The following is a 230,686-nucleotide window of genomic DNA, read 5'->3' as shown; positions in this document are numbered from 1 at the left end:
TAAGAGCCAAGCCCGGCTTTAAAATTAGTGGCTGAGGCTCGCGAAGCGAAAAACTTAATATTGGGATAAGTATTGCAAAAATAGTCGCTAATACTAAGTGCCCTACCGACACGCTATTATTTAACAATAGCCAAACCATAAACAAAAATAAGCTACGAAATGGCGTTGGTAACCAACGAAAACGGGCTTGTAATCTCATCACATGCCTCCTTTAAGTACAGCATTAATACCGCCGCTTATATCATGTAACTGAGTAGCAGCACCTAGCATGTATTCACTTATTGGTCCGCCAAAAATAACGAGCAATGGCGAACACGCAAGTAAACCTATAATTACAATTACCTGCAACGGGTGTGCATTTGCACAATCTGCGTTTTCGCTATTTTTACTTTTATGCTCCCAAAACAAGGTCGTGCCAGCACGCGAAAGCGCTACCAACAACGCAAAGCTTGTTACTAAATATACAGGCCAAAATAGTAAAGCTTGCTCACTATTTAATGTGGCTTTAAGTATCCAAATTTTACCTACAAAGCCTGATAGTGGCGGCATACCAACTACAGTTAAAGCTGCAACAATAAAGCACACACCTAATAAAAATGGTTGTTTAACAGAGCGACCCGCTACTAGCCTATCACCAACTTTACCGCGCTGGATTGAAACTAAGTCTGCTAGTAAAAACAGTGCGGCACTAACAAGTGTTGAATGCACTAAATAATATAAAAGTGCAGCAGTGGCATTTACATTTTGCAATGCAATTAGCGCAACCAACGTACCTACCGATACTAATACTAAGTTAGAGGTGAGTTTACGTAAGTCTTGCGCTGCCATAACGCCAATGGCACCCACTATAATGGTGGCAATTGCTAAGCCCCAAAGCCAAGGCTGCGCCATATGTTCAAGCGCTCCTGCTTGTTCGCCAAATATCACCGTGTAAACACGAAGCATGGCGTAAACGCCTACTTTGGTCATAATCGCAAACAATGCTGCAACTACAGGTTTAGCGCTTGAATACGTATTTGGAAGCCATAAATGCAGAGGTAATAGTGCGGCCTTTAAAGCAAATACAATTAATAGTAATAAACCACCTGCTTTTGCTAGGTATACATCATCGCCCGAAAGCTGTGATACTTTTTGCGCCATATCTGCAATATTAAGCGTACCAAGTACACCGTACAAAATACCCAAACCGATTAAAAATACGCTTGAGCCAACTAAATTTAATATTACATATTGCAGTGCCGCACGAGTGTTTTGTTTATCACCTGCATGCATTAACAGTGCATATGATGCAATCAGTAACACTTCAAAAAATACAAATAGGTTAAATAAATCGCCAGTTAAAAACGCGCCATTTACACCCAATATTAAAAAATGAACAAGTGGATGATAAAAGCTGCCCTTTTCATCATCGCCAGCACTACCATATAAAATAGCGCCCAAACCTAAAAGTGAAGTTAACGTAACCAATAAGGTAGATAACATGTCAGCGACTAAGACTATCCCAAATGGTGCAGACCAACTACCAATAGCGTAAACATTAATACCTGTATTATTAATATGTACAAGTAAAAGCACACTAATGGCAAAAGTAGCTATTGCCATTACAATTGAAACTAAGCGGCGAATTTTGACGCTTTTACCACATGGCGGCAGCAATAAAATAACTGCCGTCAACATAGGTAATAAAATAGGTAGCGAAGCTAAATGTTGGATCATTTTTGCTCCTTATTATCTGCAGAGGTGTTAGGCACATAACCATCAACATGGTCACTACCTAAATCGGCGCGCCCACGTATTGCCAAAATAACCACAAATGCGGTCATCGCAAAACCAATCACTATTGCAGTTAGTACTAATGCTTGAGGTAGAGGATCGGCGTATTCTGTGCCAGTACCAAGTACTACCGCTTTATTAATAGTAAGGCGACCTGCTGAAAACAAAAATAAGTTAACAGCGTATGAAATCATAGTAAGCCCAAGTACTACAGGGAACGTACGAGCTCTTAGCAGTAAAAACACACCGCAACTGACCAATACTCCAACGCAAGATGCGTACAATAATTCCATTAAATATTTACCTCTTTTTTCTGGGTATCTGCTGTCATATTACCTAAGCTTGCTAAAATCATTAACGTAGCGCCTACAACAGTTAAGTAAACACCTAGGTCAAATGCAATCGCGCTGGCAAGCTCTGTTTTACCGACAAACGGAATATCAAAGTAGTCAAACCAAGTTGTTAAAAATGGCTTATCGAAGAACCAACTACCCACACCTGTAAACAAAGAAATACCAATGCCTGAAGCTATAATTTTGCGATAATTAACATCAAAACGTTCGTTTATCCATGCTGTACCATGCGCCATGTATTGCAAAATAAACGCGATTGACGTTACCAGTCCTGCAATAAAGCCACCACCAGGTAAGTTATGCCCACGTAAGAAAATATATGCAGAAACTAATAACGCAAGCGGTAATAAACTTTGTGAAATACTCGCCAGTAATATTGGATGGCGCTCTCGTGCCCATGGGCGCCCTTCGCTGTCGCTTGCTGGCATAAATAATGGAATTCGAGAAAGTACTTTAAATATACCTAATGCGGCAATGCCTAATACGGTAATTTCACCAAGCGTATCAAAGCCCCTAAAGTCGACTAAAATAACGTTAACTACGTTAGTACCACCGCCACCAATTTTAGCGTTAGCAATAAAGAAGTCTGAGATTGAATCTAGCGGGCGTGTAAGTAATGCATAACAAATACTCGCGATAACTACACCTAACGTAGAGGCTATTGCTAAGTCTCGAAGTACGCGTAATGAACTTGATTCTTTTGGCGTATGCTGCGGCAAGAAAAACAATGCCAGCATAAGTAAAATAATAGTAACAACCTCAACAGTTAGCTGCGTAAGCGCTAAATCTGGAGCAGAAAAGCGTGTAAATACAACCGACACCATTAATCCTACAATTGAGAGCATTAATAGCGATACCATTCGAGAGCGATGCCAAATAACGGTGGCAAGAGCACCAATAATCAATAAGCCTGCACCAATTGCATTGTGCACATCAACAGGCGTAAGTGGCATGCTACCGGCAAGTTGTTGCATTTCAAATAATGGCCAACCCGCACACAGTAATACCACCGCTAACATAATTACAAGATAGCGCTGTAGCGATCCATTTTCGATACTGCTTACCTTTGACTGACACCAAGCAATAACGCTTAATATCACACGTTCAAACGTTTTTTTAGCGTTTAGAGGTGGTAATGATGCTTGAAACTGAAATAGATATTTACGATTAATATAAATAAATAAGCCGCCAGCAATCGCCATCGCACTCATTAGTAGAGGCAAGTTAAACCCATGCCAGATAGCCAATTCGTACACTGGCATTTCTTTTCCAAGTACAGCTAAAGACGCCGCAGATAAAATGCCATCAATTGTAAAGTGCGGGAACATACCCACTAACAAACAAATCACAACGAGTATTTCTATTGGTACACGCATATAGCGCGGTGGCTCATGCGGCGTACGAGGTAAATCAATTGGTTCACCATTAAAAAACACGTCATGAATAAAGCGTGCTGAGTACGCAACAGCTAATGCACCTGCAACAGTTGCCAGTACTGGAATTAACCACGACATAGAACCAAGCACTTGCTGGTGTAGCGTTTCTGCAAAAAACATTTCTTTAGACAAGAAGCCATTTAGTAAAGGAACTCCTGCCATTGCAGCCGCCGCGACCATCGCAAGCGTTGCAGTGTATGGTAAGTATCGCCACATACCATTTAATTTACGCATATCGCGCGTGCCCGTTTCGTGATCAATAATACCAACGGCCATAAATAACGACGCTTTAAACGTTGCATGGTTAATTATATGAAAAATAGCAGCAACAGTCGCAAGCTCAGTATCAAGTCCGAGTAATAGCGTTATTAAACCCAAATGGCTTATTGTTGAATAGGCTAACAAGCCTTTTAAGTCGTGTTTGAATAGTGCTATATAAGCGCCAAACAACAGCGTAGCTAAACCCGTTAACCCAACGAGCAAGAACCAAGTATCGGTGCCTGCCAAAGCAGGATGAAAACGTGCTAACAAAAATATACCGGCTTTTACCATCGTCGCAGAATGTAAATACGCGCTTACTGGCGTAGGCGCTGCCATTGCATGAGGAAGCCAAAAGTGAAATGGAAATTGTGCCGATTTAGTAAACGCACCCAGTAGCACCAATACCAATGCTACTTCGTATAAATCATGAGATTGAATTATTGCTTTACTCGCTAGAATAACATCTAGGTCGTAACTACCAACAATATCACCTAATAGCATCAATCCAGCAAGTAACGCTAAGCCGCCCGCGCCTGTTACAGCAAGCGCCATACGTGCGCCTTTTCGCGCTTCTGATTTATGCCACCAAAAACTAATTAATAAAAATGAGCTGATGCTCGTTAATTCCCAAAACAACCACAGTTGAATGACGTTGTTAGACATAACAATACCAAGCATTGCAGTCATAAATAGCATTAAGTAACTATATAGCTTAGCCATTGAGTCATTAGCGCTTAGGTAGTAACGGGTGTAGAGGATAACGAGCAAGCCTATGCCTAAAATCATAAACATAAACAATAAACTGAGGCCGTCTAACCGCAGAGACAAATCGAGTCCTATTGACGGGATCCAAGCTAAAGAATAACGAATGGTTTCGCCCGCTAAAACGGCAGGTGCATGGTATAGAGTAATCCCCAAAGCCGTCAAAGGCGCAAGAGCCGTTAAACTAGTGCTTAAATTGCGGGATAACTTACCTGTGCATGCAGAAATAACACTGCCAATTAAGGATAACAAGGGTATCCAGAGCAAAGTCATAATGTAGGGCCTTTTATTATCATAAGTTTATCAGGGCATCTCTTTTTAATACTAAGTGATGCTTTTACTGCCTGTTTTTAAACGACATTAATGACTATAGTTATACTGAAAAACACTGATTTTGTCTATAAAAAGCGGTTCTGTATGGGTGTTTTTTAAACAAGAACTAACAATTTATTAAGCCTAAAAAAACAATTAATTAATACTGATAATTGTTAATTTAATATGGCCTTATTTGCAAATGTAAGCGCGCCAGGGTGACGATGAAAGTTACCATTGGTCATATCTAAATGTTTCAACCAAAGTTGTCTATACTGCGCTGAGAGCCCTAACTGCTGATATTGCATAATAGACCAATTTTCACTAGGTTTATAAGCAATACCCCCTACCTGGCAACTCTTTGCTTTATGCCAACCTGTTGGCGGCAACTCACCATGAGAAATAAATAAATTAGGTGCAACAAAATCCGTTTTTGCACACAACCATGCTTGCTTAGTTTTAGGCAAAGCGTATTCATCTTCAAAACCGTTAAAATGCATCAGCTCATGCAAAAATATACTGTATTTTGCTTTTGAGTTTATTAGCATTGTTCCCTTCGTGACATTAGCCGTTCCATCTTTAGGCATCATCACTATAAAATCAAAATTGTTAGGAAGCTGGCTATTAAGTTTAGATGATTGCCAGTCACACTTTGCTATTTGACTAGTACTACTTTTACACTCAAGCATACCCGCAACGTAAACGGGTTTTGAAAAGCAAAAAATATTTTCACGGGGCTCTGGTTGTTTATTATAAGCATTAATAAACTCTGTAAGTTTATATAAGCCACTGCGATGATCGCTCATAGTCAGCACGTTAAACATACATTGCTTATTAGTTTTGCTTATATTTCTTAAAGATGAAAAACCAAGATCATGAATAAACGCGGTAGATATTTTACTCTGTGGTATTTTTAGCTGAAGTTTTAGATGATTTAGCACATCCCCTGCTGGTAATTTGTTTTTACTAGCGAGTAACTCTAAATCGCTCCAACGTGATTGCTCAAGTAACTTTGTTGCTAATATTTTACGCTCTGGGATTGTTAAGTCATTTATAGCGGAGAGCCAAAATTGTTTTGCAGTATCACTCTGACTGCTTTTAATAAGCTTAAGAGAATACATATATTGTGCTGAGGAAATTTTACTGCGAGCGAGTATAGCTAAAGAGGTCTTTGGTAACTGCTCTAGGTGATCAGAAAAATAAGCTGGTGAATTCCAATAACTTTGTAGAACATTGGCTTTTGTATTTAAAACATGCCAAAAGCCAATAGCGCCAAAGTGATTACTCGAGCCTGTAATTAACAAACAACATAGTAATACACCTATTAATTTAAAACGCTTAACTTGCGTCAACACCTTCCATCAACTCAAGCTCTAATCGCGCATATTTGTATTCAATAAACTCGTGTACATTGGTTGCTAACGCAAGCCTAAAATAATCAGATGCTAAATACAGCTCACCCGCTGCTTGATGCATTTTGGCTAAGTAAAAATAAGCTTCGCATAAACGCTGCGCATATTCTTGCTCAGTCCTAACACCATCACTAATGCCTGATAAAAATGCATGTTCACTCATATCACCCGTATAAAGAGAGATTAACTGATACGCCCATTGCGAATCATCAAGCGCAGTCGCATTTTGTTTAAGGGCATCAAGTGCGATTACTTTATCCTCGTGTGCCTGGGCTAAATAAACCCATAAAACACGGTACGGATCTTTAGGAGAACGGGCTAAAAACTCGTTAAAGTCATTTTTAGCAAGGCCAGCTCTATCGCCGTAATAAAGGGCTATACCTCTATTTAAATAAGCATATTCATGCTCTTCATCAAGCTCAAGAGCTGAATCAAAAAACTCATAGGCTTTTTCGTACTGCTGCATAAGCGTATGTTGAATACCTAAAAAATTATATACTTCAGCTAAATCAGGCTTAAGTTTTACTGCGCGGTTAAAATCAATACGCGAAAGAGTGGTCATACCTAGACTATCGAAAAGTACACCACGGTCGTAATAAAGCTTAGCTTGTTGCTCTTCGCTTAAGTCAGCCCTATTCAATAACTCCGAGTAGCGTGCAATAGCAATTTCACTTCTAAAGTCAGAGGCTAAAGGTGCAGTAAATGGCACATTAACAATCGGGGTTGGTTCTGAATCTGTTGTAGTTTGGCAAGCGCTTAAAGACAAAATAGCAAAAGATGCCAAAGCTAAATGTTTGAGTATCATTAAAATCCTTAATACCAAGATATATCGCGATTAATATAAGACAGACCTTGTCCAATAAGGTTTCATTAAAGCATAAAAAAAGGGGCTAAACAGCCCCTTTTTTATCATCTAGCTAATATAACTAGATTAATAAGTTAACAATTACGCGTCAGTTGGCGCGTCAGCTGCAGGTGCTGCTGATTCCATTGCTTCTTTAATACTTAGACGTACACGGCCTTGGCGATCTACTTCTAGTACTTTAACTTTAACTTCTTGACCTTCAGAAAGGTGATCAGCCACGTTATTAACGCGCTCAGTACTAATTTGAGAAATATGTACTAGACCATCTTTACCAGGAAGAATGTTTACAAACGCACCGAAATCAACAATACGTACAACTTTACCTTCGTAGATAGTACCTACTTCAAGTTCAGCTGTTAATTGCTCAATACGGCTAATTGCATTAGCTGCACTTTCGCCATCTGTAGCGGCAATTTTAATTGTACCGTCGTCACCGATTTCAATCGTTGTACCAGTTTCTTCAGTAAGCTGACGAATAGTTGCGCCACCTTTACCGATAACTTCAGCGATTTTCTTCTGTGGGATTTTCATTGTGTATATGCGAGGAGCAAACATTGATAGCTCTTCAGAAGGAGCAGAAATTGCTTCGTCCATCACTTCTAAGATATGTAAACGTGCAGCTTTTGCTTGTTTAAGCGCAATTTGCATGATTTCTTGAGTGATACCTTCGATTTTGATATCCATTTGAAGTGCAGTGATACCTGCAGCTGTACCAGCAACTTTAAAGTCCATGTCACCTAAGTGATCTTCATCACCTAAGATGTCAGAAAGAACAACGAATTTATCGTCTTCTTTAACTAGACCCATCGCAATACCAGCAACAGACGCTTTAATTGGTACACCGGCATTCATAAGTGCAAGTGAAGTACCACATACAGAAGCCATTGAAGATGAACCGTTTGATTCAGTGATTTCAGATACTACACGGATTGAATATGGGAATTCAGTCAATGTTGGCATTACAGCAGCAATACCACGCTTAGCAAGGTTACCATGGCCGATTTCACGACGCTTAGGAGAACCAACAAAACCAGTTTCACCTACACAGAATGGAGGGAAGTTGTAGTTAAGCATAAAGTGGTTTTTATGAGTACCAGTTAAATCGTCGATTAACTGTGAATCACGTTCTGTACCAAGTGTAGCTGTTACTAACGCTTGAGTTTCGCCACGAGTAAAGATAGCAGAACCGTGAGTACGCGGTAATACGCCAGTCATTACATCTAGTGCACGAATCATATCTGGTTCACGACCATCGATACGTTTTTCGCCAGAAGCGATACGGCCACGAACGATTTTCTTCTCAAGTGAACCGAATATTTTACCAATTTCTTGCTTATCTAAAGACTCGCCTTCAGCAAGTTCAGCTGTTAACACTGCAACAACTTCATCTTTAGCTACGCCAAGTGCTTCTTTACGCGCTACTTTATCAGTGATTAAGTAAGCTGCGCCTACTTTATCAGCAGCAATTGCTGCAACTTTATCTTCTAGTGCAACGTTTTTAGCTGGTGCAGTCCAATCCCAAGTAGGCTTGCCTGCTTCTGCTTTAAATTCTTCGATTGCAGTGATGATCGCTTGAGATTGCTCATGACCATATACAACAGCGCCAAGCATTACGTCTTCTGCAAGTACGTTAGCTTCTGATTCAACCATAAGTACAGCTTTATCAGTACCGGCTACCACTAAATCAAGTTGGCTTTCTTCAAGCTCTTTTAATGTAGGGTTAAGTACATATTCGCCGTTGATGTAACCAACGCGAGATGCACCAATTGGACCACTGAACGGGATACCAGAGATAGCAAGTGCTGCTGAAGTACCAATCATCGCAACCATATCAGGTTGGATTTCAGGGTTAACAGAAACAACAGTAGCAATAACTTGTACTTCGTTTACAAAACCGCTTGGGAAAAGTGGACGAATTGGACGGTCAATAAGACGTGCAATAAGTGTTTCGCCATCGTTAGGACGACCTTCACGCTTTAAGAAACCACCTGGGATACGACCAGCAGCGTACATACGCTCTTGGTAGTTAACTGTTAGTGGGAAAAAGTCTTGGCCAGGTTGTGCTTCACGCTTACCAACAACAGTTACTAAAACTGAAGTGTCGCCAATGCTTGCAAGTACAGCGCCGTCTGCTTGACGAGCGATTGCACCAGTTTCTAGAGTCACTGTATGTTGACCTAGTTTGAATTCTTTAATAATTGCTTGCACTTAAAATATTCCTTAAATGTATTCTAATAAGTTGTCATCAAAGTACCAATTACAGTACATAATTGTATTCAGTTGGAAATCAATTAAGTACTACAATTGGCAATGATGTGAATAAGCGTAGATAAACCTTTTTACCTACGCGCATAGTATATACCAAAGCTGCTTCAAAATGCGAGTCTAGGGTGTGTTGATCTTTGTGGATTGAAATTTGTTCAATCTAGGGTCGATTTAATCACGGCGCGAGATTTGTAACCTAGTGGGCTAAGTAAAAATCGAGCAACAAAGAGTTAATCGCCCCTAGGATGAACCCGCAGGGCAGCGCATGTTTGGCATTTATGCTGCGTTATCGCCTATTTATGGGGAATAACCACACTACATAGGCGCTGCCTTGCCTAAAGACCAAACATACAGCTGCAAAATTAATCACGAAAGGTCAACACACACTAGCTACTAGATTTAAACTGGGCTAATTAGCGGGTAAATACAACAGCTATTGGTAGGCTATGAAATGGGGGTTTTATATTATAATTCAATAGGTTTAAGAATTTTCTTAATTTGGAAACACAAATTTCAGGCACAAAAAAAGGAGCTAAAAAGCTCCTTTTTCTATAATCTAGTTCTTAGCGACGTAGGCCAAGTTCTTTGATTAACGCAGTATAACTAGTGATGTCTTTACCTTTAAGGTAATCAAGTAGTTTACGGCGAGTGCTTACTTTACGAAGCAGACCACGACGTGAGTGGAAGTCATGCTTGTGATCAGCAAAGTGACCTTGAAGCTTGTTGATGTCAAAAGTAAGTAATGCTACTTGTACTTCTGATGAACCTGTATCGCCTTCTGCACGTGCAAATTTAGCAATGATATCGATTTTTTCTTGATTGCTTAGTGACATAGTAACTCCAAAAAATTAAATTTAAAAGGTGTCTTAGCCGATCACTAATTCAGCCAAAACGATTAAGCGGGCGTATTCTACCAACTGTAGGAATAACTACAAGCTAATTTTCCCCAACTACAACTAATAAGCCACCGTTAGGCACATTAGTTGCTTATTCAGGCTTCACGTAATCGTCTTGCTGACTAGCAAGACCACGTTTAACCTTTAAATGACCGTTTGAGTTACGCTCACCAGTACCAATAAATATATTATCCGCAACAACTTTAATTGCACCATCAGGTAAAGCGATTGATAATTCTACAGCTTGCCCGTGACTAAAAATTCCCCCTTGTTCTTTTGTAATTTCAACAACGGGTAAATCAGTTAAAGCAGTATCAATTGGTAGCAATAGCGAGTCTAAATAAGTTGAAGGCGCAAGCTCTTCTTCTTTCGCTTTAGCAAGCAACGCTTCAATCTCATCAAGCGAGACCATTTTATCTGCCGGATACTGACCAACAGCGGTTCTGTGGAGCATAATAACGTGTGCGCCACAGCCTAGGTTTTCGCCTAAATCATCAACGATTGTACGAATGTAGGTCCCTTTAGATACATGGGCCGTCATTTGTAATACGTTGCTTTGTTCATCAAATTCGTCAAACGATAAGCTAAACACGTTTATTTTTCTGCATTTACGAGGAACTTCAATACCTTCGCGCGCGTACTTATATAACGGTCTACCTTGGTACTTAAGAGCTGAGTACATTGACGGATATTGTTCAGACTCACCAACAAAAGCAGCTATTTCTTTTGTTAGCTGTTCACGTGTAACGTTCACATCTTTAGTGCTAACAATTTCGCCATCAGAATCTGATGTTGTTGTACGCTCACCCAGTTGTGCACGAACGATATAGGTTTTATCTGTATCGAGTAAAAACTGCGTAAACTTAGTCGCTTCACCAAAACAAATTGGCAGCATACCTGTGGCAAGTGGATCTAAAGCACCTGTGTGCCCAGCTTTTTGCGCAAAATAAACACTTTTTGCTTGCTGTAATGCTTTATTTGATGAAATGCCTTCAGGTTTGTTTAACAACAAAATACCGTCAACTGCACGGCCTTTACTGCGCTTTGCCATCTGTATCAGTGCCTTCTTCGCTATCTGTATCGTCTACGTGATCAGTACCTTCTTCGCTATCTGAAACATCAGCAGCATCAACACTTTCTACGTCTTCATCTACATGCTTTGCGTTATCTTCGCGGATAATAGAATCCACTAAATTAGAAATACGCATACCTTCCATTAATGAGTTATCAACTACAAACTTTAACTCAGGCATTATACGTGCACGGATACGCTTACCAAGTAACGAGCGAATATAGCCCGTTGCTTCATTAAGTACTTTTGCGCTTTGCTTTGCTGCGTCTTCATCTTGTGTGTTAAACACAGTAATGAAAATTTTGGCATAAGATAAATCGCGCGATACTTCTACCGCTGACACTGTCACCATACCTAAGCGTGGATCTTTAATTTCGCGTTGTAAAATTACAGCAATCTCTTTTTGGATTTGCTGTGCAACACGATCAGTGCGAGAAAATTCTCTCATTATACTTGTCCTAAAATAATAACTTATTGAAATTAAATAATAAGTTAACTAAATAATGGATATGCAAATGGGGGCTAAGCCCCCATTTAAAATCTTAGCGTAGGGTGTGTAGAACGTCCGGCGTTAACCTGAGCGTTCAATACTCCCTAGTAACAATTATAGAGTACGTTGTACTTCAACTGTTTCGAATACTTCGATTTGGTCACCAACACGTACGTCATTGTAGTTCTTAACGCCGATACCACATTCCATGCCGTTACGAACATCAGCAACATCGTCTTTAAAGCGACGAAGTGACTCAAGTTCACCTTCATAGATAACAACGTTTTCACGTAGTACACGGATTGGAGCGCTACGTTTAATAACACCTTCAGTAACCATACAACCAGCGATTGCGCCAATTTTTGGAGACTTGAATACGTCACGAACTTGAGCAAGACCAATGATTTCTTGTTTAAACTCTGGCGCTAGCATACCTGACATTGCTTGTTTAACTTCGTCAATCAAGCTGTAGATTACGCTGTAGTAACGTAGGTCTAAGTTTTCAGTCTCGATAACTTTACGAGCTGAAGCATCAGCACGAACGTTAAAGCCAACTACAATTGCGTTAGACGCTGCAGCTAGTGTTGCATCAGTTTCGGTAATACCACCAACACCTGAACCAACAATCTTCACTTTCACTTCATCAGTAGAAAGTTTAGTTAGTGAATCAGAGATTGCTTCGATAGAACCTTGAACGTCTGCTTTAAGTACCACGTTAACTTCAGAAACATCGCCTTCAGTCATGTTAGTAAACATGTTTTCAAGCTTAGCTTTTTGCTGACGTGCTAGTTTAACATCGCGGAACTTACCTTGACGGTATAAAGCAACTTCACGCGCTTTACGCTCATCTTTAACTACAGTCGCTTCGTCGCCTGCAGCAGGAATACCAGAAAGACCTAAAATCTCAACTGGGATAGATGGACCAGCTGACTTAATGTCTTTACCGTTTTCATCGCGCATTGCACGAACACGGCCATACTCAAGACCACATAATACAATGTCACCTTGGTTAAGCGTACCAGATTGAACAAGTACTGATGCTACTGGACCACGGCCTTTATCAAGACGAGATTCAATAACAACACCAGCCGCCATACCTTCAGTAGGTGCAGAAAGCTCTAAAAGTTCAGATTGGTTCAATACTGCTTCAAGAAGGTCGTCAATACCTAAGCCAGTTTTAGCTGAGATATGAACGTACTGTGTATCGCCGCCCCATTCTTCTGGAATAACGTCTAGTACAGCAAGTTCGTTTTTAACACGATCTGGATCTGCGCCTTCTTTATCCATTTTGTTTACTGCGATGATTAAAGGAACGCCAGCTGCACGAGCATGCTGTACCGCTTCTTTAGTTTGTGGCATAACGCCATCATCTGCTGCAACTACTAGGATTACGATATCAGTCGCTTTAGCACCACGAGCACGCATTGAAGTAAATGCAGCATGTCCTGGTGTATCTAAGAAGGTGATCATGTGACCGTTTACATCAACATGGTATGCACCAATATGCTGTGTAATACCACCGGCTTCGCCAGAAGCAACCTTCGCAGAACGAATGTAATCAAGAGTTGATGTTTTACCATGGTCAACGTGACCCATTACAGTTACTACTGGAGCACGTGGCTCTGACTTACCATCTTCGTGGCGGTCATTAAGTACTGTTTGCTCTAATTCGTTTTCTTTAACAATGATAACCTTGTGACCCATTTCTTCTGCAACTAATTGTGCAGCTTCTTGGTCAATCACTTGGTTAATAGTAACCATGTCACCCATTTTCATCATTGTTTTAACAACTTCAGCGCCTTTAACGGCCATGCGTGATGCAAGCTCAGCTACTGTAATTGTTTCGCTAATACGCACTTCGTTTTTAACATCAACAGTTGGTTTTTGGAAACCATGTTGTAATGATGCAGGTGCTTTTAACTTAGACTTGTTACGGCCTCTTGACGCTGCAAATTTATCTTTTGCTGGCGCTTTTTTCTTTTTCTTAGCACGGCGTGTACCTTGCTCATCACGAGCATCGGCAACATCTTCTGCTTCACGTGCATAAGTAGAAGTCGTAAGATGGTGATCCGCTGTTTCTTCGCGTTTCTTACGTTCTTCTTCTTCTTTCTTCCAGCGTGCCGAGTTTTCTTCAGCTAGCTTTCTTGCTTCTTCTGCTTGACGTTTCGCTTCTTCTTCAGCTTTCTTCAATGCGGCCTCTTCTGCTTCTTTTTGCAGACGCTCAGCTTCTATGCGATCTTTCTCAGACTTAGCACTTTGCTCTGGGGTCATCTGCTTTTGTTTCGCTTTACGCTCTGCATCAGCTTTGCGTTTAGCTTCTTCTTTGGCTTTACGGTCGGCTTCTTCTTTAGCTTTGCGTTCTGCCTCTTGTTTCGCTTTTAATTCTGCGGCTTCTTGGTCAGCTTTTTGCTGCTCTTCAAGACGCACTTTTTCTTCAGCAGCTAAGCGAGCTTGCTCTTGTTCTTGTTCCATTGCGCTTTTCTTCACGTAAGTACGTGTTTTGCGAACTTCAACTTGAACATCTTTTGCTTTACCAGTAGAGCCCGTAACACTTAAAGTGCTTTTGCTCTTACGTTGTAAAGTCATACGCGCTGGGCCATCTGAACCTGTACCGCCATGATGCTTGCTTAAATGATCAAGTAACGTTGCTTTTTCAGCTTCTGTTACGTTATCAGTTGCTTGCTTAGTGATACCTGCTTGTGAAAACTGCTGTAGCAATTTATCAACAGTCGTACCTATATCGCCGGCTAGTTTTTCAACATTTACTTCTGCCATAGTGTGTAATACCTCCGTTAATAAATTACTCGTCTGCAAACCAACAAATGTTTCGTGCAGCCATAATCAGTTCACCCGCTTTTTCAGATGAAAGTTCTGTGATATCAACTAATTCGTCAATACCTTGCTCTGCCAAGTCTTCAAGTGTAACAACACCCTTGCTTGCCATAACAAATGCTAAGTGACGCTCTAAACCTTCAAGCGCAAGTAAGTCTTCAGCTGGCTCTGCGCCATCTAAGCTTTCTTCCGTTTTAAGTGCTTTAGTTGTCAATGCATCTTTTGCGCGTGAGCGCAGTAAATCTACAGTCTCTTCATCAAGACCATCAATTTCTAAAAATTCAGACGCTGGTACATACGCCACTTCTTCAAGTGTCGAGAAACCTTCGTTGATAAGTAATGATGCAAACTCATCATCAATTTCTAAATTTTCAGTGAATAAGTTAAGTAACTTATCAGATTCAGCTTCATTTTTAGTACGCATGTCTTCAACAGTCATTACGTTTAGTTCCCAGCCAGTTAACTGACTTGCTAAACGAACGTTTTGACCATTACGACCAATTGCTTGCGCTAGGTTATCTGCTTCTACAGCGATATCCATTGAGTGAGTGTCTTCATCCATTACGATTGAAGCAACTTCTGCTGGCGCCATTGCATTGATAACAAATTGTGCCGGGTTGTCATCGTAAAGTACGATATCAACACGCTCACCGCCAAGTTCTGACGATACAGCCTGAACTCGTGCCCCACGCATACCAACACATGCACCAATTGGGTCTATGCGTTTGTCGTTAGATTTAACAGCAATTTTAGCGCGTGAACCTGGATCACGTGCTGCTGCACGTAATTCAATCATCTCTTCGCCAATTTCTGGCACCTCAATGCGGAATAATTCCATTAGCATTTCAGGTTTAGAGCGCGTTACAAATAATTGTGCACCGCGTGCTTCAGGCTTAACTTCATATAAAAGACCACGGATACGGTCACCCGGGCGGAAGTTTTCACGTGGTAACATGTCATCACGGTAAATTACCGCTTCTGCGTTGTTACCTAAATCAAGCACGATTGCATCGCGAGTTGCTTTTTTAACAACACCCGTTACCAGCTCGCCTTCTTGATCTTTGTATGCTTCAACAACTAAAGCGCGCTCAGCTTCACGTACTTTTTGTACGATAACTTGCTTAGCCATTTGTGTTGTAATACGGTCAAATTTGATTGAGTCGATTTGCTCTTCAACATAATCACCCATTTGCAAATCAGGTTCTTCAACCTGTGCTGCTTCTAGAGTGATTTCGCTGTATGGATTCTCTAAAGAACCATCTTCTAATACAGCGGCAATCTGCCAACGACGGAACGTATCGTAATCACCGGTTTTACGGTCAATTGCTACGCGTACTTCAATTTCGCCATCGTGTTTTTTCTTTGTAGCTGTCGCTAAAGCGAACTCTAGAGCTTCAAAAATCTTTTCTTTTGGAACCGCTTTCTCATTGGAAACGGCTTCAGCAACCAATAATATCTCTTTTGCCATGGGTAATGCCTCGCTTGCCCTATTCCTTCGCACTCGAATTTAAAACTTCGCGATTAAATTCGCACGTTCGATGTTACTAAGCATGATCAGATGCTCTGCACCATCGCTAGATAGTGTGATCATATCGCTGCTAACTGCTACTAAGTCGCCTTTAAAATTACGACGACCATCCTGTGGAAGTTTAGTACGCACGCGTACTTCCTCTCCTTGCGCCTGCTCGTAGTGATCTTGTTTGAATAATAGACGATCAACACCAGGAGACGATACTTCCAAATCATATTCATTTGTAATTGGGTCTTCGACGTCTAAAATCGCACTAATTTGGCGACTTGCATCCGCACAGTTATCAACTGAGATCCCATCCTCATGAGCAATATATACTCTTAAGGTAGAATGGCGACCCGCTTGCACAAATTCAAGACCATGCAATTCAAAGCCTAACATTTCTACCGCAGGCGTTAACATGGTTACTAAATCTTGTTCAAGTTTTGTCACGAAAATCCTCCATACAAACAAAAAAAGGGCTTATAGCCCTAAAATACTGAGTTTAAGTTTTAATTTGATGACAATTGCCACAAATCGCAAGGTGCAGATACAACAACGCCCCGAACCAAGCGGGGCGTCACACCAATAAAGCATAAAACTGTGTGGCCTAGGGCCAAGCTTGGTTGCGAGTCAGTAAACTGACCTAATTAAACTACATAGTCTAAAACGCAAAACGCGCATTACTTAGAATGCGCGATATAAATTAGTAAGGTAATACCTACTAGTAGAATTGGTTGCGGGAGCCGGATTTGAACCGACGACCTTCGGGTTATGAGCCCGACGAGCTACCAGACTGCTCCATCCCGCGCCAATAGATATCAAACTTTAAATTTAATATCGCTGTTAGCTGTTTTACAACATGCTAAACAATGGCCGCTATTATAAGGATGTACGGGATGATTAGCAACTATAATACGCAATTAGTTTGTAAAATTTCCAATTCGTCAAGATGCTAATTTAATGTATATATAAGTAACATAAGTAATCAATCAATTTTATAAAATGCTGTCTCTAAATTATTAAATATTACAGCTTATTATTTTTGAGTGAAAATCAAACAAACTAAATTTGAGCTACCTTAGTACCTTCTAGATGCTTACAATTTACTAGAAAATAAATTGATATAACTAAAACCCATACTTTAACACTAAAAAAACGTGCAGAATTTTATCTGCCCGCTATAATCAATTTTATGCCACTTAATAATAATAGTTATTACTCACTGCAGCGAGATAAAAATGAACCAACAACAATCAGCATTGTTAAATAACTTAACAATTATTAAGCCAAATTTTCATGCATTCACGGCTCGATTTCACAGTAAATTGGCTGAATCTAGCATTGAAATGAATTACCCAACAGCCTTACAATTTAACGAAAAGAGTTTTACCCTTTTTTGTGTGTTAGAGCGAATTGTTAAACATTTAGATAAGCCAGCATCGGTAGCTCCTTTTTTAGCACATCATTTAATGTACCTAAAAAAAAGCAGTGTTTCGCAAAGTGACATTGCACTATTATCTGATGCGTTTTACGAAACCCTTAAAGAGCACCTTGGTAAACACTTTACTCCTGAGAGCCAGCTCGCTTGGAAAAAAGCCCTTAAATATTTTGAAAACTTTGCCAGCAATATTCTATTTAATGTATCTAATGTGGTTTCGTTACAACAAAAAATGCAGCAAAAGCAAAGTAATAAAATTTAAATATAAAATTTTAGGGGTGGCAATTTAACTTACTTAACCTCCCCATTAATTAAACTCATTTGCACACCATGATCCAACACGCCTTTATTGCCTTGATAATCGGTTAAGCCTTTTTGCTCTATTCACTCGTAGTTAAATAGTAAAACGATCCTTTAATTAAATACGTCCGTATAAAAAAATTTGGCTTTACTATGACCCATCACAAAACACTCAGACTAATACTAGGCGATCAGCTAAACCCATCTCATTCATGGTACAAGCAAAAAGACGACGACACGCTTTACCTCATCGCAGAACTAAAACAAGAAACTGACTACGTTAAACATCACATTCAAAAACTGTGTGCTTTTTTTAATGCTATGGAAAACTTTGCAACAGCATTAAACACGGCAGGTTTTAATGTTTTGCATTTAACACTTGATGATACCGATGACGACAAAGACTTGATTGAATTACTCAAGCGAGTTGCCGATAAATACCAATGCGACTCTATTGAATATCAATACCCTGACGAGTTTAGGCTAAAATCTCAATTAGCTAAGTTTAAAAGTGATAGCTCATTAAATGTAATTGCTACAGATACTGAACACTTTTTATTACCGTTCACCGATATAAAAACACGCTTTACAAAAAACAAGCATGTAACAATGGAGCACTTTTATCGTGCTATGCGTAAGCAATTTAATATATTAATTGATGATGCAAAGCCAACTGGTGGCAAATGGAATTTTGATAGTAATAATCGTAATAAATTTTCCAAAAAAGACTTAGCCGACATCCCAGAGCCTAAGTTATTCAATACTGATGTTAGCAGCATTATTTCTCGTTTAAATAAACACAACGTCGCTTATTTGGGTGAAATAAATGAACATTCACTGGAGTGGCCAACAACGCGTAAACAAGCGATTGAATCTCTTGAATACTTTTGTGAGCACTTACTTAGTCGCTTTGGTCACTTTCAAGATGCGATGACAGATCAAAGTAAAAATAATACCAGCCTGTACCATAGCCGTTTATCGTTTGCCCTAAACGCAAAAATACTCCACCCGTTATATGTAATCAAACGTGTAATAAGCGAATACGAACAAAGACCCAATGAAATATCCCTCTCGCAAGTAGAGGGCTTTACCAGGCAAATATTAGGCTGGAGAGAGTATGTACGTGCCATTTATTGGATTAACATGCCCGACTACGCAGTTAAAAATCAATTACAAGCCAAAAATAAACTGCCATCTTATTTTTGGAACAGCTCTACAAAAATGAATTGTCTAAGCCACTCACTCAAGCAAAGCCTTGAAACCGCTTATGCTCATCATATTCAGCGCCTAATGGTTATTGGGAACTTTTGCATGCTCACAGGTATTAACCCTGATGACGTAGACAACTGGTACTTAGGCGTTTATATAGATGCCATAGAATGGGTAGAAATGCCCAACACCCGAGGCATGAGTCAGTTTGCCGATGATGGAATAATTGCAACAAAGCCTTATGCTGCAAGCGGTAACTACATTAATAAAATGAGCGATTACTGCAAAAGCTGTCAGTACGATGTTAAACAAAAAGTAGGAGATAAAGCCTGCCCGCTAAATAGTTTGTATTGGCATTTCATGAATAGACACAGAGACAGGCTAGAGAAGAATCCACGTATTGGTATGGTATATAAAAACTGGGATAAACAAGATGAAACACTTCAAGAACAAACGCTGCAACAAGCAACCTACTACCTTAATAATTTAGAAGCGCTTTAAGTAAAAAAACCGCCTCAAATGAGGCGGCTAAATAATCAGGGGAATATGTACTTTAGAAGACTATTTACCTTCTATTAGATTGCTATTACCAATTTCTATTTTACGTGGTTTAAGTGCTTCAGGAATTTCACGCTGTAACTCTATGCTTAATAAGCCGTTAGCTAAATCGGCACCAAGTACTTTTACATGGTCTCCAAGCTGAAATTTACGTTCAAAGTTACGCTCTGCTATACCTTGATGAATAAACTTACGTTCATTATTTTCATCTTTATTAGCTTTAATACCTGCAACTTTTAATGTGTTGTTTTCTGACTCAATGGTTAATTCACTATCACTAAAACCGGCAACGGCCATAGTGATTCTGTATTTGTCTTTATCGAGTGCTTCTATATTGTAAGGAGGAAAACTCGGCTGCTTGTCTGTATTAGCTGCCGCATCCATAAGTGATGCTAAATGTTCGAAGCCGATAAATGAACGATAAAGTGGTGATAAGTCTACTGTACGCATAATAATATCCTCATATTTAAGCGATATTTTGCATGTGCTTTTCTATTGAACAAGCTCAAGCAAAGTTTAATTAATAATATAGATTTCAATTGTTTAAGTTTAATTTAGGACCCATCAGGCGTCCTACTTAACTATATATGGACGGTAAAATTGTTTTCAAGTAAATTTATTAAAAATAAATAAAAAAGGCACTGAAGAGTGCCTTTTTTGAAACCATGTAAAATGAATACTATTTAATAAATGTGCCCCGGATTGGATAGTCGTTTTCTCTTGAAAACTTAATCCCACCTAGCAGTTGCTCTAAATCAGGACGAACAAACGGGCTGTTTGATATATCGACCATTTGAAGCTGATTTTTTTCATTAAGCACATAAATTCCTGGTTCAGCAAATGGATGATCAGTTTCTGCACCACTGCGAGGCTCGCTAATATGTAGCCCTAAATCAGTCATTTGTTCGATTGTTAAACCATAGTAAATTGGGAAGTTAATATCTATTTTTTCAAGATGTTTATTAAGCTGCTCATGGCTATCACCACTTACTGCAACCACTTCAACTCCAGCCTCTTTAAAGTCTTTATGAACTTTAGCAAGCTCGTTGAGTTGCGCAGTACATTTAGGGCAGTGCTGGCCTCGATAAACAACAATCATTTTCCACGGAGAGTCACTTATTCTGTCAACTAAATCTACCTTTTTCTCATCAACATCACTCACTACTAGTGATGGCATAATATCCGCAGGTTTTAAACTAGTGTTACTCATTGCGATCTCCTTTTACTATTTCAGATTAAAAATTAATTTTGCTCTTACACATAGAGTTTAGGGTAACTTTTATTAATTCAACCTAAAATTGCAATTAAAATCTATTAAAGCTTTAAGACCATCCCTTTATTTTTCTATAAATGGTAGATGCACTTACCCCTAAATAAGCAGCAGCAAGAGGAATATTGTCTTCGCAGCTTTTGATTGCGTTTTCAATAGCCCTTTTTTCAACTTGCCATAATGGTTCTATATCGTGAACCGACATAGGAGATAATTGAACACTCTGATCGTTTGTATTGTGAATTGACTTAGCTGAGCTTGAGTGTTTTACAGCGCCTAGACCAAATGAATTTGGTAGCATATCTCTTTCTATTACATCGCCATCATTAATAACGACTGTATTTTCAATTACATTTTGCAGTTCGCGTATATTTCCTGGCCAATCGTAATTACAAAAAAGCGCCTTAACTTCATCAGAAAAGCCAATAAAATGTTTAGCGTTGCTATCGCTTTTTTGTTTTAAAATATACTCAGCGAGCAGTAAAATATCGTTTCCGCGCTCCCTTAAAGGCGGCAGCTTTACGGGGATAACATTTAAACGATAATATAAATCTTCTCTAAAGCGCCCCTCTGCTACCTCTATTATTGGATTTCTGTTGGTTGCACATACCAAGCGAACATCGCTGTGTAGTACCTCGCTGCTACCAACCTTGCTAAATATGCCGGTTTGTAAAAAGCGTAATAACTTAGCTTGTAAGTTAAGCTCCATTTCACATAGTTCATCTAGAAATAACGTACCGCCGTTGGCCACTTCAACAGCGCCCTTTCGATCGCTTAAAGCGCCACTAAATGCCCCTTTAACATGCCCAAAAAATTCAGACTCAAATAATTCAGCAGGGATCGCAGCACAGTTTATAGCAATAAACGGCCCTTTATTTCGGGGACTTGCATCATGAAGAGTTTGTGCACAAACTTCTTTACCGGTTCCACTTTCACCTGTAATAAATACGCATGCTTTGCTTCTAGCTGCACTATCTAGCAATCTAAAAACGGTTTTCATTGCGAGAGATTCACCAACAAAATCTTGGCTTTTATCACTGCTTTGAACCAAAGGTTGTACTTTAGTTTGCTCTTTGGGTGTTAACGCACTTTCTACTGAGCTAATAAGTCGCTGACTTGTGAAGGGTTTTTCTAAAAAGTCAAAGCCACCTAAACGCATAGCTTCCACTGCAATATCAATAGAACTATTTGAGGTGATCATGACTACATTAGCAGGATTTTTTTGTTTATTTACAAATTGTAAAACTTCAAGCCCACTTATATCGGGCAAACATACGTCTTGTACTATCACCGCAGGCATTTTTTCTTTAATACCGACCAACGCAGAATACCCATCTGCGAAATGCTTACATTCAAAACCTACTTGCTCTAGCTGACTTGCGTACAAAGCACCACTTGCGATGCTATCTTCAACTATATAAACAAGACCTTTACCCATTATATCTGACACGGCTTTCTCCTAGATAGCTATACTCTTACTCATTATTTGATATGCATCTCGGGTTTTATCCAAGTTATGCTTAATAACAAGCGCTGCGTGCAAATTTTCTTCTGTGGTTGGTGGTGGTGAATCGTGTAACTGTGTTGCCAATGCAGCTAAAGGAGCGGCTCCATATAAAGCAGCTGAGTTTTTCAAAACATGCATTATTTCTCTAATTTTTATAATATCTGCATTACTAATTGCCGTATCTAATTGGTTTGCCATAGTAACTAATTCATCGATAAATAAGTTTACTAATCGGGCTAAAACGCTTATTCCAACATCCTTTTCAAGTTGCATTAAAACGTTTAGCTCAGTAATACTTTTATCGATAAACTGCTCTGATATAGGCATAAATAACCTTTGTGTAAGTTAAAGCTTCGTACACTAATAAAATGTAAGTGTTGTAGTTTAAGAGTAATTTATTTTTTGCATTTTGCAAATCAAAATGAATATAAACAATTACAGAGCCCAGGTATCAATACTTTTTGTTAATGTTTGCGGTTTATCGAGCAAGTACCCCTGAGCAATATCACAACCAAGTTGTTCTAATATTTGTAATTGCTCATTCTCTTCAATGCCTTCTGCTACAGTTTGTAAGCCCAATCGCTGAGCCATCGCAATAATTGCACTACATAACGTAAAGTCTTCATTATTAGTTGCAATACCACTTACAAAACTGCGATCAATTTTTAAACCATCAATATCAAATTGACGAAGTAGACCTAAAGACGCGTACCCAGTGCCAAAATCATCAATCCACACCTTTACGCCTTCTTTATGGAAGTTTTCAAACGCCTTAGCTATTTTATCAGGACTATGAATGAGCGCTGTTTCCGTTAGTTCTACTTTGATGGCCTCTGGTGGTATTTGGTGCTTTTCTAGCAAAGACATTACTTTTGAAAACACATCACCATCTAAAATTTGTACCGGTGAAATATTTAAAGAAACAGCAATATCTGTCATACCAAAATGTCGCATCTGCTTTAAATCAGACAAACATTGCTCAAAAATCCAGTCACCTAATTCTAAAATCATTCCCGATTGCTCTACATGAGGGATAAACTCATCAGGGCCTACAATACCAAAGCGCGGTGATTGGCACCTTACTAACGACTCAAAGCCGACCAACTTTCCCGTTCCTAATGATACAAGCGGTTGATAAACCATTTTAAAATAATTATTTTGCATTGAATCAGACATGATTCTTTCTAACTCATGCCACCTTGCGAGATTGACTGGGCTTTCCGATTCTAGGTATTTAAACGCACTCATGATTTTGCTCCGTTTTTCACTCTTAGTGACTTATTATAATGAGTAGCAATTTACAGGCCATTTTAAATGTGGAAAAATAGAAATAAAAACCAATGGATTCAGGCGGTTAAATTGGAAGGTTAAAAGATTTTAGTTCTCCCACTTTATTCGCATTTTGCAATTCAGTTTGCTATGCACCTAAATTGGCAAATGAGCGCTTAATCGAGCCTATAAAGCACAGATAAGCCAGTTAATAGCTGCTACTAAAGCTAGTGTTAGCAATTGTAGGTGAGAAAAGAGAAAGCTTTGATAAAACCCTGTTTAGGTTAAGCACAATCTAAATTTAAAAGCATATAGCTAATTTTATAGGGAGGGATAGAAAGTTAAAACGGTGGTAGGAACATAAAAAAACGCAGGCAACTATAAATAGTTACCTGCGCAAAAGTCTCTAGTTTGAAAGAGTGTCGTTATTTTCGTTTTTAGGAGCAGTTACATGTTGTGCATAGTTAGTATTTTGCGAGTCAAATGTATTACTCATCAACTGTGCGTTTTCAACATCAGCTTGTGTAAAAGTAATTGGCTGTATATCTGCCAACGGTTCAATCGAATCGCTACCTCGTAAAACTGTAATACCTATTATTAAAGTGGCAACAAGCAAAATAGACAAAACCATAATTTCAGGTGTTAGTACCCAATTGTTACCTTTAGGCTGTTGTTTAGCTTTTGTGTTTGTTTGCATTTTGCACCCCTTAAAATTTAACTAAATTCGTCTTGATTTGATATTTAATATGTTGCGAAAGCCGTGCCAACTAAACAAAAACAAACGAAAGATAAAATAAACAACAAAATCAAAGTATTAAAAAAATTAAAAATGTAATTTAGAATCCAAAAATAATTCGTAACGTTGTATTTTTATTTTGAATTGCAATTTGCGAATCAAATTGAAAAACTATAATAAAAACACTCATTAAATACTAAAAAATAAATTTAACTTACTCCTAAAATACTAGGTTAATTTCTTCGTTTATCAAGTTTTATGCAACACAAACCCACTTTTTATATTAGGGTCTGTTGATCTTTGCGGATTAAAATTTGTTCAAACTAGAGGCGGTTTAATCGCGGCGCGAGGTTTGTAACCTAGCGGGCTAAGTAAAAACCGAGCAACAAAGAGTAAATAGCCCCTAGGAAGAACCTTTTGGGCAGCGCCTGTTTGGCATTAATGCTACGTTATCGCCCATTTATGGGGAATAACCACACTGCATAGGCTCTGCCTGGCCTAAATACCAAACAGACTGCTGCAAATTTAACCCTGAAAGTTCAACAGACCCTAACCTTCATTGCTCAGCTCAGCTTTTCCCACACTTGCGCTAAACGAGTAAGCTTTAGATGCTTAGATTCAATAGCCTGCTTTGGTGCATATTTATCAAGCAATAAATAAAGTGTTTCACTTACAATTGGTTTAGCTAAATAATCATTCATCCCCACTTCAATAAATCGCTCTTTATCACCATGAATTGCATTTGCTGTGAGCGCTATTATAGGGGTGACTATACCTAACTTTCTGATTGCTTTAGTTGCAGAGATCCCATCTAGTATTGGCATCTGGATATCCATAAAAATAATATCAAGTTTATTGTTTTTAGCCTTGGTTATTGCCTCCTGCCCATCGCTAGCAACATATACCCGACAACCTTTTTGCTCTAAAAACTGTCTTATTACTATTTGATTATTAGTATTATCTTCAGCAACCAATACATTGGTCCCATTCAACTGAGTTAACCCTGAAGAGCTTTCTAAGGCTTCTTTTTGTTCACGATTAGTAAATATAATATCTAAATGAAATAACTGCTCTTCCAATAAACTAATTGCTCGCGGTACATGCGATACTTTAAAAGGGCCATTTAACCTAAGCTCTCTGTCGTTAAGATTTTGCGGTAATAAGCTTTCACCTAGTAAGTCTAAGATAAGTAAACACGGTGAATTAAGGGAGTTATATGTATTTATACACTCGCGTGTTTGGGCTAGCATTGGAGGATCAGTTAATACAATTGCATCAGGAAAACTATCATACTCAGGGATATCTGGGCATATTTCATAGTGCTCAAAAGCGATAGAAAACCGAGTGAGTGTGTGCTCCAACGCGGTTTTTAAAATTTGGTTATGTCCTACAATCCATACTCTTGGCTTTTTACTTCGTGCTGCAAACCCCTCTCGCAATATTGAGTCGGTTGTGTCTATTTGTAACGGGTAATTAACGATAAACTCACTCCCTTTATTGAGCTCAGAGTTAACCGAAATATCTCCCCCTACTACATCACAAATTTGCTTACATATAGCAAGGCCTAAGCCACTACCACCATGTTTTCGGGTAATTGAATTATCTGATTGAATAAAAGGCATAAACATACTTTCTATTTTATTTTTTGCGATTCCCATTCCAGTGTCTTTTACTGATAAATGAAGATTTAAATTATTGGCTCCAATGTAAGTACATCTAACGGTCACCGTTATTACGCCTTGCTGAGTAAACTTAATCGCATTGGCTAATAAATTAATGGCTATTTGCCTTATACGTGCATGATCACCAATTACTTGAGCGGGGACATCAGGATAAAAATCAAAAACAACCTCAAGCCCTTTTTGCAAAGCGCTTTGGGAAATTATATCTATTGCTTCTTCAATACACGTATCAATACTAAATGGCTGATTATCGAGTGTTATAGCTTGTGCTTCAAAACGCGAATACGTTAATACATCATCCAATACACTCAGTAATGCATCAGAGCTTGTTTTAATCATTTGTGTGTAACGCATTTGCTCAGAAGTTAAACCGGTATGATGCAAAATATCTGCAGAGCCAATAACGGCATTTAATGGCGTGCGAATTTCATGGCTAATATTTGCCATAAATCGGCTTTTAGACTCAGCTAATGTTTCTGCCTGATGTTTAGCTTCAAGCAATATTTGCTCGCTTTCAATACGTTCTTGTATATCAACAAGTGTTGCGGCAATAGATAACAAATCGCTTTCGTAGCCACCCACAATGGGAGTAAGTGTCATTTCAACCCAATTATTTATCCCTTGTGCATTAATCAAACGTATATCAAAGCGACGTATATCACGCTTACCATGTTTATAATCAAGCAAAGTGCTACTAATTTTTTCTACATCTTCTTTTGCTATAAACTTAATTATAGGTAAGCCAAGGCTCTCATCTACATTGCTGTGTAAGACGCGTTGCCATGCTTGATTTATAAATAATAGGTTGCCAAATGTATCAAGGCGTAAAACAATATCAGGAATATTATCTACGACAGAGTGATAGTTATATTCTATCTCTGCCATTGCTTGTTCAGCTTTAACTCGCTGCGTGATATTAGTTTCTATAGCGATAAAGTGCTTTACTTGACCTTCATCATCTCGCACTGGGTTTGCATCAATAGCAACCCAATAAATATTACCGTTTTTATCGTAATTTGTAGTTTCAACTTGAAAAGGAAGTCCATTTTTTACGGCATGAGACATAACCTTACGGCTTTTTTCACATGTTTTTGGCCCTTGTAGCAATTGACCTGGGCTAGTGCCTATAACCTCATCACAGGTGTAGCCTGTAAGTACTTCAAAACTATTGTTAACCCACTCAATCACACCAAACCTATCTGTAATAATCACTAAGTTATTTGTATGGCTCGCAACAAGCGATAAGCGTTTAACATATTTTTGCTGTTGCATTAGCAAAAATTGAGAATCTTTATGACGTTGAATGTCATAGAACGAGCCTATAAAGCCGCTTTTTTCATCATAAACTAACCTTAACTCAAACCAGTTCATGAGCCCGATGCTGCTTTTAATTTGTATTTCTACACTGGGAGCCTGCTTCCCTTCTAGTAAACAACAGCTGTATGCGACAAAATGCATAATATCATCGCAATTCATTAACTTAGTAATATTGGAGCCAATTAATGAATCGGTTGAGTAACCTAACTTCTTCTCCCAAGCTTCATTAATATAAGTAAAATTCAAATGTTTATCACACTCAAAAATACACTCATCTAAAATAGCTAATAGCTTTGCTTGACGTCGATTACTATTGGAAAGTTTTTCAACTAGTGCATATTGGATTTGAACTTGTAGCTCATCATTATTATTCATGATCTCTCCAATACTTTATAAAAGTATTACTCTGACAAACTCGTGCATAAAGAAGGGAAACCTTTTCACAGTAGAATGTTTGTTCAAAAGGAGTGCGTCTCGGTGTGCAGTCACTTAAAATAGTGGCATTAGAACCAAGTACAACAGCAGTGCGCACAGTTGAATCAATACAGATAGAAGACACAGTACCCGCTAAAATTATATTAGTGGCCCCATGTTTTTTGATGTTTTCGGCTAAACCTATATGTGTAAAAGCATTTAAACTTCTTTTCCCAAATACCACCTCTATAATATTACTAAAAAGGTCTAGCTGCTTAATGGTTTGAGCACCGTACGAACCCACTTTAAATGCCCCCACCGCAATGACTTTTAATATACCAATCGGATTTTTAAGCTCGCTATAGTTTTGCGTAAAGTGAATGGGTGTATTAATAACTAAAGCAAATTGCTCTGCGCAGAAGGTCAATAAATAGAGTGTACTTTCCCCCACGCCAATAATTCTTGATGACTCTTCAACCTCGTCATACAAAATGCCTTTTGGCAAAAAGTAATTGTTTTGAAAACCAATTAAAATAGGTGCTGTCTTAGAGAAATCATCCATAACTCTCTCCTTATTAATTAATTTAAGAGGCTAACTGCCAAGGTTTAATAAATTTCTCAAGTACCGCTTTTGTCACTGGCTTCTGTAAATAGTGAGTAATTCCTTTATCAAACAACTCAGCTATTTGCTCATCGCCTGTCAACCCCGTTAAAATAACTTTAGGAGTATTGTTATTAGGTGTATTTTGCCTAACTAATTGCTGCGCCACATCGCTACCAAACATTCCTGGCATACGCTCATCTAAAAGTAGCAAGTCAAATGGTTCATTTTGAGCAAGCGTTAATGCACTGGCACCATTTTCTGCACACGTTACTAAGCAGCCCAGCATTTCAAGCATTACTTTTGTAGCAATTTGGCTCGGTAAGCTGTCGTCTGCTACTAATACCGATAAACGTGTTTGTGTGTGAAATGTTGTTAAAATAGTAATTAAGTCGGTATCAAAAAATGGCCAGCCTAATATTTTTTTAGATAGTTTATGAGCTTGGCTCAGCTCGTAAATGTCGTTAATAGAGCACAACTTTATGTGTGTATTTAAGCTGTCACTATTTAATTTATCAATTAATGCGTTACCACTAAGATGGCGTAAATCCTCTAGCTGTGCAGACTCTCTAAGCGTGCTATTAAATAATTTAAAATTTAAACCAAAACGATCGTGAGTATTAGCTGACATTTTTAAACAGCTTTTGAGTAACGCTTCGCAATCAGTTAAAACGTCTACATTTTGTCTAACATCAAGCGCTAAACTAACAGACTCTTTAGTTGCTAAGAGCCCGTGAAAATCCAACGTGTTTACTTGTTCAGAATCATCAATCTGATAGTGAATACTAACTCCCTGAATATTTGCTTCGAGGTTAAGTAAAAAGCACTGCTTTACTGCTGCTAGCGCCGGAGTAAGAAACGCCTCGCATTGTGCAATCATTTGCTCTGGCGGAATTTGCAAACAGACGTAGTTACATTGCAACTTGTTGATTAAGGTAATAGAGAATTTTTGACTTTGGGTTTCACAATATTTACCTATTACCCCTTGGATAATTTCTAAAACGTGACTATTAATATTCATAAAGCATTCTCGTTAACCCAATGTATAGCTCTACATCATCAAGTTATGTGCCATAAATTAATTCTTGTAAACATACTTGCATTCATAGACTTAAGTATTAGACAAACAGGGCTCTGGTTTTTCATTCGCATTTTGCAAATCATATTGCTATGCATAATATGATTTATGCTTTTATTAGAATGGTGCAATCGATTTTTTTCTCTTTAAATAATTTTCCATTCATTTAAACTGATATTAATCAAATTGAGGAGAAAGCTATGTTAACCGTAATTTTTGGCCGTGAAGGCTGTCCATTTTGTGTTCGTGCGAAAGATGTTGCTGAGCAATTATCAAATGAACGTGATGACTTTAAATTTCGTTACATTGACATAATTAAAGAAGGCATTAGTAAAGCCGACCTTGAAAAGTCAGCGGGTAAGCCTTGCCCTACTGTTCCACAAATTTTTGTAGACCAAAATCACATTGGTGGATTTACAGAATTTGAAGCTTACGCAAAAGAAAACCTAGGCTTGTATAAATAAGCTTTGTATTAAATATGTTAACCAGTTTAATAAACCCTACATTGAGCTGGTTAAATTTCGAACAACATCAAACACATACAAATTAGTTTCAATTTATACAAGCATTTGCCTCGCGAATCCTATATAATGCGCGCCTCTTTAAATTCGTTGAGGCGTATTAATGTCAGAACCAGTCACGTTTGAATCTCTAAATCTTTCTCCTGCAATTTTGAAGGCAGTTGAAGAGTTGGGTTACAAGACACCATCTGAAATCCAAGCTCAATGTATACCGTTATTGCTAGAAAGAAAGGACGTACTGGGACTAGCTCAAACGGGTACAGGTAAAACCGCAGCATTTGCACTGCCATTACTAAATAATATTGACCCGTCTGTGAAACAGCCACAGATCCTTGTACTCACACCAACACGTGAGCTTGCGATCCAAGTTGCTGAGGCATTCGAACAATATGCTAAACATGTTCGTGGTATTGAAGTATTGGCACTATATGGTGGCCAAAGCTACAGTATCCAATTAAGCGCACTTCGTCGTGGCGCTCAGGTTATTGTTGCAACTCCAGGTCGTTTAATCGATCACATTAACCGTGGCACTATCAAGTTTGATGCTCTACAAGCACTTGTACTTGATGAAGCCGATGAAATGTTACGTATGGGCTTTATCGATGATGTAGAAAGCATCATGGAAAAAACACCGCGCGAAAAGCAAACATGTCTTTTCTCTGCGACTATGCCTAAGCAAATTCAAAACATCAGCAGCAAGTATATGAACAATCCTGAACAGGTTCATATTTCTGCGCGTAACTCTACAGTATCATCTGTTGAGCAAGTGTTTTGGAATGCAAGCGTACATAAAAATAAAGCTATTGTTCGCTTCTTAGAAGCTGAACAGTATGAAGGTGCTATTGTTTTCGTACGTACGCGTAACGATACAGTACAACTTGCTGAGTTATTAGAGCGCGAAGGTTTCTCTGCTGCTCCACTTAATGGTGATATGAACCAGCAAGCACGTGAACGCACTGTAGAACGCTTAAAAAGCGGCATGCTAAATGTTGTTATTGCAACAGACGTTGCTGCTCGTGGTCTAGATGTTGACCGCTTAAGCTTAGTTATCAACTACGATATACCACAAGATTCTGAAGCCTACGTTCACCGTATCGGTCGTACAGGTCGTGCTGGTCGTACTGGTAAAGCAATTTTATTCGTAAAACATAACGAACGTTATTTACTTAAAAATATCATTCGTCATACGAAGTCTGAAATTGCACAAGTTGAATTACCAACTGCAAAAATCGTTGAAGAAAAACGTATTGAAGCGTTACAAGCAAAATTAACTATTGCGCTTGAAAACAAAGATATTACATTCTTTAACGAGATAGCTACTAACATGGCTGAAAAACTTGAACTTCCTCTTGAAAGCTTAGCGGGTGCGTTATTGTGTTTAGCACAGCAACAGTCTCCAATTAAAGTTGAAGAAGTTAAGATTCAACCTCGTGAACGTAACGAGCGTAACGATCGCAATCCACGTAGTAACGACCGCAATGATCGCGGTGGTGACCGTGGACGTCGTAACGAACGTGGCGGCGAACGTGGTGGTGAACGCGCTGAGCGTAAACCTCGCGAACGTAACAGCCGTGATGCAGGCCCTATGGATACTTACCGTATCGAAGTAGGTCGTGAACACGGTGTTCAGGTTAAGAATATTGTTGGCGCTATCGCTAACGAAGCTGACATCTCAAGCAAGTTTATTGGTGATATTCGTTTACACGACAATCACAGTACGGTTCAATTACCGCAAAACATGCCTAAAGATGTACTTGATCATTTCCAAAAAGTGTTTATTTGTAAACGTCCTATGGGCTTAACAATTACACAAGATCAAGGCCCTGCTGAGCCACGTGCAGAACGCTCTGAGCGTCCAGCTGGTGACAAAAAGCGCACTTTTAGTAAAGATAAAGACGATAGCCAACGCGGTGATAAGCGTACTGGCCCTCGTAAAGAACGTCGCCCAGTAAGCTTCACAGCTAAATAAGCAACGACTCTTTAATAAAAAAACCTTGCCACGAAAGTGACAAGGTTTTTTTGTTTTTAAGCTGCTGCCACAGTGAATACAAAGTAAACTTTCGAGTCAGTTCAATAGCGACTTGAGATAGTTTTATTAGCCAGAGTTCAGGTTGCTTGTACCCATAAATACGTTTTCTTTGATTTTTAAAACAACAAAACTCTGTAAACTAAACAAAGGCTATAATTCACAGACGAATTAAAAATTGAAAAAGATTTACGACAACTTGCTCTTTGTAGCAATAATACTCTCCATTTTATTATGCATCACTATTCCTATTTTAATGGACTTTACAGATCCACCATTCATCTCAAATGAGCTATACGACGTTGTTTTCTTTATAGCCCTCCCTATTATCTGTTGCGCACTATTTATCTATTTAAATATACTTATATTCAATAAATACAAACGCTGCAGTAAATATAGAGAATCACTTAAATACAATTTTTCAGATACAAAAATGAAATTGGTACCCATTATCCCCTTTATTAATCTATGGAATACTCTATATTTTTATCTCTGATCCCATTAAATTATGGGCTTACTACACGCAAGGCGGCTATTGGTATAAGGAATATATACTGACCGATGTACAAAAGTGTGGCACCGAGTATGAAGATAGTTGTACTCATTTATACTTCAAAGACCCTAAAACGAATAAAATTCATGATTTTAGGTGGTACGACGCTAAGTCTACAATAATGAACAACAAAACGATTATGTGTATATTGTTGGTGAGGCCAACTTATTTGGCTATACAGTGAGTGATTTAGAAAGGTAACTTAAACTTACTTTTACATTACAGGACTTTTATTTAAAAACCTCACTCAAGTGAGTGAGGTTCATAAATCAAGGTTTAGGTTAAGGCAATGCTGGATAAATGTAGCTTGCATCTAAACCTAAAGGTATACCAAGTGCCCAGTAACCTAATAAAAAGATACTCCAGCCAATCATAAAGGCGATTGAGTACGGTAGCATAATAGCAATTAAAGTACCTATACCGGTGCCTTTCACATACTTTTGACAGTACACCACCACTAATGGGAAATAAGGCATTAACGGTGTAATAATATTAGAACTTGAGTCACCTACACGATAAGCGGCTTGAGTTAAGTCTGGTGAAATGCCAAGTTGCATTAACATCGGTACAAAAATAGGGCCAAGTAACGCCCATTTTGCTGAACTTGAACCTACAAACAAGTTAACAAAGCCAGTTAAAAAGATAATGCCCACAACCGTTACTGCGCTTGGCAATTCCATCGCCTTTAATAACTGCGCACCTTCGATTGCGAGTAATGCACCTAAATTTGATTTACTAAATGCAGCAATAAATAGCGAACAGAAAAACGCCATGACGATATAATATGCCATGCCGCTCATCGCTTTACTCATAGCATTAATCATATCTTTTGAAGTTTTAAAGGTACCTACCGTAAAACCATATACAGTGCCAGGTAGCCAAAAAAGTAAAAATATTAATGGTACAATTGATTGCATTAAAGGAGAGCTAAAATTAGTAAGGGATCCGTCACTACTGCGCATTGCAGAATCGTCTGGAGCAGAGACAAATGCTAATAACGCAAGCCCTGCAATCATCACGGTACTGGCTATATAAAAGGCACGTTTTTCATCACTACGTGCATCTTCAAATACAGGTAAATCCTCTTTAGCACCATCAACCGCTGTTTTTTGTAAACGTGGTTCAATAATTTTATCGGTGATGTACCAGCCCAATGCCACAATAAATAAGCTAGATGCTGAAGCAAATGCCCAGTTATTTAACGGGTTAATTGTCATTGCAGGATTAATTATTTGCGCCGCACTTTGGGTAAAGCTTTGTAGCAATGGATCAATCCCTGATGGAATAAAGTTAGCCCCAAAACCACCACTGACTCCTGCAAATGCCGCTGCAATACCCGCAAGCGGATGGCGTCCTGCAGCATAAAATATAACACCGGCAAGTGGAATAACTAATACATAACCTGCGTCAGTAGCGGTATGGCTCACAATGGCCACTAAGATGATTGAAGGCGTTAATAGCTTTTTAGGAGTAACTTTAAGCATTAACTTAAGGCCGGTATTAATGAAGCCCGAATGCTCTGCAACACCTACACCTAACATAGCTACTAAAACGACACCTAAGGGAGCAAAGCCAGTAAAGGTTTTTACCATAGAGGATAAAAAAGTAGCGAGCGAATCACTTGCCAGCATATTATTAATAATAATCGCTTCACCGGTACGTGGGTCTATTGCATCAAAGCTTACACCTGAAAACCACCACGACAAAAACCAAATTAATAACATTGCAAACAGAAATATTACGGCTGGATCTGGAAGCTTATTGCCAACCCGCTCAACAAAATTTAAAAAACGCGCAACAACCCCTGAAGGTAAAGCGTCTTGATTATTATTCATTTTTATTGTTCCTAAAATTTATTTTTAGTAACAATATCGCATAAAAACAAAACAGTAAATTAACATAAAAATCTGCTTTAAAAGTTTTGGACACAAAAAAACACGATAGTGATAAACAAATCGTGTTTTTTGTATCACTTACTTTTAAGCGAGGGCTTTAACTTCTTCCCACAAGCGTGCAACTAATGTCTTGTCTTCTTCGTTAAGCTCGCCGTTGCGATATGCTTTAACTAAGCTTTGCTCTACAGTTTCGTTTAGTTCATCTATACTGATTGTCAGCTTTTCTACTTCGGCATAACCAACTGCAAGATCAAAATGACCTCGTAAATAGCCGCCTGCAAATAACTCATCGTCAGTTGCTTTTATTACTAAATCATCGAAGTACTGCTGGGCTGCATCGATATAGTTCACTAAACTCATTTATTAATCTCCTGGTTTTGCAAAGCACCTGTATTTTCAAGGTTTTGGTGCCCTACTGCATACATAATATGGTCATTAAATCCGGTGGTTACTTTAATATAACCCGTTAATTCATCATCTAATTCGCCATCGCCGGTGTCACAAATAAGGGGGCGGCTATTAAGCGCTTGTAGTTTTGTTTTTGTTGCTACTACAATAATGTTTTCTTTGCCAATTGCACGTATAAGCGCAGGGCTCAATTGCTGATTACCACGGCCAAATATATGCCCTTGCCCGCCAATGAGCGTAATGACTAACTTAGTACTTTGATCATGAGTAAGCTCAAGTAATTGCTTAGCCGTTAAATCTTGAGCAACTAAGGTTTGATCTTTTATTAAATCAACGCCAAGCAACGTATTCTCAAGTCCCATTTCTTCCATTATGGCCTCAACCGTTGAGCCGCTACCCATTATATAAAATGTGTCTTCATCCATTTGCGATACAACATGCGCAGCAATGTCGGCAAGTACGAGTTCGTCGGTTTCTTTGCCGCCATTTTTAACCGCTTGCATATAGCGTACTTCGCTAGGTGTTTGCATTTCGCCGTAGCGCTTTGCTTTTACTGTGCCTTGTCTAAAGGCATCTTCATCTATATCCATTACATCTGCATCAGCTAAGGTAACTAACTCCCCCTTAACCAGCATTTCGACTACGCGCCCTGCAGCTTTTGGTGTAATAGCGTATACACCAGAATGAATTTTACAGCCTGCAGGAATACCAAGTACAGGAATGGTATCTTCGATTGCATGGCAAATATTACGCGCTGTACCATCGCCTCCAGCAAATAAAACTAAATCAACACCAAAGTCTTTAAGTACTTTTGCTGCTTGTTCTGTGTCATCTGGGGTTGTTATTACTGCAGAGTTGTATACAACCTCTACATTAAAGCCCAAGGCTTTTGCTGTTTGCTCACCCATGTCACCGTTAACGGTGTAAATGATTAAGCGTTCTTTATAAGGCAATAGCACTTCAAGCGCTGCTTTTGTGCGGCTATTTGCTTTGGGTTCTGCACCTAATTCGATTGCTTTAGCGGCTGTGTGCGCGCCATCACTACCTTTTAAAGCAACTGTGCCGCCTAAACCCGCTACTGGGTTTACAATTAAACCTAATTTAAACGCCATTACAAAGCTCCTTCGGATGTTGCCAATTAAATTGCTGCGCTGTTAATGGCCACTGTGTATTATAAAAATCAGAGAGTGCTTTTAAAAGTGACTCTGTACGAGAGTTAAAGCCATTTTCGATTAACGATAATACGCGTGCATGTACTCGCTGCTGAAAATCAAACCGACATGTTTGCTCGCCGTTTAAGTTATCCACCGACACATTAAAATTAAACCCTGCTGCGGTGCTTAATAACCACTCTATAGCCTGAGGCTTTACTTCTACGTTTTCAAACTCAGCTTGTTTTTGTTTGTCGCGCCCATCAGGACAATACCAATAGCCGTAATCTTCTAATAAACGACGTTCATCGCCTGCAACCAACCAGTGTGCAACCTCATGTAATGCACTAGCATAAAAACCATGCGCAAATACAACTTGGTGATATGGCACGTGCTCTGTTGCTGGTAAATACACAGGTTCAAAATCGCCTTTTATCAGACATGTATTATGACTTTGATAAAAAGTGCGTTCAAAAATTGAAATTAGATCAGCTATTTGATGCATAAAATTAGGCTAATTTTTCTCGGTTGCAGCGCTATTTTGCGCAGTAAAAACGAGACGAATTGTACGGGCTTTTACAACTAAAGTAAAAATAAGGCGTGATAGTAAAATATAAGCGGACTAATCTTTCACTTTATTGATATTTTTAATAATACCTAAACAGTAAAGAGTATTACCAAGTTCTTTACGCTGTGTTTTTTCACCTGAGGTTTTATTGGCTAAGCTAGTTAACATATCGTACCGTTTACGTAGAGTTAGTATATATCTGGCATGTCTACGGCATTCAAAGCAATGAGTACAGTGTGAATCGACCCAAAATCTTAATGTTTCAAACCAATATTGCTGCTCTTGAGCAAAAAAAATAAATGCCTTAGAGCAACTTTCGCACTTCTCTTCAATATCAACATAGAGTGTTCGGGGGTCAATGGCATAGTTTTGCTTTTTTATATCTGCCAATATTACCGTATTAGGGAAGTATTTAAGCCTCGAGTAACGCCAGTGCGCATTCTCTATCGCCTCTATTGTCACTGGGGTATTGGTAGTTATTGGTGTATTGCCATACCTTGGGTGATTTAGATACATGAGCTGCCTAGTTTAAACTTATGATTTTAAGGCATAAAACATGCCATATAAAAAAACAATAATTATACAGGCGTTCCTGCTTCATCACACTCTACAATATCGGTCTCGATTAATGCCTGAGTGATCCATGCTTGCAATACTGGGCAGCGCATAACAAAGTCACAATATTGCTGTGCCTCTGGCGATAACGTAATTTGATAGGTTTTTAAGCGCAGTACAACAGGCACATACATGGCATCAGCAATACTAAAGTCACCAAAAAACCACTCATTTGGAAACACATCTTGTTGCTGGGCAAATATCTCGTCTATACGGGCTATGTCTTTTAGTGCTTCGCTCGATAGGTCTACTTTACGGGTTGCTCTTATATTCATTGGCATTTCACTGCGCAGTGCCATAAAGCCTGAATGCATTTCAGCGCTTAGTGCACGCGCTTTAGCTCTTTGGGTAATATATTTTGGCCATGCAGCGCCTGATAAGTAAGCATCGTTAATATATTCACAAATTGCTAGCGAATCCCATACCTGTAAATCGCCATCAATTAACGCTGGAACTTTTTGCACAGCAAAGGTCTTTTTTAGTTCATTGTAAAAGTCGGGGGTGTCGAGTACCAGCTGGGTTTCACTAAACTCAACATCAAATTTACTCATTAAATACCATGCGCGTAATGACCAGCTAGAGTAGTTTTTATTACCGATAAATAATTGCATATTGTAGATACCAAAGTGAATAGACGCTCCTACCATACTAGGTGATTTAACAACCAACAACATTTTGTTTAAAGTCTCTTTGCTAACTGTTACTTAAAGCTATTAATTACTCACTCAACTGCTTGTTTAAATGCTTTTTTAATAGTTGTGTATTACGCGTGTTAGCTTTAAAAAAGGCATCAAAAATATCGCCAAAAAATGGCACTAAACCGCCCACAAAGTCTATGAGCATATTGATAATCATCTTAGTCTTTATACGTTTACTCACACCTAAACGCTGGGCTTCTATCAGCACATAACTTGATAAAATTAGCCCTGCGGCATCACCTATAACGGGAATTAAACCAATCACAGCCTCCAAACCTATATTAAATTTAGTAAAAGGAATGCCAATGCTGCTATCAGTTAACTTACTGAATCGCTCTAAGCGGGCTATTGCAGCTTGGGCTTTCATTTGTGAGTGTTCATTAATATTATCGTTCATGATTACTACCCTCCTTCTTGCAGTATATAGGGCTTACTTGAACAACTCCTGAAAGGCATTAAATAAATTACAGGCACAAAAAAACGCGGTAATCCGCGTTTTTTTTATAATTATAAATACTTACACTGAGCCGTTAATTGGTCCGTGTTCGTGATTTACATGTGGATTTTGTCCGCGTTGACGCAGTAAATGGTCCATTAATGTAATAGCCATCATTGCCTCAGCAATCGGGATTGCGCGAATACCCACACACGGATCGTGACGACCTTTAGTGATCATCTCTACCGCTTCGTTGCTTGTATTAATACTGTTACCCGGAATAGTAATGCTCGACGTTGGCTTTAGCGCAATAGAAGCAATAATATCTTGCCCTGTCGAAATACCCGCAAGTACGCCACCTGCATGGTTTGATGTAAAACCTTCAGGAGTTAGCTCGTCGCGATGCTCTGAGCCTTTTTGCTCAACTACATCAAAACCATCACCAATTTCCACGCCTTTAACTGCGTTAATACTCATTAATGAGTGTGCAAGCTCGGCGTCAAGGCGGTCAAATACTGGCTCACCAAGACCTACCGGTACGTTGCTTGCCACTACTTTTACTTTAGCGCCAACTGAGTCACCTTGCTTTTTAAGGTCACGCATATATTCGTCAAGCGCTTCAAGCTTACTTGCATCAGGGAAGAAGAATAAGTTATTTTCAACTTCGTCCCAATCAAACGTTTCCGCCTTAATAGGACCTAGCTGGCTTAAGCATGCTTTAACTTCAATACCATGAAATTGCTTTAAGTATTTTTTAGCGATAGCGCCTGCCGCTACGCGTATTGCGGTTTCACGTGCAGACGAACGGCCGCCACCACGATAATCGCGCAGGCCGTACTTATGCCAATACGTGTAATCGCCATGACCTGGGCGAAATACATCTTTAATTTTGCCGTAATCTTGCGAACGTTGATCGGTGTTTTCAATTAATAAACCAATGCTAGTACCTGTGGTTTTACCTTCAAAAACGCCTGCTAATATTTTTATTTGATCGCTTTCACGGCGCTGCGTTGTATAACGGCTTTGGCCTGGTTTTCGGCGATCTAAATCAATTTGTAAGTCGGCCTCTGTGATTTCAAGACCTGCGGGAGTACCATCAACAACGCCGCCTAATGCAACGCCGTGGCTCTCACCAAAGGTGGACACTTTAAATAACTGTCCAATGCTATTACCTGCCATTAACTTTCCTCATTCCTAATGACTACCAATAGCCAAGCACACGGCTTGGCTATTCATTTTTTACTTATTTTGCAAAATACTCATCTAGCTGCTTTTTGCTAATTACAAATACACCTAAGCCGCCTTGTTCAAATTCAATCCATTCAAACGGCGCGCCCGGATACAGTGCATCCATATGTACCATAGAGTTACCAACTTCTACAAATAACAAACCGTTATCAGTTAGGTGTTCACTCGCTTCACTTAAAATAGTACGGGTTACATCTAAACCATCGTGGCCTGATGCAAGCCCAAGCTCTGGTTCATGATGAAATTCACGTGGCAGGTCAGCCATATCTTCTGCATCAACATACGGTGGGTTTGCAACTATTAGGTCGTATTTTTGACCTGGTACACCGCTAAATACATCAGACTGAATGGGTAACACACGATCACTTAACATGTAATCGTTAATGTTAATGTCTGTCACTTCAAGCGCTTCATACGATATATCTACCGCATCAACTTGTGCTTCCTCAAAAGCTTGAGCAAGTGCAATTGCGATACAACCCGACCCCGTACATAAATCTAATATGCGGTTAACCGATTGTGGCTCTTCAAGCCAGGGTGTAAAGCGGTTGCTGATAAGCTCAGCAAACGGTGAGCGAGGTATAAGTACACGTTCATCCACATAAAATGGCATACCCGCAAACCATGCAATATTTGTTAAGTAAGGTACTGGTGTGCAGTCGTTAATACGTTCTGCAATAAGACCCGCAAGTCGGTTTTTTTCTGTGCTTGTTAAACGCGCGTGCATTAATTCTTTTGGCGCATCAACAGGCAAGCTAAGCGCAGGCAGTAATAAGCTTACAGCTTCATCCCATGCGTTATCTGTGCCGTGTCCAAAAAATATACTACTACTTGCAAATTGGCTTGTAGTCCAACGTAACCAGTCATGTAAAGTTGACAGTTCTGCAACGGCTTCTTCGAGTGTTGCTTCTTCTATTTGTAAATCGCTCATATATTTTTACCTGTATTAGCTTACTGACTGTTTTGAGTCTTTAAGACGATTGCATTGCCTATCTGCGCTGGGCAAATTACAATTGCCCCTCATTTAAGTATTGTACCGCCTTTTGCGCTGCGTTTTTACGTTTTTTTGTTTAGGTAATAGTTATGAAAAAAGACACTCCATCACATTCGTCCCTAAGCAATGACGACATAAGCTTATTTCGTCAAACGATCACAGGCGCCAAAGTATTTAAACAAGATACTCATCGTTTTGATACAAAGCCTAAGGTGTCACAAGCTAAGCAATTTGCCCAGCAAAAAAAGCAGGCTCAATCTGAATTTTTCTTCTCAGACGTTTATATTCCCGATATAGACACCCACTGCACGGTTAAATATGTAAAACCAGGCCAAGATACCTTCCTAGCTAAACAGCTTCGCCGTGGTGACTTTGCACCCGATTTGACGCTAGATTTACATGGCTTAAATAAAGAACTTGCTAAAGATGAACTCGCTGGACTCATTCACGAATGTAAAAAGCAGCATTACTATTGTGCATGTGTAGTGCACGGTATTGGCGGCGGCGTACTAAAGCACAAAGTGCCTCAGTACTTAGTACAGCACCCTGACGTAATAGCGATGCACCAAGCCCCTCTCGAATATGGTGGTAGAGGCGCTGTACTCATACTAATTAATTTACCGCAAAGTGATGAATTTAGACGCTAACTTTAGCTATTACTAGGATGTAACTTCGTGCATATTTTTTCGATTATTTTTCCACTCATTTTTATTGTTGCGTTTGGTTATAGCTGTTGCCGATTAAAATTTTTCGAAAAGCAGCATATTGCAGGCTTAAGTAAATTTACTTTTTATATTAGTTTGCCTGCTTTTTTATTGTTAAATATGTCGCAAATTAACTTACAGCAAAGCATTAGCCTTTTTGCATTTTTGAGTTTTTACATACCTGTTCTGAGCGTGTTTGGGGTGGGTATTTTAATTGATCGCTTTTATTTAAATAAAAAGTATTTAAAAAATTACCAACAACACGGCGTCTTTGGACTTGCTTCTAGCTATTCAAATATGGTGTTAGTGGGTATTCCTATTGTTATTGCATCGCTTGGCAAAGAGATGATAGCCATTGCGTTTATGATCATTACTTTTCATAGCACATTGTTATTTGCACTTACTTTTTTAATAGGCGCTAAAGGCAGTAGCGATAAATTTTCGTGGTCGCATTTTGGGAAAAGTATGGTGTTAAATCCAATAGTACTGAGTATTGGGTGCGGGCTTATATTAAACATATTAGGAGTAACACTGTTCACCGACTTAGCAAATAGTTTGGAGCTATTAGCTAAACCAGCAATTGCCTGTGCGCTATTTGTACTTGGTGCAAATTTAGCTTTTTATAAAATAGCTACAAATTGGCGACCGGCGTTAATAGCATCAATTTTAAAAATATTTTTATTGCCTGCGTTAGTTTTATTGGTAGGCACTTATGTATTTAAGCTAGACACGCAAATACTCAATGTATTAGTACTTTTAAGTGCGTCCCCTGTTGGCGTAAATGCTTATCTTATTGCGACTCAAATAAAGCAGCATGAAGCTACTCTTGCTGGGGCTGTCGTACTTTCTACTATCTTAAGTGTTATTAGCTTTACGTTTTGGCTAGCTTTATTACTTTAGCTTACAAACCGCCGGCTACATCAACAAAGCTACCCGTTGTAAAAGAAGCGTGCTCTGAAGCTAAAAAGTAAATTGCTGCAGCAACCTCTTCGGGTGTACCGCCTCTGCCAAGGGGTAATTTACTTTTAAGACGATCGACTCGATTTTTTTCACCGCCATCGCTATGCATATCAGTGTAAATAAGCCCAGGTCTAACCGAGTTAACTCGAATACCTTTACTTGCCACCTCTTTTGCCAAGCCAATAGTAAATGTGTCCATTGCACCTTTAGATGCTGCATAATCAATGTACTCATTAGGAGAGCCCGTTTTAGCGGCCCCCGATGAAACATTAACAATACTACCGCTATTTCCCATTCGCTTTATTGCCTCACGGCTACATAAAAAAGCACTGGTAATATTTGTAGTCAAAACTTCGTTTATGCGCTCAGCACTCATTTCTAACAAAGGCATTTGTGGTTTTAAAATACCGGCGTTATTTATTAGTACATCAAGTTGACCAAAGACTTTATCTATATGCATAAATAAAGCTAAAACGTCAGCCTCTAGTGACACGTCACCTTGAATTACTTCAGCCTCAACGCCTAATTGCTTTACTTTTTCTGCCACCAATATTGCACTAGCTAAATCTGCTTTATAATTAATGCAAACATTATAACCGTGCTTTGCAAAATATAATGCGGTAGCTGCGCCAATACCTCGACTAGAGCCTGTGATGAGTACAACGGGGGAGCAAGTCATTAAAGCTGTTATTCTTTTAAAGCTGCAACGACTGAAATTTCAACAAGCAGTGCATCACGTGCCATTTTAGCTTCTACGCAGGCACGTGCTGGTGCATAACCCTCGGTTACCCACGCATCCCATACTGCATTCATATCAGCAAAGTATTCCATGCTCTTTACATAAATAGTCGCGCTAAGCATATGTTCTTTTGAACTTCCCGCTTCATCAAGCAATGCCTCTACTTTATCAAGCATAGTTTGAGTTTGTTCTTTGATATCTTTTTGTGCGTCGGCGCATACCTGCCCACATAAATACACAGTGCCGTTATGTTTTACAATGCGGCTCATGCGCGCACCTGTTTGTAAACGTTCTATTGTCATTTTACTTTACTCAATTATTTATATTTAAACGTTTTCTGGGGCATTTATACTTAAATAACTACTACGCTGGGTTTGCTCATCGTAACTAATAACAGCAACAGCACCCGTATTAAAAATGGGCATATTGCCAGGGCTTAACTGGTCCACTAAATAACTTACAATAGGCATATGTGATACAACAAGCCATGTATTGCATTGGGGGTGAGTAGCAATAAGTGTTTCGATGTAGTCAGCAGCAATTTGAGGTTTGCCTTCGGGAATTATATCAGACGTGGTTTCGCTAAATTTAAATACGTTATTTTTAGCCACACCTGCAGCTGTTTGCTGTGCTCGAATGTAAGGACTAACTAACAGTGCATCAGGGTAATGTGCTTTACTGAGCCAAAGGCCCATTTTTTCAGCTTCATCGTGCCCTGCTTGGGTTAAATTTCTACCTGCATCATCAGCCTGCATGGGTGTTGCTTCGCCGTGGCGCATTATTAGGATTGTTTTCATAAAAAATCAACCGATTAAAGAATATAAAACAGTAGCCAGTTTGCCCGTTTGTCAGCTATATTAACAATATAAATCTATTTATTTCTAAAATAGTTCTTTCATGAGATTCAGGTAAATCTTTAAGCTGTACTTCGCTTTCCTGAAGCCATCATCTGTTGTTAACAAGTAAACGTTTAGTTTCAGGAGCATCATTTGAATATCAGCCGCAATGATAACAGAGCATACCGCGCCTTTACACTGGACAATGGTCTAAAAGTACTATTAGTGCAAGATAAAGATTCTACAAAAGCGGCAGCATCAATGGCAGTTAACGCCGGACATTTTGACGACCCTCTTGATAGGCAAGGCCTAGCACACTTTTTAGAGCACATGCTTTTTTTAGGCACTGACCAATATCCAGATTCAGGCAGTTTTAATAATTTTGTTTCGCAAGCTGGCGGCAACACCAATGCGTGGACCGGCACTGAGCATACCTGTTACTTTTTTGATATTAACAATCAAGAATTTGAACAAGCGCTTACCCAATTTAGCCGTTTTTTTATTGCGCCACTTTTAAATTCAGCCGAAACAGAAAAAGAACGCAACGCAATTGAAGCCGAGTTTAAACTAAAAATAAAAGACGACGGTCGCCGTATTTATCAAGCCCACAAAGAAACGGTAAACCCTGCTCATCCATTTGCTAAATTTTCTGTAGGAAACCTACAAACCTTAGCTGACAGAGAGCGATGTATTAGTGATGAGCTTCGTGACTTTTTTAATAGCCAGTACCAAGCTCAGTGGATGACTTTAGTTATTTGCGCAAACGAAACACTAGATACACTACAAAGCTGGACTCAAACTTACTTTGGCGCAATTAACGGCAACAAAAACCTTAAAAAGCCAGAGATCAGTGAGCCACTTTATCGCAAACAAGACATAGGAAAAATACTCCATATTGAGCCACATAAGCATATGCAAAAACTTATTATAAGTTTTGCTATGCCTAATATTGACGACTTTTATCGCCATAAAACAGTAAGTTTTATTGCCCACTTACTTGGCTATGAAGGCGCGGGTTCTCTTTATTCTATTTTAAAAGAGCAAGGCTGGATCAATGCACTTTCTGCTGGCGGTGGTATTAATGGCAGCAACTTTAAAGATTTTAATATTAGCTTAGCGCTTACCGATGAAGGTATTGAATACTTCGAAGACATTATTGAAATGGTGTTTGAATACATTTGCTTAATTAACGATAACACCGAAAAATTGCCACGCTTATACCAAGATAAAAAAAATCTATTACAAATAGCATTCGATAACCAAGAAAAGTCACGCCTGATTGATTGGGTCAGTAATTTAAGCATTAATATGCAGCATTACGATGAAGCAAACTACGTGCAAGGCGACTATTTAATGGAAGGCTTTAAAAAAGCGACCCACGAAATGGCCATGCAGTGGTTAACGCCACATAATATGCGCATCGTACTTATACATCCAGATGTAGAGCCTGAACATAAAACGGCATGGTACAACACACCATATAAAGTAGAACATATTTCACCTAGTTGGCTTGATGCCCTTAGCGAGATAAATAAGCCGTTGAGCGAAATGCTGCTACCTACAGCTAATCCTTATTTAACAAAAGAAGTGGTGTTATTTGATGTCGTAAAACCACAAACAAAACCCGAGTTATTAGTAAAAGAACCCGGTTTTGATTTTTGGTTTAAACAAGACAATACATTTCGCGTTGCTAAAGGCCATTTTTATTTGGCCATGGATTCTGATTTTGCCGTAAAAGATGTAAAACATATGGCACTCACCCGCTTATTTACAGATTTATTTATGGATAGTGTGGGCGAGCAATTTTATCCAGCAGAACTTGCGGGACTTAGCTACCACTTAACCTCGCATCAAGGTGGATTAACTCTACATACCACGGGGCTTTCATCTAGCCAGTTAGAGCTTGTTGATCAATTAATAGATGCTTTATTTAATGTAGAGATCTGTGCAAAACGCTTTGCTGAATATAAAAAACAGCTTGTAAGGCATTGGCGCAATAGCAACCAAAACAAACCAGTCAGTGAGTTATTTAGCATTTTAGGCGCAAAAATAATGCCTTGGAACCCACAACCTGGGGAGCTTGCATCGGCATTAAAAAACACCTGTTTTCAGCAATTTAATGAGTTCAGAACAGACTTTTTTAAAGCACTACATGTTGAATCATTTTTACATGGTAACTGGCAGCAAAGTGATGCAATAGCCTTTCAAAAAAAGGTCGCAAATCACTTAAAAAACGCAACCATAATTGAAGATTTAAGACGCCCTCTTTTTGAAATTAAAAAAGTAACTCGCTACGAGTTAGAGCTTCCTTGTAACGACCATGCAATGGTTATTTACTATCAAGCGCAAACGGATTGCGTGGCCGAAAAAGTAAAAATGATGGCGTTAAATCATTTAATTAATCAAGATTACTTTAATGAATTACGAACTACACAGCAACTTGGTTATTTAGTAGGCGCTGGTTATGCACCATTTAACACGCGTGCTGGTATAGCATTTTATGTGCAGTCACCTAAGTTTGATGCAAAAACATTATTGCATCGACATAACCGTTTTATTAAAAACTACCTTGATAATATTGATGCACTTGATGAAAACGATTGGCAACAGCAAAAACACGGCCTTAGTACTCATATTGCAGAAAAAGATAAAAACCTGCGCCTGCGCTCACAACGGTTATGGCTTGCTATTGGTAACAGAGATCATGAATTTCATATGCAACAACGACTTTTAGATGCCTTAAATGCGCTAACCCTAAAAGAACTAAAAGTTTATGCACTAAGCCTATTTGATGATAATAGACCAAGATATGAGCTTTTAAGCTCGGCAAAAGTCTATAAATCTCAAAATATGCCCGTTTACTCTCAATCTCTTTGACACTAGGTTTAGCTTGTTTTAAATTATCATTTGTAAATTAGAAGTAATAAAAAAATGATAAAAATAATAATAAAACTAAGCATGCTTGTAGTACTTGCTTACTCATTTGAGCTTTTTGCCTTTGAGTCATCATTTAATTACAACTCCGACAATATACTTATACTAGCAAGCGCCATTATAGCGCTTGCTTTGCCCTACCTGTTATTTGTAATCCACAAACTTAGACGCTCACGCCGCCAACTCCGCCTTTCGGAAAAACGCCTTAAAAGTACTGTAGAAGGTAGCGGCGATACACTTTGGGACTGGAACATAAAAACAGGCGAAGTTATTCGTATTAACGATAAGTACTTAATGGATTCGACTACCTTAATGGGGTTTCCGCCAAACAAAGGCCTTATTCATCCTCATGATATTAATAACGTTGAGCACTTGTTAAAAGTACACTTTGCAGAGCAGTCTGCTTTTTTTGAAGCCACCTACCGAATCAAAGATACATTTGGACGTTGGCACTGGGTACTCGATCGCGGAAAAATAATTGAAAAAGACGCTAACTTATCACCTCTAAGAATGACAGGTACAGTTCGTGATATATCACAGCTAAAATCAACGGAAGAGCGCTTAAACCTTTTTGCTAAATGTGTTGAATCGCTCACTGACGCCTTAGCAATTTACGATAAAAACTTTAAACTGGTTGATATAAACCCGAGTTTTTTAACCTTGTTTGGTGGCGTACGCGAGCAATACTTAGGAAAAGATTTCAACCTATCTGGGTATGAGCCAAGCTACACAAACAGAATTATTGAAATAGTAAAAGAGCGCGAACATATCCAACAAGAAGTGAAGCTTCGTAATAGTGAGCGTGTTTTATTGCCTATAGAAATATCGATAGATGAAATTAAAAACGATCAAAATCAAATAACTAATTATGTCGTTGTTTATTCAGATTTAACAGAGCGTAAAAAAGCCGAATCGCAGTTACATAACTTATCGAATCGAGATCGCACAACTAGTCTGCCTAACCGAAATTTATTTTTTACTGATTTGCAAAAGCTAGTAAAGCTCAACTCGCATCACGCCTTGCTTGTATTCGATTTAGATAACTTTAAAAAAATAAATGACTCGTTAGGGCATCAACTAGGTGACAGCTTATTAGCTAAATTAGCAATGCGCTTAAATAAACTAACCCGCGAAAATGATGTATTTTATCGTTTAGGCGGCGATGAGTTTGCTCTTGTAATGTCTGACACTAACGACATACATGTAATTACACGTATGGCAAAACAGTTTTTAGCAGCCATTGCTACACCATTTAAAATGGCTGGCCATGAACTGGCAATCACCTCAAGTGTAGGCATTGTATTATTCCCAGAAGACGGTAATACGCCTGAACTGCTCTTAAAAAATGCAGATACCGCGATGTATCATGCTAAAAAGAAAGGTAACAGCTACCTATTTTTTAACGACACGATGAACCGCCAAGCCGTTAAACGGCTACAAATAGAAAACCTCATGCGCTTTGGTTTAAAAGAAGATCATTTTGAAGTGTACTACCAACCAAAAATGAATATTCGCACAGGCAAGCTAACCGGAATGGAAGCATTAGTGCGCTTTATTACACCCAAAAAGGGCATTATTAGCCCAGGCGTTTTTATACCCATAGCCGAGGAAACGGGCCAAATAATTGAAATTGGCGAAGTTGTATTAAACAAAGCCTGCAGAGACGTAAAAGAATGGCTAGATAGCGGTTTATTTAGCGGCCGAGTAGCCGTTAACTTATCAGCAAAGCAATTTAGCCTCCCCGATTTAACTTCTCGTATTGACGTTATTTTGCAAAAAAACGAATTACCTTCTTACTTTTTAGAGCTTGAAATAACAGAAGGTACTGTAATGGACGACCCTAAAGAAGCCATTGCAATTATGCGTTCGTTAAGTGCCCGAGGTATTCATTTAGCAATGGATGATTTTGGTACTGGTTATTCATCATTAGCGTATTTAAAGCAATTTCCGCTTAATACACTTAAAGTAGATAAAGCATTTATAGATGACATGACCAACGAACGTGGGCGTAATATGGTCGACTCAATAGTCACTATTGCACATAACCTTGATTTGCATGTAGTTGCTGAAGGTGTAGAACAAGCTCATCAAATTGATATACTTAAAAAGCTTAATTGCGAAACAGTACAAGGTTATTACTATTCTAAGCCACTATCAAAAAGTGAATTTACTGAATTTTTAAAGCAGCAACAAACTAAAGCAGCCCCAAGCTTAATTAGAAAAAATAAAAGTGTGGCGTCAATAAATTAAGGGCGCCATATACATGCATTTATTCCTACATTTCTAGCTAAAGCACGACGATAATGTAGATTAAACAAGCACCAGGCCACAGGCCCAAGTAAACCGCCTAAAATAAGCCATCGCTTAATTGGCATACCTTTTTTAATGGCTTCTAAATACATTAAAGCTATAAATATACTGCTTAGTAAAACTATAAACAAAATCACCCTTTAAAGTTGCTCAAAAATACGGCGGTTATTCTAACGCTAACGTGATTAAATTTAAAGCAACAAATCCCCCGCGCGCACAAAAAAGCCGAACCTGTTAAACACAGATTCGGCTTTTAAAATTATAATTTAAGGGTTACTTTTCAGCACGACCCATAAATTTGTGTTCAACAGTATTAATACGGATACGGTCACCTGTTGAAATATGCTCTGGCACAGAAATATTTAAGCCAGTAGACATACGTGCAGGTTTTGAACGAGCACTCGCAGATGCACCTTTGATAGATGGGTCTGTTTCTTCAACAACAAGTTCAACACTTGACGGTAAATCAAGCCCTACTGGCGCGCCATCAATAACAATTACGTGTACGCCTTGTGTTTCTTCATTAACAAATAAAATTTCTTCGCTAATAGCATCTTTGCTTAAGTTATAAGGCGTGTAATCTTCATTATCCATGAACACATACTCGTCACCATCAATGTACGATAGCATTACTTCACGGCGTGTTAAATCAGCCAGCGTTAGCATGTCACTGTCTTTGAATGTTTCGTCAACTTTACCACCGGTTACCACATCGTATAAACGCATACGGTATAAACTACCACCAGCACGACCTTGCGGCACAGAGCGCACAATATCTTTTACAACTAAAACGCGGCCATTGAAGTCAATAGCAGTACCTTTTTTAACATCACTCGCCTTTGGCATGTGTGAATTCCTATTATTTTTTTGATTGCCAGAAACATACCACGAACTGGATTTTGTTCAACTAAAATTACGTTGGTTTTACGCTACATGTTGTATTAGCTTGTAAAATTTTAATTTATACTAAAATACATATAATCAAATGTGAAAAAAACTGCTATGGTAGCTTTACCGAGTATGACTTCAAGGAATGGATCATGGACCAGAAAAAAGTACATGAGTATTTAGTTAAAAAACCACTTGTTCAGGTTACAAAACCATTTGCGCAAGAGGTTGATGTATATAAAGTGAATCATAAAATGTTTGCGACTCTTGCTATTGGCAATGACGGTCAAACTAATGATGATGGTGAGGTTATTTGGTGGCTTAACTTAAAGTGCGATCCTGATGAAGCAATATCATTGCGTGATATTTTCCCGGCAGTGATCCCTGGTTACCATATGAATAAACGCTTATGGAACACTGTAATTTTAGACGGCACAATTCCACAAGGTGAAATTGAGAGAATGATTGATAACTCATTTAATTTAGTCGTAGAAAACATGCCAGAAAAAGACCGAAAAGCTATTTCACTTCACTTGTAAACACTTTTTGGGCTAGGCTACTAGCCCATTAAAACCCTACACCTTAAGCGTATAAATTAAATCGTCATATAATTTATCGCCTATTGTATGCACTTTAAAAAGTGTATCGGTATGGGTTAAACCGCACTTACCAAGCACCTTTTCAGAACCAATATTGCCACGCGTTACGACAGCTTTAAACTGCCTAATACCACATTCTTTCCAAGCCCAGTCAATCACAGCTCTTAGGGATTCTGTCGCGTAGCCTTTATTAAAATACTCTGGCAATAATAAATAACCAAGCTCTGCGGTTTTTCCGTCATAGGCAAAGCCTGTAACACCCACAGGTTGTTTTGTTTGATTATTAATAATGAGTAAACACAGGGGATGACGTGATTTAGCATTCCACTTAGGCAAGCGTATCTCAAAGCGGTTTCTTACCAGTGACTCCATTGGCATATCAAAACAATACTTAAGGACTTGAGGATCGCGATGAAGCGCTAGAAAAAGAGGCCAATCAGATTCTTCCATTTGGTACATGCTCAATCTTTGTGTAAATAATGTCATTAAGCTCCTCATTTATTTATAAAAACTATAAAAAAACCGCATTTAAATGCGGTTTTTTTAGATAGCAGAAACTTTATTCTTTCGTTTCAATCTCTTTGGTAACTTCAGGCTCAGTTACACTTTGCTCTTGTGACTCAGTGCTTTGTACTTCAGGAGCTACAACCTCAACATGTGTTGCGTTATAAAAAGTAGCACCAGAGCTTGCCATTGTTACCAGTGATTCACATGGTGCAAAGTTAGCATCGCTGTTAGCTAATGTAGACATATCAGAGCTTATTTTACTCGCGCCTAATTTATCCATATAGCTAAACGGGCCACCTAAAAATGGTGGAAAACCAATACCAAATATTGCACCGATGTCGCCATCACGTGGGCTGGCAATAATGCCATCATCTAAACAGCGTACTGCTTCGTTAAGCATTTGCGATACACAACGCTTAGCAATTTCGCTCTTGTTTAAACGTGGAGCCGGGGTAACACCCAATAGTTCGTAAACTGACTCATCAACCTTTTTGCCTTTTTTATCGTATTCATAAAAACCACGACCAGACTTACGGCCAAGGCGTTTTGAATCAATCATACGCATAAATGCATCAGGGCCTTTAAAACGCTCACCTAATTCTTTTTCAAGAATTGGGGCAATTTTAGAGCCAATATCAATACCTACTTCATCAAGTAGAGCCAGCGGGCCTACCGGAAAACCAAACTCAACAAGCGCTGCATCAATCTTTTCAATTGGCTCGCCTGCAAGCATCAAATTAGCAGCTTCGTTTAAGTAAGGCGCTAAAATACGGTTGACGTAAAAACCGGCCATGTCTTTTACAACAATTGGCGTTTTGCCTTGCTTACGTGCAAAGTTAACAACGCGGGCAATGGTCTCTTGAGATGTACCTTCGTGTGGAATAATTTCCACTAATGGCATTTTTTCCACTGGTGAAAAGTAATGCAAGCCAATTACATTTTCAGGACGTGCTGCCTGCGCTGCAATTTGCGATATTGGTAATGATGACGTGTTACTTGCAAAAATTGTATTTGCTTGGCATTGCTGCTCTACGTCTGCAACCATACCTTGCTTAAGCGCAAGATCTTCAAACACCGCTTCTATTACTAAATCAATGTGTTTAAAGCCACTGTAGTCAGTTGTACCTGTAATACGGTTCATTGTTAACTGCACATCAGCTTTAGACATAATACGACGCTTAAGGCGCTTATCTAAAATTTTATAGGTGTAGCTCATTGCATTACTAATGCCCTGCTCTGCTACATCTTTAATACGTACCGGTACTTTAGCTTTAACAGCACTTACGTGCGCAATGCCTGCGCCCATTAGTCCACCACCTAAAACAGCAGTTTTGCTTATTGCGGGTGCGTCATCATTGCGCCACTCTTTTTTCATTTCAGTGGTTGCAAAGAAAATACCGCGAAGCGCTTTAGATTCGTCACTCATTACAAGTGTTGCAAAGCTTTCAGCTTCTGTTTTATACGCTTTTAGCTCATCAAGCTCTACACTAGCTCGCACTGCTTTAATAATAGCGAGTGGTGCTGGGTAGTGCCCGCCCGTTTTTTTAAGTACGTTTTCTTTTGCTTTTTTAAAGATAAAGTTACGACCAAACGGGTTTGACTCTAGTAATTTACTAATATTGTCGAGCTTTGGCTCTTTTGCTTGTGGCTTTTTCTTAGTCGCAAATTCTTTTGCAACTTTTAGCAGCACACTGTGCGGTACACAATCATCAAGCACGCCTGCTTTTTTAGCTTGCGTAGGACGAATTTGTTTACCTGTTAGCATCCACTCTAGTGCTTTTTGAATACCAACAATTTTAGTTAAGCGCTGGGTGCCACCGCCACCAGGAAGTAAACCAAGTTGTACTTCTGGTAAGCCAATTTTTGTTAAATCACTGTCGGTACCAACACGGTAATCACATGCTAAAGCAAACTCTAAACCACCCCCTAATGCAGCGCCATGAATCGCACTTACTGTTGTGTATGGCAGTTTTGTCATATCAAAAAACGCTTGATGACATAGCTCGCTAATAGCTAAAGCATCTTCACGCTTTTGAACGCTATCGAGCATTTTCACATCGGCGCCAGCAATAAAGTTATCGCTTTTTCCGCTTATAAATACCATGCCTTTTACATTTTGCGACTTAGCGTCTTCTAGTAACGCTTTTAAATCATCGGCAAAACTGCTGCGCAGGGTATTCATTTTCTCACCCGGCACATCAATCGTTACCACGGCGATTTTATTTTCATCTACCGCTAAATTAAATACTGAATCTGTCATTACGCGCTCTCCAATACAAAGGCTGCACCTAAACCACCAGCAGCACACGCTGTTGTTAATGCTAAACCGCCACCACGACGTTTAAGCTCGTGTAAGCTTTGCGTAATTAAGCGTGCACCTGTTGCTGCAAATGGGTGACCATATGCTAAAGAGCCGCCGTTAACGTTAAACTTATCCATGTTAATTTCGCCAATTGCTTTGCTGCGACCTAAATGCTCTTGTGCAAATTTGTCTGAAGCAAACATTTTCATATTGGCAAGTGTTTGCGATGCAAACGCTTCGTGCATTTCAATTAAATCTAAATCAGCAAGCGTAATACCCGCTCTATCTAGTGCAATAGGCGTTGAATGAGCTGGGCCCATTAACATGTCTTTTTCTACGCCAATTGCCGAAAATGCAAAGCTACGTACGTAACCTAGTATTTCGTAACCAAGTGCTTTTGCTTTGCTTTCGCTCATCATAAGTACGGCCGCTGCACCATCAGTTAATGGTGTGGCATTTGCGGCAGTAACAGTACCGTGCTGACGGTCAAAAACAGGTTTAAGCTTGGCGTAGCCTTCAACCGTTGAGTTTTTACGAATGTTGTTATCTTCTGAAATAAAGCTTTTATATGGCGGTAAATGCGCCGTCATTACTTCATCTTTTAACTTTCCATCAGCCCATGCTTGCGTTGCAAGTGAGTGAGAACGATGCGCTAACGCATCTTGATCTTCACGGCTAATATTATGTGTTTTAGCCATTTGCTCAGCAGTTTGCCCCATTGAAAGGCCTGTTGAGTACTCTGCAACTGCAGGAGGCACTGGTAATAAGTCTTTTAAACGCAGTTTTGAAAATATTTTTAAGCGTTGACCAAGCGTACGCGCTTTATTTAAATCAACTAAGCTGCCTGCTAGCTTTTTACTAACACCAATTGGCAATACTGATGACGAATCTGCGCCACCTGCAATACCTACACTTACAGATCCCGCCATAATAGACTCAGCTACATTAGCAATAGCCTGAAAGCTGGTAGCACATGCGCGCGATACAGAATATGCATCAACCGATACCGGCATACCTGTGCCCAATACAATTTCACGTGCAATATTTGGCGCTTCTGGCATTTGTACTACTTGACCAAATACAAGTTGATCAATTTCTGACTTGTTGAAATTTAATCGTTCAAGCATTTCGTTAACCACCAATTTACCCATATCAAGTGCAGGTACATGGTGAAACGCTGTTGCTTGCTTTGCAAAAGGTGTGCGTAAGCCGCTAACTATGGCAATACGGTCGCCCTTTGGTGTTTTTAGTATGTTTTGCTCAGACATTTATGCTCTCCCGCTGACAGGTCTGACCTGTTTGTTTTCCTCGATTCTAAACAACCCGTGTACTAAAGCCAATAGATAAACACAAATTTATATAAATAGTGTTTAATTACGACTATCACAATAGGCTTTTTTAGACGCATTTACAAAGTTTTGTGGTACGCTAAAAATCGTTAAAAAATAACGAACTATTTTAAAAAATACAGTCTAACTCTTGAGTTACCCAATTATAAACCTTATAAATAGGTCAGTATTTATCACCTAACACTATTAGGTACAAACCCAGCTGACGAGGACAGTCCACTTATTATGGCAGCTAACGCATTTTCACAATTAAAAACGTACTTAGATACACAAATCATTGGCCAGCCAGAGCTTACACAAGCGCTACTTATTGCTATTTTAGCTGATGGTCACTTATTAGTAGAAGGCCCTCCTGGGCTTGCAAAAACACGTGCAGTTAATGCACTTGCTAAAGGTATTGAAGGATCGTTTCAGCGCGTACAGTTTACGCCAGACTTATTACCGGCTGATGTAACAGGTACCGATATTTATCGCCAACAAACTAGCGAGTTTGTATTTGAAAAAGGCCCTCTTTTTCACAACCTAATTTTAGCTGACGAAATTAACCGTGCACCAGCCAAAGTACAATCAGCACTATTAGAAGCCATGGCAGAGCGACAAGTGACCGTGGGTAAAAACACTTATCCGCTTAGCGAACTATTTTTAGTTATGGCAACACAAAACCCGCTAGAGCAAGAAGGGACTTACCCGTTACCAGAAGCCCAGCTGGATCGCTTTTTACTGCACCTAAGTATTGGCTACCCTGGCGCTGAGCATGAGCTTGATATACTACGTTTAACACGTGGCGAAGCGCTTAACGAGCAACAACCAGTAATGCAAAAAATTAGTCAAAGCGATTTATTTGCAGCTCGTAAAGAAATATTAGGCCTTTATTTAGCAGAGCCGCTTGAGCAATATTTAGTACAACTTATTATTGCCACCCGTGAAGGCGCTAAATTAGATGCGCAACTAGGTAGCTGGATTGAGTTTGGTGCAAGTCCGCGTGCAACAATAGCACTTGATAAATGTGCTCGTGCTCATGCATGGCTTCAAGGGCGTGACTTTGTAGCACCTGATGACATTCAAGCTGTTGTGCATAACGTACTGCGTCACCGCATTATTTTAAGTTACGAAGCCCAAGCCGATGGCATTACTAAAGATCAAGTAATAAGCCGTATAGTTGAACTTGTAGCCGTACCATAAGTTATGCAAAAACAATTAGAATCCCAAGCATGGCTCAAACAGAGCCATAGCCACGGTGTTAATTTAGCACTCAAAGAGCTGATGTATTACAAAGCCAAAGCGCAATTGCTTGAACTTGCCCCTAAGGTGAAAATAAAAAACACCTTAACAGGGCAATACCTTGCACCGCACAAAGGCCGAGGAATGGAATTTGCCGAAGTGCGACATTATCAGCAAGGTGACGATATTCGCTCTATTGATTGGCGAGTTACTGCGCGTACCGGCGAGACTCACACAAAGCTCTTTCAAGAAGAAAAAGAGCGCCCTGTGTTTGTATTTACTGATTTTTCTAACTCAATGCTGTTTGGTTCAAAGTTACTATTAAAGTCGGTGCAAGCTGCGCATATAAGCGCTCTTGTTGCATGGTCGGCGTGTCAGCGCGGCGATAGAATTGGCGGTATTGTGTTTAATCAGCACTCGCATTTGGAGCTAAAGCCCAGCGCCCGTGAAAAAGCCGTGCTTAAGCTTTGTCATAATTTATGCGACAACCACCAGCAAGCGCTCAACAATATTGATAAAACAGCCACTAACAACTTTAGCGATAACCTAAAGCGCCTTAATCATTTAGCAAAACCAGGCAGCTTAGTGTATTTGGTGTCTGATTTTAATGCTCTCGATGATGCCAGCTTTAAGCAACTCGAAATATTAAGCCGCCACTGCGAGCTGATTGGTTGCCACATAAGCGATCCGTTTGAGCATCAGTTACCTGCGTTTAAGCAAGCCGTTACTGTTAATGCAAATGGTCAAGACTTTGCCCTACCATTAATGGATAACAGCTTTAGAGAACGCTTTGCTAAAAATGCTGAGCAAGCATTTAGTACGCGCTTTAATCGCTTAACTAAATCGGGTCTTAATTTAATATCATTCAATGCAGCAACACCGCTTGAGCTGCAATTAGTGAGAAAATAACCATGCAAACCAATCCACTCGATGGCCTGCACGATATAATAGCGCCAAGCCAAGTTAATTGGTGGCCACTCGCCCCTGCTTGGTGGGTTATTATTGCACTGCTGTTTTTAGCATTGTGCGCAGCTATTTATATATTTTACAAAAAACATAAATTTAAAAAGCCTAAACGCTACGCAATACAATTGAGCCAAAGTGAGCAAAATCCTCAGCAACTGCATATTATTTTAAAACGTTTAGTGATTGAATATTACGACAAGCGCCTTGCTGCGCAATCTACCTCTAAATGGTGCACAACACTTAATACGCTTACCGGTTTGAGCTTTACAGAACAAGAAATATTAAGCTTGTATAACCCCAGCCAAAAAGATACAACACTGTGCGAAAAATTTCGCCAAGGTATTAAGCAATTTAAAATAAAGGAGTCAGTAAATGTTTGAATTTAGCTGGCCATGGTTATTTTTATTACTGCCCTTGCCTTTATTACTTTTACTATTAAAACCCGCGGCAAGTAATGCCAGTACGCGTTTACGTATACCCAGTTTTGCAAAGCACAATTTAACCAGCCAAAGCATTGAGCCACACGCACGACGTTTAAATCCTTTCGAATGGATAATTTGGTTATTACTTGTTACTGCCGCTGCCAATCCAACATGGTTAGATGAGCCAATCTCATTACCAAATGAAGGGCGCGATATAATGTTAGCAGTTGACTTATCAGGCTCGATGACCGAACAAGACATGGCTTACAATGGCCAATATGTTGACCGCCTTACCATGGTAAAAGCCGTACTCAGTGATTTTATAGAGCAGCGTCAAGGCGACAGGCTTGGGCTGATATTATTTGGCGACACCGCATTTTTACAAACCCCCCTCACGCGCGACGTTAAAACAGTAAGTAAAATGCTCAGTGAAGCGCAAATTGGTTTAGTGGGACGCGCAACAGCCATTGGTGATGCATTGGGTCTTTCGGTAAAACGCTTTGCCAATAAAGATGAAAGTAACCGTATTGTGGTGCTATTAACTGACGGACAAAATACAGCGGGCAATTTAAACCCAGAAGATGCACTACTGTTAGCTCGCGAAGAAGGTATTAAAGTGTACACCATTGGCGTTGGCTCAGATAATCCGCGCGGCTTTAGCCTCTTTAACATGGGTGGCTCTAGTGGCAGTAATTTAGATGAAAGCTTACTTAAAAAGATTGCCGATCAAACTGGCGGATTATACTTTAGAGCTAAAGATGTAGCAGGCCTTCAACAAATTTACGCAGAGCTTGATAAACTTGAACCTATTAGCGCTGATGAACAAACATTTCGCCCACAAAGCTCATTATTTTACTACCCGTTACTTATCGCTATTTTACTTATTAGCTTAAAAGTAATGCTGAGTACACTGCGTGCATTAAAGGAGCCAAACTAATGGATTTTGAATTTATTCGCCCCGCTCTTTTATGGTTACTCATACCTGCTGTGGCATTATTTTTTGTCGCCTTAATTAAGCATAAAAAAACGACTAGTGAGCAGCTAATTGCACCGCATTTAGCACAATTTATAATGAGCGAAGCAAACACTAAAGCCAGCCAGCCACTTTGGTTAGTTGCTTTGTTTTGCAGCCTTGGCATTTTATTTAGTGCTGGGCCTAGCTTTGAGAAAAAACAAGTTCCTGTATTTCAAAGTAAAAGTGCCCGTGTAATTGTTATGGATATGTCGTACTCAATGTACAGCACCGATATTTTACCAAATCGTTTAATGCAATCACGCTTTAAAGCGCTTGATATGATTGAGCTATTTAGAGAAGGTGATACCGCGCTTGTCGCTTACGCAGGCACAGCCTATATAATATCGCCGCTAACAAACGACGCCACAACACTCAGTAATTTAATTCCAAGCTTAAGCCCTGAAATAATGCCAGACAAAGGCTCAAACGTTTTAGCCGGTCTTGATATGGCCAAAGAGCTATTAACGCAAGCGGGTTATATTGATGGCGACATTATTTTAGTGACCGACGGTATTGACCAGCAAGAACAAAGCGACGTGAGTAGCTTTACCAGTAACACCCAATATAGATTAAATATATATGGCGTGGGTACCGCTCAAGGCGCTCCAATTAAGTTACCTGAAGGTGGTTTTTTGAAAGACAGATACGGCCAAATTGTAGTACCTACTCTCAATGCCAGTCAGCTTAAAAATTTAGCATCGAGCAGTGGTGGTAAATTTGCTAGTTACCAGCCTAGTAATAACGACATAAATACGTTTGCCCCAAATGCACAGAGTGAATTATTGAAAGACGAAAAACAAAGCCACGCACTTTGGCGAATAGATGCAGGTATATACGGACTCTTGTTATTACTGCCATTTGGCTTGTATTTATTTAGACGCGCTGCCTTGCTGGGGGCTTTTTTAGCTTTTGGTTCTTTACCGCAGCAAAATGCGTATGCCGTAGAGCTCCCTACTCTTTTGCAAAATGCAGATCAACGTGCATTAGAGGCTTACAATAATAAAGAATACGATGCAGCAACACAGGCGCAATCGAGTGAATTAAAAGGCGCGGCGCTTTACCAGCAAGGTAATTTTGATGCTGCACTTAATGAGTTTAGTAATGATAAGTCGGCTACCGGTTTATACAACTACGGTAATGCCCTCGCCAAAGCTGGCAAGCTTGAGGACGCCATTGAAGCCTACAAACAAGCCCAAACCTTACAAGACGACTTTACACAAGCAACTGACAACCAAGCTTTAGTTGAACAATTACTCAATCAACAAGAGCAACAAAACCAGCAAGATCAGCAAAGCGACGGCGACGACTCTCAAGACCAAGATGATAGCCAGAAAAAAGATGAGCAAAACCAAGGGCAAAATTCTGATGAGTCAAAACAGGATAAGCAACAAAATGGTGATAAAAGCGATTCTGAAAAAGGCGAAAACGAAAGTCAAAGCTCAAGCGATGAAAAATCTGATAAAAAATCAGATAAAGAGTCTGAACAATCAAAAGATCAACAAGGTGAGCCTGGCGAGCAATCAGACAAGCAAAATGAACCTGATATGCAAGCCCAGCCACAAAGTGAGCAAGGGCAAAATAAAGACGCTGACCAACCTAAAGACGAGCAGCAACAAAGTAAGCCACAAACAATGAGTGAGCAACCAGCCACTGATGAGCAAAAACAAAATGCTCAGCAACAAGCTATGCAAGCCCAAGCAAGTGAGCTCACTAATGAAGAAAAAGAAAAAGCACAACAGCTTAATCAACTACTTAGAAAAGTCCCGGACGATCCGGCTATTTTATTACGGAATAAAATGCAATTAGAAGCCCAAAAAAGACAATATAAACGTCGCCCTACAGGAGTCGAAAAATCATGGTAATGCGATTATTTTGCTGTTTATTGCTATTAAGTGCGATGCCTTCGTGGGCTGCCACCAAATTAGAAGCCAGCGTAGATAAAAACCCTGTTTTAGCGGGTGAATTTTTTATGCTTAATATATCCGTAGACGATACAGTTAAAGGCGAGCAACCAGACACCTCATCGCTGTTAAAAGACTTTGTGGTAGGCCCAACAAGCTTAAGCTCTCGTACCAACATTATTAATGGCAGCATTAATAAACAAACCACGTGGTCAGTTAAATTAATGACCCGTGCAGAGGGCGATTATACTATTCCGGCATTTAGCGTTGCAGGGTTAACCTCACAGCCTATTAAATTAAAAGTGGCAAAACGCTCAGTTGATGCAGATAAAAATAACGAAATATTTTTAAAAACGTCGCTCTCGAGTAATTCATTATTTGTGCAAGAAGCCGGTGTTTACACTATTAAGCTTTACCTTGCGAAAGAACTACTTGATGGCAGCTTAAGCACACCAAGTATGGAAGATGCTCAGCTAACCCAATTGGGTAAACAAACTGAAAGCTATGAGCTTGTTGATGGTAAACGCTACCTTGTTATTACTCGCGAGTATTTGATTCAGCCACAAAAAAGTGGTGCGTACACTATTGCAGGCCCCGCTTTTCAAGGACGAGTACAACAAAATTATCGTCAATTAGAAGTATCAGCTCTTGGCGACGATCAGCAAGTAGAAATCAAACCAATTCCGAGTGATTATAAAGGTGCATGGTTACCAAGCGAGCTGGTTAGTCTTGATGAAGAATGGCAACCTAACGACAACACCGTAGAAGTCGGTACGCCTATAACACGTACTATTACACTTACTGCGCTTGGGGTTACAAAAGAGCAATTACCTGAAATCTCTATGCCTACCATTGATGGCATACGCAGCTACCCTGATAAAAAAGAAAATAACAATGCAGTACGTGACGGACGCGTTGTATCGCAGCAAACTGCATCGTATGCATTACTGCCGCAAAAACCAGGTACTTACACTTTACCTGAAATACAGCTGCCTTGGTTTAATACTAAAATGAACCGTATTAGCGTAGCTACATTGCCAAAGCGCACTATAACGGTAACGCCAAGTAGTACCGCACCTAATACCGCCGTGGCAAACCCACAATCAAACCCAAACAATTTACCTGCTATTGAAAATATTTCGAATGAAGCGACAGGCACACAACGTATTGAAACTAAAAGTGATACTCCTCTTTGGTTAATAGTTGTTGCCGCTTTAGGGTATATTTTATGGATTGGTACTGTAATTTTTTACTTAATGACCCGTTCTACTAAAAATACGACTGAGAAATTACAACCAAACAACCGTGATATTTCTCAGCCGAGCTTAAATGAGCTTAAAACGCTCGCTAAAACACATGATGTGAAAGCCTTTTACACCGCATTAAATAGTTTTTCTGTAAAGGTGACTCACAAAAATGTTGGCGCTATTGATGAGCTTTGCTATCGCGTAAAGAGCAGCGAGCTTAATGGCCTTATTAGCCAATTGCAGGCACAACTTTATAGTAATAAAGGCGCAAACACGGATCTTAATGCTATTATTAAAATTCTTGAGAACTATCAAACTCAAGCATCAAAGTCGCAACAAGCTGTATTAAAAGACCTTTATGATTAATAACTACGATACTCAGGTCTTTTTTTGCAATAAATAATAATTTTTTAATTAAAAAAGTGCTTATGCTTGGAAAGAAAAAATCAAACAATCAGGTCTTAATCGATATGGCAGAGAAACAAAAGCGTTATGAAGCCTTGGTCCACGTTTACAATAAAGAGCTTTATCGCTTTGCTTATTGGTTATGCCGTGATCCGCACATAGCAGATGATTTAGTACAAGAAACGTTTTTACGCGCGTGGCGTTCTCTCGACTCTTTACTTGATCAAAAGGCAGCTAAACCTTGGCTGCTTACTATATTACGAAGAGAAAATGCGCGCCGATTTGAACGTAAACAGTTTGATTACAGCGACGTAGAAAACGATACGCTTGTTGATGAAACCAGCCACTCATTAGATGATGAAATGGAGCAAACGGTTATCCAACGCCAGATTGCCCTGCTATCTGATGAATACCGAGAGCCATTATTACTACAAGTTGTAATGGGCTGCTCTGGCGAAGAGATCGCAGGCATACTTAATTTAAATAAAAACACGGTAATGACTCGTTTATACCGTGCCCGAAATCAACTTAAAGAGGCTTTAAGCCGTGATGATGAACAACTTAAAGGGGCATCAAAATAATGGATGAACTTGAGTTTCGTCGCCGCACTATTGCGCAGCCAAACGACATTGACAAGGAGCTCATGGAGTTTGCTAACAATAACCCAGAGCGACAAAGTTTTATTAATGATATGAAAGATTTTGATAAATTTATTCAAGACTCTTTAGATATACCTGTGCCTGAAAACCTTGCAGACCGCATTCTTTTAAACACATCGTTAAAAGAAAAAGCACTACAAGAAGAGCAAGCAACAGGAAAAAATGTAGTTGATGCCCGCTCGCGCTTTAAGCTTGACCGCGTGCATCTTGCATTAGCTGCATCTTTTGTAGTGGCTATTAGTGCCTTCTTTTTTAGTACAGAGCAAAATATTGCACACGAAGCGGGTGAGCATGCGCTTGCCCATGTGTACTACGAAATTAGTGCGCTTGATAAAAAAGAGCCCATTAGCCTACAAAGCGTTAACGACAAGCTTGCAGTATTAGGTGGTCATCTTGATGAGCTTCCTGGTGATGTAACTTACGCTATGTTTTGTGATTTTAAAGGCGAAAAAGGGCTACATTTGATATTTGAGTCTGACTTTGGTCCTATGACGGTATTTATAGTACCTTCTGAAAATAAATCATTTGGTTTTGGCGATGATAATTTCAAAGACGAGCGCTTTGAAGGTCATATTAACCGAGGCTCACAAGCAGATACTATTTTAGTGGCAAGTGTTGGAGCACCTCTAAATACTTATAACGAACGCGTTACTGGCGCTATTCGTTGGCTTTAAAATAAACAAATTTACCGCTTAGTTTCTACTGAGCGGTTTTTTGATTGTATACTCACCAACAAACCTTTTCTTTTATACCCAAAACCTCTGATTTTTAAAGTAATTAATTAAATTCCTAAAGAAAGTAAATTATAATCGCGGCTCGATTTTAATTAGGGAATTTCATGAAGAACATCATCGTTATTTTTTCATTATTGGCATTATTATGTACTGCCAGTTTTGATGCACACGCACGTAAAAAGTTTGGCAGTAGTAAACGTGGACAAACTCCTGCAACACAACAAACAGCACAAAAACAAAAAGCAGATACAACAACCCCAACAGCAGCACCTAAAGCCACATCAAATAAAAAAGGCATTATGGCTGGCGTTTTGGGTGGTCTTTTAGCGGGTGGCTTAATTGCAGCGATGTTAGGCGACGATTTTGAAGGTTTTCAGCTATTAGAAATGATTTTATTAGCTGGCGGACTCTTTATTTTATTTAAGCTAGTAACAGGCTTTTTACGTGCTAATCGTGCCCCACAACTTGCAAATGCCAGTGCGGATACAAGTGCTCAGCAAAATGCTTTTAAACAAGCACCAATCGAGCAGCCAATGAGTACAGGCTTTGCTAACAGCGCCCCACAAGGTGAAAGTGTCCCTTTTAATTTACCACCTAACTTTGACGTTAATGGCTTTTTGCAAGGTGCCCGTAGTCATTACCATACGCTACAAACTGCATGGAATAATGCCGATTACACCACAATGGCTGAATACTTAAGCCCTGCACTTGTTGCCGAATTTAAAGCTGAACGTGAAGCTATACAAAGCGTAGAAACAGAAGTGATGTTTATTGATGCCGAACTTGTGCGCGCAGATACAAACGCGCAATCGTGGCAGGCTAGTGTTCGCTTTAAAGGTAAGTACCGTGATTTAGGCGATAAAAAAGAACAGCCTATTTTAGAAATTTGGCACTTAGAGCGTCTAATTTCAGACGATGCTCCATGGCTAATAGTGGGTGTTGAAGATTTAATTGATACTCAATAAGCTTTTATTATTTTAAACACCGCGCTTTTTAGCGCGGTGTTTTTTTATTTAAAAAACAATTGATTTACCGCGCCCTGATGCTTCAGAAGCGGCATCTAATTGACCCTCTTTATTAATAATAACGTGTAAGTCACCAAAGTGTCTCTCGTCTATGGTGTAACCCATTTTTGTAAGCTCTGCTTTTACGCTATCGGTTAAACCAATGTGCGTTCTAATTATATTTTTAGGCCACAATTGATGATGAAAACGAGGGCTATTTACAACCTGCTCTGCACTCATATCAAACTCTACTGCATTTAAGATAGATTCGTACACAGTGCTAATAATGGTTGTGCCACCAGGCGAGCCTGTCACCATTTTAACGGTGTTGTTTTTAAGTAATATTGTAGGTGTCATAGAACTCAACATACGCTTGTGTGGCTGTATTTCATTAGCTTTACCGCCTATTGCACCAAACACATTCATAACGCCTGGTTTGGCGCTAAAGTCGTCCATTTCATCATTTAAAATAAATCCCGCACCTTCAACAACGACACCACTACCAAACCCTAGGTTTATTGTGGTGGTATTTGCTACAGCGTTACCCATTTTATCAACGATTGAAAAGTGCGTAGTTTGCTCACTTTCTTTAAGGCCCGGTTTAATATTTTCGGTAGTCGAGATAGCGGTTAACGAAATGCCATTACTGCGCTCTTTGAGGTAGTTAATATTAGTTAACGCGTTTACTGGAACATCAAAAAAATCAGGGTCGCCTAAATACTCTGCTCTATCTGCAAATACACGTTTACCTATTTCAGAAAGTAAGTGCACATACTGAGTCGAGTTATGCGCTAAGCCTGCATTTGGTTTTTGTAACTCATACATTTTGAGCCACTGTAAAATAGCAATACCACCTGAACTTGGCGGTGGCGAAGTAAGTACTTCATAACCATTCCAACTAGCTTTAATAGGCGTACGTGATTTAGCTGTATAATTTTTTAAATCATCTTGATTAATAATACCACCATGCTGGTGCATAAATTTAGCAATAATATTTGCAGTTTCGCCTTTATAAAATCCATCTTGGCCGTTATCACGAATACGCTTTAGCGTTGCCGCTAGCTCGGGTTGCTTAAAGACTTTATTGGCTTTTACATCAGCAAAATATTTTTCAAAGTTTACATTTATTTTTTGCTCTTTTAGATGGGCTATATAATGGCTAACACCTTTTGCTAACTTAGGCGGAACTACAAACCCTTGCTCAGCCAACGTTACAGCAGGCTGTACTAGTGTTTCCCACTTTAAAGTGCCATGCTTTTGATGGGCAAGCCACATACCCGCTACACTGCCAGGTACACCGCTTGCGTGAATGCCATATATTGATTTGTTTGCAATAACATTACCTTGCTCATCTAAATACATATCACGATGAGCCGCTGTTGGTGCTGTCTCGCGATAATCTATAAAATCGCCTTTGCCATCTTTTTGAATAAGCATAAATCCCCCGCCGCCAATATTTCCGGCTTCAGGAAGCGTCACTGCAAGTACAAATTGTGCCGTAATAGCCGCATCAACAGCATTACCGCCTTGCTCTAATATACTTTTAGCAGCATCGGCACTGAACGAGTCAGGCATTGCGACCGCGCTTTGCGCTAAAGGCTGCGCCAAAACACTAAAAGTAGTGAACTGTAAAACCAGTACACTTTTGACGATTAATTTACGTGGTGAAAAAAACAATCCCATACAACATCCTTAATTTATTATTTTTGTTGCCCATATTAATGCACGTCATTTAAGGACAGGTCAATCTTTATACTGTTGATATTTAATCATCTTCAAACGTTTTTTGAATAAAGTACCGCGGGTAAGTCGCCTTGCTCATCTGTATGTGTATAATTATTTATAAATTGCAGGCCTAACTTTTTCATTATTGTTATAGAGGCCGTATTATCTTTTAGTGCAGTTGCGCTTATCGCCTTAACGTCATCTTGCTTAATGAGTTCATCACATAATGCTAAAGCCGCCTCGGTTGCATAACCATGCCCCCAACTCGCTTGTTTAAAGCGCCAACCTATTTCAATATCGCTGTAATTTGGTGCATCACTAAAGAAATCCATAGGTCTTATTAATACCCAGCCAATAAATATATTGGTTTGCTTTATAGTGATACTCCACAGCCCCCAGCCTTTTAGCTCATTTCTATATGCGAGCATACGAGGCACTCCCTCATTTTTTATTTGCTCTAAAGAGGTAGGTACACCTCGCGTTAAATACTGCATTACGGCGGGGTCTTGGTCGAGTTCAAATAATTGAGGCCAATCGTGCTCACTCATTAATTTAAAATTTAATCGTTTTGTTACGGGGGCGTTCATTTTCATTGTTGTATAGTCTGCCTCGAATTAATTATCAGTCTCTAAAGGAGATAGCACATGAATAAATTAGCAGGTTTAGCTTTATTAGGCACTTTAATTACATTAACTGGTTGTGAAGATGCCAACGAAGTAAAAGAAGATGCAAAAGATAAAAGCGCACAAATGCAAGAAAAGCTTGGTGATGCATGGAACGACGTTAAAGAGACAACTAACGATCTTAAAAATGATGAGTCTTTAAACGAGCTATTAGAGCAAAGTAAAACAATGGGCTTAGACATGTACGACGACGGCAAAGAGATTGCGGTTGATGCATGGATTAAAAGCAAAGAAGCTGCTGGCGAGTTAACTGAAAAAACCAAGCAGAAAGCGCAAGAAATTGCTGACGAAATTGAGCAAGCGCGTAAAGAACATAATGAAGGTTAATTTAACTTTCGATAATAAAAAAGGAAAGCCTCGGCTTTCCTTTTTTGTTTTAAGCAGTTTAGCCCAGATATGTGTTTACATATTTAGGGCTTATAAGCTCAAATTAACCTTTGTACTTACTCATAACTAAAGTCGCGTTTGTGCCACCAAAGCCAAAGCTATTAGACATTACAGTATTTAACTGAACATCACGACGTTCAGTAATAATATCTAAACCTGCCGCTTGCTCATCTAGCTCATCAATATTAATTGAAGGCGCTACAAAGCTGTGCTCTAGCATCAATAATGAGAAGATAGCTTCGTGAACACCTGCAGCACCGAGGGCATGACCCGTCATTGCTTTAGTTGCGCTGATCATTGGTGACTTACCACCAAACACTTCTTGAATCGCACCAAGCTCTTTAACGTCGCCTACAGGTGTAGATGTACCATGCGTGTTTAAGTAATCAATACTGTCTACATCTTGCATAGCTTGGCGCATACAACGTGCTGCACCTTCGCCAGATGGAGCAACCATGTCGTAGCCATCTGATGTTGCACCGTAACCAACAATTTCAGCGTAAATGTGCGCGCCACGTGCAAGTGCATGTTCAAGTTCTTCAACTACAACAATACCGCCGCCGCCAGATATAACAAAACCATCGCGATTTGCATCGTATGTACGAGACGCTTTTTCTGGTGTTTCGTTGTACTTAGTAGAAAGTGCGCCCATAGCGTCAAATTCCATTGCCAATGTCCAGTGTAGTTCTTCACCGCCACCAGCAAATACAACATCTTGCTTACCTAATTGAATTTGTTCTACTGCATTACCAATACAATGCGCAGATGTTGCACATGCAGAGCTAATTGAGTAGTTAACACCTTTAATTTTAAAGGGTGTTGCTAAACAAGCAGATGTAGTGCTCGCCATAGTACGTGGAACCATATAAGGCCCTACACGTTTTACGCCTTTTTCACGTAAAATATCAGCAGCTTCTACCTGCCATTTAGACGAACCACCGCCAGAGCCAACAATAATACCCGTGCGCTCATTTGATACTTGGTCGTCAGACAAACCTGAGTCTTCAATTGCTTGAGTCATCGAAATATAAGAATATGCAGCAGCATCGCCCATAAAGCGCATTGCTTTGCGGTCAACATGTGCTTTAACGTCAATATCAATTTTACCCGATACGTTACTACGTAACTTATAATCGGCAAATTCTTGGTTAAAAGCGATGCCGCTTTTGCCCGTTTTTAACGATTCTAATACTTCTTCTTTGTTGTTACCAATGCTTGATACAACACCGATACCTGTAATTACAGCTCTTCTCATGGGTAATTCCCTTAGCTTAATACTTAATTGCATTCTATTTTACGCGAATTTAATCACCTAAGTGGTCAGCTTTCTAGCGTACACTTGTACTCTGAACTGCTAGCTTATAAATAACGCCAGACTATTACAAAGAAAACCCGTAAAATAATTAAAAATATATCTATAAATTTAAAAAATTATGATTAAAAACACACATAGTCACATTAATAATTTAGGTACACCTTTGACTAATAACTCCGGTGATATTTATTTTTCTAATGACGATGGCTTAGCTCAATCGCATTATGTGTACTATGAGCAAAATAATATAGATGTACGATTACAAAATCATGACCAATCACATTTTGTTATTGCCGAAACCGGTTTTGGCACCGGTTTAAACTTTTTAAATACGTGGCAACGCTTTAAAGACCACCTTGAGCGGATGCAAGTTCAAAATGAATGTGAAAAAAGCGTAAAACGCCTTCACTATATTTCGTTTGAAAAGTATCCCTTAACATTAACAGACTTAAAACAAGCATTAACCGCTTGGCCTACCTTAAGCTATTTTAGTGAGCAATTAACAGTAAACTACCCAATTAATTTAGAAGGATGCCACCGGCTCGAATTTAATAATGGCAATGTTGTTCTCGATTTATACTTTGGTGATGCGCTTGAATCAATACAAGCAATGAGCTACCCGCAAACAGGAATTGTTGATGCTTGGTATTTAAATGGGCTTGAGCCAAGTAAAAATCCTGATATGTGGCAGCAAAGTTTATTTAACTCCATGGCTGATATAACAAGAGCTAATGCAACCTTATCGACTTTTACTGCCGCTGACTTTGTTCAACGAGGATTAATAGAGGCTGGCTTTAGTACTAAAAAAGCCAAAGATTTTAATCAAAAAGGAGATATGCTTACTGGCCAACTTAAACATGTTAATAACGCTCAATCAACCCCCGCTTATTTTAATCAAGATAGCAGTACTTTAAAAAGTGTAGCGGTCATTGGCGGTGGTATTGCCAGTAGCTGTATTTTATACAGCTTGGCTAAACGAGGCATAACCAGCCAATTATTCTGCCAAGATGAAAAGCCTGCAATGGGGGCATCGCACAATGTGCAAGGCGCTATTTACCCTCACCTACAAGCTAAAAACTCGCCACACAGTGAATTGTTTGCACATAGCTTTTTATACGCAAAACGTTTGTATAACCAGTTACTCAAAAACGGCTTTAGCTTTGATTACGATTGGTGCGGCGTATTACAACACGCAGTGAAAAAACCTCTCGCTGATAAGCACGAAAACTTAGCACAAAAACAACTGTGGCCAACCCAGCTAATGCGTAACGTAACCGCAGAGCAAGGCGATGAAATAGCCGGCGTAACGACAGGTTATTCAGGCGTGTTTTTTGAACAAGGCGGCTGGGTTAACCCGCCGCAATTAGTAAACGCTATGCTAAGCGCTGCAAATAGCATAAACCCATTTAAAAGCCTATTTAACTGCAATATAAAGCAGCTTAAAAAAACTGATAGCGGTTGGTTTTTATTAACAAATGATGAGCAGCTAGGCCCTTTTAGCGATGTAATTATTTGTGCAGGCGAGCACAGCGATGCATTTAAGCAAACAAAAGCGCTACCTATAGTAGGCGTGCGTGGTCAGGTTTCACATATTGAGGCAAGTGAGCAATCACGCAAACTTAAAACAGTGCTATGCCATAAAGGGTATTTTACTCCGGCTTATTTAGATCATCACTGTATGGGTGCCACATTTGAAAAAAACACTAAAAGCCGCCAAGTTACAGCGCTCGACAACCAATTAAACCAAGAGCAACTACTTAGCTTTTATCAGCAAAGTGAATTTGCCTCTACCCTTGGCAATATAACCTCGGCAAAAGCGGCTGTTCGCTGCACATTTATAGATCACCTACCAATGGCAGGGCAATGGTGCGAGCAAAGTGATTATATAATGGCCTTTGCTAATCTACGTTTAGGTAAACGCTACCAATATGAGCAACTTAATAAACCACAACAAGGTCTGCATATTTTTACCGGTTTTGGTGCACGCGCTTTATGCAGCGCACCGCTAAGTGCAGACCACCTCGTAAGTTGTTTAAATAACGAACCCCGCCCATTAAGCGAACGTGTAAGCCAAGCGATTCACCCTGCTCGGTTTATAGTGCGAGATTTAATTCGTAATAAAATTTAAATGACAAAGGTGCTTATTGAGGTAAAATAAGTACCAATAAAAGGAATTTATTACTCAAAGGACTCTAATGAAAAATTTAGCATTTTTAATAATATTGCTATGCACTCTATCGTTTAACGTACTCAGCCAAAACGTCACTGAAATCCCACTTCCTGAAGAGTTTGTTACAACGATGGATGTAGCAAGCGAATACCCAATGGTACGTACTGGTTATTTAACCGATTCAATTTCTGATATCACTCGCTTTTATCAGCAAAAATTAGGTGAACCTTCAAAAACAAATGGCAATAGTACATATCGCACTTTGTTTTATAATTACCAAGAACATAAAGTCCGTATTAGTCTATACCGCCGTAGTTATGTGACCGAAGTGAGTATAATGGTTGAATAAAAAGGTCTAAAAAAACACGCCAAAAGCAGCTAATTTTAATGCTCAGTTAAGTATTGAATTTTAATTAAAGTATTTTTTGAAATTAGCTCATTTAAACTCTTTTTTACCCTTTAAAAATAATCCCCTACCCCAAGGTCTGTTTGTAAGCACATTACTTTTACTATTTATTGGAAGGAGTTAATTATGAGTAAGACCCTAATTATTGGCGCAAGCGGACAAATAGGTAAAATGACAACTGAGCTACTTTTAGAAAATGAGCAAAATGTTGTGGCATTAGTGCGTGACAAAAATAAGTTAAGCGATTTAAACAGCTCTTTTTTAACTATTGTTGAGCAAGATCTTGAAGGCGATTTTGGTGATGCAATGAAAGGCTGTGACCAAGTGATTTTTGCTGCTGGTTCTGGTGGAAGTACAGGCGATGATAAAACTGTACTCATTGATTTATGGGCTGCAACAAAAGCAGCTACATTCGCTAAAGAGCACGGTGTTAACCACTTTATTATGGTCAGTTCAATTGGTGCTGACGATCCAGATTCGATTCAAGGTGATTTAAAACCTTACTTGGTTGCTAAGCACATGGCTGACGAGCACCTAATAAACAGTGGTTTAAATTATACCATTGTTCGCCCTGGTACATTGACTGACGATAGTGCTTCAATGCAAGTAACTACGCAGCAACCAAGTGATCGTTCAGAAGCTAAAATTAGCCGCGAAAACGTAGCTAATGCATTATTACATATTGCGACCAACTCATTTATTAGTAACCGCATTTTTAAGTTGTTTGATGGCGACAAACCAATTAAAGCCGCTGTTAAATAAGCTTTAATACCAATTTAATTAAACGTATGAACAATTATTACAAAGAATATGTAATTCATCGATAAGGCAAAAATTACAGTATAGTCGCTCTATATCAGTAACTTTTTGGCGCAATGAATTATTTAATCCTCTTAAATAATTTATGTTTAATAAAATTAAATTTACTCCACTAAGCAAATTAGTGGAGTAATATTTTTATACCTTGCCAACCAAGTTGTAGCGTTAATAATGTTAAAACTATCCTAAAAATATGCTTAAATTTATCCCCAGACATCCTTTTAAGTAATTTAATTCCGAACCAAGTTCCTACAGCGCCACTTATTACCATGGCAATTACAAGCGGTATCCATTGCCAAAAACTAAAACCAACAGCGCCATAAATTATCGCTTTTAATAAATGCTGCACACTCATAATGCTCGAAAACGTTGCCGTAAATTTTAACTTTTCGTAATTATTTATATATAAACAGCTACCAACTAATGGGCAACTTGCCCCCACAAACATAGAAATAAAAGTAGTTATTCCACCGGCGACCATACGCCACACCTTAGAGGTTAATTTTATAGGTGGCGTTTTACCCCACAGTAAATAAATAACAAAAATAGCGACCACTAACTTCATAGCATCAAGCGATATATCATCAATAACAAAACTTGATAACCCCGCCCCTACTAAGCCGCCTAACGCAAAATATACAAACATGCTTTTATCAATATGCTTAAAGCTGAGTAAAAACCTATTTGCATTAGAGCCAAGCTGTACTAAACCATGCACAGGCACAACAACTGCCATTGGCATAAACGACGCCATAACAACAAGCAGCATTAATCCGCCACCAGCACCAAATGCAGCAGATATAAAAGAAGTAAAGCCAGCGGTGATCATTAACAATAAAAACAAAAATAAAGACATGCTGTCGGGAAATAAAAAATCCATAAAACTCCACTGCCTATTTAAGTACTTTTAAGTACTTTTAAGTACTTTTAAGTACTTTTAAGTACTTTTAAGTACTTTTAAGTACTTTTAAGTACTTTTAAGTACTTTTAAGTACTTTTAAGTACTTTTAAGTACTTTTAAGTACTTTTAAGTACTTTTAAGTACTTTTAAGTACTTTTAAGTACTTTTAAGTACTTTTAAGTACTTTTAAGTACTTTTAAGTACTTTTAAGTACTTTTAAGTACTTTTAAGTACTTTTAAGTACTTTTAAGTACTTTTAAGTACTTTTAAGTACTTTTAAGTACTTTTAAGTACTTTTAAGTACTTTTAAGTACTTTTAAGTACTTTTAAGTACTTTTAAGTACTTTTAAGTACTTTTAAGTACTTTTAAGTACTTTTAAGTACTTTTAAGTACTTTTAAGTACTTTTAAGTACTTTTAAGTACTTTTAAGTACTTTTAAGTACTTTTAAGTACTTTTAAGTACTTTTAAGTACTTTTAAGTACTTTTAAGTCGCAGTATTTAAATAGTAAAAAAGGTACTAAACACATTTAGAGAAACTTTATCAGCTTCTATCTCGTGCTATGTACTATGTTGCGTTGTTTTTGCACTTTGTTTGCACATTTAACAAATATTATACATTCAACTTCATTACCGGATATTTTTGATGAGAAGATTTAACACACCAATTTTGACACCGCTTGCAGTGTGCATACTCGCACTGGGTTTAGCTGCCTGTAACGGTAGCGATGCTGAAAGTACCGTCGTAACTGAAACAACCACCGATGAGGGAACTACAACAGATACTTCAACCGATTTTGTTGTAGAAGTTGACCCTTTTAACTTTGAAAGCGATGCGCTCATTTCATCAATTACCACTCAAACATGTACGCTAAGTAATGGCGATGAAGCCTCATGCTACAAAATTGATATTGCCGGTGCGCCTTCAAATTACGAGATTGGTGTATTTTGCCCTCAAAATATCACCTCAACAGCTGACGAAGCCGGTATTTGGTTTGATGGCACCGGTGAGGTTTACGATATAACCGGAGACTTTATTTTAAATCTACCTACATTATATAACGATAGTCATTGGCAGCTATACGACGAAGGTACAGGCCTTGTAAATGTAACCGACACACAAGAATCGTGTGATGGCGCTGCACGTCCAAACGTAGAAGAACAATACCAAAACCACTGCGTAGAATGCTCTATTGATTATGTTGATGGCGGTATATCAGAATCATTTTTAATTCCAATAACGCCTGTTGCAACAACTCAAAATAGCAGTATTGGTAACGCCAATGTAGGTGTTGCTCTCAATGGTGTTGTACTTGCTGCACCCGCGCCTGTTGAGGCTATTTTAGGCGCATACACTATTGCAGCCTTTGATGATTGCGCTGGCCATATTAACTTAGTAGCAGGTTATCACTACCACGGTGAAGCAGGTTGTAGCCAAACACAAATTCAATCAGACGGTCATGCCGCCATGATGGGTTATGCACTCGATGGATTTGGTATATTTGGCATGCTTAACGAAGATGGATTAGAACCCACTGATTTAGACGAATGTAGAGGCCACACCGACGATACACGCGGATACCACTACCATGCAGCCGATGTATCTGAAAACATGTTTATTGGTTGTTTTAAAGGTGCTACCGCAAGATAACTCGCATTCTGGCCAAATAATTAACTGAGATACTAATGAAAATATTTAACGTGATAAAAGCACTAACCACTGGCTTTTTACTTGCTGCCTCATGCTCAGCGCTAAGCCATGCAGGTCATGGTTCAAACGCGCCTTGGGAAGCATGTGAAGCAAAAGCCATTAATGAAGATTGCAGCTACACAGGCCATGATAAAAAAGCGACAGGCACATGCCAAGCAATGAACAAAGTACTTATGTGCGTTCGAAATAAACCACTTGAAACATTAATAGACAAAGCAGCCCAACCAGCAAGTGATCAAAAGCAATCTGTAAAATCACTCGCTAAACGATAAAGTAACAGCTACACGCCAAAGCCTTAACGCTGTTTGTTAAGGCTTTTTTAATCGCAAATCATTAGAAAGCATACCCTTTATCTGTTAAGTTAGTTTTGTGTATCAAATAATAAAAATAAAATTCCAAAAATGGAATTACACAAGCAAGGTACTAACGTGAGCGCTACATTTAAAATTGTTTTTAATGGTCAGTTATATCAAAATACTGACCTTACCTCTGCCCAAGAACAACTCAGCCAACTTCTTAATATTCCTCATAATATTGTTATTCAGTTGTTTGATGGAAAAGCTTACGCTTTAAAAAAAGACTTATCGAGTATTGATGCTGTTAAAACAGAATCCTCACTTAAAAAGCTAGGTTTGATTACTAAAGTAGAACCTCAACTCATTACTGTAATCTCTCAATCTCAAAATAATCAAATAGCACTCACTGAGCACAGTAAAAATACAGATAAACACATTAGTGAAAGTACTAACGACAAAAGTACCTCAATACAAAACGAACGCCTAGATACAGACGAAGCCCCAAATACAGCTGCAGCTATTAAGCAAAGTTATAATAAATATAAACTACTGCGTAACACTTTAAAAAGCGCATTGTACTTTTGCTATTGCGCACTTTGTATTATTACCTTAGTAGGTGTAGTGATCAGTGTTAATGCACTTAAAAACAACTTTGACACTCTAAATAACACAACTACAAACAACTTAAGTTACCAAAACTATAAACAATATTTGATTGATCAAAATAGCCTAAATCAACCAACACAAAAAGTAACAAACGAGCGAACAGCTAACCCTACACAGCAAAAAAGTAATGAGTACTTTAGTCGCTTTTCATCACTAATAAATAGCTACGCGCAAAGTACAGGACAAGCTGATATAAAAACGATGGGGGGTGATAAATTACAACAGCACCTACAAGAAATAGATGACCTAGGCCCTAAAAATGAATTTTGGCAGCAACTGATACAACTTTCAAAAAGCTTAGATAACGATAAGCACGCAATAGGGATGCTAAACAATACTGACCCCGCCAAAGTACAATGGATAAACGCGGTAGATTGGATCAGCCAAAGCTATATTAGGCAACATCAAAACTCGCAAACTACAAACACCTCCCCAGCCAATGCGGATGAGCAAAGCAGCAACCCAATACTTAATCTAACGTTGTTAATAAGTATGTTGTCGTTATTCAGTATTTTTATAATTGCGATAAAAATGAAGTTACGCGCAATTATAAATACTTAAACTTTATTTTATAAATTCCATAAAAAAACCCGCAAATTTGGATTAACAAATTTGCGGGTTTCTTATGGTTTTCGAATAACGAGTTCAAAAAACCTTTATTGGTGCTGGGGTCATCTTAACCTAGACTATAACCAACTGAACTAAATGAAATAAGTAAAACTCAAACCCTGAAGGTACTACTAACGGTACTACTTAAATCAAAACTCAACGAAGATGGAGGCTTACTTTTAGCATAGTCACATATTTTATATGCGATAGATTTTATCAGTAATTTTCAATTAATGTTATTTAGATAAGCTATAAATAGATATTACTTAAATAAATGCATTAACTAAAAATACCTATTATCTTCTTTTACCTGTACCAGGCCCTCCACCACCGGAAAGCACAACGCCTCGCATATTAAATATATCTTTACCTTTGGCAGCCTGTTTTTTATTTTTTGCTTTCTCTGAGTTATTTCTTTGGAGAGTCCTTCGCTTAGCATGAGCAAAAACAATAAGCCTTTCTAAAACTGGAGTATTTATAGATTTAGTGTCCTTGATAGTTTTATTAGCTAAAAAAGTAATTTCTTTTTCTAGTGCACTGAGCTCTTTAGTTACCGATAACTCTTCAACCAATGTTTGACTACCTTTTGGTAGCTTTTGTATAAGAGCCCATTCGTAAGTATGAGACTTACTATTACTCGCGTTGCCTAATTTGCCTACTACAACTCCCTTTTTCGGACACTTTTTAATATGCACCACAAGCTTTGGTTTTGATTCTAAAACTAAAGCACAATGAGGGCACGTCCTCAAACTTTCAGGAAGAACTTTCTTTCTTTTTGTTTTCGGTATAGCTCTATACTTAGGTCTTGATATTTTTTCAGCCTCAAGTGCATTAACGGCTTTAGCCTCAGGGCTGTCATCAACGAAAATCCACCCATGTTTTTTATGCATATGGGAAGCTAAATCTGTTATGTTTATATACCTCTCACACATTCCACATTTAATATTTTTCATCCCAGGCCTCCACAATTCAGACTCTTTTTATAAATTGCCACAGTACTGCGCTTATCTTTTTAGCGAAATCCTATTCGTACAATAACTAACAAGCTCCCATTTATATCTAAACACCCTTATATCTAAACTCCTTTCTAGTTTAGGTATTGAGATTATAAAAAAGTTTTTCTCTTCACGAATTTGAGCTATATCCTTTAACGATATTTGCCGGCAGTTTTCATTATTTTCAGCATATATAGTTATGTTCCTATCACTAAACTCAACAAGTATTTGGATAGTTACTTTGTCAATAATTTGAATACGCTTAATAAATAAAGGAATCCAATTTTCAGATTGCCAATTATATTCTATATCCACGCTAACCTTGAATACTAACCTTTGCGGAATTGAGCTAGAGTCTGTGCATGGATGTTTTGACCAGGGAGGGCCTAATTCATCAAAGAAAACTCTTCCATCAAACTCAGATTGATAAAAATAGACCGGCTTCCCACAAACTGGGCAGCTGGCATTAGGGTTAACAAAAGAGTAATAATTTTGCTCTATTTTAGCTATTCCAGAATAGTAAGTGACACTAGGTGTACTGGAAGCTGATTCATTATTGATGTCGCTTCCAGAGCGATAATGCGAGCTAACCCAAGAGCCATTTCTAAAATGATTTTTTACCACTCCACCACGTCGATGATGCATATAATAATTCCTTTTATTACTAGAGAGTTTTAATTTCCCCCAAGTACGCACGCAAATTCAAAACATCTGTATCAATTAAACCCTTCTAACCAACTTCTGTTCCTCTGAATCATATCTATACATGTGAATTGTATTATCTTGAATCAAAGTAACAGCATCATTAATTGTTTCCAAAGGTAAATTAAACCACTCTTTCGCTTTGTGTAACCTGCCATCATTTCCAGTGACTTCAACGTTTAACCTTACTCGACCAAACAAAGCATGAATAGCACTCTCAACAGAGTTTAGATTTAAGCCATTCAGTGGTATTACTTTAACTTGCTCTGCTTCGTGCATTAGAAATGCAGGGTCTTTAGCTGCTTCTTTGAACCTAGTACTAACATCTCTCTTTGTTAACCCTATTTTATATAAATGTTTATATGTTTCTTTAAGATCTGGTTTTAAAGTTCTAGCAATATAAATATACCCGGTAGCTTTTGTTTGCTTTAATACTTGAAGGCGTGGATCAAGTTCAGATTCGCCCTTAATGCGTTTAGCATTGAAGGGTGTCCCGTCGGTTGTTAATATTCGCCGAGCACTATTATCTTCGCGAATTCGCTTTGTAAGTGAACGAAGTAGCATGGTTGATTGAGTACCGTTTTCATAAACAATTAGTAATCGCCTATCTTCACGGTCCGTCCCTCTAAATACCTCACTCATGTAATCAACAAATAACAGCATACCTTTTAGAAGATAAAAGTTACCTTCGGCAAACTCAAAAACAGAAAGCTCAGTATCAGCAATTGGACCTAGTAGCTTAGTTTTTGCAGCTAATTCCTTGTGTACATTTTTAAATAGCGGTTCAAAGACTAAAAAGTTACTACACTGTGTAGTCTTACCAATAGACTCAGCTTGATTTCTTGCTTTTACAATTTCAGGATCTGTCACATTTTTGATACTTAATATGTCAGAAACCTCTGATTTTGGTGAGATAAACTCCAATAAATCAGAGTTAATTATATCATCTAGTGATTGGAACTCTTCTTCCTTGGGGATTCCTACAGTAGGGGCCTCAATAATATCCAACATACTAAATTCATCATGATCTTTTAGCTTATTAATTAACTGTTTATCCTCTTTTATTTTTTCCAGTTTATAAAACAACTTCAGCTCAACCATATCACCTTCATCTGACGGTAACTTACCATGATCTCTATAAAAGTCGTTTATTTCCATAAAGTCGTCTAAATCGGTTGCTCTCACAGCCCTGTTTTTAGGCTTTGGTTTTGAAATCCATCCAAATTTATCAGCACTTAGTACTACATTAAGAAAATCCATGTCATCCATACTTACCTCCCGTGTTGTTGACGCATTTTTTCAACAAATAGAATAGCCTCTGCTAACCTTCTTTCCATAGGATCTGATGAATCCATAGAAGGCTTACGCTTGTGCTGCGCCATAAAACTTTCAACTTTTCGTTCTTGAAATAGTATTAAAACTTCTTCTTTAGTAATTGTTATCTTTTGTGAGTCTATTTCATTTTTAATTGCTTTTAATATAGGTCCATCAACTGACTTAGACAGAACATCAAACGCGGTTTCATATATATTCATAGTGTCAATCAAATCAACGCTAAGGTTATCCAAATCAAATTGAGTATTAGCCATAACTATAAAACGAGAATTCCTACCGTCAGCGCCTTGCTTCTCTTCGATCCGTGATGGTTTGATTAGGGCTTCAGCTATAAAATGCTGACGCACCTCTTCAATCTCTTGCTCTGTTAATCCTAAACCTTTAAATTTTTCTTCGATAATTCTTGGTAAATGTACTTTGTTAGCTACTTCAGGATCTATAGAACCTACCATAGCTTTTTGCATAACATTGTCTTGAACTACAGCAGCCTGAAGCTCTGTCATATCCTCTTGAATTATTTTCCTAACCCGGTCCGTGCTAGGCTCAGAGAACCCTTTAATTTCAACCGTACCTGCTTTATTGCTTTCGGTTTTCTTTTTAAGATCCGCTTGCTCTTTATTGTATTCAGGATCAAATTCGTTTTTGTTAATATCGCTATCTGAATTCTCTTTAGATTTTGGGGAGCGGAAGCTTAATCTAGGTTCTAGAATTTGTTCCATTAATAACGAACAAGTAATTGCTTTAAGCATATTATTTACAGAGTCTTTGATTACTGTATCTGTAACATCTGGGTTAACAATTAAATTGGTAAATTGTGCATGAGTTTTATTATCAGAATCACGTGTACAACGTCCAATAATTTGAATTATTTCTGTTAATGACCCTCTATATCCAATCGTTAAAGAATGTTCACAGTAAGACCAGTCAAACCCTTCTTTTGCAGTTCCGAGTGCGATAATTAAATCCATATCATCAACATCATTTATATCTCGTAAATAACCTTGAATCTTATCCCTTTCTTTTGCGTTGTCGTTAACAAGGTCTGCAACTTTTATTATTTTTTCATCACTTTCACGCTTAACGAAAATAACACCAGCGTCATAAGCAACAGGGTCAATTGTATGACCATCTATTACCTCGCCAATACTATCAATAATAAGACCAACTTCTTGATACTTATTCCCTGTCGACTCAATTGAATTAACATTAGGAATATGAAGTATTGTTTTCTTATCTGTGTCTAAAATTGACTTTCGATTATTTTCTGGATCATTTACAAATTCTGAAAGGTAGGAGCCTTGATAGAAGTGATAGCCTATACCTAAAGACTTTAAGTGTTGGTAACCATTAAGTTGTTCATAATAATTGTATGTTACTTTATCAAATAGAGTTTCATATTCTGGTGGTAAAATAGGCTCAGCATCACCACGAAAGTATGAGCCTGTCATTGCAACAATATGTGCATTAGACTCATCCATAAGTGACTGTAATACACCGCCAAGTATATTATCTTCATTAGAAGATAGGTGGTGAAACTCGTCTATAGAAACTAAACAGTTATCAAAATCGCTTGCCGTTAGTGATTTAAAAGAGTTCCTTAATGTCGCATGAGTACATACTAAAACTTGTTCGTCCGACGCCATAAACTTCTTAAACGAACCGGACGTATCATTTGCATCAATACATAAGTTGTTTTCAGGTTTAACAGACCAATCCTCAAAGAAGCCACCATTAGTTAACTTAGTGTTGGAGAAGGAGCCGCCAATAGATTTTTCAGGAACGGCTACGATGACTTTTTTCAAATTTTGATGTTTGAGCTTATCTAATGCAATAAACATTAACGCTCTTGATTTACCCGATGCCGGAGGTGATTTTAATAACAAATATTGAGAGTGCCGGTTCTCATAGGCACGAGCCTGCATATCTCTCATACCCATGTTATTTATATTTACACTTGATGAATTCCTTTGGTAATTTACTTCAACAAAATTGGTAGTCATTATATTGCCTCCTTGCTTAGTTTATAAAGATTAAATAGGACTTCTAACCGGTCACTATCCATTGTTAGTTTCTTTGTTATATTTGCCGACTTCAGGTAAATGTTTTCAACAAAAGAATCAATTTCTTCGTGAAGAGTTTTTAGTCTTTCGGGCATAGTTTTTGGGCTGTACTGGACAGATAATGATTGACCATCTATGACTCTCTCTCTTATTAACATATTTGCGTATTGCTCAAGCTGAGCGATTTCATCCTCTGTAAAATCAGGAACAGGAAAAGTGTTATAACAGAGAGTATTTGAATAACGATAGTCTGATTTTAATCTACCTCCAACAGTTGCAACCCACAGGGTATGCAAGCGACTGGAAAGTAAAGTAAAAACATAAACCTCTGGGTTAAAACATACTGTACAAGAATCTGCAGCTATCGAATTTTCATCAAAAAAACCCATTGGAATATATTTTCTATTTTCAGAGGACACTCTTGGTATAACCAGTTGAGTTGCCATCCGGTGTCTATTTTCTCCAAAAGCATACGGAATATTACTAAGTTTGTTTGTAGCCGCCCTTTTACTTTGGCTTCTATAATTATGTACGTTTTGGAACCTATCATTTAAAAATACATTCTTTTTAGCTATTTCATATTCCTCTTTATCAACCCATATACACCAACGAGTTAAGCCCTTTATTAATTCATTTGAACCGATTAATTTTTTGATATATTTACTAACATGATCGGACCCTTCTATCACTTCTTCTCTTTCTTCAGATGAAAGAATGAGATGCCCTCCATCATTAGCCATACTGCCAAATGAAGCAGGTGGTAAACCATTAAGAGGTTTTTTCTCTGCTGCTACAAAAATATTTTCAGCGGGTATTAAATAAGCATTTATATTTTTAACCTCTCGCCTTAAGACACTTTCAAAGAGGTATTTCTTTTCGCTATTCTTATTTCTTAATGAAACAATAACGCAAATAACCGCAGCTTTCCCTTTGGCATTATTTTCCCACTTGAATGGCTTATGAGCAAAACCAATTTCTACATCATTATCCAAAAGAGTGGGCCATAATATGGATACCGAATCGCCTTGATTTATTGAGTTGGTTGATACTAAAGCGCACTCAGCTTTTGACTTTGTAATATACTGTTTAGCCTTCACGAACCAACAAGAGACGTAATCTAAATTATTCGCGCCAATAATTTCAGAACAAACAAGTTCTATATCATTTTTTTGCTCAGAATTTTGCAGCCTTGCTCCCAAAAATGGTGGATTACCAACCAAGAATACTTCGCCCTCATTTGGCATTACGCTATTCCAATCAATTCTAAGCGCATTCCCATGAACTATATTATTGTAAGATTTCAGCGGTAAGGTAGCTTCGTTTGCACCAAACTCATCGTTAAATTCCTGATTCATTTGATGCTCAACGAGCCATAGCGAAAGTTCAGCTATACCACTTGCAAAATCATCGTACTCGATACCATAAAACTGCCCTAACGAAATACCGGAGTTAGGTGCTCCTAGTAATAAGTTAATTTGCCCTCCGGAACCCTCTAAGCGACGAACCTCCTTTAGAATGGTCATTTCTAACTTCCGCAGCTCTTTAAAAGCAATAATTAAAAAGTTACCTGAGCCACACGCCATATCACCAACTTTAATCTTTGATAAGCGTGTACATAAGGCCTTCAAATTACTTATTTTGGTAGTATCTTTAACATCAGAACCAAGTATTTTTAGATATTCCTCTGTCAATTTATCTAAAAATAAAGGACTTAATACTTTCATTATATTTTGCACAGAAGTGTAATGCATCCCCATTTCGGAGCGTTTTTTAGTATCCATGACAGCTTGAATCATTGAACCAAAGATATCAGGATTTATTTGTGACCAATCTAATGAACCTGATTCTATTAAGGCTCTACGTGAACGCACTGTAAACTTAGGTATAACTAGGTCATCTGCGAACAAGCCACCATTTACGTAAGGAAAAGTTTTAAAGTTATTTGAACAGTTATCTCTATCGGTTGTATTTAAAATATCAAAAAGTTCTTTTAAAACATCATGAACATCTGAACCATTTTCTTGTGATAATGAACCTATTGTTTTTGTGAACTGATCCTTTTGGAATATCCCAGTATCTTCAGCAAAAAAACAAAATAAAACTCGGGATAGGAACACATTCATAGAGTGAATCTGTTCCTCCGTTTGTATTTCATTATCCACTTTAAGCAAATCGAACAGTTTCGCCATTTTTTCAGCAGCTTTTGCATCAGCAACGGACTCAGTTGCTAAACTAGCTCTTTCCATACCAGCCAGTGGCAAGAAATACTCAAACTCGTAATGTAGCTCATCTATGCCAATTTCAATTGTGTCACTAGATTTAATATCATGAGCAAATATTGTTTTGTAGTCAGTTACTATTACAAAACGAATTTTATTTTTTTTGAGTGACTTTAATGACAAGGAATCATTCAATATTTGCTCTAAATTACCACTGCCTTCTTTAAAGAGAAGTTGTCCGTTAGAAGTTATTTCAGCAGTGGTTTCAAACTTCTTTTTTAATCGTGTGATTGAAGCCTTAGCCGTTCCAAAACACAAAAGAAGATCATATATGTAACTTTCAGGTTTAATGTTTTTTGATAGAGCTGCTAAGTTTTCTTGAACTTCCGTATAGGTAATAGCCATTTAATTTCTCTTTTAATTATTCACATACCCTTTAGCACTGGTGCACTATGGGATTGTACTTTGATTATATTTTTAGTTGTATTCTTGATTTAACTCGACTCAGATTCATCCCATACAAACATAAAATGATATACGAAGCTTGTCAGTTAAGGTCCAGAGCTTATTTCCTAAGCATTTTAGAAACTGTTGTTCTGCGTTATTCATTATTATCTCTTTGCCGTTAATACTAAAAAATTAGTTGTTAGCTGGGTTTAGCCAAATGGTCTATAGCTTGCGTTTGGAGTTATTATTTAGTTTTGCGATTATAGCTATGCATGAGCTAATCCCTGGGGTAGGTATATTCATTAACAACTCCTTGTTGATGCGCTACGGGTAGTAATCCACATTACGTTTTATAACCCGTTAATAAGTATGATACTAACAAAAAATACCACTACTGTATAAAATAAAATATTAGCTATTATTGCTTATATTTTAGGGTAATACCCTCCCTTTCACACTTAGTTTTATTTTTATTATTGTTCAATCAACGGTAATGAAAAAGTATATAAAACATTATGAGGTAGTGTTTTGAAAAGTTTTGATTTTTAGTGTTATTTAAAGAATCAATATAAATTGCTCACATCAAAATAAGGAACTTTAATCTGTGAGTAAAGTTTAACGTTTTTATAAAAAATCAAATCGTTTTGAACTCCTTTAATATGTTCCTAAAAATAACAATAAACTATTATTTTCATAAGGTTAAATTTTTAGGCTTGTTCCGAATTGTTCCGCGTTGTTCCGTTTTTATTAGCATGTTTATTACTCTATTATGAAACTAATTTATCCTTAATACGGCTTGTTCCATAGTTTTTTGTCTGTGGTGGCTTGTTGCTTTTGCTTCTTACTTTAGCCAAATAAGAAATACGCCATACGGCCTCTTGAAGTGAATCATAATCACCTCGCATAATATTGTAGTAACAGTGCTTAGGGGTATATTGTGAACCTTGTAGCTGATACTCCCAGATAGCTTTTACTTTTAGTAAAATATCATGAGGATGACGTACTTTATGACCATCAAGCATCAATACATAGTGGTAGTGCTGTTGGCTTGCAGTTTCAATCTCACGACACCAAATAAAACCTACTCGTTTTAAGGTATATACTCGTTTAAGCCACTTAAACAAGATGCGATTAAATTTAGTAATTACTTGATTATCCGGCGAGTACTCGTATAGGCGAAGATCAAAGCGAATTAGGTGTACTTTGCTATGGTGCTTTAATATCATATCAACTTGGTTTATCATTTTCTTAGCCATAGTTAAGTAAATACCACTGTGCTGACCGTTCACCCAGAATACCTGATCATTTACCTCAATAGCCCTAACCTTAACCTTATAAGACATACAACACTCAAGAGATATTATTAATTACCTAGTAGCCTGTTAGTCGCTACTATCGCTATTCAATAAGTATGAATTTAAAGCGTCAGGGTTTTGCTAATAATTTATGGGGTCAAAAACCTATAAATAGCGACCAGTAGAAATCTTTTAAATCCATACAAAGCACTCAGAGTAAGCGAACACTAACATTGTTTAGGTAGGTCATTAACGTTATGCTTAACATGCTGGTGGTTTAACTTCCACATTGCGCCACCAGCACACCATTGACAAGTCGCATTGAAATTAACTTTCTTTGCGGCTTTCCTCGTTCTTAAATAACTCTTGCTGCTCTTTTGTCATAGACAAATTAGCCGAGCGCCTTGCTAGTCTTCCTGTTAGAGGACATTTAATATCCTCATACCCCAGCGTGAATACATAGCCTTTTCTTTCAAGCGCTGAGGCAACACTTTGTAAGCTATCAATGCCAATAGAGGTCGCCATATTAGTGTCTGCTTTTATTCCTAAAGCAATAACACTAAGCACATAATTGGCCTCTTTTTGGCAAGGATGAGGCTCTGGTAAACCTAGTTCTAAACATTTATTTTGACGTATCATTACCTCACCCCTTATAGCTGCGTTTATCGATCATACTTTGCACCAAAGCTCTTAATTGCTGTTCTGTGTAACCTGCAATCATCGATTGAATTACTTCATTGCATTCACTTTCAACAAAGCCAACAGCTCTGACACCCAAGCTTATTGATGTAGGAAATAGACCATCATTAATGCGATTATAGAGTGTGGATTTTGACCAGCCTGTTTTGTTTAAAACTTCGGGTCTGCGGATGATTTTAGAGAAACTTTTAATGTTCATTTTTAACTGCCTTTGTATGTTATGGAATGGTTCAGGCACATTAAAAACTATTAACCAGGGGGTTAGGCTAGAGGGGTTCGCTGATTAATTTAGGGGGTTACCTAGGTGACCCCCCTAAATCTTTACTTAGATTTTATTATTGAAGCAATCGCTGTGGCTTTTTTATTACTTATACCTGGGAAAGTACGCCCATTATCTTGATGCTTAACTCCGCGAAGCTTACTCTCTTCTTTTAACCAATCATCTATTTCTTTGTTCAAGGGTAAAGTTCTTCTGCCCATACAAAGCTGTTCGTATGCATCAATAGCTAGTTGAAGCTCAGGTGGATACTGTTTGTCAGAATGAAAATCGAGCTCTATATTGGAATTACTTTTATTATCTAGATCCGTAAATTCTTTATAGTCCCAAAATTCATTCTCAAAATCATCTATGTAGGGACTTTCCAATGGAACTCCAAGCTCGGCGCAGTAACTTATAAAGTCCTGATAAAGGTAATAAGTCTCCCCATATATTTTATTACCAGCTCCATCACGGCTCAAATCTTTATGAGAGCTCAAGTCAGGCCTTGAACAATACTCCCCACATTCATAAAAACTAAAAAATATTCCCTCTTCATCACCATAATCATTAATAATGGTATCAACGTAAACACTTTTGCTCTTTATATAGCCGGTTACATATGCACCTTTAAAATCACCACTTGAATCGGAGCTAACTAGAAGACCATCGTAATAAATGTATTCATCAAGTTTCGCAATAACAAAACTTATATCTATATGAGTAAGCGCTAGTAGCTCAACCCTTGTTCGAAAGCTATCCTTAAAGTTATTTTCCATATTTGGCTCTTTCCGTATTATCCATAAAATTTCAACTTACTACCTTTAAATTCGTACACGTTCTTCTAACCTGACCAAACTGTGCTTGTGCTATATGCTCAGACCACCAGCTCATCATCACTCGTCTACGATCTAAGTAGTCTGCACGATTATAAGCTCGCCTGACTTCATTTTTATCTACGTGGGCCAATGCGGCTTCAACCACATCACCATCAAAACCTTGCTGATTTAGTGTTGTACTAGCTAGAGCTCTTAAACCATGAGCAACTAAACGTTTTTCATAGCCCATACGCTTTAAGGCCATATTAGCTGTTTGCTCATTTATATGATGTCTAGGGTTTCTATCAGCTGGGAACACATGCTCCCTATGCCCACTAATAGGTTTTAAGCTATTTAGTATTTCTAATGTTTGCTCCGTTAGAGGAACTAGATGCTCGCGCTTTTTCTTCATTCGTTCAACAGGAATAATCCATACTTTATTTTCTAAGTCGATCTCAGACCACTTAGCGCCAGCCGCTTCACTAGGTCTAACCATAGTATGTAGCTGCCATTCAATTAAAAAACGAGTTACTAGCTTAATACTGGCATAGCTAATATCTCTCATTAACTGTGGTAGCTCTCCAGGTGTAATAGTAGGCATATTTTCTTTAACTGGTTTTTGAAAAGCAGCTCTAAGACCTGCAAGCGGGTTTGCATGTATTAGTCCCGTATTAACAGCAAAGATCATTATCTCATTTAACCTTTGGCATAAACGCTTAACAGTTTCTAAGCTCCCTTTTGCCGCAATAGGCTTAAGTATTTCAATAACCTTTGGTGCTGTGATTTTGCTGATAGGCAATTTACCTAACGAAGGCAGAAGATGATTATCAAGCGAACGCCATAAATCGATACCATAATCCTCACTGACTTGAGTGCTTTTTATTTCAAACCAAGCCATAGCCACATGTTTAAAAGTATTTGAAGCAGCTTCCGCATTGATCCGACCTTGTTCGTCTTTGTATTCTTTAGGATCGATACCTTTTGCTAATAGCTCTCTATGGGTACTTCTTAACTTGCGCGCATCAGCTAACGATACATCAGGATACCCGCCTAAACCGATAGCTGTACGTTTTTTAGTATGTGGCTTAACATAATCAAGTAGCCATGATTTATTACCACTTGGCTTTACCCTTAATTGTAATCCATTGCCATCAGACAATTTATAAACTTTATCTTTAGCCTTGGCCTGTTTTACTTCCGTGTTAGTTAAAGGCGTTGTTTTTGCCATTATGTAGTACCCGATAATTAACGATTCATGTGGTACTACTAAATGTACTACTTAATGTTTTGGATGTCACTGTTCGTTAAAAAACCTATTTGGAATCTAAACCTACTGGAAAGTGAGCTATGTGAAGAATTTTAGGCAAAAAAAAGACGCCTATTGGCGTCTTAGTTCTTTGAAATGGTGGAGCTGGGGGGATTTGAACCCCCGTCCGAAAAGCCTCGACCGTCGGTACTACATGTTTAGTATTGTCATTTAATTAACCTTTAAGTCCCGGACAAACACGGTAAATAAAGGCGAGGCCGCTTAGTTTTAGCGCTTCAACCCCGGCCAGGGTTTCCGTCGCGATCAGGTGTTAGGGTGACACTCCAAAATCCAGTCCACAAGAATACATGGAAGGAGCGCTAGCCAGCCTAAGCTGCTAGAGAGTAGTTATCGTCGTTTGCGATTACTTTAGGTTGCGGCTGTTTAACGAGGCAAACCGCACCTCGACATGCACCTTGGGCTTCTTGAATTCCGTCGAATCCTAATCAGCCCCTGAATTAGTAACTCAATTCAGAGCGTGCAAACAGTATAACTGAGTAAAGTACTGATACTCAAGGCCTAGTAACGCTTTATTTTAATTGTATGTGCCAATCGCGTGTTAAGTAACCAAAATTTAGTTTATGCAAGCCTATATAAACATTTACTTAACAATGTGTTTAACCTGTGTTCAAATGAGGAGTTAAGGTTTTTGCTATTTCTAAACCTTTAGTTGTAAAAAATAAAAATAATAACAGGCATAGAGTAGGGAATTAATAAATGTCGGTTTTTTCATTTGATAAAAGTACAGGGTTTGTCTCTTTAGAAAGTCACCCTATTGATAGTGGTTTTCCTGTTACAAGTACTCAGTTAACGCAAATGCTAGAGCAATCTGAGTTTAGTGAGTACGAAGCTGTCATTGCCAATATTGGAAAGCTTTTTGCGCCCACTAAAAATTATCAGGAAGTATCGCTTGTCGTTGCTAGAGCTGTAGATGCGTCGCTTATCATTAATATTGATGAAAAAAACATGGTCGCAGAAGCAACATTAACTACCGCTAAAGGTGGCGCACTTTTGTCTATGGAAGGCGCGCAAAAAGCACTTGCTGATGCAGGTGTTAAAAAAGGAATAAGTCCTCGTGCGCTTGATACCTTTTTGGGCCAGCAGTTTGAGCAACCAGCAGGAAGCTCTTACAGTGCCATAATTGCACATGGGCGCAATCCAAAAGAAGGCAGCGATGCCAAATTTGTGCGTTTATGCTCAACAGCTCAAGACCGAGTACTTAGCCCACAAGCTAAAGAAGGCGGTAAGGTTGATATGAAAAACCTTGGCGCTATTATCACCGTAAAACCTGGCACTCCCTTAATGCAGCGTATTGCAGCTACCCCTGGAGAAGAAGGCTATACGGTATTTGGCGATTCAATTAGTGCAAAACCAGGTAAAGATCACCAACTCCAGCCTTTCGAAGGTACAAAAGTAGATCCTAATAATCCTAATATGCTTATTGCCGACTGCAAAGGTGTGCCCGTTGCCCTACCCCGTGGTATGCGTGTAGATGATGTTTTATGCTTTGATAACGTAGATGTAAGCACCGGCCACGTTGATTTTGATGGTAGCGTAATTATTACTGGCGATATTAAAGACGGCATGCGTGTAAAAGCTAACGGTGATATTACGGTACTTGGTTTTGTAGAATCAGGAACTGTTGAAAGTAAAAGTGCGGTAACCATTATGCTTGGCGCAATTGGCCGAAAACGTGAAGGCGAGGAAGCATTTACATGCTGTATAACCGCTCAGCGAACTATTTCTATTGGTTATGCCCAGTACTGCAACATTAAATCCGAACAAGATTTATTTATTGAACGCCAAGCTCTGCATTGTGATTTAAGTGCTAGGCGATTAATACGTGTAGGCAAAGCAAATGACCCGCGAGGTAAAATTATTGGCGGTAATATTTTAGATGCTATGCGCATTGAAACGGGTGAGCTCGGCGCGCCAGCCGGTACTAAAACACGCGTATTTTTAGCGCAGCTCTGGTTTGAGCTTCGCCAAAAGCAAATGCAAATCACCGATTTTGAAAAAGTACTTGCGACTAAAGTAACCGCTTTACAACAAGCTCGCGAAAAAGCGAGTAAAATTGCGGGGGCTGCTCAGCGCCAGCAATTCATGAATAAAATAACTGAAAATGAAAAGCATATAAAAATACGCTCTGCGCATATTCATCGTCAAAAACTACTTATTAAGCAAAAAATAGTGCAATTACTTGCCAGTAGCCGCTTAAAAGTAAATGAATTAATGCACCCTGGTGTGGAGCTTAAAATAGCGAAAGATTCTAAACAATTTTCGCGTATTTACCCGCCCCACCTAGTTAAGCTAACTGAGGGTAAAATTACTCAGACGTTTTAGTTTCTTCGTCATTTTCAGTTTCAACTTCAGCATCAGCGTCATCTAGTGGCGCTAATGGCCAACCACCTAATTGCTGCCAGCGGTTTACTATTAAACAATAAAGCTCAGCTGTACGTTCTGTGTCGTAAAGTGCTGAGTGCGCTTGGCTGTTATCAAACTCTATACCAGCCGCTCTACATGCTTTTGCTAATACAGTTTGCCCTAACGCTAAACCCGCTAAAGATGTTGTATCAAAGCTTACGAACGGGTGAAATGGCGTACGCTTAATGTTATTACGCTCTATTGCTGCATTTAAAAAGCCATGATCGAATGCGGCATTATGCGCCACAATAACTGAGCGTTGACACCCAGCAGCCTTTTGCGCTTTGCGTACTACTTTACATATTTCTTTAATTACTTCATCTTCAGGTACTGCGCCACGTAATGGTGAAAACGGGTCTATACCGTTAAAGTCGATGGCTGCTTGTTCTATATTAGCGCCTTCGAATGGCTGAACATGAAAATGAACAGTATGATCTATGCTGAGCAGTCCTTCGTCATCCATTTTTAAAACAGAGGCTGCTATTTCTAACAAGGCATCTGTTTCTTTGTTAAAACCTGCAGTTTCAACATCAATAACAACAGGAAAAAATCCACGAAAGCGTTTTGCGAAAGGTGTTTGCTCAGTATTTGCCATAGTCTTCTTTGTTTATACGTGTAAGCTGACTATTATGTCAAAATTGATGCCCCCTAGGCTAGGGGATTTAAGTATTTATTGCTTTAAAATTGTAGGCACATAACTTGCTTTAACTTATAAGTTAGTTATACAGAGAACAAACTAATCATTGCAGTCGTTAATTTGCCAAATTATTGGCATTCCCGGATAGCTGGAGAGCACCATGAAGTATAAGTTGTTATTTATTAGCCTTAGTATAAGTGCGGTGTTTTGCAGTACTCACTCGCAAGCTGCTATGCGCCAATACACAGCAACCCAAGACAACTCCAACTGGGAAGTCGTTAAAACAACACGCTTACAATGCCAATTAAATCATGAAGTTCCTTATTACGGTGAAGCTATATTTAAAGCTTCTGCAAGTAAAAATAAAAACTTAACATTTAATTTAGATATGGTTGTACGCCCAGATAACTACGCAATTGCAGGTTTAAAAGCAGTGCCACCTACATGGCGTGCAGGATTGCCCGCTCGCGATATTGCAAATATGAAATTACTTAAAAAGTTTGATGGCGAGCTAGGCAATAAAACCGCATGGGAAATGCTTACCGAGCTTGAAAAAGGCTACTACCCTACTTTTTATTATCAAGACTGGCAAAACAGTGCCGATAAAATTGCCATTGGTATATCGAGCGTAAACTTTAAACAAGCTTACTGGGCTTTTTTACAATGCCGTGATGAGCTACTCCCTTACAGCTTTGAAGATATTTCGTTTACTGTAATGAACTATCAATCTAACAGCAGTAAATTAACTAAATCCTCGCAACAACGTCTTGATAAGATTGCTGAGTATTTAAAAAATGATGCAAGCATAGAGTCCATTAGTATTGACTCATACACCGATAGTTATGGCGGACGCTGGAATAACTTAGATTTATCGCGCAAGCGCGCCAAAACTATAAAAGATTATATGGTGAGCTTGGGTGTTGATGAAGCCAAAGTACAAACCACCGGTTTCGGCGAAAAACGCTTTGTTGATAATAACGATAACATTTTAAGCCGAGACAAAAACCGTCGTTTAATTATTCAAATAGAAAAAATGTAGTAAAGCTAATTTGCGCTTACTTTCTTTCGCTTTAAAACTTATCACTAAATTGAAAAAATGTAGTAAAGCTAATTTGTGTTTACTTTCTTTCGCCTTAAAAACTTATCACCAAATTGGAAAAAACCTAGACTAATTAAAATAATAACCGCACCAATTATTAGTTCTTGGCTTAATGACTCATTATTTAGCCAAGCTCCCAAGCCTAACGCAAAGCTAGGAGTTATAAGTGTAGTAAGTGATACCGTGCTTGCATTTAGGTTTTGCAGCACATGAAAATACGCCAAAGCCCCTACTAAAGATCCAAATATTCCTAGATAACCAATAGCCCACAATGATTTTGCACTCCAGTTTTGTATATGCAACTCACCATCTAATAACCACCAAGCAATAAAAAAGAGTGGGGTTACAAAAACTAAGGCACCAAATGTTGTTGCCATAGGATGAATCGCAATCTGTACACGTTTGATCATCACACCACTTAAACTAAAAAAGCAGACAGCCATAAACACATAAAGCAACCCGAGCCCTTGAGTTTGCGAGTTTTGTACTTGGTTATAACTAACAAAATATAAGCCAATTAAGGCGCACGCTAACGCAACTAATTTAATCGGGCTAAATTTAGGTTCATTTAATAATTGCTGAGCAAGCAACCCCGACAAAATAGGTGCAAGGCCAAACATAAGCGAAATAATACCAGAAGGGACTGTTTTAGCTGCCATATAGCTCAACAACATACCGCCAAAAATACCTATACTCGAATAAAAATAAAGTAAGCATGCATTTTTGTTCCAAGGCACTCTAATATTTGTAATGGCAACAATTAAGCCACCTAACAATAGTCCCACCAGCATCCGCATTAACACAGCAAGTGTTGGCGATACAGTTTCACTACTCCACACGATACCCAGTGGTGTAGTGGACCATATAAGAACCATTAAAAAATACGATACTTTAACTGGCACGTGCCATCCCTACGCTTTATATGAATCAATAAAACAAAGAATAAATTATACGCTCACTACTGTGTTTTAGTACTTTTTAAATACTAAAGTCCTTAATAAATACAGTTGTAAATTGTAAGTTACATTTTAATACCGCTCTTTTATTACAAAACTATTTGAGATTTGAGCAACTAGTTATATGGTGCATCAATATTAATAATAATTAAGGTAATTAAGTGCTTAAAAATAAAACAACTGGAAGCATGTTAATTGTTGCAGGCACCACTATTGGTGCGGGTATGTTGGCATTGCCAATTGCATCTGCCGGGCTTGGGTTTAGTACTGCACTTGCATTAATAATTGCTAGCTGGTTACTAATGACCTACACCGCACTACTCATGTTAGAGCTACACCAATATGCACCACGCGATGCTACATTAAATACATTGGCTAAATTATGGCTTGGAAAACGCGGACAATATATTGCGAATTTTTCGATGGTTTTTTTATTTTACGCTTTATGCGCTGCTTATATTGCAGGTGGTGGTGCACAACTCCAAGCGCGTATAAATATAGGCTTTGATGTAAATATAGCCCCACAGTTTGGCTCTGTAATCCTCGCTGTTATTATTGCAAGTGTGGTAACGCTAGGCACTAGCAAGGTAGATAAACTAAACAGAGTGTTATTTACAATAAAAATTATTGTATTAGCTAGTTTGTTTTACATGCTTACCCCTTATGTGCAGGGTAAACACTTATTAGAGATGCCTGTAGAGCAAGGATTAATCCTTTCAGCTATACCGGTTATATTTACTTCGTTTGGCTTTCATGGTTCTATCCCCTCTATTGTTAAATATGTTGGTGTTGAAATAAAAGTACTGCGCAAAGTAATGATTGCTGGAGCCGCCCTACCTTTAGTCATTTATATTTTTTGGCAACTACTTAGCCAAGGTATTATGAGTCAAGCTGATTTACTCAACAGCCAAGGTCTTAATGGGTTTGTATCTAGCGTGGCAAGTATTGCGCATAACCCAAGTGTGGCAACGGCCGTTAAGTTATTTGCTGATTTAGCACTTGCGACATCATTTTTAGGGGTAAGTTTAGGGTTATTTGATTTTTTTGCTGATGCATTTAAAAAGGGTGACAATAAAACAGACCGAATTAAAACGGCCTTAATTACGTTTATTCCGCCACTTGGCTTTGCATTGTTTTATCCTCAAGGCTTTATTATGGCCTTAGGGTACGCTGCAATAGCACTTGTTGTACTGGCAATATTTTTGCCTGTAGCAATGGTTTATAAACAGCGTACAACATCAAATAAAACAGGCTACCAAGTTAAAAGTGGGAATGTTGGGCTTGGTATAGCAGCTATATGTGGCATAACTATTATTGCTGCGCAGTTTATGCAAATGGCGGGGCTTATTCCTGCTATCGGTTAAAGATTGCTGCTTTTTGTTTAAATTTAGATAATAAAAAACCGCACATCATTAGTAATGATGTGCGGTTTTTTATATTAACTGCGTTTATTTACAAACGTCAGCTACAGCATTTGAAAAGTATTCAATATTTGAATGACTAACACCTGCAACATTTACGCGGCTAGAGCCAACAATGTAAATGCCGTATTCTTTTTGTAGGCGAGCAATTTGCTCTTTATTAATACCTAAGAAAGAAAACATACCGTTTTGGCGTTCAATAAATGAGAAGTCTTGAGCAATATCTTTAGTTGCTAAGCTTTCTTTAATTAAGCTACGTAAGCCATTTATACGACTACGCATTTCATCAAGCTCAGAGTGCCACAATTGTGTAAGCTCTGTACTGCTTAAAATAGTATTAACAATGTCAGCACCATGCGCTGGCGGCATTGAGTAAATACTACGTACAACGCTTAGCATTACAGAGTTTGAAATATCTGCTGTTGCGCTGTCTTTTGCAATTAGTGAACATGCACCAATACGCTCGCGGTATAAGCCAAAGTTTTTAGAACATGAAGAACAAATAATTAGCTCTTCTACTGCATCGGCTAAAATACGTAAGCCACGTGCATCTTCTTCAAGTGAGGCACCAAAGCCTTGGTATGCAATATCAACAAGTGGTGTAAAGCCAACTTCTTTTGCCAGTTCGGCAACCGTGTTCCACTGTGTTTCGTTTAAATCCATACCGCTTGGGTTATGACAACATGCATGCAGTAAAACCACATCACCTTTAGGCACTTGTTTAAGTGTGTTGATCATTTCATCAAATAATAAATCTTTATTTTCGTAATCGTAATATGGGTATTCTTTTACTGTTAAGCCTGCAGCTTCAAACAAGCTAATATGGTTAGCCCATGTTGGGTTAGTTACCCAAACAGTCGCGTCTGTATTACAACGCTTAATAAATTCAGCTGCAACACGAAGTGCACCCGTACCACCAGGAGCTTGCGCGGTACGTACGCGGTTAGCTAGTAATACTTGATGCTCACCTAATAGTAACTGCTCCATTTTTTGGCAGTAATCTAAATTACCCGCTAAACCAATGTAAGATTTGCTCATTTCGTTTTCAAGACGAAACGCTTCAGCTTTTTTAACCGCTTTAAGAACCGGTGTATTGCCTTGCTCATCTTTGTAGACACCTACACCTAAATCAATTTTATTAGGGTTTGTATCTTGTTTATAGGCCGCCATAAGGCCAAGAATAGGATCTGTTGGTAATGGTTTTAATACTGAGAACATTGGCTATCTCTTATCGTTATTTAGGGGTTAGCTGTTAAGCTAAGCTTAACATAAAAGCACATCATATTGACTAGCGTTATTTACACTAGAAAGTGAGGAATTTTAATACAACATGCAATTAAAACGGCAAGCGTCTTTTCATCAAAAAAATCATTTTTAAAGGCTTCTGCATCTACAATACCAACGCATTCATTTTGTGCATTAAATAAAGGTAGGCAGGTTTCTGATTTAACTTTAGGATCGCATGTATAGTATTCACCACCTTGTGATAAATACGCCTCAACGTTATTAATAATGCGGCCCTTGTGAGATAGCGCAACCTGTACGTTGTTACTGCCAGCCGCAAATGCTTGCGTTAAAGGAAACAACGGACGACTAGGCGCACCATGATAAGCCAATTTTAATAGTTGATTACCTTCAGGGGTATTAGTTGATTGATAAATACCATACCAATCAACGCCCGTTTGCTGCTCAATGTAGCTTACAATACTTTGTAAAGTAGCCAGCTTAAACTGTGTTTGCTCATCATTTTTAATATAGTCAGTTAATTTGAATGGCTCATCTTGTAAGTAACCAAATAAACTACATGCACCGCCCTCGCCAAGCTCAGGTATTTGATACTCCCAACACACATCAGGCAAAGCAGTGTTTGCTAAATGTAGATCAAGCTTTTCAAGCTCTGTTAAAATCAAAGCTGGATTAGCACTAAGTTGTGCTTGTTTTAAGTAAGAAGAAATCATTTGGCCATCCATACATCTAAAGTTTCGAGAATAATAGCATGGATATTTTTACAGAGCTAGCTCAACTTGTAGCACATTTCAACTTGGTTACCACTGGCGTTATAAGTGACTTTTTCGGCTATTTCTTCTAATAAAGACACCCCTCTGCCAAATTCGTTATTAGCCTTTGCCAACTCATCGTGCTTACTACTAAACCCTCGGCCTGAATCACAAATAATAAAATATAAACTGAGCGTGTCGGGGCAATAGCGCATATCAATAATAATCATGGCATCTGTAAGTTTAGCAAGGGCTGCCTCTCTCAACTCGTAATATCGAAAAAAGCCGTCTTCTTGTTTTTTAATTTCTGAGTTAAGTCCTAATACACCATGATCAAGCGCATTGTTATAAGCCTCAGACAACAGTAAAAATATATTAGAACGATGAGTATTTAGACCCTCAACACTGCTTAAAATATTAACGACGTCGTAAACGGGGTCTGTTTTTTTTATTTGCTCTGAGTTTAAGCTCAAAGACAAATTAAAAGCTAAAGTAGAAAATGCTTCTCGCTCTTGTTCCTCAGGAATTAAAGGCAGGCAGTTTAGTAAAACAATGCTTAAATCGTCTTGCTGCTTAGTACCATCTGCAAACTTAGTAACATTAGCAACTATGTCTTCACTACTAATCATCGATTTACTTTTTAAGGTTTGTAAAAAACGCTCTTCCCCAAAAAATATATCTTCTTTGTTTGCGGTTTCTATAATACCGTCGGTTGCTAATACTAGGCGTGTATTACTATTTGTTTCAAAATGAATAACTTCATATTCAAATTCTTGTTCATCTAAAATCCCCAGCGCCATATGCTGCGATTCTAATGTTTGTTTTACATTACCGTCTTTATCTATTAGGTAGGCATCGGGTAAGCCGCCCATCCATGCAGAAACACTTTTACCTGATGCACTAAGCTCTATAATGGTTGCAGCACAAAACATATGCCCAGGTAGTAGGTTGTACAGTAGTGTATTTAGCTCACAGGCAATATCGTTAACCGCCATCCCTTTTTGTACCATAGTATAAAACACACGAGAAGTTGGTAATGCACCAATAGCTGCAGCAAGGCCATGGCCCGTAAAATCTCCCAACATGCAATACAAATTACCGATTGGGCTTTGCGCTACTAAAAACATATCGCCGTTAAACATAGAGGCCGGTGATAAATTAAAATCTAAATACTCTTTAAACTTACCTTGGTTTTCTAATGAGTTATTAAAAATATGCTCAATTATTTCGTGTTCACGTTCAATTTGGTTGTGATGATATTCAAGTAGTTTCTTTTGTTGGTTTGCTTTTTTACTCAGCTCTCTGGTGCGAATATGTGCTTTAATTTTTGCATGCAGAATAACTTTTTCAAATGGTTTATGAATAAAGTCATCGCCACCCACTTCGAGGCACCGCTCAAAACTTGCTTGATCTTCTAAGGAGGTTATAAAAATAATCGGTAAGTAAACTTCACTATACTGCTGCTTTATTTTTTCAGCAGCTTCAAAACCATCCATTACAGGCATTAAAACATCAAGTAAAACAACGTCTATTTGCTCTTTTTTAAGTACATTAAGTGCATCTAGCCCGTTATAAGCCACTGATATTTTATAACCCTCTTGCTCAAGCATTTTACTTAGTAAAATGCGATTGAGCGCCTGATCATCTACAATTAACACATGTATCATTAGCTAATATCAAACTTTTTATCAAAACGTGAAATTTGTAGAATTTTTCTAAGCTGAGGTTGGCAATTGCTTATTTCAATAGTTTTCACTTGGCTATCAATTGTTTTTTTCATGTTAAGTAACATGCCAAGTGCTGAGCTATCCATGTAGTCAGTCTCTCTTAAATCGATAATAACCTTTACTGTTTTTTCGCTCATTTGAGCATAAGCTTGGCGAAAAGATTGCACTAAATTAAAGTCAAATTTACCTTTGATTTGTATTGTTAATGTAGTGCCATCGACTGATTCATTCTTAGTTAAACTCATATTAAACTCCAATAATATTTCCTTTGAACTAAATATAACCTGTTAAAAGTATTTAGCAAAAAGAAAAACACACAACTTCAAATTTGCTATCATTTACGCCAATATTTAATTAATTTTTATCCATAAAGGTAAGGTATGAGTGATAGTCACTTAGTATATTCAACAAGTACGGGGCGCATTGACCAGCCAAAACCAGAAAAAGAGTTAGAAGCTAAGCTTTTTAAAGATGGTTTTATTCGCATTGAGCGTCAAACAAAAGGACGTAAAGGCAAAGGCGTAATGTTAGTTGTAGGCATTGATCCAAAAGATCATGATTTAAAAAAGTTAGCTAAAACTATAAAAAGCAAAATGGGCCAAGGCGGCGCAGTAAAAGAAGGCATTATTGAAGTGCAAGGTGATGACCGCGATAAACTAAAAGCCATTTTAGAAGCGTTAAAATTTAAAGTTAAAATTGCGGGTGGTTAACCCGCTATTTTATTAACTACTTACTTCGCTATTTGAGAGTTCATTTAACCTTTCATACAATTTTGGCAGTTCGTGCTCAGCAATTGGTTTACTAAAATAATAGCCTTGTACAATGAAGCAGTTATTATTTTGTAAAAACTGCATCTGCTCTATTGTCTCAACCCCTTCTGCGACCACGTCTAGCTTTAACTTTTGCGCCATGGCAATAATAGCTGCGGTGATTTCCATATCATTTGTATCCTCAGGGATATCTTTTACAAATGAACGGTCAATTTTCAATATATCAACCGGGAATCGCTTTAAGTAACTGAGTGAAGAATAGCCAGTACCAAAATCATCAATAGAAATAGATATACCTAAGGCTTTAAGCTCGTGGAGTTGTGTAATTGCAGCTTCTACATTTCCCATTAGCATACTTTCAGTCAGCTCTAAATGAAGGCGCTTAGCCGAAACACCCGTCCTAATTATCATTTTACTCAGTGTTGAGACTAAGCTTGAGTCTTTGAACTGGCGAGCCGATAAGTTTATCGATATATTATTTTCTAAGCCTTGCTTTGTTAATCTTACGGCAAAATCACAAGACTCTTGAAGCACCCATTCGCCTAATTCAACTATAAGGCCTGTCGCTTCTGCAATAGGAATAAATTTATCTGGAGGGATTGCGCCTTCAGTTGGGTGGAACCATCTTAATAACGCTTCATAGCCAATGACCTGATGAGTACGACTATCAACTTGAGGTTGGTAGTAAACTACAAACTGTTTTTCTTTTAGTCCTATACGTAGCTCATTTTCAATAAATAAACGCTCATTAGCAGCTGCGTTCAATTCTTGGCTATAAAAATGGAATGTATTACGCCCTTTTGCTTTTGCCTCATACATTGCTAAGTCAGCATGTTTTAATAACTGATCCTCTTCTAGGCTATCGTACGGAGCCATTGTAATACCAATACTCGCGCTCACAATAACTTCATTACTACCTAGTTTTATAGGCACATTCAGTGTTTTTTGAATTGTATTGGCAACATCAGTCGCGTGAGCTTGGCTTTCTATACCACTGAGTAATACTGCAAATTCATCACCACCTAAGCGCGCTATGGTGTCCTCGGCTCGTAAACGTTTTTTAAGTCTGTTTGCCACTTCAATTAATAATTGATCGCCGGCATCGTGGCCTAATGTATCGTTAATACGTTTAAATTCGTCTAAATCAAAGTAAAACAAAGCAAATGCATAATGCCCGCGTTCTGCTAATGCCATTGATTTACGCAATTGCATTCTAAAAAACGTTCTGTTGGCAAGGCCAGTAAGGGTGTCAAAGTAAGCAAGCTGCTCCATTTTACGCTGGCTTTCTTTTACAAACGAAATGTCTTGTGCAGATGCTACATAGCTGGTTATTTCACCGCCCTCTTCACGAATTGGCGAAACACTTAAAGACACCCAAATTGGCTCTTTATTCAAGCCTTGAATTAATGTATCACCGCGCCAGTAATTACGGCTGCGTAAATCTATGTCTATATCTTCAACTAAAATAGACATTTCTGAGGCAATAATATTAAGTAATGGTGCTCTATTAAAATGACTTTCTGGGTAGCCTGTCATTTCGAGCATTTTTGGATTTACGTATTCAATTACAAAATTCTCATCGGTGATCACAACGCCAGTGCCCGAGAATGCTACCGCTTTAGATAAACGGTTAGCTGCTTTTTCAGCAATTTCTTTTTCTGTAATTCTCTGGTTTAAGCCATCGATAAGTTTGCGAATTTCTACCGTCATGTCTCTAAATGAGCCATTAAGCGTACCAATTTCATCTTTGTTTTCTGGTGGAAATTCTGTAGTTAATTGACCTTTGCCAAAACTTGTAACTGCATAAACCAAAGTATGTAAACGGCGAAGGACTAGTTGATAAAGCGCTTGATGCAGCAATAAGGCAACTAATATTGCGTATAAAATAAAGAGACCAAAAAACTTCAGTTTTAAATCTTGTAATGCAGATAACGTCGATGAACGCTTTTTATATACCCCTATGTACCAATCTAAGTCATCAATCTTACGAATATTGATAATATGAGCTTCGTCATTTTTTTCAAACGAATTTGCGTATTCAGGTAATTTCACCGCAATTACATCATCAATAATCGACTGCAGTGCTGGGTTTACAAATTCATTAGTAGCGAGTGCTTTATTATCACTACCATAGTCGGCTAGTAAGGTCGGATTTAGATCTGGGTGTGCTAACAATTGCCCTTTACTATCAAACACAAGTAGGTGTTTTTCTTTATCACCAACAGGTAAAAACGAAATAAGTTTGTTGAGGGAAATATCGCTCCCCGTCACACCTAAAAACTCATTATCGACATAAACTGGCACTAGTAAGCTAATAACCCATTTGCGCCATACTGTATCGTAATAGACTTTTGACCATGCAGGCTCTCTTACTGTTTCAAGCGTGCTTTTAATCGATTTATAGGTTGAGCCATTCGTTGCTCTAAAGTCGGCAGGTGCGTTTAATGCCCAATTAGGGGGAGAAACACGAATAAAATCATCATCTGTTATTAAATAAAAGTTAAAAAAGTCGTGTACCAGTGTAGGAGAAATTATGCGCCACAGCATCTCAGAATCATTAAATAGGCGTTTATAAAAAGGAGAGTAATTTTGCTGTGGTAAAAATGCTGCTGATAAACCATCAGCAGAGGCACTTCGAATCGTACCGTCACTATTAAATTGTAACTGTGATTTATTGCTTAAATTAATTGGTGAATTGGGTTGAAAAAGTTGTTGTGTTACTACGTTATTAGCTTGCTGAGCAATATTTACTTTTGTTTTAATGCGCTCATTAAATTGCTTCACTAATAAATCTGTCGAGCTTTTTAAAACTTCGTGTTCTTCAAAAACGAGTTGTTTCTCTTCAGATTTAAGCATTAAGGCAGCCGCACATACCCCAGCTATTAAGCAAATAGCAGATATGAGTAGCGATAGTTTTACACTTAAAGAATTCAATCCAAAACGCGATGGAGGGCGTCTGTAAACCACGGGTCAACCTTAATTATTAATAATTGTTATTATTTGAACCAGTTAACGAAATATACCAGATCCGCATTCATATTTATAAATTATTTGTAAACTTTCTATAAAAACTAATATAGGGAAATAAATAGTACTCTAAGCTTATTTAGATCTTTATTGACATTGGTAGCAACTCTCCATACATTAACTGCATGAACATATTTATCTCTCGCACTTTTTTTTCGTTTTTTAGCTTCTTTATATAGAAGAGGCTTCCCTGTTTGTGAGATAAAATCAATCGAATAGTAAAGCCTCCCAACCGGGAGGCTTTTTTGTTTTTGCTGTGTAATAACAGCCTACTTTTGGAATGAGGATACCAAAATGACAAATGATGTATTAAATGCACTAAGACACGATATAAATGAAATAGACTCCGATTTACTCGTGTTATTAGCTAAACGTCGTCGTATTAGCCACGGTGTGGTTGAGTATAAAATTGCTAACAACAAGCCAATTCGCGATGAAGCACGTGAACTCGCACTTTTAGAGAAACTGATTGGTTATGGTAAATCACTAGGTTTAGATGCTTACTACGTGAATAATGTTTTTCAAACTATTTTGGAAGACTCTGTTTTACACCAACAAGCAATGCTACAAAAAAACCTGAATCCAGATGCCCTTAGTGAAACACACCGTGTAACTTACTTAGGTGGTCAGGGTTCTTATAGCCAACTAGCATGCCATAAATATTTTAGCCGCCGCCCGGGTAAATTAGTTGAAATTGGCTGTACATCGTTTGACGAAATAACAGGTAAAGTAGAAAACGGCCAAGCTGATTTTGGTTTATTACCCATTGAAAACACAAGCTCTGGCAGTATTAACGAGGTGTTTGACTTATTACAGCACGCGCAAGTATCTATTGTTGGAGAAGTAACTCACAGTGTAGAGCATTGCTTACTCGCCAACCCTGATACTGAACTTAGTCAACTAACAAAAATATTTGCACACCCACAACCATTTGCGCAGTGCAGCCGCTTTTTACAGGGCTTAGGTGATTTACAACACGAAACATGTGACTCAACATCAAGCGCGCTACAATCAGCTCTGAACACACCATACAGTGCTGCAATTGGCTCTGCACAAGCGGGGAAAAACGTAGGGCTTGAGGTTATTAAATCAAACCTAGCTAATCAAAGCGAAAACCATAGCCGCTTTATTGTTGTTGCACGTAAGCCTCTACAAGTGTCTAACCAAATTCCAACTAAAACTAGTTTGATCATGTCGACAAAACAACAAGCGGGCTCACTAGCCGATGCGTTAATGATTTTTAAGCAGCATAAGATTAATTTAGTAAAACTTGAATCTCGCCCTACTCCGGGCAATCCGTGGGAAGAAGTTTTTTATGTTGACCTAGAAGCAAACTTAGCTGAAAGCCAAGTAAAAGAAGCGCTAGAAGAACTTAAAGAGTACACCCAATATGTACGTATTTTAGGATGCTACCAAAGCGAGTCACTACAGGCAGTAAGCGTTAATACTTAATAAGCAATTTTACAAATCAAAAAGGGCCGATATCGGCCCTTTTTCGTTAACTAGTACCAGTCTGCATAAATATTTTAGCAATTTAACGAATTAAATCCCCATACTTAAGCAAACGGTATAACAAATATTAATCTAAAACTTTTGAATCATTCGCTTTATTTAATAAGCTTCTGCTTTGCGTTAAAAAGTGTTCTGTCGAGTCAGAAAAGTAAACTTTAGCCTCAGCAAAAGAGTCAATAAGCGCTGCTTTATCTCCCGCTTTTAATTTTGCTAATGTACTTGCGAAGGTATCTTGGTACTGTGCAAGTAAGGTTTCGACATCATCGAATTGTGCTAGCATAATATCTGAGTAAAGCTCAGGCGACTGCGCAAATAAACGCCCTACCATCATCAGTTCTAATTGATATATAGGTGACGAGCAGCTACGTAATTCTTCTAGTGTATGACTTTGTTTTGCTAGAAATTGTCCGTACACAAATGTCGTTAAATGGCGCATTACCTGAATAATTTGCATTGCTTCATCATGCTTTTTAGCATCAAGCTCAACAAGCTGACAACCCCATACTTGTAACTGCTGTAACAAACCTTTTGCCGCTTGGTGTTCTCGCCCTTCACATACAACAACTGTTTGTTTTACCCAGTGTGATATATCAGGCCCAAACATAGGATGTAAACCAACCACAGGGCCACTGTGCGCAGCTTTTAGTGCTTTAATAGGCGATTGCTTTACCGATGTAATATCAACTAGTAAACAGTCATCATCTAGTTTAGGTAACTTAGCAACGACAGCGTCCAATGCATTAATAGGTACGCTAATCATTACCAGCTTGGCACCTTTTAAAATACTTTTAGCATCGTTTTGCTGATCTTTATCTAAAATTTTAACTTCGTAACCTGAGCGAATAAACTGCTGTGCAAATAACTGGCCCATGGCACCTTGACCACCCACAATCACAATTGGCGAAAGCTCTGGCGCTGCGCATGCAAGTTTTGCTTGTTGGTTTTGATAGGCTTCTCGCATCATGCGTCTTAGTATATCTTCAACGAGATCTGGGCTTACATTTTGATTTTTTGCTTCTTGTCGTCTTGCCGCTAATAGCTCTGCTTCACGGACAGGTGCATGTAAAGGCGCGCCTGTTTGTTGTTTTATCTCACCAATTTTTTGCGTAATACCATTACGTTTAGCGAGTAAGGCAACAAGTTGTGCATCGCATTCATCTATACCTTCTCTTAGCTGTGCTAAATCACTTATGTCAGCCACGTTCGTCCCACCTTAAAAAACCAAATAACGTAAATATAAATTTACATAAAAGTAAACTAATCAATACGATAAATACTAACAGGATCAGCTAACTGAGAAAAGGCTAAAGAGGAAATTTTACTAATGAGGAATTGAGAATTGAGAATTGAGAATTGAGAATTGAGAATTGAGAAAATAATATTCTAAAACCAAAACGGGTTGCAACCCGAAGGATGCAACCCGTTTTTTTGCGTTGATAAACAGCGCGTATTAGTTAAGTTTTTCTCTAATACGTGCAGATTTACCAGAACGCTCACGTAGATAGTAAAGCTTAGCACGGCGAACTGCACCGCGACGCTTAACTGTTACGCTATCAATAAGAGGGCTGTGCGTTTGGAATACACGCTCAACGCCTTCACCGTTCGAGATTTTACGAACTGTGAATGCTGAGTGAAGACCACGATTACGCTTAGCGATTACAACACCTTCAAAGGCCTGTAGACGCTCTTTAGCACCTTCTTTTACTTTTACCTGTACAACCACTGTATCACCAGGGCCAAATGCAGGTACGTCTGTTTTAAGCTGCTCATCTTCAAGCGCTTTAATAATATTTTGGTTTACTTTTGCCATTATGTTTCTCACTTTCCTAGGTGTAACTGTCTTCTAGCCACAAGCTTTTTGGTACTCTTGCTGAAATTTCGCGAGTAATACCGCTTGCTCCTCAGTCAGAGCTAGGTTATGCAACAAGTCAGGACGTCGTAACCAAGTTCTGCCTAATGACTGCATAAGCCGCCATTTTGCTATCTCTTGGTGGTTACCACTGAGTAATACAGCAGGAACCTGTTTGTCGTCCAATGTTTCTGGTCGTGTATAGTGTGGACAATCTAACAAGCCATCCGAAAACGAATCTTGTTCTGCTGACTGGTTATGACCTAACACACCTGGCACTAATCGCGCTACTGCGTCAATTAATGTCATGGCAGGTAGTTCACCACCACTCAAAATAAAATCACCAATTGACCATTCTTCGTCAACATATGATTCTATTATTCTCTCATCTATACCTTCATAGCGACCGGCAATCAAAATCAGTTTTTTAGAGTTAGCGAGTTCGCTAGCACCTTGCTGATCAAGTTTGCGCCCTTGCGGGGACATATAAATTACTTTAGCACCATCACCAGCTGCTTTTTTAGCTTCGGCAATCGCTTTTTTTAATGGCTCAACCATCATTAACATACCAGGTCCGCCCCCGTAAGGACGGTCATCTACGGTTCTATGCTTATCTAAAGCGTAGTCTCGCGGATTCCAGCAGTTAAAATCAATTAAGCCATTTTTTACTGCGCGACCGGTAACACCTTGGTCTGTAATAGCGTCAAACATGTCTGGAAAAAGGCTTATCACCCCTACCCATAATGAACTAGTTTGCGTCATTAAAAACCAGGATCCCAGTCTACGGTAATTTCTCTTGCGTCGTATTTAACGTCTTTAATAACTGAATCAGTTAAAAAAGGAATCAAACGCTCAGCTTGACCAAATGCGTCTTTACTGTTTGCTTTAACAACCAGTACGTCATTTGATCCTGTCTCCATCAGGTCATCAACAATGCCTAAGCTATAACCTTTATCGGTTACAACAGACATGCCAATGAGATCTCGCCAATAAAACTCACCTTGCGGGAGTTCTGGTAAATGCGCTGCATCCATTGAGATTTCAGCATGGGTATAAGCCATTGCTTCGTCTCGGTCGTTTACCTGCGCAAATTTAGCGATAAAGCCTTTGTTGTGGCGACGCCAGTCGACCACTTCTAAGGACTGCCATTTACCTTGCTGCCCTATCAACCACGGGCTGAAATCGAAGATCCCTACGGGATCATCAGTAAATGAATGTACCTTAAGCCAGCCCTTTATACCATATGGGGCACCGAGCTTTCCTACGACAATTATTGATGAGGTGTTCTCTTGACTCATGGTTACACTTACGCCTATTAAGCCGCTTTACGAGCGTCTTTTACTAACTTAGCTACGCGATCTGAAAGAGATGCGCCCTGACCTACCCAGTGTTCAACACGTGGTAAATCTAAACGAATTTTTTCTTCTTGACCTGAAGCAATTGGGTTAAAAAAGCCTACTTTCTCGATGAAGCGACCGTCACGCGAGAAACGGCTATCCGCAACCACAATTTGATAGAAAGGGCGTTTTTTAGCGCCACCACGTTGCAAACGAATAGTTACCATACCGTCCTCTATAAAGATTGACTGTTTTCATTAATAAGATTTACTCCCCAGAATGGGGAGCTGGGGAATTGTACGAGTTTTTGGCAATAACGCAAGTAAGAAGTGAACCAAAAAGGCAGTTTAGTAGGTTAAACCGTGATCTCAACGACAAATAAGAGTTAAAGGTGTATTACATGCATAATTTATTCAACAAAAAAGGAGCTATTTGCTCCTTTAAATATGATTCGCTATTATTTTAAAAAGTAACTTAATGGTACTTTTTAAAATTTAGGACCGCCGCCGCCCATCATTCCAGGTGGTAACATGCCTTTCATACCGCGCATCATTTTAGTCATGCCGCCTTTACCTTTCATTTTTTTCATCATTTTTTGCATTTGCGTAAACTGCTTAAGCAACTTATTAATCTCTTGCACTTGTGTACCAGAGCCAGCTGCTATGCGTTTTTTACGCGAACCTTTAATGATTTCTGGGCGCGCACGCTCTTTTTTAGTCATAGAGCTAATAATAGCTTCCATTTGGATAAATGTTTTATCACCCATTTGACCTTTAACAGCATCTGGTAAGTTAGACATACCAGGGAGCTTATCAAGCATTGACATCATGCCACCCATGCTTTTCATTTGCTTTAATTGGTCAGCAAAATCATCAAGAGTAAAACCTGCGCCTTTAAATACTTTTTCAGCAACTCTAGCAGCTTGCTCTTTATCTACTTTCATCTCGACTTCTTCGATTAATGAAAGTACGTCACCCATACCTAAAATACGCGACGCTATACGGTCTGGGTGGAAAGGTTCAAGTGCGTCAGTGCGCTCACCCACACCCATAAACTTAATAGGCTTGCCAGTGATGTGACGAATAGATAAAGCAGCACCACCACGCGCATCACCATCGGTTTTTGTTAATATAACACCGGTAAGTGGTAATGCTTCGTCGAATGCTTTAGCTGTATTCGCCGCATCTTGACCTGTCATTGCATCAACAACGAACAAGGTTTCAATTGGATTGATTGCTTTATGAAGATCTTTAATTTCATCCATCATGTTGCTATCAACATGTAGACGACCTGCAGTATCAACAAGTACTACATCTATAAATTTCTTTTTAGCATGAGAAATTGCAGCGGTTGCAATATCAACTGGCTTTTGTGAAATATCACTTGGGAAGAAATCAACATCAACTTCTGCTGCAAGCGTTTCTAGCTGTTTAATAGCCGCAGGGCGATAAACATCGGCACTTACTACAAGTACTGATTTCTTTTTTCGCTCTTTTAAAAACTTAGCAAGCTTAGCTACACTGGTGGTTTTACCCGCACCTTGTAGACCCGCTACCATTACAACGGCTGGCGGTTGCGCATTTAGACTTAGCTCTTCATTAGCCTCGCCCATTGCTTTTTCTAGTTCTTCACGCACTATTTTTATAAATACTTGGCCTGGGCTTAAGCTTTTTGTAACTTCAACCCCAACTGCACGTTCTTTAACTTGTTTTACAAAGTCGCGAACAACAGGCAATGCCACATCGGCTTCTAAAAATGCCATACGCACTTCGCGAAGTGTGTCTTTTATGTTGTCTTCCGTCAGACGGCCACGGCCACTGATATTTTTTAAGGTTTTACCTAATCGTTCTTGGAGGTTCTCAAACATGTAACGGTTCCGATAAGACGTTTATATCAATCCATTTAAATTTTACGATTAATTTGATTTTTCAATTAACCTAGATTGACTTATTAAGTTTCAATTAAAAGTAGTATACCGTATATGGCGTCTTACAATATAGTGTTCAAGTGCACCTTGATGAGTTTCTTTTTTTAAGGTCTATGCATTTGCTTTGCTATAAAATACAATGGCTATATAACAACAAGGATTATTTTGTCTCAAATTAAGTGGCCCAAGCACAATGCTGATTATTAGTTTAACTATTATTGCCAGTTTATTTTATGTGTTAGCAACGTCTCACGTGCTTTCACGCCTGTTTCATCAACAAGGCCCAAGCCAAAAAGTAACCGTTATTTTAAGCACGGTTGCTATAGTGGCGCACATGCTGCTGTTAGTTAACTCTGTTTTTAGAGCCGACGGTCAAGATTTAAGTATCGTAAACGTCGCTCTTTTGACGTGCTGGGTGATTGTGGTCTCGGTGACGACTGTCTCGCTAAAATTCCCTGCTACTTTATTGTTGCCCGTTGTTTATGGTTTTGGTGCCTTACTAACCATTGCCAGTTTATTTATACCTCATCATATTTTATTGCAAAGTATTAATATTGAGGTGGGTTTAGTAACGCACATCTCTTTATCTTTGTTAGCCTACTGTATTTTAATTATCGCTACTTTATATGGTGTACAGTTTTACTTTATTGATAAACGTTTAAAACGTAAAGATTTAGCAATTGTGCATAGCCATCTTCCGCCTTTAATGGTTGTGGAGCGCCAGCTTTACCAACTTCTTAATTTAGGCACTATATTACTCACATTTGCATTACTTTCAGGGTTTGTATTTCTTGATGGAATGTTCGCTAAAGAGTTCATTCATAAAACAATATTGTCGTTAGTTGCGTGGGCTATTTTTGCCGTTGTTGCTATTGGTCATATGAAAAAGGGTTGGCGCGGTAAACCGGTGGTTATTACAATCATGGTCGCTGCATTTGTCCTCACACTCGCTTATTTTGGCAGCCGTTTCATACAAGAAGTGATACTAAATAAGTTTTAACTTGACTCTGCTTGCTCACTCTAGCTTAATACGCATTGATTTATAAGAAAAGGATCCATCGTTGGACGACATATCGACAAGTACCCTATTTATCATTTTAGGTTTTTTGGTGCTTTTTTCTGCTTATTTTTCTGGTTCAGAAACCGGAATTATGTCAATCAATCGTATACGCCTGCGACACCTTGCTAAAGAGGATCATCGTGCAGCTAAACGAGTCAGTAAATTACTTAGCCGTCCAGATAGGCTCATCGGTTTAATCTTAATCGGTAATAACCTTGTTAATATTGCAGCAGCCCAAGTTGCAACCATTATAGGTATTCGTCTTTATGGTGACCTCGGTATTGCAATAGCTACAGGTGTGTTAACTTTAGTCGTGCTTATATTTGCTGAAGTAACCCCTAAAACCCTTGCTGCTCTTTATCCTGAAAAAGTTGCCTTTCCAAGCTCTATTATTTTAAAAGGGCTACTTAAAATAATGTTTCCTTTTGTCGTGGTTATTAACTGGATGACAAACGGTATACTGCGGTTATTTGGTATTAGTGCCGCACAAATCGACGAACACAGCATGAGTAAAGAAGAATTAAAAACAGTACTCAATGAGTCAGGCGCACTTATTCCTGCTCGTCATCAAAGTATGCTGACTTCAATTTTAGATTTAGAACAAGTAACCGTTGAAGATATTATGATCCCACGAAACGAAATTGTGGCCATTGATATTAATGACGATTGGAAACTAATTAGTCGCCAGCTTACTCATGCACAACATACTCGTGTGTTGTTGTATCGCGATAATATAGATGATGCAGTAGGTTTTATTCACTCACGTGATGCGCTTCGTCTACTTACAAAAGAGCAATTTGATAAACCATCTTTGCTACGAGCTGTACGTGAAATTTACTTTATCCCTGAAGGAACATCACTAAATACTCAGCTATTAAAGTTTCAGCAATCTAAAGAACGCATAGGCTTAGTGGTAGATGAGTATGGTGATATTCAAGGCTTAGTAACGCTTGAAGATATTTTAGAAGAAGTTGTTGGCGATTTCACAACTACGCAAACTCGTACGCCGAGCGAAGAAGTAGAAACACAAACTGATGGCTCATGTATTGTGGATGGCGGCGCTAACGTACGCGATTTAAATAAAGAAATGGGTTGGGATTTCCCGCTCGATGGACCTAAAACTTTGAGTGGTTTAATTGTTGAATACTTGGAGAATATTCCTGATGCAAATATTAGTCTGCGTATCGCGGGATATCCTATTGAAGTACTCGAAGTAAAAGAAAATATGATAAAACAAGTGAAGATACTGCCGAATAAGCGTTCTCGCTAAATAAAAAAGGAGCCAATTGGCTCCTTTTTTATATCCATTAATAACTATCTAGCCAAATATAAGACGTTCAAACCAACCTTTATCAAGCTCTTCTTCGCAGTGTTTTAATTGCGCACCATAACGGCTTGCTCTGTGCTTAACTTTGTTCGCAACACCCATTAGCCACTTTTTCTTTTTGTACGTGCCACGCTTATACCCACCCCAACCTTCATGATAATTAAGGTATTGTGCGTAAGCATCCCATTTAGATATTTTATTTACTTTATGCGTTTTATAAACAAACCACGCCATAAAGTCGATTGCATCGTCAAAGTCGTCTCTATCAGCACCGTTGTTGCCTGTTTCACGAATATAATCAGACCATGTTGGTGTTTTAGCTTGCGAGTAACCATAGGCATCACTTGCGCGACCGGTAGGAATTATCCATAAGAAGTACTCCATAGGCGGAGCGGCATCATGCTTAAATGAGCTTTCTTGGTACATCATACTCATGAGTACATGCTTGGGAGAACCCCATTTTTCTTGTGCATCTTTTGCGTCGAAATACCAATCTGGCTTTTCTTCAAAGATTTTACATAAATCGTTAGGTTGCTTTGGAGGTGCTGTAGCACAACCGGCTAAAGTAATGGCGAGAGATAGGATAATTGCATTTTTTTTCATTTTTCTAAGATCTCACAGAACTTTTTTATAAAGTGTGGGTCTGACTCAATGAATGCAGCAGTACAGCATTAATTCATCCCTGAATATATTTACGCAGCCAACTTAGGCTGCGTTTTTTTTGCTTAAATGTTGCTAAATACCAAGGTTATTTACCGTCAAAATACGCATCTAAAAACGCGGTAAATGACTGGGTATCTGCTTGCTCAATTGCAGCTTGTGCTTCGTTAGACTCTACAACTTGTTGTTCCAGCCAAGGCTTTAAAAACTCGCTGTAGTCAGTATCTGCGTGGCTTTGCTTATATTTACTAGCCAATGCTAGTGCAAAGTGGCCGTTGTCTAAACCAGACTCTTTTAATTGTGACACGTAACGTCCAGAGTAAGTAAGCTCTGGATTATGTATCCACGTTGCCATGCGCTTTATAGTATCTGAGTAATAGTTAACACCATAAGCATTATCCATCCATTTAGCGACATCTGTAAGCTGGGTAAATATTTCATCGCCCCACGACTGAAGGCTACGCTGTGTGTTATTAAAGTTAAGCATTAGCCCTTCTTCTCGACCTTGGTTTACTACTGTGTCGAGATTTTCAGTACTACGTGCTTGTTCTTTCCAATCCATTGGAGCTGAATCTTTTAATAAACAATACGTTAAAAACACATCTAAAAAGTGAATTTGCTCAATATCAATACCAACTTCGCTAAACGGGTTAACGTCTAATGCGCGAATTTCTACGTATTCAATGCCTGCTCGAAGCAATGCATCCGTTGGCGTTTCGCCACTTTTCGCATTGCGCTTAGGACGAATTGGCGAGTAAAATTCGTTTTCAATCTGTAGAATATTTTTATTTAACTGCTTAGGGTTTTCACTCTTGTAGTCATCAAGATCACCATAAATTTCTGATGGTGTGTTGATTGCTTTTTTAAGGCCCGCTACATATTCATCTAACGAGTTATACATTACGCGTAGTGACGACTGAGCGCTATTTGTATAACCTAAATTACCTAAACGCAGTGCTGTACCAACTTCTAAGTAAAGCGTGCCTTTACCTAGTTTTTTAAATGGTAAGTCAGTTTTTCGACCTTGCAAAAATGAGTTACACAATGCTGGCGATGCGCCAAACATGTAACTTATTAGCCATAGTTCGCGTTTAAAGTTACGAATAAGGGATAAGTAACCTTCTGAAATAAAGTCTTGAAGGCTTGCATTGCTTTTTTGTAAAGAATGAAGTGACTGCCAAAGCGTATCTGGGAATGAAATATTAAAGTGAACACCCGCAATTGCTTGCATCATACTACCGTAGCGATTTTTTAATCCTTCACGGTATAGTGTTTTCATTTGACCAGTATTTGAACTACCAAATTGAGCTAGCACTATATCGTCTTGGTGCTCAATAAAACACGGCATACTAATGGGCCAAAGTAGTTCATCGCCCATTTTTTCTAGAGTGAACTTTTGAAGGTCTTTTAATTGCTTAAGCGTTTGCGTTGACGATTCACTAACTGGAGTAATAAATTCAAGTAAAGACTCAGAAAAATCAGTTGTAATATGGCCGTTAGTTAACGCACTGCCCACACCTTTTGGGTGACCTTGAGGTGATATAACACCATTATCTTGTATTCTTAGCGACTCTCGCTCTATGCCACGTTTAATGCCTTTAACTGCATGTTGGTGCTCATTTACTGATAACGCTTCAAGTGCGTTAGCTAAATCATGTGTTGTCAAAAAATCTTTCCTCGGGCCACGTGGCTTAATCATAAGGTTATGGGGGCTAATTACTTAGACTCAAGATTAATACCAATTTTATTGAAAATATGATCATTCTATCGCATTAAATAGCGCACTCACTGCGTTAAAAATTATTCATATAGAACAACTACATGTCATAATTTTTGCCTTGTTATTGTGCTATTTTCTTAGCGCTATAATAGATCACTTATTTAATGCAACTGGTATAAATTGCTAAGAACAATATAATTTCTCTAAGTTAATAATTATTTACCCACTCTATACATGCGCTCAATATGACCAACATCATTATATTAAGTCGTAATATTGCCATTGCTCTGGGCATTATACAAATGCTTTAAATGCGTATTTAAGTATAAATTAAATACGCAAAATATAAGCCTAAAATAATAGACCGGAACTTATTTAAAATGAGTTCAATTTAGCTACTCGATATTTAAATTTGATCTAGATCAATAAAAACAATTATTTGCCTTATGAGCATAAAAGGAAAGACGCTATTTTTTGCTTTGTAGTGTGTAACCAATATAATGACAGCAACAATAAAGGATGATAATAAACATAATGCACAATGATAAAAGCTTAAAAAATGAAGAAGTATACTTTGATGAGTCACAAGAGCTTGTTTCTACTACCGACCTCAAGGGTGTAATAACATACGTCAATCAAGAGTTTTGCTCTGTAGCAGGTTATAGCGCACAAGAGCTTATCGGTCAGCATCATAATATTGTTCGTCACCCTGATATGCCAAAAGCGGCCTTTAAAGAAATGTGGGCAACATTAAAACAAGAGCACTCGTGGCGCGGCATGGTTAAAAACCGCTGTAAAGATGGCCGTTATTATTGGGTAGATGCCTTTGTAACCCCTATTTTTGAGCATAGCCGACTTGTTGGTTATCAATCAGTAAGAACTAAAGCAAGCTCTCAACTTAAGCAACGTGCACACGCTCTTTACAACAAAATAAATGCCAATAAGTCATCATTTAAACTACGAGAACACACCACAATAAGACAAGGCATTACTTTTATATGCCTATTACTTTGGCTGATTTTTATTGCTGTTACGGGATCAATCTCTTTAGCTGTAATTAGCCTATTGATGTGCGCCTTAGTTATTGCGCTAAATTATGACGAACTGATTGTTACCCCTAAAATATTACGCGAACAAAAAGCAAAAGCCGATTCAATCTCTCGCTATATTTACAGCGGCCATACACCGCATAGCGTAAGTGATTATAGAGAGCAAATGCTAAGCGCAAAATTGCGCACGGTTCTTGGCCGTATGAAAGACTCCACATTAAGCTTTAATGGCATCGCAACTGATCTAGATAAACAATCTACGCTTACTGAAAAAGGTATTGCTTCGCAAGGTGAGCGTTTAGAACAAATTGCATCAGCGATGACTCAAATGAGCTCTACCATTGGTGAAATATCAGTAAATACCGCTCAAACAGCTGATAAAGTGAATAACACCCATCAAAGTTGCTCTGAAATAAAAGACCATATTGCAGATAATAGTAAAATGGTATCTGATTTAGCTTTTCAAGTAGAAAAGGCTGCAACCACAGCCACCAGCTTAGCCTCTGAAGCAGATAAGATTGGTAAAGTAATGAGTGAAATAGAGGGAATTGCCGATCAAACTAACTTACTTGCCCTTAATGCAGCGATTGAAGCAGCTAGAGCGGGAGAGCATGGTCGAGGCTTTGCTGTAGTAGCCGACGAGGTAAGGACCCTTTCGTCACGTACTCAAAATGCTACAACACAAATCCACAGTTCTATTAAAGAAATACAAGATACTTTATTTAGCTGGTCTAAAGTAATGCAAAGCACTAAAGCACAAGCCGATAATTGTGTGCTGACAACCGATAAAACTCAAGTTGAATTAGAGGGGATTTTTATCCAAATCAGTGAAATATCTCATTTAGCAATACAAATATCATCTGCTGCAGAAGAGCAACAAATGGTTAGTAATGATATTAGTAATAATGTTTCGCAAATTAAAGACTTTGGAGATAACAACTTAAGCTTAAGCTTTAATGTGGCAAAAGGAGCAGCTGAACTTGTTGAAGGTTCACGTAGGGTGAACGATTTATTACTAACTTTTAAAGTTTAACAAACATAAAAAAGCCGCTATTTTAGCGGCTTTTGAGTTTAATTATTTACAATTAACGCTTGGAAAATACCAGAGAGTCGTCATTTGCATCAATAACGATCACGCAACCTGGTAAGTAGTCTCCATTAAGTAACTTTTGTGCCAGCGGGTTTTCAATCGTTTGTTGAATAGCACGCTTAAGCGGACGTGCACCGTAGACAGGATCAAACCCACTTGCTGCAATTCGCTCAAGAGCAGCATCGCTTATTTCAAGCAGATACCCCATCTCTGTTAAACGCTCACGTAATTTCATTAACTGAATATCAGCTATTTCTTTTATATGCTCGTTTGCTAACGGGTGGAACACGACAGTCTCGTCTATACGGTTAATAAATTCAGGCCTAAACTCATTAATTAATACTTCCATTACTTTAGCTTTAAGGGTCGTGTAATCATTATTACCCGCTTGCTCTTGGATAATATCTGAGCCTAGATTTGAGGTCATGATAATAACGGTATTTTTAAAATCAACGGTTCTACCCTGCCCGTCAGTTAATCGGCCATCATCTAATACTTGCAGTAAAATATTAAACACATCAGGATGCGCCTTTTCTATTTCATCAAGCAATATCACTGAGTAAGGTTTACGACGAACAGCTTCTGTTAAATAACCGCCCTCTTCGTAACCCACGTAACCTGGAGGAGCCCCTACTAGACGTGCGACTGAATGTTTTTCCATAAACTCAGACATGTCGATACGCACCATGGCATCTTCGGTATCAAACATAAAACCAGCCAGTGCTTTTGTCAGCTCGGTTTTACCCACACCAGTTGGACCTAAAAATAAGAAAGAACCAATAGGACGATTAGGATCTGCAAGCCCGGCACGTGAGCGTCGTATTGCGTTAGAAACAGCAACAACCGCTTCATCTTGCCCTATTACTTTACTGTGTAACTTATCTTCCATTTGCAGCAGCTTTTCACGCTCACCTTGTAGCATTCTTGCAACAGGAATTCCTGTCCAGCGAGACAGTATTTCAGCAATTTCATCCTCACCTACTTGGTTTTTAAGCAGAGTCATTTCTTGCATTTCGGCTTGTGAGGCTAAATCAAGTTTTCGTTCAAGTTCTGGAATTCGCCCATATTGCAGCTCTGACATACGCTGTAAATCACTTGCTCTTCGCGCTACATCTAAATCTAATCTTGCTTGTTCAAGCTCGGCTTTAATTACTTGCGTGCCTTGAAGTGATGCTTTTTCAGCATTCCATATCTCGTCTAGCTCGCGGTATTGGCCGTCAAGGTCGGTGATCAACTCTTGCATTTCAGCTCGGCGTTTTTGACTTGCTTCGTCTTTTTCTTTCGCTAGTGCGTTATCTTCAAGTTTTAATTGAATAATACGACGTTCGAGTTTATCTAATGACTCTGGTTTTGAATCAATTTGTAATCGAATTGAAGAACCCGCTTCATCTATTAAATCAATCGCTTTATCGGGTAACTGACGGTCACTAATGTAACGATGAGATAACTGCGCCGCAGCAACAATCGCGGGGTCAGTAATTTCTACTGAATGATGTAACTCATATCGCTCTTTTAAGCCACGTAATATTGCAATGGTATCTTCGACAGATGGCTCTTCAATAAGTACCTTTTGGAATCGACGCTCAAGAGCTGCGTCTTTTTCTATATATTTACGGTATTCATCAAGCGTGGTTGCGCCAACACAGTGTAATTCACCGCGTGCTAATGCTGGCTTTAACATATTGCCTGCATCCATGGCGCCGTCACTTTTTCCTGCACCTACAATAGTATGTATTTCATCAATAAATAAAATGACTTGGCCTTCTTCTTTAGCCAATTCGTTTAATACTGATTTTAAACGTTCTTCAAATTCGCCACGGTATTTAGCACCCGCAACTAACGCCCCTAAATCAAGCGATAGTACGCGTTTATTTTTTAATCCTTCAGGTACTTCACCATTAATAATACGCTGTGCTAACCCCTCGGCAATTGCTGTTTTACCAACACCTGGTTCACCGATTAATACAGGGTTATTTTTAGTGCGGCGTTGTAGTACCTGAATCGTGCGGCGAATTTCGTCATCGCGACCAATAACGGGGTCAAGCTTACCTTGCTCTGCTCGCTCAGTTAGATCAATCGTGAATTTTTCAAGCGCTTGACGTGTTTCTTCGGCATTTGGGTCATCAACTTTTTGACCGCCGCGAATCGCTTTAATTGCAGTTTCAATTTTAGCCGAGGTAATATTTAACGACCTAAATATATCGCCAAGTGGACCTTTATCATCGCATGCCGCCAGTACAAATAATTCACTTGAAATATATTTGTCTTTGCGTTTTTGCGCGTACTTATCACATAGATTAATAAGTGATGCCATATTGTTTGATAGCTGGACGTCGCCACCTACACCTTCTACTTTAAATAATTTTTCTATTTCTTGTGAAAGCTTGGTGTTGAGTTCGTCAGCGCTGACACCCGTTTGTGCAAATAATGCACGTACACTAGAGCCACTTTGCTTTAGCAATGAATACATTAAATGTACGGGTTCAATAAATTGATGATCGCGACCAAGGGCTAGCGATTGCGCATCAGAAAGCGCAGATTGAAATTTACTTGTAAATCTATCTAAACGCATGGTGTTACCTATTAAATAATCTAATTGCTTAATTAATGGGTATGTTTAGGTGTTTGTTCAAGGTGTAGGGGGAAATATAATGATTAAAGATGTGAATTACTTGCGCCAGATCAAACTAGCCATACGTCCAGTTTGTCCATCTCGTCGATAAGAAAAAAATAAGTCACTTTGAGAGACTGTGCAGTAGTCGCCACCCGTAATATTTTTAACGCCTTGCTGGGTAAGTAAAGTACGCGCAATACCATAGATATCAGCAAGATATTTACCATTAGCTTGTGGTGTAAATGCGTGAATAAATGAAGGGGACCTTTTTTGAAATAACTCAAACACTTCAGCCCCAACCTCAAATCGAGTTGGCCCAATTGCAGGCCCTAGCCACGCATTTATATTTTCATATTTTGTACTAAAGCACTCTAATGTATTTTTAATAACTCCCTGCTCAAGTCCTCGCCAGCCGCCATGTATAGCTGCAACTTCTTTTTCATCATCACTGACTAATAAAATAGGTAAACAATCGGCGGTCATTATAGCCAAAGGCTGATTTAATAACTGAGTATAAAGCGCATCAGCATCGTGTAACTCATCAAAATCAAAATGTTCATCAACAATAACAACATTAGAGCTATGAATTTGATTTAGCCACACGGCAGGTTTAGGTAGGAGATTTGTTAATAATGAGCGGTTTTTTGATACATGATTTTGATTATCACCAACATGGAATCCCAAATTAAAACTTTTAAATGGGATTTTTGAAACACCACCTCCACAAGTAGTACTTAACGTTCCTACTTTATGAAGGTTTTGCCATGTCGCTGACAATAAGTGCATTATCTATCGATATCAGGATTAGCTTTAGTATCTTCACGTAATGCGAGTGTCATAGCAACCATATCGTCTGGGATAGGTGCTTGCCATGTCATCATTTCACCCGTGATTGGATGCGCAATACTCAATTTTACAGCATGTAGTGCTTGGCGTCTAAAGCTACGAAGTAACTCAAATAACTCAGGTGTTGCACCTTTAGGTGGACGCGGACGGCCGCCATAAGATTGATCGCCAATTAGCGGGTGATTTAAATGTGCCATGTGCACGCGAATTTGATGCGTACGACCTGTTTCTAAGCGCAGGCGTAAACGAGTATGAGCACGGAATTTTTCAGCAACACGGTAATGTGTAATTGCCGGTTTACCCAGTTCATGTACTGCCATATGCGTACGCTGAGTCGGATGGCGGCCAATCGCTTTTTCAACCATACCACCTGCGGTCATAGTACCATTACACAGTGCTTCATATTCACGCGTGAAGTTTTCACGCTTTTGTAGCGCTGTTACTAAATGCGTTTGTGCTGGAATCGTTTTAGCTACAACCATTAAACCGGTCGTGTCTTTATCTAAACGATGCACAATACCCGCGCGTGGTACGTTAATTATTTCAGGGTAGTAATGTAGTAATGCGTTTAGCACTGTTCCATTAGGATTACCCGCACCAGGGTGAACCACTAGGCCCATTGGTTTATTAATTACCAAAATATCATCGTCTTCATAAACAATGTTTAATTTGATATCTTGTGCTTCGTATTCGCGTGGTGCTTCAATTGTTGTTTCAACACTTACAACTTCACCACCTAGTAGCTTTTCGCGTGGAGTGTTGAAAATTTCACCGTCTACGGTGATTTTATCATCCAATATCCACGTTTTTATACGAGAACGTGAATAATCAGGGAACAATTGTGCTAATACTTGGTCTAGACGTTTACCACCTAATTCGGTTGGAACGTCGGCTTGAAGAGAAATTTGCTCTGACATTAGTAACTTTACCCAATTTACCAGTGCAAGCTTTGCTCGACTGGGTTAGAATCGCTTTTAATAAAAGCATAATATAATACGCATAGTTTACTCGGTTTTACCGACTTGGCCTAGCCGAAGACATCGAAGGTAACAAATAAAATGATAAATAAAATAGGGAAACGTGCATTTGCCATTGTTTTTTCAGTTTCTGTACTTAGTTTAGGCGCTTGTTCGTCTGCTCCAGACCAAGAAGACATTCAACGTGTACCGAATAAGTCTGCACACGCTTTATATGAAGACGCAAAAGAAACACTAGATTCTGGTTTATATGCTCGCGCAATTGAACTTTTGAGTGCAATAGATTCTCGCTACCCGTTTGGCCCATTCTCTAAACAAGTACAAATGGACTTAGTGTATGCACATTACCAATCAGGTAATACTGAACAAGCACTTGCAACCATAGACCGCTTTATTCGCTTAAATCCAAACCATAAAGACCTAGATTACATGTATTACATGCGTGGTTTAGTAAATATTAAAGCAGATAAAAATGCGTTCCAAGAGTACTTTGGTGTAGATAGAGCTGATAGAGATGCAAACCGTACACGTGTTGCATTTACCGATTTATCGACACTAGTAAAACGCTTTCCGAAAAGTGATTACGCGCCTGAAGCTAAGCGTCGTTTAGTATGGCTTTTAAATCGTATGGCACGTTATGAATTAAAAGTAGCCACTTACTATTATGAGCGTGAAGCTTATTTAGCTGCTGCTAATAGAGGTAAGTTTGTTGTTGAACACTACTCACAAAGCAGTTACTTGGATCTCGCGCTTGAAATGATGGAAAAAAGTTACGACCAATTAGGTTTAACTGAGCTTAGTGAGCACGCAAAGCAAACACGAAGACTAAATAAAAGAACTAAATAAACAAAAAGGCGCTTAGTAAGCGCCTTTTTACTGCGTAGAAGAAAATCTTAAATAGCTTCTTCATCTTCCTCAGCAGTACGAATACGTATTACACGCTCAACATCAGTGACAAATATTTTACCGTCACCAATTTTTCCTGTTTGTGCCGTTTTTACAATAACTTCAATTGCACGGTCTACATCTTCATCAGTCAATACAATATCAAGTTTTACTTTAGGTAAAAAATCAACCATATACTCTGCGCCACGATATAACTCAGTGTGACCTTTTTGACGTCCAAAGCCTTTAACTTCGCTTACCGTCATACCTGTAATACCTACATCCGACAACGCTTCACGCACATCGTCTAACTTAAAAGGTTTGATAATTGCTTCTATTTTTTTCATATTAATTACTTTTGAAAGCTCCAGTTGCCTCGATTTTAGACAATCATGATGTTCATAGCAAACAAAGCGATTGAATTACGGTGATAAAACAACCGATCATGGTATAATTTATTGTATAAAAATAGCGATACTTAAATGACTAGCAGTAAATGAGATTAATATGAAAAACAAACAAAACGGATTCACTCTTTTAGAACTCATGGTAACCGTCGCTATCGTTGGGATCATTGCATCCATTGCGATTTGGAATAGCAGCGATATGCTAGAAGAAAATAGAGCTGAGAATTTTTTGTTGGAATTAAAAAGAAATATTAGCTATGCACGCTCTCAAGCAGCAAGTACAGATGAAATAGTCATTGTGTGTCCTGTTCCCAGTGCAAAAAATCTTGGCACTTCCAATCTCACATGTAAAAGTGGGTGGGGCTCAACTAATACTGTGATCTTATTTATAGATGCTAATAATAATGATAACTATGATAGTGCAAATGATAGCCTACTACGCGTAATGTCGGATGTGTCTTCTAATGACAGAATAAAATTCACGGGTGATAGCTATCTTCGTTTTGATACTAGCGGACGAATTACAACAAATCTTATCGACCCAGAAATTGATGAGTTGACCGGTTTTATTTATTGTCCTAATAGTGATAACAAAAGCAATAAAGCACTTAGCGTATCTGTCTCTGGTACAGCTTTTTATCTTGGTGATACTGACGAAACGTGCGACTAAAAAACATACAAACTTATCTTGTCATATTTGTATCATTTACTAGACTGAGTTAATCATTTATTAACTCAGGTCTTCAAGGATGAGATTATCAATATCAAAAAACAAAGGAGTGACACTTCTCGAATTAATGGTATCAATTGCTGTTGTCAGTGTAATCAGTCAATTATCGATGTGGTTTTATCCAGACTTATTGGCTAAAAACCGATTAGATAACCATGTGAATCTGCTACACCGAAATATAAATTATGGCCGCCTTTACGCAATTGAAAATGCTACTTACGTCACGCTTTGCGCACTAAAAGACAGCCAATGCACAAAAGACGAATGGGATGGTCACATGTCACTGTTTATCGACAAAGATAAATCAACGACTCTAGATGATGATGAACTACTCTTAAGCACTTTCGAGGATGTTAATGAGGCCGATACTTTAGAGTACCCCCGTAGCGCTATTACGTTTCGTCCTGACGGGTCATTAAATGGCTTCCAAAATGGGACTTTTATATATTGCCCTAATAGCGATAAAGCCAATCTCAAAGGATTGGCTTTATCTGTAAGTCAAACGGGTAGAATTCGTATTAAATCAACTGATAAATGCCAGAAAAAGTAACTCTAGTTATCTTCCCCAACAGTAGTCAACATCCTTTCCTTCGTTTGTTTTTGCCCCTTGCGCGCCTTTAGTACCTATATCAGTTATAGATAGCTCGGTGCAATCACCATCTCCTTTTACCGGCCCTGCCACGGGTTTAGCAGTGATTGTAAAAGCATTTTTATCGGTCACTTTAATCGTTAATTCAAAATGTTTATTCTCGGTTTTGTCTTGCAACCCTAAATCAGTAAATTTCTCTGTATATTCCCTATTATCAACAAAATACTGCTCTTCCTTGTTTGCTGCATCTAATAATGCTGCAACTGCCTCTGCACGTGAGGCACGTTTTACATATTCTGTATAATTAGGCAGCGCAATTGCTGCAAGTATGCCGACGATAGCAACGGCTATCATCAGCTCAATTAAGGTAAAACCACGTCGTTTTTTTATCATTTAAGCCTCCTTAATCGTCTTCATTCTGTATATTTTCATCATTCTCTTCACGCTTATATATATAAGTTTGCTGAGTTTTAAAACCAAACCCTAATGCTTTGTCATTAACAAGTTGTATTTTACCGTTAATAGCTTTTAATCCTGGCCCTGTTATTTCAAGTGGTTGCAGAGGGTTTTCTGCATTTTCACCTTTAATGCCTGGGCCAATTAAATAAAACTGACTTTTTACTTCCTCATCAGGATCATCATCGCATTTTCCGTTATCATCACTATCTGCACATGAAGAACCAAAATAAAGTTGGGGCGTATCTGGCACCTCTGTACTTGTAGCAAATTTCAGATCGTCATAAACTTTAGTACCGTAGTGCAAATGAAATGCGTAAAGAGAACCCCCTCCTCCACTTAATGAACATTGATTTTTAATTGATGAATCCAATGTAGGAGTAAAAGATGTAAAATAAGCAACACCACCAACAACGGTTGCCGCAGCTAACGACTTTTCACCAGCAGCGAGTTTATAACGCCACCCAACAAAATCATTCGCAAGTTCATCTTCTAATTTTACAAACTCAGTTACACTATTTAAAGCGCTGCCAAATTCATCATCATTCATCTCCATTAACATACTATGCGTTATAGCTTTAGGCGCAGATTCGAATAATTTAATAACTGTATTTTCATCTCTAATCATAAATAATTCGTCAGCTGTGCCCGCTCCGTTAGGATTTGAACGATTTCCACTACCAATCACAATAGCATCATAAGGTGTATCTAATCGAGTGACTACACCATCTTTAATAGTTACTTTACTAAACATAGTTCTCGCCACCACGGGCTTGTAAAAAAAGCGTCTATCGGCATTAATACCAAGATCTGCTAACTGAAAATGACTAAATTTTCCTTCATCTGATATATCTATACGCCAGATACCTCCACCAGTATCTGCCGCATATATCCGGTCTGTATAGCCATCATAATTAGAATCCAATAACGTTACATCGCCAGCAATACTATATTTTCCTTTAAAGGCGTTTTCACTAGGTGTTAAAGCCCAAACTTTTTTACCTGTTTTTGCATTAACGATATAAATGCCGCGGCCAACTTCGTCCTCAGTTTTTATATTAGCTTTATCGGGATCATTCGAATCTTTATTGGTATCATAACCAGCCCCAAATATTAAAAGGGGTGTATTCTCTTTTGATTTTATATAAGCAACTTGAGGTTTAGACCACGTTTGGCCAAGGTTTTTAAATTCCCCTTCACCGCCTTTAATAGTCCACATTAAACTTGGAGAGTCTGGCTTTGTAATATCCAAACCATAATAATTACGACCGCCTCTGCGCATACCTACAGCAGCCCAGACTTCATGACCTCTACCCGCATCAACAATACCATCATTTACATCTTTATCATTTAGGCTCTTATTATTGAAATAAACGCCAATAGGCCCATCAATACCATATTTTTTTCCTGACTCCTCATCTCTAAGTGGTTTAAGAATGTTAAAGAGTGCAGAAGGTATAAACGCCCAACTTTCACTAACTTTATTATTAGCATCATCATCTTTAAACATATGCAAAAAACCAGCATTAGTGCCAATTAGAATACGAATATCATTGTCACCATAATCAATAGCCACGGGTTTTGAATGTAATGGGTCACCAAAAATATCATTGCGAACTGATGACGACGAATTTTTGTCATCGACATCTTCACCACGAGCCCAATTTATAAGATCTTCAACCTCTCTGACTTTAACTTTACTGACGTTATCGGAAAAGTAAGGTACATTATCGCTTTCTTCCATGTATTTAAGCCCCAGATAGCTGCTTACGCTTTCGTCGCAATCGACACAAAAAGTAAAATCTCCTATATCAGTAATTATTTGACGCTTCTTAATATCTCCCACCGCCAATTCTGATAACATAGCATTTACACCCCCGTCTTTTACTGAGTTTCCATCTGCTGACTTATCTTCATCCCAGAATGTAGCCGCATCTGTATTTATTAACCCATCATCATCAAGTGCAATATTATTTTTAGCATCTATAATAGTATTACCAGATACTTTTAACTTTTTTAAATTGCCACGCCAACGAGTGGATTTATCGGGATAAAACATAGCTAAATAAATAGCATCTCCGTTTCGTGTTTGATCAACATTATTACTTGCAACAGATGGGGAGGTAAATGTACTATTTTCACTCCTAATATCCGAAACAGCTTGATTTAAGGCTTCTGTCAATTTTTCAGGGGTTGTTGCAGGTATGTTTTTCCCCCCGCCTAATTCAGCAGCCCGTTTTAACAGATATTGCCCTTCGGCGCTCATTCCTGAACCAAATCCAATGGTATATAAACGACCCGTTTCATTTATCTCGGGGCTAGATGGGTACAAATCGACAACAGTGTCGTCTGTTCCATGAATAATTTTAGCCAATTGGTGTAAGTAGTTATCATGGAGAAAGTCATTTTCATCAAGCTCCCTACCAATATAATCCTGTTCCGTTAGCTCCCGGCCAAAGAATTTATTATGCTCTGCACTTATTGATTCGTCACTGTCATTATCACTAGAAGAACTTAAGCTTAGATAATACTGCTCCCACCAATCACGGCTATATACATATTTAGGTGAGGGATCGCCGTCAGTCATATAAATAATATTGATGGAATTATCACAACGTTCAGCTTCAGCTACGCTATCAGCAAAAGGGGAGATATAAGTGTAGTTATATACATTTTCCGACTTCTTACAACGCCCGTTTTGCTTCCATTCTATGCACTGCGTACCAATAAAGTTTTCATTTTCAACAATAGTATCCCTATCTGATTCACTAACTTGCTCGCCATAGTACACACTTTGTCCTGTTATATATAAATAAGCCTCCCATAGTGTTTCAGTTAACGGTGTTCCACCATCGGCTGGGAGATTATTGATTGATGATTTTATTGATTCAGGAGGGCTACCAATGCCATTTAATACATAGCCACCATCGGTCCCATTAAAGCGCATTAATCCGAAATCGATTGAATCCTTATTATCATCGACTACTTTACTCATAGCCTCTTGAGCAGCTTCAAGCCTGCTATCAGAACAAAGGATATATGGCCCATTATAATACTTTTGCCCACAGTCATCCCCTGTACTTGTAGAAAAAGCCATACTCCCGGAGGTATCAAAAATTAATAGTACGCGCGGTTTTTCATCTGAGTTAGTATCTTTATTTACGTACAGCTCAATATCCTCTGCGTATGCCTGCATATTAATTGCTGATGTAAATAATAAAACGAGTGCTACATAAAGTTTAAATTTCATCTTAAATCCCCTTACCCGTACTGGCCATCTCTTGAGCTATACCTGTTACTATAGTTAACTGGTGCTTGCTTTTAGAGCCATATTCTATCGTAGTGGATACTTGAACCATGTTGCATGAAACACCCGCTGTAAAACTATAACTACGAGGGCAATTAAGCTCTAGCGAACCGCGATTTAAATTCGTCATTATGCTCTTCATTTCGTGTCCAGGCTCTGTAATGTCTTTCTCTGGTATCATTATTTTATTACCATCACTATCAAGCTTACCCGAATCTGTAGCGGTCTCATCTGGAGTAAGAAAAAAGTCACTATCAGCACCTTCTTTAGCTTCTGACGCTATCACTCTTTGCACTTCGCCAATCAATTGATTTTCTGCAACTTCTCGCTCTTGTGCTGCATTAGTAATTTTAATATCAATTGTACTACTACTCATGAGGGTAACGGCAATGCCGGTAACAGCTATCACCATGATTAATGCGGTTAAAAGCACCACACCTTGTTGCTTACTTGGTAACAACTTTAGATTCTCCATAGATTACCCCCAACATTACTTAAACGAATAGTTGTTGTAAAAACAGTTCTTCTATAGTTATCATTAAAATTTAACTCTCGCTTTACAGATCCCTCACCTAAAATATATTTTTGGTTTTTAAGTTTAATCCCTGGATCTGGTTGAAGTGCACGGATTAATAGAAAAACTTGCACCGTTAGCATACCTTTACGGTTTTCCCATTCAGCAGCAGTAATTGTACTGGCGCTTTTATAAGTATCAACTCGACTATCGTTATTCGTGTCTAATCCAAACAAAAAACGCATATTTTCGACACCTTCCATTATCGTTTCAGAGGTCATTTTTCCATTTACTAATCGTTTTCTTCTTAATGCGGGGACTTTTATTTCTTTATTATTTACTAAATATTTTTCTTCTTTAATATAATAAACATGATGAGTGTATGGCCATATAGTTACATTATCGTTTGTTGGTAAGTATGCCCCAGTCACAAATTTTGCTTGCTCTTGTTCAGCAACAAAGAAATAGGCTGTACGATTATCATTTTCCGTTGTTTTGTTTTCATAAGTAATTGTGTCATTATTATAGGTAGGCACGTATTGTAAGTTACCTTGTAAAAACTTGAGCTGAAGAATATCAGTCTCTTTATTATTCGGAGGAATGATGCCATCGTTTATGCAATTCAGGTTATCTTTACTGATAGTCGTTTTCGCATAAATAGTACGAAAATTACTACTACTGGTTAAATCTGGAAAGCTGCCGTTATTAACCCCCTCAAAGCAATCTATAGATTCACCATCCTCAGTGGGGACTAAAGAGCTGACAGTAGTATTTACAGCTGTGAACGAATCATCGTAATAAGTTCCCCAAAAACCAACTTGCTCAATATCACGCTGCATAATATTTATAGCTAAACGCCCTGACTCTTGGAGTTCACCGATGGCCATCGTGTCTTTTGTGGTTACTTTCATACTAATAAAAGTAAACATAACGCCACCAAGAATTAAACCACCAATAAATAGTGAAATCATAACTTCTACAAGAGTAAACCCATTTTGCTTCATGTTAGCTCCTCACATATATATAACTGGTTAAAACAACGACCCGGCGTTTTTTATCAGCGGTGCCGCAATCTACAGCTCCCGTAGCTGCATTTGCTGTAAATTCTTGTCGACCTTGCCAAGACACGATAACTTCGATATTAAAAGCCTTACCACCAGAACCAGCCACGGCAACCGGGTTTATACACACACTTGCATCATCTAACGAGCCAGTATTATTTCTGGCCTGTATTGCACGTTTCCACTGTTCAAGATCAAGTAAAGCAATTTGCTCAGCACTGCATGAGCCACCAAAGCATGTTGTTGATGAGCTTATGGGAGTTTTACTCGTAAAGTCTTTCTTATAATGTGCTACTAACTGAGGTGTGTCATTAGCACGAATACGTTGAATAATGTCATTTCCCAGAGCAACTGCAGCAGCACGTTGCATAGAATCAAAGCTTGCTTGCTTTGCTTTTGCTTGCAGGGCAACTGCGCCTAAAAGGCCAAAACTAAGAATAATAAACGCAATTAACACTTCAATTAGAGTGAAGCCTCTTTGCACTTTTGTTTGAGATGACTGCATAGTAGAACCAAATAAAAATTATCTGATTATAAGTTTATGCTATTTATTTGAGGAATCAATGAGGGCTAAGACAAGCGGTTATATTTGTTGATAAACGGTTAATTAAATCGGCTCATTCAACAAAAAAGTAGTAATTAAGCGTAAATGCATTTAAGTCAGAGGCAACTTAATTGCGAAATAAGTCTAAAGCGTATTTTTAACTAATTTAAGCTCGCGGCGGCTCACTGGCAATAACTCACTGCACCCTTGTAGCTCAATCATATGATTGCCATTCCCTTTTGAATGCAAGGCTATTACTTTTTGTTTATTCACTAAAGCATTGCGGTGAATTCGTAAAACATATGCGGGATATTGCAGCTCTAATTGCTTTAAGCTTTGTTCAAGTAAAGCCTCTCCACCTGAGAATATCATTTTGGTATATTTTTCTTCGGCACTAAAATACAAAACATCATTTATATCAACACTACGTAGAGTACCCGCTAACTGATAAGATACTTTTACATTTTGTTGTTTTTGAATATGTACTTTATTTAAACGGCCTACTTGCTTAAGTACCTTCTGCAGTGATTGCTCTGTAATAGGTTTAACTAAATAACCTGCAGCACTTAACTGTAAAGCATCGAAGGCATGCTCAGGATGGGCAGTTATAAAAACAACAGCAGGAGGTAGGGTTAAACTATTAAGTTCATTAGCAACTTGTAAACCATTCATACCGGGCATATCAACATCTAAAAAAATCAAATCTGGCGTTTGCTTTTTAGCAAGTGCTAAGGCTTCATTACCATTACTTGCCTCACCTTGCACAACTATACTTTTATCATGTGCTAACAAACGGATTAAGCGAGATCTCGCCAGAGGTTCATCATCAACAATGAGTACATTCATACACTGCCCTCAATTAGCTTAGGGATAACGACCTTGACCCTAAACACATAATTTTTATTAGTAATTGTTAGCTGTGCTTTATTTTTATAATAAATATTTAATCGCTGGCGAATATTTTCAAGCGCCATTCCGTTATTAGGCCTAGTTTGAGCATTAGAAATTGTTATAGGGTTAGAAACAATCATGGTTATATAGCCGGTAGTGATATGTAGCTCTACTTTTATTTCTGCACCATGCTCACTTGTTTCAACGCCGTGGCATACCGCATTTTCAATTAATGGCTGCAGGGTTAAGCAAGGAATGCTCAATGCGGGTAGTTCATTAGGTATTTGCCAATCAACTCTTAAGCGATTACCAAAACGCCACGTTTCAAGTGCGATATATTGCTTACTCAACGTTATTTCATCTTCAAGAGATACATTCTTCCCCGAGTGCATTGCAGCCTGCGATAAGGCGGCTAATGCTAAAATAGCCTGTTCTGCCGCATCGGCATCATGATGGGTAAGCTCTGCAGCAGTGTTTAAACTGTTATATAAAAAATGAGGACGTATTCTAGCTTGTAAGGCATCAAGTTCTGCACGAGAGAGTGCTTTAGTTTGTTGCTCTTTTTCAAAATGAATTAATAGAAACTGGACGAATAAAGCAGCCAGTAAAGCCACTATAATACAATTGCGAAGTGTGAAATAAATTAGGTTATTTGTATCATCTATATCAAAAGCAAAATGAGAAAATAAAATACTAAAAATACAGGTAGATAATAAAAAAAAGGCAAAAAATAGACTTAATTGAAAAGTTTGAGTACGTTTTTGTAAGAAAAATCTACAGAAGTATAAAGAAGAGGTACCGACTAAAACAATTAAATGCATAAACAAACTAATGATCCCAAGTCGTAGCCAAATATCTCCTTCTACATTAGGTGCAAAAGCTAAAACAATAGCAATAACTTGAGAAACAATAAGCGTGGCTAATACGCCTCGCTCATTAAAAAGAGCCGAAAAAAGCAAACCATCATTTTGAAGTGACTTGCTCATAACGACTTTCCTTTAATCTAAATGTTTAATATATTTAAATTAACGTAGCTCTACAGGAACAGCAAATACTATATTTTCTACTTCACCTGGGTTCTCAACAACCTGTGTGCCACCAAGCTCTTTTAATCGGCTTATTACTTGTTGTACAAGTACTTCTGGCGCAGATGCTCCCGCAGTTACGCCAACTGATTTAGAGCCTGAAACCCACTGCTCTTGTACATCAGTTGCGTCATCAATTAAATAAGCAACTGTGCCCATTTTATCTGCAAGTTCACGTAAGCGATTAGAGTTAGAGCTATTTTTAGCGCCAACAACTAATAGCACATCAACTTTATCAGCTAAGTCACGAACAGCGTCTTGACGATTTTGCGTTGCATAACAAATGTCATCTTTACGAGGTCCGTCAATTGATGGAAACTTATTGCGTAGTGCATCAATAACATCTGCTGTGTCATCAACTGAGAGTGTTGTTTGGCTGCAATAAAAAAGATTTTCAGCATTTTTTACATTAAGCGCAACAACATCATCAACGGTTTCAACAAGATAAATGCCACCGGCTGAGTTATCATATTGTCCCATTGTTCCCTCTACTTCAGGGTGGCCATGGTGTCCAATTAAAATACACTCAATACCTTTACGACTCGCACGTGTAACTTCCATATGTACTTTAGTTACAAGCGGACACGTTGCATCAAATACTTTTAAATCACGACGTTTAGCTTCGCTGCGAACAGCTTGCGAAACACCATGTGCACTAAAAATAACAATGCTGTCGTCAGGTACTTGATCAAGCTCTTCAACAAATACCGCACCACGACTTTTTAATCCATCAACCACATAGCGGTTATGTACTACTTCGTGGCGCACATAAATTGGCTTTTCAAAAATATCTAGGGCGCGCTCAACAATACTAATAGCACGGTCAACACCAGCGCAAAAGCCGCGTGGATTAGCTAGTAATATTTCCATTAACCTTCCACCTCAATAATATCAACTTCAAACGTTAAACGTTGGCCAGATAAAGGGTGATTAAAATCAATCGTTACCGACTCACCTTGCACTTCGCGAACTAATCCAGGAAGCTCAGTACCGTCTGGTTGAGTAAACGCAATAATTGCACCTACCTTAGCTGGTGTTTCTGGGCCAAATTTACTACGGTCAACGTAGTAAATATTATCTGGATTTGGCTGACCAAACGCATCTTCAGGTTCTAATTCAAACGTTTTACTTTCGCCTGCAGTTAAACCTAATAAACACTTTTCGAAGTTTGCCGTTAAACTGCCATCGCCCATTGTTAATTTAGCAGGTTTGTTGTGCACCTTGGTAGAATCGGCGGCAGAGCCATCTTCTAATTTAATAGAAAAATGGAAAATAACTTGCGAGTTTTCACCAATTACAGCTTGGCTCATGCTTTATGCTCCTTCGGACTCTCGCCGGTAAAGGCATCAAATAACAATAATGCTGCGCCAATACAAATAGCGCAATCAGCAATATTAAATACAGGAAAATGTGAGTCTTTATAAAATACGTGAATAAAGTCGATTACATAACCATACGCAATACGATCGTATAAATTACCAATAGCGCCTGCAAGTACCAGTGCATAAGCACCGCATAGTACTTTGTTTGTTGCAGGTAAGCGTTTTAGCCACCACACAAGCAAAGCACTAATAGCAATGGCAATCGCACTTAAAAACCAACGCTGCCAACCACCCGCTTCACTTAAGAAGCTATAAGCAGCACCATAGTTATGCACATAAGTAATACTAAAAACAGGGAGTAAGTTTATCGACTCTTGATAATCCATAGTACCTACAACAAGTGTTTTACTGGCAAAGTCTATTACTAATAGTAATAGACTCAACCAAAGCCACACTAAACCACTTTTTTGGGCTAGTTTGCTCACTAAGAATAACTCCTAAGCGAATTGACGCTTTTCGCCTTCGCCGTCAACATTACTTACACAACGACCACAAATTTCAGGATGAGCAGGGTTAACACCTACATCTTCACTGTAATGCCAACAACGCTCACATTTAGCAGCATCTGTTGCAGCAACACTAATGAATAAACCTTCAATTTCGGTAGCTTGTGTATCAGCTGGCTGACTATCAACTTCAGAAACATTTACGGCCGATGTTAATAATACAAAACGCAGTTCATCACCAAGCGCATTTAATTTAGCGGCAAGCTCTTTACCAGTAAATAAATTAACCGTTGCTTGAAGCGTTGCACCAATAACTTCTTCTTTACGTGCAGCTTCTAATAAGCGGTTTACTTCGTCGCGTACTGTTAGAATTTCTAACCAGTCATCGTTACTAAATTGGCTATTTGTTGGCGCTTGTAAGCCATCATACCAAACAGATGTAAATACGTAGTCACTACGTTCACCCGGTAAAGCTTCCCAAATTTCTTGTGCGGTAAAGCTCATAATAGGTGCCATCCAACGCGTCATTGCTTCTGCAATATGATAAAGCGCTGTTTGACAAGAACGACGTGCATGGCTGTCACTCTTAGCTGTGTACTGACGATCTTTAATAACGTCTAAATAGAACGAACCAAGCTCACCCGTACAGAAGTTCATTAGCTTTTGCGTTACTAATAGCATTTGGTAGCTATCGTATGCGGCTAATATTTCGTCTTGCAACTGAGCAGCACGACCAACAATCCACTTATCAAGCTCAACCATATCATCAACAGCAACTTGATCAGTTTTTGGATCAAAACCATTTAGGTTAGCTAGTAAATAACGGCTCGTGTTACGAATACGGCGGTAGCGATCGGCAGAGCGTTTAAATATTTCATCCGACACAGTCATTTCTGCCGTGTAATCGGTAGAAGCAACCCATAAACGAAGAATGTCGGCGCCTAGTTTATTCATCACATTTTGTGGTGAAATAACATTGCCTAGCGACTTAGACATTTTGCGGCCGTTTTCATCAACGGTAAAACCATGGGTCAATACTTGGCGGTATGGTGCATGACCATTAATAGCCACTGATGTCATCATTGATGACATAAACCAACCACGGTGTTGATCAGAACCTTCAAGGTATAAATCAGCTGGACCAACCAAGTCTTCACGTGCGTCTACAACACATGCGTGTGAAACACCTGAGTCAAACCATACATCTAGCGTATCTTGCACTTTCATGTATTGCTTGGCATCTTCTTCACCAAGTAATGTAGCTGGTTCTAAATCATACCATGCCTGAATACCTGACTTTTCAACTAGCTGTGCCGCTTGCTCAATTAGCTCTTGAGTATTTGGATGAAGTGCACCGGTATCTTTATCAGCAAACAATGCAATTGGCACACCCCAAGTACGTTGGCGAGATATACACCAATCTGGGCGGCTTTCAACCATGTTTGAAATACGGCTTTCGCCCCACTCTGGCAACCACTGCGTGTTTTTAATTTCTTTTAAAGAATCTTGACGCAAGTTAGCCTGATCCATACTTACAAACCATTGTGGTGTAGCACGGAAAATAATGGGTGTTTTATGGCGCCAACAATGTGGGTAACTATGAGTTATAGCATGATGATGCATTAATGCACCGTGCTCTTTTAATACTTCAATTACGCTCGCATTTGCTTTAAATACATGCTGACCTGCAAAAAGTTCAGTATCTGGTAAATAAACACCATTAGCGCCAACAGGGTTAGCTACTTCAAGGTTGTAATTTAAACCAGCCACGAAATCTTCTTGACCATGTCCTGGTGCTGTATGTACAACACCGGTACCTGAGTCAGTCGTTACGTGTTCTGCAACAATCACGGGTACATCAAAATCATAAAAAGGATGGGCTACTTGTAAGTTTTCAAGTGCAGCACCTTTTACATAACCTAATACGTGAAAGTGATTAAAACCAAAGCGGTCCATTGCATCTTTAACAAGCTCAGAGCCTAAAATTAGACGTTGTTGTACGCCTTCATCTTCAACCTGCACCAATGCATATTCTAAATCGGCATGCACAGCGACTGCGCGGTTTGCTGGAAGCGTCCACGGTGTTGTTGTCCAAATAACAGTACCAACACTGCCTTCACCCTTGTGACCATCAGCCAAATCAAATGCACTTACAACAGCATCTTGATCAACAAATGTAAAACGTACATCAATCGCTGGTGATTGCTTGTCTTGGTATTCAACTTCAGCTTCTGCTAATGCAGAACCACAATCTGTACACCAATGCACAGGCTTAGCACCTTTATGCAAATGACCTTTTTCAATAATACGACCAAGTACACGAATGGCATTCGCTTCAAAGTCAAAGTTCATTGTTAAGTAAGGCTTATCCCAATCTGCAAATACGCCTAAACGTTTAAAATCAACTTTTTGACCTTCAACTTGTTTTTTAGCGTATGCACGGCATTTTTCACGAAACTCGCTCGCGGTTACTTTTACGCCCGGCTTGCCTACTTTTTTCTCAACCATTAACTCGATTGGTAAACCATGACAATCCCAACCTGGTACTAATGGTGAATCAAAGTCAGATAATGTTTTAGACTTAACAATAATGTCTTTTAATATTTTATTAACTGAGTGGCCTAAATGGATATCGCCATTTGCATACGGAGGGCCGTCATGCAAAATAAAGGTCTTTTTACCTTTCTTAGCGCTGCGAATTTGACCGTACAGGTCGTCTTCATACCATGCTTTAAGCATTTTTGGTTCACGTTGTGCCAAATTGCCACGCATTGGAAACGGTGTTTCCGGTAAGTTCAAAGTATGTTTATAGTCGCTCATTTATCCTACATTCCGTCTCTATCGGCTACCTGATTTAAACCAAAACACTGCTTAGCGGCAGCAACATCAGTTGCTATTTGCGCCGTTAATTGTGTTAATGTCTCGAATTTTTTTTCATTGCGAAGTTTTTTTATTAACTCCACATGCATAAATTGTCCGTAAATATCCTGTGCAAAATCAAAAAGGTGAACTTCTAATAATGCACGAGTTCCATTAAATGTCGGCTTATTACCTACATTTGCAACTCCAAAAATCTGTTTTCCTGCAATCGTTGCTTGCACTGCAAACACCCCGTTGACAGGACACACTTGGCGTTTTAGGGCAATATTTGCCGTTCTAAAACCGAGTTCACGTCCTCTTTTCCAGCCGTGTATAACACGCCCAGAAATAGCATAATCGTGACCAAGCATTATTTTAGCACTTGCTAAGTCACCAGATGCCAAAGCATCTCGTATTAAAGTGCTGCTTACTCTAGCATTTAATTGACGAAAACTCGCGGTGCTTTTTACGTCCATGCCCGCTTGCTTGCCCATGCTAGCAAGTAAGTCAAAGTTACCTTGGCGCTGCTTCCCAAACTTAAAATCATCGCCAACAGTGAGAGCTTTAACACCTAACTTTTTAATCAAAATATCATTAACAAATTGCTCAGCATGCATGTTTGCAAATTGCTGATTAAAGCTAATGCAAATAACTCGCTCAATACCTAAATCACTAAGCAAACGTAGCTTATCTCGTAAGCGCGTTAGCCGTGCTGGTGCATTGTTTTTAGCAAAAAATTCTTGTGGCTGGGGTTCAAATAGCATTACAGTGCTAGGCAAACTATGCGCTTTAGCATCACTAAGTAAGCCTTTTAATACTTCTGCGTGGCCTAAATGAACACCGTCAAAATTACCAATAGTTAACACACAACCAAAGTGGTGTGGGCGAATATTGTGTATACCTCTAATTAACTCCATGCCACCTAATGCCTTGTTTAGCGAGTTATTAATTACGGCTAAAAATTTATTAAAGCCGCAGAGTTGCCGATTATAATCTTTTTTTTAGTTTGATTCAGTAATTGCTACACTTTTTATCGTATTTAGTCTAACGCCCATCAAAAATAGCATTGCAAAGTAGCTAATACCTGCCAAAGCCACTAATACCATTAATAATATTACCTGCTGTGTAAAAGCCCATGTAGCCCAGTAATAGTAACTGCTCACAAACCATGTAACAGCTCCCATAGCAATACTTGCAACAACACATTTTAGTGTAAAGCGCATACTCATTGATGAAAACTGATACACATTTTCTTTTTTAAGCTGCCTATACAGCAAAAACGCATTACAACTAGCCGATAGTGAAGTAGCGAGTGCTAAACCTAAATAACCAATGAAAGGAGCCAACATAATATTAAATACCATATTCAGTACTAAGGTGATAATACCAATACGCACCGGCGTTTTTGTGTCTTGACGAGCATAAAAGCCAGGAGCAAGTACTTTAATCAGCATAAAGCTTACAAGCCCTACTGAATATGCGACTACGCCTAAACTTACTGCTTTAACATGATCAACACTGTCTTCTTTAAACGCACCGTGGTCGAACAATACGGTGATAATAAGCGGGCTGATGATCATTAGACCTATCATTGCTGGTAGGCCTAAAAATATAACAAAACGCACTCCCCAGTCGAGGGTATGTTGAAAATCACTGCTTTTTTTACTGCTATGTAACTTAGAGAGCGCCGGTAAAATAACTGTCGCAATACCAATACCAAATAAGCCCAGCGGAAATTCAATTAAACGGTCTGAATAATAAAGCCATGCTATCGAGCCTGTCATCAGTAATGAAGCAATCATGGTATCAAGCAACAAATTAATTTGGCTAATAGATACGCCAAACAAAGCAGGGAGCATAAGTTTACGTACTTTTTTTACGTTTTCGTCTTGCCATGCCCAGCGCGGACGCGCCAACATTTTTGCACGGTATAAAAATGGAAGTTGAAACAATAGCTGTACAACGCCACCAATAAATACGCCAATTGCGAGAGAATAAGCCCCGACACTAAATTTATCATGTAAAAAAATTGCACATGTGATGATAGAAACATTGAGTAGAACTGGTGTAAATGCAGCAACAGCAAAACGGTTATACACGTTCATTACCGCACCACTAAGCGCAACTAAGCTTACAAAAAACAAATATGGGAATGTAAATTTAAGTAATGAGCTTGCAAGTTCAAACTTTTCGGCATTAGGTCCGCCCTGCCACCAATCTATAAACCAACCAGTGCCAAACAATGCTGCAATAACAGGTGAAGCAACAACACCTATAATAGTGACAATCAGTAAAATGGTTCCTAATGTGCCTGCTGCTTGTGCAACAAAAAGTCTGACCTTGTCGTCGCCTTGCTGTTCTTTAATTTCACTCAGCACGGGTACAAATGCTTGTGCGAAGGCACCTTCTGCAAATAAACGACGTAAAAAATTAGGAATACGGTTAGCAAATAAAAAAACATCAGCCGCCGCACTTGCGCCTAATAAATTGGCAACGACTGCATCTCGAACGAGCCCTAAAATACGCGATATCATAGTCATACAACTAACAATCATACCGGAGCGAAATAAACCTTTTGACACCTTAAACCTACTCAAAAATCCTCAAGATAGGCGATTATGCCACAGTCTTTTTTATAAATCGCTTTAAAGCACTAGGCTGGGGGTCTGTGCTTTGTTACAATGTCGGTATTAACTGCTAAAGCGGCAAATTGATGCTCGTTATATGGTGCAGTTTTTCTTGGATTGTTAAATTTAAATTGACATTCATGATAGAAACAGGCATATTCCACGGCCTTTAATTTAAGCTTTATTTTAAGATTGTTAGGAGCAAACCTTGGCTAACATCAAGTCTGCAAAAAAACGCGCTATCACAAGCGAAAAAAACCGTCAGCACAACGCAAGCCGTCGTTCAATGATGCGCACTTACTTCAAAAAAGTAATTGTTGCTATTGAAGCGGGCGATAAAGAAGCTGCACAGCAAGCTTTTTCTGTTGCTACACCTATCCTAGACCGTTACGCAACTAAGGGTCTAATTCACAAAAACAAAGCAGCTCGTCATAAGAGCCGTATAGCAGCTAAGATTAAAGCTCTATAATTTGTTTTTGATAGAATATAAAAAACCGGCTTTTGCCGGTTTTTTTTTGTTTAAATTTTAAATGTACTTACTTTATTAGACATTTTCTAACTCTGGATAAAACTTCTTAAGCATTGCCGCTATTTTTTTAGGTGTAAATGGCTTTACTACAAACCCTTTAGCGCCTTTATCAATTGCATCCTTAACATTCTCAATACCTGAATGTGCCGACACCATAACCACATTTGTCTCTGGGCTTAATTCATTGATTTGTGCAATCAAATCTTTACCATCACCGTCTGGCAATTCAATGTCTAAAAAAATGATATTATAATTTGCAGCTTGGCACTCACTAATACATTGTGAGGCAGTAGATGCTTCCTTTACGTTATCTATCCCTAAGTGCATGAGCGTTTGGCTCAAAAAACTACGCACTGTGCTAACGTCATCTACAATTAAAATTGATAGCTGCGTATTCATCTTTATTCCTCGTAGGCTATAAGCTAACTTTAAGTTATCATAATAATTAGCTTAGTATATAAATTTACTCATTTAATTATAGAGACCTACGGAAAAAAGGCCAGATTTGCTTTATGTCTAAAACCCCAAATAAACAATCGTTGCTAGGTAAAGCACCGGCAAGAAAAAAAACAGCGCAAAAAAGAAAACCTCAGCGTTCTACTCAGCGCCCTTCACCTAGCGAGTTAAATTCCAGTGCAAAGAATGATATAAGCCAAAAAACAACGCAAAAAAAAGGACTGTTTATATCACTCGCTGTCGTTGCTGTAATAATTTTAGCTTTTCCAAAACCTACCTTACTCACCTATAAAAAATTAGGGATGGTAAGTGAGAGTGTTTACTGGCCCGGATTCTTTGGCAAGGGGGCTAATTTAATTGATTCAAACCTACACCCCACCTATGATTCTAGCCGTGAGTCCCTTTATTTATGCAGTGACTTACAAAAACCGCAGAGCTGCCAAAAGTATCAAGTAATTGCTGATAATGGTTTATTTTCAGCAATCGGTAGCTACTTTTAGCATTAAAAAAACTAATCTGAAAATTTAAAATTACTTGGTTGAAAGGTGCGCAAAAGATCAACATAATGGCGCTCCTTTTTTCAACAACTGAACTATTGAAACGACCATGCTAAACGAGCTAGATTGGCTTTTAAATACTACACTACTTGCACTAGGTTTAGGTGCATTCTTTATTAACCAGATAACACTGCTGCGCGTTGCCGCCATTAGTGCGTGTGGTTTATTATTCTTATCATTTAGCTTAGATCTTATGTCGTCGAGTGTTATTTCAAATATGAGTTTAGTGTTGATCAATACTTTTTACTTGTTTAAAGTTTATACATTTGGGCAATTTAATGTAACCCAAAGTTAACAACTTTTCCCTAGAATATTTAATAGCCCAGCATTGCTGGGCTTTTTTTTGTTAAGAATTTAAAAATATTAAAAAGCACTTTCAATCAAGATGAAAATTAGAGCTTCAGGGGCACACAAGCACTACTGTGAAAATAATGCTTGTGTACTGCTAAAAAGAGGAATACATAGTAAGTAGGCTAGTCCGCTATTGTTAACTCGCTTTGGGTTTGTATTTTAGAAGGAGTATCCTCTGCATTAGCCTGATTAAACCAAGCTGAAACACCAAGTATAATAATTGAAACAATAACTAGGCTTAATTTAACGCCACTTTGACTCGATTTCATAACACCCTCTTTATATTTTTATTAGTGAGAATACCTTTTACACTAATGAAAATTACAAATGTTAACAAGCTGTTTTTTAAACTAATTAGCTATCAGCTAATAACCTTTAGTTCTATCTACTGAATTATTGAGTGCTAAGCCCTTATTGAAACGTTCAATATTATCGGCTATTTGGTCTATAACACTATTTAAATCAGAAATCGCCGCGCAATGTGGTGTAAGCGTTATTTTGGGGTTCCCCCAGTAGGGGTGATTCGACGCTAAAGGTTCTTGATCAAATACGTCGAGTGTAGCTGCGCGTAAGCTATCGTTATTTAATGCACTTAGTAAGTCTTGTTCAACAACATGAGCACCACGTGCCACATTAATAACAACAGCATGTGAAGGTAGCTTAGCGAGCATTGAGTGATTAATAATGCCTGTCGTTGCTTGCGTAAGGGGTAATAGACATACAAGGTAGTCAACCTCAGAAAGCATACAATTAAGGCCTTCCTCGCCATAAAAAATTTCGACATTAATTGCGCTTTTATTACTTTGCGCCCAGGCACGTACCTTAAAGCCATTATTTATAAGCTTTTGCGCGCATGCTTTACCTAATTCACCAAACCCAAGTATGCCGACATGTTTATTACTATGTGCCCGCTTTGGCTTCCATGTTTGCTGTGTTTGTTTAATGTAATACTCTTTTAAGCGTAACTTTTGAGCTAACACATGTGTCAGTACATATTCCGCCATATCTTCAGCTAGTTGATTGTCAACAATGCGGACTACTTCAACACTTTCGTCGAGTAATGTTAAATCGATACTATCTACGCCAGCACCAAATGACGACACAGCCTTTAAGTTAGGTAGCTGTGGCCACATAGATTCTGGCGCTTTCCACGTAAGTACAAAATCCACATCATGTGCGTTTTTGCAATCAGGCCATTGCTCTATCAGAGTATTTGGTAACCGCTCTTGTAACTTCGTCATTAGTTTTGTGTTGTCACGCCCAGTAATAGCAACTAATACAGACATAAATTCTCCTAACAATACACTGTTTATAAGTTTGCACTTTAAAAAGTCACACTACTGCAAAGTAACTGTCACACCCTTTTTTTAATCTTACATGTATGGCGAATTGGCCAAACGGAATATGAGGTTAATATGATAAGTGTTGATAAAGTAATTGCTGCAAACTTACCACAACTAGAGAACTCTCCTAAAGTAAAAGGTTTAGTAAAAAAAGGTCTAGGCTACTTATTGCATGAACAGGAGTTTGTTGCTTTTGGTGATGCCTACCCTCACCTACAAGGATTAGAATTTGTTGAACAAGTGCTTGATGAACTCAATTTTGATACCCGCTATAAACCTAAGCAGATAGAGCACATTCCTAACGAGGGTAAACTTGTTATCGTTGCAAATCACCCTATTGGTTCATTAGATGCTCTAGCACTTATTAAAGTACTTTCAACTGTAAGACAAGATTTAAAAGTAGTGGCAAACCGCATGTTGATGTCGGTTACCCCAATGCACTCACTTTTACTCCCCGTAGATAACTTATCAGGCATGAGCAATAAACAAGAGCTTAGTAATATACAAAACCATTTAAAAGACGAAGGTGCATTACTTATATTTCCGGCAGGAGAAGTATCGCGATTAGGGCCAACAGGCATTAAAGACTGCAAATGGAATAGTGGTTTTTTACGTATGGCAAAAAAAGCTAACTGCCCTATCTTACCTATTTATATTAAAGCCAAAAATAGTCCACTTTTTTATGGCACATCAATGATTTATAAGCCGTTGGCAAGTTTGCTCTTAGTAACAGAAATGTTTAAGCAACGCCAAAAATCTTTAGAGTTTGAGATTGGTGCCTCTATCCCTCCTGAATCTTACTTAATAGAAAACCTTAAAGATAAAGAAGTTGTAAACCTTATTCGTAAACAACTTTATAGGCTTACAACAAAAAAAGCCCTACCGCTAAAAACACAAACACCCATCGCTATTCCCGAGTGCCGCAAGGAGCTAAAAAAAGCAATTGAGCAATGCCAACTACTTGGTAAAACACAAGACGGTATGCATATTCATCTATACCAATATGCAGGTAGCTCACCTATTTTTAGAGAGTTAGGGCGTCTGAGAGAAATAGCATTTAGAGCAGTCGGTGAAGGTAGTGGTAAGCGTCGTGATATAGATAAATACGATATGGATTACCAACACCTTGTACTATGGGATCCCATGCAGCTAGAGCTGGTAGGTGCTTATCGATTAGCCTGTGCACAACAGATAATACAAAAACATGGCCGCGAAGGTTTGTATACTGATAGCTTATTTTCTTATACCGACGCTATGACGCCCTATCTAAAACAAGGAATTGAGCTTGGTAGAAGCTTTGTACAGCCTAAATATTGGGGGCGTAAGAGCCTAGACTATTTATGGTATGGCATTGGCGCTTTTATAAAAAGCTATCCACAGTACAGATACTTGTTTGGTGCTGTAAGTGTATCAAATGCTCTACCCGAGCAAGCAAAAGCCATGCTCGTTTATTACTATCAGCATTACTATAAAAGTGGTATCGAATTAGCTACGCCTAATAATGAATTTAAATTAACTGAGCAACAGCTAACCCAGTGCAATACTCTTTTTTGCGGCAATGACGTAAAAGAAGATTTTGTAGAGTTAAAGCATGTGTTAGCTAATATGGGGGCTCAAGTCCCTACTTTATTTAAACAATACACTGAACTTTGTAAACCAGGTGGCGTGCAATTTTTAAGCTTTAGTATTGATCCCGATTTTAATAATTGTATTGATGGATTGGTATTGGTCGATCTTGAAAATGTAAAAGAAAACAAAGCCAAACGTTATTTAGAATAACCAATAAAAAGTGAGTCCTTATATCTATAAAGTACTCGATTTATATTTAATTATTTATAAATATCTGCTCTAGTAAAGTTGTATAAATAGCTTCAATTTTAAGTAAATCACTAATAGATACGTGTTCATTAGCTTGATGAATCGTATTGTTTCGCACACCACATTCAATAACTTGAGTATGGGGGCTGGCAAAAAATCGTCCATCTGATGTCCCTCCATTTGTACTTAGTAATGGGTAACTTGAAGTGTTTTTGTAAATAGCCTGCTCAATATGAGTAAGTAAACTCCAACCCGTATTATGGCTTGTATAATAAGGCTCGCATGGGCGTTCCCACTCAATTGTAAAATGCTCAGCAAACTTGTTTAGGGTATTCATTAATTGCGTTTTAACTGCTGCGCTACTGTAACCGTGGCTATAACGTACATTAAATGTAATCTCACAATGACTTGGCACTAAATTATCGACCACATTATTTATGTTAATTCCAGTCACTTGCAGTGTGGTTTTTGAGCTAGCCACATCGAGTAACCAGATCTGATCACTCAAGCTATTTACTATTTTTGCAGCAATATGAGCAGCATTGAGTGTGTTTTGAGGATAAGCTACATGACCTGCCTTACCAGTAACTAAAATCCGAGCTGAAAGCGCACCACGACGGCCATTCTTAACCGTATCGCCAACTTGTGCCACACTTGATGGCTCCCCGACAATACAGCCATCTAATACAACACCTTGCTTGGCAAGCTTATTAACTATTTCTTGAGAACCAAATTCAGCCTCTCCCTCTTCATCTGACGTGATAAGCCAGTAAAGAGTCCCTACTTTAGCGGATTTACTATTAATTAACTTTTTTGTGGCGCTAAGCATGGCGGCAACACCCCCTTTCATATCGGCCGCCCCTCTACCGTATATTGCATCATTTCGCACTCGCCCTTCAAAAGGAGGACTTAACCAACCGCTACTTGTTGCTGGTACTACATCAATGTGCCCTGAGAAAGCAACACATGGGCCTTCTTTGAATTTTATGCAGGCAATTAAATTAGTCACACCATTTATAGTAAATTGCTCGCAACTTAAACCTAAACCCAACAATTTAACTGCAAGCCAATCAATTGCACCCGCTTGGTTAGGGGTTACTGATTCAAAGCGAATTAGTGTTCGTAAGTGCTCTACAACTTCTTTTTGAATATCCGTTGTTTTTGATTTTTTTTCGAATGCTTCTAAAAACATGTTAAACACACTTTATTATTTAATGTGCCTTTATTAAAACGTGAGTTTATGACTAAGCGATGTCAGCCTTAATACATTCATATGACTGTTGATGAAATAAATATGTCAATCTTTTCAAAAGCAGAACGACGCTAAATTTAATCTAAATCAATAAAGCACTCCACAAGGTTAAAATGTTTTTTAAACTTTGATCTAGAACAGGTTTTCATTTTTATTGCTCGGTAATAATAGCGCCAATCAAACAGTAGTTCTTGGAGAACAACATGAAAACTCAAATTAGCATCGCATTATTAACCTCTTTATTAGCACTATCTCCAGCTGCACACGCTAACTTTAGCGTAAATGTTGGCGCTATTAACGTAAACCCTGATAATAGTAGCTCAGCAATTAATGAAGCACCTACGCTGGGCCTTAAAGGTGATTCAGATACTCAACTAGGTATCACTGTAGATTATGCATTTAACGATCAATGGGTGTTAGAACTAATAGCAGCAACACCTTTTTCACACGATGTGAATGGCGCAGGCGGCTTAGCAGGCAACAAAATTGCAGATATAAAACAGCTTCCTCCTTCTTTAGTTGCGCAATACCACTTTTTAGACACAAGTTATGCGCTAAGACCTTTTATAGGCGTAGGCATAAACTACACTGCATTTTTTGATGAGCAACCTTCTCAAGCACTTAAAGCGACGCTAGGAACAGACGATGTAGAAGTAAAATTAGATGATTCGTTTGGCTTTATGGCTCAGGTAGGCGCTAACTATAAAATTGATGCAAACTGGGGTTTACACGCTATGGTATCAATTATGGATATTGATACCGATGCCACTGTTTATGCTAATGGTGCAAAAGCACTTACATCAACTGTTGAGCTTGACCCCGTTGTTGCTATGTTCGGTGTTAGATACAGCTTTTAAAGCATATATAAAGTAGTACGTAGTTACCCAATTACAATGTGTGTTAAAAGGCCGAAAGGCCTTTTTTTCATTTGTAGAGATTAGGGCAGGTTACTTAACTTTTTCTGCTCTAGCATTTCTTTCCAGTGCATAACTTCACTTGGCAATATAGGTGTTTGGCCATCAAAACCAGCCACTTCAAGCATTTCTTCAATACTTATAATACCTTTTTTACTTTTAAATACACCGCGTACATAAGCAATAGCATGTAAACCTCGTTCTGAGTGAAACTTTTGCTCAATATAAAAGTATTTATGATCCCATCCAACTAACTTAGTACTTATTGTATATCGCTGCATAGGCTTAATATCACGAATATAAGTAATAGCAGTTGCGTTAACAATCGGAAACCAGCGACGCTTCATTATTTGTTTAAGCAAGCCAACGCGCTCAGTCATCCAAGTTCGAGATAAATCCATCATCGCGAGGTAACGTGAGTTTGTTAAATGTAAATTAATGTCACAATCAGTAGGTAGAGCTTTGTAATCAATATCTACCGTATCAAGTAAATTTTGATATTGCTTGTTACGTTTAATTTTAAAAAACAATAATAAAAGTCGAATATATAAGTTCACAAAAAAGGTCTTACCTGTTAAATTTATTCGAGTGTAGCATAGCCCCTTGCGAAGACGAATATTCTACTTTAATCTTAAATCACTATTACAATAAAAAGATAACTCATGAAGTCAAAACTAAAAATTATTACTGCGCTAACTCTATTAGTGCCTAGTTATAGTGCGTTTGCCGACTTTTCATTACCAGGTAAAGGCTCTGTTACTTACCCTACCGGTGTAGTTAAAGAGTTTAAATTTGGTTTTGAATGGCAACAAAAAGCTGAAAAATTCATTATTGGCTCTAAAAGTTACAATATGGAGCAGATCCCTAGTTCTTATTCAGTTGCTATAACGCTTTCAAAAGATGACAGCCAAGTATGGGTGCAAGAATTTAATAATGGGTTTATTAAAGAATTTGAATGGCAAATTGGCGAACATAGGATCACTTTAAAAAAGCAGCAATTTAGCGACCCCGTAAAAGGCGATTATGTTATTGAACTTAATGGCCGTAGCTATTTTTTCACTCGTAATAACGCCAGTATTGTAATGAACTTTAATGAAGAAGGTATTGAAACGATTGCAATTGATGGGGTTACAAAAAATATGGGGACTAAAAATTAGTCCCCATATTTTAATTTATTTAGGCCAATTACACTTTTACTGTTTTTCGGTTAATACCGTAATCACGTAACTTGTTAGCTACAGCGGTGTGACTTAGGCCCAATCGCTTAGCTAACTGGCGTGAGCTCGGATAAGCTGGGTAGAGTTTACGAAGTAAGGTCGCTTCAAAACGTTTAACCGCTTGATCTAACGAACCTTCAAAATCAGACTCTAAATACCCTAAATCGTGAGTAAAAGTGGGTAACTGTAAATGCTCTACGCGAAGCTCGCTATCATCTAGTAACGACACTGCACGGTAAATTGCATTTTCAAGCTGGCGAACATTTCCTGGCCACGGATACTCTTGTAAAAAGCTCAAACACTCTTGTGATAAAACAGGAATTGCATGACCATTTTGTTGCGCATATTTTTGAATAAAATGTTCTGCAAGTGGTCCTACATCTGCTTTCCTATCTCTTAGTGGCGCTATTTCTAAAGTAAGCACGTTTATACGGTAATATAAGTCTTCTCTAAAAACCCCTTCTTGTACCATTGCAGGTAAGTCTTTTTGAGTAGCAGCAACAATACGTACATTTACTTTAACTTCGTTCTCATCGCCTACTTTTCTAAACGTACCATCTTGTAAAAAACGCAGTAACTTAGTTTGTAGTTGAGTCGACATTTCGCCAACTTCATCTAAAAATACAGTTCCACCATCGGCTTGCTCTAATACACCGCGCTTTGGCGCTGCATTTTCTTCGTACCCGGCATAACCAAATAATTCAGACTCAGCAACATCATCAGGAAGAGAAGCACACGACAGAGCAATAAAAGGTTTAACAGAACGATTAGATGCGTAATGGCACGCTCTAGCTAATAACTCTTTACCTGTTCCTGTTTCACCAGTAATCAAAATAGGGGCTTCTAGTTGCGCCATTTTTCGGGCTTCGCGCACAACTCGGCGCATTGCCGTACTAAAGTTATGAATAGTGGCAAAGCTTTCTTGCCCGTAACGTCTAAACGCACTGACTTGCTGCCCTAAGCGACTTTGCGATTTAATATTAATAACCGCACCAGCAAGTACATCACCTTCACTACCTTGAGGAACTGCAATTGGCAAAATGTCTGCAATAAAATCCTCACCAGCAACTTCAACGCGAGTAGTTTGTCCGAGTACTTCTTTACCTTCTAACCAGCGTGTAAAGTTAAAGCCCTTAAGCAGGTTATTAATATTTGCACCAATCACGTCTTTTTCAATTAGCTGTAAGTCTTTACATGCTGCATCATTACATAAACGTACCCAACCTTTGGCATCAATAGAGATAACACCATCAGGCAATGCACGTAGTAAAGTATTTAATTCGTTGTGTTCACGCTCAGATGGTAAAAATGCAGTGGTACGCACATCATGTACACCGTCGATTAAACGTATCGATGGCATAATTTTTTGGAATTGTTCAAATTCAATTTCGGGAAAACTAACGTACATACGACAATTTATAGAATCGACTTCAATTCCTTTCAAATCAACGCTGTAGTTAACTAATATATTAAGGATTTCTTGAGCAATACCAATTCGATCAGCACAGTGAATATCTAGACGCATACATCCTCAAAGAAGGAAAAACTATATTAGCCGAATAATACGCTAAGTCGCTTTGAGAAGGTAGTTTATTGTAAACATTTTTGGACAAAATAGCTTTTAGAGCCAAAGGGTGGGATGTAATTAAACGAAGAAAAACAGCACTGATATTTATATTTAACTATACCAGTGCTGTTTATTAAATCTTATTATGAGACTACTTACCTTGTGGGTAAGCTGACCAATCACCACCATCTAATTGTATGAATGGTCTTTGGTTAACATACATCATTATTGTGCCTTCATTTTCAGCAACTTTAGGTGCTTTAGGTAGGTTTTCAAGTAAATTAGCAACACTATTATTCCCACCAAACACATCAGTTTGCAGCGTCTTACTTACCAGCTCTGAAAGCGCAAAGTAACTTGTTGAATCATCAACCACAATTTGCGAGTAGTTTTGTACGTCTGGGCCTATAAATTTAATAGCTACAGGTACAGACACAATTGCAGGACTAGGGATTTCGCGTAATCCTGCAAATTGTACTTTATCACCTTTTAAGTTAGCGCCGTGTTCAGGCACTATCATTAACATAACGTTGCGACCACGCTTTTCTAATTTTTTTACAAATTGGTTAATATCAGCAAACAAGTTTTTATGTCTGATTGGGTATGTCTCTTTACTATTCACCCTTGGTTGATTCTCTAGCTGATTACCGTCATGTAAACTTGTGGTGTTGTAGTACATCGCACACGGCTTACAATCATCAGCTTGCTCTAACCAACCATCCAGCACAGCTTCATCTGAGTAAATAGGGCTATTATCAAAACCTCGAAGCGCCACTGGCATTGAATCGATATTAAATGGCGTGCTATCTAGGCCACCGTACTTATTTATTAAACCTTTAAACTCATCAAAATGTCCGTCGTGATTCATCACAACATTATTTTGATAACCTAGTTTTTCTAGGTTTTTAAACAAGTGACATTGTTCAGGTGCCTCTTTAAATAATGCCGTTTGACTAGTTTGGCCACAACTAGCGCGCAGTAGCCTTACCGCAGCTGGTCCGCTGTATGATGTAGCCGAGTTAAAGTCTGAAAACACCACATCAAAGTCTTTATACATATCAGTAACACTTACACCAATAGCATTTAAATCAGCAACAGCCATTGAGCATATGTTCAAAATAATTACATCAAACAGTTCACCATTTACCTGGCTTGGAAAGTGACTCATTAATAAGCTTTGTTGTTGATAAAAATCAGCTAATTTTTGATCAGGAGATTGTGCTGCCTGAGTGATCACTTGTGTTTGAGGATTACTTTGACTCTGTGTAATCGGCTCAGGGTTAGCCACATTATTAACGAATTGTGATTGAGAGTTACCCCCTTGCCATCCTACAACTAACAGCCCAACGATAGTGACTGTTGTAAAGCGTATCCATTGCGATGTATACCAAAAACACACACTAATTACGAACAAAGCCAATAACATATCAATGTTAATAACACGGGTTAATAACTCAATAAAATAACCAAAACTAAAATCTTGAACGTTACCCGCTTGTTTAGTCAACCTGTTTATTGGTGGCAACCATGAGTCTTGGTAAAGTAATACCACAGCAAACACAGCACCTACTATATGTTTTGCCTTCTCTATTAATGGCTGTTTAAATTTAATCGCAAGCAACGCAGCAAAAGCCGCATTAGTTAATACGTTAAAATCAATTGCACCATAATAAAACAGAGCAAACTTAACTAAAAAATAAAGGTTCCAAACCCCTAAACCTGATAATTTCACTTCTTATCCTTTTTTACTGTATTTGGTGTATAAGGCTCTAGTACTTCATGTTTAAAAGTAAGCTTATAATAATATTTTGTTATTTGAGATAAAATGTATTTGCCTAGCATACAAAGCACCGCGCCAAGCACCATTGCAAGAAACACGGTAATTAAAAGCTGATTCATACTCATAAGTTATCTCTTAATTTCATTATAAAAGGCTTAGCATCTGGGCGGCTTTTGCTAGAAAATTCAGGTGTGTTAATATTTTCAGTAACGCTGTTTGCTATATCAGGTGCAAATTTATAGCTATCATTCTCGGCAAGTTTTTGCGAGAAATCTACAACACTCTTACCTTTATAAAAACGCCTTAATTGTTTACATTCTTGTTGAATGTAAAAGTGATCAGAAATTACATTTTGCTGTACAAAAAAATCGCTTGTTTTTAATTTAAACAAATGCTTAATCGCATTATCAACGTCATTCTCTCTACAAGCATGCAAATATAAATAAACTGTATTATCTGCAATACTAAATACATCACCTTCGCGTTTAATATGAAATAAATGCAAAGGGTGTATTGGGTCAATTCGTGGCAGTAATTCAAGCTTTACTAGCACACCACTCACACCTAAATTAACGGCTGAGTCACTATGAATTTCTACTTGTTTTGTAAACTCAATGAAAGGTAAATATCCTTTCGAAAAAGTGTTTTCGGTGTATTTCAATACATCCTCAACTGAGGGAGGTAAAGGCCTAGAAAACTGAAAACCTTGAATAGATTGAATTTGTGAGAGCAGCCGAGAAGGCTCTGAAAAACTATATAGAATAAGATTTACACCCAATGTTAAAAATAAACATTCATCTTGATGGCGAATAACACCATCAACATTTTGAATAACAAGCTTTAACCAGCGCCCACAGTTTTTTCTAAGTTCAAAACACTGCTTACCTAATAACGCTAAATCAGTGTAGCGCGTTACTGCAAAAATTAAGGTGGCTGCTTCTACCTTTGGTCCTTTATTAAATAAGTCATTATTATCTTTTACACTTTTATAGTGCATTGGTAATTTAGTACCTTCGGGCACCGCACTTTGCACAAGCCAAACATCGTCTTCATCGGAAAAGTCTGAACTTTTAGGTGCTTTGCTCTCGCTTATTATTCCCTTTTGAACAACAAACTGATTATTACTTAATAATAACGGGTAATGTTCACCAGCAATAACACCTGTGCTATGGCGCCAATAATCATATTCAAGAACTCGCATTGCAGAATCATTATCAACAAAAACCAGCCCATCAAATACATTATTTAATCGTCTAACTAAAAAACGGTAGTTAGCAATATCAGGCCCAGATATTAAAAATAGTAATGTAGCTCCGGTACGACGAACAAAGTCGTTGTACTGCCTCATCATCAGTTTTAAGCTTTTTTCGCCAACACTGTTTAACTGTGTTGTATTAAAATGAACAAAAATGAGCGCTTCGTTTAGACGTTTATAAGCACTTATCTCTTTTATAATACCTGAATTGATTCGCTCAATTGAATAGTGTTGTGTTTCTGGGGCCAACGAAAAAGGATGTACTCGATTATGTTCATAAGCATAATTTAACGATGCAGAAAAAGAAGAATCAAAAAATGATTCAGCCTCTTGAGAAACTATATATATATCATTAGCCAAACTTTGGTTAATTGAATGTAACGCTAATTCGATTGCAAAATTGTCTAAAGGCGCTAAAACAGCATAACTTGAAGCCGATTTTAACTCTTTTGCAGCAGGCTCTAATCCCGTTATGTTAAAGTTATGCACTTAAAATGCCCTATAAAAAATACTTTTTTACTAGTTTTAACCGTTATTCTATATATAATAGCCAAATATTGTCCACTTTTAATCAAAATAATTAAAGTAACTGTAAAGGTAAAGATGAACAACTTAACATCTAAAAACTCACAAACGTTAACATCGAGTGATATAGAAAACCTTACACTGCGTTTTGGTGGAAAGAGTGATGACTACATAGAAATCGTAAACAAGCAGCAAAATAATAATACAATTAATAAATATGCATTGCTTAAAGAGATAAACAACGAACTAAACACATACACTAGTTAAACTAAGGATAGGTAACCCCGTTGCAAAGAGTTTTCATTAAAGGTATCAAAGGCGGTTTAGGCAGTACTTCTGTAGTTGCCAATCTTGCATGCGTGCTAAAAAAGTCTGACGTTGACGTTGTTGCTATCGATTTAGATGCAAAAAGTGACTTAGGTTTACATTTTGGTTTACCGTGGAAATACACCAAAGGCTGGAGTAATGAAGTGCGCTTTGAAGATGCACTTACGCATTTTCACCAAGATAACGATGGCATTATATTTTTACCATTTGGCGATAACGACGACACTAGCACCGATAACATCACTAAAATGGTTAATAAATGCAAAAACCTAAATTATAACAACGAAGCCTGGATACTTTTTGACTGCCCTTCACATATTAACCTTTCTCACTACCCATTAGAGAAAGACGATATTGTAATTGAACTAGTTAATTGCGACGCTATTTGTCACAGCTTAATTTACAGACGCCTGCAAAAACTTAAAAATTCAGATACCAATTGGAAACATTACTTTTTAGTTAACCGCTATAACTCTGCATCAACGCTAGAATTTGACTTATTTTCCCTATGGCAATCGACACTTCCGCTTATGGCTCCCTTTTTTATTAATAGTGACGAAGTTATTAAAGAGTCAACCGCATACAGAAATGTAGCACTTAATTGCGCGCCATATAGTGTCGCAAACGATGACTTTGAAACACTAGCTGGTTGGCTAGTTAGTAAAGCGGCCTTATAAAATGAGCATTACACTATTTTATCAGCGCCCTATTCACAGCACTTTATACTTGCTGCTGAGCATTTTATTTACTGATAAGTTAGTTCGGTACATTTTATTCAAGTTTCATAGCTACTTTAATCAACATAAAGTAAATGTAATTGAAGCTTTCTTAATGCCTTTTATTACGCTTTTAAGCTCGCTATTTATAAACATTAAACAGCATAAAATCAGCTTTGAGTTTACCCTTTATGACTACTACCCTCATTTAAGGTTGCCTTACCGAACCTATATTTACTCAAATATATTACGCTTTATTATTCAAAGTGTTTTTTTAGTGTTTTTTAAAAACCAGCTTAAATCTAGCTCAGTAAAAGAAGATGCAGTTAATTATTTCTATGATGGCGTTAGCTACCTTTTAAGGCAATTACGTTGGTTTGATTTAAAGTTAGGTAAATTATTAAAACGCCTACTATCAAAAAACAAAAAAGGCCCTAAAAAAAGTGCATTTAAAGCCATGGCTGATGCACGTGTATGGCAAAATAAATTAGTTAAATACGTCATCCTCGCGTTTATTTTATTTTTATTAGCAATATTCATTACAATTCCTTTTAGCTTGGAAGCTCAAGCCGTATTTATAAGCTTTATTTTATTAGTTGCGTATGCACTTAAACGAGTAAAAGGCCAAATGGCAACCATTGTCATGATCACCTTGTCAGTAACTACCTCTTCTCGTTACTTATGGTGGCGTTACACTGAGACTTTAAACTGGGATGATCCACTTGCACTTGCACTAGGTGGCGGCTTACTACTTGCTGAAACATATGCATGGCTTGTACTGATTTTAGGTTTTTTTCAAACAGTTAATCCGCTTGAGCGAAAACCAGTGCCTTTACCTAAAGACACTGACCTATGGCCAACTGTTGATGTATATATTCCAACTTATAACGAGCCGTTAAGCGTTGTAAGACCCACTACTCTCGCTGCTTTAAGTATCGATTGGCCTGCAGACAAGCTAAATGTTTATATATTAGATGATGGTAAGCGCTCAGAGTTTAAGGATTTTGCAGCCGAGATTGGAGTGGGTTATTTAGCGCGTTCGGATAACAATCATGCTAAAGCCGGTAATATGAATAGCGCTATGCGTTATACCGATGGCGAATATATCGCAATTTTTGATTGTGACCACGTTCCTGCTCGCTCGTTCTTACAAATGACAATGGGACAGTTTTTAAAAGACAGTAAAGTGTGTTTGGTCCAAACACCGCATCACTTTTTTTCTGCCGATCCATTTGAGCGAAATCTTAATAACCACAGTCAAATCCCTAACGAAAACATGTTGTTTTATGGATTGATTCAAGATGGTAACGACATGTGGGATGCAACCTTCTTTTGTGGTTCTTGTGCCGTATTAAAACGAGAAGCGCTTGATAACATTGGTGGTTTTGCATTTGAAACAGTAACTGAGGATGCTCACACGGCCCTTCGTATGCAGCGCGCAGGTTATAAAACTGCATATATAAACATCCCACAAGCCGCAGGCCTTGCTACCGACAGCTTGTCAGCGCATATAGGCCAACGTATTCGCTGGGCGCGTGGTATGGCACAAATATTTAGGCTTGATAACCCATTGATGGGTAAAGGTTTAAGCATCCCTCAACGATTATGCTATATAAACGCAATGCTGCATTTCCTATCGGGTATTCCTCGTATTGTATTTTTAACAGCTCCTTTAGCGCTAATATATTTTAATGCCTACATAATTTATGCTCCTTTTATTGCTATTTTTATCTATGTGGTACCGACACTAATTCAAATAAAAGCAACTAACTCACGCATTCAAGGTAAATACCGTTACTCCTTCTGGGGTGAAGTGTATGAGTCAGTACTTGCTTGGTACATATTAAAACCAACTACCGTTGCTTTATTTAATCCTAATAAAGGTAAATTTAACGTAACCGAAAAAGGCGGTTTAAATGATGAAGAGCATTACGACTGGGGGATTTCTAAACCGTATTTAATTCTCTTACTTATTAACTTACTTGGAATAATAGTGGGTGTATTGCGTCTGTTTTTAGGTGATTCAAGCCAGATTGGCGTACTTATAATAAGTATGGGTTGGGCTTTTTATAATATTATTATTTTGGGTGCTGCGGTTGCGGTTGCTGCTGAGGCTCGCCAAGTGAGGCACTCGCATCGTATAAAGGCAAACTTTCCTGCCGGTGTTCGTTTAGCAAATGGTCATACTTTAAAAGTAAAAATAACGGATTATTCAGATAACGGTGTAGGTATAGAGACTGAACACGCACATTTATGCCGCGTTAACGATAAAATTGAATTATTAATGAGTCGCGGTAACAAGCAATTTTCGTTTACAACTTATGTATGTAATACCCGTAAAAAACAAATTGGCCTTACACTTAAAGATTTATCTCTCGAAAAGCAAAGAGCTTTTATACAATGTACTTTCTCCAGAGCAGATGCTTGGCTAGATTGGCAAAATAACTTTAGACATGACCGTCCATCGTATAGCTTCAAAGAAGTGCAAAAAACCAGTTTACGGGGCTTTAGTAATTTATTATTTCATGCCCCAAGAGCGTTACAACCAGTTATTAAGTTAATGACTAATACTGTCATTTACATAAATTCATTTACTCCAAAAAAACCGATAGTGCATAATAATTATGATTAAAAAGTTACTTAATACATTTCTAACATTGTTACTTATTAGTAGCGCATATCAAGTGCTCGCTATCGAGCCTATGCACGACAAAACTATGTTTGTAAATGGCTACCCTGAGAGCGCTCAGGTTTCTAGTTTACGTCTTAGCTTTGAAAAGTTAGGGTTCAACGACTATAAACTCGACGGCGTGAATAATAATTCTCGAGTCGATTTCACAAATAGAATTGATAAATTAAGCACTAATCTAAAGCTTAACTTTTCGTACACCAACTCACCTTCATTGCTGGCTAATGTATCGCATTTAAAAGTTTATTTTAACGATAACTTAGTTACTGTTTTACCTATTAATGAGCAATTAAGTATTGTAAAAAATACGGTAAGTCATAGCCTAGACCTAAATGCTAAATACATTCAAGACTACAACCAAATTCGCTTTGAACTAGTTGGCTACTACGACTTACGATGCCAAGATTACTTTAGCCGCTCAATTTGGACTGAAATAAACAAATCAAGCCACATCACGCTTGATCAAAAACAGTTAGCAATTGATAGCCGCCTTGAATATTTACCAGAACCATTTTTTGATGCTAAAGATTACAACAAATTAAACTTACCTTTTGTATTTGCAAGCACACCTAATACACAAGCTATAGAAGCGGCAGCCACTTTATCTAGTTGGTTTGGCGCACAAGCTGACTGGCGTGGCGCTAACTTTCCAGTCGTTTTAAATAAAGCACCAGAGCAGCATAGTGTGGTGTTTATTACTAATGACTCAAAACCTGATTTTTTAAAAGATTACCCAGATGTTGAAAAGCCAACCGTCGAGCTAATTTCTAGCCCTATTCACAGATACAATAAAATGCTGTTAATTTTGGGGCGTGACGAAAAAGACTTAAAAACAGCGGTCACCGGTCTTGTATTTGGTCATAAAATTATGACTGGCCGAAGTGCAAGCATCGAAGCAATTAACAAACTCCCACTGCGTAAAGCTTATGATGCGCCGAGATGGCTCAGAAACGATCGTCCCGTGCACTTTGACGAGCTTATTGACTACCCAACTCAGTTACAAGCTGAGGGTCTTAACAACGGCCCTATAAAATTAAATGTTCGTTTTGCACCTGATTTATTTACTTGGCGTGAAAAAGGTATTCCTATTACTTTGCAATACCGTAATACCCCAGAGAGCGAAACCTTAAATTCACGTTTAAACTTGCTAATAAACCAAGAATTTATAAGTGGTTTTTTACTTGATAAAAAAGACACATCGTTAACTACCGCTAAAACGTTGCTGCCTTTAATTGCTAATACAGACACAACGCAAAGCGCTGAAGACTTTTCATTAGATGGTATTAATCTTGCCAGCCGAAATGAGTTAAATTTTGACTTTAGATTTGCAGTACTTAAAAAAGGCGAGTGTGCCGTTGCTCCACCTGGTGGCGAATACGGAGTAATTGATGGAAACTCCAACATTGATGTAAGTGGGTTTGACCATTACATAGCTCTGCCTGATTTAAATGTATTTGCAAACAGCGGATTCCCATTTACAAAATACGCAGACTTACAACAAACTTTAGTATTGATAGATGAAGTTCCATCACCTAAAGCACTATCTGTATTATTTAATTTAACAGGCCACTTTGGTGCTATTACAGGCTACCCAGCTCATAGAATAAGCGTTGCTCATTTAAATGAAGATGCCAACTTAGATGATAAAGACATCTTAGTAATCGCCAAACCTAATAGCATTGCTAACAACTTAGATGAAGATGCGCAAACTAATATCTTGCTTGATAATAATCAGCGCGCTATTAAACAAGCTATATACAATGGTGCTTACGATGAGCAAACAACAGATAAAGTTCAAGTAAGTATAAAAAGTAGTGGTGATATGGCCGTTATTACTGGCTTTCAATCACCGTTTGATTCAGAGCGTTCAATTGTATCGCTTAGTGCAACATCACAAAAAGCCTTTACTCTACTAGATGATGCGTTAATGAGTTCAGAAGCTCTTGCGCAAATTAAAGGCAGTGCTGCGGTCATAAATTCTCAAGGCATTAAAACAATTAAAACTGATGAGCAATATTTTGTTGGTCACATTCCTGTGCATACCCTAATTTGGTTCCATTTATCGGATCACCCATTTGTACTGGCGCTATTGTCTATTTTAACACTACTGTTGATCTCATTTATAATATGGCGATTACTGCAAGCATTAACATACAAACGATTAGCTGAAGGAGATAAGTAATGAAGTCACTCATTAATGTATTTTTTACCGTGATTGCATTATTTACCTTTAATGCCAATGCACAAATAGAGCAATGCCAACCATGGGATGCATGGCAAACGTTTAAAAGTAACTTTATAAGCCAAGATGGTCGCGTTATTGATTTGGGGAGTGAGCAAAAAGTCACAACCTCTGAAGGCCAGTCTTATGCCTTGTTTTTTGCTGTCGTAGCAAATGATAAAGCAATGTTTGACCTAGTCCTGGATTGGACGCAAGAACATTTATCAGAAGGTGATTTAAGCACTCGTTTACCGGCATGGCAATGGGGTGTTAACAATCAAAATGTTGGCGGAATTTTAGATTCAAATCCAGCGTCTGATTCTGACTTATGGATAGCATACAGTTTATCGCAAGCTGCTATTCTTTGGGATGACCGCCGCTACAGCATATTAGCAGCCGTACTTGCGAAGCGAATAATGCGTGAAGAAACCGCCTATATATCGGGCCTAGGTTTATCATTACTACCCGCCCCTACTGGTTTTGAATTTGATAATGAGCGTTTTAAGTTAAACCCAAGCTACTCACCGTTATTTATTTATCAGCAGTTTAAAAAGCTTTATCCACACTCGCCTTGGCATCAACTGCACGAAGGCTCAGCAAAGTTGATTTTAGATACAGCAAAGCAAGGTGTTAGCCCTGACTGGGTAATGTTTGATGCAGATAACGGTTTTTACTACGATAAAAAAACGAGCGACTTGGGCAGTTACAACGCTATTAGAGTATATTTATGGGCAAGTATGATGGCAGACAACGCACCTTATAAAAAAGAGCTATTAGCGCAATTTAACCCTTTTATAGAAACAATTAATAAACGTGGTTACGTGCCTTTAAATACTTTTGCTAAATCTGGAAAATCTGAAAAAAGAGGCCCTCTAGGCTTTAACTCAGCTTTATTACCTTTACTAGCAACTAATAACGATAATTCTACAGTAATGGCGATCCAGCAAAAACTAATGATTGATAAATCATTTACCCAGACTCGTTATTACGACAGCGTACTTAACTTGTTTGGTACAAGTGCTTTAAATAAGCGTTTTTCAATTACAGCAGATGGGACGCTACAACCGGTATGGAGCACTGAATGCCGTTAAGGTTTGCCCTCGCTTGCACATTAGCGCTTAGCTCTGGATTGAGCGCTAACACAGTCAACGATATTGATACGCAATCTGTTGATTGGTTACTAAGCCAAATAGGTATTGGTGAAGCACAGCAAAATAAAAAACTAGTTGAAGATAGCTTACGAAAGCTAGTCGCTATTGCCCCTGCCCGAATAGAAACGCAGTGCGCAGTAGCGCGTTATGATTTTGCCAATGGCGAATCAGCGAAAGCCAACCAATTACTAAGTAAAATAGATAATGGGCTTACCAAACAAGCTCCGTGCGTTGAAAAGCTAAAAGTCCTTTCGCGTACTGAAGGAAAAGACAAATCTTCAATTCAGCAAGCTAAATTATTGGCTCGCGCGGGTCGTTATGAACAAGCTCGCGAAATCTATAATAATATTTTTAAAAACGTCTACCCTACATTAGATTACGAGCTTGAGCATTTAAGCTGGTATGGACAAGATAGCTCCCAATGGGAAAGTGTTAAAAAAGGCTATAATAAATTAGCTCAAAGCTACCCAAGTATTGCGCAGATAGAAATTGCTTATGCCCGTCACCTACTTAGGCGTAATCTTACAGATAAAAAAGCGATTGATATTTTAAGTAAATATGGCGCAGGCCCTACTTTTATTAATGAAGTAGAATATATTTGGCTTAGTGCTTTGCTAGAAATGCCCTTAACGGATGATACAGTTAAGCAGTATCAGCGCTATTTCACTCTTTATCCCTTTAGTAGTAAAGGTGAATTACAATACCAAGATTTTCTAAAAGATTATAAAAAACGTCAAACACTTCTTGCCGACCCCGCCTATCAGCTTTGGGTTAGGGGCGATAGATTACTTGAGAAAAATAAACTTGCTGCCGCAGAGCCTTTACTTTTAAAAGCTTTAAGAGGCCGACCGCAAGACGGCGCTATAATGCGAAGCCTTGGCACACTCTATTTACGCCTTGGTGAAAACCAAAAGTCGTATCAATATTTTACTCGTGCACAAAAGTACACAACTGAGTTCGCTGAACGTGAAACACTACAAGAATTAGCAAAAACAGCTAAGCTTTGGCTTTATATACGCGAAGCTAAAAATGCCATTAATAATAAAGAATTTAAAACGGCTAAGCTTAAGCTTGATTTAGCAGCCACCTTAGAACAAGAAACTAATACAGTAATATATAACAAAGGTTTATTACAATTTGCTCAAGGGCAATATTCACAGGCTGCACTTACATATCAAATTGTTTTAAGAAGTGATCCACTTAATAGCAGCGCTTTAATAGGTCTACTTGAAATAGCTGAATTAGAGCAGAATGAAAAAGCCCTAACCTCTTTTTACAACAGTTTATCGTTTAATCAAAAGAAACTAATTAAAGAATCTTATTCTGTATCTTTAAGTAGTCAGTACCGCGCAAAGGCAAATACGTTTGCACAGTCGGGAGATTTAGAGCAAGCCGAAAAAGTACTAAAAGACGCTATTGAAATAGCGCCAGAACAGCCTTGGTTATACTACGATTTAGCCTTTATATACCAACAAAAGGGGCTGACAGAAGAGGCCCGCGCTTTATTTAATAATGTGCTGTGGCAATTTCCGTTAAACCCTCAGATTCGTTACAGCCACGCGCTTTTTTTACGCTCTCTTGATGACTATCAAGGTGCTATTAAAACATTGCAGTACATTCCATTTAAATCCAGAGATAAAGACATTATTGCGCTTGAACAGCAGCTGCAACTTAATGAGTCTTTAACACAAAGTGAGCGCCACCTTGATGCTAAAGATAAAGCCACTGCAATATATCATTTAAGCAACCTAGAGGCACAAAATTTAACACCCGCTATGCAGGCAGAGTTATCGCGAAGCTGGTATCGAATTAATGAAAAAAAACACGCTATAAAACTTATAAACAAAGCACTGGAAGCTGAGCCTTCTCTTTCTGCTTATTGGCATACACTTTATGGTGAGTGGCTTTTAGAGCAAGGTGATGAAAATAAAACGAAGCAATGGTTTGAAAAGTACGTATTACCAGAGAGCGCAACTGAAAACGAAACAACTCAATATGTACAGCTACAAAATAGCTATATTACTCAGTATTACAATGGTAGTGATTTAATCGCTAAGCTTAACCAGCTGGATCAAAAATATAAAAATACTCCAGCAACAACTACTGCCCTTATTAATGCAAATTTAGCACTTGAACAACGCGAAGCGGCCGTTATTTTGTACCAGCAAAAAGTACAAAATAAACAAACCATTGAACCTCAAGCACTACTCGCTATTGCTAATGCATACATAGAACTTGGGGACGACTTTCAAGCAAAAGAAGTTACGCAAAAAGCGATTACGCAAACCACATCGCAAGAAGGTTATTTGCAACGCCAAATCATGTCATCTCTCAATGAGTTTAATTACTCAGGGGATGCACTTTACTTAGCTAAGCAACTTGTTGAAAAGTCACCCAACGATCAAGAACTACGTTATTTAGGCGCTCAAGTAGCCAGCAAATTCAACGAAACCGAACAAGCACAATCTTGGTACGCGCAAACCCTATTTCCTAATCGTACATTAAATGAAAAAGAGCTTTACGGAGCGCTTTCAAAAATAGATGAAAACGATGAATGGTATGTAAACGGTGCTAAACGTGAGCTAATAAACGAGCAAAACAAAAACCAAGCATACATTGCTATTGGTGTTAACTTTAGCGGGCAAACAAGTACTGAAAGCGAAGCAACACTTGGTGCGGGCTTAGTCCCGATTGAAGCTTACTTTCCGCTTTGGCAAGGCCAAGGGTTTATTAAAGTAGACCCGACTACTATTAGCGCACAAACAACGCGCTTTGATGAGCAATTTGCTGGCAGCCGCTATGGACAAGGTGCACTGTGTATTTTTACCTGTTCAATCGATGAAGTAACACCTGAGGAAAGTGGTGTAGATATAGGTATTGGTTGGCAAAATGAAAACTGGCGTGTTGATGTAGGCACTACCCCACTTGGCTTTTTAATTGAAGACATTGTATGGGGTGTAAATTACGCAGACAGTTTTGGTGATTTTGGATACAGCCTAGAACTTGAAAAACGCCCAGTTACAAGCTCGGTACTTTCTTATGCAGGTCTTAAAGATGTAAAAACAGGTGAAGTTTGGGGTGGTGTACGCTCTACAGGCCTAACGGCTAATGTATCACACGACTTAGGCGGAAAATGGGGTTTTTGGTCAAGCGCCGACTTTACCCTATATAAAGGCCAAAATGTAAAAGACAACCAACGCTATCGTATGATGGGCGGTACTTATTACCGTGTAATTAGCAATCAAGAGCGTGAATTCACCGCAGGCGCTAGCTTATTACATTGGGCATACAAGTATAATTTAAGTGAAGAAACATGGGGTCATGGTGGTTATTACAGCCCACAAAACTATGTAGGTTTATCTGTGCCACTCACTTATGACGCGCGTTGGGGCGATGATTTTGTTTATCGATTAAAAACCGGTGTTTCGTACTCGCAAACAAAAACTCAATCTATTGATTTCTTCCCTAATGATGGCGATTTGCAAATAGCTGCATATGATAGAGAGTCAATAACAGGTGTTGATCCTGTATTTGAAGGTGAAACAAGTTCTGGTGTTTCATATAATCTTGAAGGTAGTTTTGAGTATAGAATAACGCCGAATTGGTTCTTTGGTGGCTACTTAGCCATCGATCGTTCTGACTTTTACGAACCAAATTTTGGTCAGCTTTATATACGTTACTACTTTAATCCTGTGTACGGAACACTTGAGTTTCCAGGCACCCCTATTGTTCCTTATGCTGAGTTTTAACTTGGCATAAGGTGATACACCGCGAACACTTCCCCTAGCACTAAGGTATATGTATACTTGAGCGCAATTGTAACTAGGATAAGGGTGTGTCTCTTACCTTGTGGTGTTACTGCCATATAGCAAATCATTATCTTAGCTACAAATAATATACTGATGGTCGAGCATTTTAGTGGTTACAAATTCTAAAATAGCTAAAGCAAAAAATTATAAGGCCATTACAACAATTCTTAAAGTTAGGAAGTAAATATGAGTTCAGCTCCAGATAGTGGTTGGTGTGGCCACCCTAAAGGACTTTCAACATTGTTCTTCACTGAAATGTGGGAACGAATGAGTTATTACGGTATGCGAGCTATGCTCGTATTATTCATGACAGCAAGCTTACAAGAAGAAGGTTTAGCCTTTACTGTTGCCTCAGCTGCTGCAATTTATGGTTTATACACAGGTGCGGTATACTTTTTAGGTTTACCAGGTGGCTGGCTAGCAGATAGATTGTTTGGTGGTCAAAAAGCAGTATGGTATGGCGGTATAATCATTATGATTGGTCATATTATTTTGGCTATTCCACATGATTATTCTTTCTTCATTGGCTTAATATTTGTAGCGACAGGTACTGGTTTGCTAAAACCAAATATCAGCGCAATGGTCGGCCAACTATACAGTGATGCTGATGAGCGTCGTGATGGCGGTTACGCTATTTACTACATGGGTATTAACTTAGGTTCTTTAATTGGTTACTACGTTTGTGGTTACTTTATGGAAAACGTAGGTTGGCACTGGGCGTTTGGTGCAGCAGCTGTTGGTATGGCTATTGGTTTGGTGCAATATAAGCTCTCACTTAATAACTTACCAGAGCATAGCGCTTTACCAGCAAATCCATTAGGTCCTAAAGGTACTTCACGTGCATGGATTGGTATTGCTGCATTTGTAATTGCAGCGGCTGCAGTTACTACGGCTGCAATGACCGGCGCAATTGTAATCAATCCAACAGTGGTTGCAGGTTACACAGCGATTGTATTTACTATTATCTTTTTTGTTTATTTTGGTGTTATTTACTTTACAGGTAAATTAACCGATGCCGAAAAACAAAGAATGTGGGCACTATTTTTAGTCTGTATTGCATCTGCATGTTTTTGGTCTGGCTTTGAACAAGCAGGTTCGTCATTAAACTTATTTGCTCGCGATTATACTGACCGCCTTATTGGTACTTTTGAAATCCCTACAACGTGGTTTCAATCATTAAACTCACTGTTTATTATTGCTTTATCGCCATTTTTTGCAGCGCTTTGGATTAACTTATCTAAAAGCTTAGTGTCACCTAGCTACAGCGTTAAATGTGCAATTGGCTTAATTATCATGGCATCTGGCTTTTTAGTTATGTTTATGGCGGCTCATTACGCAGCTGAAGGTTTAAAAGTAGCGCCTTACTGGCTTGTTACTACGTACTTTTTACATACAGTGGGTGAGCTTTGTTTAAGCCCTGTAGCGTTAAGTGCTGTAAGTAAGTTATCGCCTAGACGTTACACAGGTCAAATGATGGGTGTATTTGTATTAACTTACTCGATTGGTAATATTATTGCGGGTTTACTTGCTGGTAATTTCGATCCGAATAATGTTTCTGAAATTCCTAACTTATACTTACAAATTGCATTATTTAGCATTGGTGTTGGTGCTGTCTTAGTACTAATGACCTCTAAAGCTAAAGTATGGGAAAAACAAGGGTTAGAAGAGAAAGTCTCTTAATTGTTGTTTATTTTAATATAACAACATAACCTAAACATTCCTCCATAGCGTCTATGGGGGAATTTTTTTATTCAACTTTGCCCCACTCTCGTTAACTGATATTATGTCCTGATTGATTATTGAATAGACTCAGGGACAGCAGTATATGCATTCATTAACATTATTACGTGCCACTCTAATAGCATTTCTCCTTATTTTTTTATCTGCCTGTGGTGGAGCCGAAGACCAAGTTACAGTAAATCCAAATGATCCTGTAGAGCCTGAGCCTAGTGGCTTAATTATTACCAATGCTAATGGCTTACAAACGTCATTAGATGAAGGTAACTTTACTATCAATGCCCCTGGGGAAATAGTGGCTAACGATACTGAAATAACCTACGAAAAATTAGTCCTTGATGAGAATAATCAAGCAAAAAATATCATTTCAGATATACATACGCTTACCCCGAATACACTCCAACTTTCTAGCCCAATGACAATCACTATAAAAATACCTGACGACTATGTATTAGGCGGCCAATTAACTATTGCGCGTTTGAGCGGCGATTCTTGGTCAAGTATTACTAATTCAACGGTATCGCAAGGCTTTGTTAGCGCACAAGTAGACCAACTAGGTAGCTATGCAATAGAAATGCAACGTACTGTCGCGTTTTCTGATATTGGCCCAACCTGTGATGCAAATGCAACAGAGCAATCTGTAAGGTTTGTGCACGTTGCCGACATGCATTCTCGCTTTGGGTATCAGGAACAATATTTTAGCCGCATTAAAGCTTATTATAAAAAAGCGCTAAGCGAATCTCCGCATACATTATTTACCGATGGTGGTGATGATTACGAAAAAGGGACCGTTGCAGAGCAAATATCACAAGGCTTAGCCTCTGATGAAACCGTAAAGCTAATGGCTTTTGATTTACGTGTTTTAGGGAATCATGACTATGCATGGGGTCCTGAAAAGCTGCTTGAGTTTTCACAAGACGATAATGCCATTGTACTTGCAAGTAATACCCGATTTGAGGGAGAAAAAAATAAGAGTTTTGGCGGTGTGGACTTTGCTAAAGTACAGGTTGGCTGCATAACATTGGGTGTGTTTGGGATGACGTCAGTACCATGGGATGAACTTGACGAGCCAATTGAAGATAACCCTATTCCTGACTTTATAAAACAATTTAAAATGAGTTGGAAGTGGCAACAAATCGCACAAAGTATTGTAAGCCAATACAGCGGTGATGTTGATTACATGATAATGCTAAGCCACTTAGGTAAAGGAACTGACGTTGAGATAGCAACCAATGTGCCCGGTATAGATTTAGTGCTTGGTGGGCATACTCATGGTGGTGAAGACTTTATAGAGCTTGAAAATAATGCTTTAGTCATTCAACCAGAATTTTATGCTCGCGGAGTCACCGATTTAAATTTAGTATTTAATAATGCAGATAAAGCACTAAGTCGTTACGATTATCAACATGTAGATACGCGAACATCTATAGAACCTGACGAAGAAACCAAGCTAGCTATCGATGAAGTAATGGGCCGATATGCACCCGATGCTGATACAGAAATTGCCATTTCAGAAAACTACCCAAGTAGCTTTGAAGTTGCAGAAATAACAGCACTTGCAACTAAACATTCAAGCTCAATTAACGCAGCGCTGCTTAACCCTGAACTTGTACAAAAAAGATGGACGCCAGGGACTGTTACACAAGAAGATTTTCACAAAGCATTTTATGTTGAAAGACAGCCTTCAAACACACCTGGCTTTAATTCACTGTATCAAGTAACCGTTACAGGCACTGATTTAAACACAATGATCGCCAGCCAACCCGATTGGTTTGTGTTAAAGCCAGAAGATATTCAAGTAACGACAAATTATAATGTCGCTTTATTTAAAGGTGCGGCACTTAACCCAGATTTATTTTTTAGCAGTGTTACTTTTAATGATGTAAAGCCAATTGCCGAAGCATGGTGGCTACTTGATCAATACGCGCGCTTTAGAACAACTCAATGTCTTCACCTTGATACAGACACACAGCTTAATGCTTGCCAAGATGTTGCAAATATAACAACTTGGAACTTTGACGATCCAACAAACCCACTAATTCCAGACTCAGGTCCATCTGTTTTAAGCTACTTTGACCCAGAAAATGACGGCTGGGGCCCAGAAGATACACGCTATGAGACAACCACTGATCTTAATATTGCCGATTTAACTGATGGTCCTTCTGGTGTAATGGCTTTTACTCGTCACTCTCCAACAGAAGGCCTATTAATTACATTAAACACAGCTGCAAATGGTGATTTTAAAGATGACGGGTTAGTGTCTGACTACACAATAGTTATGGATATAAACTGGCCATTGGAAACAAACGACATTTACCGCGCAATAATCCAAGCCGATACCGAAAACTACGATACAGATGACGCAGATATATTTGCAAGCCCAGACGGTGGGTACGGTGAAGCAACCAGCAGTAGTGGATACTTTGGCGATACTGAACCAGGTAATTGGCATCGTATTGCCTTTGTATTCTATGCCGCACCAACAAATGGCGTATTTGAAATATACGTAGATGGTGAACTCGAAGGTGTTAAAGAAGAAGGCGAGATAAACCGTCGATGGGCACTTGATAAAACAATCCTGTTATTTACAGATAACAACTACGAAACCCGACCTGGTTACTTAAATGCATTACTCTATGCTGGTCGTGCTATGACTCGCGGTGAAATTAAAAGTATGGGCGGCGCACAACAAAAGTTGTCCTTTGAGCAACCGACGCGAGTGTTAAATCAAACGATTGAACGTCACTATCAAGCTGCGCCAGCGATAAAAACAAACCAATGGATTGAGCAACGTAACAAGTTCTTTGGTAGCAACTCTAAAAGTGTAAATAATTAAATACAACTAAGCTTTTTCTTGTTCATTCTAAAAGGAGGCTTCACGCAGGTGAACCCTCCTTTTTGTTATTTAAAAACAACACATTAAGAATAAAAACCACTATTCAATCCTATGCCACATAACTTCATTTTATTTAACTGTATTACAAACACGTAACTTTATAATAACCGTCCTATAAAATTTACACATACACTACACACTAAATAGTGCCCCCCTCTTCCCCAAATCAAGAATCTGGTTGATTATCTACTGCAATATGACAACAACACATAATCGCAGTGCTTAATTGCGGGAGTAATAATAATGAGTGAAGTAAATAACTATTTAGGTTTAGTCGGTATTGAATTTACCGAGTACGCAACACCTGATGCTGATTATATGGATAAAGTATTTACTGATTTTGGCTTCTCTAAGCTTAAAAAATTCAAAGGTAAAGACATTGTTTATTACAACCAAAACGATATTCATTTTTTACTGAATAACGAGCGTGAAGGTTTTTCTGCAGAATTTGCTAAAAGCCATGGTCCTGCTATTTGTTCAATGGGTTGGCGTGTTGAGAATGCACAAAAAGCATTTGAAACTGCAGTAGAGCGTGGTGCAAAACCAGCCACTGATTCAACACATAAAAACATGCCTTACCCTGCAATTTATGGCATTGGCGACAGCCTAATTTACTTTATTGAGAATTTTGGCGACAAAGGCACTATTTACGAAAGCGATTTTGAAGATTTAGAAACGCAAAATGTTGTAGAAGATAAAGGCTTTATCCGAATCGATCATTTAACCAATAACGTTTATAAAGGCACCATGGAAAAATGGGCTAACTTTTATAAAGACGTATTTGGTTTTACAGAAGTACGTTACTTTGACATTAAAGGTCAAAAAACAGCGCTTATTTCGTATGCACTAAAATCACCTTGTGGCACCTTCTCTATTCCAATAAACGAAGGTAAAGGTAACGATAACAACCAAATTGATGAATACCTTGGTGAGTACAACGGCCCAGGCGTTCAACATTTAGCGTTTTTAACAGATGACTTAGTAAGCTCTCTTGATAAGCTGGATAAATCAACAATTGCAACGCTCGATATTATCCCAGAATACTACGATACTATTTTTGACCGAGTACCTTGGGTAGCTGAAGATAAAGACAAAATTCGTAAGCACCAGATACTCGTAGATAGCCAAAGTGAAAATTGTTATTTATTACAAATTTTCTCTAAAAACTTATTTGGTCCAATCTTTATAGAAATGATCCAACGCGTTGATGATGGTGGCTTTGGTGAAGGTAACTTCCAAGCATTATTTGAATCAATCGAACGCGACCAAGAGCGTCGCGGCGTTTTATAAAATATTTGAGTAAATTAAAAGCAGCGAATTTCGCTGCTTTTTGTCGTTTTAATATTTAAAAAGTATGGCGCCAAGTACAAGTATGATTAAATAAACTATACCTTGTCGCCATACAGTAAAATCCAAAGGAAATGTAATGAGCCTAATTAACGAAACCCACGATATTAATTTAACCAGCTGGGTAGAGTCAGCTAATGTTGATAATTGCGACTTCCCTATTCAAAACTTACCGTTTGCAGAGTTTCGCCGTAAAGGGTCTGATGAGGCCTTTCGTGGTGGTGTTGCAATTGGTGACCAAGTAATTGATTTAGCAAAACTGAGTGAATTAAATGTTTTAACAGGTGACGCTAAAACAGCCGCTGATGCAGCAAGTGAAGCAACTCTAAATACATTTATGGGTTTAGGGGGGCAGTATTGGTCAGCACTGCGTTTAGCGCTTTCAAAAGCACTACGAGCAGGCTCTGAGCACCAACAAGCACTTAGCGATACATTGGTTGCACAGTCTGATATAGGGTTTTCTTTGCCTTGTCGTATCGGTGATTACACTGACTTTTACACTTCTATTTATCATGCTACAGCTGTGGGTAGTTTATTTCGCCCTGATAACCCATTACTACCTAACTATAAATGGGTACCTATTGGTTATCATGGTCGCTCTTCATCTATTGACGTATCGGGTCAAACATTTCATCGCCCTAAAGGCCAAACTAAAGCGCCTGATGCAGAAGTGCCGTCATTCGGTCCTTGTAAACGTCTTGATTACGAATTAGAGCTGGGTATTTACTTAGGTAAAGGCAATGCACTGGGCGATGCAATCGCTATCGAAAATGCAGAAAACCACGTATTTGGCTTTTGTGTATTTAACGATTGGTCAGCACGTGACTTGCAAGCGTGGGAATACCAACCGCTTGGTCCATTTTTAGCTAAAAACTTTGCCTCAACTGTATCGCCTTGGATTGTTACAACCGAAGCGCTAGCGCCTTATAGAACAAGCTGGACGCGTGATGAAAACGATCCGCAGCCTATGGACTATTTAGAGTCAAAAGCGAATCGCGACCAAGGTGCTTTTGATATTCAAATGGATGTTAAAATTCAAACGCAAAAAATGCGTAGCGAAGGCCATAACCCAACGCGCGTATCAACATCTAGTTTTAAGCACTCTTACTGGACTGTGGCACAAATGGTTACTCACCACACAGTAAATGGCTGTAACTTTATGCCAGGTGACATGTTAGGTTCGGGCACTCAGTCGGGTCCAACGCACGAAGAAGCGGGTTCTTTACTTGAACTATCTCGTGGCGGTAAAGAAAAAATTACGCTAAGTAATGGCGAACAACGTAGCTTTTTAGAAGATGGCGATAACGTTATTATGCGCGGTTGGTGTGAAAAAGAAGGCTATGCACGCATAGGTTTTGGCTCTGTAGAGAGCACAGTACTGCCTACAAAGTAATACGAGTATTAAAAAAATTATTAAAAGGGCTGCTTACTAAAAGCAGCCCTTTTTTATTAATTTTTGAACAGTTACAATTTTTTTCTAGCTTTTTTAACTCAAATTGCTATCTTAATTCGGTTAATAGCCAGTGTTTATATGCCATGTCAGTATTTATAAAGTCTTTTTATCATAAATTTTTCCCAGCTCGTCAGCTACTTATTCGCCAAAATGGCGAAGTTAAGCATGTTGTTTTAGCCTCTTGGTTTCAACTTTTTGTAGCATCGCTTATTTTAGCCACTTTTATTTGGCTGAGTATTTCGAGCTTTCGTGTTTATACACAAACAAATAAAATCTCTGACATAAAACAAAATCAAATAACCGAGCAAACGCTGTGGCAACAAAAAGTCAGTGAGCAACAAGCCCTGCAAGCAACGCAGTTAGAGCAACTTGCAATACTTGAGCAAAAACAGGCGCTACTGCAAAGCATGATAGAGTCCCTTCCCGCTTCAATTAGCAAAGATGTTATTAAGCTTGATACAGAACTTGATGTACCTATTAATGAAAATGGCAATGAGTTTCATGAGCCATTAGTCGATGAAAATCAAAAAGGTAAACAAGCGCAGTTAATAGCTCCAATTCCATTCGCAACAAGAATTGCCAATTTGAATAATCATTATGAACAAAGCTTTAACTTTTTAGATAACCAAATTAGCGAACGTCACCAAGCTATTTTAGCTATGGTCAAAGGCGCAGGAATTGAGTCAGCGCTTGAGCAACACTTAATATTAAGTGCCCAAACAACCGCACAAGGTGGCCCACTTGATACATTTAACGAAACAAAAATTCCAAGCCACTTTTTAGCCATCGTTGATAAGTTATTAGCATTAAATAATTTAGAAAACTTTTTAACTGAACTACCAAACACCCTCCCCTTAGCTAAAGCTAAATATTATATTTCGAGTAGTTTTGGTCTTAGAAAAGATCCCATGAATAGTAATCATGCCTTTCATAAAGGAATTGATTTAGCCGGGTGGCATAAAACCGAGATATTTGCCCCAGCAGACGCTGTAGTGCTTCGTGCCGGTCGCAATGGTGGTTATGGTAACTTTATTGAGCTTGAACATAAAAACGGCTTAGTGACTCGATTTGGACACTTAAATAAAATTAAAGTAAAGAAAGGTCAATCAATCACTAAACATGATGTAATCGGTTTAATGGGCAGCACAGGCAGAAGTACAGGTACTCATTTACACTACGAAGTATTACTTAACGGTAAACAAGTCAATCCTCTAAAAATAACAAAGGCGCTTTCTCGTGTTTGGTAGAAAAAAACAAAAAACAGTTAGCTCTAATTTAAAAAGAGTAAATCACACTCCGTCTATTATTTCTGAAGACGTACGCCTTACAGGCACTTTAGTTAGCCAAGGTGAAGTACAGCTTGATGGCCGCATTGATGGCGATATAAAAGTGGAGCATTTAGTTATTGGCTCAACGGGTGTTGTTGAAGGTATTGTTGAAGCTAAAAGCGTTATTGTTAAAGGCAAAGTTATTGGCTCAATTAATGCCAGTGAAGTGAAAGTACAAAGTGGCGCTCATGTTCATGGCGATGTGTTTCACGATACATTGAGTATTGATGCAGGTGCAGTAATTGAAGGCAGTTTAAAACAGCGCTTTGAAAAAGAAGAGCCGGAACTAATTTCAAAAGAACTAAAACCCGCAAAAGAAGTTAAAGCATTATTGAAAGAAGATGGCAGCGACTTATCATTTGTAAATAAACAAGCCGCTGATAAAAACTAAGTAGAATCAGCTTTACGTAAGTTACCTTTTTTCAGTAATGTACATTGTAATATCTGCAGTGAAAACAAGCTCATTGCGGGTATTATACAGTTTAACCGGTACTACTAAGTCTTCTTTATCAATCCACTTATGCGGTAAATCAATTTCAGCGACTGCCCTTACATCTGTATCTACTTTAGCCAAATACCTAACTGTCATGCCTTTTGGGATCCAACGATGCGTTTTAACTGGCACTGTCGCATCAACCATTACACCTGCACACAATTCAGCTAAGTTACACTGCGCAATAGCATGAATAGTTCCAATATGATTATGAACGCTGCGACGATTTTTTACCACCGCACTACAATGCCCTTCTCGAAGATCGAGTACGTAAGGTTTCATCGAACCAAAATATGGCGCTTTAAAGCAAACAGCTTTAGTAAAAAGCCAATTCCCAAAAGGTAGGCGCTTAAATTTATGCCATGTTTGTACAAGTGCAGATTTATTACTCATTATTATTTTCCATCAACAGTTACTTTTTTCAAATTAACACATCAGACCAGTTTTAAAAAGTGCATTTACGCTGCCTTTTTAGCTTAATCCAATCAAAAAATAAAAATGACAACCTATGCAGGGGTCATAAGCCCTTTCTTTTTTACGAGTGCCCACCTAAAATACTCGGCAAAAGGAGACTCAATGCAAACACAGCCCGCTAAACCTAATATGACTTTGTTACTTATCCTAGCGTTACTCGTTATATTTTGCCCTATGGCAATCGATATTTACTTACCCGCTTTTCCTACTATTGCAGAACAATTTGCAGTTACAGAACAACAAGTTCAGCAAACCGTTGCTATTTTTATGCTAACAGTAGGTTTAGGCCAATTAATTGCGGGGCCTTTGGCCGATAGGTTTGGCCGAAAGCCAGTGGCTATAGTGGGTATAAGTTTATATGCAGGCTCAGCATTACTTGCCTATTACTCGCCTTCTTTTGAAGTATTGATGATTGCACGTGCCCTTCAAGGTTTTGGAGCCTGTGCCACATTTGTTGTCGCATTTGCGATAGTGCGTGACAAATATGGCAGTGAACGAAGTGGACAAATGATTACCTACCTTAACGGGATTGTGTGCTTTATTCCGGCAATGGCACCTATTTTAGGGGCTTGGCTTACCGTACAATTTGGCTGGCGTATGAACTTTATGTTTTTAACCGCGTTTGCCATTGTAGGGCTTGTTGTTACGCTATTCTTTTTTAGAGAAACTCGTCCTGCTGATAGCCATTATCAGGGGCATATTTTAGATTTACGTCGCTTTACACCTATTATAAAAACACCGGTATTTTTGTTTAATAGCCTAATTTGCATGGTCTCAATGTCGGCAATATTAGTTTATGTGACGCTAGCTCCAGGCTGGCTTATTACGCATTTAGGCGGCACTGTAGCCGACTTTACTTTTTGGTTTACGTTAAATGCCGTAATAAGTATTGTCGCTAGTTTTATTTTACCAACGTACATTAAACGAAATAGCCAACGTGCTTTGCGTGTCGGTGTGAGTGTACTGGTTTTTTCAGGTGTTTTAATGCTAGCCCTTAGCGGTATAGAGACGGCATTTGCGCTTATGTTACCTATTTTAATTGCAGCATTAGGCTTTGCTCTAAGTTTAGGCTCAGCTGCAGGTATGGCTCTGTCGAGTTTTCCTAAACAAGCAGGCACAGCCTCGGCATTACTTGGTGCTATGCAAATGAGTGGCGCGAGTATACTCGTTGTTTTAACCCAATATTTGGGGTTAAGTACACCGTGGTTAATTGCTTTTCATTTATTATTACTAGTTCCGCTTTGGATTATTTTAATGAGCAAAAAAGCACATACTTTACACCCAACTAAAAGCGCTCAATGATCAATCCTGATTTTTTAGCCTCGTTTTTATTAGCCAGCTTTTTAATGGCTGTAGCACCTGGGCCATCAAATGCATTTTTGATGGCACAAACATTTGCTAATGGTCGAAGCGCCGGTATGCAAAGTGCTTTTGGTTTTGCATTAGGTGGGGTTATTCATACTCTATTTGCTGTTGTAGGCCTAAGCGCAGTCCTAAAAGCTTCCCCAAGTGCCTATGCCGCAGTGCAATATGTAGGCGCAGCATATTTATGTTATTTGGGATTTATGATGATTAAAGGCACGCTAAAGCAGCCAGAGCCTATATCTGATGACAAGCAAACCGATAAACCGCATATAAGTACCAGTAAAAAAAGTAATGTCATGTTTCAAGCCATGATGACTGAAGTGCTAAACCCTAAAGTGGCGCTGTTTTTTATTGCATTTATTCCGCAATTTGTAGATCCAACGCTTTCATCTGCTACTTTTCAACTCGCTTTTTTTGGCTTGCTTTACCCTATTTTTGCTTTTCCGATTGACTGCACGTATATTTATTTTGGCGACAAAATTGCACAGTTTTTTAGACGTAACCCAAATAGCCAACTTTGGATTGATAGGATCACCGGCATTGTATTTATAGCCCTTGCTATCAATCTATTATTTTAACTAACCTGCACTTTGGTTAAGAGATTTATTACCCAGAGTTTAAGCTAACTAATAAAAAAGAATCAGCATGGAACAAAAAACACAATCTCTTCCCGCACAAAAAAATATTGCTTTAGTTGCCCACGACGGTAAAAAAGCAGCATTAAAATTATGGTGTGAAAAGCACAAAGAAATACTAAGTAAGCACACTTTATATGGCACAGGTACTACCGGGCATTTAATTCAAAAAACCACGGGACTTGATGTGGTTCAGCTATTAAGTGGTCCTATGGGCGGCGATCAACAACTTGGCGCTAAAATAGCTGAACATGAGATACATGTTTTGATATTTTTTTGGGACCCATTAGCATCACAGCCTCATGACCCTGATGTTAAAGCACTGCTGCGTTTAGCCGCTGTTTGGAATATTCCGGTGGCGTGTAATGAGGTGAGTGCAGATATGTTATTAAGCTCACCACTTATGGATGTAGAGCTTGAACGTACATTGCCAGATTACGAAAAATACCTCGCAACCCGACAAATAGATCTTTAAACCTCAATTGTAATCTAGGTTATTTATAAAGCATGCTGGCCCATTTAGTCAGGCCAGCAGTTACACTACCAAAGTGGTCCCCGTTAACCATTTTTATATTGCCTAAGTGCTCACTTAAAGCCGCTTTAATCAATGGTGATTGTGCACTACCGCCTGTTAAGTAAATAATGTCTGGCGTGGTCGCAGCGTCGCTGATTGCTTGTTTTGCTAAAGTAACTATTTGGCTAATACTACTCTCAACGGCAACAGCTAAATCGCTTACCGATACATTTTTATTCAGCCCACTATCTAAAAAGCTTAAATCACAATCAAACGCACTAGCTGATGAAAGTGCTATTTTAGCCGCTTCACCTTGTTGTACTAACTGATGACCTTGCTTGTTTTGCTGTAAATGTATTAAACGCTTATAAAGCTCAGGCGCACTTACATCACGTAATTGTGCATTTAGCTCTCGGGTATGGCTTTCACTATAAAATTGGCTTTGTAAGTTTACATCGTTAATTTTACACGCTTGCCAAAACGCTTGATTAGGCAAAGGTAGACCTGATTTAAACGTACTGCCTAAACCCAATAACGGCATTAAACCATGAAAGCTCAAAGCAATATCTAAATCGTTTCCGCCAACACGTTTACCACTGTGAGATAAAAAATCGCCATCGCGCTGGCTATTTCCTCTAAAACTCGGACCCATTTGTACAAACGAGCAGTCACTCGTACCACCACCAATATCAATAACGAGTACTTTTTGATCCTGAGTTAAATCACTCTCGTAATCGATACCCGCAGCAAGTGGCTCATATAAAAACTCTACGTCTTTAAAACCAGCGCGTTTAGCAGCGCGTTCTAAAATACCAACGGCTTGCTGATTTGACTGCTCACCACCCACAGCTTGAAAGTTTACTGGGCGACCAATCACTGTTTGTGTAAGTGTTTTACCTAGAGAGAGCTCAGCGCGTTGCTTAATTTTTAAGATCATCGCGGTTGCAATATCTTCAAAAAAGTTAATTTGACCTTGCTTTAAACCTGTTGCGCCAAAAAATGATTTAGGGGACTTAACAAAGTAGCCTTCTTCAGGGAACTGCACGTACTCGCTAATCGCTTCACGACCAATAAATAGGGTTTCATCTGAAGGCTGTAAATCAAGGTCTGACTTAATACGAGGCAAGGTATTTAATAATGCTTGGCGCTGTGCTAAAAAGTCATGCTCATGGGCTGTGCCATGTAAGTGCTTAGCAACAAAGTCAACAACCAAGGCACTGTGATGAGTGTAAAGTGTAGACGGTAAGTAATGTTTTCCTTGCTCTAGCGGTACTAATTGAACATTACCCTCGCTCATTACACCCATAGCACAATTAGAACTACCGTAATCAAAACCTACAAACATACTTCACCATACATTACCAAAAAGGCCGCGCAATTTAGCACACTTTGTAAAAATTATAAATGTTATAAACTATCTCTTACTCGTAAAAAACTAGCAAAACGCGGTAAACCGTTTTTTGTTAATCCATGAAATCGGTACGTTACAGTGCTACCTATCTCAGGCGCCGTGGAGCGCTCTGCATCACTAAACCCAGTACCAATAGAAAACACCTGCCCTTGTGCTGTTTTTACCCTTAATGCCCCTAACATACCTTGGTATTTTCCTTTACCTGGTAAATGTGCAATCACAACCGCTTCTGCATCTAAATAAGGCTTTAGTTTTAGTAATGCATTGCTTCGACCATTGCTGTGCTTAGCACTAGCCAAATGAAGCATTACGCCCTCGCCGCCCTGCTTAGTTATGTTTTCAAAATACTCTGTGAGCTGCTCATTATTAGTAAAGCTATATTGGACTACAACACTAATGTGCGGCGAGTTTAGGCTAGTAATAAGCTCATTATAGTTTTTATAGCGAGTGCTAAAAGGCAGATTTTCATCTGGCATATCAAATACTTTATAAGTAATAGTTTGCCAATCATGATTATTAGGTTTTTTAGTTCTTACTATGCCACTAAGCGCAGAAAAGTGCTCACGCTTGGTCCATAGCTCACCATCAAGCCATACATTTGGCAATGGCGCTGTAAACCAACTCGGCGCATTGATAATATTGCCCTTGCGAGTAACAAACTGCGTGCCGGTCCATATAGCTCTTACGCCATCATATTTTTCACTAACTAAATACTTACTTACATCGTAATGTTTAGTTTCGTTATATACTTTAGCCAGTAAAACAGAGGGTTGTGCTGCACTTATACATTGCGTAAAAAGTACAACAACAATTAAAAGCAGGTGTTTAATAGTAAACATTGGCGCATCCAAGCAAGTAAAAGTTGGCTTAAACTATAGTTGAGATTGCACCCATTGCCAAAACTCATCTAAGTTACTCATTTTATAGGTAGCTTGGCTAAAATCGTGATCTTTAGTATGGCTATTGGCAATGGCTACAACACGTAACAAAGCGTTGTTGGCCGCCGTAACACCGGTAAATGTATCCTCGACAGCAATTGCATTGCCTGCCTGTATATTTATCTGCTTAAGTGCCAGTAAATATGGGTCTCCAGCAGGTTTAGGATTAGTTACATCGTCTTTTGTTACCACCGTCTCAAACAGCTCATAAAATCCTAAACCTTTAAGTATTGGCATAGCTTCACTTTTAGCACTGCCCGTTACTAGCGCCATTTTTAAGTCACTCGCTTTTACAGCTTTCAACGTTTGCTCAGTAAACGGCATCAGTGGTGGTAAATGTGTTATTACATATTCGCCAAATAAACGGTATTTTTCATCCGCTAAAAACTGTGCGCTTACTGATAAGTTATGCTCTTGCTTAATTTCGATTGCAGCTTCTAAAGTGGGTCGTCCTGAAAAGCGCTGACAAAAATCACTTTCTAAATAACTAACACCATAAGGCTTAAGTAGTTTACTCCAACATACAAAGTGCATGCTTTCTGAATCAACTAATGTGCCATCCATATCAAATAATACTGCTTCTAATGTCATCCTCATTCCTTATTTAACCTAAGCCAAATTTTGACAATAAAAAAGGCGCCTTAAGCACCTTTTATTAAATTGTTGTTATTGCGTTAAGCCAGCTGGTGGCTCACCCGTTGCTTCTTCACCCGTATCAACATCAACAAGCTCGTAGCCACGCGTTTTACGCATAACTTTAAGTACAGGCTTTTCAAATGCTGTTTTTAAACGATCTGAGTCATCTTTCAACTCATCAAGTGTTGTACCAAAAGGGGCTGCGCCTGTTTCTGACCAGTTAGTCACTTTACCGTTCAGGTTATATTCTACTTCGTGTATTTGATATTGCGCTGCTTCATCTTTCGTTGCTTCACAAAAAATTACACGGTAATTCCAAAATCCAGCCATTGCTCTTCTCTTTAAATAAACCAATTAGGCGCTACTTTAGCAGCTCTAAAAGGGGTTATACAAATAAAAAAGCCTGCGCAATGCAGGCTTTTAAAATAAATACTTTTAGCTATTAGTTAGAAAAATCTAACTTTAAACTCAGCACCTACATAACGTTCTTCGTTAACAATACCCGTATTGTTATTAAAGTCTACAGCACCAATAACTTGTTGCTCGTCAAATAAGTTACGAACAAAAGCGGCTACTTCGTATTCGTAATCGCCTTCAGACCATGTGTAACCTGTACGCAAACCTGTTTCAATAAGCTCTTTACCTTCAAACTCTACTGATTCGTAAAGGAACATATTGATTTTACTGCGATAAGAAATATCACCGCTAGCGAAGAAGTTACCATCGGCAAGTTCTTTAGTGTAGCGAAGCGTAAAGTTAGAGATCCACTCAGGAGCATGCGGTAAGCTATTACCATCAAGTACAGCAAGACCAGAACCATTAATTGGGTCAGTTACAGTACATTGAGCACAAACAGCGACAGCTAAATCGTTATCTTTAATTTCTGTTTTATTGTAGCTCAAGTTAAACGTTGCATTAAACTCATCGCTTAATACCCACTGCGTATCTAACTCAAAACCATAGCCAGTCGTTTTATCAGCATTAACTAAACGGTTAAAGTTAGCACCACCGCCTACAGCGGTAAGTTGCTGGTCGTCCATTGTGTAATAAAACACAGTCGCGTTAACACGACCTTGGCCATCTAACACGTCTGATTTAATACCCGTTTCGTACGATGTTACAGTTTCTGACTCAGCTGTTGTTACATCATCACCAAACAAAATACGACCTTGTAAACTAGGTGCGCGGAAGCTATTTGCTACACGGCCGTACCAGTTAACATCATCGTTTACTTTATAATTTGCAGATAAGTCCCAGCTAACATGGTCGTCACTAACGTCACGCTCTACTAGTAAAGCACCACCGCCAATTGGGCTAAGTGTACGGTCAGCGACAAAATCTTTATCGTCATCAGAGTAGCGAAGTCCCGCTGTTACTTTTAAATCATCTGAAAAAGTATAATCTACAGAACCAAATACAGCCCAAGCTGTAGTATCTTGCTGTTGACGAACATAGCCATTTAAAGCACCAGCATCGGGGGTTGAGAATGTATCGTAGCTGTAGTTTTCAATTGTTAGTTCTTCATCGAAGTAAAAAACACCTACTTGATAATTTAAATCGCCATCAAAGTTACTAGATAAGCGTAGCTCTTGCGTCAACTGGTCGTGATCTGGAATGCCATCAGCACTTTCTGAAGAGAAAGGGATAAAACCAGGCCCCATGAAATCTGGAATATAAGAAGCACCGTAACCGCCGTCGATGTCAGCGCGAGAATAAATTTCAGCACTTTCCCATGCAGAAATTGAAGTGATTGTGTGATTTTTAAGTTCCCACTCAAGCTTTAAGCTTGCACCTTCAGATTCTACTTGTTGAGTAGAACGAGATGCTGCATCTTGATAAACAACATCACTTTCATAATTATCTACTAGCTCGTTAGTACCCGTTTTAATTACATTTGCACGAAAGGCAATTGGCGAGCCATCTAAATCACGTGTGTGATAGTTTAATAAAGCAGTAAAATCATCGCCTTCATATAAAAACTGAACACGTGCCGCTTTTTCAGTGTAACCACCTTGCTCGTCTTTAGCTTCAAAGCCTGGAGCTTGGTTATCAATGTAATCGTCTTTATCTTGCCATAATAATGAAACACGAGCAGATAAACGGTCAGTTAAAGCACCACCTACAGCACCACTTGTGTCTACAGCGCCACGGCTACCGTATGAAACAGAGCCATAACCATCAAATTCTTGGCTTGGTTTAACAGTATCAAACTTAACAAGGCCAGCCGGCGTGTTACGTCCAAATAAAGTTCCTTGAGGACCACGTAATACTTCTACGCGTTCAACATCAAATACTGGGAAGCCTTTTAAAATTGCATTTTCTTGAACTACTTCATCAACAACAAGTGATACTGGTTGTGATGCATTCAAATCGAAATCGGTATTACCTAAACCACGAACGTAAAAGCGTGGGAATGAACGACCAAATGAAGATTCAATAGATAAACTTGGGATTTTCGCATTTAAAAAACGAATATCCATACCAGCTGAGCTATACGCATCAAGGTTATCACCTTGTAGAGCAGATACTGCTACTGGTACTTCTTGAGCGTTTTCTACACGTTTACGAGCTGTTACTTGAATAACTTCTAGTTGATTACTTTTTTTAGCTGTTTTTTCTTCAGCAGCTAAAGAAGAAAATGAAGTACCTGCTACTGCAGAGAACAACGTTGCATTGATTAGGGTGGCTAACGTAGATCTTTTCATTGCTTTCATGTTGGGTTTAACCTTTTTTGTGCACTCTTGTTCAACGGTTTTTTGTGTTGCGCTACTTATACCTTGAAGGTAAGTTGCGGGCTCGTTCAATTTTTCGCGACTTGCGTCATGCGCGCGGACCTTATTATCGAGAGTACAAAAACGATGCTATAAGGCTGAACGAACGATTAAGATTATATCATTTTGTAATAATTTTACTGCATAAATATTGACATAATTAGAAACTTTTTTGCAACATTTAACTACAAGATTGCGCATTTTTATCACTATTTAGATGCAAAAACCTAATAGTGCGGACATATGTCCTTTGTTGACTTTAATAAACTGGAGTAGGAAGAAGGGATTGTTTTACATGTTAACCTAAAATAGAAACATCTACTTATATATAGATAAAGCCATCCAAAAATGACTTTAAATAGCTTCTGTATTTAGGTTATGAGCGCTTAAACGCAATTTCACCGTCGATATGAATGTCGCGCTGCGGGAAAGCAATCACTACATCATGCTTTTCAAATACAGCGTAAATACTAAAACGAATATCACTGCGCACTTTTCTAAGCATGGTTTCAGACTCGGCGCACACCCAAAAAATAGCGTTAAATACGAGCGAGCTATCGGCAAAGTCATCAAATAACACCGATGACTTTGGATTAGCTAATATTGCTTCATGATCATCAAGCACTTGTTGAATAAGCTTTTTAACCAGTATCACGTCTGAACCGTAGGCAACACCAACGCTTACCGATGAGCGTGCATTGCCATCTATTAGCGTCCAGTTTGTTACTGTATTTTCGAGCAATTGAGAATTAGGAATAAGCATATGTACGCCGTCATTTCGGCGAATACGCGTTGAGCGAGTATTAATTGTTTCTACCACGCCTTTTGCATTGCCTACCTCTAAAAAGTCACCAATACGTATTGGGCGTTCCCACATTAGTATCCAGCCACTAATAAAGTTATTAATAATATTTTGAGCACCAAAGCCTACACCAATGGCTATTGCACCTGAAACAAAAGCAAACGCAGTAAGCGGTATGCTTAATACTTCTAAAGATGTAAAAATTAAAATAGCGATACTTAAAATAAAGTAGATACGTGTAAATAAATGCACGGCATCTTGGCTTAACTTTTTTGCCAATAATGTTTTTGTTATTAGCTTGCCAATACGCGTCACAATAAACCAAATAGCGAAAAGTATTAAAGGCACTTTAATAATTTTTGCTACGGTAATGTGTACATCGCTGTAACTAAATACAACAAAGGCAAGAATTTGGTTTATGTGTTCTAAGGTCATTTATTTTCCAAAACAAGCAAAGGAGCGCTTTAAATTTAAATCGCTATAAAGTGAAAGCGGTTCAGTGTTGGGTAAGTTTAGCAGTCATAATATAACTAAAACGCCAAGTTAATAAGTTCAATATACTTTTTATGAACAATTTATTAACTCTTTATTGCACCGAGTGCTATATAAATAGTGTACAAGCACTGGAGATCACATATGACACAACTTACTTTAAATCAAAGACTCGCTACTTTGCAGCCGCAGGTAGACTTACATTTATTTGAAAGCAGCCTAGATTACCGAAATAAAATTTTGTGCCTTCTTGCAGAACAAGAGCAAACACTGGCATCTATCAACAAAGAGTTTGGCCAACAACAACCTAGCAACTTTGGCTCTGAGAGAAAATTTGTACTTGGATATAACTAAGCAATTATGACTCAACGACTTATTAAATAGCTCAGGTGTTTACTTTTAGAGCTACTTTTACCTCCCTTAAAGCTAAATATTAGCTAATTTGCGTTCAAATCCCCCTTAATACCGATAAACTTTATTGTATAAACGCCAAAATTTGATAAGTTAACTAGGTTTTTCGACTCGCAAAGCCTATTCCGGCTAATCTTTCTATGGAGTTATTATGCGTAAAACCCTGATCGCCACTACTATTGCTAGTGCCTTAATATTATCGGCCTGTTCATCTAACGATACACAAAACATGGCAAAAGAAGGCGCAGCACAAGTGCAAGACATGAACGCAAACAATGTTTTATTTAAGCCAAGCCCATTGCAATATATGGCACCAGAGTTTGATAAATTTGGTACAAAAGACTACGAAGCTGCATTCGATGCAGGTATCGCACAGCACACGGCACAAGTACAAGCCATTGCTAACAACCCTGCTCCAGCAACATTTGAAAACACATTAGTTAAAATGGAATTGTCAGGGGAGCTATTAAATCGCGTATCGGCTGCTTTTTATAACTTATCTGGTTTAATTTCAGATGCTGAATACCAGCGTATTGATGAAAAAATGGCGCCTGTATTATCAGCTCACTCAGATGATATTTACTTAAACGGTGAATTATTTAAGCGCGTACAAACAATTTACGACAATCAAGATAAATTAAACGCAGAAGATAAACGCCTAGTTGATTTTTACTACAAGCAGTTTGTAAAAGCAGGTGCTAAATTAAATGACGCTGAAAAAGCTAAAATGCGTGAAATTAACTCAGAGCTAGCTCAGCTATCTACTGCGTTTTCACAAAACATTTTAAAATCGTTTAAAGAAGACGTTATTGTAGTTACAGATAAAAGTGAATTAGCAGGTCTTTCTGAAGGCGAAATTGCAGGCCTTGCAGCTTCAGCTAAAAAAGCGGGCAAAGACGGCTACATGATCACTTTGGTAAATACAACGCAACAACCAATTTTAAGCAGCCTTGAAAACCGCGACCTACGTGAGCGAATTTTTAAAGCTTCTGCAAACCGTGCAGCAAAAACTAACGGCCCTATTATTATTAAAGAAACCAACCTACGCGCTCAAAAAGCAGAGCTTTTAGGCTACAAAGATTGGGCTTCTTATGTAATGACGTCGCGTATGGCACAAACAACTGATAACGTTTACGGCATCCTTGATGACCTAGCACCAAAAGCAGTTGAAAAAGCAAAGATTGAAGCAGCCGCTATTCAAAAAGTGATTAACGATTCAGGCGAAAGCTTTGAGCTTAAACCATGGGATTGGACTTTTTATGCTGAAAAAGTACGTGCAGAAAAGTACAACTTAGACCCAGCACTTGTTAAACCATACTTTGAAATGCAATCGGTTATTCACGATGGCTTATTCTTTGCAATGAACAAACTGTACGGTATTACGTTTAAAGAACATAAAGACCTGCCTGTTTATCATGAAGATGTAACCGTATACGAAGTATTTAACGCTGATGGCAGCGCTATTGGTTTATTTTACTTAGACCCATATGCACGTGAAGGTAAACGTGGCGGCGCATGGATGAGTGCATACGTTAGCGAAAGCGGCTTAAAAGGCACCAAACCTGTTATTTACAATGCGCAGAACATTCCAAAACCTGCTGCAGGCGAGCCTACGCTAATGACGTTTGACGAAGTGTCTACTATGTTCCATGAATTTGGTCATGCTGCACACGGTTTATTCTCAGACGTAAAATACCCAAGCCTCGCGGGTACTGCAACGGCGCGTGACTTTGTTGAGTTTCCGTCACAAGCAAATGAAGATTGGATGATTGAACCAACCGTTCTTGCTAACTATGCGAAACATTACAAAACAGGTGAGCCAATTCCACAAGCTTTACTTGATAAAGTACTTGAATCGCAAAAATTCAACCAAGGTTACGGCACTACTGAATATTTAGCCGCTGCCCTACTTGATATGGAATGGCATTCATTTGGTTCTGATAAGAAAATTACTGACGTTCAAAAGTTTGAGCAAGACGCATTAGAAAAGCATGGTATTGCTTACTACCCTGTACCACCGCGTTATAAATCAAACTTCTTTAGCCACACATTTGCAGGTGGTTATTCAGCTGGCTACTACGCGTACCTGTGGACTGAAGTATTTGCAGCAGATGCCTTTGCACATATGGAAAACAATGGTGGCTTAACCCGTAAAAATGGTGACAAGTTCCGTAAAGAAATCCTATCTAAAGGTAACAGCCGCGACTTAATGCAAAGCTATATTGAATTTAGAGGTCAAAAACCAACAACCGACGCACTACTTAAGCGCCGTGGTTTAGTTAATTAAGTTTTATACTTATAAGAATGAGAGTATGCACTCTCATTCTTACTTTTAGCTTATGATTAACTCAATATATACCCATAAATATATTCAAGGAATGAAATGAACTTTATTATCTGTTTTAGAGCTGTATCTGTAACATTATTGATATTATTATTAAATGCATGTGGTATGGCTAAAGGTGTCCATGAATTTCGCCCACTGGCTTCAGACGTTGAAAGAGTGAATATTACACCAGATGAAATTGAAGTCTACACGCTAGATAACTTGCCCTCGCGCCCGATTATTGAGCTAGCTAATATTGCAGCTCATGGAAATGGTTACGCCAACAATGAAGTATTAATTAACACATTAAAAGAGGAAGCGTCGAAAGCTGGAGCCGAAATAGTACTAATTACGAATAAAGAAATATCAAAAGATGAGATTCTTGGTACTTACGGTAATGGTGTTATGCTTGCCAATCAAATACAACGACCGCACTTGTATGGTATTGCGGCTATTTACTCAAAAGTAAGATTTGGTATTATTGCGGACAACAACGGTCTTATCAAATATGTTACTTCAAACTCGGCTGCCGATGAAGCAGGTCTTAAAGAAGGTATGAAACTTTTAACTATTAATGGCCGATACTATAATAACACTTCTATATTTCAGCAAGAGATCGCTACTAAAAAACCTAATGACATTATTGAAGTTGAATATATTGATAACAATAATAATAAATTTAAAACTAAAGTAACACTTAAGAAAAGTGAATAATCTTAGCTATGGGATATTTATTTGCAGTAACTTTACTTTGGGCATTTTCATTTAGTTTAATTGGCGTGTATTTAGCCGGCCAAGTTGATGCTTGGTTTAGTGTGTTAATTCGCATAACACTAGCAACTCTCGTATTTTTACCATTTTTAAAGCTTAAACATACTCCTAAACCTTTAGCCTTAAAGCTTATGCTGATTGGCGCTATACAACTTGGTGTTATGTATAGCTTTTACTACCACTCATTTTTATTTTTAACCGTCCCGGAAGTACTACTATTTACAGTAATGACCCCTTTGTACATTACCTTGCTAAATGATGCATTGAACAGACACTTTAACCCACGCTTTTTTATAGTCGCGCTTATTGCTGTAATCGGTGCAATTACCATTCGTTACGAAAACCTAAATAGCAATTTTATAATCGGCTTATTACTCGTTCAAGGCGCGAATATAAGTTTTGCTGTAGGCCAAGTTACCTACAAACGATTAATGAATAGCAATCAGCTTGACGATAAAACCGTATTTGGGTGGTTTTTTATAGGCGCACTTATTATTGCCACAATTTGTTATGCGTTATTTGGTAACTCAAACAAATTACCAACCACTTCCACCCAGTGGGGCATACTGGTTTATTTAGGAGTCGTTGCATCAGGCCTTGGTTACTTTATGTGGAATAAAGGCGCAACACTCGTCAACGTTGGAGCTCTGGCAGTCATGAATAACTTACTAATCCCAGCTGGGATTATTGTTAACGTGCTTATTTGGAATAGAGATGCAGATATAGTTAGGTTAAGTATTGGGGCAGCTATAATGTTAGGTGCATTATTGGTGAATCAAATTATTAATAAAAAGTAAATTAATAAGCTTGTAGCTAAGTTGTCATTAATAATCATTAAGGTAGTAAAAATTTTACTTTTTAAGGATAAACAATGAAGCGTATTACCTTACTTACAAGCTGTATATTGTTAGCCACGCTTACAGGCTGCGATGACGATGTAGAAATAGTAGAAAAAGAAGTCGTTGTTACCAGCACCGAAGTTGAGATTATTGAAGTACCTACGCCTGTTATTGTAGAAGTGCCAAACGGTAACGCTCCAGATATTCAACTAGGCACTCGTCCATATTATTTAGTCAATGATATGAGCGACAGCGCTTTAAAAACACAATTAGAGTCGTGCAAAGAAGGTCCTTTTTATCGTACTGACTTTTCTATTGGTCATCGCGGTGCATCAATGCAATACCCTGAACACACTAAAGAAGCCTACATTGCTGCAGCCAGAATGGGCGCAGGCATTGTTGAATGCGATGTTACATTTACAAACGACAAAGAGCTTGTTTGTCGCCACTCTCAATGCGACTTACACACCACAACTAATATTTTAGCCATTCCTGAACTTGCAGCTAAATGTAGTGTCCCTTTTACATCCGCAGACCCTACTAATGGTATTGCCGCTTCAGCTAAGTGCTGTACCAGTGATATAAGCTTAGCGGAATTTTTAACGCTTGAAGGTAAAATGGATGGTGCAAACATTAATGCAACTACCATTGCTGATTACATGGATGGTACTCCAAATTGGCGCACTGATTTATATGCTACCCAAGGTACATTAATGACCCATAAGCAAAGCATTGCATTATTTAATGAGATGGGGGTAAAAATGACCCCAGAACTTAAATCGCCACAAGTAAGCATGCCATTTGATGGAATGACGCAAGAGCAATATGCGCAAAAAATGCTAGACGAGTACACACAAATGGGCGTGCCAGCCTCAAAAGTTTATCCGCAATCGTTTAACCTTGATGACGTAAAATACTGGATTAACACTAACCCTGACTTTGCAGATAAAAGCGTATACCTAGATGGTCGCGACAGTGAAGCCGGATTCGATACAAGTAACCCACAAACATGGCAACCGGGTATGGATGAGTTAGTGGCTGATGGCGTTAAAATTTTAGCCCCTCCAATTTGGATGATGCTAACAATAGATAACGAAAGCAATATTGTGCCATCACAATACGCAATTGACGCTAAAGCAGCAGGTTTAGAGCTTATTGCATGGAGCCTTGAGCGCTCAGGTCCGCTTAATGAAGGTGGTGGTTATTACTATCAATCAATTGCTGATGTTATAGATAACGATGGCGATATGATGACGGTCGTTGATGTGCTCGCACAAGACGTAGGGGTAATGGCTATATTTTCAGATTGGCCGGCTACCGTAAGTTATTACGCTAGTTGTAATAAAATGCCTGCAAGTATTTAATACCAATCTGCTTATATATGGGGTCTATTTAACGTTAAGAAAATTACGCTAGAACTAGGCAAAAATTTTTTTATCTAGTTGTTCTAAATAAAAAATTTTTAACGACGTTATAGTGAAATTTAATTCGTTAAATTGATCAAAGATTTATGCAGGTTGGTATAAATACTCAACAACAAAAGTCGTTTATTTTATCGCGCTCAGTTACCATATCATTATATATAATTTTATTTAACTGAGCGCTTTTATGATAATCCAACAACATAATGCAGACTTGCCAACACCTACAGGTTTAATGCGAACAACAGTATATCGCCCTCAGGCGCAAGGACAGTTCCCTGCTATTATTTTTTATTCTGAAATATTTCAGCAAACTGCACCTATTGCACGCAGCGCAGCTATTTTAGCAAGCCATGGCTTTGTAGTGTTAGTGCCTGAAGTGTTTCATGAGTTAAATCCTATAGGCACTGTGCTTGCTTATGATGATACAGGTAAAGACAAAGGCAATGCCGATAAGTGGGCAAAGCCACTTGAGCACCACGACAGCGACACACAAACTATGATCGACTTCATTAGATTGCAAAGCTATTGCACAGGCACCGTCGGCGCAATGGGCGTATGTATTGGCGGTCACTTAGCTTATAGAGCAGCGCTTAACCCTGAAATTAAAGCGGCTTTTTGCTTATACGCTACTGATATTCACAGCAACACATTACCTGCAAAACCAGGTAATAACTCATTTGAACGCATGGCTGATATACAAGGCGAAATTCACTTTATATGGGGTAAACAAGACCCGCATGTGCCAAAGGAAGGCCGTACTAGAATATACCAGCAATGTGTAAGCACGGGCATTAATTACCAATGGCAAGAAGTTAATGCCCAACATGCCTTTATGCGTGATGAAGGTGAGCGATACGATGCAGCCCTTGCAATTAATATGTATCAACAAGCGGTGGCATTATTTAGCCGTACTTTATAAGTATTTTATAAATGCTTTAAAAGCGAAATAATTAAACACTTTTCAGCATACCTAAAGCGGTATGCTGTTTTACAAAGTAGGCTTTTAAGTAATCAATAAATAATCGTAGCTTTTTAGAACCCGCAGCTCCTGGCGGAAATACACCATAAAGCTCTATATCTTTACTTTTATAATCATCTAATATTATTTCAAGCAGCCCTGCTTGTACTTTTGGCCACGCATCGTAAAGCGGAATACGCCCAATGCCATGCCCCGCTTCTACAAAGGCAGTACGTGCAGCTGCGTTATTGGTACTTAACCCGCCTTGCATTGTAATATCGTGTTTTTTGCCATCTTTTGAAAGCGTTAAGGTTTTACTTCCTAGCTGATAAACCACCCATTGATGATCTGCCAATTCTAAAGGGGTTTTAGGCTTCCCAAAATGTGTAAAATAATCTGGTGCACCACAAATGCAGGTACTCATTGTTGTAAGCTTGGTTGCTTGCAAGTTCGAATCGCTAAGTGCCACGCCTCTAATTGCAAAATCGAACCCATTTTTAATAATATCAACCACATCGTCAGTAAGCTGTAAATCTATTTCAATTTTAGGGTATTGGCGCTTAAACGTATTTATTGCGGGCACAATTAGCTGCATTCCTACATTTACAGGGCAGCTAATTTTAAGTAAACCTTGTGGCTCACTCTTTATATTTTCTATTTGTTGGTTAGCCGCATTAGCTTGTTCGGTAATTATTCTACAACGTTCATAGTAAGCAATGCCCGCCTCAGTGAGTGCCATGGTACGAGTCGATCGATTTAATAAAGTAACTTCAAGCTGAGTTTCTAACTTTTTTAAATGATAACTTGCTACGGCTCGGGTAAGCCCTAACTGTTTAGCGGCAGCGGTTAAACTGCCTTGCTCTACAATTTGCGCAAATACGACCATGCTCTTTAACTGCTCAAACGACACCTTCATGTGTGCTCCGTAGCGTGTTTTAAATTCAACCCACTTATTGTATCAATTATTAAACCAATAAAGTTAAATTTATCATCGTTGTTTAAAGCTCTGTTAGTGCATATAGTAATTGGTAAGCAAGATAAACTAATTCAAATCATCAGAAGGAATATATTCAATGTCTAAAAAAATACTTATGGTTCTTACATCTCACGCAGAACTTGGTAACACTGGCGAAAAAACAGGTTTTTGGGTAGAAGAATTTGCAGCCCCTTACTATGCATTTGTTGATGCAGGCGTTGAAGTAACATTAGCGTCTCCAGCTGGTGGTCAACCACCAATTGATCCGACAAGTACACTTGTCGATTTTCAAACAGATGCAACTAAACGTTACGACGCCGATAGCGCAGCACAAACACTTATGGCAAACACTAAAGTGTTGAGTGAAGTAAAATCTAGCGATTTTGACGCTGTATTTTACCCAGGCGGTCACGGTCCATTATGGGACCTAGTTGACAACACTGATTCAATTTCGCTTATCGAAAGCTTTATTAAAGAGCAAAAGCCTGTTGCTGCGGTATGCCATGCAAGTGCTGCATTTTTAAATGTTAAAGATGCTGATGGCAATGCATTAGTAGCGGGTAAAAAAGTAACTGGTTTTACTAACTCTGAAGAAGCTGCAGTGCAACTTACCGATATCGTGCCATTTTTAGTTGAAGACGAGCTAATTAAAAAAGGTGGCGATTATCAAAAAACTGACGACTGGGGTGTATTAGCACTAGAAGACGGTTTAGTAATTACCGGCCAAAACCCTGCAAGCTCTGAACTAGCTGCAAAAAAACTATTAACTAAATTAGGTTAATAGTGAGTAATAATTAAAATTAAGCACAGCATTTTATGCTGTGCTTTTTTAATTGCTTTTCATTAGCAAATACAATTCCTATACTGGCAACTCTTAAAGTCAATTAGGGCGATTATATGGCAACCAAGCCAACCACACTGTCATTACTAACTAGTACCCGTTTCGCAATATTTAGTATTGTTGTTATTTGCTTCGTACTACAGGTGATCAATAGTCTACCTGGCATAAATCTTAATGGTTTAGGCATATATCCACGCAGTATCCAAGGATTAATTGGCATACTATGCGCACCTTTTTTACATGGTAGCTGGTGGCACTTTGCCAGTAATATGATCCCATTTGTAGTATTAAGCTGGCTAATTTGCCAGTACAGCGTAAAACGTTTTTATAACGTATTTATTTTTACCGCTCTAGTCGGTGGACTCTTAGTTTGGGCATTTGGGCGCAGTAACATACATGTTGGTTTAAGCGGTGTTATATATGGTTTATGGGGCTTTATTCTATGCTACGGCTTAGTAAGACGCTCATTAAAATCAATTATAATTGCAGTTGTAGTGGCTATACTTTATAGCGGTTTTATATGGGGTGTTTTACCTCAGCGCTATCATGTATCGTTTGAAAGCCATTTATTTGGAGCGCTAAGCGGGTTGTTTTTAGGTTATAGATTAGCAAAAGCCGATAAATTAAAAGGTCGGTAAATTAAGTATTAGGGCCTTTAATTAATTTTTTATGGCCACATTTACCATATATGTATTTCATCTAACAGAGGTTATTTATGAGTGATAAAAACGAATACACGCCACCAAAAGTATGGACGTGGGAAAGTGAAAGTGGCGGTAAGTTTGCCAGCATTAACCGCCCAATTGCAGGCGCGACTCATGACAAAACTCTACCTATTGGTGAGCACGCATTTCAGCTTTATTCTCTTGCGACACCTAATGGCCAAAAAGCTACAATCATGTTTGAAGAGCTTTTACAGCTTGGTTGCACCGATGCAGACTATGACGCATATTTAATAAACATAGGTGATGGCGATCAGTTTGGATCTGACTTTGTTGATATTAATCCAAACTCAAAAATCCCAGCGCTAATGGATCATTCAACCACGCCGCCTACTCGAATCTTTGAATCTGGTTCTATTTTACAGTATTTAGCTGAAAAATTTGATGTACTCATCCCTAAGGATTTAAAAGCTAAAACTGAGTGTCGTAACTGGCTATTTTGGCAAATGGGCTCAGCGCCTTACTTAGGTGGCGGATTTGGTCATTTTTATAGCTACGCACCAAGTAAAATGCAATACCCTATTGACCGTTTTACCATGGAAACTAAACGCCAGCTTGACGTGTTAAATCGCCATTTAAGCGAAAATGAATACATGGCAGGTGATGAATACTCAATTGCCGATATTGCAATTTGGCCGTGGTACGGATCGTTAGTGCTTGGAGCTTTATATGATGCAGCAGAGTTTTTAGATGTTGCCTCATACACCCATGTTGTACGCTGGGCTACGCAAATATCAGAGCGCCCCGCTGTTAAGCGTGGTCGTCGCGTAAATCGCACATGGGGTCCTGAAGAAGAGCAAATGGCAGAGCGCCATAACGATAGCGATTTCGATGGTTAAATCTATAGAACAGCAAGTAAAGTCGTTAACACTTTAACCTGCTTGATAATTTTAAGGCTCAAAATAAATATTTATTTTGGGCCTTTTTACTTTTTAAACTTTTTTTATCCCTCCCGTAAACTATATTTACTTTACATTAAAGTTTTATTTAGCTGCGTAAAGGCTTATTAAGCTCTTTGTATTACCAGTATTGTATTAGTGTAATTTGCTAAATGGTTTACTTAATTTCCTAGGGGTTGTTTTTGAAAAAGGTTTTAATTAGTGCCATATAACAATTTAAGTAATAATGAGCGAAAAGAAGCGCTCAAAATTTTATACTCGAATGCTATTTCCGGAATTGCAGTCTCTGTACTAGTCAGCGTTGCTTTAGTATTTGCTTTTGATATAACTAATGAGAAAACTAACCACGATAAAGTAGTCTGGTTAGGCATAATGATGTGCGTGCTTACTTTACGTATTATTGATGTAGGGCTTTTTTTGAAAGCTCAAAATTCTCGCCAACCTTACAACACACATTCTTATCTAAATCGCTTTGCTATTGGCTGTATATCAACAGCCGTGTCTTGGTGTGGTTATGCTCTTTGGTTTCATAGCACTTCATCTACGGTGGAAGTTACTACGACCATCGCTATTTTATCGGCGCTTGCCGGTGGCTCTGCAAATTTGCTGTCTGGAAGTCGTTTTACCGCTGTTCTATATAGTTTTACTTTATTGGCGCCCTACTCTTTTTTGCTAGCGCTTTCAAACGATCACTACCAACACGTATTGGGGTTATTAGGTTTAACTTTTGCCACAATCATGATTGCCTCTTCGTACAAATCAGCCACATTTACACACAGTGCAATCAAGCTCAAAAACCAAAACAGAGAGCTGCTTAATGAAGTGGAAAACAAGGTCGAACAACGCACTGAAGAAATTTACCGCTTATCGAATACCGATCCACTCACAAATCTATTAAACCGTACCGCATTTTTAAAAAATGCAAACAAACAACTAGCAGATAACCCTAAAGAACCCTTTGCTTTATTATTTGTAGATTTAGATGGCTTTAAACAAATAAATGATTCATTGGGGCATAAAGTAGGCGACAAAGTATTAAAAGAAATAGCACTGAGAATTAGTAATGTATGTAACCAACAACTTTTTAAATGTCGATGGGGCGGAGATGAGTTTTTAATTTTAGCAACCTATCAAAATCAAGCTGAGCTTATCGAATTTGCTAATAAAGTACTTCAAAGTATTAGTGCCGAGCATGAAACATATAAATATCAAAAGTGGATATCAGCAACGATGGGGATTGCCATGTACCCTGAGCACGGGAACGACTTAAATACCTTAATTCGCTCTGCTGATACTGCTATGTATCACCAAAAACGCATTGCTAAAGGTAATATCAATATTTATAACGATTCACTCAAATTAAAACAAGAAAGAGAGTATCTTTTAAGTCGACGGTTAGCCAGTGCTATAGAAGAAAACAGTTTAAGGCTAGTATTTCAGCCAATTATAGATAGCAAAACATCAAAAGTAACCTCTTTCGAATCATTATTACGTTGGCAACTAGACGGTGAAAATATTTTCCCTGATGAGTTTATAATTATTGCCGAGCAATACGGGTTAATAACCCAAATGGGCCTCTGGGTCATAGAACAAGCATGTATACAAGCAAAAAAATTCAATCATTTACCGGAGAAAATTGCAGTAAGCGTGAATGTATCGGTAATCCAATTACAAGATCCAGATTTTGTAACTAAGGTATTAAAAATAGTAAAAAATCATCAAGTAGAGCCTAAAGATCTGCATATAGAAATTACCGAATCAGTATTTGCCGAAGATAAACTCACATTTTTGACAGCCGTTAAAGCACTACAAAAACAAGGCTTTTGTATTTCAATTGATGATTTTGGAACTGGCTACTCATCACTATCAAGCATGCTTGATATTGGTGTAGATATAGTAAAAATAGACAGAAGTTTTATTCAAAATATGGATAAAAGAGGGTTAAGTATCATTCATGCAATTGTACAAATGGCCTCATCTTTAGATTTTACTGTTGTTGCCGAAGGCGTTGAAACTATTGAACAAGCAAACACGCTTACTAATATTGGTGTATCTCACCTGCAAGGTTATTACTTTTCAAAACCGATGGAAGTAGATTTTGTAGATGCTTATTTAAATGAGCAAAATAAGCTGTGCCGTTGATAACCAAAACCCGCTAAAAGCGCTTAACTGCCATATGAGTTTTGCACTACCTTTCTTATTAGGGCTTGTTTATCTTTCGAGGTTAAATTTGCAGCATACTGTTTGGTATTTAGGCAATGCAGAGCCTATGTAGTGTGGTTATTCCCCATAAATAGGCGATAACGCAGCATAAATACCAAACATTCGCTGCCCGAAGGGTTCTGCCTAGGGGAGATTGACTCTTTGTTACTAGGTTACAAACCTCGCGCCGCGATTAAATCTTCCTTGGGTTGAACAAAGTTCAATCCTGAAAGGTCAACAAGCCCTCCTTAAAACATAATCTTACAATTACTTACACCTAGTACATAGTTATTAGCGTAGGCTAAATATAAACCAACTTACATAAGTGTATTACGTTTAAATTTACGCTAATTAGCAAACCGCCAGTGCTGGACCCTACGTTAAGTTGTGCGCTGATGTTGCTTATATAAGTGAATAATAAAAATGTAACGATACAACTAAATATAAAAAAGGAATTTGCATGATAAAACCACTTTGCTATTCACTCATCACTTTACTTACCCCCATTAGCGCTATAGCTCAAACAATGGCAATAAAAACAACGGATGAATTAGTATCAACCGATTCAGAGATTTTATTTGCATATAATAAAGAATCAAAACAACTAGAAGCCATCAATTTACTCACATCACTAAGTAGTGAACTTGCTTTACCAAAAAATGCCATCGGGTTTGATGTGGCTACACTTGCTAACATTACCGATAAACAAGCACTCGTACTAACAAGTGATGGCGTATACAAAGCCCAAGCTGGTAAACCAACACTATTGTTTAATTATGAGTCGGTTCTAAATCAATTAAAAATAGATAAATTTGAAAAAGTAGACTTTGTCTTCGATGCCAACAACGACGGTCTAAGCGATATTTTCATCCCTGGGTTAGCAAGCAGTACTTTATACATTCAAAATAAAGATGGCAGCTTTAAGCCTAACAAATTTAAACAAACACCTATGTATGAAGGCAGCTTTTCAGGAAAAGGGCTTTCTCTAGAAGTTAATATTAACAATAAACCCGTCGTTATTGATTTTAACCACGACGGGTTAAGCGACTTGGTTTTTTCAAATGACTTTGGAGCAGATGTACTACTTGCTAATCCAGAAGGCTTTGAGCAAAAGCTCACCTCAATTGATTTTAACATCGAATTAGGCGAGCTAAGCAATGGCGAAACTCGCAAAATAAAGCAAATTATTGATATTAATAACGACGGATTTCTAGATTTTACAACTAGACAGTTTAAGCCAACGCAAGGTATGGATTCGTTAGATATAAAAATAGCGCATACTTTGTACCTAGGAAGTGCTAAAGGCTTTAGTAATACGCCCATTACCTTATTTGAAACACAAGGCCCTAGTGAGTTATTGCTCAAAACTGATTTTAATAATGATGGCTTAATTGATTTACAAAAAATGGATTTAGATATTGGCTTAGGTACTATTGCGTCTATGGCATTGGGCGGTGGCAGTACTGATGTAGATGTAGAAATGAACATTTATAAGCAGCAACCCGACGGCTCATTTGCCAATAAATCGAGTATAGAACTTGATTTAGAAATGGAAGTAGGAATGAACGGCGATGATTCCGAGCCAGCCCTATATTTAGGTGATATTAACGGCGACAGCTATATTGACGCAGTATACAAATACAGTAAAAAAACGCTCTATATTTATTACGGAGAGCAAGACTCACTCCTAAATGATAAACGTAAAAAATTAAAACTAACGCTGCCTAAAAATAATAAAGATATTCTTCTAGTAGATATAAACCAAGACGGTAAAAAAGATTTTGTATTTAAATTTACCGAAGAAGATGGCACCAGCAAAATAGAAACACGCTTAAATTAAGCCAATAAAAAAGCCCAACAGAGTTAACCGTTGAGCTTTGGACTTAAGACTTTCGAGTAACAGTCAGCTTTACTCTAAGTTATAACACCTAAGCAGTTACATTTAGCAGTGAATCGCCTTCACTTAAACCAAACTTCTCTTGTACTGATGCAAGGATTGATTCTTTATCTTCATCAGACAACTGGCTTGAATACTCAGTTAATAGCTCATCTAAGTAGCTGACTACTTCGTCTGTATCTACTGATTCTAATGAGTTCTGTGGCGGCGGTGGCGGTGGCGGTCTTTGACCTTCCACTCGTCCTGCATCACCAATGCTTTTAGCATCAAACTCAAGTTCGCTCATTAAATCAGCAAGCTCTTTTGTTGGTTCAATACCTTGTTCTTTAAATGCCGCTTGAATACTTTGCGCGTTTTCTTCGGTTAAGTTTTCAGCGTCAAACTCTGCAAGCGTTTCTTTAACAAAATCGCTTTGCTCTGTTGTTAGCTTTGCAGCCTGACTACTTTGTTGCGGCATAAAACTCGCAGAACTACTGTTAATACTATTAATCATTTTAGTATCCTTTCAGCGTTCACGACGAGGTGGTTTATGATCGCTAAGTTCTTGTTCACTAATTTCGCCATTACCATCGGCATCTATAGAATCAAAAATTGTTTGTGCATCGCCGTGTGGCGGTTTTTTAGCACTAAACTCTTCAAAGCTAATTACGCCATCACCATCAGTATCAATAGTTGAAAAATCAGGTTTTTCAGGAGGATTGTCACCGCCTCGAGCAGCTACATTAGCTGAAAAAGCAATAGATAATATTGCCACAGTGGCAAGAGTTGAAAAATGCTTCATAGTAATAACCTCGTATTTAAGAATTAAACTAAGCTTACGCTTTAAAAACGCAAACAATGTGCAAATAATAAGGAAGTAATAAATTATTTGGATAAAAAATAGTAATCTAAATACTTATTTAAAAAGTTCTGGTTGATTGCTTTGCAATCAATATATAAGCTAATAAAATAATACGATTAATTACTCTCAGGCAGTAGTGTTACTGCCCTTAATTCTCAAAGCTGATATACTGCTTGAGCCAATTAAACAAACAAATACAGAGCACTTTCATAAATAATGATTAATAACCAACCCTACTTAGCAGGCAATCTGTGAAAATACCTAAACGCCTACAACCCCTTGTTGATGATGGCCTTATTGACGAAGTTATAAGCCGACTAATGAGCGGTAAAGAAGCCGATGTATTTATTGTCCGCTGTGGTGAGCATATTCGCTGTGCGAAAGTGTATAAAGACGCGGTTAAACGTAGCTTTAAAAAAGCGGCACAATACCAAGAAGGCCGAAAAGTACGTGGTGGACGCCAAGCGCGTGCTATGGGTAAACGTTCTAGCTATGGCCGTCAATTAGAAGAAGAGATTTGGCAAAATGCCGAAGTTGATGCGTTATCTCGTTTAGCTGGCGTGGGTGTACGTGTTCCTGATACTTATTTTTGTATTGATGGCGTGCTGCTTATGGAACTCGTGTCGGACGAGGACGGTAACGTAGCCCCTCAACTTGGACATGTCGTTTTTAGTGAAGAGCAAGCGATTGAGCAGCATAAACTCATGATGCATTACATTAAGCTTATGCTTTGCGCAGGTATAATACACGGCGATTTATCTGAATTTAATGTACTTGTAGATAATAACGGCCCTGTAATTATAGATTTACCGCAAGCAGTTAACGCTTCAGCAAATAACAGTGCACAAGCTATGTTTGCACGCGATGTAAATAACATACGCCGCTATTATGGTGAATTTGCGCCAAGCATACTAAAAACTCAATACGCTAAAGAAATGTGGGCATTATTTGAAGAGGCCAATTTAACGCCTAATTCAACGCTTACAGGTGAATTTGAAGACAGTGACGAACTTGCCGATGTAGATTCTATTCTTGATGAAATTCAAGCTGCCGAATACGAAGAGTTTGACCGCTTAGAGCGAATTAAAAATGCTGACGATGATGAGTAGCTCATCGTCATAGCTTACTAATACCTCTTACTGCGGGTGCACAAATCGGTAGCCAACCCCATAAACAGACTGAATAACACTTTCAGTTTGTGTCACTTCATCTAGTTTTTTACGCAACTTTTTAATATGGCTATCAATAGTACGATGGCTCACAATACGCTGATCGGCGTACATAGTGTCCATTAAACTATCGCGCGAATAAATACGATTTGGGTTGTTAAACAAAGGTTTAAATAGCTGGAATTCAAAGTTCGTTAGCTCTATGCTGCTTGATTTGTATTTTACGCTGTAGGTGCTCTCGTCGAGCTTCATTGTTGACTCTGTAACATCACTTGCGTTACTTAATCGCCTTAATATAGCTTTAACTCGCGCCACCAGCTCAGCATAACTAAACGGCTTACAAATATAATCATCTGCACCTAACTCAAGTCCAAGCAGCCTATCTATTTCTTCTACTTTTGCCGATACCATAATAATAGGCACATTTGAAAAGCGCCTGATTGCTTTACATAGTTCAATACCACTTTGACCTGGTAGCATTATGTCGAGCAAAATTACGCTCGGCCTGTTAATTTCAAGCCAAGGTAATACTTCATTTCCGTGATGTATTTGATGAGTAACAAAATGATGGCTACTTAAAAAGTCACTCATTAAGTTAGCTAGCTTTACTTCATCTTCCACAATCAGTATTTGTTCACTCATAGGCATCTCTGTAAGTAACCTCAACCTTATTTTTATAAACTAAATAGTTGGTAGCCTAATAATAATAACAAGACCGCCTAAAGTGGCTTTTTCAGCAGCTATTTCACCATTATGGCCTTTAACTATATGTTGGCAAATAGATAAGCCCAAGCCCGAACCGCCCTCTTGGCGATTACGCGAACTATCTACTCGATATAAATACTCAAACAAATGCGATAAATGCGACTGCTCTACACCTACGCCATTATCTTCAATTATAAGCTCTAAGTAGGTTTGCCCTTTAATGCTTATATTATTAGCCGTTAATGAAATAGTGGTGCATTGTGCATAGTGCACGGCGTTCATTAAAATATTATCGAGCAGCTGCAAAAGGCGTGTTTTATCTGCTTGTACAGTTATATGTTTAGCGCTATTGAGTAAGTAAATTTTTATATTGTGCTGCTCAAGTATAACCTGATATTTTTGCTCAATAGTATTTAATAATAAAGCCATATCAGTAGGTTGCATAGTGTAATGCATACCCCCTAACTCTGCGCTATTGAGCATATGCAAATCATCTATTAAGCGTTTTAAATGCAATGCCTCGTCGTTAGCCGAGTTAATATTTTTTGCATTAGGCTCACGTATGCCAAGTAGCATAGCTTCAAGTTCACCGAGCAAAATACTCATTGGCGTTCTAAGCTCGTGAGAAATATTGGCAAGCCAGCGTTTGCGCACTTGCTCGTCTTTAGCGAGTGTAAATGCAAGGATATTAAAATCTTCGCTTAATTGGCCTAATTCGTCTTTTCGCTCAAGCGTAAGTTTGGTCTCGTAATTACCTTGCGTTAAGCGATGCATACCATTAGCAATTTGCTTTACTGGGCTAACTAAGTGACGAGACAATAAAAAGGTAACTAGCAATGTAAGCAATACAGCGGCTAAAGCAATAAACCATAAGTAGTTAGTTTGCTGCTGTAAAAAATCAAGCTCATAACCATCAACCAAGCTATCTCTTTTAGATACAGCTAAGTAACCCACTGTTTTATCGCCCACTGTAATTGGGGTTGTTATATATTTTAAATCGCTGAGGTATCTACCCACTACTAGCTGCTTATTTTCGTCAAGCAAAGCGTAGTGAGCAATATTTTCAGGTGGTAGGCGGCGCTCTCCCCCTAAACGAATATGATCGGGTGGCGGCCGTCGCATCATTCCCCCTCTGGGGCCTGGACCTTCTGGTGGCCTAGGTAAAAACTGGCTATTTTCTAGCTGCGATTCAATAAGTTTTCTAAAATTTTCGCCATTGCCGACAACACGTTCCCATGAGGGGTTTTGTTCGTATTGCTTTGCAAGTTGCACAACAAGTGGTTCAAGCGCTTTTACTTCTTTTGCATTAACAAAATCAATTACGCCTTGCCCTATACTCCATTGTATAAGTACTACTAGCCCTGCAATAACACTAAAGGTAAAACTAAATAGTATTAAAAAAAGTTTATTATGAATTTTCATTAATTCGTGTTTTCAACCTTGCTAGGAAAGCTTTCAAATCGGTATGTTATAAACTCTTTGGTTTGATCGTTAACATACAGCGTAGCAACTATTTTTTTGCCCTGAGCGGTCCAATACATATGACCATGATTATTTAAAGTAATCGATACGGTATTTATACCACTTTTAAATAAGTTAGCAGGTAAATGCAATGCATGTCCGTAAATTCGCTGTATTTTAACCCCATTTATATATAAATGAGCATGACCTTGTAAAAAGCCCGTGTCATCGTTTGTAGTAACGCTCATCATTTGCTGCATGTTCATTGCGCCCTCAGGGGGTACAGATAAATCATAGCGCTGCGTATCTAAAATTAAGTTATAACCCGACATACTATCTTTTAATAACTTAAGGCTTAATGCCGGGATTGGCGTATCACTTGGCACTGCTATAGGCATATGGCTATGATCCATCATTTCCTGCTGCGCAAAGAGCTTAAAGCTCAATAGCGCAGCAGTAGTTAGGATCAATGCGTATTTAAAATAACGCATAGTTACTCCTTACATTCCCGGTGGTGGACCCATTGTTTCGCCAGTATCACAGCGACCAATTGAATTATCGGCTAATTGACCTTTAAAACGAGGCCCTATTTGATAAGGAAAAGAAGGCTGTAATTTACCATCACTGTCTAACGTTAGTGTTATATGGTAGTGATAACCCTTGCCATCGTTAGTATCGTGGCCGTTATGCTCATCTAATTGAGCACCGGTTACTGTTTTTTGTGCGTAGTAGAAATCTTCAAAGTAATAACCATCGTCGGCATTTAATGTATTACCAGAGAGCGTCGTTACTTCTGCGCCAATAGCAGGACCTGCATCACTTGTTTGTGTGCCTTGGCTAACATCGTATTGATCGACTAAAGTACAGCTTCGCTCACCTTCAGTACCACAACCACCTTCACTTTCTGACGCGCCATAATCACGCATTTCCCAGCCGCTTAATGCAAGTTGACCGTTACTTTCATAAGGACCATAAAGCGGATAGCCATCAGCTGCAAACCCATAAATAGGTGAATGCGCATCGCCATCATCTTCAAGTAAATCAGCTAAGCAACTAGTGTAAAAATGGTGATGATATTCACCGTTAGCAGCATGTCCGCCACACACATCAACATCGTATTGCTCAGCAATGGGCGCTAATGTATACCAAATATTATTACCGTAGTTCATACCATCGCCCCAGTTAAATATACTGGTGCCATTAACCATTAAGCCAACTGTACCTAAACCTGTTTCACAAGTTTCAGTGTCAGATAAATCGGTAGGTGTTATCGGAAAATACGCCTCAACTGTTTGTTCTGTTGGGCAACCTGGTCCTGGAGGCCAATAGCCTGCACCGCCTGTGTCATCACAGTTTTCAGTGCTGCTGTTATAGCCAATATCTTCACCAAACGAAATGGTTTGCCCTACTGCTGCTGAGGTTACACCGTTATAAAAATCGGTAGCTGCACGCGGGCGGTTATTTAACGCGTCTACTTGGTCTTGTGTAAGCGTTACATCATATTTAGGAATGTCAGTAGTTTGCACGTACATGTATTCAACGTCAGCATCGTCTTGTGCAACGCTAACAACCTCAACCGATTGGACGTCTTCAACCACTGCACCATTATTTTGTATATAAGTAGAGGTTGTATCGTTGTTAATTAACCAGCTGGTAAGTTTTGCACTATTATCAACTGCACCAGTATCTGAGCCTAAGTCTGAGTCTGATGAAGCAATAACATTAACTATAACTGTATCTACAACGACATCGTTTGTGCCGTCATCTGCACTGATTTCAAATACAAGTGCTTCATCGGTTAAAACTTCAGGTGCAACAAACTCAGTAGACGTTGCAGTACTTGAAGATAAGCTAACGGTAGTGCCTGATGTTTGTGACCAGCTAACAGATACTTCGCCATCATCTTCAACTGTTGAACTTAAATAAACGGTATCGCTCGCATTAACAGTTTGGTCAATACCGGCGTCAACCGTTGGAGCACTATTACTGACTGTCTCGCCGTCTGTTGTAGTACTAGTAGAATCGCTATTACATGCGCTTAAAGCGATACAAAGCGCGCTTAATGCAAATAACTTAGTTACATTAGAGGCTTTTGTTTTAAGAAGTGTTTTCAATACTTGAACCTTTACTTTAACGTTTAATAAAACAAAGTTAACAAGTAAAAGTGCAAACAATGTGCACAAACTAAGGAAAATTGTGATCAAAAAAGACAACCCAAGTTGTCTTTTTGCTATTTAACTGGAGTCTGGCTATTTATTATTTTTCAAATGTTTATCAAAAAAGTCTAAAAATGCCTGAAGAGTTTTAACTCTGTGCTCTTGATAAGATAAGTAATGGTCACCATCTTCAAGCTCAATATAAGTAACATCTTTTCCTTCATCATCAAGTTCATCCTGCATTTCTCTACTATGGTAAACAGGTACAACACTGTCATCAGTTCCGTGTACAAGTAATATTGGTCTAGTTATTTTTTTAGCAAAATTCACCGGAGAATTAGCTTCTAGCAAATCATCATCAGTTCCAAACTGCTTTCTAACAATATTTTTGTTTGTAAAGTATCGTGCTTTACTCACTAAATACTCTAAATCACTGACTCCAGCAAAACTAGCCGCACATTTAAACGTTTCTGGATGCTTAATTACAGCCATTAACGCTGCATAGCCACCATAGCTAGCACCACCAATACAAATGCTATCAGCTTGCGCTATTCCTTGATTAATTAACCAGTTTGCACCGTCTTGTAAGTCATCTTGCATAGCTAAACCAAAACCTTGAATTGACTGCATTAAAAAGTCGTACCCATAACCACTTGAACCACGGAAGTTAGGTTGTAAAACAGCATATCCGTTATAGGCTAATAAAGCTGTCCAGTAATCAAAATTGGCATAATCTCTTGCCATAGGGCCGCCATGTGGAAATATAATTGTTGGTAACTTATCACCTTCTTTATATTCTACAGGTAGAGTTAAATAGCCTTCTATTTTTAAGCCATCTCTTGCCTTATAGCTAATGCGTTTTTTTCCTCTGTATACAGAAGCATCTATTTTCGGGTAAACATCAGCGATTGCACTCACCTGCTTTTTAACTCTATCCCCAAATAGATAACTGCCAGACGTTTTGTCTGAACTGATATAAAGTATATATTTTTGCTGATCTTTACTGGTACTTACAATGCTTAATTTATATTCATCTTTAGGGAGTGATACGCGCAAAGATCGATGTAATTTATCTAAGTCTTTATCCCAATATTTAATACCATCATCTAAATGGGAATCAGTAAAACCAGCAACTTCACCGGTTTGTTGTGAATAAAAAATAGACCCATCAAAATCATATTTAGTATTACTATAAATTAGCTCGCGAGCTTTAGTCGTTAAATTGAGTTTAAATAATGCATCGCGCCCTTCATGTAACGCAGTGATGTATAAAAAATTAGAGTCTTTATCAAACCCTAATATAGAAATGCTTTGCTTACTAAAAACTTCATAATCAAATAAAGTTTCCCACGACTGTTTATTCTCATCAAAATAATCGTAAGTAAATTGCGTATCGTCCATTTTTTTTGCAATACGAACTTTACCTTGCCTGTCGGCAAGCCAAGTAACTACATTACTGCGTGGCCTTTGTATTTGAGTCTTACGTAATGTAGTTAAATCTAACTCATAAACTGCTGGGGTATTTGCTATTTTAAAATCCCCCTCGACTAAAATTTTATTTTCTTTTTCAGGTAAAAAACTAACAATTCGGTCTGAATATTGTGGCTGGATCTCATCTCTTACTGTGTTGGCTTTAAAAGCTAATTTAAGACCTTTATCATTTTTAAAGTTATACGCATACATAAGCGTTGATGTATATTTAACTCCGCCAAACTGATACTTTATATAACGAGCACCAAGCAATAATACGTCATCATTTGCCCAGTTATACCAATCAAAAAACACTGTATGGTTATTTGAGTTTATAATTGGTGTAGTAACCCCCGTCTCCAAGTTTTTAACCATTAAGATTAAAGTCCCTTGATGGTTTCTTACAAAAGCGAGGTTCTTACCATTGGGAGATAGCTTAACTTGGCTAAAATCTTTTAAGCCTGCAAAAACTTCTATAGGTAGTTTTTTATCTTGTGTGGCAAAAGAGCCAAAACTTTGCAAAGCAATTAACAAAGTGAAAATGAACTTAAACATTCGTAAATCCTTTTATTATTATGTTCGTAAATAGGTTATTATTTCACAACTGCGGCCTTTTAAGCAAAAATTTATCTTTGGTTGTACTAAAGTAATCGCCGCCCATTTTGCCCACTGCATTTAATAATTCAGGGTCAATATAGCCACCACTCATCACTTCATCGTCTATACAAATACCCACTACATCCAGCAACATCATTTTTCCGCCGCCAGGCTCATTTGAAATACTAATAACTTCGCGTAACTTACATTCAAACCGTACTTTTGAATCGGCAACGCTTGGCGCATTAACTAACTTACTTGGAGCTTGCGCGATGTTAGCTGCATCAAATTCGCTTACACCACTAGGATAGTTTGCACAGCTTTGATTCATTTTTTCAACCAGTTCATGGCTCACAATGTTAATCACACATTCTTTAGTCGCTAATAAGTTAATTAATGTATCTTTACTTGGTTTATCGCGTGGATTTACTTGCGTCACACTCAATACTGGTGGGTTACAACTCGCTACTGTAAAAAATGAGTAAGGAGCAATATTAGCCACACCGTCGCTACTTAATGTACTTATCCATGCAATTGGACGAGGACTGATCCCGCCAACTAAATACGAATAAACATTAAGATCTTTATTTACAGTTAAATCTAAAAACATACTTTTCCTTTTAATACATTAAAACTAAATCTTAATTCAAGTTAGTTACGTATAGGTTTGGCTGACTCAGTTAAATAACAAGCTAATTTTTATCTCTATTTAAAGCAATAAACAAATTATATGAAAATAAACATCGTGTGGTTTAAACGTGATTTGCGTCTTAGCGATCATCAACCATTAAAAAATGCATTCAGTAATGGCTTACCTACCCTATTACTTTATAACTTTGAGCCATTATTGCTCGAAGATGCACACTACAATGAGCGGCACTGGCGCTTTGTGTATCAATCAATAGTTGAGTTAAATAATCAGCTAGCGCGTTTTAACGCCTGTGTTTATATCTTTAATTTAAATATGAGCGATTTACTTGAATCGTTAAAGGCACAGTTTGAAATAGTTAATATTTTTAGCCATCAAGAAATAGGCTTAAACAACACCTTTAAGCGCGATAAAGCAATAAAAGCATGGTGCCAGCATAACCATATTAATTGGCAAGAGTCGCAAACAGGCGCGGTTATTCGCGGCAAAAAAAATCGTAATAATTGGAACGAACACTGGCAGCAAACAATGCAAGAACCTATTGCTGTTCCTAATTGGAAGAGTATAAAAACAATTACCCTCAATAACTACCAAACACCTGAGCTACCAAGCGCTTACACGCAAGATCACGACAGCTTTCAACAAGGTGGCCCGCTGCATGCGCGAACTGTAATGCAGAGCTTTTTTGCCGAGCGCGGTAAAGGTTATCAAAAAGGAATATCGAGCCCAAGTTTAAGCCAAACACATTGCTCCCGACTTTCGCCGTACTTAGCGTGGGGGAATATTAGCCTTAGGCAAGTGTATCAAATGGCCATTGATGAATATCATTCAAAACACCCTGATAAAAGAGGCTGGAAACGCCCACTAGCAGCGTTTGTATCGCGCTTGCATTGGCACTGCCACTTTATGCAAAAGTTTGAGAGCGAATGTTCTATGGAGTTTTTAGCCCTTAATCCGGGTTATCATGTATTTCCGTATCGCGATGATGAACATGTTAAAAACGATATTGAACGCTGGGCGCAAGGTCAAACAGGTATTCCCATTATTGACGCTTGCATGCGCTGCTTAAAAGCCACCGGCTATATAAACTTTAGAATGCGCGCCATGCTTGTAAGCTTTGTAACGCATCATTTAAATATAAGCTGGCAGCAAGCAAGCTTTCCTCTCGCTAATTACTTTTTAGATTTTGAGCCCGCAATTCACTATCCGCAAATTCAAATGCAAGCCTCGGTAACAGGCATAAACACCATTAGGCACTACAACCCAATTAAACAATCAGAAGATCAAGATCCAACAGGTTCATTTATTAAAAAGTGGTGCCCCGAGCTTGAAAAACTCCCTATTGAATATTTACATCAGCCTTGGGAGCAAACTCCAATGGAAGCACTCTTTAACGACTTTAAGTTAGGGGAGGATTATCCCGAACCCATGCTTGATTTAACAGCAGCCTCAAAAGAAGCACGCGAGCGCTTATGGCAATACCGTGAGCGAGCCGATGTTAAACGCGCCATAGGGAGGATTCTTAAAAAGCACGTTGGGGGTACTCAAAAAGTTACTCGAACAAAAAGTAAAACAGATACTAAAAGTAACAGCAAGGCTAAGTAAGCATGGCGCACAAAAAACTAAACTTACCTCAGAAAATATGCCCTATTTGTAATAAACCTTTTACGTGGCGTAAAAAATGGCAGTGCGACTGGGATAACGTTATTTTCTGTTCAGAGCGCTGCAGGCGTAATAAATAAGAGTAATAATTAACTGGCGTCTATTTTGCAACATCATCAGCAATTAATGCTTTTAAGGCTTTATATAAGTTTATTTTGTAAATAACGCTTAGCTAACCTGAAAAGCTTACACTCAAGCAAGGAGAAGATGATGACGATTAAAAAAACGGCTAGTTCAACATGGTCTGGCGATATTAAAACAGGCAAAGGTAGCATATCAACTCAAAGTGGCGCGCTTGATAAACAACCTTATGGTTTTAATACCCGCTTTGAAGATAAGGCAGGCTCAAACCCTGAAGAATTAGTAGGTGCAGCTCACAGTGCATGTTTTAGTATGGCACTTTCGCTTGCATTAGGTGATGCAGGCTTTACCGCAGATAAAATTGATACTAAAGCCACTGTAAGCCTTGATGAAGTAGATGACGGTTTTTCAGTAACGCATATTGCCCTTGAGGTAAAAGCGCGTATTGATCATATTCAAAACGAGCAGTTTCAAGCCTTATGTGAGCAAACCAAAAAGAGCTGCCCTATTTCCAAGCTCTTAAATACCGAAATATCACTAGATGCGACACTTCAATCAGCATTTTAAATATTTAGACTTAACTATTTAGACAGTTCCTTACTAAAAAAGCCAAGTAATTACTTGGCTTGCTTATTATAAAGAATTATTTTTAGGTTTATTCCTACTCAAAGTACTTACTACAAGCCCTATTCCCATCCCAATTGCTGGCCATACTACCCATATATAACTAGGCGAAGTTAGTAAATTTATAACGCTTAGCAAAGTTAAAATAAGTAAATATCCTTTAATTTTTTTGTCTAATGTCACTGTATTGCTCATTTATATTCTCCAAGTAATGTATGTCGCTATTATTGTTTTAATAAGCAACGTACACACCTGCTAAATGTCACTAAGTGATCTGACATTAGTCATCACTTTTCATTTAATTACATAGTCATTTATTATGTATAAAAACATAAAAAACAATACTTTAATCTATTTGTGTTAGAATCTAATCTCAACTAACCTAAACAAATAAACATAAGAGGATGAGCTAAATGAGCGAAAAATCAAAAGATTGTGAAAAAGTTACGTGTAGTAACTGTGCTGACGCTAACGATCTCGAATTTGATTTTTCTATGGCTTTTCAACCGATTATAAACTGTAAAACTAATCTTATTTATGGCTATGAGGCACTAGTTAGGGGTTTAAATGGCGAGTCTGCTTATTCAATCATTTCAAAAGTGAATGAAGACAACCGCTATGCATTTGATCAGCTTTGTCGTATTAAAGCCATTCAACTAGCCTCAAAGCTGGGCATAACATCAATGCTAAGCATTAACTTTTTACCTAATGCTATTTATAAACCAGAGCGATGTATACGCACCACACTAGAAGCTGCAAAAAAGTATAACTTCCCAATTCAAAATATTATGTTTGAATTTACTGAAGTAGAAAAAATAGAAGACACCGCACACATTAAACGCGTTGTTGATTACTATCAGTCTCTCGGATTTAAAACCGCCACTGATGACTTTGGTGCAGGTTATTCTGGTTTAAATCTGCTGGCTGACTTTCAAACAGATATTATCAAGCTGGATATGGCGCTAATACGCGATATAAGCAACGACAAAAAACGCCAATTAATAGTAACTCATTGCTTAAATATGTTTCGCGATTTAAACATTACCGCACTGGCTGAAGGGATTGAAACAGTACAAGAATATACATGGCTTAAAAACGCAGGTGTTGAACTTATGCAAGGGTATTTATTTGCCAAACCAAGCTTTGAAAACTTGCCTGAAGTAAATTTTGAGGACATAGGTGCTGATTAATACTCAACACCTATTATTTATTAAAATCTTATTGAATTTAAGTAAGGCTTAAACTACATATTACCCAGCTCGATCATCATCGCTGTGTACATACGTAAATTAAGCTTAAGTTGCTCAATGGTCATAAATTCATGCTCTGAGTGACCGGTGTAGCGCTTGCCTGGCATTGAAGGACCAAACGATACCGCATTATCAAACAGCTTTGCGTTAGTGCCACCACCTATTGATACAAAGTCAGCTTTTTCGTCGCCCGTAAAATGCTTGAAAATATCAAGCAGCTTTTGCGCATGTGGCGCGCTATCAAGCAGCATAGGTGTGCCAATAATTGTTTCTATGTTAGCAAGCGTTACATTGTTAGCAGCTTGCCAATTAGCGAGCGCATCATCAATTTGCTTTTGTAATACAGCTTCGTCTTTACCCATAGGGCGACGTGCATTTACAGCAAGTGTTAGCGCATTACCATCGCGCTCAATAACGGTTGGTGCCACTGTCATCGGGCCCATAAAGTCGTGCTTGTAAGCTATTTCGCCAAACTGTTTACCATGAATATCTAAACCAATTAACTGATTCACAAAGTCGATTAGCTCACCGTCACTGTTATTTTCAAGCTCCACGCCTTTAAATAACTCAGCTAAATAAGCAATGGCATTTATACCCGACTCCGGCTCTGATGAATGCGCCGACATACCTTTAACACTTATTGCTAAGGCATCATTTTGCTCACTAAAGTTAAACTCAACTTTATTTAATGTTTTGGCTTTTGCTTTTAATGTATTAATAAGTGCAGCGTCTGCATTGTGAAGTACTAAGCTGGCGTCTTCTGGAATTTGGCTTCTAAACGCACCGCCAGTTACATCCTTTACATATAAACCCGTTTGTGGTGATTTTGCATTAAAAGTAGGTGCAATTAAGCTCCAGCCTTTCTCGGCAACCACTACAGGATATGATGCATCAATCGTTACTGCATATTTTGGTTGTTCATACGTTTTCATAAATTGAGTAAGCGGACCCCAATCAGACTCCTCAGCAAGGTAAATCATAAGCTCAATTCGGTTATTAAGGGTTATGCCTTTATCTTTAATTGCTTTCATGGCGTAAAGCGCTGTTGCTATTGCACCTTTATCGTCTTCCGTACCACGACCAACTAATTTTCCCGGTTCGGATGTATCAATAATAAAAGGACTTTGTTTCCATTTGCTAGCATTAGCAGGTTGCACATCACCGTGCGTTACTACCGTTACTTTTTCGCTTTGCTCGCCCATTCCAATTAAAACGGTGTAGCCTAAATCTTGGTAGTCAAAACCAAGCTCTGCGGCTTTCATTTTTAAAAGTGCTTTAAAGCCAATAAAATCGGGATTTTGAGGAGCGGTAATGTCGCTTTTATTAACGGTCGGAAAAGCCACTAAGTTAGTTAGTGTGTGTATTTGAGCATTTTGGTAGGTATTTACTGCGTAATCGGCAACGCTATCAATATTTTTATTTAACTGCGCATGAGCACCAAACGCAAATAAAGCAATACTGGCTAAAGCTAACTTTTTCAAAACAATTCCCATTTAATTAATAACTAAGAGCGGTAATTATAACGCTATGAAGCGCTTACTTATAGCTCTTTACGCTAAACACGCAGGTAACTTAAGCTGAATATTTATATAGCAGCTTTTATGAGGATGAATGTATAATGCGCGACTTAAAATTAACAGGGTATTTAATTGTGAACCGTCGTAAAAAAATCGTCACTAAATTTCAAAAGAAAGATAAACGCACTAACGCTAAACTACATAAAAGCAACAAACCTGGTTATGTGTCAAAAGCTGAGCGCGAAAAACTAGCTGAACAAGAAAGTAATGAGCCACAGGCAACCCAAGAGTAACTCTACGTTACCTGTTCCTTTGATAGTTTAAAGTGGCAAAAGTACCGACCACTTACATAACCGACTACTGCCGTGGCGACTATAAGTTCAAACGTAGCTAAGTAACTAACTGCATCTACATATGGTATTGCGAGGTTTATACTTTGCATCCAGTCTTTCATTTTAAATAATGCAGTTGCCCCAATAACCATTGGAAATGTAAAAGCAGCGTAGCTCGGCGTAAAAGGTCTGCGTAATAACTTTATAAATAACACATAAACAATCAGTGTTTTTATTATCGCTAATATAAATAATGCGCCCACTATAAAGAGTGATGGATTAGCAACAATATGAAAATACCCCGCTAATGTTAAACTGGCAGGCGCAGCTAAAATGGCAAGTGTTGGCTGTATTTCGTAGTCACTTTTTAATGCTAATAAAAAACGATAAAACATAATTGGCAGCATAATACTGTACGTTGATATACCAATCACCAGTGCGCTATAAGCTAACCACGCTAATGTCGGATTTCCCGAAAAAGTAACATCTGCAATAATTATCCCCACTGGCGGCACAAACCAGCTGGGCGCCATATCCTCAAAGTTAAACTTTTTTGCTCGCTGGTATAAAAAACTCACCAAAAATGTGAGATGCAGCACAAAAGCTAAAACCCACATAATGTCGCCAGCTAATGAATTAAATTGCCCAACTGAGTTTGAAATAACAAGATTAGCCATTGCAAATGTAGGGATCACACTTCCTGCAACTGGGTGTGCTAAATCGGCTTTTAATAAATGAGGGTGTAGTAAAAACTTAGCAGCCAAAAGTAAAACTAATACGCCAGCTAGTACCGCTCCCAAAAATTGCCCTTGGGAGTTTAAATTAAAAACGTTTTCCCATGCCCATCCCATACTAGCAATACCCAAAGCTAAACCGGCCATAGCTGTTGGCGCACCCATCACTTTATTTTTAAATTGCTTAAACACTGTACTTCCTAATTATTGGGTGATGAACAAGTTACTGCTTTTTACTGCATTGCCTTAAAATAACGCTGTAAAATTAGTACAAGCGTGCTTAATAGAACGCTTTTTGCATACAAATATTTCATAAAAATAAGTTTACGGCTTACATATTAAAACGCAAAAAAAGCCATAACACAGTTATGGCTTTTGCTTTATTTTTAATAATTTAGTTTAGTTAGAACGCGTAACTAACGCTTACATTAAATGAACGACCCTGCCCAGCAAGTTGTTCAAACCCGTTACTGCTATCTTGTTTAAGTGCCGCAATACTTACACCACCTAGCGGAAGTTGGTAGTACTCATCAAACACGTTACTCACTTCAGTACTTAGCGTTAATGAATCCCATGTGGCTTTAGAGCTTAAATTAACCAGGCTGTAGCTGTCTGTTTGGTTTTCAAAACGATTATTATCTACACGGCTTTTAGTATCGACCCACTGCCAAGATAACGCGTTTTCAAATCGACCTATTTGCTGGCTAATACCTAGCTGGGTTTGCAGTGGTTTAATTTGATAAAGCGGCTGGTTAGTATCGTCGCGCTTACCTCTCGTATTAGTAACATTAGCGTGTAACTGCCAATTACCTAATTGCTTAGATTCATAAATGTTGGCTGTTAAATCTATTTTTGCACCATACAAAATAGCATCTACATTAGTAAACTGAAAAATGTTACGCGCAGTGTTGTCCAAGTCATAACTATTGAAGCTTCTTACAATATCAGCATCAATATAGTCACTCACATCTGTATACCAAACATTGGTGCTTAACCGCCAACCATCATCTTTAGCCTGCTTAATATAAGTAGCACTTATTGTATGCGCTGTTTCAACGTCTAAATCAGGGTTACCAATATAACCATTACCATCGCCATACCAACCAATCATGGTGGTTGCCATGGTGCTTACACCCCAACTGTATCGCTCGTATAAATTAGGCGCTCGGTTTTTACGGGCAAGACCAAATTGCAGCTCATCATAATTTGTTATTTGGTAGTTAATTAATAAGTTAGCATCAACTATAGTGTCGGTTTTATCTCTGTCGCCAGCATTAAAATTCTGTGCAGCGATGGTATTATCTGTAGACGTATCGCTCATGGTCATACTTTTCATACTACCCATGTCGCTCATATCGTCCATATCCGTCATGCTCATACCATCGTTGTAAGATTGAACCTCTCCAACGTGGGTATTAATACTTTCAATACGTACGCCTGCGTTTAACCATAACTTTGTATTTACTTGGCCCTCAAATTCAGCAAATGCCGCTATGCGCTCTCGTTTACCGTTATTTACATTTACGTAATCGTCTGGTCCCATCATGGTTGAGCCTTCAATACCTGGCCACCAATCATCAATACTGTAATTGTAATATTCTTGAGCTAGTAAAATGCTGCTGTTTTTATCAAGCGCAATACGCCATTTTAGCTGCGTACTTATATGTTGTGCATCGGTTTTCATTAGCATCATGCCTGTTTTTTCTTGGCTAAAAAAACCCATTTCGTGCTTTACGCTATGCCAGTTAACTTGCCCTTCAAGCTCGCTGTTTTCAAAGGAGCGTTTGTATTGAGCTATTGCACCGTAGCTGGTGTTATCGGTCATATCCATATACTGATTTGCAAATCCCTGATACGGGATTTTTTGATGCGTTAGCTTTATAACTAATTGCTGTTTATCATCGCGCATAGCTGCGGTTAAACTATGATTTTGTGCTCGATACAATGTATCTAATACTACATCGCCGTTACCGTCTTCATAACTATCTGCGTCACTAAACGAACCCTGATAATTAAGGCTAAACGTGTCACTTGCTAAACGTGCACCAACGCCAAGTTTACGTCCGTTATCAACGCTACTGTACTTTGCTGACACATAACCTGAGTGCCAACCTAATTCATTGCTATCGCTATACTGTGGTGAAATAGAATTAACGCTTATTACACCGGCAATATTATCGCCGCCCGCGCTTACTGGCGACACGCCTGCAACCACATTGTAAGACGTAATTTGATTAGCCGAGATATACGAAAGTGGCGGGTTCATATGATTAGCACATGCAGCGGTTACATCTGCACCATCAACTAACACTTTAATTCTGTCGCCCATTAAACCATTTAAAATAGGTAAGTTAGATACGCCGCCCGCTGCTGAAAAATCGACACCTAAATCACTTAATAACGATTCTGACGAACCAAGTGCTAAATGCTTATTTTGAGCATGTCCGTGTACTTCAATCACTTCTAAAGGCGTATCGTCGGCAAATGCAAAAGGAGATAGCACACCGCTAATAAAAAGTGCGACAGGAGTTAGTAAATATGTTTTTTGAGTTTTGCTTTTATAAACCATTGTTAATTTATGCCACTGTAATAATTGGCGTAATTATAGTGTGAGTTGCAAAAGCAAAAGCGCGACATATTGTCGCACTTTATCAATTTAAAATGTTGTTAGGTGTGTTTGAGCACATAAGAAGGCAGCTTTAAACATAGGAACATGCAATTAACTAAGTATTTAACTTAGCTACCGTTTGAGAAACAATATCGGCTCCACGTTCAATCTCTTTAATGACCTCAGACACATTAGCAATAAGCTCTCTTCCTTGTTTTGATGAGTCTGAAACTGACGTTATTTGCTTTGATATATCATTAGTGAGCTCTTGGTTATTTTTAACAACACTTGCTATTTCATTAGTAGATCGACTCGTACTGGCTGCAAGCTGCCTTACTTCATCAGCTACTACAGCAAAACCTCGACCATAATCACCAGCACGCGCTGCTTCTATTGCGGCATTAAGTGCCAGTAAATTAGTTTGATCCGCAATGCTGCTAATTGTCGAAACAATGGAACCTATGACCGCAGACTGTTCATTAAGATTTTTTATTAAATCTACCGATTTAAGTACTTGGCTTACAATGGCGTCGGAGTTCGCTATAGAGCTTTGTAGTATTTCAGAGCCTTTTTTAGCGGTTGTAGCAGTAGCTACCGCCGATTCATGTGCTATTGCAGCGGCTTCTGTCACTGCACTGTTATTATTAATTCGATCGGTAATATTTGATGCAAACTTAATTATTTTAATTACATTACCTTTGCTATCTAAAATTGGATTATAAGTTGCTTCTAACCAAATTTCTGAACCGTCGGCGGCAATACGTTTGAATTTTCCTGACTTAAACTGCCCCTGCGCTAATTCACTCCAAAAGCGTGGGTTTTTCTCATAAAACAATTTAGTACAAAACATTTTATGATGCTTGCCTACAATGTCTTTTAAGCTATAACCTATTGTTGCTAAAAAGTTTTGGTTCGCCTTTAAAATATTACCCTCTGGGGTAAACTCTATTGTAGCCAAGGCTTTGTCGAGTGCATTTGCAATAGCTTCTTGCGCTTTTCTTTGTATGTAACTGTTTGTAATATCAGAGGCTATTTTAATAACTTTGGTGACTACGCCGCGATCTTCTACAGGAAAGTAAGTTGCCTCAAGCCAAAGCTTATCGCCATTAGCTTTGTACCTTAAAAACGAGCCTGCTTTAGAATTCCCTGTTTTTAATGCTTGCCAAAATTGACTATATTCGTTTGACTTTGCATATTCAGGTTCGCAAAACATACGATGATGCTTACCAATTATTTTCTCTTTGCTATACCCAATCGTTTTTAAAAACAACTGGTTTGCGTCTAATATTATTCCATCAGGTGTAAACTCTATATAAGCAACGTGCTTATTAATTGCCGATAAAATAGATTGTTTTTGAATTAATTGAAGCTCCATTTCTTCAATTTTTGCGTTTCTTTTAGAAATACCAAACATATAAAAACCTTAAGGAGTAAATTAGTACAAAAATTAGCAAATTAATGTGATATCAATATGTAGCTGTACTGTAAATATAAGCTTTAAATAACCTTTCGGCTAATATTTAATATCTTATATATATATGCTTTATAAATAGTTTTTTTATTTTATAAATGTTAAGTAGCATTTTCTTCTAATTAACATTTTAAAAACCTAATAAAACCACTAATTTATGCATGACTCTGTACTTTTTTTAACTTAAAATAGCGCCCTCACAGACTACCCTCTTACACCAAAATTTAAGCATACACATAATATGTCCTATTCTAGATCTATTGTGCAGTTTCATTTTTAAAATTAAACCTTAAGGGATCATCTATGGCATCAGATGTAACGTCGGCATCTAGTCAACTTAACAGAACCGCTATTTTACTCGTATTAGCGCTAGGCACATTTATTTTAGGATTATCTGAGTTTTCGATGATGCCTATGCTGCCACTAATTAGCGAAACATTTGGCTCAACGCCATCACAAAGTGGCTATGCAATTAGTGCTTACGCCATTGGTGTTGTAGTGGGTGCCCCTATTTTAATGCTTACCACTGCTAATATGAGAAAGCGCAAAGCATTGCTCATATTTATAAGCTTAATGTTTGTCTCAAACGGATTAAGCGCGATGGCAACGTCGCTTGAGCAGCTTGTAATATTTAGATTTTTAAGTGGTTTACCTCATGGTGCATATTTTGGCGCGGCTATTTTATTAGCATCGGATATTGCCCCAAAAGGTAAGCGTGCTAGCTTTATGTCTAAGGTGTTTATGGGTTTAACTGTGGCCACTATTGTTGGTGTGCCTGTTGTAACACTTGTGGGTCAAAACCTTAGTTGGCGGTACTGTTTAGCCGGCGCTGCAGTGCTTGCATTTATTGCTTTTATTTTTGTTTACAAAGTAGTTCCAAATATAGATAACGCTAAGCCTTCTAACTTACTAAACGAGTTTGGCGTACTTAAAAACAAACTGGTTTGGTCTATTTTGGGTATTGTAATTATTGGCTTTGGCGGGGTGTTTTGTATTTATACTTACATTGCCGACACCATCTTAGTGGTAACAAAAACAGCCCCGTATACTATTTCTATCGCAATGGTAATGTTTGGTATTGGTTGTACGCTCGGTAACTATGTACTGGGTAAAGCTGCCGATAAATCAGCAATTAAAACGACTGGCCTTGCGCTTGTATGTACCATTGTATTTGCCTTTGCTTATGTAACGGCAAGCCATAATATTTGGGCTCTTTACGCAGTGATCTTCTTTATTGGTTGCAGTGTGGGCTTGGCTACGCTGATTCAAACGCTTTTAATGGACGTTGCGCCCGAAGGCCACGCTATGATTGGTGCCTTAGTACAGTGCGCATTTAATACTGCCAATGCTATAGGTCCTTGGGTTGGCGGAATTGCAATAGCGCAAGGTGCTGCACCTAATCAAACAGGTTACGTAGCAGCTGCATTGTTTTTAGGTGGTTTGGGTATGTGGCTATTAAGTTACTTACAACTAAACAAACAGCAACCAACAGCGCAAGCTACTAATTAACTTGAGTTCAGATTAATTTAAAATACAAAAAGAGCCGCTAATTAGCGGCTCTTTTATTTTTAATTTACCTAGGGCCTGTTGACCTTTCAGGATTAAAATTTGTTCAATCTAGGGGCGATTTAATCGCGGCGTGAGGTTTGTAACCTAGTGGGCTCGATAACTGCTCCTGCGTTATTCTACTGGCTTACATCCATGTAAGAATAAGTAAAAACCGAGCAACAAAGAGTAAATTGCCCCTAGAAAGAACCCAAAGGGCAGCGCATGTTTGGCATTTATGCTGCGTTATCGCCTACTTACGGGGAATAACCACACTACATAGGCTCTGCCTTGCCTAAATACCAAACAGTCTGCTGCAAATTTAACCTCGAAAGATAAACAGGCCTTAGTAAATTAAGCGTTTAACGATGCCATATCAATAACAAAGCGGTATCGTACGTCAGACTTTTCCATACGCTCGTATGCTGTGTTAATTTCGTCTATGTTGATCATTTCGCACTCAGGTAGCACGTTATTTTCACCACAAAAGTCGAGCATTTGTTGCGTCTGTGCAATACCACCAATAAGTGAGCCTGCAATACGACGGCGACCCATTAACAGTGGCACCGTGCTTAGCTCATCTACAGGACCAACTTGGCCTACAATAACTAAAGTACCATCTACATCAAGTAGTGGTGTGTAAATAGATAAATCATGTTTTACAGGTACCGTATCTATAATGACGTCAAAGGCAGATTGCGAGTCTTTCATTTCGTCATCATTAGATGACACTAAGTAGTGCTGAGCACCCAATTTAACCGCATCATCTTTTTTAGACTCACTACGGCCGATTACCGTAACGCTTGCGCCCATTGCAACTGCATTTTTAACGGCCATATGGCCAAGTCCGCCTAGACCAACAACACCCACACGGCTACCTTTTTTTACGCCCCATTTATGAAGTGGCGAGTAAGTAGTAATACCTGCACAAAGTAGCGGTGCTACGCGAGAAAGGTCTAAACTTTCTGGTACGGAAAGTACGAATTCTTCGCGTACAACGACATGTTTAGAATACCCACCTTGGGTCATTTCACCACTAATGCGGTCTTTGCCTGCGTAAGTACCAATCATACCTTCGCGGCAAAATTGCTCTTCGTCGTTATCACATTGATCGCAGCTTTGGCACGAATCAACCATACAACCAACAGCAACCGTGTCGCCTTGCTTGTATTTTTTAACGTCGCTACCTACCGACATAACTTTACCAACAATTTCATGCCCAGGTACTAATGGGTAGTCACTGCCACCCCAATCATTTCGTACGGCGTGTAAATCTGAATGGCACACACCACAGTATAAAATTTCAATTTCTACATCGTTATTTCGTAAATCGCGGCGCTCAAAAGAAAATTCTGTCAATTCAGAACCTTGGCTTTTTGCTGCATATCCTACTGTTTTCATAATAACTCCATAGTGGTTAAAAATTTAAATCATCAACAGCATAGTACATAGCCTGTGAATAGAACCTGACAATATAAAATAGGCACAAAAAAAGCCCAAACAGTGTTTGGGCTTAATCGTTAGGACTAGGGAGCTAAATTTAATTATTTTGCAAGTAAGCTGTTTAATTCATTAATAATTGAATGAATGCGCTCTGCATTTTTTCCTAAATCACTACGCCCTACTCGCGACTTACTACGAATATCAACAAAACGTTGGCTGCCTTCATCTTTAATACGAATTACCACATCGTCTTTAAAACCAAACCACGTTGTTGTATCGGTAGCTTCCACAATACCTGTAGCCGTATTTGCACTTACCAATGCAAAGCCAAGATTTTTAACTGCTTGTTCGCTTGCTGTCATTAAATCGGCTTTAGATTGTGCAAAGCTTAACGTTACCAGCTCCGGGTATGCTTTGCGTTGCTGTACTGCCGTTTCTTCACCCGCGTATTCTACTGGGTTAGATGCATTTGCACGTAGTGGTGCAATTGCTACAAATTTTGGTGGATTAACTAAATCAGTTGAAATGTCATGAATTGCCGGTACACCTTCAGCCTTGTTCATCATATTAAGTGGCATAGCAATAGCCACAACCGAAAATACAAGTGCAATAACACCACTGCTTAGCGTTAACGTTTTACGCATAAATAACGCTTGTACTATAAGTAGCACCAATGCAGCGCCACCAGCATAAACGCCAAATTTAAACCCCGTAAACGCAACACCTAATTCTACAATACCAAATTTATACAAAGGCCCTGGCAGTATGACGAGTAAAAAAGCGATTAAACTAACTAAGCTCACTAAAACTTTCATTTTATGATTCCTATATTGTGTGTGATTTTTATTATTAAAACAGATAAGCACTATTAACCAGTAGCTTATACTACTAACAAGTACTTTTAGATTACTATTAGCGACTAATTACACAAAAAAGTCCAATGTTGTGTGATCAAAGTTACTCAAGTTTGGAAAAATATCAACAAGTTCAGAGCTTGGCACACCAAACCACTGAGCCAATGTGGCAAAGTACTGCTCATTAGCAACACTTGGAATTAAACGCCCGCCACCGGTATCTTGTGGGCCATCCAAATGTTGAGTTAGTAGCTCGCCATATATATTGCCGCCTTTTACTGCGCCGCCCATTACTATTTGGTTTCCTGCCCAACCATGATCAGTGCCATCGCCATTTGAGGTCAACGTGCGACCAAAATCAGACATAGTAAACGCAGTCACTTTATCTGCCATATCAAGCTCTTTCATCGCGCTATCAAATTCACTTAACCCTTGAGCTAACGTATTTAATAAAGCAGGGTGCGTTGTTAATTGGTTATCGTGCGTATCATACCCCCCCATAGAAACAAAAAACACTTGGCGCTGAGTGCTCAATTTTGCCTGTACGCTAATTGTTTTAGCTACTGCTGCAAATTGCTCACTAAGGCTATTATCGCTAAATGGGGTAATAAGTGCAGGCGCGCTTTCTAACGCGCTGTTCATTGCTTGAGTGTTATTTATCGCACTTGTTAAGCCATTGGCATAAGCTGTACTTAACGGATGGCTCGTATTGCCTAGTAAGCGGTTCATAATAGAAGTTACGTGCTCGCTACGAGGTTGATACCCTCCAAACGCGTTAATACTACTAATGCCACTTTTGTTAAGCGCAAATGCATTGCTAGCACTTCCCGTTTGCCATAAATTGGTACCGTCGAGTGATACATTAGCTGCAAACTCATCTTGTAGCTCTAAACGTTCTAAAAGTCGTGCGCCCCACCCGCTATTAAGTGATTGTTTTTCTCGACCATACATCCACGCAGCTTGCTGATCGTTATGCGAAAACAAATGCTTAGGCAAACCTATTGTTTTATTTTTATAGTCACTCAATGTTGTGGGAGCGAGTAAAGTACCTACCCCACCTATAAATGCTAAATTTTGAGATTCAAACACATTTTGTATAGGTTCAAGTGAGGGATGAATACCGACTCCACCGGCAAACTGGCTTTTAATACTTAACTCAAGTGGGCTCTCTACCGCTAGGTTTTGCCTACTTTGCTCGTAAACACTACGTTGCTCGCCTTCAAGCGGAACGAGCATATTTAACGAATCATTCCCCCCGTATAAATACACACACACTAATGCTTTGTAATCACCTAGCTCAACAGCATTAGTCGCTCCAGTTAATGCTTGTAATTGCAGGCTCGTTAACGCGGCAGCCGATACACTGCCTTTTACACATAACGACAAAAACTCTCTTCTATTAATGCTCATTATGCGCTCCTAATACTGCACGTTAAATTCAGGTGAAATAGCAATCATATATAATAAATACGAAACCCGTTCACGGTATTGCTCTTCATTAAAATAGGCATCTAAATCAAATAATGCTTGGCGTGTGTCACTGCTCATTGCGCCTGCAAAATATAGCGTGTTGTACTGAGTTAATAGCGCGCTAACACCGTTTTTCTCTAACACATTCATATCGTCTTGAATATAAACATAAATACCATTTGAATTTAAATCACTGTGCGCTTCTGCGGTACTCCACACTAAACTTGCGTAAAGCGCGTTCATAGTGCCAATCAGCGTTGCATCGTTTGCTATTTGTAACTCTGGTGCAACAATACCTTCATTTCGCAAAGCTGCGGTTTGATAATCAGGCCTAAAAAAGTTAAATACCGAAGCCGACTGCATGGGCCCTTGCCCGTAGTTATTTATTAAATTCCATGTTTTATAGTAACCAGCCAAAGATTTAGCATCGAGATTTCGCCAAAACTGTACAGTTTTTAAAATAGGCTCTTTAATTTTACCTTGGTAATTAAGCACTGAGCCAAAATGCCGAGCTTCGTCATCTAAATAAATAGCCTTTACTACAGCCGCTAAATCGCCGCGAACACCAGCACCGTTATCAATAAATACATTAGCTACTCGCTCAACGTATTGGGGTGTTGGGTTTGAGGTAATTAATCGCTGAATAAGTTGCTTAGTAATAAATGGCGCAACATTTTGATGATTAAATAAATTATCGAGCGCTATTTGCAATGACTCTTCTGCTGCGTAACCTTGTGGTATAACCTCGCCATTTAGTAAGGTTTTTTGTTTACTAGAATGGTACTCGTCAAATGCTTCCATTGGCTTAATATAATCACGACTTTTGCGCTTAAATGTTTCACTATCGGCAAACGTCCAACCTGTAAATACGCGTGCAAAACCCTCTATTTCTGACTGTCCGTAAGTGGCAATGGTATTACCTTGTGCATCAAGCTTGGCGCTGCCATCCAGGTTTAGCTCTTCAAGGCCAATAGTAAATAACTGCATTACTTCACGTGCGTAATTTTCGTCTGGGCGAATATTAAGTGCATCGTCTGCTTTTTCGTTACCCAAATGGCTTAAATAAGTTCCCATAATAGGCGAAAGCGTCACATCTTCGAGTAAGTCACGATAATTACCAAAGGCATGCTTTAGTAGCAAATCGTAATAAGTGATCATGCCCTCAGGTTGGCCTCTTAAGGCACTGTTTTCATCCGACACTACTAATATTTCACTTAACGCAAATGCAACACGTTGACGAAGTTGATCGTCACTTTGCATTACTGCTTTCCACCATGCATCTATGCGGCTTATGTATTTAAAGTCGTCATCGTCATTTAGCTTTACTAAATAATCACGGTGATAATTAATAGGTAGCGCTATTTGTTTATCAAGCCATTGCTGCTCGCTTAAACCTTGTGCGTTTTGTATTTCACTAAACTTAGGCCCCATTGTTGCTTGGTGTAGTAACCGTGCGGCGCTAATCTCATCCATATTATTGCGCGCTATAAAGCTCAGCGTTTTTACACTGCTTGCTCCTTCATTGTCGGTTGCTGTGACCGAAAAAGCGTAATTAACAGGCTTATAACTTTGTGCATTTAGCAGTGTTACTGAGGTGGTTACTGCCTCTAAAGGCCCGCTAATTAGTTCAGGCCCTTGCGTTTGTTGCCATACAACCGATGTAATAGTGCCGTCTTTATCACTGGCTGTTGCTGTTAGCTCAATTGTTTGGCCCTTACTTAATTCACTAGGAATATCAGCGACTGACAAAATGGGGATTTTATTTCCGTTAACGGTTGGCGTATCATCTGAGCCTGAACCACCGCAAGCGCTTAGTATAAAAACAGTGCTTGTGATCAGAGCAAATTTATAATGCATGTAAAGTCGTCATCATTTGTTAATTAAAGTACGTTAGTGTGTACCGAGTTTGATGCATTTATTGAAACACAAAATTTACAATTTAACTCTTTATTTTTTGTAACCGAATCATGAACGCCCCATTAATAATGCACTAGCTGCAGGGGTAAACAGCCAGAGCTTTATTATTTATGAAAACAGAAATTCGCTATTGTTTTGAATCTTCACAAGTTGCTAACCGGTTTTTACACGAGCTGAAAGACTGGCCGGTTAACGATGTAAAAACACGACTTTTTAATGGCGGCGATAGTGTAAAAGTGACATACGAATACGACGAAAGTGGTTTTGATTACACTTGCGCCGAACTTGACGACCTAGCACAGAGCCATAGCGGGAAAGAGGTTTAAGCGTTTTATAATAAAAAACAGCTGATGCATCTTTAATAATTCACTTGAATTATATAGATTTGATTGATGTTTTATCTCTACCTGAGTTTTTCGCTTCGTAAAGCATTATGTCAGCTTCTTTAATTAGTGATTGCATAGACACATTATTACTACTTAAGGTTTCTTTTGTAGCAAATACACACCCAGCACTAATTGTTAAATATTCACGTACAGGCGACGCTTCATGAGGTAGATTTAATTCCCTAACCGCCAAAAGCAATTGCTGAGATATATCTACAAACTCTTCATAAGAAAGCTGTTTAAAGAATAATATGAACTCTTCGCCGCCATAGCGCGCCACTGTACCTGTGTTTTGCTTAGCTACTTGCTTTAGTTTTTGGGTAAGAGCTTGTAAAACGTTGTCTCCGCCTTGGTGACCATAAAAATCGTTATAATTTTTGAAATGGTCTACATCAAGTAATATTATTCCAAAGGCATTTTTTTGCTGTTGAGCCTGTTCCCATTGCGCCGCAATAATTTCGTCAAAGGCACGCCTGTTGTAAATTTGGGTTAACCCATCAATTTTACTTATTTTTTCAAGCTTAAAATTTTGATCTTTAACTTGTTTAATTAATGCATTAAACCCGCTAATTAAAACGCGCATTTCTAAAAATTTATTACTGAATCTCAGAGGCTGTAAATCGTTTTTAACCAACATTGAATTGATAGCGGACGCACCGTTAATAAGTGGTTCAATAAAGTAACGATTTACAATATAGAAACTCAAAAGTGACATTACAAAAAACATTAACAAAATAAGTTTTAAATAGTGATCAAATAAAACTGGCAGTGTTTGATGGTGGTGCTTAATGTTCAAAGCAATAAGTGGATTACCGTTTATATCTAGAATCACCCTTTTCCTTTGAGTGGCAATGTCCTCTCCTTGGAGGCTCCCTTTAAGCGTCGCAATATCGTTTAAAGAACTAGCCTGTTCTATTTGTAAGTAGCTAAGCTCCACTTGTGCAATCTCAGCTAGGGACTTGATCAACGACGGTCTTACTTTTTTTATAAAAACAATACTACCAACAGGCTCACCTGTTTTATCTGTTCGCTTTATTACATGCGATGCAAACATGACAGGGCCGTCCGCTGTTTGCAAAAAACCAGAATGGCTTAAACTGTTGTCGTCTTCAGAGGCTTTTGAATTAGGAATAATTGCGCGGTTTAATTTATTAACCTGTAAATCTAAATCAGGCGCATCAAACTCAGTATGTTTAATATAATCATACGCTTGCCCGTAAATCATATTAAAGTTTATATCGTAGATAAACACACCATCAATTTTGAGAGAGTAGAAGGTGTCACCCACAAAGTTTGAATCTACATATTCTACGTCAAAATCAGCCATGTAATTATAGGTATCGTCCCATACGGCGTAGTCATAATTGAGTGTTTCTAAAAATATAAACTCTCTATCAAGCGCAATTTTAAGACTTAATAATTCACGATTTTGATAATCTTCAATACTAGTGTTTATGGTCGGCAGGCTAAAGAAATAGCGGTACCCAACTAATAAACTTGTTACAAAGCACATTAAAATCAAAGTACCTATTATTACAAAAAATCTTAATGTCATAGTCTCTATCTAATCGTGTAAAATTAAGTCAAAGTAGCTTACATTTTTATATTTTAGACTCCCTGTACCTAAATAATTAGCTTCTTACTAAAGCGTAGTATAAATTCATGAGCAGGAATAAACAAAGTTTACTATTAAATTTTATAGCGTTAAAACTTTAGCCCTTTCAATAATATATTTAATATAGACATAAAATTATACCAATACGCTTAATTAAGTGGTCTATTTTGAGGGCGGAAAAACGTGTTGATAGCTAGGCAAAAAATTCGCTATTTAGTTGTTCTAAATGAGAATTTTTTAACGCAGGTAGCGACACGTTTAGCCCCGCAAAATGATTAAGTATTATTGCGGATTGGTATTACACATTTAAAGTAGTACAAAAAGCTGAAATTATTCCACGACAGAAAATTCAACTTTTGATGGAGACGAACTCGCAAGCTCCAGTACTTCGTAATAATTTAAACCATCTATTTTTTTGCCAATAATAAAGTAATTCATTTCCCCCATCATGGTCGGGTCGCCCATAATATCGTCTAAGCTTTGCACGTCAGAAAATTGAATTGCGATTAAAGCGCCTAAAAAACGCATGGAATCTTGAGGCTTTAATGCTTTTAAAACTTTATTAACTCCCACTTGAGTTGTCTCTGGTGTGGAGCCATCAAATCTAAAATCACTTTTTGTACTAACGCATGCACTAAGCATTAATATTGATAGTGCGATAAGTAAATGTTTCATATATATCCTTATTTGTTATTCGTGATACTTGCGGATCATCGCCACTTTACCGTTTTCAACTTCTATTACTTCCATCATTGTGGAGGTGTATTCTATTGGCTGCTTACTTTGCGGGTGAATGCCCTTTGCATGACTCTTATAACGAATAGCAAAGCCTGTATCGTTAAATACAAATGTATTAAGCAGTGTGCTTTCAAACAATGTGTGCGCACCTAAGTAAAAACTCATACCTTTGCGCATTTGCTTTTTACCATCTGGAGTACGTGAGTCATCCGGTTGATACGGAATATGCTGATTGCCAATATCATCGGTTAACAATACAAGATAAGCCTCAAGCTCTTTAGCACCTGCGTTAGGTGCTTGTGTGGCGGTCATTGTTTTATAGTACTGCTGCGCAAACGCATTTAAGTCGAGTGGCTTTTCAGCATAAGCCGAAAAAGCAGTTACTAAGGCCAAGCCTAACGTTAAAAGTAGCTTCATCACTTACTTCCCTGTAGTTAAAAATATTGATTCATTTATAGGTACACTATATTAATACGCTCAATAATAAAACAAATAACTTTAAGTAACTAACATCTACATTTTGCTCTTAACTCTATTCGTTGCAACGCTGTTGGCAGGGTCGTCTGGCCAAAAATGCTTAGGGTAACGACCTTTCATTTCCTTTTGCACATCGCGGTAACTGCTAGCCCAAAAGTGTGCTAAATCTTGAGTAAGTTGCAGTGAGCGTTTACCTGGCGATAGCAACTCCATAAGCAGTGGCAGTTTACCGTTGGCAAGCATAGGCGTACTGGTCAAGCCGTAAACTTCTTGCATACGCACACTTAGCTTTGCGGGGCCATCAAGCTGGTATTCTATTTTTATATTTGAGCCACTTGGCACCGTTAAGCGCAGTGGTAACAGTGCTTTTAACGTGGTTTGTTGCTGCCAATCAAAACAGTTTTGTAATGCTTCAAAGTAGTTAAACTTTTTAAGCTGCGTGAGCGTTTTAATATCTTCTAAAAACACACCTAGCCACTGCGCTGCATTTTGAATAAGTTGTTGCTCGTTTATTTGCGGGAATTTATCGGGCATTAAATTACTTGCTAGGCTCATACGTATCAGCAATTGCTGCGCATCAGGTTGCTCGTTAAATAATGCAAAACCGTGTTTAGCAAATAAGCTAAGCCACGCTTTAGCTCGCTCGCTCTTATCTAGTTTTTGTTTACTAGGCTGGCTTCTGAGCGTTATAGCCCCGAGCTTTACTTCATCTTGATGAATAAAGCGCGCTGACTTTTCATCAAACTCACAACGAGTAAGTTCACTAAATAAATGCGGTAAAAATTCTTGTAACTCAAGTGGGTTAAGCGCGGTGGCTGCAAATATACGCCCACCTTTGTGCCCGCCCATGGTTGCTATGGCTAAGTAATCGTCGTTGTGCCAGTAATCGGCATTTAACTCAGCCCCTGCACCATTGGCGAGTAAATAACCATTACCCCGTTTTTTAGCAATACGATCGGGGTATGCCAATGCCACCAGCAAACTTATATAATGCGTATTTAATTCGCTGTTTTCGTCTTTTACTTTTAAGCGGCTTTGCCAATACTTTAGCTGTTGTTTAAATACCGGATGCGGACGTTGCTGTTGGCTATGCAGCGCTAAACTCAACTCGTTTGCACTGTTTACTCGGCTCTCAAATAATGCCACTAAATAAATAGCGAGCCTAAAAATACCTGGGAGTTGGTCATCAAGTATTTGTGCTTTTAAGAGCATATGCGCCAAACGAATATCAGCACCAAAACCTAACATTTTACTGCCAAGCGGTGTGAGCTTACCTTTGCTATCAATAGCTTCTAGCATATTAAGTAAATTACTTGCTTGCTCGCCTTGTTGCTCAGTGGGCTTATCAAGTAGGGTTAGCTCATCAATACTGGCTCCCCATTGCTTTGCCTCAAGCATAAGTTGGCTTATGTCTGATGTGAGTATTTCGGGATTGTCGTGGCTATTACGTCGCTCAAAGGTTTGCTTTGAGCCAATTCGATAAACAATGCCCGGCTCTATTCGCCCTGCACGTCCTGCACGCTGCACAGCAGATGAGCGCGATATACTTTGTGTTGTGAGCTCAGTAACCCCTGTTTTTAAATTAAAGGTAGCTGCACGGCGCTTGCCGCTGTCAATTACAATGCGTATGCCTTCAATAGTTAAACTGGTTTCGGCTACATTGGTGGTAAGCACTACTTTGCGCATACCGTTTGGTGCAGAAGCAATAGCGGCTTGCTGATTAGCTTTATCTTGCTCGCCAAATAGCGTTGCGACTTGGCAGTTACTAGGTAAATCGGTGAGTGCTTGTTGCACGCGTAGTATTTCAAATTGCCCAGGTAAAAATACCAATGCGCTACCTGTTTGCTCATTAAGTGCTTGTTTTATTATGCTAGGAATTGCATCAAGCCAACGGCTTTCATCTTTTATGGGTATGTATATTTCGTCTATTGGGTAGCTGCGACCGCTCGATTGAATTACAGGGCAGTCAAAAAACGCTGTATAACGCTCAGTATCTAGCGTTGCCGACATAAGCATAATGGTTAAATCTTCACGCAGCGCACTTTGGGTCTCGAGCGCAAAGGCAAGTGAGGTATCGGCTGCAATTGAACGCTCATGAAATTCATCAAATATCAGTAAATCAATATCGCTTAATTCGGGGTCGTTTTGCAACATGCGCGTTAGCATGCCTTCGGTGACTATTTCGAGGCGCGTATTAGCGCTTACTCTACTCTCGCCCCTAATCCGCAAGCCCACACTTTGCCCAACACTCTCGTTTTGGCACTTTGCTAGGTAGCTGGCTATATTACGAGCAGCTAAACGGCGAGGCTCTAGCATTACAATACGTTTAAAATGCCCATCGCGCATTAGTTGCAGCGGCAACCACGTAGATTTACCCGCACCAGGCGGCGCTTGTAATAACGTAATAGGATTACTTTGTAATGTAGTAACGAGTTGTTGATATATGTCTTGAACCGGCAGCACAGCTATTTACCCTAAATTGCTTTGCAGGCATTGTAACAAAAAACCAAAGCCTAGCTGCGGTTGATGTTTATTAATAATTGCTATTAACTACCAGATACCATTCTAATTCGATCTGCAGGCACTCGTAATTGATCCATTAAGTAAATTTTAAATGAGGCTTCGTAAGGTTGCTCATCAACCGCTTTTTGCATGCATAAAAGCCATGCATCACTTTGCTCAATTCCTACATGTAGATGTTTGTGCGCTTGAGGTATGTTAATACTGCCAAAATGTTCAGCGTATAATTTAGGACCACCTAACCAGCCCGACAAAAAGTAAGCGAGCTTTTTTCGCGATGCCGATAAATCTTTTGAATGCATACTCCTTATATTTTCAGCCTCTTTTAAAGCGTCCATATTATCGTAAAACGCATTCACCAATTGTGTAATACCTGCTAACTCACCTGCCATTTTGTATGAGCAGTCATCCACTCCGTATTCACACGTTTTTGTATTCATAACTCACTCAGGTTAACTACTTTGTTTAATACCTGCATATTAGCTTAAAACAAAAATTTAAGAATGAGTTACATCAAAGCGGCGTAACTTATGTCAGCAATAATTACAGGCTGCTATGTATATTTTTTAATAAATAGCGCAATATTAAAAACAAAATCGCTCAACATAAAAATATAACCAACTGATAATAAAAACAATAAAACCATTATTATTCATTGGTACAAGGCTTGCTACTTTATAACTGACAGTTAATTCACTAACCTAAAGTAAGGATAAACTTATGAACAGCGATCGTATCGAAGGTAATTGGAAAGAACTTAAAGGTAAGGCTCAACAAAAATGGGGCGATCTTACCAACGACGATTTAGATAAAATTGAAGGTAGCCGTACAGAGCTAGTTGGTAAAATCCAGCAGCAATACGGTAAATCTAAAGAAGAAGCAGAGCGTGAAGTTGATGAGTTTGAAAAAGGTCGTTAAACCGCGTTAACCGCTTTTAAAAAAACCGCCATTTGGCGGTTTTTTTGTTTAAGCTGTAGGTTATTTAGCTACGCTTTTAATTGGTTACCAATCGGTAACTGCCTAATACGCTTTCCGCACGCTGCAAAAATAGCATTACATAATGCTGGCGCATAAACCGGTGTAGATGGCTCGCCTACCCCTGCTGGTGGTGCATCGCTTTGTACAATTTCAACTTCAATCTCAAGAGGTGCGTCGCTCATACGCGGTACGCGATAATCATGAAAATTACTTTGCTGTACGCGCCCTTTATCAAAGGTAATACCATCGCTGATTGCAGTTGTAATCCCATAAATAGAGCCACCTTGGGTTTGGTTTTTAACAGTGTCGGTGTTTACAACAGTACCCGCATCAATGGCAACCCACGACTTAATTACTTTTAAATCGCCAGCATCCGACACTTCTACTTCAACTACCGTAGCTACGTAAGTTAAAAAGCTTCTGTGTGCTGCTATTCCTAAACCTCGACCTTTAGGAAGCTCTCGCCCCCATTTACTCATGTCAGCTACTTTTTCAATAACATGGCGCAGTCTGCCAATATCTAAAGGATAAACCGCTTTATCGCCACCGTAATTATCGTATGTGGCATTTTGCTCAGTTACATCAACAATGCGACTCGGACCTATAGTGTCTAGTAAATAGTCTTTTTGGTCGCGACCGGCTTTGTGCGCTGCTTCGCCAATAAATGACTGAATAGCAAAGGCATGAAAAATATTTGATACAGAACGCATCCAACCAATTCGTGCTTTGGCTTGCGCATCACCGTTTTCTAACTTCATGTTAGGTGTGTTAATAGGGTTATCGGTAAATCCTAAGCGCAGTTCAAAGCTTCCTGGCGTAGTCGCCCCTTCTGAAAAGGTAGAGGTAATAGGTGAAAACGCGGTGCGATGTAAATACGATTCTATTGCGCCATTTTTATCTAGTGATGCTTCAATGTGCTGAGCCGAAACTGCATGGTAAAAACCATGTTGTATGTCGTCTTCACGCGTCCATTGCACACGAATAGGCTTGCCTACTTTCATTGAAAGGTAAGCTGCTTCTGCTGAAAAGTCAGGTTTTGACTTACGCCCAAAGCCGCCTCCTAACATGGTAACGTTAACGTTAATTTTGCTCTCGTCCATGCCAAGCATTGCCGCCACTGTTTTCATATCGGCTTGTGGATTTTGCGTAGCAGCCCATATATCAACACTATCTTTGTTGTACATAGCTGTTGCACAAGGCGGCTCCATTGGTGCTTGAGCAAGGTGCGGTGCGTAATAATCAGCTACGAGTTTATTGCTCGATTTAGCCAACACGCCCATGGCATCGCCTTTATCACGTATGTTTGCCTGTGGAGTT

201 protein-coding genes, 1 tRNA gene, 1 other RNA gene and 1 other annotated feature (2 of these 204 only partly in view) are annotated in these 230,686 nt (G+C 38.5%); of the genes, 77 read left to right on the top strand and 126 right to left on the bottom strand.

Annotation, left to right across the window (positions count from 1 at the left end):
- The 14 genes from GQR39_RS03215 to GQR39_RS03150 all read right to left on the bottom strand — a co-directional run.
- On the bottom strand, positions 1-199 hold the 5' portion of the coding sequence (locus GQR39_RS03215; protein WP_007585523.1) for a Na+/H+ antiporter subunit E. The gene continues 338 nt to the left of window position 1, outside the view; 199 of the gene's 537 nt are visible here — the first part of the coding sequence; the start codon lies at positions 197-199; its stop codon lies off the left edge, out of view.
- Positions 199-1,716, bottom strand: a complete 1,518-nt coding sequence (locus tag GQR39_RS03210) for a monovalent cation/H+ antiporter subunit D (RefSeq protein ID WP_010554686.1) — start codon at positions 1,714-1,716, stop codon at positions 199-201. Before GQR39_RS03210 ends, GQR39_RS03215 begins: the two co-directional genes overlap by 1 nt.
- Positions 1,713-2,066: a Na+/H+ antiporter subunit C gene (locus tag GQR39_RS03205; protein ID WP_010554685.1), complete on the bottom strand. Its 354-nt coding sequence runs from the start codon at positions 2,064-2,066 to the stop codon at positions 1,713-1,715. The genes GQR39_RS03210 and GQR39_RS03205 overlap by 4 nt, the downstream gene beginning before the upstream one ends.
- On the bottom strand, positions 2,066-4,858 hold the full coding sequence (locus GQR39_RS03200) for a monovalent cation/H+ antiporter subunit A (protein WP_033012429.1): 2,793 nt from the start codon (positions 4,856-4,858) through the stop codon (positions 2,066-2,068). The genes GQR39_RS03205 and GQR39_RS03200 overlap by 1 nt, the downstream gene beginning before the upstream one ends.
- Positions 4,859-5,073: 215 nt before the next feature.
- Complete coding sequence (locus GQR39_RS03195) at positions 5,074-6,249, bottom strand: hypothetical protein (RefSeq protein WP_165734801.1); 1,176 nt, start codon at positions 6,247-6,249, stop codon at positions 5,074-5,076.
- A complete protein-coding gene (gene nlpI, locus GQR39_RS03190; RefSeq protein ID WP_165734800.1) occupies positions 6,236-7,114 on the bottom strand; it encodes a lipoprotein NlpI in 879 nt (292 codons plus the stop codon). The genes GQR39_RS03195 and nlpI overlap by 14 nt, the downstream gene beginning before the upstream one ends.
- A 141-nt stretch (positions 7,115-7,255) precedes the next feature.
- Complete coding sequence (pnp, locus tag GQR39_RS03185; RefSeq protein WP_007585511.1) at positions 7,256-9,382, bottom strand: polyribonucleotide nucleotidyltransferase; 2,127 nt, start codon at positions 9,380-9,382, stop codon at positions 7,256-7,258.
- 620 nt (positions 9,383-10,002) lie between these two features.
- The gene (gene rpsO / locus GQR39_RS03180; protein ID WP_007585509.1) at positions 10,003-10,272 is read right to left on the bottom strand and encodes a 30S ribosomal protein S15; all 270 of its coding nucleotides are present in this window, start codon (positions 10,270-10,272) and stop codon (positions 10,003-10,005) included.
- A 154-nt stretch (positions 10,273-10,426) separates the two neighbouring features.
- Positions 10,427-11,386, bottom strand: a complete 960-nt coding sequence (truB, locus tag GQR39_RS03175; protein ID WP_007585508.1) for a tRNA pseudouridine(55) synthase TruB — start codon at positions 11,384-11,386, stop codon at positions 10,427-10,429.
- A complete protein-coding gene (rbfA, locus tag GQR39_RS03170; protein ID WP_007585506.1) occupies positions 11,370-11,855 on the bottom strand; it encodes a 30S ribosome-binding factor RbfA in 486 nt (161 codons plus the stop codon). Before rbfA ends, truB begins: the two co-directional genes overlap by 17 nt.
- Positions 11,856-12,011: 156 nt before the next feature.
- Positions 12,012-14,672, bottom strand: coding sequence for a translation initiation factor IF-2 (infB, locus tag GQR39_RS03165; protein WP_007585504.1), 2,661 nt, complete (start codon positions 14,670-14,672; stop codon positions 12,012-12,014).
- Between the two features lie 25 nt (positions 14,673-14,697).
- Complete coding sequence (gene nusA, locus GQR39_RS03160) at positions 14,698-16,197, bottom strand: transcription termination factor NusA (protein ID WP_007585502.1); 1,500 nt, start codon at positions 16,195-16,197, stop codon at positions 14,698-14,700.
- Between the two features lie 39 nt (positions 16,198-16,236).
- On the bottom strand, positions 16,237-16,692 hold the full coding sequence (gene rimP / locus GQR39_RS03155) for a ribosome maturation factor RimP (protein WP_002958482.1): 456 nt from the start codon (positions 16,690-16,692) through the stop codon (positions 16,237-16,239).
- A 281-nt stretch (positions 16,693-16,973) separates the two neighbouring features.
- Positions 16,974-17,050: transfer RNA gene (locus GQR39_RS03150), tRNA-Met, on the bottom strand.
- A gap of 430 nt (positions 17,051-17,480) precedes the next feature.
- Between GQR39_RS03150 and GQR39_RS03145 the strand changes: the two genes are divergently transcribed.
- Positions 17,481-17,942, top strand: a complete 462-nt coding sequence (locus GQR39_RS03145) for a globin domain-containing protein (protein ID WP_007585499.1) — start codon at positions 17,481-17,483, stop codon at positions 17,940-17,942.
- Between the two features lie 191 nt (positions 17,943-18,133).
- Complete coding sequence (locus tag GQR39_RS03140) at positions 18,134-19,690, top strand: cryptochrome/photolyase family protein (RefSeq protein ID WP_101217269.1); 1,557 nt, start codon at positions 18,134-18,136, stop codon at positions 19,688-19,690.
- A gap of 60 nt (positions 19,691-19,750) precedes the next feature.
- Here the strand turns inward: GQR39_RS03140 and GQR39_RS03135 are convergent, their stop codons facing one another.
- The 9 genes from GQR39_RS03135 to GQR39_RS03095 all read right to left on the bottom strand — a co-directional run bounded on the left by GQR39_RS03135 (position 19,751) and on the right by GQR39_RS03095 (position 29,564).
- Complete coding sequence (locus tag GQR39_RS03135) at positions 19,751-20,197, bottom strand: Hsp20 family protein (protein WP_007585496.1); 447 nt, start codon at positions 20,195-20,197, stop codon at positions 19,751-19,753.
- 229 nt (positions 20,198-20,426) lie between these two features.
- Positions 20,427-20,957 (bottom strand): peroxiredoxin-like family protein, encoded by a 531-nt coding sequence (locus GQR39_RS03130; protein ID WP_007585494.1) that lies wholly within the window; start codon positions 20,955-20,957, stop codon positions 20,427-20,429.
- Between the two features lie 112 nt (positions 20,958-21,069).
- Positions 21,070-22,467 carry a sigma-54 dependent transcriptional regulator gene (locus GQR39_RS03125; RefSeq protein WP_346774484.1) on the bottom strand — a complete coding sequence of 466 codons (1,398 nt, stop codon included), beginning with the start codon at positions 22,465-22,467 and terminating at the stop codon, positions 21,070-21,072.
- Positions 22,468-22,476: 9 nt separating this feature from the next.
- Positions 22,477-22,851: an Hpt domain-containing protein gene (locus GQR39_RS03120; protein ID WP_165734799.1), complete on the bottom strand. Its 375-nt coding sequence runs from the start codon at positions 22,849-22,851 to the stop codon at positions 22,477-22,479.
- 108 nt (positions 22,852-22,959) lie between these two features.
- Complete coding sequence (locus tag GQR39_RS03115; protein WP_240918168.1) at positions 22,960-23,772, bottom strand: EAL domain-containing protein; 813 nt, start codon at positions 23,770-23,772, stop codon at positions 22,960-22,962.
- Positions 23,773-24,199: 427 nt separating this feature from the next.
- Positions 24,200-24,490 carry a hypothetical protein gene (locus GQR39_RS03110; protein ID WP_024591629.1) on the bottom strand — a complete coding sequence of 97 codons (291 nt, stop codon included), beginning with the start codon at positions 24,488-24,490 and terminating at the stop codon, positions 24,200-24,202.
- Between the two features lie 602 nt (positions 24,491-25,092).
- On the bottom strand, positions 25,093-27,903 hold the full coding sequence (locus GQR39_RS03105) for a PAS domain-containing hybrid sensor histidine kinase/response regulator (RefSeq protein ID WP_165734798.1): 2,811 nt from the start codon (positions 27,901-27,903) through the stop codon (positions 25,093-25,095).
- A complete protein-coding gene (locus GQR39_RS03100) occupies positions 27,896-28,504 on the bottom strand; it encodes an isochorismatase family cysteine hydrolase (protein ID WP_165734797.1) in 609 nt (202 codons plus the stop codon). The genes GQR39_RS03105 and GQR39_RS03100 overlap by 8 nt, the downstream gene beginning before the upstream one ends.
- 22 nt (positions 28,505-28,526) lie before the next feature.
- Positions 28,527-29,564 carry a response regulator gene (locus GQR39_RS03095; protein WP_010554674.1) on the bottom strand — a complete coding sequence of 346 codons (1,038 nt, stop codon included), beginning with the start codon at positions 29,562-29,564 and terminating at the stop codon, positions 28,527-28,529.
- A gap of 257 nt (positions 29,565-29,821) precedes the next feature.
- Between GQR39_RS03095 and GQR39_RS03090 the strand changes: the two genes are divergently transcribed.
- The gene (locus GQR39_RS03090; protein ID WP_007585470.1) at positions 29,822-30,085 is read left to right on the top strand and encodes a GrxA family glutaredoxin; all 264 of its coding nucleotides are present in this window, start codon (positions 29,822-29,824) and stop codon (positions 30,083-30,085) included.
- 160 nt (positions 30,086-30,245) lie between these two features.
- A complete protein-coding gene (locus GQR39_RS03085) occupies positions 30,246-32,111 on the top strand; it encodes a DEAD/DEAH box helicase (protein ID WP_007585469.1) in 1,866 nt (621 codons plus the stop codon).
- A gap of 891 nt (positions 32,112-33,002) precedes the next feature.
- Here GQR39_RS03085 and GQR39_RS03075 read toward each other — a convergent pair.
- From GQR39_RS03075 to prmB, 9 genes are all read right to left on the bottom strand, one after another.
- Positions 33,003-34,556, bottom strand: coding sequence for an AbgT family transporter (locus tag GQR39_RS03075; RefSeq protein WP_165734796.1), 1,554 nt, complete (start codon positions 34,554-34,556; stop codon positions 33,003-33,005).
- A 144-nt stretch (positions 34,557-34,700) separates the two neighbouring features.
- Positions 34,701-34,976 (bottom strand): YfcL family protein, encoded by a 276-nt coding sequence (locus GQR39_RS03070; RefSeq protein ID WP_002962183.1) that lies wholly within the window; start codon positions 34,974-34,976, stop codon positions 34,701-34,703.
- Positions 34,973-36,136, bottom strand: a complete 1,164-nt coding sequence (locus GQR39_RS03065) for an ATP-NAD kinase family protein (protein WP_165734795.1) — start codon at positions 36,134-36,136, stop codon at positions 34,973-34,975. Before GQR39_RS03065 ends, GQR39_RS03070 begins: the two co-directional genes overlap by 4 nt.
- Positions 36,126-36,680, bottom strand: a complete 555-nt coding sequence (locus GQR39_RS03060) for an elongation factor P hydroxylase (protein ID WP_010554670.1) — start codon at positions 36,678-36,680, stop codon at positions 36,126-36,128. The genes GQR39_RS03065 and GQR39_RS03060 overlap by 11 nt, the downstream gene beginning before the upstream one ends.
- Positions 36,681-36,797: 117 nt before the next feature.
- Entirely contained in the window at positions 36,798-37,259 is a 462-nt protein-coding gene (locus GQR39_RS03055; protein ID WP_165734794.1) for a zinc-ribbon domain containing protein, read from the bottom strand.
- 62 nt (positions 37,260-37,321) lie between these two features.
- Positions 37,322-37,969 (bottom strand): glutathione S-transferase family protein, encoded by a 648-nt coding sequence (locus GQR39_RS03050; RefSeq protein ID WP_165721370.1) that lies wholly within the window; start codon positions 37,967-37,969, stop codon positions 37,322-37,324.
- A 106-nt stretch (positions 37,970-38,075) separates the two neighbouring features.
- Positions 38,076-38,453: a DUF4112 domain-containing protein gene (locus tag GQR39_RS03045; protein WP_007583361.1), complete on the bottom strand. Its 378-nt coding sequence runs from the start codon at positions 38,451-38,453 to the stop codon at positions 38,076-38,078.
- Between the two features lie 120 nt (positions 38,454-38,573).
- Positions 38,574-39,671 (bottom strand): chorismate synthase, encoded by a 1,098-nt coding sequence (gene aroC / locus GQR39_RS03040; RefSeq protein WP_008138551.1) that lies wholly within the window; start codon positions 39,669-39,671, stop codon positions 38,574-38,576.
- Between the two features lie 64 nt (positions 39,672-39,735).
- A complete protein-coding gene (gene prmB, locus GQR39_RS03035) occupies positions 39,736-40,671 on the bottom strand; it encodes a 50S ribosomal protein L3 N(5)-glutamine methyltransferase (RefSeq protein ID WP_007580615.1) in 936 nt (311 codons plus the stop codon).
- Positions 40,672-40,823: 152 nt separating this feature from the next.
- Here prmB and smrB point away from each other — a divergent pair, with 152 nt between their 5' ends.
- The gene (gene smrB / locus GQR39_RS03030) at positions 40,824-41,381 is read left to right on the top strand and encodes an endonuclease SmrB (RefSeq protein WP_165734793.1); all 558 of its coding nucleotides are present in this window, start codon (positions 40,824-40,826) and stop codon (positions 41,379-41,381) included.
- Between the two features lie 27 nt (positions 41,382-41,408).
- On the top strand, positions 41,409-42,338 hold the full coding sequence (locus tag GQR39_RS03025; RefSeq protein ID WP_165721369.1) for an AEC family transporter: 930 nt from the start codon (positions 41,409-41,411) through the stop codon (positions 42,336-42,338).
- 1 nt (position 42,339) lies between these two features.
- On the opposite strand, the gene GQR39_RS03020 is transcribed toward GQR39_RS03025, so the two are convergent.
- Genes GQR39_RS03020 through sixA form a run of 3 tightly spaced genes read right to left on the bottom strand, consistent with a single transcriptional unit; the run spans position 42,340 to position 43,934 of the window.
- A complete protein-coding gene (locus GQR39_RS03020) occupies positions 42,340-43,077 on the bottom strand; it encodes an SDR family oxidoreductase (protein WP_024608900.1) in 738 nt (245 codons plus the stop codon).
- 8 nt (positions 43,078-43,085) lie between these two features.
- The gene (locus GQR39_RS03015) at positions 43,086-43,439 is read right to left on the bottom strand and encodes a RidA family protein (RefSeq protein WP_024591642.1); all 354 of its coding nucleotides are present in this window, start codon (positions 43,437-43,439) and stop codon (positions 43,086-43,088) included.
- Positions 43,440-43,463: 24 nt separating this feature from the next.
- The gene (sixA, locus tag GQR39_RS03010; protein WP_024608902.1) at positions 43,464-43,934 is read right to left on the bottom strand and encodes a phosphohistidine phosphatase SixA; all 471 of its coding nucleotides are present in this window, start codon (positions 43,932-43,934) and stop codon (positions 43,464-43,466) included.
- A 192-nt stretch (positions 43,935-44,126) separates the two neighbouring features.
- Between sixA and GQR39_RS03005 the strand changes: the two genes are divergently transcribed.
- Together GQR39_RS03005 and GQR39_RS03000 are read left to right on the top strand one after the other, a co-directional pair.
- The gene (locus GQR39_RS03005) at positions 44,127-46,850 is read left to right on the top strand and encodes an insulinase family protein (RefSeq protein WP_165734792.1); all 2,724 of its coding nucleotides are present in this window, start codon (positions 44,127-44,129) and stop codon (positions 46,848-46,850) included.
- A gap of 54 nt (positions 46,851-46,904) precedes the next feature.
- The gene (locus GQR39_RS03000; protein ID WP_165734791.1) at positions 46,905-49,157 is read left to right on the top strand and encodes an EAL domain-containing protein; all 2,253 of its coding nucleotides are present in this window, start codon (positions 46,905-46,907) and stop codon (positions 49,155-49,157) included.
- Here GQR39_RS03000 and GQR39_RS20195 read toward each other — a convergent pair.
- Together GQR39_RS20195 and yeiP are read right to left on the bottom strand one after the other, a co-directional pair.
- Positions 49,154-49,348: a hypothetical protein gene (locus GQR39_RS20195; RefSeq protein ID WP_240918167.1), complete on the bottom strand. Its 195-nt coding sequence runs from the start codon at positions 49,346-49,348 to the stop codon at positions 49,154-49,156. The genes GQR39_RS03000 and GQR39_RS20195 overlap by 4 nt on opposite strands.
- Before the next feature lie 142 nt (positions 49,349-49,490).
- Positions 49,491-50,063, bottom strand: coding sequence for an elongation factor P-like protein YeiP (yeiP, locus tag GQR39_RS02995; protein WP_007580599.1), 573 nt, complete (start codon positions 50,061-50,063; stop codon positions 49,491-49,493).
- A gap of 194 nt (positions 50,064-50,257) precedes the next feature.
- On the opposite strand from yeiP, the gene GQR39_RS02990 reads away from it, so the two are divergent.
- Positions 50,258-50,644 (top strand): MmcQ/YjbR family DNA-binding protein, encoded by a 387-nt coding sequence (locus tag GQR39_RS02990; protein ID WP_007580596.1) that lies wholly within the window; start codon positions 50,258-50,260, stop codon positions 50,642-50,644.
- A 36-nt stretch (positions 50,645-50,680) separates the two neighbouring features.
- Here GQR39_RS02990 and GQR39_RS02985 read toward each other — a convergent pair whose 3' ends face one another.
- The 3 genes from GQR39_RS02985 to fadI all read right to left on the bottom strand — a co-directional run bounded on the left by GQR39_RS02985 (position 50,681) and on the right by fadI (position 54,781).
- Entirely contained in the window at positions 50,681-51,190 is a 510-nt protein-coding gene (locus GQR39_RS02985) for a GNAT family N-acetyltransferase (protein WP_165734790.1), read from the bottom strand.
- A gap of 73 nt (positions 51,191-51,263) precedes the next feature.
- Positions 51,264-53,471, bottom strand: coding sequence for a fatty acid oxidation complex subunit alpha FadJ (gene fadJ, locus GQR39_RS02980; protein WP_165734789.1), 2,208 nt, complete (start codon positions 53,469-53,471; stop codon positions 51,264-51,266).
- The gene (gene fadI / locus GQR39_RS02975; RefSeq protein WP_004335629.1) at positions 53,471-54,781 is read right to left on the bottom strand and encodes an acetyl-CoA C-acyltransferase FadI; all 1,311 of its coding nucleotides are present in this window, start codon (positions 54,779-54,781) and stop codon (positions 53,471-53,473) included. Before fadI ends, fadJ begins: the two co-directional genes overlap by 1 nt.
- 306 nt (positions 54,782-55,087) lie before the next feature.
- Here fadI and GQR39_RS02970 point away from each other — a divergent pair, with 306 nt between their 5' ends.
- The 9 genes from GQR39_RS02970 (at position 55,088) to GQR39_RS02930 (ending at position 64,397) form a co-directional block, all read left to right on the top strand.
- Positions 55,088-56,044, top strand: coding sequence for a MoxR family ATPase (locus GQR39_RS02970; RefSeq protein ID WP_004335627.1), 957 nt, complete (start codon positions 55,088-55,090; stop codon positions 56,042-56,044).
- 3 nt (positions 56,045-56,047) lie between these two features.
- Complete coding sequence (locus tag GQR39_RS02965; RefSeq protein ID WP_165734788.1) at positions 56,048-56,992, top strand: DUF58 domain-containing protein; 945 nt, start codon at positions 56,048-56,050, stop codon at positions 56,990-56,992.
- Between the two features lie 2 nt (positions 56,993-56,994).
- Positions 56,995-57,429 carry a DUF4381 domain-containing protein gene (locus tag GQR39_RS02960; protein WP_004335624.1) on the top strand — a complete coding sequence of 145 codons (435 nt, stop codon included), beginning with the start codon at positions 56,995-56,997 and terminating at the stop codon, positions 57,427-57,429.
- Positions 57,422-58,408 carry a VWA domain-containing protein gene (locus tag GQR39_RS02955; RefSeq protein ID WP_165734787.1) on the top strand — a complete coding sequence of 329 codons (987 nt, stop codon included), beginning with the start codon at positions 57,422-57,424 and terminating at the stop codon, positions 58,406-58,408. Before GQR39_RS02960 ends, GQR39_RS02955 begins: the two co-directional genes overlap by 8 nt.
- Entirely contained in the window at positions 58,408-60,348 is a 1,941-nt protein-coding gene (locus GQR39_RS02950; protein ID WP_165734786.1) for a VWA domain-containing protein, read from the top strand. The genes GQR39_RS02955 and GQR39_RS02950 overlap by 1 nt, the downstream gene beginning before the upstream one ends.
- A complete protein-coding gene (locus GQR39_RS02945) occupies positions 60,342-62,000 on the top strand; it encodes a BatD family protein (RefSeq protein ID WP_165734785.1) in 1,659 nt (552 codons plus the stop codon). Before GQR39_RS02950 ends, GQR39_RS02945 begins: the two co-directional genes overlap by 7 nt.
- Before the next feature lie 62 nt (positions 62,001-62,062).
- Complete coding sequence (locus tag GQR39_RS02940) at positions 62,063-62,620, top strand: sigma-70 family RNA polymerase sigma factor (RefSeq protein ID WP_032827217.1); 558 nt, start codon at positions 62,063-62,065, stop codon at positions 62,618-62,620.
- The gene (locus tag GQR39_RS02935; RefSeq protein ID WP_007582005.1) at positions 62,620-63,372 is read left to right on the top strand and encodes a DUF3379 family protein; all 753 of its coding nucleotides are present in this window, start codon (positions 62,620-62,622) and stop codon (positions 63,370-63,372) included. The genes GQR39_RS02940 and GQR39_RS02935 overlap by 1 nt, the downstream gene beginning before the upstream one ends.
- 164 nt (positions 63,373-63,536) lie before the next feature.
- The gene (locus GQR39_RS02930) at positions 63,537-64,397 is read left to right on the top strand and encodes a TIM44-like domain-containing protein (protein WP_165734784.1); all 861 of its coding nucleotides are present in this window, start codon (positions 63,537-63,539) and stop codon (positions 64,395-64,397) included.
- A gap of 48 nt (positions 64,398-64,445) precedes the next feature.
- Here GQR39_RS02930 and ggt read toward each other — a convergent pair whose 3' ends face one another.
- Together ggt and GQR39_RS02920 are read right to left on the bottom strand one after the other, a co-directional pair.
- Entirely contained in the window at positions 64,446-66,119 is a 1,674-nt protein-coding gene (ggt, locus tag GQR39_RS02925) for a gamma-glutamyltransferase (RefSeq protein WP_165734783.1), read from the bottom strand.
- A gap of 92 nt (positions 66,120-66,211) precedes the next feature.
- Positions 66,212-66,754, bottom strand: coding sequence for a GNAT family N-acetyltransferase (locus GQR39_RS02920; protein ID WP_165725667.1), 543 nt, complete (start codon positions 66,752-66,754; stop codon positions 66,212-66,214).
- Between the two features lie 51 nt (positions 66,755-66,805).
- On the opposite strand from GQR39_RS02920, the gene GQR39_RS02915 reads away from it, so the two are divergent.
- Positions 66,806-67,171, top strand: a complete 366-nt coding sequence (locus tag GQR39_RS02915) for a hypothetical protein (protein WP_008169794.1) — start codon at positions 66,806-66,808, stop codon at positions 67,169-67,171.
- A gap of 103 nt (positions 67,172-67,274) precedes the next feature.
- Here GQR39_RS02915 and fabB read toward each other — a convergent pair whose 3' ends face one another.
- Positions 67,275-68,486 (bottom strand): beta-ketoacyl-ACP synthase I, encoded by a 1,212-nt coding sequence (gene fabB / locus GQR39_RS02910; RefSeq protein ID WP_165734782.1) that lies wholly within the window; start codon positions 68,484-68,486, stop codon positions 67,275-67,277.
- Between the two features lie 178 nt (positions 68,487-68,664).
- Here fabB and mnmC point away from each other — a divergent pair, with 178 nt between their 5' ends.
- From mnmC to GQR39_RS02895, 3 genes are all read left to right on the top strand, one after another.
- Positions 68,665-70,674: a bifunctional tRNA (5-methylaminomethyl-2-thiouridine)(34)-methyltransferase MnmD/FAD-dependent 5-carboxymethylaminomethyl-2-thiouridine(34) oxidoreductase MnmC gene (gene mnmC / locus GQR39_RS02905; RefSeq protein WP_165734781.1), complete on the top strand. Its 2,010-nt coding sequence runs from the start codon at positions 68,665-68,667 to the stop codon at positions 70,672-70,674.
- Between the two features lie 67 nt (positions 70,675-70,741).
- The gene (locus GQR39_RS02900) at positions 70,742-71,065 is read left to right on the top strand and encodes a hypothetical protein (protein ID WP_121954299.1); all 324 of its coding nucleotides are present in this window, start codon (positions 70,742-70,744) and stop codon (positions 71,063-71,065) included.
- A gap of 183 nt (positions 71,066-71,248) precedes the next feature.
- Positions 71,249-71,884, top strand: coding sequence for an NAD(P)-binding oxidoreductase (locus GQR39_RS02895; protein ID WP_007581997.1), 636 nt, complete (start codon positions 71,249-71,251; stop codon positions 71,882-71,884).
- A gap of 178 nt (positions 71,885-72,062) precedes the next feature.
- Here the strand turns inward: GQR39_RS02895 and GQR39_RS02890 are convergent, their stop codons facing one another.
- Positions 72,063-72,821 (bottom strand): sulfite exporter TauE/SafE family protein, encoded by a 759-nt coding sequence (locus GQR39_RS02890; RefSeq protein WP_165734780.1) that lies wholly within the window; start codon positions 72,819-72,821, stop codon positions 72,063-72,065.
- 666 nt (positions 72,822-73,487) lie between these two features.
- On the opposite strand from GQR39_RS02890, the gene GQR39_RS02885 reads away from it, so the two are divergent.
- The 3 genes from GQR39_RS02885 to GQR39_RS02875 all read left to right on the top strand — a co-directional run bounded on the left by GQR39_RS02885 (position 73,488) and on the right by GQR39_RS02875 (position 76,075).
- Positions 73,488-74,492 carry a YHYH protein gene (locus GQR39_RS02885; protein ID WP_024591658.1) on the top strand — a complete coding sequence of 335 codons (1,005 nt, stop codon included), beginning with the start codon at positions 73,488-73,490 and terminating at the stop codon, positions 74,490-74,492.
- A 35-nt stretch (positions 74,493-74,527) separates the two neighbouring features.
- Complete coding sequence (locus GQR39_RS02880) at positions 74,528-74,824, top strand: hypothetical protein (protein ID WP_165734779.1); 297 nt, start codon at positions 74,528-74,530, stop codon at positions 74,822-74,824.
- 156 nt (positions 74,825-74,980) lie between these two features.
- On the top strand, positions 74,981-76,075 hold the full coding sequence (locus GQR39_RS02875) for a hypothetical protein (protein WP_346774483.1): 1,095 nt from the start codon (positions 74,981-74,983) through the stop codon (positions 76,073-76,075).
- A 344-nt stretch (positions 76,076-76,419) separates the two neighbouring features.
- On the opposite strand, the gene GQR39_RS02870 is transcribed toward GQR39_RS02875, so the two are convergent.
- From GQR39_RS02870 to ssrA, 11 genes are all read right to left on the bottom strand, one after another.
- Complete coding sequence (locus GQR39_RS02870; protein WP_165734777.1) at positions 76,420-77,076, bottom strand: hypothetical protein; 657 nt, start codon at positions 77,074-77,076, stop codon at positions 76,420-76,422.
- Between the two features lie 51 nt (positions 77,077-77,127).
- Positions 77,128-77,763, bottom strand: coding sequence for a hypothetical protein (locus GQR39_RS02865; protein ID WP_165734776.1), 636 nt, complete (start codon positions 77,761-77,763; stop codon positions 77,128-77,130).
- A gap of 75 nt (positions 77,764-77,838) precedes the next feature.
- Positions 77,839-79,089, bottom strand: a complete 1,251-nt coding sequence (locus tag GQR39_RS02860) for a GIY-YIG nuclease family protein (protein WP_165734775.1) — start codon at positions 79,087-79,089, stop codon at positions 77,839-77,841.
- A gap of 2 nt (positions 79,090-79,091) precedes the next feature.
- Positions 79,092-81,155, bottom strand: coding sequence for a DEAD/DEAH box helicase family protein (locus GQR39_RS02855; RefSeq protein ID WP_165734774.1), 2,064 nt, complete (start codon positions 81,153-81,155; stop codon positions 79,092-79,094).
- Positions 81,155-83,839: a class I SAM-dependent DNA methyltransferase gene (locus GQR39_RS02850; RefSeq protein WP_165734773.1), complete on the bottom strand. Its 2,685-nt coding sequence runs from the start codon at positions 83,837-83,839 to the stop codon at positions 81,155-81,157. Before GQR39_RS02850 ends, GQR39_RS02855 begins: the two co-directional genes overlap by 1 nt.
- 809 nt (positions 83,840-84,648) lie before the next feature.
- Positions 84,649-85,224, bottom strand: coding sequence for an inovirus-type Gp2 protein (locus GQR39_RS02845; protein WP_165734772.1), 576 nt, complete (start codon positions 85,222-85,224; stop codon positions 84,649-84,651).
- Between the two features lie 279 nt (positions 85,225-85,503).
- Positions 85,504-85,815, bottom strand: a complete 312-nt coding sequence (locus GQR39_RS02840; RefSeq protein WP_165734771.1) for a hypothetical protein — start codon at positions 85,813-85,815, stop codon at positions 85,504-85,506.
- A gap of 4 nt (positions 85,816-85,819) precedes the next feature.
- Entirely contained in the window at positions 85,820-86,074 is a 255-nt protein-coding gene (locus tag GQR39_RS02835) for an AlpA family phage regulatory protein (RefSeq protein WP_165734770.1), read from the bottom strand.
- A gap of 122 nt (positions 86,075-86,196) precedes the next feature.
- A complete protein-coding gene (locus tag GQR39_RS02830) occupies positions 86,197-86,910 on the bottom strand; it encodes a hypothetical protein (RefSeq protein WP_165734769.1) in 714 nt (237 codons plus the stop codon).
- 31 nt (positions 86,911-86,941) lie between these two features.
- Complete coding sequence (locus tag GQR39_RS02825) at positions 86,942-88,177, bottom strand: integrase domain-containing protein (RefSeq protein ID WP_165734768.1); 1,236 nt, start codon at positions 88,175-88,177, stop codon at positions 86,942-86,944.
- Between the two features lie 175 nt (positions 88,178-88,352).
- Positions 88,353-88,709, bottom strand: a transfer-messenger RNA (tmRNA) gene (gene ssrA, locus GQR39_RS02820).
- 263 nt (positions 88,710-88,972) lie between these two features.
- Between ssrA and GQR39_RS02815 the strand changes: the two genes are divergently transcribed.
- On the top strand, positions 88,973-90,598 hold the full coding sequence (locus tag GQR39_RS02815; RefSeq protein ID WP_165734767.1) for a FapA family protein: 1,626 nt from the start codon (positions 88,973-88,975) through the stop codon (positions 90,596-90,598).
- Here the strand turns inward: GQR39_RS02815 and rnt are convergent.
- Positions 90,582-91,274 (bottom strand): ribonuclease T, encoded by a 693-nt coding sequence (rnt, locus tag GQR39_RS02810; RefSeq protein ID WP_010554640.1) that lies wholly within the window; start codon positions 91,272-91,274, stop codon positions 90,582-90,584. The genes GQR39_RS02815 and rnt overlap by 17 nt on opposite strands.
- Positions 91,275-91,476: 202 nt before the next feature.
- Between rnt and GQR39_RS02805 the strand changes: the two genes are divergently transcribed.
- A complete protein-coding gene (locus GQR39_RS02805; RefSeq protein ID WP_165734766.1) occupies positions 91,477-92,355 on the top strand; it encodes an OmpA family protein in 879 nt (292 codons plus the stop codon).
- A 68-nt stretch (positions 92,356-92,423) separates the two neighbouring features.
- On the opposite strand, the gene GQR39_RS02800 is transcribed toward GQR39_RS02805, so the two are convergent.
- Positions 92,424-93,317, bottom strand: coding sequence for a DMT family transporter (locus GQR39_RS02800; RefSeq protein WP_165734765.1), 894 nt, complete (start codon positions 93,315-93,317; stop codon positions 92,424-92,426).
- A 215-nt stretch (positions 93,318-93,532) separates the two neighbouring features.
- Here GQR39_RS02800 and GQR39_RS02795 point away from each other — a divergent pair, with 215 nt between their 5' ends.
- Entirely contained in the window at positions 93,533-94,735 is a 1,203-nt protein-coding gene (locus tag GQR39_RS02795) for an aromatic amino acid transport family protein (protein ID WP_010554637.1), read from the top strand.
- 84 nt (positions 94,736-94,819) lie between these two features.
- Here the strand turns inward: GQR39_RS02795 and GQR39_RS02790 are convergent, their stop codons facing one another.
- From GQR39_RS02790 to GQR39_RS02775, 4 genes are all read right to left on the bottom strand, one after another.
- The gene (locus GQR39_RS02790) at positions 94,820-96,010 is read right to left on the bottom strand and encodes an amino acid aminotransferase (protein ID WP_010554636.1); all 1,191 of its coding nucleotides are present in this window, start codon (positions 96,008-96,010) and stop codon (positions 94,820-94,822) included.
- 80 nt (positions 96,011-96,090) lie between these two features.
- The gene (locus tag GQR39_RS02785; protein ID WP_165734764.1) at positions 96,091-96,750 is read right to left on the bottom strand and encodes a GAF domain-containing protein; all 660 of its coding nucleotides are present in this window, start codon (positions 96,748-96,750) and stop codon (positions 96,091-96,093) included.
- A gap of 56 nt (positions 96,751-96,806) precedes the next feature.
- The gene (locus tag GQR39_RS02780) at positions 96,807-98,456 is read right to left on the bottom strand and encodes a SpoIIE family protein phosphatase (protein WP_165734763.1); all 1,650 of its coding nucleotides are present in this window, start codon (positions 98,454-98,456) and stop codon (positions 96,807-96,809) included.
- Positions 98,456-98,761, bottom strand: coding sequence for an STAS domain-containing protein (locus tag GQR39_RS02775; protein ID WP_002962948.1), 306 nt, complete (start codon positions 98,759-98,761; stop codon positions 98,456-98,458). Before GQR39_RS02775 ends, GQR39_RS02780 begins: the two co-directional genes overlap by 1 nt.
- 135 nt (positions 98,762-98,896) lie before the next feature.
- Here GQR39_RS02775 and GQR39_RS02770 point away from each other — a divergent pair, with 135 nt between their 5' ends.
- A complete protein-coding gene (locus GQR39_RS02770) occupies positions 98,897-99,226 on the top strand; it encodes a translation initiation factor (RefSeq protein ID WP_007581414.1) in 330 nt (109 codons plus the stop codon).
- Positions 99,227-99,238: 12 nt separating this feature from the next.
- On the opposite strand, the gene GQR39_RS02765 is transcribed toward GQR39_RS02770, so the two are convergent.
- Positions 99,239-102,253, bottom strand: a complete 3,015-nt coding sequence (locus tag GQR39_RS02765) for an EAL domain-containing protein (protein WP_021032079.1) — start codon at positions 102,251-102,253, stop codon at positions 99,239-99,241.
- A gap of 192 nt (positions 102,254-102,445) precedes the next feature.
- Positions 102,446-102,563: a sequence feature (Phe leader region), on the top strand.
- A gap of 44 nt (positions 102,564-102,607) precedes the next feature.
- Between GQR39_RS02765 and GQR39_RS02760 the strand changes: the two genes are divergently transcribed.
- Entirely contained in the window at positions 102,608-103,765 is a 1,158-nt protein-coding gene (locus GQR39_RS02760; protein WP_165734762.1) for a chorismate mutase, read from the top strand.
- A 127-nt stretch (positions 103,766-103,892) separates the two neighbouring features.
- On the opposite strand, the gene tyrA is transcribed toward GQR39_RS02760, so the two are convergent.
- The 6 genes from tyrA to ffh form a co-directional block, all read right to left on the bottom strand.
- Positions 103,893-105,026, bottom strand: a complete 1,134-nt coding sequence (gene tyrA, locus GQR39_RS02755) for a bifunctional chorismate mutase/prephenate dehydrogenase (protein ID WP_165734761.1) — start codon at positions 105,024-105,026, stop codon at positions 103,893-103,895.
- 249 nt (positions 105,027-105,275) lie between these two features.
- Entirely contained in the window at positions 105,276-105,635 is a 360-nt protein-coding gene (rplS, locus tag GQR39_RS02750) for a 50S ribosomal protein L19 (RefSeq protein WP_007581406.1), read from the bottom strand.
- 33 nt (positions 105,636-105,668) lie between these two features.
- Positions 105,669-106,436: a tRNA (guanosine(37)-N1)-methyltransferase TrmD gene (trmD, locus tag GQR39_RS02745; RefSeq protein WP_007581405.1), complete on the bottom strand. Its 768-nt coding sequence runs from the start codon at positions 106,434-106,436 to the stop codon at positions 105,669-105,671.
- On the bottom strand, positions 106,436-106,972 hold the full coding sequence (rimM, locus tag GQR39_RS02740; protein WP_165734760.1) for a ribosome maturation factor RimM: 537 nt from the start codon (positions 106,970-106,972) through the stop codon (positions 106,436-106,438). The genes trmD and rimM overlap by 1 nt, the downstream gene beginning before the upstream one ends.
- 17 nt (positions 106,973-106,989) lie before the next feature.
- The gene (rpsP, locus tag GQR39_RS02735; RefSeq protein ID WP_002962192.1) at positions 106,990-107,238 is read right to left on the bottom strand and encodes a 30S ribosomal protein S16; all 249 of its coding nucleotides are present in this window, start codon (positions 107,236-107,238) and stop codon (positions 106,990-106,992) included.
- 260 nt (positions 107,239-107,498) lie between these two features.
- Positions 107,499-108,878 (bottom strand): signal recognition particle protein, encoded by a 1,380-nt coding sequence (gene ffh, locus GQR39_RS02730; protein ID WP_007581399.1) that lies wholly within the window; start codon positions 108,876-108,878, stop codon positions 107,499-107,501.
- Between the two features lie 253 nt (positions 108,879-109,131).
- Here ffh and ccsA point away from each other — a divergent pair, with 253 nt between their 5' ends.
- A complete protein-coding gene (ccsA, locus tag GQR39_RS02725; protein ID WP_007581398.1) occupies positions 109,132-109,938 on the top strand; it encodes a cytochrome c biogenesis protein CcsA in 807 nt (268 codons plus the stop codon).
- A gap of 61 nt (positions 109,939-109,999) precedes the next feature.
- Positions 110,000-111,268 (top strand): CNNM domain-containing protein, encoded by a 1,269-nt coding sequence (locus GQR39_RS02720; protein WP_007581396.1) that lies wholly within the window; start codon positions 110,000-110,002, stop codon positions 111,266-111,268.
- 48 nt (positions 111,269-111,316) lie between these two features.
- Here GQR39_RS02720 and GQR39_RS02715 read toward each other — a convergent pair whose 3' ends face one another.
- Positions 111,317-111,928 carry a transglycosylase SLT domain-containing protein gene (locus tag GQR39_RS02715; RefSeq protein WP_010554629.1) on the bottom strand — a complete coding sequence of 204 codons (612 nt, stop codon included), beginning with the start codon at positions 111,926-111,928 and terminating at the stop codon, positions 111,317-111,319.
- Positions 111,929-112,073: 145 nt separating this feature from the next.
- Positions 112,074-113,651, bottom strand: coding sequence for a glutamate--cysteine ligase (gshA, locus tag GQR39_RS02710; protein WP_165734759.1), 1,578 nt, complete (start codon positions 113,649-113,651; stop codon positions 112,074-112,076).
- Positions 113,652-114,239: 588 nt separating this feature from the next.
- On the opposite strand from gshA, the gene GQR39_RS02705 reads away from it, so the two are divergent.
- Positions 114,240-115,787 (top strand): PAS domain-containing methyl-accepting chemotaxis protein, encoded by a 1,548-nt coding sequence (locus tag GQR39_RS02705; RefSeq protein WP_024608933.1) that lies wholly within the window; start codon positions 114,240-114,242, stop codon positions 115,785-115,787.
- Positions 115,788-115,839: 52 nt separating this feature from the next.
- Here the strand turns inward: GQR39_RS02705 and clpB are convergent, their stop codons facing one another.
- The 3 genes from clpB to rluD form a co-directional block, all read right to left on the bottom strand.
- The gene (clpB, locus tag GQR39_RS02700; protein ID WP_165734758.1) at positions 115,840-118,416 is read right to left on the bottom strand and encodes an ATP-dependent chaperone ClpB; all 2,577 of its coding nucleotides are present in this window, start codon (positions 118,414-118,416) and stop codon (positions 115,840-115,842) included.
- Positions 118,417-118,512: 96 nt separating this feature from the next.
- Positions 118,513-119,244 (bottom strand): peptidoglycan editing factor PgeF, encoded by a 732-nt coding sequence (gene pgeF / locus GQR39_RS02695; RefSeq protein ID WP_165734757.1) that lies wholly within the window; start codon positions 119,242-119,244, stop codon positions 118,513-118,515.
- Positions 119,244-120,221: a 23S rRNA pseudouridine(1911/1915/1917) synthase RluD gene (gene rluD / locus GQR39_RS02690; protein ID WP_007581384.1), complete on the bottom strand. Its 978-nt coding sequence runs from the start codon at positions 120,219-120,221 to the stop codon at positions 119,244-119,246. The genes pgeF and rluD overlap by 1 nt, the downstream gene beginning before the upstream one ends.
- 141 nt (positions 120,222-120,362) lie before the next feature.
- On the opposite strand from rluD, the gene GQR39_RS02685 reads away from it, so the two are divergent.
- Positions 120,363-121,127: an outer membrane protein assembly factor BamD gene (locus tag GQR39_RS02685; protein ID WP_165734756.1), complete on the top strand. Its 765-nt coding sequence runs from the start codon at positions 120,363-120,365 to the stop codon at positions 121,125-121,127.
- Between the two features lie 47 nt (positions 121,128-121,174).
- Here the strand turns inward: GQR39_RS02685 and glnB are convergent, their stop codons facing one another.
- On the bottom strand, positions 121,175-121,513 hold the full coding sequence (gene glnB, locus GQR39_RS02680) for a nitrogen regulatory protein P-II (protein ID WP_002962211.1): 339 nt from the start codon (positions 121,511-121,513) through the stop codon (positions 121,175-121,177).
- Positions 121,514-121,673: 160 nt separating this feature from the next.
- On the opposite strand from glnB, the gene GQR39_RS02675 reads away from it, so the two are divergent.
- Complete coding sequence (locus GQR39_RS02675; protein WP_165734755.1) at positions 121,674-122,243, top strand: GspH/FimT family pseudopilin; 570 nt, start codon at positions 121,674-121,676, stop codon at positions 122,241-122,243.
- A 79-nt stretch (positions 122,244-122,322) separates the two neighbouring features.
- The gene (locus GQR39_RS02670) at positions 122,323-122,853 is read left to right on the top strand and encodes a GspH/FimT family pseudopilin (RefSeq protein ID WP_165734754.1); all 531 of its coding nucleotides are present in this window, start codon (positions 122,323-122,325) and stop codon (positions 122,851-122,853) included.
- A 6-nt stretch (positions 122,854-122,859) separates the two neighbouring features.
- Here GQR39_RS02670 and GQR39_RS02665 read toward each other — a convergent pair whose 3' ends face one another.
- From GQR39_RS02665 to murJ, 13 genes are all read right to left on the bottom strand, one after another.
- Positions 122,860-123,285: a type IV pilin protein gene (locus GQR39_RS02665; RefSeq protein ID WP_165734753.1), complete on the bottom strand. Its 426-nt coding sequence runs from the start codon at positions 123,283-123,285 to the stop codon at positions 122,860-122,862.
- A gap of 10 nt (positions 123,286-123,295) precedes the next feature.
- Complete coding sequence (locus tag GQR39_RS02660) at positions 123,296-126,598, bottom strand: PilC/PilY family type IV pilus protein (protein ID WP_165734752.1); 3,303 nt, start codon at positions 126,596-126,598, stop codon at positions 123,296-123,298.
- 1 nt (position 126,599) lies between these two features.
- Positions 126,600-127,130, bottom strand: coding sequence for a pilus assembly protein PilX (locus GQR39_RS02655; RefSeq protein ID WP_165734751.1), 531 nt, complete (start codon positions 127,128-127,130; stop codon positions 126,600-126,602).
- On the bottom strand, positions 127,118-128,173 hold the full coding sequence (locus tag GQR39_RS02650; RefSeq protein WP_165734750.1) for a PilW family protein: 1,056 nt from the start codon (positions 128,171-128,173) through the stop codon (positions 127,118-127,120). Before GQR39_RS02650 ends, GQR39_RS02655 begins: the two co-directional genes overlap by 13 nt.
- Position 128,174: 1 nt before the next feature.
- The gene (gene pilV / locus GQR39_RS02645) at positions 128,175-128,735 is read right to left on the bottom strand and encodes a type IV pilus modification protein PilV (RefSeq protein ID WP_165734749.1); all 561 of its coding nucleotides are present in this window, start codon (positions 128,733-128,735) and stop codon (positions 128,175-128,177) included.
- Between the two features lie 183 nt (positions 128,736-128,918).
- Entirely contained in the window at positions 128,919-129,620 is a 702-nt protein-coding gene (locus GQR39_RS02640) for a LytTR family DNA-binding domain-containing protein (RefSeq protein WP_121954436.1), read from the bottom strand.
- Positions 129,617-130,651 carry a histidine kinase gene (locus tag GQR39_RS02635; protein ID WP_165734748.1) on the bottom strand — a complete coding sequence of 345 codons (1,035 nt, stop codon included), beginning with the start codon at positions 130,649-130,651 and terminating at the stop codon, positions 129,617-129,619. Before GQR39_RS02635 ends, GQR39_RS02640 begins: the two co-directional genes overlap by 4 nt.
- Before the next feature lie 39 nt (positions 130,652-130,690).
- Positions 130,691-131,620 carry a 4-hydroxy-3-methylbut-2-enyl diphosphate reductase gene (ispH, locus tag GQR39_RS02630; protein ID WP_007581370.1) on the bottom strand — a complete coding sequence of 310 codons (930 nt, stop codon included), beginning with the start codon at positions 131,618-131,620 and terminating at the stop codon, positions 130,691-130,693.
- Positions 131,620-132,060 carry an FKBP-type peptidyl-prolyl cis-trans isomerase gene (gene fkpB / locus GQR39_RS02625; protein ID WP_002958231.1) on the bottom strand — a complete coding sequence of 147 codons (441 nt, stop codon included), beginning with the start codon at positions 132,058-132,060 and terminating at the stop codon, positions 131,620-131,622. Before fkpB ends, ispH begins: the two co-directional genes overlap by 1 nt.
- A complete protein-coding gene (gene lspA, locus GQR39_RS02620; protein WP_165734747.1) occupies positions 132,057-132,557 on the bottom strand; it encodes a signal peptidase II in 501 nt (166 codons plus the stop codon). The genes fkpB and lspA overlap by 4 nt, the downstream gene beginning before the upstream one ends.
- A gap of 12 nt (positions 132,558-132,569) precedes the next feature.
- Positions 132,570-135,398 (bottom strand): isoleucine--tRNA ligase, encoded by a 2,829-nt coding sequence (gene ileS / locus GQR39_RS02615; protein ID WP_165734746.1) that lies wholly within the window; start codon positions 135,396-135,398, stop codon positions 132,570-132,572.
- Positions 135,399-135,403: 5 nt separating this feature from the next.
- On the bottom strand, positions 135,404-136,354 hold the full coding sequence (gene ribF, locus GQR39_RS02610; RefSeq protein ID WP_165734745.1) for a bifunctional riboflavin kinase/FAD synthetase: 951 nt from the start codon (positions 136,352-136,354) through the stop codon (positions 135,404-135,406).
- Positions 136,355-136,438: 84 nt separating this feature from the next.
- Complete coding sequence (murJ, locus tag GQR39_RS02605) at positions 136,439-138,019, bottom strand: murein biosynthesis integral membrane protein MurJ (protein WP_346774482.1); 1,581 nt, start codon at positions 138,017-138,019, stop codon at positions 136,439-136,441.
- 253 nt (positions 138,020-138,272) lie between these two features.
- On the opposite strand from murJ, the gene rpsT reads away from it, so the two are divergent.
- The gene (gene rpsT / locus GQR39_RS02600) at positions 138,273-138,533 is read left to right on the top strand and encodes a 30S ribosomal protein S20 (protein WP_002958225.1); all 261 of its coding nucleotides are present in this window, start codon (positions 138,273-138,275) and stop codon (positions 138,531-138,533) included.
- Between the two features lie 75 nt (positions 138,534-138,608).
- Here rpsT and GQR39_RS02595 read toward each other — a convergent pair whose 3' ends face one another.
- Positions 138,609-138,992 (bottom strand): response regulator, encoded by a 384-nt coding sequence (locus GQR39_RS02595; protein ID WP_008168737.1) that lies wholly within the window; start codon positions 138,990-138,992, stop codon positions 138,609-138,611.
- 113 nt (positions 138,993-139,105) lie between these two features.
- Here GQR39_RS02595 and GQR39_RS02590 point away from each other — a divergent pair, with 113 nt between their 5' ends.
- Positions 139,106-139,549 (top strand): hypothetical protein, encoded by a 444-nt coding sequence (locus GQR39_RS02590; protein ID WP_024593575.1) that lies wholly within the window; start codon positions 139,106-139,108, stop codon positions 139,547-139,549.
- 106 nt (positions 139,550-139,655) lie between these two features.
- Positions 139,656-139,901, top strand: coding sequence for a hypothetical protein (locus GQR39_RS02585; RefSeq protein ID WP_002958222.1), 246 nt, complete (start codon positions 139,656-139,658; stop codon positions 139,899-139,901).
- 178 nt (positions 139,902-140,079) lie between these two features.
- Here the strand turns inward: GQR39_RS02585 and GQR39_RS02580 are convergent, their stop codons facing one another.
- Positions 140,080-140,226, bottom strand: coding sequence for a hypothetical protein (locus GQR39_RS02580; RefSeq protein WP_007581365.1), 147 nt, complete (start codon positions 140,224-140,226; stop codon positions 140,080-140,082).
- A 96-nt stretch (positions 140,227-140,322) separates the two neighbouring features.
- On the bottom strand, positions 140,323-141,243 hold the full coding sequence (locus tag GQR39_RS02575; protein WP_165734744.1) for a glyoxylate/hydroxypyruvate reductase A: 921 nt from the start codon (positions 141,241-141,243) through the stop codon (positions 140,323-140,325).
- A gap of 129 nt (positions 141,244-141,372) precedes the next feature.
- Between GQR39_RS02575 and GQR39_RS02570 the strand changes: the two genes are divergently transcribed.
- A complete protein-coding gene (locus tag GQR39_RS02570; protein WP_165734743.1) occupies positions 141,373-143,079 on the top strand; it encodes a lysophospholipid acyltransferase family protein in 1,707 nt (568 codons plus the stop codon).
- Positions 143,080-143,125: 46 nt separating this feature from the next.
- Here GQR39_RS02570 and dapE read toward each other — a convergent pair whose 3' ends face one another.
- A complete protein-coding gene (dapE, locus tag GQR39_RS02565; RefSeq protein ID WP_165734742.1) occupies positions 143,126-144,310 on the bottom strand; it encodes a succinyl-diaminopimelate desuccinylase in 1,185 nt (394 codons plus the stop codon).
- Positions 144,311-144,573: 263 nt separating this feature from the next.
- On the opposite strand from dapE, the gene GQR39_RS02560 reads away from it, so the two are divergent.
- Entirely contained in the window at positions 144,574-145,227 is a 654-nt protein-coding gene (locus GQR39_RS02560; protein ID WP_002958218.1) for an OmpW family outer membrane protein, read from the top strand.
- 80 nt (positions 145,228-145,307) lie between these two features.
- Here the strand turns inward: GQR39_RS02560 and GQR39_RS02555 are convergent, their stop codons facing one another.
- Complete coding sequence (locus GQR39_RS02555; protein ID WP_002958217.1) at positions 145,308-145,841, bottom strand: thioesterase family protein; 534 nt, start codon at positions 145,839-145,841, stop codon at positions 145,308-145,310.
- Positions 145,842-145,946: 105 nt separating this feature from the next.
- Between GQR39_RS02555 and GQR39_RS02550 the strand changes: the two genes are divergently transcribed.
- Positions 145,947-146,441, top strand: a complete 495-nt coding sequence (locus tag GQR39_RS02550; RefSeq protein WP_165734741.1) for a hypothetical protein — start codon at positions 145,947-145,949, stop codon at positions 146,439-146,441.
- Positions 146,442-146,469: 28 nt separating this feature from the next.
- Here the strand turns inward: GQR39_RS02550 and tyrR are convergent, their stop codons facing one another.
- The 3 genes from tyrR to bcsE all read right to left on the bottom strand — a co-directional run bounded on the left by tyrR (position 146,470) and on the right by bcsE (position 151,592).
- On the bottom strand, positions 146,470-148,026 hold the full coding sequence (gene tyrR / locus GQR39_RS02545) for a transcriptional regulator TyrR (RefSeq protein ID WP_007581355.1): 1,557 nt from the start codon (positions 148,024-148,026) through the stop codon (positions 146,470-146,472).
- A gap of 193 nt (positions 148,027-148,219) precedes the next feature.
- Positions 148,220-149,800, bottom strand: a complete 1,581-nt coding sequence (gene bcsG, locus GQR39_RS02540) for a cellulose biosynthesis protein BcsG (protein WP_165734740.1) — start codon at positions 149,798-149,800, stop codon at positions 148,220-148,222.
- A 169-nt stretch (positions 149,801-149,969) separates the two neighbouring features.
- Positions 149,970-151,592, bottom strand: a complete 1,623-nt coding sequence (bcsE, locus tag GQR39_RS02535; protein ID WP_165734739.1) for a cellulose biosynthesis protein BcsE — start codon at positions 151,590-151,592, stop codon at positions 149,970-149,972.
- A gap of 114 nt (positions 151,593-151,706) precedes the next feature.
- On the opposite strand from bcsE, the gene bcsR reads away from it, so the two are divergent.
- From bcsR to GQR39_RS02475, 12 genes are all read left to right on the top strand, one after another.
- Positions 151,707-151,895: a BcsR/BcsP family cellulose biosynthesis protein gene (gene bcsR, locus GQR39_RS02530; protein ID WP_007581346.1), complete on the top strand. Its 189-nt coding sequence runs from the start codon at positions 151,707-151,709 to the stop codon at positions 151,893-151,895.
- Positions 151,896-151,915: 20 nt separating this feature from the next.
- Positions 151,916-152,632 carry a cellulose biosynthesis protein BcsQ gene (gene bcsQ / locus GQR39_RS02525; RefSeq protein ID WP_007581344.1) on the top strand — a complete coding sequence of 239 codons (717 nt, stop codon included), beginning with the start codon at positions 151,916-151,918 and terminating at the stop codon, positions 152,630-152,632.
- A 1-nt stretch (position 152,633) separates the two neighbouring features.
- Complete coding sequence (bcsA, locus tag GQR39_RS02520; protein WP_165734738.1) at positions 152,634-155,303, top strand: UDP-forming cellulose synthase catalytic subunit; 2,670 nt, start codon at positions 152,634-152,636, stop codon at positions 155,301-155,303.
- On the top strand, positions 155,296-157,542 hold the full coding sequence (gene bcsB, locus GQR39_RS02515; RefSeq protein ID WP_165734737.1) for a cellulose biosynthesis cyclic di-GMP-binding regulatory protein BcsB: 2,247 nt from the start codon (positions 155,296-155,298) through the stop codon (positions 157,540-157,542). Before bcsA ends, bcsB begins: the two co-directional genes overlap by 8 nt.
- Positions 157,542-158,672, top strand: coding sequence for a cellulose synthase complex periplasmic endoglucanase BcsZ (bcsZ, locus tag GQR39_RS02510; protein ID WP_165734736.1), 1,131 nt, complete (start codon positions 157,542-157,544; stop codon positions 158,670-158,672). The genes bcsB and bcsZ overlap by 1 nt, the downstream gene beginning before the upstream one ends.
- Positions 158,663-162,481 (top strand): cellulose synthase subunit BcsC-related outer membrane protein, encoded by a 3,819-nt coding sequence (locus GQR39_RS02505; protein WP_165734735.1) that lies wholly within the window; start codon positions 158,663-158,665, stop codon positions 162,479-162,481. Before bcsZ ends, GQR39_RS02505 begins: the two co-directional genes overlap by 10 nt.
- 246 nt (positions 162,482-162,727) lie before the next feature.
- Positions 162,728-164,221: a peptide MFS transporter gene (locus GQR39_RS02500; RefSeq protein WP_165734734.1), complete on the top strand. Its 1,494-nt coding sequence runs from the start codon at positions 162,728-162,730 to the stop codon at positions 164,219-164,221.
- A gap of 145 nt (positions 164,222-164,366) precedes the next feature.
- Entirely contained in the window at positions 164,367-167,114 is a 2,748-nt protein-coding gene (locus GQR39_RS02495; protein ID WP_165734733.1) for a metallophosphoesterase, read from the top strand.
- Positions 167,115-167,417: 303 nt separating this feature from the next.
- Positions 167,418-168,464 carry a 4-hydroxyphenylpyruvate dioxygenase gene (hppD, locus tag GQR39_RS02490; RefSeq protein WP_165734732.1) on the top strand — a complete coding sequence of 349 codons (1,047 nt, stop codon included), beginning with the start codon at positions 167,418-167,420 and terminating at the stop codon, positions 168,462-168,464.
- 136 nt (positions 168,465-168,600) lie between these two features.
- Positions 168,601-169,914, top strand: coding sequence for a fumarylacetoacetase (fahA, locus tag GQR39_RS02485; RefSeq protein WP_165734731.1), 1,314 nt, complete (start codon positions 168,601-168,603; stop codon positions 169,912-169,914).
- A gap of 143 nt (positions 169,915-170,057) precedes the next feature.
- Positions 170,058-171,221, top strand: coding sequence for a M23 family metallopeptidase (locus tag GQR39_RS02480; RefSeq protein ID WP_165734730.1), 1,164 nt, complete (start codon positions 170,058-170,060; stop codon positions 171,219-171,221).
- Positions 171,211-171,693, top strand: a complete 483-nt coding sequence (locus GQR39_RS02475) for a polymer-forming cytoskeletal protein (protein ID WP_007581324.1) — start codon at positions 171,211-171,213, stop codon at positions 171,691-171,693. The genes GQR39_RS02480 and GQR39_RS02475 overlap by 11 nt, the downstream gene beginning before the upstream one ends.
- 21 nt (positions 171,694-171,714) lie before the next feature.
- On the opposite strand, the gene GQR39_RS02470 is transcribed toward GQR39_RS02475, so the two are convergent.
- Entirely contained in the window at positions 171,715-172,188 is a 474-nt protein-coding gene (locus GQR39_RS02470) for a hotdog fold domain-containing protein (protein WP_002958195.1), read from the bottom strand.
- A 183-nt stretch (positions 172,189-172,371) separates the two neighbouring features.
- On the opposite strand from GQR39_RS02470, the gene GQR39_RS02465 reads away from it, so the two are divergent.
- The 3 genes from GQR39_RS02465 to GQR39_RS02455 all read left to right on the top strand — a co-directional run bounded on the left by GQR39_RS02465 (position 172,372) and on the right by GQR39_RS02455 (position 174,744).
- The gene (locus tag GQR39_RS02465) at positions 172,372-173,571 is read left to right on the top strand and encodes a multidrug effflux MFS transporter (RefSeq protein WP_101164158.1); all 1,200 of its coding nucleotides are present in this window, start codon (positions 172,372-172,374) and stop codon (positions 173,569-173,571) included.
- Positions 173,568-174,212, top strand: coding sequence for a LysE family translocator (locus GQR39_RS02460; protein ID WP_101164159.1), 645 nt, complete (start codon positions 173,568-173,570; stop codon positions 174,210-174,212). Before GQR39_RS02465 ends, GQR39_RS02460 begins: the two co-directional genes overlap by 4 nt.
- 67 nt (positions 174,213-174,279) lie before the next feature.
- Positions 174,280-174,744, top strand: a complete 465-nt coding sequence (locus GQR39_RS02455; protein WP_002958191.1) for a methylglyoxal synthase — start codon at positions 174,280-174,282, stop codon at positions 174,742-174,744.
- Positions 174,745-174,763: 19 nt separating this feature from the next.
- Here GQR39_RS02455 and yegD read toward each other — a convergent pair whose 3' ends face one another.
- From yegD to GQR39_RS02425, 6 genes are all read right to left on the bottom strand, one after another.
- Complete coding sequence (yegD, locus tag GQR39_RS02450; protein WP_024607177.1) at positions 174,764-176,128, bottom strand: molecular chaperone; 1,365 nt, start codon at positions 176,126-176,128, stop codon at positions 174,764-174,766.
- A gap of 62 nt (positions 176,129-176,190) precedes the next feature.
- The gene (locus GQR39_RS02445; RefSeq protein WP_165734729.1) at positions 176,191-177,033 is read right to left on the bottom strand and encodes a DNA ligase; all 843 of its coding nucleotides are present in this window, start codon (positions 177,031-177,033) and stop codon (positions 176,191-176,193) included.
- Between the two features lie 33 nt (positions 177,034-177,066).
- Positions 177,067-177,723, bottom strand: a complete 657-nt coding sequence (locus tag GQR39_RS02440) for an HAD family phosphatase (RefSeq protein ID WP_165734728.1) — start codon at positions 177,721-177,723, stop codon at positions 177,067-177,069.
- A 75-nt stretch (positions 177,724-177,798) separates the two neighbouring features.
- Positions 177,799-178,098, bottom strand: a complete 300-nt coding sequence (locus GQR39_RS02435; protein WP_007581307.1) for a hypothetical protein — start codon at positions 178,096-178,098, stop codon at positions 177,799-177,801.
- A 116-nt stretch (positions 178,099-178,214) separates the two neighbouring features.
- Positions 178,215-180,482, bottom strand: a complete 2,268-nt coding sequence (locus GQR39_RS02430) for a TonB-dependent receptor (RefSeq protein WP_165721312.1) — start codon at positions 180,480-180,482, stop codon at positions 178,215-178,217.
- A gap of 433 nt (positions 180,483-180,915) precedes the next feature.
- Complete coding sequence (locus GQR39_RS02425; protein ID WP_007581304.1) at positions 180,916-181,776, bottom strand: mechanosensitive ion channel domain-containing protein; 861 nt, start codon at positions 181,774-181,776, stop codon at positions 180,916-180,918.
- A gap of 201 nt (positions 181,777-181,977) precedes the next feature.
- Here GQR39_RS02425 and GQR39_RS02420 point away from each other — a divergent pair, with 201 nt between their 5' ends.
- From GQR39_RS02420 to GQR39_RS02395, 6 genes are all read left to right on the top strand, one after another.
- Complete coding sequence (locus tag GQR39_RS02420; protein WP_024590275.1) at positions 181,978-182,187, top strand: hypothetical protein; 210 nt, start codon at positions 181,978-181,980, stop codon at positions 182,185-182,187.
- 208 nt (positions 182,188-182,395) lie between these two features.
- On the top strand, positions 182,396-184,531 hold the full coding sequence (locus GQR39_RS02415; protein WP_165734727.1) for a M3 family metallopeptidase: 2,136 nt from the start codon (positions 182,396-182,398) through the stop codon (positions 184,529-184,531).
- 96 nt (positions 184,532-184,627) lie between these two features.
- Positions 184,628-185,284 carry a site-2 protease family protein gene (locus tag GQR39_RS02410; protein ID WP_165734726.1) on the top strand — a complete coding sequence of 219 codons (657 nt, stop codon included), beginning with the start codon at positions 184,628-184,630 and terminating at the stop codon, positions 185,282-185,284.
- A gap of 8 nt (positions 185,285-185,292) precedes the next feature.
- Positions 185,293-186,138 carry a carboxylate/amino acid/amine transporter gene (locus tag GQR39_RS02405; protein WP_206007734.1) on the top strand — a complete coding sequence of 282 codons (846 nt, stop codon included), beginning with the start codon at positions 185,293-185,295 and terminating at the stop codon, positions 186,136-186,138.
- A gap of 74 nt (positions 186,139-186,212) precedes the next feature.
- The gene (locus GQR39_RS02400; RefSeq protein ID WP_165734725.1) at positions 186,213-187,544 is read left to right on the top strand and encodes a glycerophosphodiester phosphodiesterase family protein; all 1,332 of its coding nucleotides are present in this window, start codon (positions 186,213-186,215) and stop codon (positions 187,542-187,544) included.
- A 244-nt stretch (positions 187,545-187,788) separates the two neighbouring features.
- Complete coding sequence (locus GQR39_RS02395) at positions 187,789-188,523, top strand: dienelactone hydrolase family protein (RefSeq protein ID WP_165734724.1); 735 nt, start codon at positions 187,789-187,791, stop codon at positions 188,521-188,523.
- 31 nt (positions 188,524-188,554) lie between these two features.
- Here GQR39_RS02395 and GQR39_RS02390 read toward each other — a convergent pair whose 3' ends face one another.
- Entirely contained in the window at positions 188,555-189,478 is a 924-nt protein-coding gene (locus GQR39_RS02390) for a LysR family transcriptional regulator (RefSeq protein ID WP_165734723.1), read from the bottom strand.
- 157 nt (positions 189,479-189,635) lie between these two features.
- Here GQR39_RS02390 and GQR39_RS02385 point away from each other — a divergent pair, with 157 nt between their 5' ends.
- The 5 genes from GQR39_RS02385 to GQR39_RS02365 all read left to right on the top strand — a co-directional run bounded on the left by GQR39_RS02385 (position 189,636) and on the right by GQR39_RS02365 (position 196,042).
- Positions 189,636-190,319 (top strand): type 1 glutamine amidotransferase domain-containing protein, encoded by a 684-nt coding sequence (locus GQR39_RS02385; protein ID WP_121955668.1) that lies wholly within the window; start codon positions 189,636-189,638, stop codon positions 190,317-190,319.
- A 116-nt stretch (positions 190,320-190,435) separates the two neighbouring features.
- Positions 190,436-191,017, top strand: coding sequence for a rhomboid family intramembrane serine protease (locus tag GQR39_RS02380; RefSeq protein ID WP_010555361.1), 582 nt, complete (start codon positions 190,436-190,438; stop codon positions 191,015-191,017).
- A 77-nt stretch (positions 191,018-191,094) separates the two neighbouring features.
- Positions 191,095-191,940 (top strand): glutathione-dependent disulfide-bond oxidoreductase, encoded by an 846-nt coding sequence (yghU, locus tag GQR39_RS02375; protein ID WP_165734722.1) that lies wholly within the window; start codon positions 191,095-191,097, stop codon positions 191,938-191,940.
- 261 nt (positions 191,941-192,201) lie between these two features.
- Positions 192,202-194,142: an EAL domain-containing protein gene (locus GQR39_RS02370; protein ID WP_165734721.1), complete on the top strand. Its 1,941-nt coding sequence runs from the start codon at positions 192,202-192,204 to the stop codon at positions 194,140-194,142.
- A 520-nt stretch (positions 194,143-194,662) separates the two neighbouring features.
- The gene (locus GQR39_RS02365; protein ID WP_165734720.1) at positions 194,663-196,042 is read left to right on the top strand and encodes a VCBS repeat-containing protein; all 1,380 of its coding nucleotides are present in this window, start codon (positions 194,663-194,665) and stop codon (positions 196,040-196,042) included.
- Between the two features lie 88 nt (positions 196,043-196,130).
- Here the strand turns inward: GQR39_RS02365 and GQR39_RS02360 are convergent, their stop codons facing one another.
- The gene (locus tag GQR39_RS02360; RefSeq protein ID WP_024589242.1) at positions 196,131-196,592 is read right to left on the bottom strand and encodes a hypothetical protein; all 462 of its coding nucleotides are present in this window, start codon (positions 196,590-196,592) and stop codon (positions 196,131-196,133) included.
- 12 nt (positions 196,593-196,604) lie between these two features.
- Entirely contained in the window at positions 196,605-196,880 is a 276-nt protein-coding gene (locus GQR39_RS02355; protein WP_007581281.1) for an EF-hand domain-containing protein, read from the bottom strand.
- 311 nt (positions 196,881-197,191) lie between these two features.
- Between GQR39_RS02355 and GQR39_RS02350 the strand changes: the two genes are divergently transcribed.
- Positions 197,192-198,049: a PA4780 family RIO1-like protein kinase gene (locus tag GQR39_RS02350; RefSeq protein ID WP_007376869.1), complete on the top strand. Its 858-nt coding sequence runs from the start codon at positions 197,192-197,194 to the stop codon at positions 198,047-198,049.
- A 27-nt stretch (positions 198,050-198,076) separates the two neighbouring features.
- Here the strand turns inward: GQR39_RS02350 and GQR39_RS02345 are convergent, their stop codons facing one another.
- The 6 genes from GQR39_RS02345 to GQR39_RS02320 all read right to left on the bottom strand — a co-directional run bounded on the left by GQR39_RS02345 (position 198,077) and on the right by GQR39_RS02320 (position 205,108).
- Positions 198,077-198,751, bottom strand: a complete 675-nt coding sequence (locus tag GQR39_RS02345) for a response regulator (RefSeq protein WP_101217776.1) — start codon at positions 198,749-198,751, stop codon at positions 198,077-198,079.
- Between the two features lie 39 nt (positions 198,752-198,790).
- Positions 198,791-200,236: an ATP-binding protein gene (locus GQR39_RS02340; RefSeq protein WP_165734719.1), complete on the bottom strand. Its 1,446-nt coding sequence runs from the start codon at positions 200,234-200,236 to the stop codon at positions 198,791-198,793.
- On the bottom strand, positions 200,236-200,766 hold the full coding sequence (locus GQR39_RS02335) for a hypothetical protein (protein WP_165734718.1): 531 nt from the start codon (positions 200,764-200,766) through the stop codon (positions 200,236-200,238). Before GQR39_RS02335 ends, GQR39_RS02340 begins: the two co-directional genes overlap by 1 nt.
- A gap of 9 nt (positions 200,767-200,775) precedes the next feature.
- Positions 200,776-202,449 carry a YHYH protein gene (locus tag GQR39_RS02330; protein WP_206007740.1) on the bottom strand — a complete coding sequence of 558 codons (1,674 nt, stop codon included), beginning with the start codon at positions 202,447-202,449 and terminating at the stop codon, positions 200,776-200,778.
- 75 nt (positions 202,450-202,524) lie between these two features.
- On the bottom strand, positions 202,525-204,456 hold the full coding sequence (locus GQR39_RS02325) for a S9 family peptidase (protein ID WP_165734716.1): 1,932 nt from the start codon (positions 204,454-204,456) through the stop codon (positions 202,525-202,527).
- Positions 204,457-204,499: 43 nt separating this feature from the next.
- Positions 204,500-205,108, bottom strand: coding sequence for a flavin reductase family protein (locus tag GQR39_RS02320; protein WP_165734715.1), 609 nt, complete (start codon positions 205,106-205,108; stop codon positions 204,500-204,502).
- 120 nt (positions 205,109-205,228) lie between these two features.
- Between GQR39_RS02320 and GQR39_RS02315 the strand changes: the two genes are divergently transcribed.
- The 3 genes from GQR39_RS02315 to GQR39_RS02305 all read left to right on the top strand — a co-directional run bounded on the left by GQR39_RS02315 (position 205,229) and on the right by GQR39_RS02305 (position 207,457).
- Entirely contained in the window at positions 205,229-206,752 is a 1,524-nt protein-coding gene (locus GQR39_RS02315) for a deoxyribodipyrimidine photo-lyase (RefSeq protein ID WP_165734714.1), read from the top strand.
- A 2-nt stretch (positions 206,753-206,754) separates the two neighbouring features.
- Positions 206,755-206,889 carry a DUF2256 domain-containing protein gene (locus tag GQR39_RS02310; protein ID WP_121954948.1) on the top strand — a complete coding sequence of 45 codons (135 nt, stop codon included), beginning with the start codon at positions 206,755-206,757 and terminating at the stop codon, positions 206,887-206,889.
- Positions 206,890-207,019: 130 nt separating this feature from the next.
- Entirely contained in the window at positions 207,020-207,457 is a 438-nt protein-coding gene (locus tag GQR39_RS02305) for an OsmC family protein (RefSeq protein WP_165734830.1), read from the top strand.
- 66 nt (positions 207,458-207,523) lie between these two features.
- Here the strand turns inward: GQR39_RS02305 and GQR39_RS02300 are convergent, their stop codons facing one another.
- Positions 207,524-207,709, bottom strand: a complete 186-nt coding sequence (locus GQR39_RS02300) for a 2TM domain-containing protein (protein WP_165734713.1) — start codon at positions 207,707-207,709, stop codon at positions 207,524-207,526.
- A gap of 218 nt (positions 207,710-207,927) precedes the next feature.
- Here GQR39_RS02300 and GQR39_RS02295 point away from each other — a divergent pair, with 218 nt between their 5' ends.
- Positions 207,928-208,704, top strand: a complete 777-nt coding sequence (locus GQR39_RS02295) for an EAL domain-containing protein (protein ID WP_165734712.1) — start codon at positions 207,928-207,930, stop codon at positions 208,702-208,704.
- Positions 208,705-208,757: 53 nt separating this feature from the next.
- Here GQR39_RS02295 and GQR39_RS02290 read toward each other — a convergent pair whose 3' ends face one another.
- Positions 208,758-210,245, bottom strand: a complete 1,488-nt coding sequence (locus GQR39_RS02290; RefSeq protein WP_165734711.1) for a dipeptidase — start codon at positions 210,243-210,245, stop codon at positions 208,758-208,760.
- Between the two features lie 137 nt (positions 210,246-210,382).
- On the opposite strand from GQR39_RS02290, the gene GQR39_RS02285 reads away from it, so the two are divergent.
- A complete protein-coding gene (locus GQR39_RS02285) occupies positions 210,383-210,574 on the top strand; it encodes a DUF2986 domain-containing protein (RefSeq protein WP_007581250.1) in 192 nt (63 codons plus the stop codon).
- 2 nt (positions 210,575-210,576) lie between these two features.
- On the opposite strand, the gene GQR39_RS02280 is transcribed toward GQR39_RS02285, so the two are convergent.
- The 3 genes from GQR39_RS02280 to GQR39_RS02270 form a co-directional block, all read right to left on the bottom strand.
- Complete coding sequence (locus GQR39_RS02280; protein WP_165734710.1) at positions 210,577-211,539, bottom strand: TDT family transporter; 963 nt, start codon at positions 211,537-211,539, stop codon at positions 210,577-210,579.
- A gap of 211 nt (positions 211,540-211,750) precedes the next feature.
- Positions 211,751-213,916: a TonB-dependent receptor gene (locus tag GQR39_RS02275; protein WP_165734709.1), complete on the bottom strand. Its 2,166-nt coding sequence runs from the start codon at positions 213,914-213,916 to the stop codon at positions 211,751-211,753.
- A 154-nt stretch (positions 213,917-214,070) separates the two neighbouring features.
- Entirely contained in the window at positions 214,071-215,369 is a 1,299-nt protein-coding gene (locus GQR39_RS02270; RefSeq protein ID WP_165734708.1) for a PAS domain-containing methyl-accepting chemotaxis protein, read from the bottom strand.
- A gap of 360 nt (positions 215,370-215,729) precedes the next feature.
- On the opposite strand from GQR39_RS02270, the gene GQR39_RS02265 reads away from it, so the two are divergent.
- Positions 215,730-216,935, top strand: coding sequence for an MFS transporter (locus tag GQR39_RS02265; protein WP_165734707.1), 1,206 nt, complete (start codon positions 215,730-215,732; stop codon positions 216,933-216,935).
- A 390-nt stretch (positions 216,936-217,325) separates the two neighbouring features.
- Here GQR39_RS02265 and GQR39_RS02260 read toward each other — a convergent pair whose 3' ends face one another.
- From GQR39_RS02260 to GQR39_RS02245, 4 genes are all read right to left on the bottom strand, one after another.
- Entirely contained in the window at positions 217,326-218,372 is a 1,047-nt protein-coding gene (locus GQR39_RS02260; RefSeq protein WP_165734706.1) for an NAD(P)-dependent alcohol dehydrogenase, read from the bottom strand.
- 143 nt (positions 218,373-218,515) lie between these two features.
- Positions 218,516-219,229 carry a DUF1499 domain-containing protein gene (locus tag GQR39_RS02255; RefSeq protein ID WP_010555166.1) on the bottom strand — a complete coding sequence of 238 codons (714 nt, stop codon included), beginning with the start codon at positions 219,227-219,229 and terminating at the stop codon, positions 218,516-218,518.
- Between the two features lie 108 nt (positions 219,230-219,337).
- Entirely contained in the window at positions 219,338-220,678 is a 1,341-nt protein-coding gene (locus tag GQR39_RS02250; protein ID WP_010555167.1) for a DUF1501 domain-containing protein, read from the bottom strand.
- Positions 220,679-220,687: 9 nt separating this feature from the next.
- A complete protein-coding gene (locus tag GQR39_RS02245) occupies positions 220,688-222,595 on the bottom strand; it encodes a DUF1800 domain-containing protein (protein ID WP_165734705.1) in 1,908 nt (635 codons plus the stop codon).
- 170 nt (positions 222,596-222,765) lie between these two features.
- On the opposite strand from GQR39_RS02245, the gene GQR39_RS02240 reads away from it, so the two are divergent.
- Complete coding sequence (locus tag GQR39_RS02240) at positions 222,766-222,981, top strand: hypothetical protein (RefSeq protein WP_024593535.1); 216 nt, start codon at positions 222,766-222,768, stop codon at positions 222,979-222,981.
- 49 nt (positions 222,982-223,030) lie between these two features.
- On the opposite strand, the gene GQR39_RS02235 is transcribed toward GQR39_RS02240, so the two are convergent.
- The 5 genes from GQR39_RS02235 to GQR39_RS02215 form a co-directional block, all read right to left on the bottom strand.
- A complete protein-coding gene (locus tag GQR39_RS02235; RefSeq protein ID WP_240918166.1) occupies positions 223,031-224,596 on the bottom strand; it encodes a diguanylate cyclase in 1,566 nt (521 codons plus the stop codon).
- 390 nt (positions 224,597-224,986) lie between these two features.
- On the bottom strand, positions 224,987-225,331 hold the full coding sequence (locus tag GQR39_RS02230; RefSeq protein ID WP_024593533.1) for a DUF6694 family lipoprotein: 345 nt from the start codon (positions 225,329-225,331) through the stop codon (positions 224,987-224,989).
- A gap of 15 nt (positions 225,332-225,346) precedes the next feature.
- Positions 225,347-225,811, bottom strand: coding sequence for a nuclear transport factor 2 family protein (locus GQR39_RS02225; protein ID WP_165734704.1), 465 nt, complete (start codon positions 225,809-225,811; stop codon positions 225,347-225,349).
- 96 nt (positions 225,812-225,907) lie between these two features.
- Entirely contained in the window at positions 225,908-228,334 is a 2,427-nt protein-coding gene (hrpB, locus tag GQR39_RS02220) for an ATP-dependent helicase HrpB (protein WP_165734703.1), read from the bottom strand.
- Between the two features lie 83 nt (positions 228,335-228,417).
- Positions 228,418-228,831, bottom strand: coding sequence for a group II truncated hemoglobin (locus tag GQR39_RS02215; protein WP_165734702.1), 414 nt, complete (start codon positions 228,829-228,831; stop codon positions 228,418-228,420).
- Positions 228,832-229,111: 280 nt separating this feature from the next.
- Here GQR39_RS02215 and GQR39_RS02210 point away from each other — a divergent pair, with 280 nt between their 5' ends.
- Positions 229,112-229,309, top strand: a complete 198-nt coding sequence (locus GQR39_RS02210) for a CsbD family protein (RefSeq protein ID WP_007581220.1) — start codon at positions 229,112-229,114, stop codon at positions 229,307-229,309.
- Positions 229,310-229,377: 68 nt separating this feature from the next.
- Here the strand turns inward: GQR39_RS02210 and GQR39_RS02205 are convergent, their stop codons facing one another.
- Positions 229,378-230,686: the 3' portion of a molybdopterin cofactor-binding domain-containing protein gene (locus GQR39_RS02205; RefSeq protein ID WP_165734701.1), read on the bottom strand. Its footprint extends 953 nt past the window's final position; only the last 1,309 of its 2,262 coding nucleotides appear in the window; its start codon lies off the right edge, out of view; its stop codon occupies positions 229,378-229,380.

The organism is Pseudoalteromonas sp. C8 (assembly GCF_011378685.1).
Lineage (GTDB): Bacteria > Pseudomonadota > Gammaproteobacteria > Enterobacterales > Alteromonadaceae > Pseudoalteromonas > Pseudoalteromonas arctica.
This window is presented reverse-complemented; position numbering and strand designations above follow the sequence as displayed.

Excerpts from the sequence above, each read along its gene's own strand:
- GQR39_RS03065 (WP_165734795.1), bottom strand. The coding sequence starts at position 36,136 with ATGGCGTTTAAATTAGGTTTAATTGTAAACCCAGTAGCGGGTTTAGGC.
- GQR39_RS03110 (WP_024591629.1), bottom strand. The coding sequence starts at position 24,490 with ATGCAAACAAACACAAAAGCTAAACAACAGCCTAAAGGTAACAATTGG.
- GQR39_RS03205 (WP_010554685.1), bottom strand. The coding sequence starts at position 2,066 with ATGGAATTATTGTACGCATCTTGCGTTGGAGTATTGGTCAGTTGCGGT.
- GQR39_RS02430 (WP_165721312.1), bottom strand. The coding sequence starts at position 180,482 with ATGAAAGCAATGAAAAGATCTACGTTAGCCACCCTAATCAATGCAACG.
- ribF (WP_165734745.1), bottom strand. The coding sequence starts at position 136,354 with ATGGAGTTAATTAGAGGTATACACAATATTCGCCCACACCACTTTGGT.
- GQR39_RS02990 (WP_007580596.1), top strand. The coding sequence starts at position 50,258 with ATGGACCAGAAAAAAGTACATGAGTATTTAGTTAAAAAACCACTTGTT.
- GQR39_RS03115 (WP_240918168.1), bottom strand. The coding sequence starts at position 23,772 with ATGAGTGCGTTTAAATACCTAGAATCGGAAAGCCCAGTCAATCTCGCA.
- GQR39_RS03075 (WP_165734796.1), bottom strand. The coding sequence starts at position 34,556 with ATGAATAATAATCAAGACGCTTTACCTTCAGGGGTTGTTGCGCGTTTT.
- GQR39_RS02890 (WP_165734780.1), bottom strand. The coding sequence starts at position 72,821 with ATGGATTTTTTATTTCCCGACAGCATGTCTTTATTTTTGTTTTTATTG.
- pgeF (WP_165734757.1), bottom strand. The coding sequence starts at position 119,244 with ATGCACTTATTGTCAGCGACATGGCAAAACCTTCATAAAGTAGGAACG.
- GQR39_RS02480 (WP_165734730.1), top strand. The coding sequence starts at position 170,058 with ATGTCAGTATTTATAAAGTCTTTTTATCATAAATTTTTCCCAGCTCGT.
- GQR39_RS02895 (WP_007581997.1), top strand. The coding sequence starts at position 71,249 with ATGAGTAAGACCCTAATTATTGGCGCAAGCGGACAAATAGGTAAAATG.
- GQR39_RS02210 (WP_007581220.1), top strand. The coding sequence starts at position 229,112 with ATGAACAGCGATCGTATCGAAGGTAATTGGAAAGAACTTAAAGGTAAG.
- GQR39_RS02840 (WP_165734771.1), bottom strand. The coding sequence starts at position 85,815 with ATGATACGTCAAAATAAATGTTTAGAACTAGGTTTACCAGAGCCTCAT.
- GQR39_RS03055 (WP_165734794.1), bottom strand. The coding sequence starts at position 37,259 with ATGTATCTAAATCACCCAAGGTATGGCAATACACCAATAACTACCAAT.
- bcsZ (WP_165734736.1), top strand. The coding sequence starts at position 157,542 with ATGAAGTCACTCATTAATGTATTTTTTACCGTGATTGCATTATTTACC.
- GQR39_RS02785 (WP_165734764.1), bottom strand. The coding sequence starts at position 96,750 with ATGATTTCTTCTTACTTAAAACAAGCACAACTTAGTGCTAATCCAGCT.
- GQR39_RS02780 (WP_165734763.1), bottom strand. The coding sequence starts at position 98,456 with ATGATACATGTGTTAATTGTAGATGATCAGGCGCTCAATCGCATTTTA.
- GQR39_RS02885 (WP_024591658.1), top strand. The coding sequence starts at position 73,488 with ATGAGAAGATTTAACACACCAATTTTGACACCGCTTGCAGTGTGCATA.
- GQR39_RS02325 (WP_165734716.1), bottom strand. The coding sequence starts at position 204,456 with ATGTTTAAGTTCATTTTCACTTTGTTAATTGCTTTGCAAAGTTTTGGC.
- GQR39_RS03045 (WP_007583361.1), bottom strand. The coding sequence starts at position 38,453 with ATGAACGATAATATTAATGAACACTCACAAATGAAAGCCCAAGCTGCA.
- ccsA (WP_007581398.1), top strand. The coding sequence starts at position 109,132 with ATGCTGATTATTAGTTTAACTATTATTGCCAGTTTATTTTATGTGTTA.
- GQR39_RS03105 (WP_165734798.1), bottom strand. The coding sequence starts at position 27,903 with ATGAATAATAATGATGAGCTACAAGTTCAAATCCAATATGCACTAGTT.
- smrB (WP_165734793.1), top strand. The coding sequence starts at position 40,824 with ATGAAAAAAGACACTCCATCACATTCGTCCCTAAGCAATGACGACATA.
- GQR39_RS02945 (WP_165734785.1), top strand. The coding sequence starts at position 60,342 with ATGGTAATGCGATTATTTTGCTGTTTATTGCTATTAAGTGCGATGCCT.
- GQR39_RS02495 (WP_165734733.1), top strand. The coding sequence starts at position 164,367 with ATGCATTCATTAACATTATTACGTGCCACTCTAATAGCATTTCTCCTT.
- GQR39_RS02305 (WP_165734830.1), top strand. The coding sequence starts at position 207,020 with ATGACGATTAAAAAAACGGCTAGTTCAACATGGTCTGGCGATATTAAA.
- GQR39_RS02790 (WP_010554636.1), bottom strand. The coding sequence starts at position 96,010 with ATGTTCTCAGTATTAAAACCATTACCAACAGATCCTATTCTTGGCCTT.
- GQR39_RS02595 (WP_008168737.1), bottom strand. The coding sequence starts at position 138,992 with ATGAATACGCAGCTATCAATTTTAATTGTAGATGACGTTAGCACAGTG.
- bcsR (WP_007581346.1), top strand. The coding sequence starts at position 151,707 with ATGAACAACTTAACATCTAAAAACTCACAAACGTTAACATCGAGTGAT.
- ggt (WP_165734783.1), bottom strand. The coding sequence starts at position 66,119 with ATGGGATTGTTTTTTTCACCACGTAAATTAATCGTCAAAAGTGTACTG.
- GQR39_RS02285 (WP_007581250.1), top strand. The coding sequence starts at position 210,383 with ATGCGCGACTTAAAATTAACAGGGTATTTAATTGTGAACCGTCGTAAA.
- GQR39_RS03095 (WP_010554674.1), bottom strand. The coding sequence starts at position 29,564 with ATGAATATTAATAGTCACGTTTTAGAAATTATCCAAGGGGTAATAGGT.
- GQR39_RS03060 (WP_010554670.1), bottom strand. The coding sequence starts at position 36,680 with ATGCATCAAATAGCTGATCTAATTTCAATTTTTGAACGCACTTTTTAT.
- GQR39_RS03210 (WP_010554686.1), bottom strand. The coding sequence starts at position 1,716 with ATGATCCAACATTTAGCTTCGCTACCTATTTTATTACCTATGTTGACG.
- GQR39_RS02940 (WP_032827217.1), top strand. The coding sequence starts at position 62,063 with ATGCTTGGAAAGAAAAAATCAAACAATCAGGTCTTAATCGATATGGCA.
- infB (WP_007585504.1), bottom strand. The coding sequence starts at position 14,672 with ATGGCAGAAGTAAATGTTGAAAAACTAGCCGGCGATATAGGTACGACT.
- fadI (WP_004335629.1), bottom strand. The coding sequence starts at position 54,781 with ATGTCTGAGCAAAACATACTAAAAACACCAAAGGGCGACCGTATTGCC.
- rpsP (WP_002962192.1), bottom strand. The coding sequence starts at position 107,238 with ATGGTAACTATTCGTTTGCAACGTGGTGGCGCTAAAAAACGCCCTTTC.
- GQR39_RS02390 (WP_165734723.1), bottom strand. The coding sequence starts at position 189,478 with ATGAAGGTGTCGTTTGAGCAGTTAAAGAGCATGGTCGTATTTGCGCAA.
- glnB (WP_002962211.1), bottom strand. The coding sequence starts at position 121,513 with ATGAAAAAAATAGAAGCAATTATCAAACCTTTTAAGTTAGACGATGTG.
- GQR39_RS02935 (WP_007582005.1), top strand. The coding sequence starts at position 62,620 with ATGGATGAACTTGAGTTTCGTCGCCGCACTATTGCGCAGCCAAACGAC.
- rnt (WP_010554640.1), bottom strand. The coding sequence starts at position 91,274 with ATGGCAAATACTGAGCAAACACCTTTCGCAAAACGCTTTCGTGGATTT.
- GQR39_RS02705 (WP_024608933.1), top strand. The coding sequence starts at position 114,240 with ATGCACAATGATAAAAGCTTAAAAAATGAAGAAGTATACTTTGATGAG.
- yeiP (WP_007580599.1), bottom strand. The coding sequence starts at position 50,063 with ATGCCAAAGGCGAGTGATGTTAAAAAAGGTACTGCTATTGACTTCAAT.
- GQR39_RS02585 (WP_002958222.1), top strand. The coding sequence starts at position 139,656 with ATGCTAAACGAGCTAGATTGGCTTTTAAATACTACACTACTTGCACTA.
- aroC (WP_008138551.1), bottom strand. The coding sequence starts at position 39,671 with ATGGCAGGTAATAGCATTGGACAGTTATTTAAAGTGTCCACCTTTGGT.
- GQR39_RS02675 (WP_165734755.1), top strand. The coding sequence starts at position 121,674 with ATGAAAAACAAACAAAACGGATTCACTCTTTTAGAACTCATGGTAACC.
- GQR39_RS02660 (WP_165734752.1), bottom strand. The coding sequence starts at position 126,598 with ATGAAATTTAAACTTTATGTAGCACTCGTTTTATTATTTACATCAGCA.
- rbfA (WP_007585506.1), bottom strand. The coding sequence starts at position 11,855 with ATGAGAGAATTTTCTCGCACTGATCGTGTTGCACAGCAAATCCAAAAA.
- GQR39_RS02295 (WP_165734712.1), top strand. The coding sequence starts at position 207,928 with ATGAGCGAAAAATCAAAAGATTGTGAAAAAGTTACGTGTAGTAACTGT.
- GQR39_RS02880 (WP_165734779.1), top strand. The coding sequence starts at position 74,528 with ATGAAAATATTTAACGTGATAAAAGCACTAACCACTGGCTTTTTACTT.
- rluD (WP_007581384.1), bottom strand. The coding sequence starts at position 120,221 with ATGTCAGAGCAAATTTCTCTTCAAGCCGACGTTCCAACCGAATTAGGT.
- GQR39_RS02955 (WP_165734787.1), top strand. The coding sequence starts at position 57,422 with ATGTTTGAATTTAGCTGGCCATGGTTATTTTTATTACTGCCCTTGCCT.
- GQR39_RS02805 (WP_165734766.1), top strand. The coding sequence starts at position 91,477 with ATGAAGTATAAGTTGTTATTTATTAGCCTTAGTATAAGTGCGGTGTTT.
- GQR39_RS02915 (WP_008169794.1), top strand. The coding sequence starts at position 66,806 with ATGAATAAATTAGCAGGTTTAGCTTTATTAGGCACTTTAATTACATTA.
- GQR39_RS02930 (WP_165734784.1), top strand. The coding sequence starts at position 63,537 with ATGAAGAACATCATCGTTATTTTTTCATTATTGGCATTATTATGTACT.
- GQR39_RS02570 (WP_165734743.1), top strand. The coding sequence starts at position 141,373 with ATGATAAGTGTTGATAAAGTAATTGCTGCAAACTTACCACAACTAGAG.
- GQR39_RS02260 (WP_165734706.1), bottom strand. The coding sequence starts at position 218,372 with ATGAAAACAGTAGGATATGCAGCAAAAAGCCAAGGTTCTGAATTGACA.
- GQR39_RS02650 (WP_165734750.1), bottom strand. The coding sequence starts at position 128,173 with ATGAAGCAAAATGGGTTTACTCTTGTAGAAGTTATGATTTCACTATTT.
- GQR39_RS02255 (WP_010555166.1), bottom strand. The coding sequence starts at position 219,229 with ATGAAAGTTTTAGTGAGCTTAGTTAGTTTAATCGCTTTTTTACTCGTC.
- GQR39_RS02225 (WP_165734704.1), bottom strand. The coding sequence starts at position 225,811 with ATGAAGCTACTTTTAACGTTAGGCTTGGCCTTAGTAACTGCTTTTTCG.
- GQR39_RS02270 (WP_165734708.1), bottom strand. The coding sequence starts at position 215,369 with ATGTTTGGTATTTCTAAAAGAAACGCAAAAATTGAAGAAATGGAGCTT.
- GQR39_RS02960 (WP_004335624.1), top strand. The coding sequence starts at position 56,995 with ATGCAAACCAATCCACTCGATGGCCTGCACGATATAATAGCGCCAAGC.
- ispH (WP_007581370.1), bottom strand. The coding sequence starts at position 131,620 with ATGGAAATATTACTAGCTAATCCACGCGGCTTTTGCGCTGGTGTTGAC.
- nusA (WP_007585502.1), bottom strand. The coding sequence starts at position 16,197 with ATGGCAAAAGAGATATTATTGGTTGCTGAAGCCGTTTCCAATGAGAAA.
- GQR39_RS03120 (WP_165734799.1), bottom strand. The coding sequence starts at position 22,851 with ATGCCTATATCAGAGCAGTTTATCGATAAAAGTATTACTGAGCTAAAC.
- GQR39_RS02845 (WP_165734772.1), bottom strand. The coding sequence starts at position 85,224 with ATGTCTTATAAGGTTAAGGTTAGGGCTATTGAGGTAAATGATCAGGTA.
- GQR39_RS02550 (WP_165734741.1), top strand. The coding sequence starts at position 145,947 with ATGAAGTCAAAACTAAAAATTATTACTGCGCTAACTCTATTAGTGCCT.
- GQR39_RS03145 (WP_007585499.1), top strand. The coding sequence starts at position 17,481 with ATGAACCAACAACAATCAGCATTGTTAAATAACTTAACAATTATTAAG.
- GQR39_RS03085 (WP_007585469.1), top strand. The coding sequence starts at position 30,246 with ATGTCAGAACCAGTCACGTTTGAATCTCTAAATCTTTCTCCTGCAATT.
- rpsO (WP_007585509.1), bottom strand. The coding sequence starts at position 10,272 with ATGTCACTAAGCAATCAAGAAAAAATCGATATCATTGCTAAATTTGCA.
- GQR39_RS03020 (WP_024608900.1), bottom strand. The coding sequence starts at position 43,077 with ATGACTTGCTCCCCCGTTGTACTCATCACAGGCTCTAGTCGAGGTATT.
- GQR39_RS02830 (WP_165734769.1), bottom strand. The coding sequence starts at position 86,910 with ATGGAAAATAACTTTAAGGATAGCTTTCGAACAAGGGTTGAGCTACTA.
- GQR39_RS02415 (WP_165734727.1), top strand. The coding sequence starts at position 182,396 with ATGCGTAAAACCCTGATCGCCACTACTATTGCTAGTGCCTTAATATTA.
- prmB (WP_007580615.1), bottom strand. The coding sequence starts at position 40,671 with ATGAGCGATTTACAAATAGAAGAAGCAACACTCGAAGAAGCCGTTGCA.
- bcsB (WP_165734737.1), top strand. The coding sequence starts at position 155,296 with ATGATTAAAAAGTTACTTAATACATTTCTAACATTGTTACTTATTAGT.
- GQR39_RS03050 (WP_165721370.1), bottom strand. The coding sequence starts at position 37,969 with ATGCAATTATTTATCGGTAATAAAAACTACTCTAGCTGGTCATTACGC.
- fkpB (WP_002958231.1), bottom strand. The coding sequence starts at position 132,060 with ATGAGCCAAGCTGTAATTGGTGAAAACTCGCAAGTTATTTTCCATTTT.
- GQR39_RS02970 (WP_004335627.1), top strand. The coding sequence starts at position 55,088 with ATGGCAGCTAACGCATTTTCACAATTAAAAACGTACTTAGATACACAA.
- GQR39_RS03100 (WP_165734797.1), bottom strand. The coding sequence starts at position 28,504 with ATGGATGATTTCTCTAAGACAGCACCTATTTTAATTGGTTTTCAAAAC.
- GQR39_RS03135 (WP_007585496.1), bottom strand. The coding sequence starts at position 20,197 with ATGCGTACAGTAGACTTATCACCACTTTATCGTTCATTTATCGGCTTC.
- GQR39_RS02590 (WP_024593575.1), top strand. The coding sequence starts at position 139,106 with ATGTCTAAAACCCCAAATAAACAATCGTTGCTAGGTAAAGCACCGGCA.
- GQR39_RS02440 (WP_165734728.1), bottom strand. The coding sequence starts at position 177,723 with ATGACATTAGAAGCAGTATTATTTGATATGGATGGCACATTAGTTGAT.
- GQR39_RS02310 (WP_121954948.1), top strand. The coding sequence starts at position 206,755 with ATGGCGCACAAAAAACTAAACTTACCTCAGAAAATATGCCCTATTTGT.
- GQR39_RS02425 (WP_007581304.1), bottom strand. The coding sequence starts at position 181,776 with ATGACCTTAGAACACATAAACCAAATTCTTGCCTTTGTTGTATTTAGT.
- dapE (WP_165734742.1), bottom strand. The coding sequence starts at position 144,310 with ATGTTTTTAGAAGCATTCGAAAAAAAATCAAAAACAACGGATATTCAA.
- GQR39_RS02865 (WP_165734776.1), bottom strand. The coding sequence starts at position 77,763 with ATGCATCATCGACGTGGTGGAGTGGTAAAAAATCATTTTAGAAATGGC.
- trmD (WP_007581405.1), bottom strand. The coding sequence starts at position 106,436 with ATGACGCAAACTAGTTCATTATGGGTAGGGGTGATAAGCCTTTTTCCA.
- GQR39_RS02855 (WP_165734774.1), bottom strand. The coding sequence starts at position 81,155 with ATGACTACCAATTTTGTTGAAGTAAATTACCAAAGGAATTCATCAAGT.
- GQR39_RS02505 (WP_165734735.1), top strand. The coding sequence starts at position 158,663 with ATGCCGTTAAGGTTTGCCCTCGCTTGCACATTAGCGCTTAGCTCTGGA.
- GQR39_RS02435 (WP_007581307.1), bottom strand. The coding sequence starts at position 178,098 with ATGGCTGGATTTTGGAATTACCGTGTAATTTTTTGTGAAGCAACGAAA.
- GQR39_RS02635 (WP_165734748.1), bottom strand. The coding sequence starts at position 130,651 with ATGAGCAAGTCACTTCAAAATGATGGTTTGCTTTTTTCGGCTCTTTTT.
- GQR39_RS02320 (WP_165734715.1), bottom strand. The coding sequence starts at position 205,108 with ATGTTTTTAGATTTAACTGTAAATAAAGATCTTAATGTTTATTCGTAT.
- GQR39_RS02380 (WP_010555361.1), top strand. The coding sequence starts at position 190,436 with ATGGCAACCAAGCCAACCACACTGTCATTACTAACTAGTACCCGTTTC.
- GQR39_RS02850 (WP_165734773.1), bottom strand. The coding sequence starts at position 83,839 with ATGGCTATTACCTATACGGAAGTTCAAGAAAACTTAGCAGCTCTATCA.
- sixA (WP_024608902.1), bottom strand. The coding sequence starts at position 43,934 with ATGAAAACAATCCTAATAATGCGCCACGGCGAAGCAACACCCATGCAG.
- fadJ (WP_165734789.1), bottom strand. The coding sequence starts at position 53,471 with ATGACAGATTCAGTATTTAATTTAGCGGTAGATGAAAATAAAATCGCC.
- GQR39_RS02920 (WP_165725667.1), bottom strand. The coding sequence starts at position 66,754 with ATGAAAATGAACGCCCCCGTAACAAAACGATTAAATTTTAAATTAATG.
- GQR39_RS02420 (WP_024590275.1), top strand. The coding sequence starts at position 181,978 with ATGACACAACTTACTTTAAATCAAAGACTCGCTACTTTGCAGCCGCAG.
- GQR39_RS02335 (WP_165734718.1), bottom strand. The coding sequence starts at position 200,766 with ATGCGTTATTTTAAATACGCATTGATCCTAACTACTGCTGCGCTATTG.
- GQR39_RS02410 (WP_165734726.1), top strand. The coding sequence starts at position 184,628 with ATGAACTTTATTATCTGTTTTAGAGCTGTATCTGTAACATTATTGATA.
- GQR39_RS03070 (WP_002962183.1), bottom strand. The coding sequence starts at position 34,976 with ATGAGTTTAGTGAACTATATCGATGCAGCCCAGCAGTACTTCGATGAT.
- GQR39_RS02860 (WP_165734775.1), bottom strand. The coding sequence starts at position 79,089 with ATGGATGACATGGATTTTCTTAATGTAGTACTAAGTGCTGATAAATTT.
- GQR39_RS02235 (WP_240918166.1), bottom strand. The coding sequence starts at position 224,596 with ATGACATTAAGATTTTTTGTAATAATAGGTACTTTGATTTTAATGTGC.
- GQR39_RS02965 (WP_165734788.1), top strand. The coding sequence starts at position 56,048 with ATGCAAAAACAATTAGAATCCCAAGCATGGCTCAAACAGAGCCATAGC.
- GQR39_RS02360 (WP_024589242.1), bottom strand. The coding sequence starts at position 196,592 with ATGATTAATAGTATTAACAGTAGTTCTGCGAGTTTTATGCCGCAACAA.
- GQR39_RS02655 (WP_165734751.1), bottom strand. The coding sequence starts at position 127,130 with ATGGAGAATCTAAAGTTGTTACCAAGTAAGCAACAAGGTGTGGTGCTT.
- GQR39_RS02215 (WP_165734702.1), bottom strand. The coding sequence starts at position 228,831 with ATGAATACAAAAACGTGTGAATACGGAGTGGATGACTGCTCATACAAA.
- GQR39_RS02275 (WP_165734709.1), bottom strand. The coding sequence starts at position 213,916 with ATGGTTTATAAAAGCAAAACTCAAAAAACATATTTACTAACTCCTGTC.
- truB (WP_007585508.1), bottom strand. The coding sequence starts at position 11,386 with ATGGCAAAGCGCAGTAAAGGCCGTGCAGTTGACGGTATTTTGTTGTTA.
- GQR39_RS02580 (WP_007581365.1), bottom strand. The coding sequence starts at position 140,226 with ATGAAATCGAGTCAAAGTGGCGTTAAATTAAGCCTAGTTATTGTTTCA.
- GQR39_RS02685 (WP_165734756.1), top strand. The coding sequence starts at position 120,363 with ATGATAAATAAAATAGGGAAACGTGCATTTGCCATTGTTTTTTCAGTT.
- GQR39_RS03000 (WP_165734791.1), top strand. The coding sequence starts at position 46,905 with ATGATAAAAATAATAATAAAACTAAGCATGCTTGTAGTACTTGCTTAC.
- mnmC (WP_165734781.1), top strand. The coding sequence starts at position 68,665 with ATGATTAAAAACACACATAGTCACATTAATAATTTAGGTACACCTTTG.
- rimM (WP_165734760.1), bottom strand. The coding sequence starts at position 106,972 with ATGAGTCAAGAGAACACCTCATCAATAATTGTCGTAGGAAAGCTCGGT.
- nlpI (WP_165734800.1), bottom strand. The coding sequence starts at position 7,114 with ATGATACTCAAACATTTAGCTTTGGCATCTTTTGCTATTTTGTCTTTA.
- GQR39_RS02640 (WP_121954436.1), bottom strand. The coding sequence starts at position 129,620 with ATGAATGTACTCATTGTTGATGATGAACCTCTGGCGAGATCTCGCTTA.
- GQR39_RS02455 (WP_002958191.1), top strand. The coding sequence starts at position 174,280 with ATGGAACAAAAAACACAATCTCTTCCCGCACAAAAAAATATTGCTTTA.
- GQR39_RS02395 (WP_165734724.1), top strand. The coding sequence starts at position 187,789 with ATGATAATCCAACAACATAATGCAGACTTGCCAACACCTACAGGTTTA.
- GQR39_RS02470 (WP_002958195.1), bottom strand. The coding sequence starts at position 172,188 with ATGAGTAATAAATCTGCACTTGTACAAACATGGCATAAATTTAAGCGC.
- rplS (WP_007581406.1), bottom strand. The coding sequence starts at position 105,635 with ATGGCAAAAGTAAACCAAAATATTATTAAAGCGCTTGAAGATGAGCAG.
- GQR39_RS02950 (WP_165734786.1), top strand. The coding sequence starts at position 58,408 with ATGGATTTTGAATTTATTCGCCCCGCTCTTTTATGGTTACTCATACCT.
- fahA (WP_165734731.1), top strand. The coding sequence starts at position 168,601 with ATGAGCCTAATTAACGAAACCCACGATATTAATTTAACCAGCTGGGTA.
- ileS (WP_165734746.1), bottom strand. The coding sequence starts at position 135,398 with ATGAGCGACTATAAACATACTTTGAACTTACCGGAAACACCGTTTCCA.
- GQR39_RS02825 (WP_165734768.1), bottom strand. The coding sequence starts at position 88,177 with ATGGCAAAAACAACGCCTTTAACTAACACGGAAGTAAAACAGGCCAAG.
- fabB (WP_165734782.1), bottom strand. The coding sequence starts at position 68,486 with ATGAGAAGAGCTGTAATTACAGGTATCGGTGTTGTATCAAGCATTGGT.
- GQR39_RS02385 (WP_121955668.1), top strand. The coding sequence starts at position 189,636 with ATGTCTAAAAAAATACTTATGGTTCTTACATCTCACGCAGAACTTGGT.
- GQR39_RS02775 (WP_002962948.1), bottom strand. The coding sequence starts at position 98,761 with ATGAGTTTAACTAAGAATGAATCAGTCGATGGCACTACATTAACAATA.
- clpB (WP_165734758.1), bottom strand. The coding sequence starts at position 118,416 with ATGCGTTTAGATAGATTTACAAGTAAATTTCAATCTGCGCTTTCTGAT.
- GQR39_RS02760 (WP_165734762.1), top strand. The coding sequence starts at position 102,608 with ATGACAAATGATGTATTAAATGCACTAAGACACGATATAAATGAAATA.
- GQR39_RS03130 (WP_007585494.1), bottom strand. The coding sequence starts at position 20,957 with ATGAGTAACACTAGTTTAAAACCTGCGGATATTATGCCATCACTAGTA.
- GQR39_RS02405 (WP_206007734.1), top strand. The coding sequence starts at position 185,293 with ATGGGATATTTATTTGCAGTAACTTTACTTTGGGCATTTTCATTTAGT.
- GQR39_RS02985 (WP_165734790.1), bottom strand. The coding sequence starts at position 51,190 with ATGACATTATTTACACAAAGATTGAGCATGTACCAAATGGAAGAATCT.
- GQR39_RS02245 (WP_165734705.1), bottom strand. The coding sequence starts at position 222,595 with ATGCATTATAAATTTGCTCTGATCACAAGCACTGTTTTTATACTAAGC.
- bcsA (WP_165734738.1), top strand. The coding sequence starts at position 152,634 with ATGAGCATTACACTATTTTATCAGCGCCCTATTCACAGCACTTTATAC.
- GQR39_RS02500 (WP_165734734.1), top strand. The coding sequence starts at position 162,728 with ATGAGTTCAGCTCCAGATAGTGGTTGGTGTGGCCACCCTAAAGGACTT.
- GQR39_RS02900 (WP_121954299.1), top strand. The coding sequence starts at position 70,742 with ATGAAAAATTTAGCATTTTTAATAATATTGCTATGCACTCTATCGTTT.
- GQR39_RS02835 (WP_165734770.1), bottom strand. The coding sequence starts at position 86,074 with ATGAACATTAAAAGTTTCTCTAAAATCATCCGCAGACCCGAAGTTTTA.
- tyrR (WP_007581355.1), bottom strand. The coding sequence starts at position 148,026 with ATGCGTCTAGATATTCACTGTGCTGATCGAATTGGTATTGCTCAAGAA.
- GQR39_RS02400 (WP_165734725.1), top strand. The coding sequence starts at position 186,213 with ATGAAGCGTATTACCTTACTTACAAGCTGTATATTGTTAGCCACGCTT.
- pilV (WP_165734749.1), bottom strand. The coding sequence starts at position 128,735 with ATGCAGTCATCTCAAACAAAAGTGCAAAGAGGCTTCACTCTAATTGAA.
- GQR39_RS02265 (WP_165734707.1), top strand. The coding sequence starts at position 215,730 with ATGGCATCAGATGTAACGTCGGCATCTAGTCAACTTAACAGAACCGCT.
- hppD (WP_165734732.1), top strand. The coding sequence starts at position 167,418 with ATGAGTGAAGTAAATAACTATTTAGGTTTAGTCGGTATTGAATTTACC.
- GQR39_RS02870 (WP_165734777.1), bottom strand. The coding sequence starts at position 77,076 with ATGAAAAATATTAAATGTGGAATGTGTGAGAGGTATATAAACATAACA.
- GQR39_RS02365 (WP_165734720.1), top strand. The coding sequence starts at position 194,663 with ATGATAAAACCACTTTGCTATTCACTCATCACTTTACTTACCCCCATT.
- GQR39_RS02560 (WP_002958218.1), top strand. The coding sequence starts at position 144,574 with ATGAAAACTCAAATTAGCATCGCATTATTAACCTCTTTATTAGCACTA.
- GQR39_RS02300 (WP_165734713.1), bottom strand. The coding sequence starts at position 207,709 with ATGAGCAATACAGTGACATTAGACAAAAAAATTAAAGGATATTTACTT.
- GQR39_RS03015 (WP_024591642.1), bottom strand. The coding sequence starts at position 43,439 with ATGACAATAGAACGTTTACAAACAGGTGCGCGCATGAGCCGCATTGTA.
- GQR39_RS03090 (WP_007585470.1), top strand. The coding sequence starts at position 29,822 with ATGTTAACCGTAATTTTTGGCCGTGAAGGCTGTCCATTTTGTGTTCGT.
- GQR39_RS02315 (WP_165734714.1), top strand. The coding sequence starts at position 205,229 with ATGAAAATAAACATCGTGTGGTTTAAACGTGATTTGCGTCTTAGCGAT.
- GQR39_RS02230 (WP_024593533.1), bottom strand. The coding sequence starts at position 225,331 with ATGAAACATTTACTTATCGCACTATCAATATTAATGCTTAGTGCATGC.
- GQR39_RS02345 (WP_101217776.1), bottom strand. The coding sequence starts at position 198,751 with ATGAGTGAACAAATACTGATTGTGGAAGATGAAGTAAAGCTAGCTAAC.
- GQR39_RS02355 (WP_007581281.1), bottom strand. The coding sequence starts at position 196,880 with ATGAAGCATTTTTCAACTCTTGCCACTGTGGCAATATTATCTATTGCT.
- GQR39_RS03140 (WP_101217269.1), top strand. The coding sequence starts at position 18,134 with ATGACCCATCACAAAACACTCAGACTAATACTAGGCGATCAGCTAAAC.
- GQR39_RS02815 (WP_165734767.1), top strand. The coding sequence starts at position 88,973 with ATGTCGGTTTTTTCATTTGATAAAAGTACAGGGTTTGTCTCTTTAGAA.
- yghU (WP_165734722.1), top strand. The coding sequence starts at position 191,095 with ATGAGTGATAAAAACGAATACACGCCACCAAAAGTATGGACGTGGGAA.
- ffh (WP_007581399.1), bottom strand. The coding sequence starts at position 108,878 with ATGTTTGAGAACCTCCAAGAACGATTAGGTAAAACCTTAAAAAATATC.
- GQR39_RS02240 (WP_024593535.1), top strand. The coding sequence starts at position 222,766 with ATGAAAACAGAAATTCGCTATTGTTTTGAATCTTCACAAGTTGCTAAC.
- GQR39_RS02575 (WP_165734744.1), bottom strand. The coding sequence starts at position 141,243 with ATGTCTGTATTAGTTGCTATTACTGGGCGTGACAACACAAAACTAATG.
- GQR39_RS02715 (WP_010554629.1), bottom strand. The coding sequence starts at position 111,928 with ATGAAAAAAAATGCAATTATCCTATCTCTCGCCATTACTTTAGCCGGT.
- yegD (WP_024607177.1), bottom strand. The coding sequence starts at position 176,128 with ATGTTTGTAGGTTTTGATTACGGTAGTTCTAATTGTGCTATGGGTGTA.
- GQR39_RS02770 (WP_007581414.1), top strand. The coding sequence starts at position 98,897 with ATGAGTGATAGTCACTTAGTATATTCAACAAGTACGGGGCGCATTGAC.
- GQR39_RS02445 (WP_165734729.1), bottom strand. The coding sequence starts at position 177,033 with ATGTTTACTATTAAACACCTGCTTTTAATTGTTGTTGTACTTTTTACG.
- GQR39_RS03200 (WP_033012429.1), bottom strand. The coding sequence starts at position 4,858 with ATGACTTTGCTCTGGATACCCTTGTTATCCTTAATTGGCAGTGTTATT.
- GQR39_RS02665 (WP_165734753.1), bottom strand. The coding sequence starts at position 123,285 with ATGATAAAAAAACGACGTGGTTTTACCTTAATTGAGCTGATGATAGCC.
- GQR39_RS02460 (WP_101164159.1), top strand. The coding sequence starts at position 173,568 with ATGATCAATCCTGATTTTTTAGCCTCGTTTTTATTAGCCAGCTTTTTA.
- GQR39_RS02465 (WP_101164158.1), top strand. The coding sequence starts at position 172,372 with ATGCAAACACAGCCCGCTAAACCTAATATGACTTTGTTACTTATCCTA.
- GQR39_RS02250 (WP_010555167.1), bottom strand. The coding sequence starts at position 220,678 with ATGAGCATTAATAGAAGAGAGTTTTTGTCGTTATGTGTAAAAGGCAGT.
- GQR39_RS02340 (WP_165734719.1), bottom strand. The coding sequence starts at position 200,236 with ATGAAAATTCATAATAAACTTTTTTTAATACTATTTAGTTTTACCTTT.
- GQR39_RS02670 (WP_165734754.1), top strand. The coding sequence starts at position 122,323 with ATGAGATTATCAATATCAAAAAACAAAGGAGTGACACTTCTCGAATTA.